Raw genomic sequence first — 221797 nt, 5'->3', positions numbered from 1 at the left:
TGGCCCGACGGCATCCTGGCCGGCATCTGGGCGATGGCAACCGCCAAGCCGGTGACGCAAGCAGAGCCGCAGGCGACATGACGCGGCTGAAGACCCGCATCGTCGACCTGATCGAGGCGACGGGCCCGATCCCCATCAACGAATACATGGCGCTGTGCCTGTTCGACCCCACGGACGGCTACTACACGACGCGCGAGCCCTTCGGCGTCGCCGGCGACTTCATCACCGCGCCGGAGATCAGCCAGATGTTCGGCGAACTCGTCGCCGTCTGGCTCTACCAGGCCTGGGCTGCGATCGGCCGGCCGATACCGGTCACCGTCGCCGAGATCGGTCCTGGCCGTGGCACGCTGATGAAGGACATGCTGCGCACCTTGTCACGGCTCGAACCTGACCTGGCCAACAGCGCAGCCTTCGCCATGATCGAGACCAGCCCGCGCCTGGCCGAGATCCAGAAACAGACGCTTGGCGCGACGCCCTTCGCGGTTGGCTGGCACGAAACAATCGACACGCTGCCGCGGCAGCCTCTGCTGATCGTCGGCAACGAATTGTTCGACGCCGTGCCCATCCGCCAGTTCGTCCGGGCCGGCGCCAGCTGGCGCGAGCGCATGGTCGGTCTCGACGACAAGGACGAACTTTGCTTCTTCGCCGGCGCCGGCTCGGTCGACCCGACGCTGCTCCCCGCCGACGCCGGCGAGGCACCACAAGGTGCGATCGCCGAAGTGGCACCGGCCCGCTCCGCCCTGATGGCAGCCATTGCCGAGCGCATATCCAGTCATGGCGGCGCCGGACTGTTCCTTGACTATGGCCATTTGCGGCCGGGTGTCGGCGACACGCTGCAGGCCCTGCGCAAGCACAATCACGAAGATGTGCTGGCCAATCCCGGCGAAGCCGACCTCACCTCCCATGTCGATTTCGCCGCCCTTGCCGCAATCGTGCGCGCACATGGCCTCGACGCCTATCTGTCGAGACAGGGCGATTTCCTGCTCGGCATGGGCATTCTCGAGCGCGCCGGCCGGCTTGGCGCCGATGCCGGCCAGGCGGCGCGCGACAAGATTGCCAGCGATGTCGAACGCCTCGCCGGCCCGAAGGCGATGGGCGATCTGTTCAAGGTGCTTGCCATCGTCCCGCGTGGCGTGGCCGTTCGCCCCTTTGCCACGGCGGATTGACTTTTCACCGTTACCCCTCCCAATCTCGCGTCCGGCAAAAGAGCGGTGGAACCGCCGGCTGCTTTTTCTTGACGAAACCGCCCACACGGACAACAACGCCCGCATGCTGAATCAGACCAAACCGGATCCCGTTCGGTCGCCGCTGCTGGACAAGGCGCAGGCACAGGGCATCCGCCATGGCTATTTCACCCGCATAGGCGGCGTCTCGACCGGCATCTACCAGGGCCTCAACATCGGCACCGGGTCGGATGACGACCAGGCGCTGGTGGCCGAGAACCGCCGCCGTGTCGCCGCCTGGATGGGTGTGCCGCCGAACCATCTGTTGACCGCCTGGCAGGTCCATTCGCCCGACGTCATTGTCGCCAGGGAACCCTTTGCCGGCGAACGGCCCAAGGCCGACGCCATCGTCACCGACCGGCCGGGTATCGCCATCGGCGCCTCGACCGCCGATTGCGGCCCAGTACTCTTCGCCGATATGGAAGCGCGCGTCATCGGCGCGGCGCATGCCGGCTGGAAAGGCGCTTTCACAGGCGTGCTCGAAAATACCATCACCGCCATGGAAGGCCTCGGCGCCCGGCGCGAAAACATCATAGCCGTGCTCGGCCCCTCGATCGGCCCCGAAAACTACGAGGTCGGACCGGAATTCGTCGCTCGCTTCGTCGAGGCCGATGCGGAAAACACCGGCTATTTCGCGCCTTCGGCACATGCCGGCCATGCCATGTTCGATCTCAACCGCTATACGGTCGACCGGCTGGCCAGGGCCGGCGTAAAGGCTGAGGGCCTCGGCCGCTGCACCTATGCCGAGGAAGATCTGTTCTACTCCTACCGGCGCACCACGCACCGCAAGGAGCCCGATTACGGCCGGCAGGTTTCGGCCATCGTTTTGGAGAAGGAATAATGGCGCTGCATTTTGAACGATCGGAATTTGACGCGCGGCGCGACCGGCTGATGATCGAGATGGCCGAAAAGAAGCTCGACGCCATGCTGCTGTTCGCGCAGGAAAGCATGTACTGGCTCACCGGCTACGACACGTTTGGCTTCTGTTTCTTCCAGTGCCTGGTGGTGAAGGCCGACGGCTCGATGGTGCTTTTGACCCGCTCGGCCGACCTGCGCCAGGCACGCCAGACCTCCATCATCGACAACATCGTGCTGTGGACCGACCGCGACGGCGCCAATCCGGCGGTCGACCTGCGCAATCTGCTCAACGATCTCGACCTGCTCGGCGCCCGCATCGGCGTCGAATACGACACCCACGGCCTGACCGCCTTCAATGGCCGGCGGCTCGACGAGCAATTGCAGACCTTCGGCCAGATCGCCGATGCATCCGGCATCGTCGGCCGGCTGCGCCTGTTCAAGAGCCCGGCCGAGGTCGCCAAGGCCGAGAAGGCCGCCAACCTCTCCGACGACGCCCTGGACGCGGCCTTGCCGCTGATCAAGCAGGGCGGCGACGAAGCCCTGATCCTGGCCGCCATGCAGGGTGCGATCTTTGCCGGCGGCGGCGATTATCCGGCCAACGAGTTTATCATCGGCTCCGGCATCGACGCGCTGCTCTGCCGCTACAAGGCCGGCCGCCGCAAGCTAACCAAGAACGACCAGCTGACGCTGGAATGGGCCGGCGTCTTTCATCATTACCATGCGCCGATGATGCGCACGGTGCTGACCGGCAAGGTCTCGAAGCGCCATCAGGAACTGTTCGACGCGGCGCGCGCGGCCCTTCTTGCCGTCGAAAAGGCAATGACGCCGGGCAACAGTTTCGGTGACGTGTTCGATGCCCACGCCCGCACCATGGAAGCGCATGGCCTGACCAAGCATCGGCTGAACGCCTGCGGCTACTCCGTCGGTGCCCGCTTCACCCCGTCCTGGATGGACATGCCGATGTTCTACCAGGGCAACCCCGAGCCGATCGCGCCGAACATGACGCTGTTCGCCCACATGATCATCATGGATTCAGAGGCGGAGACGGCAATGACGCTTGGCCGCACCTATCTGACCACCGAATCCCAGCCGAAGCCGCTGTCCCGCCATGATCTCGACTTGATCGTACAGTGAATCCATAATGGGAGGCGTTCTTCGCCAAGGAGTTAGAAGGCAAATGAGACGATCGCATGTGACGACCGTGTCATTGCTTGTGGCATTGGCTCTTGCCGCCTGCACCAACGCAAAGGACGTTCTCGAACCTTCCGCCATCACCCCGCCGGCGGCCTCGGCGCCGGGAGCGCAAGGCGCGGCCACTGTTCCCCCGCTGTCATCGACGGCCACCACCACCGCCGGCGCTTCTGCGACCACCACGGCCGGCGCAACCGCTGCCGCGCCGCTCACGTCGGCTCAAAGCGCTGCCATCCTGTCGAAGACCCGCCTGCAGATCGCGCCGATCGTCGGCGCTTCGGTGGAAGCCGCCACGCCGCTGACGGCCGAACTGCAGACGCGGGCCAAGCAGCGTGGCATCACGCTGGCCGGCAGCCAGGATCAGACCGCAACCCATGTGCTCAAGGGCTATTTCTCGGCGATCTCCGAAGGCAAGGACACCACCGTCATCTATGTCTGGGATGTCTACGACCCGACCGGCAACCGGCTGCACCGCATCAATGGCCAGATGAAAGCGCCTTCGGTCAATTCCGGCGGCAGCGCCGACGCCTGGAAAGCGGTGGCGCCGGCCACCATGCAGGCGATCGCCGACCAGACGATCGACCAGTTCACGGCGTTTCTCGGCGGCAAGGCCGGCTGAGGTGTTGCCCGCCAGTGATGAGCGTGAAGTTTTCCTAGGCTTAGCCGGCGGATTCCCCATCTCGGCGCTTGCAATACCGGCGCGGGCCGCTAAAAGCCCGGTTAAAAGGTGCAGGAGAGTCTGTCCGGGTTCTCCATCCTCCACCAGGAACGGTGCATGAAACTCTTCGCGGGCAATTCCAACAGGGTGCTGGCCGAAGCGGTCGCCCGCTATCTCAACATCCCGCTGGGCAAGGCCACGGTCAGGCGCTTCGCCGACCAGGAAATCTTCGTCGAAATCCAGGAAAACGTGCGTGGCGAGGATGTCTTCATCCTGCAGTCGACCTCGTTCCCGACCAACGATCACCTGATGGAACTGCTCATCATGATCGATGCCTTCATGCGTTCGTCGGCAAAACGCATCACGGCGGTCATCCCCTATTTCGGCTACGCCAGGCAGGACCGGCGCGCCTCCGGCCGCACGCCGATCTCGGCCAAGCTGGTCGCCAACATGATCACCCGCGCCGGCGTCGACCGCGTCTTGACCCTCGACCTGCATGCCGGCCAGATTCAGGGCTTCTTCGACATTCCGACCGACAACCTGTTTTCGGTTCCGGTGATGGCCCGCGATGTGAAGGCGAAATACAAGCAGCTCGGCAATGTCGTGGTGGTGTCGCCAGACATTGGCGGCGTGGTGCGGGCCCGCGCGCTGGCCAAGCGCTTCGACGCCCAGCTCGCCATCGTCGACAAGCGCCGTGAGCGCCCGGGCGAATCGGAAGTCATGAACATCATCGGCGCGGTCGCCGGCAAGGACTGCCTGCTGATCGACGACATCGTCGATTCCGGCGGCACGCTGTGCAATGCCGCCGACGCGCTGCTGGCCAACGGCGCCACCAGCGTCACCGCCTACATCACTCATGGCGTGCTGTCGGGCGGAGCGGTAGCCCGCATCAGCGGCTCGAAGCTGCAGGAACTGGTGATCACCGATTCCATCCAGCCGACGCAGGCCGTGCTCGACGCGCCCAACATCCGCGTCATCTCGATCGCCGACCTGATGGGCGAAGCCATCTCGCGTACCGCGACCGAGGAATCGGTGTCGAGCCTGTTCGACTAGAGACAGCTGCCGCTACGGCGCGGGGCTTTCCAGCCGAACCGGGCCGACCAGGCGACGAGCGACCTCGACGCTTTCGCGTGCGCCGCGCATATAGCCGCGCGGCGAGGTGCCGAGCATCCGCTTGAACATGGTGATGAAGGCCGGCACGCTGTCATAGCCCAGGTCGAGCGCCACCCTGGTGATCGGCTCGCCATCGGCGAGCCTCGGCAGCGCGGCGAACAGGCAGGCCTGCTGGCGCCATGTCGACAGCGACAAGCCGGTCTGGCGCTGGAAGGCGCGGGTGAAGGAGCGGCGGCTCATGCCTGCGGCATCGGCCCACTCGTCGATCGTCGCGTGCGGCGATGGCGCGGCGACGAAGCGCCGGCAGAGCGCCGCCAGCCTCGGATCGGACGGGAACGGCAGCCCAAGCGGCCGCTCCGGCAAGGTCGGGATTTCGTGCAGCAGCAGGTTCATGATCAACCCGCCGCGCCCTTCCAACTCACCGCCCTGCGGCAGTTTTTCCGATTCCACGATCAGGCTGTGCATCAGGTCGGTGACGCCGACGACGCGCAACCCTTCGGGCAGTCCGGCGATCGCGCCTGGCATGACATAGACCGAGCGCATCGAGACATCGCCAAGCATTTCGACGGAATGCTCGGTGCCGGCCGGAATCCACATCGCATGGTCGGGCGGCACCATCCAGCGCCCGTGCCGCGTCGTCACCAGCACGACGCCGACCAGCGCATGCAGCAACTGGCTGCGGCTGTGGCGGTGCTGGGGCACGCGGTAGCCGTCGGGATATTCGGTCGGCAACGCCACCGCCGGCCCGGCCACCTGCTCCAGCCACTGCCAGCGGCTTTCGTGCAATTTGCCGAGGTCGGTATTGCCGGCGCGAAAGATTTCCCTGCCATGCGACATCTTCTCTGGCCCACTCGCGAAACTATTGGACCAAACCACGAAAGAAGTCGCGCGGCAAGCAGCTTATAAGGCAACCGTCCCTAGGGTGGCCGCAGAGCGTCCGCCAGATTGCCCGCGGGCGTGCCCGCCAAAAAGACCACGGAGCCTATCTTGACCGATACGACAGCCACCAGCGTCGCTTCCCCCGCGACCGCCGCTTCAGCCCAGGCGACGGCCTTCACCGTCATCCTGGCGGTGAGCCTGTGCCACTGCATCAACGACATCATGCAGTCGCTGCTATCGGCCATCTATCCGCTTCTGAAAGAGAACTACGGCCTCGATTTCTGGCAGATCGGCCTGTTGACCTTCACCTTCCAGGTGACGGCATCCCTGCTGCAGCCGATCATCGGCATGGTCACCGACAAGCGGCCGATGCCCTATTCTCTGCCCTACGGCATGGCCTCGTCGCTGATCGGCCTGGTCGTGCTGGCCTATGCCGGGCATTACTACCTGCTCCTGATCGGCGCCTCGCTGATCGGCATCGGTTCGGCCATCTTCCACCCGGAATCCTCGCGCATCGCCCGCTTCGCTTCCGGCGGCCGGTTCGGCCTGGCGCAATCGCTGTTCCAGGTCGGCGGCAATTTCGGCCAGTCGATGGGCCCCTTGCTGGCCGCCTTCATCGTCGTGCCCTTCGGCCAGACCAGCATCTCCTGGTTCGCCGTCGGCTCGCTGATCGGCATTGTCATCCTGTGGCAGGTCGGCGGCTGGTACAGCCGCCTGCGCGCCGCGCAAGGCAATCGCAAGGCGGCAAGCTTCGTCTCGCCCTTCCCGCGCCGCAAGGTGATGAATGCATTGATCGTGCTGACGCTGCTGGTGCTGAGCAAGAACGCCTACATCGCCAGCCTCGCCAGCTACTATACCTTCTATTCCATCCATAAGTTCGGCGTTTCGGTGCAGATGTCGCAGGTCATGCTGTTCCTGTTCCTCGGCGCCTCGGCGCTCGGCATCCTGCTCGGCGGCCCGTTCGGCGACCGCTATGGGCAAAAGGCGATGATCTGGTTCTCGATCGTCGGCGTGCTGCCGTTCACGCTGGCGCTCCCTTACGCCAATCTGGAATGGACGATGGTTCTGACGGTGCTGATCGGGCTGATCCTGTCCTCGGCCTTCTCCAACATCGTCGTCTTCGCCCAGGAACTTGTGCCCGGCCGCGTCGGCATGATCGCCGGCATCTTCTTCGGCTTCGCTTTCGGCATGGGCGGCATCGCGGCTGCCGTGCTCGGCGTCGTCGCCGACATGAAGGGCATCGATTTCGTCTTCCAGATCTGTTCGTATCTGCCGTTTCTTGGATTGCTGACCGTGTTCCTGCCCAACATGAAGGAAGCCAGGAAGGCACAGGCGGCCGCCTAGATCAGACCGGAAATCCACACAAGGAAAAGCACCCACCAGACGGCGGGTGCTTTTTTCGTTCCGAACGGCCTTATGCCTTGAAGAACGCCAGCAGGTCGGCGTTGATGACGTCCGCGTGGGTTGTCGCCATGCCATGCGGAAAACCCTTGTAGACCTTGAGCTCGCCCTTCCTGAGCAACTTGATCGACAGCAGCGCCGAGTCGGCGATGGGCACGATCTGATCGTCGTCGCCATGCATGACCAGCACCGGCACGTCGATTGCCTTCAGGTCCTCGGTGAAGTCGGTTTCCGAGAAGGCCTTGATGCAATCGTAATGCGCCTTGGTGCCGCCCATCATGCCCTGGCGCCACCAATTGTCGATGACGCCCTGCGACACCTCTGCACCCGGACGGTTGAAGCCGTAGAACGGGCCGGCCGGAACATCGCGGAAGAACTGGGCGCGGTTGGCAGCCTGGGCGGCACGGAACCCGTCGAACACCTCGATCGGCAGGCCGCCGGGATTGGCTGATGTCTTGAGCATGATCGGCGGCACCGCGCCGATCAGCACCGCCTTGGCGACGCGCCCGCCGGCACCGTACTGCGCCACATAACGCGCCACTTCGCCGCCCCCGGTCGAATGACCGACATGGATGGCGTCCTTGAGGTCGAGATGCGCGACAAGTGCCGCGACGTCGGCGGCGTAAGTGTCCATCTCGTTGCCGACATCGGTCTGCGTCGAACGGCCGTGACCACGCCGGTCATGGGCGATGACGCGGTAGCCCTGCGCCAGGAAGAACAGCATCTGGGCGTCCCAATCATCGCTGCTCAACGGCCAGCCGTGATGGAAGACGATGGGCTGACCGGTTCCCCAGTCCTTGTAGTAGATCTGCGTACCGTCCTTGGTGGTGAACGTGCCGCTGCCCGAGCCAGACTTTGTCTGCGAAGCCATCTCAAATCTCCTTTGATTATATTGCGATAAACAATGTCGCGACACCAATACCGCTAACGCAACTCGAAGGCCTTGTCTATAAAAATATGTATCACGATATCATTTTTCGTGGTATGCATCTCGTGATTAATCGGCAAAGGAATGCGTCGTGCCTCTCCCGTTGGACAATCAGCTCTGCTTCACGCTCTATGCCACCTCGATGGCGATCAATCGCACCTACAAGCCGATGCTGGACGAGATGGGGATCACCTATCCGCAATATCTGGTGCTCAACGCGCTTGGAGAGGCCGACGGCATGTCGGTCGGCATCATCGCCAACCGGCTCGCTCTGGAATCGAGCACCATCACACCGTTGGTGAAGCGCATGGAACAGGCGGGGCTGGTCACCCGCCAGCGCAGCCGGGCCGACGAGCGCCAGGTCCAGGTCGACCTGACACCAGCCGGACGCTCGCTGCTCGTCCAGTGCAACTGTCTGAACGAGACCCTGGTCGAGCGCTCGGGCATGACGCTGGCTGAGCTGGACGCCCTGAACCGGCAGATCCAGGCACTGCGTGACGCGTTGATCAGCGAATAGGCCCGCAGGTTAGTCTTCTGTGTTCAGGCTCGCACGAAACGAAATTGGAACAGCCGATTCATGCGGAATGACCTATAGTCTTTCTATTCTGCTATAGGGTATTGCACGTGCAATGCTGCAGAAAAGGTGGGGTAAATGGGCGTCAACAACCCCAAGATAAGTGGCTTCGTCATAACCTACAACAGCGGGGAAATTCTCAAGACCTGCTTGCGTTCTTTGCGCTTTGTCGATGAGCTCATCGTCGTCGACAAATCGTCCACTGACGGCACCGCGGCTGTCGCGGCAGCCTTTGCCGATAAAGTTATTTCCGTACCGTGGTCGCCATTGCCCACCGAGACGCGGTTTGTCGCCTACGATGCATGTTCGCACGACTTCATCCTTTATCTGGATCACGACGAATGCCTCAGCGTCGAAGCCATTCGCTGGGTCAGGGAAAATGCCGGCTCCCACCCGGCTGGCGTGTTTCGCATCCCCAAGCGTGAATACATTATTGGACGCCACGACCATGATGCGTATTACTGGCCATCCTACAATATTCGCGCCTTTCGCCGCGGCGCGGCGGAATTCGTTTCGACGCTGCATGAGGAGGTCGGACGAATAACGGGCGAGATCTACGATGTCCCGCATGATGGAGGCGTGTGCATCCACAATTTGTCGCATCGCGATGCGCACCAATGGATCGAAAAAACCAATCGCTATACGAGCGAGCGAGACCGGGTCTCGTTCTTCGACGCCAGCACCCCTTTAGAGACTTTCGCGCAAAAGCGCATAGCTTACTGGCTAGCCCAATCCAGGTCGCGGTCGGACTACGTCGTCGCCACCGCGTTGCTGCGGGCAGTCTACGATATAGTGGACCGGGTAAAGCTATGGGAAGCGCAGGACGGCCTGGATGGCGACGCGGCATTTGCCGCCGTCTGCTCGGAATTGGAGGCAACCTACGACATTGCCGACCGAGCGAAGCTCTGGGAGACCCGCGGCGGCCCTGAGGGAGAGGCAATATTCGCCGCCGTCCGTAAGGAGATGGAAGCATTTCACAACCCGTTGAGGTCCGACCGCCGTCAAACGTCCGCCCAGGCCGCCAGACCGACAGTTCGACCGAAGCCGCCATCCCGCCTCGAGAAGACATTGAAAAAGATCCGTTCGCACTTGACGGGAAGAAGGCGTTGACGCTGGAAAACGGTGCGCCTGGATTCGTCATGCACGCTCCCCCGCTTCGTGTTTTGACCCTTCTGGTGCGTCACGGGACCCAGAAGTATCCGACCGCATGGCAGGACTTGCGAGCTATGTTCGCCCACCAGTTGCCGGACGTCGCGCATCGCATGCTCGTGATCGACAATTCGTTGCCGGTCGGTCATGGCTCCGATCTCGACCGCGAGGTCGAACTGATCGGCGCGTCGAACGTCGATTGGGAGTTCTCGGCGTGGGACTGTGGCATCAATCATATCGGTGCCAAACTTCATGACTACGATCTGGTTCACTTGGCCACTTCGGCCTTCGCGGCATCCACACCTGACCATCTCAAGTTGATTGATCGCGGTTCGTTACGGTCGCTGCTTGGCTTACAAGGGGCGCTGGGCCGCATTGATTTTCACGACGAGGCTATCTCGATTTTCGGAATCGCTTCGCAGGCATGGCTCCGCAGTTCGTTCATCTTGATGCGCCCACGACAACTCAGCAGCCTGGGATCTTTGGTAAGCGTCGGCAGGAACACCCCGATTTTCAGCGGGAACCCCCGGCAGCCCTTCCGTGAAGACGCGCCGATCTCGCAAGGATGTCAGCGGTTTTTGCAGCGTTGGCTCACCGGCGACGGGGGCAGCAAATGGACTGTCTGGCATTCCAGGTTCGATCTTACGCCTGAAACGCTGCCGTTTTTCGAGAGCAAGGCCCGGGCCATTCTCAATGAGCATATGCTCACCAACCGGTTGCTGGCCAATGGATGCGCGCCTGTCGACATGACATGGCTGGCGCTGAAGGTTCGGGCAGCAAGCACGGAACCCGGCAATTATGTTCCGGACTGGAATATTCCGGACTGGCGCGTGCAGATCACCTCCCGAGCACGACCCAAACGCACTTTGACCCAGAAGCTCCGCCGCCAGTGGCTTAAGCTCATGTCGCGGCAGTAGTGCCTACCATCGGCTGTTGCCCGCGCGCTCGGGCACGGCGCTGGTTGAGCTTGGCGCGCTAATCCGGCAGATCCAAGCGCTGCGTGAGGCGTTGATCCGCGATCAGAACCAGGCGGGCTGGCGACTGCCCCGCCATGGCTTGCACGCCTGCCCGCCTTCCGCTATAGAGCCGCCACCCGCGTAGACACCCTTGGAGGCAACGCGGCGGAAGGCTGCCTTCCCCTTGTGATCCCGAACAAAGGTCCGCGTGAGCGGCTGCCGGCATTCGGACATCCAGGACTGGCGGCTTTCGACGTTTACGGCTTGGGCACATTGCCCGCCGCAAACGCTCCATAACACGCGAAAGGAAAAGCCATGAGCCACGATACTTACGAGCTCAAGGCCGAAGCGCGCGAACAGGTCGGTAAGGGGTCCGCCCGTGCAGTTCGCCGCAACGGTAAAGTGCCTGCAGTAATCTATGGTGACAAGCAGCCTCCCCTGGCGATCGCTCTCACCTACAAGGACATCTACTACAAGATCCATGGCGGCGGGTTCCTGACCACGATCGCCACGATCGATGTCGACGGCAAGAAGATCCAGGTCCTGCCGAAGGACTTTCAGCTCGACCCGGTCAAGGATTTCCCTGTCCATGTCGACTTCCTGCGCATCGGCAAGGACACCGAGGTCAATGTCGACGTGCCTGTCCACTTCATCAATGAGGACAAGTCGCCCGGCATCAAGCGCGGCGGCGTGCTCAACATCGTGCGTCACGAAGTCGAGTTCCACTGCCCGGCCAATGCGATCCCGGAGTTCATCACCATCGATCTCACCGGCACCAACATCGGAGATTCGATCCACATCTCGGCGGTCAAGCTGCCGGCCGGCGTCAAGCCGGTGATCTCCGACCGCGACTTCACCGTCGCAACCATTGCCGGTTCGTCGGCGATGAAGCCGGAGACGGAAGAGACGGTCGAGGTTGCACCGGAAGCGGCTCCGGCCGCCGAAGAGAAGTAACTCTTTCACGCCTGGAGCTGACGATGCCAGAGAAGACAGCGCTTGTCTTTGCAGGCCTCGGCAATCCGGGCGCGAAATACGCTGACAACCGGCACAATGTCGGGTTCATGGCGGCGGACGCAATCGCCCGCCGCCATTCCTTCTCGCCTTGGGCGAAGAAATTCCAGGGCCTGATCGCCGAGGGCACACTCGGCGGCGAAAAGATCATCCTGATCAAACCGCAGACCTTCATGAACCTGTCCGGCCAGTCGGTCGGCGAATTGCTGCGCTTCTACAAGCTTGGCCCCGAGGCACTCACCGTCTTCTACGACGAGATCGACCTTGCAGCGGGCAAGGTTCGGGTCAAGGTCGGTGGCGGCTCCGGCGGCCACAATGGCATCCGCTCGCTCGACCAGCATGTCGGCAAGAACTTCCGCCGTGTTCGCATCGGCGTCGGCCATCCCGGCGTCAAGGAGATGGTGCATGGCCATGTCCTCGGCGACTTCGCCAAGGCCGACCGCGAATGGCTGGACGTTCTGCTCGACACCATAGCCGACGATGCCGGCTTGCTGGCCAAGGGCGACGACAATTCCTTCATGAACCGGGTGACGCTCGCCTTGCGCGACAAGCTCGTGCCGACCGGCGACGATGACCGCCCGCCGTCCAAGGCCCCCAAGGTGCAGGGCCCTAAGGCCCAGAGCCACATCCGCCAGGCGCGCCCGCAGCAGGCGCCGGCCAAGCTGCCGGAAAGTGGCCCGATGGCCGCCATGCTGAAAAAGCTGTTCGGCAAAAACGACGGCTGAGACGGCTGCCGCCGGGCGATCATTCCCGGAGCGAACGAACGCCGGCTGACAATTTCAGACCGCCACGGCTGATGCATCCCTGACCACGCGATCGCCTGCATAGAGCTGCCTGAATTTGTCTGGATTTGCCCCGCGGAAGCAACAAGCACGGCCTCAAGCTTGCCGACCGATGCGGCTTGGGCCGCCGATGCGCCGTCAGCATATCCAATAGTGAAATCCCTCACAGACCATGACCCTGCCGAAGGTCATGGATGCAAAGTGTGGTTGTCGCATGCCTTTCGGCTTTGCCGGGCAGTCGCACGTTTTCACCGACACGAGGGAACTGTTCATGGCCCGAACTCCTTTGACGTTCTCTGCGCTGAGCAGCGCCCTGGCAACCAACAATGCCAGATGGCGGGCGGCCGAAACCCCGATCTCGCTCATGGACCCCAAAAAACGCCTCCAGATGCTGGGCGCCATTCCCAGCGATGAAGCCATCGCCCTGCTCGCGGCGGCACGCAACCAGCCGCCGTCGCTTGCCGCGGCGCCGGGTTTTGCGCCCGCCGTCGACTGGCGCAACAAGAACGGCAATCATATTACCCCGGTCAAGAACCAGGGCGGATGTGGCTCCTGCGTCTCGTTTGGCTCGGTCGGCCTTATCGAGGCGATGTCGCATATCGAGACCGGCCGCTGGTTCGACCTGTCGGAAGCCGACTCGCATTTCTGCTCATCGCACGGCGCCAATTGCGGCGGCTGGTGGCCCGACCAGTGCCTCGACCAGATCAAGGGACGCGGCGTCTGCGACGAAGCCGGCTTCCCCTACCCGTCGGCATTTCCCAACAACGATATCTGGAGCGGCCCCCCGGCCTGCCACGCCGCGCCGAACCGTCCGGCGCGCATCAGCAAGCTGACGGCCGTGCACAAGCTGGTGGATGCGAACGCAATCAAGAACCATCTCAGCAGCGTCGGTCCGGTCGCCGGCTGCTTCACCGTCTACAATGACTTCTTCAACTATTCCGGCGGCATCTACCACCACGTCACCGGCGATGTCGCCGGCGGCCACTGCGTTCTCGTCATCGGCTATTCCGAGGCGGAGCAATGCTGGATCGTCAAGAACTCGTGGGACACGACCTGGGGCATTGGCGGCTTTGGCAAGATCAGCTATGACGACTTCAAATATGACGGCCAGTTGTACCCGATGTACGGCGCAACCGGCATCATCCTGCCATCGTCCGGCTGGCAGCCGATGGGCGGCAAGCTCACCACCGAAGCCGTCGCCGGCAACAACAAAGATGGCCGCATCGAGGTTTTCGCGCGCGGCACCGACAACGCGCTCTGGCACATCTGGCAGACCGCGCCCAACAATGGCTGGGGCGGCTGGGCATCGCTGGGCGGCATCATCACCAGCACCCCGGCCGTCATCAGCAATGCCGACGGCCGGCTTGAGGCGTTCGCCAGGGGAGCCGATGGCGCCCTGTGGCACATCTGGCAGACCGCCCCCAGCAGCGGCTGGAGCGGCTGGGCTTCGCTCGGCGGCGGCATCACCAGCGACCCCAGTGCGGTGCGCAATGTCGACGGACGGGTAGAAGTCTTCGCCAGGGGCAATGACGGCGGCCTCTGGCACATCTGGCAGGGCGGCCCGCAACGGGGCTGGAGCGGCTGGGCTTCGCTTGGCGTCCAGATATCGGGCAATCCGGTAGCTTCCAACAACAAGGACGGCCGCATCGAGGTCTTCGCTCGTGCCAACAACGGGGCAGTGGTGCATCTCTGGCAGACAGCCCCCAACAATGGCTGGAGTTCATGGGCCTCGCTGGGTGGCATTTTGACCAGCGACCTTGCCGTTGGCCAGAACAAGGATGGCCGCCTCGAAGTGTTCGGGCGCGGCACCGACAATGCGCTCTGGCACATCTGGCAGACCGCGCCCAACAATGGCTGGAGCGGCTGGGCATCGCTGGGCGGCATCATCACCAGCGCGCCGGCGCTCGGCCACAATGCCGACGGGCGCATGGAAATCTTCGCCCGTGGCACTGACGGGGCCTGCTGGCACATCTGGCAGACCGCGCCGAGCAATGGCTGGAGCGGCTGGGCATCGCTGGGTGGCGGCATCGTCGGCGACACGGCGATCGTCAACAACAAGGACGGCCGTATGGAAGTCTTCGTGCGCGGCACGGATCTCGCCCTATATCATCGTTGGCAGACGGCTCCCAGCAACGGCTGGAACTGACGACACGGTGATGGGATCCGAAGGCGGCGCGCATCGGCGCGCCGCCCGTCGCCACAAAGGAAGAAGCGATGGCGAACGAACGAGCGACCATGAATTTCCAACCCGCAATCGGCGAGCGGATTGTCGTGGAATTGCCGGCGACGCCTGGCGCGGGCGTCGTCTGGTCGGTTCCGCCGGCGCCGGAGGGCTGCACCATCACCCAGATTGAGAGCAAGCCCGATGACACGGGGATAGGCGGCACAACCTTGCAGCGTTTCACGGTTTCCTGCGGCAAGCCTGGACATATCCAGCTTCGCTTTGAACTGAAGCGGCCGTGGGAAGACACTGTTCGCGCCGTTCAGCCGGTCACCATCGACGTGAAGTAGCGTCCTAAAAACGCGGCTCGAACTGCTCAAAACCGTCGATCGCCCTGGGATGCGGCCTTTCGCGGCCCTGCCCGTGCGACCGCGGGGCTTGACGTTCCTCCCCCCTATCGCCCATAGCCCTCATCAAATTTCGAATTCCCGATAGGACCGGACAAAAATGGGTTTCAAATGCGGCATCGTTGGCTTGCCCAACGTCGGCAAGTCCACGCTCTTCAACGCGTTGACCAGAACGGCGGCGGCGCAGGCCGCCAACTATCCCTTCTGCACCATCGAACCGAACACCGGCGAGGTGGCGGTGCCCGATCCGCGGCTGGGCAAGATCGCCGCGATCGGCAAGTCGAAGGAGATCATCCCGACCCGCATCTCCTTCGTCGACATCGCTGGCCTGGTGCGCGGCGCCTCGAAGGGCGAAGGGCTGGGCAACCAGTTCCTCGCCAACATCCGCGAGGTCGATGCCATCGTGCACGTGCTGCGCTGCTTCGAGGATGACGACATCACCCATGTCGAGGGCCGCATCGACCCCGTCGCCGATGCCGAGACGGTCGAAACCGAGTTGATGCTTGCCGACCTCGACAGCCTCGAGCGCCGTATCGTGCAATTCCGCAAGCGCGCTTCGACCAAGGACAAGGAAGCGACGGCCGTGCTGCCGATGATGGAGGCAGCGCTCGAACTGCTGCAGGCCGGCAAGCCGACCCGCATCCTGCTCAAGGGCATTTCGGCCGAGGACCTGCGCATCCTGCAGGGACTGAACCTGTTGACCTCGCATCCCGTGCTCTATGTCTGCAACGTCGCCGAGGCCGATGCCGCCACCGGCAACGAACACACCAGGGCCGTGGAAAAGATGGCGACCGCCCAGGGCGCCGGCACCGTGGTGATCTCGGCCGCGATCGAGGCCGAAGTCGCCCAGCTCTCGGACGAAGAGGAGATGGAGTTCCTGTCCTCGCTCGGCCTCGACGAGCCCGGCCTGAACAAGGTCATCCGCGCCGGCTACGAGCTGTTGCACCTCATCACCTATTTCACCGTCGGGCCCAAGGAGACGCGCGCCTGGACCATCCACAAGGGCGACAAGGCCCCGCAGGCCGCCGGCGTCATCCACACCGATTTCGAACGCGGCTTCATCCGCGCCCAGACCATCGCCTACAACGACTTCGTCACGCTGGGCGGCGAAGTAGCGGCCAAGGAAGCCGGCAAGGCACGCGATGAAGGCAAGGAATATGTCGTCCAGGACGGCGACATCATGCTGTTCAAGTTCAACACGTGATGCTCGCACGCTAGGCATCCCAAGCATCGTCGCCATCCTGCGGCGATGCACTATCGGCGTATCTCCGAGCTCTGGTGCCATCCCGTCCAATGGCCACTTGTCTTGATTTTTTCATGGCACGGGTCTAAGCGGCGGGCACACGCTCGGCGTGCGACGAAGAGCCGTGCAATCCGACATCAATCCAACCGCCCTTTGATCCAGCAGGGGAGATCTGGCGATGATCAAGGCCTTCGTCGTCGACAATGATCGCCTGCGCCTCACCGACGACCTCCAGGCCAATGGCGACAAGGTGGTCTGGGCCGATCTCGTCAATCCGACCAAGGAGGAAGAGGCCACCATCGAAAGCTGGCTCGGCATCGCCATCCCGACCCGCGAGGAGATGGAGGAGATCGAGATTTCCAGCCGCCTCTACATCGAGGACGGCGCCTACTTCATGACCGCCACCTTGCCCGCCCAGACCGAGGTCGACGATCCCCTGATGTCACCGGTCACGTTCGCGCTCGCCGGCAACAGGCTGATCACGGTGCGCTACCACGAACCGAAGGCGTTCAAGACCTTTCCGCTGCGCGCCGAGAAGGCGGCGACCGGATGCACCAGCGGCGACACCATCCTGATCGGCCTGCTGGAAGCGATCGTCGATCGCCTTGCCGACATTCTCGAGCGCGCCGGCCGTGACGTGGAAGTGATCTCGCGTGACATCTTCCAGGCGACCTCGACCAAGGCGTCGAAGCGCAACCGCGACTTCCAGGAGCTGCTGAAAGCCATCGGCCGCAAGGAGGACATCGCCTCCTCCGTGCGCGACAGCCTGATCTCGCTGCAGCGCCTCGCCGGTTTCCTCGCCCATGTCGCCACCCAGACCAGGATGAGCAAGGATATCCGCGCCCGCATCAAGACCTTGTCGCGCGACGTGCTGTCGCTTGCCGACCACGCCACCTTCCTGTCGCAGAAGATCTCCTTCCTGCTCGACGCCACGCTCGGCATGATCTCGATCGAGCAGAACGCCATCATCAAGATCTTCTCGGTCGCCGCTGTCATCTTCCTGCCGCCAACGCTGGTCGCCTCCATCTACGGCATGAATTTCGACGTCATTCCCGAGCTGAAATGGCAGCTTGGCTATCCCTTCGCCATCGGCCTGATGATCCTGTCGGCGATCCTGCCCTTCTGGTATTTCCGCCGCCGTGGCTGGCTTTGATCGGGTCGCCACGGGCGGACTGCCTGTTGCTGGCGCACCAGAAATAACTTGACCAAACCGCGCCCTGCCTGCATCCGGGATGCCCGATCCCTGCGGATCGCGGATTCCTGAGCCGGATTTCAGACCATGACTGCAAAAACCTGGGCCTATGAGGACTTCGTCGAGGGCACCTCGCTCGACCTCGGCACCAAGCTGGTAAGTGCCGCCGAGATCATCGAATTCGCGCGGGAGTTCGACGCCCAGCCGATGCATCTCGACGAGGAGGCCGGCAAGGCCAGCATCCTTGGCGGGCTGGCGGCCTCGGGCTGGCACACCTGCGCCATGTTCATGCGCATGCTGTGCGATGCCTTCCTGCTGGACTCCACCTGCCAGGGCGCGCCCGGCGTGGACCAGGTCAAATGGAAGAAGCCGGTCCTGGCCGGCGACCAGCTCACCGGCAGCCTCGTGGTTGTCGCCAAGCGCCTGTCGAAATCGAAGCCGCAACTGGGCTTCGTCACCATGCGCAGCGAACTGTTCAACCAGCGCGGCGAAAACGTTTTCGAGCTTGAGAATTCGGTCATGTTCCTCACGCGTGAGGCCGCGGGGAGCCTGGCATGACCCTGGACGAATTCTTCCGCATCGGTGCCACCGTGACGCTGGGCTCGCACACATTCGAGCCCGAGGCGATCAAGGCCTTCGCCCGCAAATACGACCCGCAGATCTTCCATATCGACGAGGAAGCCGCCAGGAAGAGCGTGCTCGGCGGCCTCTGCGCGTCCGGCTGGCATACGGCCGCCACCTGGATGAAACTCAATCTCGAAGCCGGCATGGACACCGAGGGCGCTGCCTGGAGCGGCCTCGGCCTGGTCCCCGAATTCGGCCCCTCGCCCGGCTTCAAGAACCTGAAATGGCTGAAGCCAGTCTACGCCGGCGAGACCGTCACCTTCACGCGCACCGCCCTTTCCCACCGCCCGATCGCCTCGCGCCCCGGCTGGCGCCTGCTGACGCTGCGCTGCGAGGCCTTCGCCTCGGCCGGCGACAAGGTGCTGGAGTTCGAGAGCGCCGTGCTGGTGAAGATGGAGTAGTGGCGCTGGGCGCTCTTCCTTCTCCCCTTGCGGGAGAAGGTGGCCGAGCGAAGCTCGGTCGGATGAGGGGTGTTCCAGCTTGGCGCCGACGGCACTCCGTCACCCACCCCTCAACCGTCTCGGCGCTGCGCGCCGATCCACCTTCTCCCACAAGAAGGGGAGAAGGAAGAACTGTTCCCTCAATGCCCCTCGAACCCGATCAGCGTCCGTACCGGCACACCGAGCGCTTCCAGCTTGGCGCGCCCGCCGAGGTCCGGCAGGTCGATGACGAAGCAGGCGGCGAGGATGTCGGCGCCGATCTGGCGCAAGAGCTTGACCGCCGCCTCCGCCGTGCCGCCGGTGGCGATCAGGTCGTCGACGAGGATCACCTTCTCCCCAGGGGCAACGCCGTCCTTGTGCATCTCCATTTCGTCGAGCCCGTATTCCAGGCTGTAGGCGACGCGCACGGTCTCGTAAGGCAGCTTGCCCTTCTTGCGGATCGGCACGAAGCCAGCTGAGAGCTGGTGGGCGACGGCGCCGCCAAGGATGAAGCCGCGCGCCTCGATGCCGGCGATCTTGTCGATCTTCTGACCGGCATAGGGATGCACCAGCTCGTCGATGGCGCGGCGGAAAGCGCGCGCATTGCCAAGCAGCGTCGTGATGTCGCGAAACAGGATGCCGGGCTTGGGATAGTCCGGGATGGTGCGGATCGACGCCAGCAGCGTGTCTTCGAGCGAGGGTTTCATGAGACGGCTCTCCGGATGATCCAACTGACACGCGTGAAAGGCGGCAGGGTCCGATCGTAACCCGGCGCGACCGACAACGGCTAGCGCGATGTGGCGGCCGAGACAAGCCGCATCCGGAAGGGATCGATCTAGCAGACCCCAGCCATATTCCGCATCCGCATGATCCGCGATGGTCCGCCCGACCCCGACTATCTGAAACGGAGATTGGAGCGCGACAATTGCCCGATCGAACTGCAGCCCATCAGCTTCATGCCGCGTTCGACCTCGACCCGCATCTGCTCGAGCGCCCTTTCGACACCCGGTTGGCCGGCCGCCGCCAGGGGAAACATATAGTACCGGCCAATGCCGACGGCCTTGGCCCCGAGCGACAGTGCCTTCAGCACATGGGTGCCGCGCTGCACACCGCCATCCATGATGACGTCGATCTTGTCGCCGACGGCATCGACGACCTCGGCAAGCTGGTCGAATGCCGCCCGCGAGCCATCCAACTGCCGCCCACCATGGTTGGACAGTACGATGCCGCTGCAGCCAATATCGACGGCGCGTCTGGCATCCTCCACCGACATGATACCCTTGAGGCAGAACGGACCCGACCACTGCCTGACCATCTCGGCGACATCATCCCAGGTCATCGACGGATCGAGCATCTCGGTGAAGTAGCGGCTGATCGACATCGTGCCGCCGCCCATGTCGACATGTTCGTCGAGCTGCGGCAACTTGAAGCCCTCATGGGTGAAATAGTTGACTGCCCAAGCCGGCTTCAGCGCGAACTGCGCCATGCCGGCAAGGTTGAGTTTGAAGGGAATGGCAAAGCCAGTGCGCTTGTCGCGTTCGCGATTGCCCCCGGTGATGCTGTCGACGGTCAGCATCATCACTTCTACGCCAACCTGCTTTGCCCGCTGCATCATCGCCCGGTTGAGGCCGCGATCTCGGTGGAAGTAGAACTGGTAGATCTGCGGGCTGCTGCTGATCCTGCGCACCTCCTCGAGGCTGACGGTGCCGAGCGTGGAAACACCGAACATCGTGCCGTATTTGGCCGCGGCTTTGGCGACCGCCCTCTCGCCCTGATGGTGGAAAAGCCGCTGCAGGGCAGTCGGCGAGCAATAGAACGGCATAGCCAATTTCTGACCCATGACGGTCACCGACATGTCGATCTCGCTCACCCCGCGCAGGACGTTGGGGACCAGGTCACAGCTTTCGAAACTTGCGGTGTTGCGGCGATAGGTGACCTCGTCATCGGCCGCGCCATCGATGTAATTGAAGATCGGCCCCGGCAGCTTTCGCTGCGCCATCCGCCGGAAATCGGAAAAATTGTGACAGTCGCTGAGCCGCATCATCGATTTCCAAGGCCATGGCTGACGAAGCCTTTGCCGCTGTTGAAGTATCAACCAGATGCGGCCCTGCCAACGAACTAATTGCTGAACTCCCCATAGAGCACGGCCCTGAACACGAAAAGGGGCGCCTGAAGCGCCCCTCTCTGCCGAGATTGCCGGCGAAGTCTTACATGCCGAGGTCGGAACGCAGCTCGGCCCTGGCCACCTCATATTCGGCCTTGAAATCGTCCCGGTTGAGCAGGACCGCGGCAATGACGCTGCCGGAAATCTTGCCCATCTCGACATCGGACGGATAATGGATGCCGCCGACAACGCGGTTGTGGGCGTATTCGGCCGCGCGCGCCATGATCTCGGCGCGCCTCTCCGGAACCATGTCGGCCAGGATGATGCCCATCATGGTGCCGACAGTGGCGTGGCCGGACGGCCAGGAGCCGGAGCTCGACAGCTTGACCGCCGGCTTGACGAGATCGCTGAGCTGGTGCGGGCGCGGACGTTTCCAGACATCCTTGGCCGGGTCGACGACAGCACCTTCTGTGGCCACGACGCGGTCGAAGAAAGCGCTGAATTTCGGCAGCTTTTCCGCAGTGAAATTCGGCCCCATGACATCGGCGAAGCGCCAGACATTCTCTTCGGCATCGGCGACGGCGCGGGCTTCCATCTCGGGCGTGCGCGTCACCTGCAGCGTCAGCACCTCGCCGAGTTCGGCCTTGGTCTCGGCCGAATCGTTCGCCGGTGGAGGCGGCAGGATCATCGTCAGATCGACGTCCTTGTTGGTGACGAAGGGTTTTGCGTCTTCGGCCTGGGCGGCCGAGCCGATGACCAGCAGCAGCAGACCAGCCGCGAGCGATGCGTATTTCTTCATAGGACAATCCTTTGTTCGAGAATGCCGCAGGATCGCCAGATGCGGTGACGGCCATGTGACATGACCGTCACCGGACGCAAAAAGGGCGCCTCTCGGCGCCCCCTGCATTTTGCTATGTCCGCCCCGCTCAGTGGGCGATGCCTTCCCACACCTTGCGCTTGGTCAGATAGACCAGCGCGCCGAACAGCAGCAGGAACACCAGCACGCGGAAGCCCATTTTCTTGCGGTCTTCCATGTGCGGCTCGGCGGCCCATGTCAGGAAGGCGGCCACGTCGCGGGAATACTGGTCGACGGTCTGCGGCGAGCCGTCATCATAGGTCACCTGGCCGTCGGAGAGCGGCTTGGGCATCTTCAGCGACACGCCCGACATGAAGTACGGATTGTAGTGCGTGCCTTCCGGGATGACCATTCCGGCCGGCGGCGTTTGATCGTAGCCGGTCAGCAGCGAATGGATGTAGTCGGGGCCGCCCGCGTCATACTGGGTGAAGATGTCGAAGACGAACTGCGGAAAGCCGCGCTCGACGCCGCGAGCCTTGGCCAGCAGCGACATGTCGGGCGGGGCAGCGCCGCCATTGGAGGCAGCGGCGGCTTCCTCATTGGCGAACGGCGCCGGGAAATGGTCTGACGGCTTGCCGGGACGGTCGAACATGTCGCCGGCATCGTTGGGGCCGTCATGGATGGTATATTCGGCCGACAGCGTCTTGACCTGGGCGTCACTGTAGCCGAGGTCCGAAAGCGTGCGGAACGCCACCAAATTCATCGAGTGACAGGCCGAGCACACTTCCTTGTAGACCTTCAGGCCGCGCTGCAGCTGCGCTTTGTCATAGGTGCCGAACGGGCCGGTGAAGCTCCAGTTCATCTCCTTCGGCTCGTCGATCGGGAAATGCGTCGGTGCGGCTGCATTGTGCGCCTCTTCGGCGGCGAATGCCCAAGTGCCTCCAGTTCCAACGCCGGCGGCCACAAGGCCGATCAGCGCCAGCGAGGTGAGAATCTTTTTCATGCCAAATCCCCTTAGATTCTCTACCGCTCTGTCTTCCTGTTTGAGCATGATCTCTGGACAAACGGTTCCGTTTGTCCGGGAAAACCGGTTCCCACTTTTCGGGATCATGCTCTAGCCCTTGGTCTCTGGTGCGGCCGTGGCGCCCGCCGGATGCCCGCTGCCGCCCTTGTTCTTTTCGAGCACCGCCTCGGTGATCGAGTTCGGCACCCTGCGCGGCGTCTCGATCAGGCCGAGCACTGGCAGCGCGATCAGGAAGAAGGCGAAGTAGAACAGCGTCGCCATCTGCGCCATGAACACATAGCTGCCTTCCGCCGGCTGCGAGCCCAGCCAGCCGAGCAGGATGGCATCGGCCACGAACAGCCAGAAGAACAGCTTGTACCAGGGCCGGTAGACCGCCGAACGCACCTTGGAAGTGTCGAGCCACGGCACCAGGAACAGCATGACGATGGCACCGAACATGCATAGCACGCCGCCGAGCTTGGAGTTGATCGGCCCGATGTTGAAGGTGATGGCGCGCAGGATCGCGTAGAACGGCAGGAAGTACCATTCCGGCACGATATGGGCCGGGGTCTTCAGCGGGTTGGCGACCGTGTAATTGTCCGGATGGCCGAGATAGTTCGGCAGGTAGAAGACGAAATAGGCGAAGAAGAACAGGAACACGATCATGCCGAACGCGTCCTTGATGGTCGCGTAAGGGGTGAAGGCGACGGTGTCGGTCTTCGATTTGACCTCGATGCCGGTCGGGTTCGACTGGCCCACGACATGCAGCGCCCAGACGTGCAGCACGACGACGCCGGCGATCATGAACGGCAGCAGGTAATGCAGCGCGAAGAAGCGGTTGAGCGTCGGGTTGTCGACGGCGAAGCCGCCCAGCAGCAACTGCTGGATCCAGTCGCCGACCAGCGGAATGGCGCTGAAGAAGCCTGTGATGACGGTGGCGCCCCAAAAACTCATCTGTCCCCATGGCAGCACGTAGCCCATGAAGCCGGTCGCCATCATCAGGAGGTAGATGATGCAGCCGAGGATCCAGAGCAGTTCGCGCGGCGCCTTGTAGGAGCCGTAATAGAGGCCACGGAAGATGTGGATATAGACGGCGACGAAGAAGAACGAGGCGCCGTTGGCATGCATGTAGCGCAGGAGCCAGCCGGAATTGACGTCGCGCATGATCTTCTCGACCGAGCCGAAGGCTAGATTGGTGTCGGCCGTGTAGTGCATGGCCAGCACGATGCCGGTCAGGATCTGCGCCACCAGCATGATCGACAGGATGCCGCCGAAGGTCCAGGCATAGTTGAGGTTGCGCGGCACCGGATAGCCGACGAAGCTGTCATAGACCAGCCGCGGCAGCGGCATGCGGGCGTCGAACCAGCGTTCGATACCGGTCTTGGGCGTGTAGGTCGAGTGTCCCTCGCTCATCGAAATATCCCCTGCCTCAACCGATAAGGATCTTGGTATCGGAAATGAACTTGAATACCGGCACGGCCATGTTCTCGGGTGCCGGGCCTTTGCGGATGCGGCCGGCGGTATCGTATTGCGAGCCGTGGCACGGGCAGAACCAGCCGCCGAAATCGCCTTCCTGGCCGAGCGGAATGCAGCCCAGATGGGTGCAGACCTGAACCATCACCATCCAGGCTTCCTTGCCAGGCGTGGTGCGGTTGGCGTCGGTCGCCGGCGCGTCGGCCGGAAGGTTGGCATTGCGGGCGATCGGATCCTTGAGATCGGAGAGCTTGACGGCCTCGCCGTCCTTCATTTCCTGTTCGGTGCGGTTGCGCACCACGACCGGCTTGCCGCGCCACTTGACGATCAAGGACATGCCCGGCGTCAGCGAGGCGACATCGACCTCGACCGAGGCAAGCGCCAGCGTCGAGGCATCGGGGCGCATCTGGTCGATGAAGGGCCAGGCAACGGCGCCGGCGCCGACCACGGCTGCCATGCCGGTGGCGACGTAGAGAAAATCTCGACGGTTGGGATCGTGGGTATCGGTTGCGCTCACGGGTGCCTGATCCTTTCGCCTCTTCCGCGCCGGTGGCCGAGCCTGTTCCCCGCTCAATCACGCCAACCCGACAGCGCATGGCGAACAGGCTAGCGAATTCCTCCGGCATTTGGACTTCGGTTTATGCGTGAAGCCCGTTTTTGTCCAGACGGGTGAAGGCACAAGGGCAGATTGTCGCGGGGACAAAATCCGCCACTGCGCGGCAAGGCGGCGAATGGTCGCAAAAGGCGGCTAAACAACCGGGAAACAACCGCAAATCCAATGCCCCGGTTCACCTCGACACAGGACGCCGCTGTGATCTATCCTTGCTTGCATGGCACACGTCATCGATCGCGAGGAATGGGCCGTTCGCCCCGACCGCTGGAAGGGTGAACTGCAGTGCGGCGCCTATGGCTCCAACTCCTGCCTGATTTTCAATCACCTGCCCGATGTCGGCGGCGGCCCCCGGTTGCACTCCCATCCCTACGCGGAGATCTTCATCATCCGCCAGGGCACCGGCCTGTTCACGGTCGGCGACCAGGAAATCGAGGCCACCGCCGGCCAGATCCTGATCGTGCCGCCCCACACGCCGCACAAATTCACCAATCTCGGGCCGGGCCCGCTGGAAACGACGGACATCCACGAGAACGGCACGTTCATCACCGAATGGCTGGAGTGAATCCGGCATAGCCCTGTCGAGTTCCCGATTGCCGCCTAGATCTATGGCGTGGGCAGCGGGCCAGGACGTGCAGGACATGCGAACGTCAAACATCGAAATCGAAGGGCTGAGCATCGCCATCCGCGAGGCAGGCCCGGCCGATGCGCCTGCCTTCCTCCTGCTGCATGGGTGGCCGCAAAGCTCCTACGCGTTCGAACGCGTGATCGGCCGGCTGGCCACCGATTACCGGGTCGTCGCTCCCGACCTGCCCTGCATCGGCGGCTCGCAAGGCATGCCCAAGGCCGGCGACAAGAAAACCCTGGCGAGGCTGATGAGGGGCATTGCCGAGGCTTGCGGGCTGCGCCAACTCGTGGCCGCCGGCCATGATGTCGGCGGCCAGATCGTGTTCGCTCTGTTGCGTGACCATCCCGAGATTCTTTCTGGCGCGGCGATCATGGATGTCGTCGTTCCGGGTGTCGCGCCGTGGGAGGAGGTCATTCGCAATCCGATGATCTGGCATTTTGCGTTTCATGCGGTCCCGGCATTGCCGGAAACGCTGGTGAGCGGCCATCAGAGCGCCTATCTCGACTTCTTCTTCAATGCGCTTTCGAAGGATCGGGCAGCGATTCCCGCGGACGCCAGGGAAATCTACGCAAGAGCCTATTCCCGGCCGGAAAGCCTTCAGGCCGGCTTCGATTGGTACCGCGCCTTCCCCGAAGACGCCAAAACCAATGCGCTTGCGCCCACCCAGCCGATCGCGATCCCGGTTCTGTATCTGAGGGGGGCGGCCGAGTCCGGCGACATCGGCGACTATGTCGACGGGCTGCGGACAGCAGGGCTGTCAAATGTCGAAGGCGACATCATCGCCGACAGCGGACACTTCGTCGCCGACGAGAACCCCGAAGCGCTCGCCGTCCGCCTGGCGAGATTTCACAGGGAAATCAGCGCAGGCTGACCGTCCCCCACCTACATCGCGCCCAGCCTGACCAGCACCGCCTTCGGGATGTTGTATTCGCGGATGACCGCATCATGTCGTCGAAGGCCGCACAGTTCGCGCTGGATGAAGTAGGCGTGCACTGCCTTGGCAGCCTCCTTCAGGAGCATCGAGCGTATCTGTTCGTCAGCATTGTCGCGCAGCCTTGCCAGCGTTTCCTCGACCTTCTGCCCGGCGCGGCCGAGCGCGGCCGCCTTCTCGGCCAGGATCTCGTGGCCAAGCGCATCGAAGGCGGCTTCGGCAGCGGTAGCGCTCGTCGAACCAGAAGGGGGGCGTAGAGACATCAGCGGGCCTCCAAGTCATTGGCTGCCGGCAGGGAAAGTCCAGAACGGTCGGAGAGGAACTTAAGCAATTCCAACCGGAGCTTATTGAGCACCTCTGTCTCTAGCGGCAAGGCAACAGTCATCAAACCTACTCCGCCGGCCGCGTCTCTTCCAGCACGCTTTCCTCGTGATAGAGGAAGCCGCCGGACTGCCGTCTCCACAGCCGCGCATAAAGACCGTCGAGCGCTACCAGTTCGTCATGCGTGCCTTGCTCGACGATACGGCCGCCATCGAGCACCACCAGGCGATCGAGGGCGGCGATCGTCGACAGTCGGTGGGCGATGGCGATCACCGTCTTGTCCTGCATCAGCCGCGTCAAATTTTCCTGGATCGCCGCTTCGATGTCGGAATCGAGCGCCGAGGTCGCCTCGTCGAGGATCAGGATCGGCGCGTCCTTGAGGAAGACGCGGGCGATCGCCACGCGCTGGCGCTGGCCTCCCGAAAGCTTGACGCCGCGCTCACCGACAAAGGCCTCGTAGCCGGCGCGGTCCCTGTTGTCGCGCAAGGTCAGGATGAACTCGTGCGCCTCGGCCTTCTTCGCCGCCGCGATCACCTCCGCATCGGTCGCGTCGGGCATGCCGAGCTTGATGTTGTCGCGCAACGAGCGATGGAAGAGGGCCGTGTCCTGGCTGACGACGCCGATATTGGCCCGCAGTGAATTTTGCGTGACGTCCGAAACGTCCTGGCCATCGATGGTGATCGAGCCGCTCTCCAGATCGTAGAGCCGGAGGATCAGATTGGCGAGCGTCGTCTTGCCGGCACCCGACGGCCCGACCAGCCCGACTTTCTCACCCGGCTTGACGACAAGGTCGATGCCGTTCAGCACCCCGAACCCCTTGCCATAGTGGAACTCGACATTTTTCACATCGATGCGGCCGCCGGCCACGACAAGCTCCTTCGCATCGGGCGCGTCGATGAGCCCGAGCGGCTGCGAGATCAGCGCCTTGGAGTTCTCCAGCACGCCGAGGTTTCGCAAGATGCTGTTGAGCTGCATCATCAGCCGGCCGAGCAGCATGTTGAGCCGCAGCACCAGCGACAGCGTGAAGGCGACCGCGCCGACGGTGATCGAGCCCTCGACCCAGAGATAGACGGCAAAACAGCCGATCGCCGTGATCATGATGCCCGACAGCGTCGTCAGCGCCATGCGCACGCCGGTGAGCCGGCGGGTGAAGGGGCGCAGCGCGTCGAGATAGATGTCGAAGCCGTTCCTGATGTAGCGGTCGTCGCCGTCGGCCGAAAACAGCTTCAGCGTCTGCACGTTGGAATAGGAATCGACGATGCGCCCGGTGATCATCGAGCCGGCTTCGGCCGTCGCCTCGGCGTGCTTGCGGATCGCCGGCAGATAGAGCTTCGCCAGCCAGCCGAAGGCGGTGATCCAGATCACCACCAGCACAGCGAGCCTGAGATCGAGCCCGGCGACCAGCGCCAGCGTCGTCACCGTGTAGACGACCATGAACCAGACCACTTCGAGGAAGCTTTCCATCAAATCGCCGGTCGCCTGGCCCGCCTGCCAGACTTTTGTGGCGATGCGGCCGGCGAAATCGTTCTGGAAGAAGGCGTAGGACTGGCGCGAGACATGCCTGTGCGCCTGCCAGCGCACCAGATTGTAGAAACCGGGCGTGATCGTCTGTTCGTCGACCAGCGCCGACAGGCCGACGACGATGGTGCGGACGACCAGCACCACCACGATCATGAACACCAGCTCCGGGCCAGCGGCGGTCCACAGCGCGTGCCAGCTGCGCTCGCCGGGAAGCTGGTCGAGGATATCGACCAGCCGCCCGACGAAGTAGAACAGGCCAGCCTCGACCAGCGGCGCGATGCCGCCGATGACCAGCATGGCGAAGAAAGCGAATTTCGCCTGGCCGACATAATGCCAGAGAAAGCCGGTGACGCTTGAAGGTGGCCGAAGGCTCGACGGCTCCCTGAACGGATAGACCCAGTTCTCGAACCAGCGATAGACGGCTGTCATCATGCGGCGGTCATCATTCTGCGGCTTGCCCCTTGGCACCGATGTCATTGGCAATGAGGTCGTTGGCGGCGTCGACGGGGCTGTCCTCGAGCAGGAAGCCGCCCGATTGGCGTTGCCAGAGCTGCGCATAGAGCCCGCCCTTAGCGACGAGTTCGTCGTGCGAACCCTCCTCGATGACGCGGCCCTGGTCCATCACCACCAGCCTGTCCATCGCAGCGATGGTCGACAGCCGGTGCGCGATGGCAATGACGGTCTTGCCTTGCATGAGCTTGTAAAGATTCTCCTGGATGGCCGCTTCCGCCTCGGAATCCAGCGCCGATGTCGCCTCGTCAAGGATAAGTATAGGCGCATCCTTCAACATAACGCGAGCAATGGCGATGCGTTGCCGCTGGCCTCCGGACAATTTGACCCCGCGGTCGCCGACATGGGCGTCGAACCCCTTGCGGCCATTGTGGTCCGAAAGCCCGCCGATGAAATCCAGCGCCTCGGCCCGCCGCGCCGCCTCGACAAGCATCTCGTCCGACGCGTCGGGCCGGCCATAGAGGATGTTGTCGCGCACCGAACGATGCAGCAGCGAGGTGTCCTGCGTGACCATGCCGATCTGGGCACGCAGCGAATCCTGCTTCACACCGGCGATCTCCTGGCCATCGATCAGGATCCGGCCGCTCTCCAAGTCGTAGAAGCGCAGGAGCAGATTGACCAGCGTCGACTTGCCGGCGCCCGAGCGGCCGACGATGCCGACCTTCTCGCCCGGCCTCACCGCCAGCGACAGGCTCTCGATGACCCCCTTCTGCTTGCCGTAATGGAAGCGGATGTCCTCGAAACGGATCTCACCCTTGGAAACAGCGATCTCCTTCGCACCAGGCTTGTCCTCGACCAGGCGCGGCAGCGAGATCGAGGCGATGCCGTCCTGCACGGTGCCGATGTTTTCGAACAGGCCCGACATTTCCCACATGATCCACTGCGACATGCCCCACATCCTGAGCACCAGGCCGATGACCACGGCCACCGCGCCGATCGTCACCGCTTGCCCCATCCACAGCCACAGCGAGATGGCGGTGACCGAGAACAGCAGCAAAGCGTTCAGGATGTAGAGCGAACCGAAAAGCACCGTTACCAGCCGCATCGACCGGTAGACCGTGTCGAGGAAGCCCATCATGCCTTCCCTGGCGAAGGAGGCCTCGCGGCGCGAATGGCTGAACAGCTTGACCGTCTGGATGTTGGTGTAGCTGTCGACGACGCGGCCCGTCATGGTCGAGCGCGCATTGGCCTGCTCCTCGCCGACCTTGCCGAGGCGCGGGATGAAAAAGCGCAGCAACAGGATGTAGCCGACCAGCCAGACGCCAAGCGGCGCCGCCAGCCGCCAGTCGGCCGAGCCGACGATGAACAGCATGCCGAGGAAATAGACGATGACGTAGTTCAGCACGTCGATCACCTTGATGACGCACTCGCGCACGGCAAGCGCCGTCTGCATCAGCTTGGTGGCGATGCGGCCGGCGAACTCGTCCTGGTAGAAGCTCATCGATTGCCTGAGCAGGTAGCGGTGCACCTGCCAGCGTATGCGCATCGGATAATTGCCCATCAGCGTCTGCTGGTTGAGCAGCGAATGCAGCCAGACGGTGCCCGGCAGCGCGAACAGCACGATGAAGGCCATGCCGGCGAGCTTCCAGCCTTCCGTCTGCAGGAAGGTTTCGCGGTTCTGCCCCGACAGCCAGTCGACGATGCGGCCGAGGAAACCGAACATCCACACTTCCGCGATGGCGATGGCCGTCACCAGCACCGCATCGGTCAGTATATAGGGCCATGCGCCGCGCGTATAATGCAGGCAGAAGGCCACCAGCGTCTTGGGCGGCTCGACCGGTTCCGCTGCCGGGAACGGATCGAGCCTTCTTTCAAACCAGTTAAACAACAACATAGGTCATGCTCGTGAAATCTGTTTCCCGCTTACGCGGCGTGGCGACGTACGAAGTCCCCGGGCCGTGTGGCGCCGAGGGCCGACGGTCCGGAATCATCCGGACCGCCGGCCCTGCTTCGCGCTATATAGGGGCTCGCGGGCTTTTCGCCGACAGGCTCGTTTGTCGATCCTGACGGTGCGGTGTCGACGAGCCGGATTTTCGCGCCCGGCCGGATCAGCCGGATAATCCGGCGCACCAGCGAGGGCCGGCCCGGGTCGGGAACCGTACGCGAAAAATCGACATCCGGCAGCATGCCGCGATGCGGCCGGCGGCGGACTTCGGCGTGGACTGCCGACGAATAGGTTTCGCCGATCAGCAGAGCCCAGGTCGCCATCTTGCGCTCGTGCAGGCTTCTTGAACCGGGTATTCTGTAGTGATCGAACATTGGTCCGTCCTCCATGTGAAGATGTGATAAAAAAGGCGAAGCAAGTTCGACCACCGGCATTCGGCCGGAGGTGCGCATTGCCTCGGTCAGGGCATGACTGAACGAGTCGGTCTGGACACGACTGAAGGAGTCGGTCCGGACACGATGCCTGGCATCGGTCTGGACACGACAAGTGTCGGTCCGGACACGCTCAGCTTGGGCGTTCAGCCCTTTTGACTTTTTGAAAAACATCGCAGGATTCCTTCGAGTGCCGAAAAATCGTTTCGGCGGGAATCGGTGCGATCAAGTCTTAGAGAGTCAGGAGAATCGTCGTACCGAAACCGCCGTGGGGCGTACTGGCCCACAGGAGAGGCGCTGGATGTGCATGGTCATCATGAGTTACCCCTCCATCGGTTCGGGTTGACAATGCTGGCCGTATACCCGACTTCGCAGAAAATGGCCACCCGCAGGTCCAGGAATTTCCAAAACCGCGAGGTCGCTGTGGCCGATCTGCCACTTATTAGAAAGACGCGGAAATGAACAATCGTCTCCGCATCGCGCTCTACCAACCTGACATCGCCGGCAATACCGGGACAATCCTGCGCTTCGCCGCTTGCCTCGGCCTTGGCGTCGACATCATCGAACCGGCCGGCTTCCCGCTCTCCGACAAAGCGCTCAGACGCGCCGGCATGGATTATATCGAAATGGCTGCCCTGACCCGGCATGTCGACTGGGACGCCTTCGAGGACTGGCGCAAGGTGCACGCGAAACGGCTGGTGCTTCTGTCGACCAAGGCGACGGCCCCTTACACCGAATTCGCCTTCGCCCACGGCGACATCCTCCTGTTCGGCCGCGAATCCGCAGGCGTGCCGGATCCGGTCCATCAGGCCGCGGACGCGCGGCTGACCATCCCCATGCAGGGTGGCGCGCGCAGCATCAACGTCGCGCTCTCCGTCGCCATGGTGGCTGGCGAAGCCGTCCGGCAACTCGGATAGCGGTTCGCCGGCAACGCCGTTTCCAGTCGTTTTCACCCAGGCGCACATCGCCTTCTCCTGTCATTTGCTCCATCGGCACTTCTTCGCTACAAGCTCAACTTAACTTGAGGTCAAGCGGAAAATGGGAAATGGCTCCAGCAACGGAACTGACGGTCGGCCAGGTGGCCATGCGCAGCGGCGTGGCGGTATCGGCACTGCACTTCTATGAGGCGCGCGGGCTGATCCGCAGCCACCGCACATCAGGCAACCAGCGCCGCTACGGCCGCGACGTGCTGCGGCGGGTGGCGATCATCAAGGTCGCGCAGGAGGTCGGCATCTCGCTGGCCGAAATCGGCGCGGCACTTGAATCATTACCTGAAGGCCGCACGCCGACGCGCGAGGATTGGAATCTGCTTTCAACGGCTTGGCGCGATAGCCTCGACCAGAAGATCAGCCAGCTAAAGAAGCTGCGCGACGGCCTGACCGACTGTATCGGCTGCGGCTGCATGTCGATCGACAAATGTCCGCTCAGGAACAAGGGCGACAGGCTGGCAAGGGAAGGAGCGGGGGCGAGGCGATTGGTTCTTCCTTCTCCCCGTTCACGGGGAGAAGGTGCCTGAAAGGCAGATGAGGGGCAGCGCGAAAAGGTTCGCGCTGCCCCTCACCTGTCTGCCGGCATCCTCTTCCCGTAACGGGGCGAGGAAATCCTAATCCGCCGCCGGCAACCGCCTGATGGTGAATTCGATCAGATCACCCGGCCGTTCGAACCAGCTTTCTATCTCGGTCCAGTATGCCTGCTTTGGGAAACGCTCGAACCATTCCTTGGCCTTGAGGCGCGCATCGGAGCGCGGCAGCACGAAGGTCTCGCGCAGGAAACCGTCGCGCGGCATGCGCTCGCGTTCGGCCCGGCTTTGGTCGAGCCTTTTCTTCAGGCCATCCAGCGGCGGTCTTGCCGGAGTGCGCACGAAACAACTCCTTGCACCTGGCGCATGACCCCGAAATCGGGTTCGGAAAGGATCATGCGCAAAACCAAAGTGACTTGACCCTGTCCCTTAAGAGATTAGGGATCGCGCCCGGAAAAGACGAGTCTTTTGTCGACCCGACCGACCCGCAACCGGAGACAGCACTTGGAACGACCTGAAATGCCACCTGGCCTGCCCGCCGACATCGAAGAGAAGAAGATGAAGGCACGGCTGTGGTTCGAGGCGTTGCGCGAACGCATCTGCGGCGCCTTCGAACAGATCGAGCAGGATCTCCAGGGGCCGCTGGCCTCATGGTCGCCGGGCCGTTTCGAGAAGACGCCCTGGGAGCGTGACCAGGGCAAGGGCGGCGGCGGCACCATGTCGATGATGCATGGCCGCGTCTTCGAGAAGGTCGGCGTCCACACCTCGACCGTTTATGGCGAGTTCTCGCCCGAATTCAGGAAGCAGATGCCCGGCGCCGAGGAAGATCCGCGCTTCTGGGCGTCCGGCATTTCGCTGATCGCGCATCCTTGGAACCCCAACGTCCCGGCCGTGCACATGAACACGCGCATGGTCGTCACTTCCAGCCATTGGTTCGGCGGCGGTGCCGATCTGACCCCGGTGCTGGACCGCCGCCGCACACAGGACGATCCCGATAGCATCGCTTTCCACCGCGCCATGCAGTTCGCTTGCGAAAAGAACGCTGATGTCGCCGACTACCCGAAATTCAAGACCTGGTGCGACGAGTACTTCTATCTGCCGCACCGCAACGAGCCGCGCGGCACCGGCGGCATTTTCTTCGACTGGCTGCATTCGGCGCAGGACAAAGGCGGCTGGAATGCCGATTTCAACTTCGTCCAGGATGTCGGGCGATCTTTCCTGGTCGTCTACGGCCATCTCGTGCGCGCCAACTTCAACGAGAACTGGACCGACGGCGACCGCGACGAACAGCTCATCCGCCGTGGCCGCTATGTCGAATTCAACCTGCTTCACGATCGCGGCACCATCTTCGGCCTGAAAACCGGCGGCAATGTCGCGTCGATCCTGTCCAGCCTGCCGCCAGAGGTCCGCTGGCCGTAAAAATATGGTGAGCGCGATGTGAACCGCATTGATGTCCCATTCGTTCGAAATGGGCATGGAATGTGGCACCGAATGCTTCGAAAAATTTCTTTTTCGTCTAATAGGCACTTGAAAAGATTGGTCTAATTCTTGTGCCGGGTCGGGAAGCGCCGGTGGTTTGCTGAGCGTAATTCCGAGGAAGTGGGAAACGCTTTTTCCGTTCGGAATTGCGTCGAAACAAGCGAGCCGCGACTCGACGCAACCGGACGGCCCAAGACCATGCGGGATACCCGTCAAAAGGATGCCCGCTCTTTCCAGGAGTACTTCCCAATGCGCAAGATCATTGTTTCGGCCGCCGCGGCGGCCTTGCTCGCTTCCGGTTCGGCAGCATTCGCCGCCGTCAAGCACACCACCGGCACGGTCAAGACCTTCGACGCGACAGCCATGAGCCTGGTTCTTGACAATGGATCATCTTTTACGCTTCCCAGCACCTTCAAGGATCCTGGCCTGAAGGTCGGTGAAAAAGTCAGAATCTCATGGGACACGAGCGGCAAGAACAAGATTGCCGAGTCAGTCAAGATCGTGAAGTGACGACCAACCCGCCCGGGCTGGACGAGACGATGTCCGGCCCTGCCCTGGGCTAAGCGTAAGAGGGCGGAGCGGAGCCGCTCCGCCTTTTTGTGGTTGACCGCAACCAATACCACCCCATCTGTGTTATGCTTTCCGCCCGCTCAGGCTCCGAAAGTCCAGGCCCGGAATTCGAAGCGTGGGCCAAGAAAGCACCGGGGCCTCGCCCAGGCTCCACGGAGGAAAAAGGGAGAAATCCGATGAAGGAATTTCACTGCGGGTCGCTCGTTCCCGGCTGTGACTGGCACACCCGAGCCGACGAGGAAGCCGAGGTGATGCGCCGGGCCGTCGAGCATATGCGCGAGACGCACGGCGAGACGACCATCCGCGAAACTATGATCGAGGCGATCCGTTCACGCATCGAGAAGGCCCGCGACGCCGCGTAAGCTGTGCGCCGACCTTGACGCCCGCCATTCGCTTTGGCGTTGTGGGCGCTTTGATACATGGCACCGCACCTGCTCCGTATTGCGACGACGAGATGTTGCAGGAAATCGCTTCGACGCGGTGCACGTCACCTTGTGAGTAAAAAATATATTCCCTCCAGCTAAAATAAACCCCGCGGTAACCCAACCGGTGCCACTGTCGGCCGGACAATCCGGGTATTGTGGGCTGCCAGAGAAGCCCGTCGCCACCAGGCACTGATCCGGATCGGTGGGGTGGTGAGGTGGTTCGCGCATGCGCGAAAAGTCCGGCAGTCGACTGAGCTCCTGCACAATGGCGCTCGTTTCGTGCGCGCTCATTGGCGCATCGCCGGTTGTTGCCCAGGAATTGACGACATCGTTGGTCGACGTCCATCAGGGCTCGCCGCTCAGCGATCGCGCGCGAGGCTTGGGCAATGGCGGTTACGAATTGCAGAGCGGAAACCGGGTATCGTTCAACCAATGGTACCGCGCAAGCTGGGTCGATATGCACGTGGACCTCATCACCCAGATCACCCAGGACACCGGCATCCTTTGGGGATTTGGGACCGGGGAACAGGGCGAGAAATACAGGATCGAGCCCAGCCTCAAGCTTGGTTTCCTCACCCAGATGCATCCGAGCCCGAACAGCACCCTTTCCCTGTCGCTTACCACCGTGATCGGCGGCAAACTCACCGAAAAATCCTGCCAGGCCGACTATGGCGACCTCGGTACCTACAGCGTCAATTGCCGGCTTGCGGCCAGCCAGATGGCTCCTGAGGAAACGTTGAAATATCTGGTTAACGCTAAACCGGAGAGCCAGCATCTGTGGCTGAACTACCGTGTTACTTTCTGATCGCCGAAGGCCATGGATTGAAAAACCGCGGTTCGCGATCGCCCGTACCAGTTTCTTGTTTGATCGGAGTAGGAACATGCCAGCTAGACATTTGAAATTCGGTATCGCCATGGCCTTCGCCATGCTGTCGGCGCCGATCGCGTCGGCCCAGCAGGCCCCCGATGCCGACGAGATGGCCGCGCTGTGCCATGGCGGCCTGTCCATATGCGTAAGCGCAAAGATCCCGGCCGCGCGCACGCAAGCAGCAACAACACCAGGGTGGATGAGCCCCGACGTCGGTGCCGCGTGGGCCGGGGGTTACAAGGGCAAGGGCGTCACGATTACGATCGTTGACGATTTTTCCAGTACATCGCGGTTCTCCGGCAACTTTGGCATTGGGGTGCAGACCCAGCGGCACGGCGAATGGACACGCGAAGAAGCCTCCATGATTGCCCCCTTGGCAACCATAAGGTCGAAAGACTTCACAACCAGCTCGGCGGTGACGCTGGCGCCTGGCCTGAACGTGCTCAATCTGAGTTATGGCATGTACGCTACAGCGGGCTACAGCCCAAACCAGATTGGATGGAGCGCCGAGGAGGCTTCGATCATCTCTTATGCCACCAGAGGGTCAGCCGTTGTCTCCAAGGCAGCCGGCAACGACTCCGTTGCCGTGGGCGGTGTCACCAATGGCCAACAGGACTATCTCGACCTCGCCCTGGTCGGCAAAGCGTCAGCGATCTTCGTCGGCGCGCTGTCAACGAACGGCACGACGTCAAACCCGGCCCAGCTCGCCTGGTACTCCAACTACGCCGGGTCCAATCCGCTTGTGCAAAGCCATTTCCTTGTAGTCGGTGTCGACGGGAGCAAGACGGGCCTTTATGGCACGTCCTTCGCCGCGCCGATCATTTCAGGCTATGCGGCGATCATCGGCAGTAAATTCACCAAGGCGACGCCGACCCAGATCACCAACGATCTGCTCAACACGGCTCGTACCGACACGCTGGTCAACTATAGCGCCTCCACCTACGGCAAGGGCGAAGCAAGCCTTTCGCGTGCCTTGGCTCCCGTGGCCATCAGGTAGATGGGCCGCGCTTCGTGCACGATATTCGAGCCAGGCTCTAGGGTTCAAGGGCCTTCGCGGCGCGTTCGAGCAGTGCGCCGCGATCAGGCGCAAATCCCGCTTCGACCCATTCCGCCTCGAGGTTCTTGAGGATCTCGCCGAGCTTCGGCCCAGGCTTGGCGCCAAGTGCGGTCAGATCGGCGCCTTTCAGCGGAAACGACGGCTTTTCCCATTTGAGCGCAAAGGCGAGCAGGCGCGAGAAACCGCCGGCTTCGAGCAGTGCGTCATTGTCGTCGACGGCACGCACCCGCGCCGAGGCGAGCGACAGCCGCAGGCGATCGACAAAGCCTTGCCGATCGCCACGATAGAGCCGCTTGGCCAGTTCGCCCTCGGTCGTCTTCGGCTCGACGGCAGCCGTCAGCCCCCAGTGGCGCAGGCGATCAGCTTCCGCGGTCGACAGTTTCAGCCGCTCGGCCAGTATTTTCATGCGCGCCGCATCCGGCGGCACGATCGCCTCCAGCCGCAGCATCGCGTCGGCCGCCCAGACCAGATCCTTCTCGGCCTTGGTCAGCCCGTGGATGGCGTCGATGCCCCATCTCTCGCTTTCCGGCAGCGCCGCGGTCAGGACCCCGGCCTGCCGCATCCACAGCAGCGCCCGAGATGGGTCCGGCGCCGACAGAAGCTTCTTCACTTCGGACCAGACGCGCTCGGCCGACAGCTGTGCGAGCCCGTCCTTCAGCCGCGCGCAGGCCTTCAGCCCCTCTGCGTCTGGCCGGCCCTCGCCATACCAGGCGAAAAAGCGGAAAAAGCGCAGGATGCGCAGGTAATCCTCGCGGATGCGTGCTTCCGGATCGCCGATGAAGCGCAGCCGCCGTGCCTCGATGTCGGCGATGCCGCCGACCAGGTCGACAACCCTGCCGTCGGCCTCGGCATAGAGCGCGTTGATGGTGAAATCGCGCCGCTCGGCGTCGAGCTTCCAGTCGCGGCCGAACGAGACCTTCGCGCGGCGGCCATCGGTCTCGATATCGGCGCGCAAGGTGGTGATTTCATAGGGCTTGCCGCCTGCGACCACAGTAATGGTACCGTGCTCGATACCGGTTGGCACCGCCTTGAAGCCTTTCGCCTCGGCGCGGCGGATGGTTTCCTCAGGCAAACAGGTGGTGGCGATGTCCACGTCGGCGACCGTCTGACCCATCAGCGTGTTGCGCACCGCGCCACCGGCGATACGCGCCTCCTCACCGCCTTCGGTGAGCGCGGCAAGCAAGCGCTGCAGATGCTTGTCGGTGAGCCAGTCGGCCCTGCCCGCGATCGAAACACTCACGCATAGAGCCTTTCATAGAGCGTACGGATAATGCCGGCGGTGACGCCCCAGATGCGCCGGTCGCCGTAAGGCATGTCGTAGAAGAACCATTCGAGATCGTTCCACATGCGGCTGTCGCGCTTGTGGTTGGCGGGGTCCATCAGGAAGCGCAGCGGCACCTCGAAGGCCGCGTCGACTTCATCGGTGTTCAAGGCGAGCTCGAAACCGGGCCGCACGATGCCAAGCACCGGCGCGATGCGGTAGCCGCTGCCGGCGACATAATCGGGCATGCGTCCGAGGATCTCGATGCGATCCTGGCCAAGGCCGATCTCCTCGAAGGTCTCGCGCAGTGCGGCGGCTTCCGGGCTCGCATCGGTGGCATCGATGGTGCCGCCGGGAAAAGCCACCTGCCCCGAATGGTTGCGCAGCTTTTCGGCCCGTTTGGTCAGGAGAACCGTCGCCTCGCCTTCGTGATCGACAACCGGGATCAGCACCGCCGCGTTGCGCAACGCCTTGCCCTGGTTGAGGCGCGGATGGCCCGGATTGAAGCGGTGATCGCCATAGTCGTCGCTGGCATGGGCCTGCGGCTGGGCGGCGAAGCGCGCGCGAAAATCCGCCGATGAAAACGGCATCGGCGTCACCTGGTCCATCACGCGCTCAGCCGCTTCAGTTGATCCGCCGGCATGATCGCAAACACCGCTCCCCTGGAGCGCACGGCGAACATCATCCTGCCGTCGATCTCGATCTCCTCGGCATGCTCGACCAGTTCGTACATGACCGGCCGCGCCACCAGCGCCTCCAGCCTGCCGCGCACCAGCACATAGGGCTTCAATCCGCCGGTCTCGTTCTCGTCGACGAAACGCAGCGGCCGCTCCGGTCCGGCCTCGACGACATCTCCGACATTGGTGCGGAAAGTGATGACTTGCTGGTCACCGCTGCCCGAAACGTCCATTTCGACGGCGATGAAGGGTGCATCGGCGACCCGGATGCCAACCCTTTCCACTGGCGTCACCAGATAGGTCCTGCCATCGGCATCCTTGCGCAGCACCGAAGAGAAAAGCTGCACCAGTGGCATGCGACCGATCGGCGTGCCCAGATAGAACCAGGTGCCGTCGGCCTTGATCTCCATGTCGAGATCGCCGCAAAAGTCGGGATTCCAGCGCTCGACCGGCGCCGCGCCCTTGCCGGCACGTGCCGCACGCGAGATCAGCGCCTCCAGGCCGCGCGCCTCGGTGGCATCGGCAAGGCTCTGTTCGCGATGTTCGAAGTGTTCCGACATGGTCACGAAATAGTCACTGTTGTTCCGCTTGTCAGCCTAAGTCTGTGATTTAAGTTCCAACGTAGGCGCCACGCGAGGCCGAATCGCGGCAACTTATGCTATGCTGCAACCGTTATTTCCAACCATCTATCTCCAATTTTAAGGGATTGAGCTGAATGAGCGTAATGGTCAAGGAAAGCCCAATCAGCGAAAAGGACATGATCGCCGAGGCCGAGAAGGCGCTTGCCGACATCTCCAGAATTCGCGACGGGGTCGGCCGGGTCATCTTCGGCCAGGAGAATGTCGTCGAGCGCACGCTGGTGGCGCTGTTGGCCGGCGGCCATGCGCTACTGGTCGGCGTGCCCGGCCTCGCCAAGACCAAGCTGGTGGAGACACTGGGTGTCGTGCTCGGCCTCGATTCGCGCCGCATTCAGTTCACGCCCGACCTGATGCCGTCCGACATCCTCGGCTCCGAAGTGATGGAGCAGGACGAATTCGGCAAGCGCTCCTTCCGCTTCATTTCCGGACCGATTTTCGCCCAGCTTTTGATGGCCGACGAGATCAACCGCGCCTCGCCGCGCACCCAGTCGGCACTGCTGCAGGCAATGCAGGAGTACCACGTCACCATTGCCGGCGCCCGTCACGACCTGCCGGCGCCCTTCCATGTGCTGGCGACGCAGAATCCGCTGGAGCAGGAAGGCACCTATCCGCTGCCGGAAGCCCAGCTCGACCGCTTCCTGATGCAGGTCGACATCCTCTATCCCGAAATCGAGGCCGAGCGCCGCATTCTTCTGGAAACCACCGGCGTCGAGGACGCCAAGGCGCAGAACGTGCTGCAGCCGGCGCGGCTGAAGGAGATCCAGACGCTGATCCGCCGCATGCCGGTGCCCGAAAGCGTCGTCGAGGCGATCCTGACCCTGGTGCGCTCGGCGCGCCCGGGCCAGGGCAATGCCGAGACCGACAAGCTTGTCGCCTGGGGTCCAGGCCCGCGCGCCAGCCAAGCGCTGATGCTGTGCACGCGGGCGCGGGCGCTCTACGATGGGCGGTTGGCGCCCTCGGTCGACGATGTGCGGGCGCTGGCCGAGCCGGTGCTGCAGCATCGCATGGCGCTGACGTTCGCCGCCCGCGCCGAAGGCACCAGCGTGCGCGATGTCGTGGCGAAGCTTGTGAAAGGGATTTGATGGCGCGCATCGGCGAGGTCCAGGCTCCGGCGGCGACGCGCGACGCGCTCGCCCGTGGCCGGTTGCGGGCTTCGCTTGTGCCCGACCTGCTGGTCGAGGCGCGTCGCATCGTCAACACCGTGATCGCCGGCTGGCACGGCCGTCGCAAACGCGGTATCGGCGAGAATTTCTGGCAGTTCCGGCCCTATGTCGAAGGCGATTCCTCACGCATCGACTGGCGCCGCTCGGCACGCGACGACCATACCTATGTGCGCGACCGCGAATGGGAAGCCGCTCATACGGTGTGGCTGTGGGCCGACCCTTCGCCATCCATGCTTTACAAGTCGACCGGCGCCAGCGTTTCCAAGCAATCGCGCGCCTTGGTGCTCACGCTCGCCATGGCCGAACTTTTGTCGCGCAGCGGCGAACGCATCGCCTGGCCGGGGCTGACCGATCCGTTCACCGCCCGCAACGGCGCCGAACGCATCGCCGCCCAGCTGATGCATGCCGGCGAGCTGCCGGCAAAACCCGACCTCACGGATATCCGGCGCTTTTGCGACATCGTCATCGCCAGCGATTTCCTCGATCCCGTGCAGGAAACGATGGCCTGGCTCGACGTGCTTGCCCGCCACGGCGTGCGGGCGCATCTGATCGAGGTCGCCGACCCGGCCGAGGAGACCTTCCCCTATGCCGGCCGCACCGAGTTCACCGATCCCGAGACCGGCGAGAAACTGACAGCCGGGCGCGCCGAAATGCTCGCCGATGAATACCGCCTGCTCTACACTGCCCGCCGCCAGGAACTGGCCGGCTGGTGCAAGCGGCTCGGTTGGAGCTTCACCGTCAACCACACCGATCGGCTGGCCTCCGACGCTCTGGGGCGCCTGCACATGGCGATGACCGCCGAAGGCGGGCATGCCGGTAGCAGTCGTGCCGGAAAGGCGGTCGCATGAGCTGGCTGCCGCTCTCCTTCGGCGCTCCCATGGTGCTGTGGGGCCTGCTGGCGCTGCCGGTGATCTGGTGGCTGCTCAGGCTGACGCCGCCCAAGCCGCAGACCGAAGTGTTCCCGCCGCTGAAGATCCTGGCCCGTGTGCTGAAACGCGAGGAGACCCCGCAGCAGAGCCCATGGTGGCTGACGCTGCTCAGGCTCTTGATGGCGGCTCTCATCGTGGCCGCCTTGGCCGAACCGGTTTTCAACCCGCGCGAAAAACTGGCGGCCGAGGGAGCAGCACTTGCACTGGTCATCGACAATGACTGGGCCAGCGCCGCCGACTGGAACAAACGTGTCGCCACCGCCGAGCGGCTGATTAGCGATGCCGGTTCGAACGGCGTGCCGGTCATCATCGCCTTCACCGCCGAAAAGCCCAATGCCGAGATCGGCCCTTTCGATGCCGCTTCGGCGCTCAACCGGCTGCGCGCGGCCAAGCCGCGGCCGATCCCGACCGACCGGCCCGCCGTCTATGCCCGTGTCGCCGGCGTGCTGGAGACCGTGCCCGGTGCCAGCGTCGCCGTGCTTGCCGATGGCCTGGCGGCCAAGGGCGATGAAGCCGCCTTCAACACGCTGTTGTCGAAAAATGCCGCCCGCGTCGTTTGGGCAACCGCCGACCGGCTTTCGCTGACCGGCCTCGCCGCCGCCGACAACCAGGTCGACGGCTTCGCACTGACCGCCATTCGCGCGCCGGGCGACCCTGCACCCGGCCAGGTCACCGCAGGTGCTTTCGACGACAAGGGCCGCCGCATCGCCGATGCGACGCTGACCTTCGCGCCGGGCGAGGCGACTGCCACCGGCACCATGACGGTGCCGTTCGAGCTGCGCAACGACTTCGCCTCGATCGCGCTCGACGGCGAGCGCCACGCCGGCGCCGTGCGCGTGCTCGATGAAAACTCCAAGCGTCGCCGTGTCGGGCTGTTGTCGCAGGCCGAGGCCGACCAGGCGCAGCCGCTGCTGTCGCCGCTCTACTACATCAGGCGCGCGCTGCAGCCCTTCGCCGATCTGGTCGAACCCTCAAGCGCCGATCTTGCCGACGCCATCCCGCAGATACTCGACCAGAAGCCGGCGATGATCATCATGGCCGATATCGGCACTATTCCTGAGCAGGTCCGGCCAAGGCTGGTCGATTGGGTCGAAAAAGGCGGCACGCTGGTGCGTTTCGCCGGCTCGCGGCTGGCCGCCGCCGGCAATGACGACGACCTGCTGCCGGTGCGTCTGCGCACCGGCGAACGTTCGCTCGGCGGCGCCTTGTCATGGACGTCGCCGCAGCCGGTCACCGAATTCCCCAAGGCCGGACCGTTCGCCGATCTGGCGCCACCCACCGAAGTCACCGTGAGCCGGCAGGTGCTGGCGGAGCCGACGCCCGATATCGTCGAGCGCACGTGGGCCGCGCTTGCCGATGGCACGCCGCTGGTCACCGGGCTGAAGAAGGGCAAGGGCACGCTGGTACTGTTCCATATCACGCCGGAGGCGACATGGTCGAACCTGCCAATCTCCGGCAGCTTCGTCGAGATGCTGCGCCGCATCGTCCAGCTGTCGCGCAACCAGGGCGCTGCGATCGCCAACGCCGAAGCCGCCTCCACCTCGCTCGCGCCCTATCGCATGATAGCGGCCGACGGCTCGCTGGTGCCGCCGACGCCGGATGCACGGCCGCTGGTGCCGGGCGCCGGCATACTGCCGGTGACCTTCGAGAACCCGCCCGGCCTCTACGGTTCCGAGACTGGCGTCTTCGCTCACAACCTGCTCGATGCCGCAAGCACGCTGGCCCCGCTGGCGCGACCGCAAATCACCGTGCCGGTCACCACGATCCAGTATGCCTTCGACGAATCGCGCAACCTGAAGGGCGGGCTGGTTGCCGCCGCTTTGATACTGATGCTGCTCGACACGCTGGCGGTGTTGTGGATGGGCGGCCTGTTTTCGCGCCGGCCGCGCCGCGCCGGCGCGGTGGCGACCACCGCCGCGATACTGATCGCGCTCGGTGCTTTGTTCGGTCATGCCGACCTTGCCCGTGCCGACGATGCCAAGCCCGGCGACGAAGTGGCCATCGAGGCGATTTCCAAGACCCGGATCGCCTATGTGCTGACCGGCGTGCCGGGTGTCGATTCGATCAGCCGCGCCGGGCTCGAGGGCCTGACCCGCTTCCTGATCGAAAAGACCGCGCTCGAACCTGGCGAGCCGGCCGGCGTCGACATTTCGAAGGACGAGCTGTCGTTCTATCCCCTGATATACTGGCCGATCGATCCATCGGCATCAATGCCGAGCCAGGCGGCTATCGCCCGCATCGACGCCTATATGCAGCAGGGCGGCACGGTGCTGTTCGACACGCGCGACCAGTTCGCCAACGGCATCGGCGCCGATTCCACCAGCCCGGCGACCGAACGGCTGCGCGACATCCTCGGCAGCCTCAACGTGCCGCCGCTGGAGCCGGTGCCGTCGGACCATGTGCTGACCAAATCCTTCTTCATCCTGCCCGAATTCCCGGGCCGCTTCGCCGGCAGCCCGCTCTGGGTCGAGACATCGCTCGATGCCAGCAACGCCGACAACCGGCCGGTGCGCACCGGCGACGGCGTCTCGCCGATCATGATCACCGCCAATGATTTCGCCGGCGCCTGGGCGGTCGACGAGAATGGCGACCCGCTGCTGCCGACTGTGCCGGCCGACCCGATGCAGCGGATCTACGCGCTGCGTGCCGGCGTCAACATCATGATGTACATGCTGACCGGAAACTACAAATCCGACCAGGTGCATGTCCCGATACTGCTCGAACGGCTGGGGCAGTAAGATGATGCTCCTTGTTGCACGACTCGAGTGGATCGACCCTCCCCACAAAGGGGAGCGTAAGGCATGAACTGGTCGATCTCCTTCGAGCCGCTGATCTCGTCCTGGCCCTTGCTGGCCTTGGTGCTGGTGCCATTGGCGCTGCTTGCGCTCGTCGGCCTGTGGTTTCGCCAGCGCGGCGGTGTCCTGCGCTTCGTCGCCCTGCTGGCGCTCGCCGCCGCCCTCTTCAACCCGGTGTTCCTCAACGAGGAGCGCGAACCGCTGAAGAGCGTCGTCGCCCTGATCGTCGACCGCAGCCAGAGCCAGGACATCGGCGACCGCACCAGGCAGACCGACGAGGCGCTGGCCGGCCTGCAGCAGCGGCTTGGCCGCTTCAAGCAGTTCGACGTCCGCGTCGTCGAGGTCGGCAAGTCCGAAGCCGCCGAAGAGCGCACCGAGACGCGCCTGTTCGGCGCGCTGGAAGGCGCCTTCCGCGACGTGCCGCCATCGCGCATCGGCGGCGCCATCATGGTCACCGACGGCGAGGTGCATGACGCACCACCCGGCGCGCCCGATTTCAACGCCCCGCTGCATGCCCTGATCACTGGCAACGATCACGAAAAGGACCGCCGTATCCGCTTCGAGAACGCGCCGCGTTTCGGCCTCGTCGGCAAGCCGCTCGATATGACCTATCGCGTCATCTCGACGGAGAAAGAGACCGGTCCGGTCGATGTGCGCGTCTCGGTCAATGGCGAGCAGGTCGCGGTCGAGCATGCCGCCGTCGGCCAGGCGATGCCGCTGCAGGTGACCATCCCTGGCGCCGGGCGCAACATCATCGAACTCGCCATCGACCGCGAACCGGGCGAACTGACCGACACCAACAACCGCGCCATCGCGCTGGTCGACGGCATCCGCGAGAACCTTCGCGTGCTGCTGGTTTCGGGCGAGCCGCATGCGGGTGAGCGTACCTGGCGCAACCTGTTGAAATCCGACGCCTCCGTCGATCTCGTCCATTTCACCATTCTGCGGCCGCCGGAAAAGCAGGACGGCACGCCGATCAACGAATTGTCGCTGATCGCCTTCCCGACCCGTGAACTGTTCGTCGAGAAGATCAAGGATTTCGATCTCATCATCTTCGACCGCTACCAGCACCGCGACGTGCTGCCGATCCTCTATTACGACTACATTTCCGAATATGTCGAAAAGGGCGGCGCGCTGCTGATCGCCGCCGGCCCCGAATATGCCGGCGAAAGTTCGATCGCGCGCACGCCGCTGATGTCGGCCCTGCCGGCCATGCCGACCGGCGAAGTGGTCGACAAGGCCTTCTATCCGCGCCTCACCGATCTCGGCCAGCGCCATCCGGTGACCCGCGGCCTCGACGGTTCGGCCACCGAGCCGCCGCACTGGAGCCGCTGGTTCCGGACCATCGGTGTGCAGAACCCGCAGGGCGAAGTGGTGATGAAGGGCGCCGACAACCGGCCGCTGCTGCTGCTCGACCGCAAGGGCGAAGGCCGTGTCGGCATGCTTCTGTCGGACCAGGGCTGGCTGTGGGCGCGCGGCTTCGAGGGCGGCGGTCCGCATGTCCAGCTCTACCGGCGCATCGCCCACTGGCTGATGAAGGAGCCCGAGCTGGAGGAAGAGCGGCTGACCGCCGATGGACGCGGCATGGTGCTGGAGATCCGCCGCCAGACGATGGCCGACGACCCCGGCCCCGCGCAGATCATCACGCCCTCCGGCAAGACCTTGACCGTCAAGCTCGAGAAATCCGAACCCGGCGTCTTCCTCGGCAGCGTCGAGACCAACGAGATCGGTCTCTTCCAGGTCGCCAATGGCGACCTCACCGCGCTCGCCCATGTCGGACCGGTCAACGCACCGGAATTCTCGGATGTCATCTCCACCGAAAACCGGTTGAAGGCGCCGGCGGAAGCGACCGGCGGCAGCGTGCGCCGGCTGGCGTCATCCTCCGCCCTTGGCGGTGATGTGACGCTGCCCTCAATCGTGCCGGTGCGCTCGGCCGGCGAAGCCTCCGGCAGCGACTGGATCGGCCTGCGCACCACCGATGACAGCGTGCTCAAGGCCGTCTCGCGCGTGCCGCTGTTCGGCGGCTTCCTTGGCCTCGGCCTGCTGCTCCTGGCGATGGGCTCGATGTGGTATCGCGAGGGACGGTAAGCTTCCTTCTCCCCGTCACTATACGGGGAGAAGGTGCCGGTGTCCGAACCGGATAGATAGGTAACAGAATGGACCTGATGGATGGGTGACAGTTTTCTCCTTCGCTGGGAGGACCGGCGATGGTTTGGCGAGAGACTGGCATCATGGACGAGCGACTTCGGTTTGTTGTGGACTGCCTGGCAGGTGAGGAGACGATGAGCGAGATTTGTGCGGCCTACGGCATCTCTCGCAAGATCGGCTACAAGTGGCTTGGTCGCTATCGTGCGTTGGGCCCGGAAGGTTTGCGCGATCTGCCACGGGCGCCGCTCAATCACGGCCGGGCGACGGCTCTGGATCTGGTGGAACGGATCGTGGCGGCAAAGGAGACGCATCCACTGTGGGGGCCCAAGAAGATCGTGGCGCGGCTCAAGCGCACGGCCCCCGAGCTGCGCTGGCCGTCAGCTTCGACGGCGGGTGCCATCCTTGCACGACATGGGCTTGTGGGCGCGCGCAAGCGGCCACGGCTGCGGGCCTGCGGCAACGGCCCTGGCCGCCGGCCGAGGAACCGAACGCAGTGTGGACTGGCGACCACAAAGGCTGGTTCCCGACCGGCGACAAGCGGCGTTGCGAGCCCTTGACGGTGATGGATGCGTCAAGCCGCTATCTTCTGGCGCTGGAAGCAACGGGCTCGACGGCCGATGCCGAGGCCTGGCCGGTGTTCGAGCGGTTGTTCGAGGAGCATGGGCTGCCGGATCGCTTCAGAAGCGACAATGGCCCGCCGTTCGCGTCGGCCGGCGTCGCCGGGCTGACGCCACTTGCCGCGCGCTTCGTCAAACTTGGCATCGTGCTGGAGCGGATCGCACCCGGCAAGCCGCAGCAGAACGGCCGCCATGAGCGCTTTCATCTGACCATGCTGCCGCTGGCCAAGCACCCGCAAGCCGACAGAACAGCTCAGGGTCGAGCCTTCGAGGCCTTTCGGCGCAGCTACAATGAGGAGCGACCGCATGAGGCGCTGGCCATGGACACTCCAGCCCAGCATTACCGCCGCTCACAGCGCCTCATGCCAAGAACGCCACCCGAGCCCGATTATCCGGCCGAGGCCGCGGTCCGCCACGTGCGCCACAATGGCGAGATCCGATGGAATGGCGGCTTCATCTATGTCTCGCAAACACTGGCCGGTGAAGCGGTCGCGGCCACCGAAACCGAGGATGGCCAATGGGCGCTTTCCTTCTATGCCCATCCCCTGGGCATCATCGACACGAGGCGCATGAAGCTCGTCCGCCGCAGCGCCGCGCCAACCAAACCGCTTGGCGCTGCGGCGGACGAATAGAGGGGAGAAGTGTTACCTATGTATCCGGTTCAAAGTGTTACCTATCTATCGGCTGGACACCGGCAGGCGGATGAGGGGCAGCGCCAGCCTTCGCGATCTTCACTACTTGCGTAAATGACCATTGTCGGCGCCGCCCCTCATTGTCCTGCCGGACATTTCTCCCCGTATAGTGACGGGGAGAAAAACGCTGTCGTGCCCTACTCCTCCGGCTCTGTCGTGAACAGCAGCGGGTAGCCCTTGGCCTTGCCGGCGTCGGTGGCCCGCGTCGCCTTGGTTTCGGCGACATCCCTGGTGAAGACGGCGACCACGCAGACGCCGCGCTGGTGGGCGGTGATCATGATCCGGTGCGCCTGGTCTTCGCTGAGCTTGAACTCGCCCTTCAGCACCGTCACCACGAATTCGCGCGGCGTGAAATCGTCGTTGATGAGGATGACCTTGTAAAGCTTCGGCCGCTCGGTTTGCGGCTTGACCTTGGTGCGCGGCTTTGTGGTGATTTCAGGCATTGGAACCGACAGTTTCGCGATCGGGCTTCGGTCTGCATTTTGCCACGGGCGCCAGCGATCGTCCATTTGATCGGCGCGCAACCCGATAGAGCAATTCCACGAAAAGTGTGAAACGGTTTCCCGTCCGGAATTGCGTAAAACAAAGGGTTAGAGCAGTTTGCCGTTTCCATGAAACGGTGAACTGCTGCTAACCGACATGACGCGACCGTTCACAATCATGTGGGCAGTTGCCGGCCGCGGTTCAACGGTCCTGGCGGCCGAAGATGTGGCGGCCGAAGCTGGCCGCAAGCTGCCGGCATCCGCCCGGCGTTCCATCCAGGCAGCGATCGGCCACGCGACAACGCAGATCAACGTCACGCCGGTGAGCATGATCAGCAGCCAGGTCTGTGCCGGCGTGATGTAGTCCCAGTTGCTGGAGATTGCCGGTGCAAACAGCGAAGGCTCGGTCCGTCCGCTCGCCGGATCCGGCACCGGGCTGGCGGAAAACAGGATCAGCACCCTGGCGACACCGGTGGCGATCAGGCCACCGAGCACCATCGAACGCAAAATGGACGAAAGCCGCTTCTTCATGCGGAATGTCCTACACCGCCGGCGTTGCAGACAGGTTAAGTGCGATCGAGGAGGCTGGCTGTGGGCCACTGGTGTTCAGCCGCTCGATCAGGCGCTTGGCAGAAGGCCGCCCCAGCCGGTTGCGGCTGGAACGGCCTTGATAGGAAGCTGTCTTCGACCTGATCAGGCCTTCGGAGCAACCGCCGGCTTGGCCTTCTTGACGACCTTCTTGGCGGCGACCTTCTTGTGCTTGACCTTCTTCACGACCTTCTTCGGAGTAGCCATGGCATCGGCAGCCGGAGCGGTGGTTGTGGTCGTAGCGGCAGCAGCCGGAGCGGCGGTCGTGGTCGTTGCGGCGTTGCCGAGAGCCGGCATCGCGAAAGCGAGAGCGACGGCGAGACCGGTGGCGGAGAGGATGGACTTCTTCATGGCTTCATTTCCTTTCTGTGCGGGTCGATTTGAGTGTCACTGAACTGGGTCGTTCGGTGTCACTCCAAGCAGCTTCAAAGCATTGGCGAGCATCCGGATGCCCTGCGCCTGTTTCTTGGCGGCGCAGTACCGGTTGCCCTTTCTCTGAAGTGCCTTTGCCGCGGTGACCTGCGTGGCCGTGGCGTGGGTTTCGAGGGCTTCATCGAATTGGTGGCTGAGATTGGCACACCGCTCGCTCCGGGTGAGCGGCGCCTTTGCGTCCGATTGTCCAACAGAAGCGGAGGCGAGGCTGACGCCCAGCAACACACCCAGCAAACTGATCGGCAATCTTGGCATCGGTTTTTCCGTGAACCCGGAGACTTGCGTCGCGGCCAATGACCTGACCGCCACGAGACCGTTATGCCGCCCTACTTTTTCAGGAGTTTTTCCCGATTGTAGAATTTTGTTTCTGGATTGTGTCTGGCCGGCCCAGCTGGTGCATATCGCCCAAAAGTGGTTCCGGTTTTGGGCTTTGACGCGGCCATTGCATTCGGTGTGGAGAAGGCGGAATTCGTTCTTCCTTGAAATGCAAGGCACTGGCCAACATATGGCCCGAATTCTATCGTGTGGCTCACCGGCCAAGAACGACTTGGCCGGCAACCGGGACAGGCACCTGTGAAATCCGATGCGCACATACTGATCGTCGACGACGACAAGGGCATCCGTGACCTGCTTCAGGAATTCTTCCAGAAGCGGGGCCTGCACACCTCGGTCGCGGCCGACGGAATCGAGATGGAAACGATCTTGCGCCGCGCGCAGGTGGACCTCATCGTGCTTGACGTGATGCTGCCCGGCAAGAGCGGGCTTGAACTGTGCCGCGACCTGCGCGCCCAGTATTCGACGCCGATCATCATGCTGACCGCCGTCACCGAGACGACCGACCGCGTGGTCGGCCTGGAGATGGGCGCCGACGACTATGTTCCCAAACCCTTCGACCCGCGCGAGCTCCTGGCCCGCATCCGCGCCGTGCTGCGGCGCAACGGTGCCGCCGCCGAACCCAAGCGCGCCACCTCCAAGCAGATCTACCGCTTCGCCGGTTGGACGATGGACTGTTCGCGGCGCCGGCTGACCGCGCCCGACGATGTCAGGGTCGAACTGACGATGGCCGAGTTCAACCTGCTGCAGACCTTCGTCAAGAGCGCCCAGCGTGTGCTGACCCGCGACCAGCTCATCGAGCTTTCCGGCGGCGACAGCGACTATTCCTTCGACCGCAGCATCGACATCCTGGTCAGCCGGCTGCGGCGCAAGATGGAAGACGACCCCAAGACGCCGAAACTGATCCTCACGGTGCGCAGCGGCGGCTACCAGTTCCTGCCCGAGACGATCTCCGAATGAGACGTTTCCTGCCGCAGACCTTGCCTGTCTGGGTGCTGCTGATCGTCATCGCCGGCCTGCTGATCAGCCAGGTCGCGACCCTCTACATCGTGTCGCGCGACCGTGCCGCGGCCAACGACGTGGTCGACCTCTACCGCCTCAACGACCGCGCCTTCTCGCTGGTGCAGCTGATGCATGACGCCACGCCGGAGGAGCGCAAGGCGACCGCGACCGGCCTGTTCAATTCGACTTATGCGCTGACTGTCTCGGACACGCCCGCGGTCACCTCCTCGATTGCCGGCGACGACGAACTGGCCGAGCTCGAGGACATCCTCGTCGGCCGGCTGTCGAAGTTCGGCATCACCGACGCGCGCGTGCGGCGCGACCCGGCGACACGCGAGGCCGACGACGCCGGCGGCACCCAGCCGGGGCCTGATATCGGCCAGGTCGAGCGCGACCTGCTGGTGCTGGCCGCCAATTTCGCCCAGAGCGACAAGCTGACGGCATCGCTGCGCTTCGCCGACGGCCAATGGCTGAACTTCACCGAGCCGATCACACCCATCGGCCCGATCCTGAGCGTCGACAGCCTGCCGCTCTATTCGCTGATCGCCGGACTGGTGGTCATCATGTCGATCTGGTCGCTGCGCCGGCTGACGGCGCCCTACCGGATGATGGAAACCGCCGTGAACAGGATCGGCAAGGACCTGAAGAGCCCACCCATCGCCGAATCGGGCAGCCGCGAGGTCCAGGCCGCCGCCAGGGCGATCAACGCCATGCAGGCCAGGCTGCGCGAATATGTCGAGGACCGCGAACATCTGGCCGCCGCACTCGCGCATGACCTGCGCACGCCGATGACGCGGATGCGGCTGCGCCTGGAGCTGTTGCGCAAATCGGCGGTGCGCGAGGCGCTGGCGCACGATCTCGCCGACGTCGAGAGCATCGCCAGTTCAGTGATCGACTTCGCCACCTTCGAGGTGACCGAGGAGAAGAGCGAACGCATCGACTTCTGGTCGCTCGTGGAATCGATCGCCGATGCCTACCCGGACGTCTCCTTCGACAATGACGATACTCGCTCACGCGGCTTGATCTGCATGGCGCGGCCGGTTGCGCTGAAGCGCTGCGTCACCAATCTGGTGCAGAACGCCGTCACCTACGGTAAGAAGGCGCATCTGAGCCTGCACCGCTCCGACCGCACGATCACGCTTGCCATCCGTGACGAAGGACCGGGCATACCGCAGGCCCAGATTGATGCCGTGTTCGGTTCTTTCGTGCGCCTCGAACAATCCCGCAACCGCCAGACCGGCGGCCTCGGTCTCGGCCTCACCATCGCCCGCAACATCGCCCGCGCCGCCGGCGGCGAGGTCCGCCTGTCCAACCATCCTGCCGGCGGCCTGCTGACGGAGCTGCGCTTGCCGCTGGCGGCCTGACGCGGGTCGTCCAAATGCCGACCTCGCAAGAGGCGCAGGGACCAGGGATGGTCCCGCTTGCCGATTCTCAACGGATGACGGCGATTTTCCATGCCAGCAGGGCAATTATTGCCATCACGCTGGACAACGTTGCCCAACCGTGCCGCCCGAATGCATGCAGGACAAGAACCGCCAACGCGGCACTGACCGCCGCGAACGCCCCTTCGATATAAAAGAGCTGGTTTGCACTCAGCGGCGCACCGGTTGCGCCGCCGATCCTGAAGAATTCCAGGATCGATCGCATCGCGATCACAAGCAGCATGGCGAGCGCCGTTTGAGCGACCCGCGGTTTAGAAAACCAATTCCGAATCCGCTTCAAAGCGCCCTGTCCCTGCAAGATCGCGCTCAACTACCGCCGCAGCACCGCGCTCAGCACATCCCTGATGCCGATGGCGCCGACGAAGCGGGACTGGTCGTCGAACAGCGCTACGGGTGCTGTCTGCGAGCGGTGCATGGCAAGCATCACCGTTTTCAGCGATGTGCCGGGATTGGCCCAGAACACTTGCGCTGCTTCCTCCGACTGGGCTTCGACATCGGCGCAGGACATCCACACCGCCGGCTTGCCGTCGCGTTCGGCCGCCGCCACCAGCCCGTGGTCGTCGATCTTGAAGCGCGTCGTCTTGCGCCGGTCGAGCCACACCCAGCCATTGTCGCCATGCTCCAGGTCGCGGCGGTCGCGCATCACGTTCCAGGCGGTCAGCACCGACAGCGGGTTCACATTGGCGATGAAGTCGCGGACATAGTCGTTTGCGGGACGCAGCACGATGTCTTCGGGCGCGCCGGTCTGGACGATGCGGCCACCTTCCATGATGGTGATATGGCTGCCGATCTTCAGCGCCTCCTCCAGATCGTGGCTGACGAAGATGATGGTCTTCTTCAGCTCTGCCTGCAGCTGCAGCAACTCGTCCTGCAGCTTGGTGCGGATCAGCGGGTCGAGCGCCGAGAACGGCTCGTCCATCAACAGGATCGGCGCTTCGGTGGCGAAGGCGCGCGCCAGGCCGACGCGTTGCTGCATGCCGCCCGACAGCTCGTGGGCGTATTTGTTCGACCACTGGTCGAGATTGACCAGCTTGAGCTGCCTGTGCACGCGCTCCTTGCGCTCGGCGTCCGGCACGCCGGCGAGTTCGAGGCCGAGCCCGACATTTTCCTCCACCGTGCGCCACGGCAACAGGCCGAACTGCTGGAACACCATCGCCACCTGCTTCTGGCGCAGGCGCCGCAATGTGGCCTGGTCGCACGTGACGACATCGACGATCTTGTCGCCGTCCTTGACCAGAACCTGGCCGCGCGACACCACGTTGAGCCGGTTGACGGCCCTGAGCAGCGTCGACTTGCCGGAGCCCGAGAGGCCCATCAGCACCGAAATCTCGCCCTCGTGCACGGTGAGGCTGGCGTCGGCGCAGCCCAGCACATTGCCGGTCTTCTCGAGGATTTCGGCGCGTGTCGCGCCCTTGTCGATCATCGCCAGCGAGCCCGCCTGGTCGGCGCCGAAGACGATGTCGACGTTCTTGAAATCGACGGCGACGGTCATTTCTTGCCTCCAACGCCAATACGGGTCATCCGGTCGAGCACGATTGCAAGCACGACGATGGCTAGACCGGCCTCAAGCCCGAGATCAATGCGGCGCGAGCCGAGCGCGCGGTTGATTTCCGTGCCGAGGCCGCCGGCGCCGATCAGTGCGGCGAACACCACCATCGACAGCGACAGCATGATCGACTGGGTCAGCCCTGCCATGATGGTGGGCAATGCCGAGGGCAGTTCCACCTTCCACAAAAGCTGGCTCTTGGTGGCGCCGAACGCCTCGCCGGCTTCGATGATCGACTTCGGCACCGAGACGACGCCGAGATGGGTGAGCCTGACCGCGGTCGGGATGACGAAGATGATGGTGACGATGAGGCCGGGCGCATTGCCGAGACCGAACAGCGTCAGCACCGGAATAAGGTACACGAAGGTCGGCAGCGTCTGCATCAGGTCGAGCACCGGCAGCATGATGCGGTAGACCTTGGGCTTGTGCGCCGCCCAGATGCCGAGCGGCACGCCGATGGCCATCGCCATGGCAGCGGCCGCCACGACCAGCACCAGCGTCTGCACCGTCTGCTTCCACAGGTTCTGGTTGATGATGAAGATCAGGCCGAGGAACACGCCGATAGCCAGCGGCCGCGAGCGCTGCAGCAGCCAGGCGACGACAGCGATGACCAGCGCCAGCAGCACCGGCGGCACCATCAGCAGGATGCCGACCAGCCCGTCGAGCAGGAAATTCAGCCCATTCGAAAAGGCCCTGAACACGGTGTCGAAATTGTCTGTGAGGAAACCGAAGAACGCCTTTCCCCAGGCGCCGATCGGAATCTTGTGATCGACCATGAATTTCGAAATCGGATCCATATCGCCCCTCTCAGACGCGAAGCCGCCCTGCCCTCGGCCTCAGCTCTCGCAACGTCATCTTGTCACAGCATATGAAAAAGGGCAGCCTTTTCCAGTGGCTGCCCCCTTCTTCCCACAGCGCCGCGCGTCTTTTCAGACGCGCAAAGGACGCTGTGGCACTTTTCTTTGCGCATGATCCCTTTCCGAAAATCGAAGCCGATTTTCCGGGTCATGCGCCTACGCCGAAACAAAAGCCGGCTCAGCCTCCGAGCGCGGTCTTGATCGCGGCCGCGGCGTCGCCGCCGTCGAAGGTGGTCACGCCGGCGATCCATGGCTTGACGGCATCCGGATTTTTCTTCAGCCAGTCGGTCGCAACCGTGTTGGCGTCGCCGCCTTTCAGGATGGCGTCCATCATCTGGCCTTCCATATCCAAGTTGAACTTCAGATTGGCGATGAACTTGCCGGCATTCGGGCATTCGGTGGTGTAGCCCTTGCGCGCGACGGTGTAGACGGTGGCGGCGCCGAAACCGCTGTCGCCCATGCCGTCGAGATAGGTGATCTTCATGGCGCCCATCACCGGATGCGGCGTCCAGCCGAGGAAGGCGATCCACTCGTTGTTCTTCATCGACTGCTCGGCCTGCGTCAGCATGCCGGCCTCCGACGACTCGACCAGTTCGAAGCCTTCGAGATTGTCCTTCGGGTTCTTGATCATGTCGAGGATGATGCGGTTGCCGTCATTGCCGGCCTCGATGCCATAAATCTTGCCGTTGAACTTGTCCTTGAACTTGCCGATGTCGGTCAGCGACTTCACGCCGGCGTCCGCGACATAGGTCGGCACGACGATGCCGTAACCGGCGCCGGTCAGGTTGGTGCTGATCGTCTCGACCGAACCGTCGGCGGTGTAGTCCTTGATGTCGTTGGTCATCGACGGCATCCAATTGCCGAGGAAGACATCGAGATCCTTGTTCTTCAGCGAGGCCATGGTCACCGGCACCGACAGCTGGATCGTTTGCGGCTCGTAGCCGAGCGCTGTGAGCAGCACCGAGGCGACGCCGGTCGTCGCCTGGATGTCGGTCCAGCCGACATCGGAGAGACGCACGGCCTTGCAGCTTTCCGGATCGCCGGCAAAGGCAGCACTCGTGGACAGGAAGGCCGCCAGGCCGAGGCCGGCGACGAAGGAATTCATACGCGACATAGACAGTCTCCCATTGTGATTCTTTGGCGAAGCGTAATTACGGTTTCTCTGCCCGCCTTGTTTCGCCAGCCAAACACCATTCTGTTGTGGTTTCAAGCGGTAAGGCAATCACGATCAACGGCGCGGACTGGCCCATCAGCGACACGGTTGACGCTTTTGTTACGCGAGGCGGCTTTTTCAGGGGAATGCGGCGACGGCCCCTCCCCGCGCCGAGCCAAGTCGGCTTAAGGTCTGTTTAGATTCAGGTCAGGCCGCGCCGAAAATGGTGGGTTCCGAGAACCGAAGCGGAGCGTACTTTTCGTACGTGAGCATCGGAAGCGCAGGGAGCCGCCATTTGCAGGCCGGCCTCACCTGAATATCAACAGACCTTACAGGGCAATATGGCCAAGCTTTACTTCCACTACGCGACGATGAATGCCGGCAAGACGACGATGCTGCTGCAGGCGTCGTATAACTATCGCGAGCGCGGCATGACGACGATGCTGTTCGTCGCCGGCCACTACCGCAAGGGCGACAGCGGCCTGATCTCGTCGCGCATCGGGCTGGAGACCGAGGCCGAGATGTTCCGCGACGGCGACGATCTGTTCGCCCGCGTCGCCGAGCATCATCATCGCAGCGCCGTGCATTGCGTCTTCGTCGACGAGGCGCAGTTCCTGGAGGAGGAGCAGGTCTGGCAACTCGCCCGCATCGCCGACCGGTTGAACATCCCCGTCATGTGCTATGGCCTGCGCACCGATTTCCAGGGCAAGCTGTTTTCCGGCTCGCGCGCGCTGCTGGCCATCGCCGACGATCTGCGCGAAGTCCGCACCATCTGCCGTTGCGGCCGCAAGGCGACGATGGTCGTGCGTCTCGGCCCCGACGGCAAGGTCGCCCGGCAAGGCGAACAGGTGGCGATCGGCAAGGACGTCTACGTCTCGCTCTGCCGCCGCCACTGGGAGGAAGAGATGGGCCGCGCCGCGCCCGACGACTTCATCGGCTTCATCAGGAACTGACCGGGATGGCAACCTCGCCCAGGCTTTGTGCAACCGGATCGGGCATCAATCCCGCCGCGATGCAGCGTTTGTTAAGGCGTAGGCCCTATAAGGCCGTCAGCCGGAACTCCCTGAGGGTCAGCCATGCTTCGAGCCGTCTCGTCAGCCAGCATCCTTCTGCTGGCCACCTCCATTGCCGCTTATGCCGGCGGCGATCCGGTGCAGGGCAAGCACGTTTTCAACAGATGCATCGCCTGCCATGAAGCAGCCACCGACCGCGACAAGGTCGGCCCGCATCTGATGGGTGTCGTCGGCCGCACCGCGGGCAGCGCCGAAAGCTTCCTTGGCCACTATTCGGAAGCCATGAAAAACGCCGGCGCGGCCGGTCTCGTCTGGGACGAGGCAAACCTTGCCGGATACCTCAAGGCTCCCAGGCTGAAGGTGCCCGGCAACAAGATGGCTTTCGGCGGCCTCGGCAGCGACGACGACATCGCCAACGTCATCGCCTATCTGAAGGCCGATCCCAAGCCCTGAGCAGCATGATGGCGCCGGCTGACGCCCGGCATGGAGCGGCTGCAACTGGTCAGTTGTTGTCCGGCTTCAGGACCATCCTAATCGATGGAGACTGACTGCTTTGCCGGCGTGGAAGTTCAAAATCAGCTGAACTATGCTCGGCTCACCAGCTAATCACGCCATGACCACCGCTCCACTGCCTTTCAAGGGCACAGCGTGATATTTTGTTTTCGCACCGTCCCTGTCTTCACGTCTTTCAATCCCCTGATACCCCACATATATTCGCCGCTGTTCGCAACCAGCGACCTGATGCCGAAGCGGGAGGCCCCTATGGCGACATTGCAGAATTTCGATGCCGAAATTGCCAAGACCAAGCAGGTCGTCCAGGATATGCGCACCAAGATCGAGCAGTCCGGCACCGTGCTCGACACGCTTGCCACCGCCGACAAGAAGATCGGCGACGCCAATTTCGACATCGAGAACGCCCGCATCGAGGATGTGCTGAAGCAGCAGAAGGTGATGGAAGGCAACATCGCCGACCTGATCATCGGCCTGGAGGACGCCACCAACGTCTTCGGCGCCGAGTTCGAAAGCATGAAGAACTACACCGGCTGGGAAAACTTCATCGGCATCTTCTCCAGCCAGAGCAAGCAACGCATGCGCACCGACCGTGTCCGCAACATGTCGCTGGCCGGCAATCTGCAGGAGCTGCTGGCCAAGTCCGACACCATCGTCGGCATCCTGAAGGCGCAGAAGGAGGTCCTCGACCAGCGCTACAAGACCTCCGAAACCAGCCTGTCGCAGGTGATCGAGCGCCGCAAGACCACCATGTCCAACCTCGAAACCGTGCAGAAGCGCATCGAGGAGCTCAACCCGATGCTGCTCGACATCGAGAACAAGATCGCCGCCTCGACCAGCCAGAAGGACCGCACGCAGCTCGAAGGCGAGCGCTCCAAGCTCGCCACCGAATACAACGAGAAGCAGGCCAAGGAACAGGAACTGCTGGCCGAAAGCCAGACGCTGGAGCGCTACACCTCGATGTTCCAGACCTTCGTGGATTCGCTCAACAACCAGATCGCGGCGCAGTCGACGCTGATCAACAAGCTGACCATCGATACCGAGCAGCGCATCGTGCTCTACAAGGCGCTGGAAGATTCGCTGAAGACCGCCGCCCAGCAGGACGTCGCCCACAAGATCAACACGCTGGGCAGCCAGGTCGACAACACCGCCGAGGAGACCATGGCCGGCATCGGTGCCGCCTCGCAAAAGCACATCGGCGACTTGCTCGAGATGCACGAGAAGAACATGGTCGCCAGCGCCGACATCCAGCGCCGCAAGAAGCTTGCCGACGACGCCTTCGCCCGCCGCTTCGACGAGGTGCTGAAGAAGCACAATTCAGCCGACTACGTACAGTCTTAATTGCTGCACTCGCCAGTGTCGCGTTCCGACTTGAGGCCAGTAGCATGACCCCCGAAAACGACGCGGCGGCGCGGTATTTCTCGGCAATCACGGCCGCGCTCAGCGGCCTGGAAGTGTTCATGCGCGACGACCGCTCGCCGCTCTACCGGCACGGCATCGTCGCCAAGATCGTCGCCGAATACATCGCCCGGCTCGACAAATCCTTCTCCTGCTGGCGCAACCGGCTGGGCTTCGTGGACACGTTCCGGATTTCGCGCGCCGAAAGCGGCTTTCCAGTGTTCCAGAACCTGCTCGAACTGGAAAACGACCGCCGCCAGGCGGACAGCCGGCTCGCCAACATCCCGCTGGCCGGCGAATTGCGCGAGGAGATGGCCGATTTCATCCTGCGCCACAAGGAATTCCCCGAGGCGCTGCAGAAGTCGATGGCCGAGCGGCTGTATCTCGAGGACGTCAAGAGCGAGCAGACCTTCGGCCCCTTCACCCTGGCGCAGACCGCCAAGGTCTCGGTCAACCCGAAGACGGCGCGGCCCTACTATCTCGTCCATTGGGCGACATTCGACGGCAGCGCCAACCTGCCCCTGGTCTACATGGTGACGGTGGAAGATTCCTCGGAAACGATGATCAGCCAGCTCGTCGACAGGAACGGCAAGCTCAACGAGAAGGTCGACATTCCGCTGCCGGTCGATGGCCTGCTCAATCCGGAGCTTGCCCACCGTTTCGACGATTTCACCGAGAAGAATTCCGCCTACACGCTGTCGCCGGCGACGATCGCCGTCAACCTCGACAAGGATTTCGAGCCGCTGCACCCCAAGCAATTGCGCCGCGTCGTGCTCGGTCCCTTCTATTCGGCTGGTATCACCGACAACAATTCGACGGTGACCGAGGTGCTGGCCAAGGTGCGCAAGCCCGAGAATGCCTGGCTTTTGACCTGGACCATCCAGGAAGTCTATTCCAAGGCCGAGAAACCCGGCCGCAGGGGGCTGTTTTCGAGCGAGAAGACGACCCAGGAATTCTTCATCAACACCGACGATCTGGAAGCCGCGCGCCAGGGCGTGTCGAGCTACGAGAACCACGCGCTGATTCCGCACGAGGCGTACCAGGCGCTCTACGCCGCCGGCGAGGCGCAGAAGATCTTTTCCGGCTACAAGGTCCACATCCTGTCCAACGGACAGGTCATCTCGGACGTCTGACCGTCACACCACGGAGCAACCTTCATGGATACCGGCCTGACCACCATACCGGAAGCGGCTGTCGAGAAGCACCGCGCCACCGCGCAAAGCTTCATCACCCGCATCGTCGTGCTGGAAGATCCCTCGCGAGAATCCGGCACGGCACTGGCCGGCACCAACCGCCGCTTCGTCTCCACCGTATCGGTGGGTTCGGTGCGCCGCACGCGCGAGGTCGAGCTGTCGAAGACAGTCGGCGCCGTCCATCCCGACGACCAGTTGCTCACCATCCCGCAGCACACGCTTCTGTTTCGCGCCCGGCGCGGCACGGCCATTGCCCTGGCCATATCCGATGTTTTCGCCGAAGGCTCCGACCTCGAAAGCCTGCAGGCGAAGAACACCCGCGCCCCGCTGGAGGGCGACGAGGCATCGGCCTTCAAGAAGCTGCTGTCGGCCTCCGCCTATATCTCCGCCTTCAGCCTGGCATCCTATCTGTTCCAGCTGATCGACAGCGACGGCGAGGAGGCGCCCAACGACATCCCCGAGCCGGATTTCCTGTTCGACACGCCGCAGGACGCGGTGAAGTCGATCCTGGCCGGCCTCGACAAGGCGATATCAGGCGCGTCCGACGACGCCGACCTGATGACGCGCGCGCGCGCTTTCGCCCGTGTCGCCATCGATGGGCTCCTGGCGCGAAAAGGCCGCTTCGACGGCATCGGCCCGTTCGAGAACGCCCATATCCGCATCGACGCCGACGATTTCACCCTCGACGGCTTCGACGTTGCACCCGGCAAGCGTTCGAGGCCGCTGGTGATGACCTTCAAGACGCCCGAAGAGGTCGTCGGCAACCACATCGCCAAATACCAGTCGGTCAAGCTCGCCAAGATGCTGATGGCCTATGATTTCGAGCGCGAGCTGAACCCGTTCGTCGAACTCGGCGGTTTCCTGTTCACCTTCATCGGCGACGGCGCGCCCGGCACCGGCAAGACGACGCTGATCCAGATGATCGCCGGCCTCGTCAACGGCTACTGCCAGATCGCGGGCTATCCCTTCGCCTACGAGAATTTCGGCGTCGACCAGATCTCGTCCTATCAGGGCAAATCGGGCCAGAACTGCCGCCAGTTCATCAACAATGTGCTGAACCCGCGCGTCATCGGCTTCGGCACCATCGACGACATCGATCAGGTGGCCGCCAGACGCTCCGACGACCGCGCCTCTGCCGGCCAGCAGGAGATCACCGGCGTCTTGATGGATGCCTTCGCCGGTGCCGCCACCGTGGTGCGCGGCAACTGCTCGTTCGGCATGTTCTCCAACTATCCCGAAAATGTCGACGATGCGCTGCGCCAGCGCGCCGGCGCCCGCTGGCTGGTCGACGGGCCGCAGACCCGCGACGACTACATCGACATCTTCGTGCTGCTCGCCGGCAAGAACCACAAGATACCGCTCGGCGACCACAAGCTCTATGCCGCGCAGGAAATCCAGCGCGCCGTGACCGAAGCCTATGAGGAGCACGAGAAGCCGCAGGAGGACGGCCTGATGAAGGTCTATGAGCGCTACATGAAGGAAAATGGCGCGCCCAAGACCATGGCCGACATCGGCACCTACCTGCACCTGATCAAGGACGCCGAGCCGCGCTTCACCGGCCGCGCCATCAAGAACGTCACCGACGCCATCAAGATGCGCGCCATGGACATCGAGCTTCCCGACGACTGGTTCGAGAAGCCGGAAGCGTTCATGCACAAGGCCTACGACGACAAGAAAGCCATGATCGAGGAACTGCGCGGGCCGTTCTCGATGGACATGGTCATGCAGGAGATCAACCGCTACGCCGACTCGGAATTCCGCTATTCCGACAAGTCCGACGATGCCGCCGTGGAAAAGCTGCTGCGCGACGCAAGGCTGCGCGAGAGGGCAGCGCGCGAGATGGAGGAGATGAAGAAGAAGGGCAATTGGTGATCTTTTCCTTCTCCCCGTTTACGGGGAGAAGGTGCCCGAAGGGCGGATGAGGGGCAGCGCCATGCGTGGAAGAAATGAGCCAAAAGTTGTGAGAGCCCGCGAGCTGCGGAAGGTTGAAAACGATGCCGAGGAACGTCTGTGGCACGAATTGCGTGGGCGGCGACTGAATGGCCACAAATTTGTTCGTCAACTGCCAATTGGCCCATATTTCGCGGACTTCGCCTGCCGCGAGGCCAACCTGGTTGTGGAAGTCGATGGCAGTCAGCATGCCAGTCGATCCGGTGATCGATACAGGGACGAGACGATGAACGACAACGGCTGGTCGGTATTGAGGGTATGGCACGCGGATGTTTTGGCCAACCTTTCGAGCGTCCTGGATACGATCGTTGCAGCGCTAGATGGCCGGCTGGATCGCAAGATGATCGGTGTCGATGTGAAATTTCTGTCGGCTGCGGCGTTGGAGCAAGAATAATGACCGTGTGCGCCGCCCCTCATCCGCCCTTCGGGCACCATCTCCCCGTGAACGGGGAGAAGGCAAGGTGAGCAAAAAACCCGACCTTCTGCGCGACAACGAACTCATCTATGGCCGGCTGCTCACTGTCGACGAGCCGCATCTCATCCAGCGCTACAACAAGGCGTTGGCCGCATTCGGCCTCAAGCCGACCAAGCTTGCGAGCTTCCAGATCGACCGCACCGGTTTCTCGCCCGAGATCGCCGATGAATGCGGCGACCCTGACTATCTCGATCCCAACGAGGTCAACCGCCGCTTCATCATCCTGACGCCGTCGCAGATCGACTTGCCGGTGGTGCACACCGCCTTCTCCAACACCTCGCAGCTGATGTTCGAGTTCATGTCCAAGAACCAGCGCGCCATCGATGCGCTGACCATCAAGGACGTCATCTACGGCGAGATCGAGGACACCGTCCCCGAGGTCAACGACATCGAGGACCTGCTGTCGATCAGCCAGGTCGAGTTCAAGGTTCTTTCGGCCGAGGACGTGCTGGGCAAGGCGGCCGAACTCGGCAAGCTCGTCGACAAGCTGAAGCAGGAGCCGGATGCCTGGCGCGACAACGCCATGCTGAACCGCATGGTGGAGCTGGCGAAGATCTGCGGCGACATCCGTGAGAACGCTCTGGTGCCCGACCAGGTGATCTTCCGCCACAATGCCTACTGGACCAGCCATTTCGGCGGGCTCTACGTGTTCGTCGACCCCGACATGACGACGGTGATCAGCGACCCGGCCGCCCCCGGCTTCCGCCGCTCGCGGCCCTGGCAGGTCAGCTATCTCTCGATCAACGACGCCGACAAGGTGTTCAAGTTCCTGGCCAGCACCGGCCGCATCGAACTGCCGCGCGCCTCATGGATCGAGTCGTCCGGCTATCTCGAGCACCGGGCCGAGATGGTGGTGCGCGCGCTGATCCGCGACGCCGAACCCGACCGCAACCTGACCGACGTCGACAAGGTCTGGCTGCAGACCTGGATCCAGAGCCATGCCGACCTGATCGCCAAGGACGGCAATTTCCCCTTCCTCAATGCCGCCAAGCGCGAAATCACCCAGCTTGGCCAACTCAAGATCGACGACGTGTTTCCCCAGCAGCGCTTCCTGGTGACCCGTGCCAAGCCGGACCACCCCGACGCATGGCTGACCAACCGGCTGATCTCGGATTTCGTACCGTCGGACTTCGTCTCGCGCTACATCTTCAACAAGCAGGGCTTCTACAGGGACTATGACGGCTTCAGCGACGCCTGGCGATCGCATGTTGTGGACGTTCTGAAAACCACATATTTGAAGGACAAGGTGGCGTTTCGCACGCGCCTCTACGGTCTGGCCGACTAAAATGAAATGACCCGTCATTTCGTTCTAATTTGTTGTTTTGGTGCATGTTATTTAAAAAAGTCCGCAACTTTCTGACATCATGCTTTGAGGGGGTGACATAAGCCATGCTTGATCCGATCGTGAATTTCTTCACCCGCATTTTCCAGTGGATCGGCCGCGGCATCGGCCTCGTCATCGGCGTGATCCTGTGGCCTTTCCTGTGGGCCGGGCGCTGGTATACGCAGCGCGGCTGGATCCTCAAGGCGGTGGTCGGCCTGGCTTTGCTGGTGCTGGTCGGCCTCTACGCCAATTTCTTCTACGCCACCCAATGGTGGAGCAATTTTAACCCGACCTATCCCGACTCTTACACTTTCGAGAAGCGCAATGTCTCCGCCGGCGAGCAGGTCGCCGCCGGCAGCGGCACCGACACGGCCAAGACTTGCGGCAATTCCGGCATTGCCCAGGTGGCGGCGGATCTGATCGACTTCAACGTCAATCAGAACGCCTGGGTCTCGTCGATGATCCTTTACAAGTTCGGCCTGTTCGGCATCGACTGGGACGACACGCCCTGGATGGACAACAAGGCTTCGTTCCAGCGCGGCATCAACCAGGCGGTGCGGCGCACCGCGACCGAGCTTGCCGACAATCTTGGCCGCGTGCGCACCACCTCGCAGATCGATACCAATCTCCAGGATGCCCGCGGTCAGCTGCAGTACGACGAGTCCATCTGGTATATCAGCCGCAACGGCATGACCGCGACCACGCCCAGCATGTACCGCCGTGCGATGGGCAATCTGCGCTCCTTCAACGCTCGCCTCGCCACCTGCCAGGCGACCTTCGATGCCCGCGCCGACAATCTGAAGCAGTATATCGACCGCATTGCTTCGGACATCGGTTCAACCTCGGCCATCCTCAAGGAGCGTGCCGAAAACCACAACAATGGCTGGTTCGACACCCGCGCCGACGACCGCTACTGGTTCGCCTATGGCCAGCTCTATGCCTATTACGGGCTGATGAAAGGCGCTCAGGCCGATTTCGAGGATGTCCTCAAGGAAAAGCACCTGCAGAGCCTGTGGGACACGATGGATGCCCAGTTCGTCTCGGCTCTGAGGATCCAGCCCTTCATCATCGCCAATGGCCGCGAGGATGGCTGGCTGTTGCCGACACACCTGACGACGATGGGCTTCTACATCCTGCGCGTGCGCTCCAACATGGTCGAGATCAGCAATGTTCTGACCCAGTAGCGCTGAGCCGCAATGCATGTCGCCCAACAGTGGTCCCGGTTTTGGGGAGAACGACATGCATAAAGCAAAGGGCAAGCCGATGGCGGATTTGCGCCGTCGCCTCTGTCGCATTCGGTGCATTGTGCGGCTGTTTTGAGACGGCGGAAGCCTCCCTGCTCTGGCTTCTATACGGCGCGGCAAGCGGAGCCAGGAAGAACCGAGGACAGGTCGGCCGGCCGCAGAGGAATTTTCTCTAGAGGAAACATAGTTGCATGGAAGTTGACGCCACGGCAGCGAGAGGGTTAGAACATGCCCGCGCGCCCGGTTCCAACCTGTTTGCAATAGATATCAACCCCGTCCCCTCCACCGTCCAATCCAGAGGAAAGCCGTCATGGCCGAAGTGAAGTCCGACATCGAGATCGCGCGCGGCGCCAGGAAAAAGCAGATCCAGGAGATCGGCCAGAAGATTGGCATCCCGACCGAACACCTGCTGCCCTACGGCCACGACAAGGCCAAGATATCGGCCGAATTCATCAAGTCGGTGAAGGGCAACAAGGACGGCAAGCTGATCCTGGTCACAGCCATCAACCCGACCCCGGCCGGCGAAGGCAAGACCACCACCACGGTCGGCCTCGGCGACGGCCTGAACCGTATCGGCAAGAAAGCGATCGTCTGCATCCGCGAGGCCTCGCTCGGCCCGAATTTCGGCGTCAAGGGCGGTGCCGCCGGCGGCGGTTACGCACAAGTCGTGCCGATGGAGGACATGAACCTTCACTTCACCGGCGACTTCCACGCCATCACCACCGCGCACAACCTTTTGTCGGCGCTGATCGACAACCACATCTACTGGGGCAATGAGCTCGGCATCGACACCCGCCGCGTGGTGTGGCGCCGCGTCATGGATATGAACGACCGGGCGCTGCGCGAGATCATCTGCTCGCTCGGCGGCGTCGCCAACGGTTTCCCGCGCGAGGCCGGCTTCGACATCACCGTCGCCTCGGAAGTCATGGCGATCCTGTGCCTGTCGACCGACCTGAAGGATCTGGAAAAGCGCCTCGGCGACATCATCGTCGCCTATCGCCGCGACAAGTCGCCGGTCTATGCCCGCGACCTCAAGGCCGATGGCGCCATGGCCGTGCTCTTGAAGGATGCCATGCAGCCCAATCTGGTGCAGACGCTGGAGAACAATCCGGCCTTCGTGCATGGCGGCCCGTTCGCCAACATCGCGCATGGCTGCAACTCGGTCGTCGCCACCACCACGGCGCTGAAGCTCGCCGATTACGTCGTCACCGAAGCCGGCTTCGGCGCTGATCTCGGCGCCGAAAAATTCTTCGACATCAAGTGCCGCAAGGCGGGCCTCAAGCCGGCGGCCGCCGTCATCGTCGCCACTGTGCGCGCCATGAAGATGAATGGCGGCGTCAAGAAGGAAGATCTCGGCAAGGAAAACGTCGAGGCGGTGAAGAAGGGCTGCGCCAACCTTGGCCGCCACATCGAGAACATCCGCCAGTTCGGCGTGCCGGCGGTGGTTGCCATCAACCACTTCTATTCCGACACCGACGCCGAGATCCAGGCGATGAAGGACTATGTCGCCTCGATGGGCGAAGAGGCGATCCTGTGCAAGCACTGGGCCCACGGCTCGGCCGGCATCGAGGATCTCGCCAACAAGGTGGTGGCGCTAGCCGAATCCGGCGCCTCGCAGTTCGCGCCGCTCTATCCCGACGCCATGCCGCTCTTCGAGAAGATCAACACCATCGTCCAGCGCATCTATCGCGGCTCCGAGGCAATCGCCGACAAGTCGGTGCGCGACCAGCTCAAGGCCTGGGAAGACGCCGGCTATGGCAACCTGCCGGTCTGCATGGCCAAGACCCAGTACTCGTTCTCGACCGACCCGAACCTGCGCGGCGCCCCGACCGGCCACACCGTGCCGGTGCGCGAGGTCAGGCTTTCGGCCGGTGCCGGCTTCGTCGTCATCATCTGCGGCGAAGTCATGACCATGCCCGGTCTGCCCAAGGCGCCCTCTTCGGAGAAGATCTTCCTCAACGAGGCCGGCCAGATCGAAGGGCTGTTCTAGACATTATGAATACCAGACACGAAAGGGCGCCGCAGCGATGCGGCGCCCTTTCTGTTTGGGATATTGCTACGCCGCGTTACGCGCCAGAGCCCGCTGGTTGGAGGCGTAGATCGTATCGCGCTCCGGCAAGGCGCCGGTCTTCAGGCACTCCACCCACTCGGCGGTCTTGAGCACCGCCGCGAAGCGCGACTGCAGGATAACACTCACCACGCGGTGAATCTCCTCCGCCGAGGCATAGCCGGCGCCGTTGGCATAGGGTAGCGAGCCGGTGGCATCGGACAGGAATTCGACCGCAAAGCCCATATGCACGGCGTGGATGATGGTCGACAGATCGCAATTGTGCGTCATGTAGCCGACCACCGTGAGCGTATCGATGGCGTTGGCGCGTAGCCAATCCTCGAGGTCGGTGCCGGTGAAGGCGGAAGGCAGGTTCTTTTCGATATAGTGGTCGCGGCCGCGCCTGGCGATCTCCGGATGCAGTTCGGCGCCATGGCTGCCCTTGGCGAAAACTGGCGATGTCTCGGGTGCCATCTGCTTGATGACCACTACCTTGACGCCGGCAGCATTGGCCGCATCCATGGCCCGCGCCACGTTGACGACGCTGTCGCGGAACGGCGGATGCTGGATGGCGAGATTGCCGCCATCATAGTCGTTCTGGACGTCGATGACGATGAGAGCGCGGCGCGGCGCGGTTTTGACTGGGTCAGACACGGGTGTTTTCCTTTCCGGCTTGAAATGCGATGGGGCCGAAAATAGGCATATCCCCAAGCGACCAAAAGTGTCCCGATTGACATCATTCGAAAGAATTGGGACAATCCGCAATCACTTTGCTGGAAGCCCCATGACCGACCCGATTATTGCCGTCCTAGCCTTCGACGGCATCAGCCCATTCCATCTCTCCGTGCCATGCCTGGTGTTCGGCGAGGACAGGACGGCGCTTGGGCTGCCGCGCTTCGAGTTCCGCATCTGCGCGGTCAAGGCCGGCCCGGTCCACACCGAAGCCGGACTGACCGTTGCCGCACCGCATGGGCTCGAAGGGCTCGACGGCGCCGATATCGTCATCATTCCAAGCTGGCATCATCTCGGCGAGCCGCCAGCGCCAGTGTTGATGGAAGCGATGCGCAGAGCGCACGAGCATGGCGCATTGATTGTCGGACTGTGTCTCGGAACCTTCGCCATTGCCGCGGCTGGACTGCTTTCAGGTCGCCGCGCCGCGACGCACTGGGCCTACTCCGAGCGGCTGCAGGAACTCCATCCAGACATCGCGGTCGATGCCACGGTGCTCTATGTCGACAATGGCGACGTCGTAACCTCGGCCGGTGTCGCGGCCGGCCTCGACTGCTGTCTCCACATCGTGCGCGCCCGCTACGGCGCGGAAGCGGCACTGCGGCTCGCCCGCCAGATCGTCCTTTCCCCGCACCGGCAGGGCGGGCAGGCGCAATTCATCGAGCGCCCCGTGGCAAAAAGCGCTGACGCCGACCGCTTCACCCAGGCGCTTGACGCGGTTTGCGCCACGCTCGGCGAGGCACACAGCCTCGACGGCGTCGCCGAAGCCGCCGGCCTGACCCGGCGCACCTTCACCCGCCGTTTCCAGAAGTCGATCGGCACCAGTTTTGGCGATTGGCTGACCAGCCAGCGGATAGAACTCGCGCAGCGGTTGCTGGAAACGACGGAGAAATCGATGGATATGGTCGCCTTCGAAGCCGGCTTCGGCAGCGCCACCTCGTTGCGCCAGCATTTTGCCGCGAGACTGAGGACATCGCCGGCGCAATACCGGCGCGAGTTTTCCAGGCGAGGCGAGCAGGACGAGCGCGCGGCGCTGTCGCGTTGATCGCCTGCGGCAGCCCCCTCACCCCCGCTTGACCGCCCGCGCCGGATTGCCGACCACCGTGGTGTCGGCTGGCACGTCACGCGTCACCACCGCGCCGGCGCCGACAATGGCGCCCTCGCCAATGCTGACGCCGCCAAGGATGACCGCGCTGCCGCCGATCCAGGCATTTGCGCCGATCTCGACCGGCCTGGCGATCTCCAGTCCCGCCTGCCGTCCCGCCGCTCGCCTGTGGTGCTCGGCGCAGTAGATCTGGACATTGGGGCCGAGCAGCGTTCCCTTGCCGATGCGCACCGGCGCCGTGTCCAGGATCGTGCAGCCGGCGTTGAGAAAAACATTGTCGCCGAGAAAGATGTTGAAGCCGTAGGCGCAGTGGAACGGCGCCTCGATGCGGGAGCCAGTGCCAGCGGCGCCGAGCAGCGCCTTCAGGCTCGGCCCGAGATTGCCGCGCTGGCGGGGCGGCAGCGTATTATGCTCGAACACGGCGTCGCGCGCCGTGGCGCGCAGCGCCTCCAATTCGTCATCGAGGCAGGTGTACCATTGGCCGGCGGCCATCCTTGTGCGCTCGCTTTCAGCCATGAAGGGTCTCCAGTCGACGTCATTGCAAAGCACAATCGCGGCCGGCAGAAAAGCGCCGACGCAAGTAGTGGCCAAATATCGGACCTATGGTAGCCTGCCTTCTGAGGGCTGTCCTGGCCCGGGGATCGAGGGGATCTACCATGCTTTACGTTCTCGCACTGTTGATCGGCGTTATTGCCGGCCTGCGCGCCATGACCGCGCCGGCCGCCGTCGCCTGGGGCGCCTGGCTCGGCTGGCTGCCGGTTGCCGGCACCTGGGCGAGCTTCATGAGCCACTGGGCCGCCGTCGGCATCTTCACCATCCTGGCCATCGTCGAGCTGGTCACCGACCAGCTGCCGTCGACGCCCAGCCGCAAGGTGCCGCAGCAGTTTGGCGCCCGCATCGTCATGGGCGCCTTCACTGGCGCGGTGATCGGCGCAGCTGGCGGCGCCACCATTGGCGGCCTGATCGCCGGGGCCATCGGCGCGGTCATCGGCACGCTGGGCGGCGCCGAGGCGCGCGGCCGGCTGGCGGCGGCTTTCGGCAAGGATCCGCCCGCCGCCTTCATCGAGGACGCGGTGGCGATCATCGGCGGCCTGCTGATCGTGGCGGCGGTGGCATGACGGCCAAGACTTTCGACGCCATCATCATCGGCGCCGGCCAGGCGGGGCCGCCATTGGCGGGCCGGCTGACGGATGCCGGCATGAGCGTGGCGCTGATCGAGCGCAAGCTGGTCGGCGGCACCTGCGTCAACACCGGCTGCATGCCGACCAAGACCATGGTCGCCAGCGCCTATGCCGCGCATCTCGCCAGGCGCGCCGCCGATTATGGGGTGACGCACTCGGGACCCGTCGGGGTCGACTATGACAAGATCAAGGCGCGCAAGGACAAGGTCACCAACGACGCCCGCGGCAATTTGGAAACCTGGATTGCCGGCATGAAGGGCTGCACCCTCTATCGCGGCCACGCACGCTTCGAGACCGCCAACACAGTGCGCGTCGGTGACGAGTTGCTGACCGCCGAAAAGATCTTCCTCAACACCGGCGGCCGCGCTTCGGTGCCCGATCTGCCCGGCGTCCACGATATCGATTACCTGACCAATTCCACGATGATGGATTTAGACGTGCTGCCGCGCCACCTGATCGTTGTCGGCGGCAGCTACATCTCGCTCGAATTCGCGCAGATGTTCCGCCGCTTCGGCTCGGAAGTCACCGTCATCGAAAAAAGCCCGCGCCTGACCGGCCGCGAGGACGAGGACGTCTCCGCAGCCATCCTGTCGATTCTCGAAAATGAAGACATCGCGGTTCATCTCGGCGCCGACGACATCGGCTTTGCCAGGCAGGGCAACGACATTGCCGTAACCTTCTCCGCCGGCAAACCACCGGCTGTCGGCTCGCACGTGCTGCTGGCGCTCGGCCGCAACCCCAACACCGATGACCTCGGCCTCGACAAGGCCGGCGTGGAAGTCGACAAACGCGGCTTCGTCACCGTCGACGACCAGTTGCGCACCAGCGTGCCGGGCATCTGGGCGATGGGCGACTGCAACGGCAAGGGCGCCTTCACGCACACCTCCTACAACGACTATGAGATCGTCGCCGCCAATTTGCTCGACAACGATCCGCGCAAGGTCAGCGACCGCGTCGAGGCCTACGCGCTCTACATCGACCCGCCGCTCGGCCGCTGCGGCATGACGGAGGCCGCGGTCAGGAAATCCGGCCGCCGGGCGCTGGTCGGCCAGCGGCCGATGACGCGCGTCGGACGCGCCGTCGAAAAGGGCGAAACGCAAGGCTTCATGAAGATCCTTGTCGATGCCGACACCAGGGAAATCCTCGGCTGTTCGGTGCTCGGTCCTGGCGGCGACGAGGCGGTGCATTGCGTGCTCGACCTGATGTACGCCAAGGCGCCCGTCGACACGCTGGCGCGCGCCATGCACATCCATCCGACCGTCTCGGAACTGCTGCCCACCATCGCGCAGGAGCTGAAGCCGCTGGTCTGAAACTATTCGGCTTCCGGTCCGATGCCTCGGCAGCCCGCTGCGGATCTGCTCCATCCTTTCTGCATTGCTGCATTGCAGCGATGTATGTTGCGCCTGGCATGGATCCTCGCGCAGTCTAAAATTGAACCGATTCAGTCTGGACGCCCCATGCCTTTGCCGATCCTTGCGCTTGCCATTGCGTCCTTCTGCATCGGCACCACCGAATTCGTCATCATGGGGCTGCTGCCGGAGGTCGCCGCCGACCTCGGCGTGACGATCCCCGCCGCCGGCCTGCTGGTCACTGGCTATGCGCTGGGCGTCGTCTTCGGCGCGCCGATCGTCGCCATGGCCACGGCGCATCTGCCGCGCAAGCCGGTGCTGGTCGGGCTGGCCGCCCTGTTTGTGGTTGGCAATCTGTTCTGCGCCATCGCCCCCAACTACTGGCTGTTGATGGCCGCGCGCGTCTTTACCGCCTTCGGCCACGGCGCCTTCTTCGGCATCGGCTCGGTCGTCGCGGCAAGCCTGGTGCCACGCAACAAGCGCGCCAGCGCCATCGCGCTGATGTTCGCCGGGCTGACGCTGTCCAACATTCTGGGCGTTCCGGCCGGCACGGCGCTTGGTGAAGCTTTCGGCTGGCGCTCCACCTTCCTCGCCGTGGTCGGCATCGGCCTGATCTCGTTCGCGGCCATCGCCTGGCTGGTGCCGTCCGATGTCGCCGAGCCGAGCGGCGGCGGCCTGCGCGGCGAACTGCGTGTGCTGGGCAAGTTGCAGGTCTGGCTGGCGATGCTGATCGCCTCGCTGGCCTCGGCCAGCCTGTTCGCCGTCTTCACCTACATCAAGCCGTATCTCACCGACGTGTCCGGCCTGTCGACCTCGGCGGTCACCTGGGTGCTCTTGCTGTTCGGCGCCGGCATGACCATCGGCAACGTCATCGGCGGCCGGCTGGCCGACTGGAAGCTGATGCCGACAGTCATCGGCACGCTGCTTTTGATGGCGGTCCTGTTCGTCGGCTTCATGCAGTTCGGCGCGATCCCGAGCGTCGCCATCGGCGTGGTCTTCCTGTGGGGGCTGCTGGTCTTCGTCGTCGTGCCGCCGCTGCAGATCCGCGTCGTCGAGGCGGCTTCCGAGGGACCGAACCTTGCCGCCACGCTCAACCAGGGCGCCTTCAATGTCGGCAACGCCGGCGGGGCATGGATCGGCGGCGTGGCCCTTTCCGCTGGCGTTTCCTATGCCCACCTGCCCCTGGTCGGTGCGGTGCTCGCTTTGCTGGCGGTCACCGTCGCGGTGCTGTCGCAGGCCCTGGACCGGCGGATCCCCGTCGCACAACCCGCCGAGTAGCGCGACAAATTGGACCAATCGACAATGGCCTCGCAGAGGGGCATGTCTCTCCGCCTGCCGAAGGAGGAAGTCATGCAGAAATCGATCGAACGCATCGCCGGCGACAGCGATGGCGTTTCCTACGAATTCCCGGTGTTCCGCTTCGCCGGCGCCGACAAGGCGGCGCCCTCGGCCTATTTGCAGGCGGCACTCCATGCCGGCGAGTTGCCGGGCGTCGTCGCCATCGATGCCTTGATGCCGATGCTCGCCAAGGCCGAAGCCGAAGGCCGCATCAAGGGCAACATCACAATCGTGCCGTGGGCCAACCCGATCGGCCGCGCCCAGTATCATTTCGGCGAGCATCAGGGCCGCTTCCATCTGGGCACCCGCACCAACTTCAACAGAGGCTTTCCGTTGCTTGCGGCACCCGATGCCAAGCTTTTGCCCGACACCACGTTCGGCGGCGCCGACCAACGGTTGAAGTCACGCCTGGTGCAGCTGTCGCTCGGCAACGACATCGTGCTCGACCTGCATTGCGACGACGAAGGCCTAGCCTATCTCTACATCCACACCAGCCTGTGGCCAGCCATGGCCGATTGCGCCGCCGCCATGGGCATCGAGGCGGTGGTGCTGTGGAGTGAAGATACCGACGGCACTTTCGAGGGCGCCTCGATCATGCCCTACCAGAACGTTCCCGCCGAGGTGGCGAAGCTCGACCGCCGCGTCGCCACAACGGTCGAATATCGCGGCATCCTCGATGTCGATGGTGCGTTCGCCGCCGCCGATGCCGAAGGCCTTTACCGGCTGCTGGTGGCACGCGGCGTGATCGCAGACGGCGCCCTGCCGGCGCCCGGTCCGTTCAAGGGTGTCGTCGCGCCGTTGGAAAACATCGACATGATGCCGGCGCCCCGGGCTGGCGCTGTCCTCTATGACGTAAAGCCCGGCGACCGCGTCGCGCGGGGCGCGCGGCTGGCCACCATCGTCCATGCGCCGGGCGAAGCCGATGGCCGCACGGAAGTGTTCGCGCCGCAGGATGGCCTCATCCTGACCCGCCGCTCGCGCCGCATCATCCGCGCCGGCGAGGATTTGCTGAAACTGGTCGGTGACAGGAAGAGCGCCGACGCGAGGTCGGGCACGCTGGAGGATTAGCCAGAAATGGCCTGCCGAGCCTTGGCCTCCAGCCACTCAGCCATCTGCCGGTAAGGCACGGGGCCATGGCTGATGCGGGCGACACCGAGTTCAGCCAGCCGCTGCCGTGGCGGCACATGCGCCAGCGCGATGATGTTGACCGGCAGCGTCGTGGCCTTGCACAGCGCCTCGATCAGCCCTTCGTCACCAAGGCCCGGCGCAAAGAAGCCGCTAGCCCCGGCTTGTTCATAGGCATGCGCGCGCTCGATCGCCTGGTCGAGCAGGCCCCTGTCATGCGCATCGGGCTTCGCCTTGGGGAAGACGTCGGTGCGGGCGTTGAGGAAGGCCGGGATACCGGAGGCCTTGACGGCCGCCGCAGCCGCCTCGACCCTCTTTACCTGCACGGCAATGTCGTGCAGGCCGGCGCCGCCGACAATCTGGTCCTCGAAATTGAAGCCGATGGCGCCGGCTTGCAAGGCACGCGTCACTGTTTGGGCGACAACCTCCGGCTCGACGCCATAACCGCCCTCGAGGTCCATGGTCACCGGCAGGTCGACCGCCGCCACGATGCGCTTGATGTTGTCGAGCGCCAGTTCCAGCGGGATCTTCTCGCCATCGGCGTAGCCAAAGGCGGCCGCGACCGGCCAGCTTCCGGTGGCGATGGCCTTGGCGCCGGCTTTCTCGACGATCTTGGCCGAACCCGGATCCCAGGCATTGTAGAGAACGACCGGATTTCCCCTGACGTGAAGGGAATGGAACGTTCGCGCGCGCTCGATCTGGTCGGTCATGATGTCTATCCCGTCTTCTCGATGTTGGACACGCAGTTTAGGCAGGGCTACCGGCTGTGGCGATGTGCCATGGGCCTGAGAAGCGGCGGCCACCGAACAGACTTTTCAAATCAGTTGCGTATCCGGTTTTTCGCCGCTATGGATTTCGCCATGAACATGCGTTCGACCAAGACCATTTGGTGGTGGGCCTGCTGACAGCGGCCTGTTCGAACGCGCGTGCGTGAAAGAGAGGGTGGCCGCAACGGAATGTCCGGGCGGCCATTTGTTTTTCCAAAGCCAGTCCCGGGTCCGTTGCCCCAACAAGCTGATGGAGACGGCAATGACGATGAAGGTACTGGAAAACGGCGCTGAAAGCTTCGTGACTGCGGGTGGCATCACCATCACCCGCGAGCGTCACGACAGGCCCTATGCGGGAGCCATCGACAGCTATGTCGATGGCTTGAATTCGCGCCGGGGCGCGGTGTTCTCCTCGAATTACGAATATCCCGGCCGCTACACGCGCTGGGACACCGCCATCATCGATCCGCCGCTGGTGATCTCGGCGCGCGGCCGCGCCATGCGCATCGAGGCGCTGAACGGCCGCGGCGAGGCGCTGTTGCCGGTCATCGGTAAGACGCTCGGCGACCTTTCCGAGGTGACGATCGCCGAAACTTCGAAGAAACTCATCCGCCTCGACGTCGCCAAGCCCGGCCGCGTCTTCACCGAGGAAGAGCGCAGCCGCGTTCCCTCGGTCTTCACTGTCCTGCGCGCCATCACCGCTTTGTTCAAGACCGCCGAAGACGCCAATCTCGGCCTCTACGGCGCCTTCGGCTACGACCTCGCCTTCCAGTTCGATCCGGTCGACTACAAGCTCGAGCGCAAGCCCAGCCAGCGCGACCTGGTGCTGTTCCTGCCCGACGAAATCCTGGTCGTCGACCATTATTCGGCCAAGGCCTGGACCGACCGCTACGACTATTCGGGCGAAGGTTTTTCCACCGAGGGCCTGCCGCGCGACGAAATCGCCGAGCCGTTCAAGACCGCCGACCGCATCCCGCCGCGCGGCGACCACGAGCCAGGCGAATATGCCAATCTGGTGCGCCGCGCGATGGACTCGTTCAAGCGCGGCGATCTGTTCGAAGTCGTGCCCGGCCAGATGTTCTACGAGCGCTGCGAGACACAGCCATCGGAGATTTCGCGCAAGCTGAAGTCGATCAACCCCTCGCCCTATTCCTTCTTCATCAATCTGGGCGAAGGCGAATACCTGATCGGCGCCTCGCCCGAAATGTTCGTGCGCGTCAATGGCCGCCGCGTCGAAACCTGCCCGATCTCGGGCACCATCAAGCGCGGTGACGACGCCATTTCGGACAGCGAGCAGATCCTGAAACTGCTCAACTCGAAGAAGGACGAATCCGAGCTCACAATGTGCTCGGACGTCGACCGCAACGACAAGTCGCGGGTCTGCGAGCCGGGCTCGGTGCGCGTCATCGGCCGCCGCCAGATCGAGATGTATTCGCGCCTGATCCACACCGTCGATCACATCGAGGGCCGCCTGCGCGAAGGCATGGACGCCTTCGACGCGTTTCTCTCGCACGCCTGGGCGGTCACCGTCACCGGCGCGCCGAAACTGTGGGCCATGCGCTTCATCGAGCAGAACGAGAAGAGCCCGCGCGCCTGGTATGGCGGTGCGATCGGCATGGTCAATTTCAACGGCGACATGAACACCGGCCTGACGCTGCGAACCATCCGCATCAAGGACGGTATCGCCGAGGTGCGCGCCGGCGCCACGCTGCTTTTCGATAGCATTCCCGAGGAAGAAGAAGCCGAAACCGAACTGAAGGCATCCGCCATGCTCTCCGCCATCCGCGACGCAAAGGCAGGCAACTCCGCCAGCACCGAGCGCACCACCGCGCGCGTCGGCGACGGCGTCAACATCCTGCTCGTCGACCACGAGGACTCCTTCGTCCACACGCTCGCCAACTATTTCCGGCAGACCGGCGCCAATGTCTCGACCGTGCGCACGCCGGTGCCGGGGGAAGTCTTCGACCGGCTGAAGCCCGACCTTGTTGTGTTGTCGCCCGGCCCCGGCACGCCGAAGGATTTCGACTGCGCCGCCACCATCGCACGAGCTCGTGCCCGCGAGCTGCCGATCTTCGGCGTCTGCCTTGGCTTGCAGGCGCTGGCGGAGGCTTATGGCGGGGAACTCAGGCAGTTGCATATTCCCATGCACGGCAAGCCGTCGCGCATCCGCGTCTCCAAGCCGGGCATCATCTTTTCCGGCCTGCCCAAGGAAGTCACCGTCGGTCGCTACCACTCGATCTTCGCCGATCCGGTGCGGCTGCCCGATGACTTCATTGTCACGGCAGAGACCGAGGATGGCGTCATCATGGCCTTCGAGCACCGCAAGGAGCCCATCGCCGCTGTCCAGTTCCACCCGGAATCGATCATGACGCTCGGCCACAATGCCGGCATGCGCATCATCGAAAACATCGTTGCCCATTTGCCGCGCAAGGCCAAGGAAAAGGCAGCCTGAACTCAATGGCCGAAGCCGAGAACACGGTGGCGATCGCGGCCAAGGCCGCGGCGAAGCGCAAGGTCGCCAACCTTGCCCTCTGGTCGATCATCATTGCCGCGATCGTGCTCGGCCTCAAAATCGTCGCTTGGTACGTTACCGGTTCGGTAGCGCTTTATTCGGACGCGCTGGAATCGATCGTCAACGTCATCGCCTCGGCCGCCGCCTTCTGGGCGATCCAGATCAGCTACAGGCCGGCCGACCAGGATCACCCGTTCGGCCATCACAAGGCGGAATATTTCTCGGCAGTGCTCGAAGGCGTGCTGATCGTGCTCGCCGCCCTTCTGATCCTGAACGAAGTCTGGCGCTCCTGGCAGGCGCCGGCGCCACTTGAGCAGCCCTGGAAAGGTCTTGCCGTCAACGGCGTCGCCACCGTCATCAACGCCTTCTGGGCCTGGACGCTGATCCGCGCCGGCCGGGCCGAGAAGTCGCCGGCGCTGGTAGCCGACGGCAACCACATCATGACCGACGTGGTCACCTCGATCGGCGTGTTCGGCGGCCTGGTCGGGGCCATCCTGACCGGCTGGCAGATCCTCGATCCGGCTCTCGCCGTCCTCGTCGCGCTCAACATCCTGTGGCAGGGCTGGCACGTCATCGGCTCGTCGATGAACGGACTGATGGACCGCGCCGTCGACACGAAGGAAAACATGCGCATCCGCGACGTCATCTCGGCCAACTGCAAGGGCGCGCTGGAGGTGCATGACCTCAAGACCCGCATCGCCGGCCGCGCCACCTTCATCGAATTTCACCTGGTCGTCGACGCCGACATGTCGGTCGGCGCCAGCCACGTCATCTGCGACCGCATCGAGGACGCGCTAAAGGCCGAAATCCCCTCGGTGCGCGTCACCATCCACGTCGAGCCCGACGATGAAGCCAAGCTGCCGAAAGGCACGACGGCTGTGCCGTTTGCATAGCCTGCAGTTTTGCGAGGCCTGTCGAGATTCAGGTCAGGCCGAGCCGAGAATGGTGGCTTCCGAGAACCGGAGCGGAGCGTACTTAAGTACGTGAGCACCGGAAGCGCAGGAAGCTGCCGTTCGCAGGCCGGCATCACCTGAATATCGGCAGGCCTCACGGGGCGCAGGCTGATTGCGGCATTGGCTGCAGCCGGTAGACCTTGTCATCGGATTGCGTCTTGCCGTCGGCCGCCTTCGAGCAGAGATCGACGATCGCCAGGCTGCTGTTGGGATTGGCCAGCATCATCATGCCGTTGGTACCGCGCTTGAGGAAAATCTCCTTCTGCGCGATGTCGCAGGAGAAATCGCTCATTTTCGAGCTCGCGGCGCAACGCCACTGGTCCGCCTCGCCCTGGCAGGAATAGGTCTGCGTGACCTTGCCCGACTTCTGCCGCGTCGTGACCGAGACGGCAATATCGGCGCCGTCGGGCCAATTGGCGACGTCACCGCCGGAAGCGTAGGAGGCCAGTTCCACCGGGCCGCGGAAAACCCGGATCGATTGCGTCAGCTGGCCGGGATGCGAGGCCAGATGCGACGCGTCGTAGTCGCGGCCGTAGCAAAAGGCCTGTTCGGGCTTCAGCCGCTCGCGCAACGGCACCCCGAGCGCCGGATCGATCGGATCGATGCGCGCGAACTCCGCCTTGCAGGTCGCGGCCAGCATCGGGTCGAGGCGGAAATTGTCGTCCTCCTTGCCAAGCGCCTGCCTGTCGTATTCGGCCGCGCCGAGTTCTTCTTCCGAATCCGCATCGAGATAGATATCGGACGACAGATCGGACAGGAGCAACCGGCCCTTGTCGTCGAGCTTCAGCGACGCCAGCGTGCGGTCGCAATCCATGCCGCAACGGATCTGGCCCGATGCGTCGTCCTCGGACGCGTGATTGCACCAGCCGCCTGCCCATTGCGGCGACTTGGCGCCGCGCACGGTGGTGGTAAGGAACCCATTGTAGGACGTGTCCGAATTCGCCGACGGTTCCTCGTTCGGCCTGCTGACCGGATCATGGCCATAGTAGAAGAAGATCCGCGCCACCTTCTGCTTCGGATACGCCTTCATATGCGCCGCGTCATAGACCCGGCCGAAACAGGCGTCCGCCCCGTTCGGGCTGAGTTCGGTGAGTTTGAGCGCATCGTCGGCAGCGGCCGTGCCTGTCAGCAGACCGAGCAGCGCGGCGCCAAATCCGGCGCCGGCGATTGTCTTCCATTGCCCTACCCTGGACGTCATGTGACCCCTCCTCGCATCGACAGGACGTAACGTCAATTTATGCTAGTATTGCGGCTGGAGCCACGCAAATCGCGGAGAAATCCGAGGAGGGATGCCATGCGCCGGCGCGACATGTTCCGCGCGGTTCTTGCCGGAACCGGAACGCTTCTTGGCCTGCGGGCCGTGCAGGCCGCGGCTACCGAGCCCACCAGGCTGAAGGTCGCCTATCACCTGAGCGATGTGGACAAGGTCAACTTCGTGCTCGGCAACATCAAGAATCACTATGAGGGCTCTGGCGGCAATGTCGACATCGTGCTCGTCGTGCATGGCCCGGCCCTTGCCGGCTTCAAGTCGAAGGGCATATCGGCGGCGGTCTCCGGCCGCTTCGCCGCCCTGGTACAGCAGGGGCTGGAGCCGCATGCCTGCGCCAACACCATGCACGGCATGGACATTTCGCTGGCCGACCTGCTCGCCGGCTTCCATGCCGCCGACAAGGGTGGTGTCGTCAAGCTCGCCGAACTGCAAAGCCAGGGCTATGCCTATCTCAGGCCATAGTGCACAGTCTTGGCTGGACGGTCGCGAACGGCTGGTCTCATGAAAATCTCCGGAGGAAACTGTAGTGCCAGGCACGACCGCGCTTACCATCCCCGATCTCGCTGGCAAGGCGGTGCTGGTCACCGGTGCCTCGACCGGCATCGGCGCCGCACTGGCGCTGGCCTATGCCGCGCAGAAGTCCAAGGTGGCACTGCACTACAATTCAAGCCGCGACGCCGCCGAGAAGCTTGGCAAGACCATTGCCGACAATGGCGGCGAGGTGTTCCTCGTCCAGGGTGACTTCTCCGTCGCCGCCGATGTCGAACGCGTCGTCGAGGACAGCGCGCAACATTTCGGCCGCCTCGACGGGCTGGTCAACAATGCCGGTGGCATGCTCGGCCGCGTGCCCTATGCGGAGCAGACCGAAGCCCATTACGACGCGGTGATGGACCTCAACGCGCGTTCGGTGCTGACCGCTTCGCGCAAGGCGATGCCGTGGCTGAAGAAGCAGGGCGGCTTCATCGTCAACACCTCGTCGATCGCCGCGCGCAACGGGGCGGGCGGCGGCGCCGGCCTCTACGGCTCGGCCAAGGCCTTCGTCTCCAACGTGACGCGCGGCATGGCCAAGGAACTGATCGGCTTCGGCATCCGCGTCAACGCGGTGGCGCCCGGCACCATTCTCACACCGTTCCACGAACGTTATTCGACCGACGAACAGATGAAAGGCATGGTCGCCACCATTCCGCAAGGGCGCGCCGGCACCGCCGAAGACTGCGTCGGCGCCTATCTGTTCCTCTCATCGGACCTGTTGAGCGGCTACATCACCGGCCAGGTGATCGAGGTGAATGGCGGCCAGTTGATGCCGTGACCGGCTATCTGCATACTGGCGGCCCGCATACTCTTGTCGGAGACTTTGAAGGGGAGACAACGGAATGTACGGACTGATCGGCAAGATGCGGGCGGCGCGCGGCCAGCGCGATGCGGTCATGGATGTCTTGCGCGCCAGCACCGGCGCCCTGCCCGGCTGCCTGAGCTATATCATCGCCCGCGACCCCGCGGATGCCGATGCGATCTGGGTCACGGAAGTGTGGACCGACGCCGAAAGCCACAAGGCCTCGCTGCAGCTTCCCGAAGTCCAGGCGGCCATCGCCAAGGCCCGGCCCTTCATCGCCGGCTTCGAGTTCCAGGTGGAAACCCATCCGGTTGGCGGCTTCGGGTTGGCTGAGGCCAAGACTGACTGACTAGAACAGACAGTGCGATGCCAACGGGGCAACCTGCAATGCAGATCGTGAACACCCAAGATGCGAAGGCCAATCTTTCACGTCTCGTTGACCAGGCCGCCAAAGGTGAGCCATTCATCGTAGCCAAGGCGGGCAAACCATTGGTCAAGGTCGTGTCGATCAACCAGCAGCCGTCGGCTCACGCGCGACGGATCGGTTTTATGGCTGGCCAGTTTTCCGTCCCCGACGACTTCGATCGCATGGGCGGCGGACAGATCGAGCAACAGTTCGACGCCAACGCGTAGGCTCCTTTTTTGGCGCAACGGCTTCGCATCGCCCGGCTTCGCGTCTAAGACCGAAAAATGGATTCCTCGGCCGAGCCACCTCTGGACCAGCCCGCCATCGAGCGCATGGCGCGCATGGGCAGGCTTTGGCAGTGGCTGGTCCTGCTCACCATCTCGGCCCTGTTTGCCGGCGCGCTCGAACTCGCCGCTTTGCCGGCGGCGCTGCTGATCGGGCCGATGCTGGCGGCCATCGCCGCCGGCACCAATGGCTCCACGGTGCGCGTACCGCGCCTTCTGTTCGGCTCTGCCCAGGCGATCGTCGGCTGCCTCGTCGCCGCTTCGATCTCGGCCGACATCTTTCCCGTCTTCTACCGGGAATGGCCCCTGTTCCTGGGTGTCGTGGTGGCGACCGTCGCGGCCTCCAGCCTGCTCGGCTGGCTGATCAGCCGCTGGCGTATCCTGCCCGGCACCACCGCCGTCTGGGGCTCCTCGCCGGGGGCCGCCACCGCCATGGTGCTGATGGCTGGCGCCTTCGGCGCCGACCAGCGCCTCGTCGCCTTCATGCAGTATCTGCGCGTCATCTTCGTTTCGGTGACGGCGGCTTTGGTCGCCAAGATGTGGGTAGACACACCGGGCATCGAGATTCCGCCCATCGTCTGGTTTCCGCCGATCGATGCCCAAGCCTTCGCCGCCACCATCGGCATCGCGACCGTCGGCGGGCTGGCGGGCAAATTGTGCCGGCTGCCCTCGCCGTTTTTCCTCGGCACCTTCATCTTCGGCACCGTCATCCATCTCGGCCTTGGCGTGGAGATGCAATTGCCGCCCTGGCTGCTGGCCGTCAGCTACGCCATGGTCGGCTGGTCGATCGGATTGAACTTCACCCGGCCGATCCTGCGCCATGCGACGCGCGCCCTGCCGCAGATCATCGCCTCGATCGTGGCGCTGATCGCCTTTTGCGGCGGGCTCGCCTTCCTGATCAGCCATCTGCTCGGCATCGATCCGCTGACCGCCTATCTGGCGACCAGCCCCGGCGGCATGGACAGCGTCGCCATCATCGCCGCCGCTGCGCGGAACGTCGACATCTCCTTCGTCATGGCGCTGCAATCGGCACGTTTCCTCGTCGTGCTGCTGGTCGGCCCAAGCGTCGCGCGGCTGGTGGCGCGTTCGATCAGAGATTAGGCGGGACCACTCCCCAGACCCCATAATTTGGCTGGCCGGATCCAAGCCGGCGTTGCCGCTGTGCGATAGGTCAACGCCAAGAACCTGTTCGACACTCGTAAGACCATCTGCTCGGCCGGCTATTGCCACCGCGACGAAGGGCGCTCGCTGTTCGCCAGCCTGCGCTACCGTTTCTGAGATCAGCGCCCAGCGCGAGGAGCAGCCGCTACTCCTCGCCGCCCCCATTTTCGCCCGGCGCGCCGCGGCGCCAATAGGCGATGACAAGGTGTCTGTCGCGCGACAGGCCCCACTCCTTGCGCACGATCTTGCGGATTTCGCGGAAGTCGGCGAATTCGCATCCGGCCCAGACATGGAGCCCGTCGGCAAGCGCGGCGCGGCTGCGCTCCCGCAAAGCGGCTGGCAGCAGGCCGGCGGTGCCGGCCTCGCGGCCGTGCCGGTAGAGCCAAGTGATGTCGATGTTCTCGCCCTGCGGCAACGCGATCCGGTCATCCGGACCGTCGACCTCGATGAGCGCCTCGGCGCGGGTCGACGGTGGCAGATGCTCCAGGATCCTGCCAATGGCAGGCAGCGCCGTGTCGTCGCCGGCCAGAAGCAGGATCTGCGCCTCCGGCGCCTCGCCGCCGCCGGGCCCGATCATGCCGATCACGTCTCCCGTCCGTGCGTTCTGCGCGAAGTCGGCGGCGGGCGTGTCCTGGCCGGGATGCAGAACGAAATCGACATCGAGCCAGCCGCTTGCGGCGTCTATCGCCCGGATCGTGTAGACCCGCACGGTCAGCGCGTCCTCCCCGGAGGGCCAGACAAGCAGGCCGTCAGCGCCAAGGGTGGGCCAGACCGGCCGCCGGCCACGCGGCGGCAAGAGCAGGCGCATGTGCAGACCGCCATGGGTAAAACGGCCGAGATCCTTGCCGGCGAAACGCAGCCGCTGCATGTGCGGCGAAATCCGCGTCGACGACATCACGGTGATTTCGCGGAAGAAGACCGGCGTGCCGGCATCGCTGCCGTCGCCTTCCCAACGCAATCCGCTGGTGGTGCCAAGATGCTGTGCAACATGGCCGGCGACCGTCATCTTCATGTAGGAGAGGCAGGTCTCGTCCATAGCCGCGACGCGGACCAGCATGGCGTTGCCGTCGAGCGTGGCGCTCAACGACCCGTAATAGAGGCGAAGCTCCCATCGATCCGCAGCACCGGTTTCGATCTCGAATTCGCCGTGCTCGGTGCGCAGATGCTCGATCGCCGACCTCATCGCCTCATCGCTGATCCGGGTCTGCGCACTCAACTGGTCCATCGTTCAAGTCCTTCGATAGCGGTTCAAACGAAGCCGCCGAAAGATCTTGGCCTCGTCGCCATCGCCGGGCATGCCACAGCGCCGCCGTCGTTTCCATAAGAAACTTGACTTAAGTAATCATATTTCTGATGAGCCGTCGGAGATCTGATTTATGCCGGCCGGCCTATCGCGGTGCCGCAAGGCGTTCGGGAAGGAAATCGACGAAAACGCGCACCTTCGGCGACAAATGGCGATTGGAGGGCCACAGCATCCGGAACTGGCCACGGCCGTCGACATGATCGTCCAGAACGATGCGCAGCTTGTCCTCGCGCAACGCCTCGCGGACCAGGAAATCGGGCATGCAGGCGATACCCAGGCCGGTGAGCGTGGCGCCCTTCAAGGCTTCCATATTGTTGCAGGTCAGCATCGAGCGAATCTGCGGTTGGGCGCTTCCGGTAATGAACGGCCAGTCCAGCAGCCTGCCGCTGTTGAGAAAGCGGAAGTTTATGCCGAAATGCCTGATCAGATCAGCCGGCACGCTCGGGGTGCCATGGCGGTCGAGGTAGGAGGGCGCCGCGCACAAGAGCATACGAAACGGCGCAACGGGTCTCGACACCAACCGTGAATCGGGCAGCTCGCCACTTCTGATCGCGACATCGATGCCCTCCTCGATGACGTCGACGACGCGATCGTTGAAATCGATATCGAGCTCGATCTCGGGATAGCGGGCCATGAACTCCGACAGCACCGGCAGCAGCAGATGGTAGGTGACGATCGGGGTCGAGACACGAAGCCGCCCGCGTGGCGTCTCGCGTGTCCGCGACAGCATCGCCTCGGCATCGTCGATGTCGTCGAGGATGCGCCGCACCCGCTCGTCGAACAGTCTGCCCTCCTCTGTCAGGCCGACACGTCGCGTGCTGCGCTGCAGGAGCCGCACGCCGAGCTCCTGTTCGAGCCGCGCGACGCTCTTGCCGACGGCGGAAGCCGAGATGCCGAGCGCGCGGCCGGCGGCGATGAAACTGCCGAGTTCGGCGGTGCGGGCGAAGGCCAAGAGGCCATTGAGGCGATTCATTGCATTTTCCATTCGAGCGTTTCAGTCCGGTATGTCAGGAAATACAATACCATTTTTCTGGAAAGACGGCGGGCCTATCTTGTCGTTGCGACCGGCGCGCGACCCACGCGGCAAGCTGGCGGATGCTTTTTCAGATAGGAAAATCCATGACCCTGAAGACCACAACCGGCTCGGCCGAGAGATGGCTGGTGCTCTTGTCGGTATGCCTTGCCGCGATGACGATGCCCTTGACCTTCACCGGCCCGGCGGTCGCGCTCTCGCGTATAGCGGCCGATCTCGGCGGCAGCCCGATCGCGCTCAACTGGGTGACGAACGCCTTCATGCTGACTTTCGGCGCCAGCCTGATGGCGGCCGGAGCGCTGGCCGACAATCACGGCCGCAAGCGGATTTTCCTCGCTGGCCTCTGCCTCTATGTCGTGGCGTCACTTGGCGCGATGCTGGCGCCCGACATCGCCTGGTTCGACATGTTCAGGGCCGCGCAAGGGATCGGCAGTTCCCTGGCCTTCGCCGGCGGCGCCTCGGCACTTGCCCAGGAATTCGAGGGACCGCTGCGGCTGCGCGCCTTCTCCTTCCTCGGCACCAGCTTCGGCATCGGTCTCGCCTTTGGTCCAATCGCCTCCGGCCTGCTCATCTCCGCATTCGGTTGGCGATCGATCTTTGTTCTGGTCGCGGCACTCGCGATCGCCTCGGCGGTCCTCGGCCTGCGCACCATCAGGGACTCGCGCGACCCGGATGCGACCGGGCTCGACTGGGCGGGAGCTGGCACCTTCACCATCGCGCTGGCCTCGCTGACCTATGGCGTGTTGCAGGCGCCGCAGAGCGGCTGGGCCGATCCCCTCGTCATCGCGGTGCTTGCAGCGGCAATTGTCTTCTTTGCCGTCTTCGTCATGGTTGAGCAGCGCGTGCGGCGACCGATGCTCGATCTCACCCTGTTTCGCTTTCCTCGCTTTGTCGGCGTCCAGTTCCTGGCCGCGGCACCTGCCTATGGCTTTGTCGTTCTGCTCGTGCTTCTGCCGATCCGCTTCATCGGCATCGAAGGGATGAGCGAGATCAAGGCCGGGCAATTGATGATCTGCCTCTCGGGACCGCTGCTGATCCTGCCTTTGCTTGCCGGCCAGCTGGCGCGCTGGATCGCGCCGGCCACGATCTGCGGCGTCGGCCTGCTCGTCACCGCAGCCGGCCTCGTCTGGCTGAGCCTGACACCACCGGTCGACATCGCGCTGGTGGCGCCGCTTGTGCTGATCGGCGTCGGCATTGCCTTGCCGTGGGGACTGATGGACGGGCTTGCCGTCAGCGTCGTGCCGAGGGAGCGCGCCGGCATGGCGGTCGGCATCTTCAACACCACCCGCGTCGCCTGCGAGGGCGTGGCGGTGGCAATCGTCATGGCGACACTGTCCGGCTTCACCGCGGCACAGCTGGCCGCTCAGGGAGCGTCCACGGATACGGCCGCCGCGGCGCAGCTGCTGGTGACCGGCAATGTCGGCGCAAGTGCGCAATATCTGCCGACGGCCAGCGCCGCCGTCCTGGTCGGGGCTTACGAAGCGGCGTTCGACAGGCTGCTGATCGTGCTGGCGGCAATCACCATCGTCACCGCCCTTGTCGTGTTCCTCGGCCTGCGTCGCGGATCGACTGTGGAACATGAGGCCGTGCCTGTCCCGGCATGCCAGGAAGGATAGGCTGCGGATCTCAGGCGATGACCAAGCTTGCGATGCGATCGCCGTCCAGCGTGAAGGTCATGTCACCCTCGCCGTTGAAGCCGTCGCCCGTGACGGCGATGCGGACGCGATAAGTGCCTTGCGCCGCTGCGATGCGGACAATCCGGAGATTGGACTTCACGCCAATATTGTCCGACTGGTTCCAGCGCGCGATCTGTTCGCGTCCATGAAAGTCCCGCCCCCAGTCGCTCAGGAACGCATCGTCGGAAAAGGTGTCGAGAAAGGCTTCCGTATCACCTGCATTGGTGGCCTCGACGAAGCGGCGGATGGGGTCGGGCGTGGTCATCAATCGAGCCTGTGCATCAGATCCTCATCCAGCCATCGGCCGAAGAAATAGACCAGTTGCTTGTGCCACCATGGCCAGTCATGGCTGACGTCGCCGCCCCAATAATCGACCCATGCGGGAATCGATTTGTCGCGCAGGATCTGTTCCAGCTGGCGCGTCTCGACCAGCATGCGCTCTTCCCAGGCGCCTTGCCCGCAGCAGAAGATCAGCCTGAGTGACTTGAGCCGGGCCAGCAGTTTCGGATCGACGATGCCGGGCAGATAGTCGAGCGGCGAGTTGTAGAAGATATCGCCTTCCAGCGTCTTGCCGAAAAAGTCGCGGGCCGAATAAACGCCCGACAGGGAGATGACGCCGCTCGCCAGTTCCGGAAAGCGGAAGACGAAATTGGACGAGTGGTAGCCGCCCATCGAACAGCCCGAGAACAGCGGCTTCAGCTTGCGCCCGCCATTGGCTGCCGAGGCGATCTCAAGGAATTCCGGCAGCGCCTCCTCGCGCAGATAGCGGAAATAGGCCTCGTGCCGGGCGATGCGGTGCGCGGCATCGTGATGCTTGTCGAAGAAGGATTCCGAATCGATACCGTCGACCGCGAACAACTGGATGCGGCCGGTGTCGATAAACTCGGCCAGCGCGCCCACCCCGCCGGAATCCTCGAACTGGTAGAACCGCCCCTGCGAGGTCGGGAACACCACGACCGGCCGGCCGGCATGGCCGTAGCGCTTGTACTCCATGTCGCGGCCAAGATTGCGGGCGAAGGCCTTGTGATAGGAGATGTCCATCCCTCACGCCTTTTCCGCGTGGATATAGGCGACCGCTTCGCGCAGCGCCGCCTGATCCTTCGACCGCATCTGATAGGCGTAATTTCCCATGGCGCGGCTAAAAACCTCTTCGATGGCCTGATGGTGGACGATCTTGTCGCCATGCGCGGCTAGCACGTCCTCATGGCTGTGCAAATAGCGGAGGCGGCGCTTGCGGCTGGCATAGGCCGTGAAATACTTGCCCTCATAGGGGCCGCCGGCGGCGTCCTTGACCACCATGTCGGCCCATGCCGCATAGACGTCGATGTCGAACGTATAGTTGATCGCGTCGGTCATCCAGGCGCCGGGCGGCCGCATGTTGACCTCCAGCGCGATGATCCGGTCGTCCCTGGTCTCGAACAGCTCGATATGGAAGAAGCGCTCGCGCACGTCGAACGCCTTCAGGATCTTGCGGCCCGCCTCCTCGACAACGGGCCGGATCCGGGGGAAACAGATGTAGCTCATGTGGCGGTCCTTGTTGACCACCTCCATGACGCTCTGGTCGTAGCGGTGACTGGCGGCCAGCACCACCTCGCCGTCGCGGTTGACCAGCCCGTCATAGGTCACCACCAGCCCCTCGATGAACTGCTCCATGACGAAGGTCACGCCCTCGGGCTTGTCCCTGAAGAATTGGTCGAGCTCTCCCGTGTTGGAGATCTTGAAGGTGTTCGAGGCGCCGGATCCCGAATCCGGCTTCACCACGACGGGATAGCCGACCCGGCGGATGAAAGTCATGGCGCCGGCGCGGTCGGAGCATTTGCGCTGCGCGATCGTCTCGACGCCGCTCTTGCGGAAGAAGGCGCGCATACGGCTCTTGCGTTTCAGGTTCTTCACGAAATCAAGCTTGGTGCCGTAGATGTTGAAGTCGGTGCGGATGTTGGCTTCGAGTTCCAGCCAGTGCTCGTTGAGCGACTCGAAACGGTCGATGCGGCCCCATTTGTGGATGAAATGTCCCATCGCCCGGAACACCGGATCATAGTCCTCCATGTCGGCGACCCGGTAATATTCGGAGAGCGAAGCCTTCAGCTTGCCGTCCAACGCTTCATAGGGTGCGTCGCCGATGCCGAGCACCGTCGCGCCGGCCTTTTTCAGCCGGTCGCAGAAATCGGCGCCGTTGGCTGGAAAATGCGGCGAGAAGAACACGAAATTCATGGCCAGTCCCCTCCCGGCGAAAGGGCACCGCAGCCCCGCCGGCGCTCAAGTCTGGCGTATTTGCGGCGCGCGGGGAAGAGCGTCCGTATAGGGATGGCATTCAACTGGGTCCCGCCCCGCTTGCCTCTCACAAGCCGCTCCTGTAAGAGAACCGCCATGAACACGCGCGCAACCACCACTTCCCGTCAGACCGGCTTTGCCGGCGAGACCGTGCGCGCGCTTGCCTCGACCCTGCTTCTTCTCGGCCTTATCGGCGATCGCCGGGTTCGCTGAAGGAGCGCCCGGCGGTCGAACCGCCGCGCAAGCGCACGCTCCTTGGCCAGTCTCAAAATTGGCAATCACATCAAGCGAACGAAAATCTGGTAAAGGCGCCACTCGCCATCAATCCGTCCAGGACGGATCCGAGGTCGCCGGGAGAAACGACGATGAACGCACGAGAACAAATCCGCCCTGATGCCGCTGCAGCCGGCAAGGATGCGCCGGCCCGGGGCATGCCCGACGCGGCCCGCAAATATCAACCCTATCCAACCGTTGGCCTCACCGACCGGACCTGGCCTTCGAAAGTCATCGACAAGGCGCCGGTCTGGTGTTCGGTCGACCTGCGCGACGGCAACCAGGCGCTGATCGATCCGATGGGCCATGAGCGCAAGGCGCGCATGTTCGGCCTGCTGCTCGACATGGGCTTCAAGGAGATCGAGATCGGCTTCCCCTCGGCCTCGCAGACCGATTTCGACTTCGCCCGCTGGTGCATCGAGGAAGGCAATGTCCCAGCCGACGTGTCGCTGCAGGTGCTAGTGCAGTGCCGGCCCGAACTGATCACCCGCACCTTCGAAGCGCTGAAGGGCGCCACCAACCCGATCGTGCATTTCTACAATTCGACCAGTGAATTGCAGCGCCGCGTCGTCTTCGAGAAGGATGTCGGCGGCATCAAGCGCATCGCCACCGACGCGGCCAAGATGATCACCGACATGGCCTCCAAGGCCGGTGGCGGTTTCCGTTTCGAATATTCGCCGGAGAGCTTCACCGGCACCGAGCTCGACGTGGCATTGGAGATCTGCAACGCCGTCACCGAGATCGTCAGGCCGACGGCCGACAACAAGCTGATCATCAACCTGCCGTCGACGGTCGAGATGTCGACGCCCAACATCTATGCCGACCGCATCGAATGGATGTGCCGCAATCTCGACAACAGGGAGAACCTGATCATATCGCTGCATCCGCACAATGACCGCGGCACCGGCATCGCCACCACCGAGCTCGGCCTGATGGCCGGCGCCGACCGCGTCGAAGGCACGCTGTTCGGCAATGGCGAGCGCACCGGCAATGTCGACATCGTCACGCTGGCGCTCAACATGTACACGCAAGGCGTCGATCCCGGCATCGACTGCTCCGACATCAACCGGATGAAGGATGTCTACGAATATTCGAACCAGCTGAAGATTCCCGAGCGCCACCCCTATGTCGGCGAACTCGTCTACACGGCCTTCTCCGGTTCGCATCAGGATGCCATCAACAAGGGCATGAAGGCCTTGAAGAAGGCCAACACGCCGCTGTGGGAGGTGCCCTACCTGCCGATCGATCCGGCCGATGTCGGCCGCAGCTACGAGGCGATCATCCGCATCAACTCGCAGTCGGGCAAGGGCGGCATCGCCTACGTGCTGCAGGCCGATTACGGCCTCAACCTGCCGCGCAATCTGCAGATCGAGTTCAGCCAGGCGATCCAGGCGATCACCGACGCGGAAGGCAAGGAGGTGCCGGCCAAGCGCATCCATGAGCGGTTCCTCGAGGCCTATGTCGACCAGCCGGGCGCACGCTTGAAATTCCTCGATCACCACACCTACCCCGACACCGAGGTCAAGGGGCGGCGCGTGGTCGAGGCTGTCATCCTCGACAACGGCAAGGAAACAACGATATCAGGCACTGGCACCGGCCCGATCGACGGCTTCGTCGATGCGCTGTCGCGGCATGTCGGCGTCGAGATGTCGGTGCTCGACTATTCCGAGCACTCGATGCAGCGCGGCTCGAATGCCTCCGCCATCTCCTATGTCGAGATGGAGTATCCAGGCGGAAAGCTGTTCGGCGCCGGCATCAACACCAACATCGTCGCCGCCTCGCTGGAAGCCGTGACTTCCGCCGCCAACCGAATCGTGGGCCGCAAGGCGCGGTAATCCCTACCGGTCGTCGGCGCGAGAGCAGCAGCGCTCTCGCGCCGACGTTTTTCGAACCCGAACCGGGCTTGGCCCAAAATGGCCGATGATGTCGGGGGCCCGCTTCGGGGTCCGCCGCCGACGTCCTGCAGCCGGGCCATTAACCACCGGAAAATTATCCGGTTAGGTACGCGATCGCATAATGGGTGCATACTTGTGTGGAGATGCGGGCACTATATGATCGTGCCTCAACCTGTGCCGACTTCGAGAGGATCGACACTTGCAGCATGCCACGCCTGCCGCCCCCGCAGTGCGCGAGACACTGGAGCGACTACTTGCCAGCGAAACGTTTGGACGGTCCGAACGCGCGCGCAAACTGATCCGCTATCTCGTCGAACGCGAACAGGCAGGCGAAGCCGACAGGCTCAAGGGCTTTTCCATCGCCATGGACGTCTTCGGCAAGGACGGTGATTTCGATCCGTCGACCGATGCGGTGGTGCGGGTCCAGGCTGGCCGGCTGCGCGATTTGCTGCAGCAGTATTTCGCCAATGAAGGCGTCGCCGAACCCGTCCGCATCGCCATTCCGCGCGGCGGCTATGTCCCGGCCTATGAGCTCAACGCGATCCGCCTGCCGGAAACGGCCAACCTTGCCGGGCAGACGGAAGCGCCGGCATCGCCATCCGAGCAGCCGAGCGCTGCCGACATTCCGTCTGCCGCAGTCCTGGCATCGACGACCGTTCCGGAGCCCTCGGTGGCACGCCATCTCACGTTCTTCTGGATGGCGATCGCCGTGGTCATCGCCATGCTCGGTGTTCTGATCCTGCGTCAGGGCAGCGGCGCCCTGCTGGCAGGCGGCGACATACCGGCTATGTTCGAGCCCGCCGGCTTGACCGGCAGCATCGCCCGGTCCCCGGCAAGCGAGGCCCTGCCGCTCGTCTACCTCGCCGTCAAGGCCAATGGCGAAGATGCCAGCCGTGTGGCAGCATCCTTGCGCGCCGGCCTGAGCGGTTTCGATACGGTCGACTTCATCGGCCGCGAGGCCGCCGACGAGACCGATCCGGTCACCAATGCCACGAGCTTCATCTTCGATATCCTGCCTGGACCGGACGCGGGCGACATCACCATCGAGCTGCAGAGCATGGCGACCGGCCGGGTGCTTTTGTCGCGCAACCTGACCGCCGCCGACAGCGCGCCGAACGCCGTCGAGGACCGCATCACCGGCATCCTGAGTTCGGCTCTTCCCGCTTCCGGCACGATCTACAACTATATCGAGCAGAGCGGCATGCAGACCGGCCTGACGCAATGCCTGCTGCTCAACGGCAAATACTATCTCGACCAAAACGTCAGAACCCACGGCGCCGCGTACCGCTGCCTTGAAGCCCTGGCCGACGACGGCGCAAAATCGTCGCTGGTTTATTCGGAACTCGCCTCGTTGCACCTCGAGGCGGTGAACGACCACTACGCCTATCCGCCGGATGCGACGATCGAGAAGGCGCTGACGTTCGCCCACCGCGCCATACAGATGGGGCCGACCAGCCCTAACGCGCATCGCGCCTATGGCTACATCTATTCGCGCCTTGGCAATCCCGACGAGGCGCTGCGCTGGATGCGCAAGGCCTATGACCTCAACCCCTACGACGCCTCCATGGCCGCCGCCTATGGTTACGGACTGATTTTCGCCGGCCGCTACACCGAGGGAACACCGCTTCTGGCTCATGCCGTGGATGCCTCCAGCGGGCATCCGACATGGTGGGATTTCGGACTCTTCGCCGGCGAATTCATGCTCGGCGACATGAACAAGGCAACCATTGCCAGCAACGCCTTGAGAACGACTGCAACAAAATCACACTATCTCGCCGCGCGGCTGATCGGCGCCCAAATTGCCGGCCGGGACAGTCAGGCGCGCAAGCTGCTCGATGAGCTGAGCGCCAAATTTCCGAAATTCGCCGCCAATCCGCGCGCGACCTTCGTCGACCGGAAATATCCGGCCGACCTGACCGAGCGGCTGGTCGGCGCCTTGCGCGCCGCCGGGCTCGGGAACGCCAGCTAACGCCAAGCGACATCCACGGGTTCGGCCTGCCCACCCATTGTCGATTTCATACTCTACGAAGATTTTACTGGCCATTGCGCTCGACGAAGGGCATTCCAGCCACATTTGATGTCTCGTCTCGCGCTCTTCCAATCTCGCAACAAGCCTCCAGTTCATGATTTCATCGCTTTATGCCGCCCAACAAGGTGCTGGTTCGAAGACCATCGTTCTGCTGCATGGCTTCGGTGGTTGCCATGACGTCTGGGGTGAGGTGATCTCTCCCCTGTCGGCTTCGGCGCGCACGCTGGCCTATGATCTGCCGGGACATGGCTTGTCGCTTGATTTCCCGGATGCCGGTCCGGCCAAGGTGGCGGCAAGGGCCATTGTCGCCGATCTCTCCGCGCGGGCACTCAAGCGGGTCCATCTGGTCGGCCACTCGATGGGCGGCGCTGTCGCGGTGCTGATGGCGCTGGCCGACCCGGAAAAAGTCGCCTCGCTGACGCTGTTGGCGCCCGGTGGCTTCGGCCCCGAGATCAACGGGGCGCTGTTGCGCCGCTTTGCCGCCGCGAGCGAGTCGGCCGAGATTCTTGCCTGCCTTGCCGCCATGTCGGGTCCACGCGCGCCGCCTTTTGACCACGCCGCCGATACGCTTTCCGAAATGCGCAGGCGGCCCGGGCAACTGGAAAAACTTGTCGAGATCGCCGCTGCCATGACCAGGGACGACCGGCAAGGCGTCATCCCGCGCAATCTGCTGGACACGCTGGCCATGCCGGTGATGGTGGTGTGGGGAACTGACGACGCGGTGCTGCCTTTCGCCCATGCGGATGGCCTGCCGGCGCGCTTTCATGTGCATCACGTTCTGGAGGCAGGCCATATGCTGATCGAGGAAGCGCCCGATCTGATCGCCAGGATCATCCAGCGCAACATGTACCGTCGCGCGAGACCCGTTCGCCCGAAACTCGCCACCACCGCCGATTGAGTTGCCGCTGAGCGCCATATCCCCTGCGCCTCGCCCCTGATTCTCGCCCCCATCTCGCCAGTGCATTTTGCCGGCGGCTGTGTTAACTGCGTGTTAACCAAACCCGCGAGGCCACGCCGATGAAGGACGCAGGCGAAAAGATCGATCCGTCAAGCAAACTGTCCGATGCCATCCGTGATGTGAAGAACGCCTTTGCCGACCGCGACGATGTCGTCGTCGACATGCGCGAGGCGCATCGCATGCGCCTCGATCTCCTGGCCGCCGAACTCGCGCCCGTCTTTGCCGACGTTCCAGCCGACATGGACAATTTCGATTTCGTCGTTTCCTCGGGGCTGCAGCCGCGTCTGTGGATCGACGCCGTCAGCCATGTCGCGATGGGCCGAGATCGCCGCACCTACCGCTTCCTCAAGGACACCCGCATCGGCCGTATGGTGCTCGCCGAATCGACCGAGATGAAGCCGGTTGCCAACGCTGTGACGCGCTATGTCGCCGAGCGCATCGTCGAGCGCCAGAGGATGATGGAAGGCGGGGTCGAACCGGCAATCGCCGGCATGAAGCGCGCCGAGGTGAGCGAGGCGGAGCCGCCGCTGCGGTCGCCACAACGCAGCAAGGGCTGGTCTGCCTTCCTGTCCGGCCTTGGCCTGATCGCCGCCGGCGCGTTGGTCGGCCTGGCGGTGTCGATCGCCGTGTTCTGGGACCGTCTCGTGGCAATGGGGCTCAGCTTGCGGCCGTAGCGGCTATGGCCGGGGCGCCCAGCTCCAGCGTCTGCAGGTCGACAGGCGGTATCGCCGGCCCGGTCAGGCCGCGCCGGGTCAGGCGGATCCGCCAATTGTCCTTTTCGCCGTCGATGTCGAACAGATTGTACTGTGCCGCCGGGTGCTTGCCGCCCGGCGCCTGGCCGGCGGCGGCTACGCCGACAACCGGGACCTTGGCGCCGCGGACCCCGATCTGGAACAGCGACGGCAGATGCGAGTGGCCGTGCAGGACAAGCTCGGCACCATGCCGGCGAATGATCTTGTGGAAGCGGGCGATGCCGAACAGCCGCTTGTGCTGCGGGACGGCGCCACGCACCGGCGGATGATGGATCATGATGGCGCGGAACAGGCCTTGCCCGCCGGTGTCGCGCAGGATCTTGCCGAGCCGCTCCGCCTGCCCCTCCATGAAGAAGCCATTGGCCATGAAGGGCGCCGTGGCGCGCGCCGTCGAGACGCCGATCAGCGCGACATTGCCGCGCACGCGCAGAAAGGGAAAGGCATTGCGGTCGACCGGCGTGTTGATGCCGTCACCGCTCATCCACGCCGCCCATGAGCGACAGACCTTGTCGAAGGCGCCGGGCACATAGGCATCGTGGTTTCCCGGAACGACGGAAACGTCGTGCGGCGGTCCCAACGTTTCCAGCCAGTGCCTGGCCATCTCGATCTCGCCGTCGAGCGCCAGATTGACCAGGTCGCCGGTGACGGCGAGATGGTCGGGACTTTGCGCCTTGACGTCGGCGACGATGGTATCGATGACGGCGTCATGCATGTGGCGGCGGCGATTGCGCTGCCAGTTGACGTAGCCGAGCACGCGCTTGGAGGCGAGATCGCGATAGGATACATCCGGGAGCGGCCCCAGATGGACATCGGAAATATGCGCGAGCCTGAACATGCATCGTTCATAGGCGACCAGCGCCCTCCTTTCCACCCACGGTTTCGCTACCGATGACGAGCCCGCAAGATCCCTTCCGCCAGATCGGTTGGGCTGGCCTCAGGGCCCGGCTGTTCCATCTCTATTTCGTGCTGCGGCGGCCGATGACGCTCGGCGTGCGCGGCCTGATCCACGATACCGCCACGAATTCCGTTTTCCTCATCCGCCACACCTATGTGCCGGGCTGGCAGCTTCCCGGCGGTGGCGTCGAGGTCGGCGAGACCATGGACGAAGCACTGGCCCGCGAATTGGCGGAGGAAGGCAACATCGCGCTAATCGCCCCACCGGCACTGAAATCGATGCATTTCAACCGCCGCTCCAGCCGCCGCGATCATGTCGGCTTCTATCTCATCGAGCAGTTCGCCCAGACGGCGCCCAAGCTGCCTGACCACGAGATCGCCGAAGCCGGCTTCTTCCCGCTGGACCGCTTGCCGGAAGCAACGACGCCGGCGACACTGCGGCGGATCGCCGAGGTTTTCCAGGGAGAGCCGATTTCTAGTTACTGGTGATTTACGAAATACAGTTATCCTGCACCTCGACTTCAATGATTTTAATTTCACTAAAATCTTATCGAGGGGCGATGATGGCTTACGAAAAAACAGATACGGTCAGTATATGGCCTTATGTCGGCATTTACATGCTTGTAACGTTTTTAGTAAGCCTGGCCCTGATCGCCTTAGCAATAATTTTTCCGTCATTCATCGCGCTAACTGGGAAGAATACCTATTTCGGGGTGAATTTCGCCTCTACTTTGACGGCGTATTCCCTATTTATACGAAAACATGGGAGAACCTTCCATAGAGGGGAGTATTGGAAAACGGTGGTGTTTTCCACGATAGCCATCATTTTATTCTCGATGTTGTTCCTTCTGCTTTCACTCGCGGACGACGCCACGGCGGCAAAATTGAGAGGAATCCCATTTGGTGGCTGGGTTGCGATCATGGCATTGGCGACGCTGTTTGCCTTCTGCCTCAACGCCTTCGGTTACTCGAGTTGGTTCGGAAATCGGATGTTGAAAGCCAACCGCAAAAGGCAAACGCAACTCGACACCAAACTTTTCCGCTGATCAGCCTGCCGGCTATCAGGCCGCCTTCCTGAACCGTCCCCGGTCATGCGGCGCGGCATAGTCCAGCTCCGGTCCCATGGGCACGATCCGCGTCGGGTTGATCGTTTCGTGGCTGCCGTAGTAATGCGCCTTGATGTGATGCAGGTTCACCGTGCCGGCAACGCCGGGTACCTGATAGAGGTCGCGCAGATAGTTCGACAGGTTGGGATAGTCGGCGATACGGCGCAGATTGCACTTGAAATGACCGGCATAGACCGGGTCGAAGCGCACAAGCGTGGTGAACAGCCGCCAGTCGGCTTCGGTGATGCGATCGCCAACGAGATAACGCTGCTTGGAAAGCCGATCCTCGAGCGTGTCGAGCGCCGAGAACAACGCGTCGAAGGCCTCCTGATAGGCGGCTTGCGTGGTGGCGAAGCCGGCACGATAGACGCCGTTGTTGATGGCGGGATAGACCAGAGCGTTGATCGCATCGATCTCGCCGCGCAAGGGCTGTGGATAGAAATCGAGACCGGCATCGCCCCATTCGTCGAAGGCTGAATTGAGCATCCGGATGATCTCGGAGGATTCGTTGGAGACGATGGTCTGCTCCTTTTTGTCCCACAGCACCGGCACCGTGACCCGGCCGGAATAGGCCGGATCGGCCCTGGTGTAGATCTGGTGCAGGAAGTCGAGGCCGTACAGCGTGTCGCCGGTGGCGCCGTCCTCGGCGAGAAACGTCCAGCCGTTCGCGCCCATGAAATGGTGCACGACCGAGACGGAGATGATGCCTTCGAGCCTCTTCAACGCGCGAAAGATCAGCGTCCGGTGCGCCCACGGACAGGCAAGCGAGACATAGAGGTGGTAGCGGCCGGGCTCTGCCTTGAAGCCGCGATGGCGGCCCTCGGCCGGTTTGCCGTCACGCGTGATCCAGTCGCGCCACAGCGACTGCGCCCGCACGAACTTGCCGCCGCTGTCCTTGGTGTCGTACCAGCGGTCCTGCCACTTGCCGTCGACCAGCAATCCCATGGGATGTCCTTTCGCCTTTCTCCCTGATGTAGAGCGCGAAGCGGCAAGGCTGAAATCACCAGGGCTGAACAGACTGTCAATCGTTAGGGCCAGTGAACGGGTCGATTGCAGCGGCCGAAAATTGATGCTAGCGGACACTCCGCATGTTCGACTTTGCTTTGATCCGGTTTGACCGACGACGAAAGGGCGCCCGCGCTTGATGAAGCGCTGACTGGCGAATGCTGCCGTTTGCAGCAACCTTTCCTCTCTACCGGAACGCAAAGACCATGAGCCTTGCCGACGTGAAATACCTGCCGGAAACCCCGGCGCATGATGCTGAAATCGAAGCCATCAACGACGAGGCCTTCGGCCCCGGCCGTTTTGTCCTGGCTGCCTACAAGATCCGCGAGGCTGGAGGGCACGAACGCGCTCTGTCCTTTGTCGCCGTCGACGGCGACATCGTCGTCGCTTCGGTGCGCATGACCCGCATTGCCGCCGGCCCCGGACGCGCGCTGATGCTCGGGCCGCTCGCGGTAAGGCCCGCCTTCAAGAATCTCGGCATTGGCCGCCGGCTGGTGGCGATTGCGCTGGAAGCTGCCGCCAAGGCCGGTGCGCCGGCCGTCATACTGGTCGGCGACGAGCCCTATTACGGGCCGCTCGGCTTCAAGCGGATCCCGCGCGGCCAGATTTCGATGCCGCGCCCTGTCGATCTCGACCGCTTGCTGTCGCATGAGATCGTGCCGGGTTCCGTCGCCAAGCTCTTGGGCGAGGTCGGTCACGCCAGTCAGGCCAGGGTCGCCGAGCACATCGCCGCCATGGCTTGACCTTCCCGTTCGATCTGGCACTGATCCTTTCCTGCTTTCACAGGAGGGCCTGCTTTCACAGGAAGGCCTGCTTTACAGAAGGAATGACGCCATGACCCCGAACGGCCAGATCGCGATCGTGACCGGCGGCGGCTCCGGCCTTGGCGAGGCGACGGCTCGGGCGCTTGCCGCCAAAAGTGCCCGCGTCGCCATATTCGATGTCGGCATCGACCGCGCTGCCAAGGTCGCGGCCGAGATCGGCGGCATTGCCGTCCAATGCGACGTCAGCAGCGCCGACAGCGGTGCTGCCGCCCTCGCGGAGGTCGCGGCCAAGCTCGGCGAGCCGCGCATCCTAGTCAACTGCGCCGGCATCGCCATCGGCGTGAAGACGATCGGCAAGGATGGTCCCCATCCGCTCGACCAGTACCGCAAGGTGATCGAGGTCAATCTGATCGGCACCTTCAACATGATCCGCCTCGTCGCCGATCGCGCCGCGAAGCTCGAGCCGCTGCAGGGCGGCGAACGCGGCGTCATCGTCAACACGGCCTCGGTCGCCGCCTATGACGGCCAGATCGGCCAGGCGGCCTATTCGGCCTCCAAGGGTGGTGTGGTCGGCATGACGCTGCCGGTGGCGCGCGACCTTGCCCGTTCCGGGATCCGCGTCTGCACCATCGCGCCCGGCATCTTCAAGACACCGATGATGGCCGGCATGCCGCAGGAGGTGCAGGATTCGCTGGGCGCCGCCGTGCCCTTCCCTTCGCGCCTCGGCGAACCATCCGAATATGCCGCCCTTGCCCTGCACATCATCGAGAACCAGATGCTGAACGGCGAGACCATCCGCCTCGACGGCGCCATCCGCATGGCGCCGAAGTGATGCATGCCGTCCAAGATGCGAAGCGTTTTTGAGAAACGAAATGCATAAAGAGCTAGCCCTTGCCAAACCCGGCATCTTCGTCCGATAAGTGGAATAGAAAGATCAACTTAGAAGAGCCAGACCCTTGGGCGAGCGAAAGAAGGATGTGATTCGCGAGACCGATGCCGAGGCGATCCGGCTGGCGAAGACGCTTCTGCGCAGCGCCCGCTTCGGCGCATTGGCGGTGCTGGAGCCACGGACCGGGTCGCCGCTGGCGAGCCGGGTCGGCGTGGCCACGGACATCGATGGCGCGCCGCTGATCCTGGTGTCGATGCTTTCCGCGCACACGCCTGCCTTGCTTGCCGATCCGCGCTGTTCCCTGCTGCTCGGCGAGCCAGGCAAGGGCGACCCGCTGGCGCATCCGCGCTTGACGCTGATCTGCAGGGCATCGCGGCTGGAGCGTGGCTCGGGCATCCACGCCCGCGCCGAGCGCCGCTATCTCAACCGCAATCCCAAGGCCGGCCTCTATGCCGGGCTCGGCGACTTTTCGATCTTTCGCCTCGAACCGCAACGCGCCAGCCTCAATGGCGGCTTCGGCAAGGCCTATCTGCTCGATCGGTCCGATCTCACCAGCAGCGGACCCATCGTCGAAGAGCTTGCGGACAGCGAACAATCCGCCATCGAGCACATGAACGCGGAACATCTCGACGCGGTTGCCGTTTACGCACATCAGTTTGCCAGGGCATCCGGCGAGGGCTGGACCATCGCCGGACTGGATGCCGACGGCATGGACTTGGTATCGGGGGATAATGTTTGCCGGGTTTTCTTTCCGCAACCCCTGGTGGCAGCAGGTGAATTGCGGCCCGTTTTGGTTGAAATGGTCAGGAGTGGCCGCACAATGATGAAGACAAATGACAGAACTTAATTGCATTTGATCAAAAGCAATGCTTGAGATTTGGAAGAAATGTTCTACGCTCAAGGGGTGGCGCTGACTCGTCAGTGTCCTTTCGCAAGTGAATTTATGGATTCAGGCGCCATTGCCCCCATGGCACCTCGATGAGCAAACAGCATGGGGCATTTATGGTCTCGACAAAGCTAATCGCCAACGCTGAACCGGCGGCCGAATTTTTGATGCTTATGGGCAACGAAAAACGGCTGTTGATCATGAGCTATCTGATCGACGGTGAAATGTCGGTCGGCGCTATCGCCGAAAAGGTGATGCTCAGCCAATCCGCCCTCTCGCAGCATCTGGCCAAGCTGCGGGCGCTCGATTTGGTGGACACCCGCCGCGACCGTCAGATGATCTACTACTCCTGCAAATCCGATGCGGTGCGCGAACTGCTTGTCATGCTGGATGGTATTTTCGGCAGCGGCAAGGAGGACCTGTCCCAGATGGCACAGAGATTGCGCCGCGCCGGGACTTGACCGGACGCTTCTGCGGCCGTTTACCTCGCCGACGATTTCCAGAGCGTGGCTAGTGCGTCCTTTCCGACGCACGATCCGCGCTCTAGATCTTTGAGCAGGGGACATGAACCCAATTCGCATCGACGACCCGCAGGATCCGCGCGTCGCCGCCTATCTCGATATCCGCGAACGCGATCTCGCGGGCCGGCAAGGCCGCTTCGTTGCCGAAGGCAAGGTGGTGCTCGACCTGCTTTTGTCGTCGAGACGCTTCAGCGCCGAATCCGTCCTGGTCCTGGAAAACCGGCTGGGCGGCCTGAAGGACACGCTGGACAAGGCGCCCGCGGATCTGCCGGTCTATGTCGTCACCAGCGCGGTGATGGACGCGATCGCCGGCTTTCACCTGCATCGCGGCATCCTGGCCATCGGCCGCAAGGAGACGCCGCAGCCGGCCGGCCCATTGCTGGATGCCTTGCCCGCTCTGGCCCTGGTTGTGGTGCTCGTTGGCATTTCCAACCACGACAATATGGGTTCGATCTTCCGCAACGCCGCCGCCTTCGGCGCCGATGCGGTGCTGATCGACGCGACATGCTGCGATCCGCTGTACCGCAAGGCGATCCGTGTTTCGGTCGGCGCCGCGCTGAAGATCCCTTTTGCGTCCTTCACCGACACCGCCGGCTTCACGGCGATGCTGGCTGAGCGGGGCTTTGAACAGTTCGCCCTGTCGCCACGCGGACGGACCGACATACGCGATGCAAAGCCGGCCGGGCGTCTGGCGCTCTATCTCGGCACCGAGGGCGAAGGCCTGCCCGAAAGCCTGCTCGCGCGCCTGCAGACCGTACGGATAACCATGGCGGACGGCTTCGACAGCCTGAACGTGGCAGCCGCCTCAGCCATTGCCCTGCATCATTTCTCGCACCGCTAAGGCATGTCGCCCGAAAGTGACCTCGGTTTTTGGGAGAACGACAGCCGCAGCCTCAGGTAGCATCCGCATTCTGCAAGGCTCGCACTCGATCGGCGAGGCTGCGGTCGCCGCCGCTGGGCCGGCTGTCCTGCGGTACCGCCAACGCCTTGGCGATCGGCGAATCGGGCCCCTCGAGCTTGGCCGTCAGGTGGACGACTTCCGCCGCCAGCTCGTTCATCTGCTCGCGCAGCGCGGCACCGCCATTCGTGGTGCCCGATGATGCCATGGCGCCAAGATCCGCCTTGAGCCGCTTGTTCTCGCGCGCCAGCGCCGTCAGCCTGGCCTCCAGCCGTTCGCGATCGCTGTCGAGCTTGGCGATCGCCCTATCCAGCTCATCGCGCCTTTCAGCCTCATCACGCTTGGCGGCCTCATCACGCCTGTCAGTCTCAAGCTTGTCGACCTGATCAGGCTTGCCGACCAGCCGCAGAGCCGGTCCGCCCTCCTCGGTTTTCGCTTTTTCGCGCAGCCGCGCCAGATCCTTTTCGCGGCGCTCGAGCTTGTCCTCGCGATCGGCGAGCGTGGCGAGCAGCCGTTCGACCTTCTTGTCGAGTTCAGCCGTCCTTTTCTTCTCGGCCTTCAGGGCCTCGCGCGCTGCCTTGCTTTCGGCCGCGATCTCCTGTTGGCGGCGGTCCGCCTCCTTGCGCTGGCCGCGCAGCAGCGAGATGTCACTGGCAAGCTTCTGCAATTCGGACTCGCGCGCCACCAGCTCGATCTGCCGGCTGCTGGAAGAAAAACTGGCGTCGTCATACATGTGCTCCAGCTTTTCGAGCTCGAGCGCCCGCTTTTCCAGCTTTCGTTCGGTTTCCTTTAGCCGTTCCGAAAGCTGATGCAGTTCCTCTTCGCGCTGCCGCAGCGCTTCGTCCTTGGCACCGAGTTCGGCGAGCGCGTGGTTCTTTTCCGTGCGCTCGACGGCCAGCCCCTTCAACGCCTCGCGGCCGCGATTGATCTCAACGAGTTGTTCGGCTGCCTTCTCGCGCAGCGCCTTGACGTTCATCTCGAGGCGGCGCGCCGACATGGCGTACTCGGCCCGGATCCGGTCCTTGTCGGCCTGGATCTCGGCCCGGGTCAACGGGATCGAAGCTTCGATGCGCCTGCGGGTCAGGGCGACGGCTCGCCTCCAGACCGCCGGAGCGATCATCAGCGCCAGAAAGCCGGCACACAGAAAGCCAAGGGCAAAGAACAGGACCGACTGAACCAAAGGACTACCCGCTATCGGCGGCAACCGCCTGAACTGGACCGTACCATATTGGCATGGCGGAAATCCGGCGCTGCGGCAAGGGCTTGCCGCAGCGCATGGGGATCACGGCCCTACAAACCCCGTCGAAAAGCCGGCTTTGCGGTCACGAAGGGTTTCGATCAAAAGGGATTCCACGTAGCCCGCTCGGTCAGTTTCAGATAGCCGAGATTGACGCCGAGCCGAGCACCGACACCGGTTCGGATCGGTACCAAAAGCACATTGTTGTTCTTCAGCACATTGAAGCCGACACCCGCCACGACATAGGCCGACCCCGCCACGCCGCCGTAGCGGTTGTAGAGGTTGCCGACGTCGTCCAAGTTGTAGACCAGCATCATCACCCGGGATCCCTCGCCGCCGAAATCCCAACCCAGCGACGGGCCCTGCCAGAACACTTTGTGGTCGCCGGCATTTTTGGTGTAGAGCGTGCCTTCGCCATAGGTCAGGCCGCCGATGAGCGCGCCCGAGCCCTCCTCGCCAAGCAGGTAGCCATTGGGCAGGCCGTAGGAAGCGAAGATCTTCTCGATGACGGTGGCCAGCCCGCCCGATGTCGCGCCGAAGAACTTGTGACCGGAATCGACAATCTCCTGAGCGGTATATTCCTGGGCCCGCAGGGCTGAAGTCGAGAAGACGAGAGCACCCATGAGCGCGATCGCCATTGATACGACACGGACAAATGTCCGGTCTGGTATGACACGGAACAGGTTCCGGCCAGAGGTGACACGGAAAAAGGTCCGGTCATAAAATCGGGAAAACATGCTTCCAATCTCCGTCAGGGAGCACCTTCGCCGACGCCTCGCACCCCATACGGCTCTTTAGGCGGCCGTTAAGGGTAACTGTTAGGGGCAAACTATGCCGTAATCCTTTTTCAACCATTAAGCTCGCACATGAACATGGCGGTTCGAAGGCTGTTTGGGGTCGCTCATACGGGCGGCAGCCTGCGTGAACGCGCCATTTGCCATAACCACAATTTTGGATTTGTTGCTGCAAGCACGGGCGCTGTGTATTCAAAAAGCCTGGGAGCGAGCGTGATTCGTGTTGGCAGGCGACGATCGATCGCTCGGCCGTGAGTTGTGAAATTTGCAGGGATTTTCGCCGATGGCCGATCTGTTCACTCTTTCCGCACCTGATCTGGCTGCACTTTTGTGCAGCCGCGTCTGTCACGACATCATCTCGCCGGTCGGCGCGATCAACAACGGGCTCGAGCTGCTCGACGAGGGCGGCGCCGACGAAGACGCCATGCGGCTCATCCGCCAGAGCGCCAGGAACGCCTCGGCCCGGTTGCAGTTCGCCCGCATCGCCTTTGGCGCGGCCGGCTCGGCGGGCATGATGATCGATACCGGAGACGCCGAAGCCGTCGCCATCGCTTTCCTCAAAAACGAAAAGCCGGAATTGGTCTGGAACGGGATCCGAGCGCTGCTGCCCAAGAACAAGGTCAAGCTGCTGCTCAACCTGCTCCTCGTTGCCAACGCCGCCATCCCGCGCGGCGGCAAGCTGGTCGTAACGCTGGAGAATCTCGAAACCGAACCGCGCTTTTCGCTCTCGGCAAGCGGGCCGATGCTGCGCGTGCCGCCGAAATTCCTCGAACTGCATTCCGGCCACAAGCCGGAAGAGCCAATCGATGCGCATTCGGTCCAGCCTTATTACACGCTGCTTCTGGCCCGCGAAGCCGCCATGACGATATCGATCCATGCCACGGCGGAAGAAATCGTGCTTTCAGCAGCCTGAGCATCCGGTCGATTCGAGCGGAAAACAAAGTATTTTTAACAGCGTAGTATTGGCGTGATCGCTGAATTGGAAGCGTTGAGCTTCTCCCAAACGACTACATCGAAGCATCCGCAAGGAAGAGCCAGTCAAATGGCATCTTTGCAAAAATTTTACCCAATGCCTTTTCGGCTTCTTTACCAGATTGGCTTATGGTGCTCCTCGATGCCCCGACGCTACCGGATTGCCAAAAGGCAAAGAGGACTCGGAAATGAAACGCTGTATGTTCGTCGACGATTCGAGCGTCATCAGGAAGGTTGCAAAACGCATCCTGGGCGGTTCCGACATGATGATCATCGAAGCAGCGAGCGGACTTGACGCACTGGAGATGTGTGCCGCCGACATGCCTGACATCATCGTCGTCGACGGCGCCCTGCCGGACGTGCAGGCGGTTGACCTCATCCGCCGCGTACGCGCCATGGAAAGCCCGATCAGGCCGCAGATCCTGATCTCGCTGGTCGAGCTGGATATCGCGTCGATCATGCGGGCCAAGCGCGCCGGCGCCCAGGGGTATCTCCTGAAGCCCTTCAACCGCCCGCAGCTGCTCGAGCGCTTTCGCGCCTTGAAGATCGCCGCCTGATTCGGGCCTGGAACCGTTCCGGGAAAAATCCGGGACGCTTTTCCGCAAGCATTCGCTCCGCAAGCATTCGCCCCGCAAGTATCCGCCCATCACGAAGTATCCGCTCATCACGCAAAAAACCCGGCCTGAGCCGGGTTTTTATCGATGGTGAAGGCGTTTGCAGCTCAGGCGCTGACGCGGATGTCTTCCGGTTCGCGCAGCACATAGCCGCGGCCCCAGACCGTCTCGATGTAATTCTGGCCACCGGACGCGGCGTCGAGCTTCTTGCGCAGCTTGCAGATGAAGACGTCGATGATCTTCAGCTCCGGCTCGTCCATGCCGCCATAGAGGTGGTTGAGGAACATTTCCTTGGTGAGCGTGGTACCCTTGCGCAGCGAGAGCAGCTCCAGCATCTGATATTCCTTGCCGGTGAGGTGCACGCGCTGGCCGCCGACCTCAACGGTCTTGGCGTCGAGATTGACCACCAGGTCGCCAGTGGTGATGACCGACTGGGCATGGCCCTTGGAACGCCGCACGATGGCATGAATGCGCGCCACCAGCTCATCCTTGTGGAAAGGCTTGGTCATGTAGTCGTCGGCGCCGAAGCCGAGGCCGCGTACCTTGTCCTCGATGCCGGCCATGCCGGAGAGGATGAGGATGGGCGTCTTTACCTTGGAGAGGCGAAGCGTTCTCAAGACCTCGTAGCCGGACATGTCGGGCAGGTTGAGATCGAGAAGGATGATGTCGTAGTCGTAGAGTTTGCCGAGATCGACACCCTCTTCGCCGAGGTCCGTCGTATAGACGTTAAAACTTTCCGATTTCAGCATCAGTTCGATGCTTTGTGCGGTTGCACTGTCATCTTCTATCAGCAGAACACGCATTTCATTCCCCTTTTCTGCCGCCGGACCATTTCACGACCCGTCCTGCCCCGGAGCAGTGGTTGCCTTGTGCAGAGGCTGCCATTGAATGGTTAACAAAACCTAATTTCCCGTCCATGACGGTATCAGATTTTTTAACCCCTTTCTACACCCTCTTGAATCTAATGACGAATCACAGACCAAAATTCCTAATGCAACACATTAATAACCTGGACTAAGTGACTCCAGGGACTCATCGAGGCGGCTTCGCTTCGGCGGCCGGAATTTTTACCCGGCCTTAAGTCCTGACCCGTATGATTAACAATGCCCGTAAACGAATGGTTACCGTCGGCAAAAAACTTTAGGGTTTTGTTTCCCATAGTTCGGGGAATGCCGGTGGACATGGGCAGAGCTTGGGCCTTTCCAGGCGGTTTGGACGATATGTGCGGGTGTGCGTTTCCGGGAGTACCGAATCATGAAGTCACGTGAAAACCTCGTTCGGCTGAAACAGTTTCAGGTGAATGAGAAGCGGCGTCAGCTTCTGCAGCTCGACATGATGATCGCCGAGTTCGAACGCATGGCGGTCGAACTGGAGCTTCAGATCACCGCCGAGGAAAAGAAAGCCGGCATCACCGACATCAACCATTTTGCCTATCCGACCTTCGCCAAGGCGGCGCGTTTGCGCCGCGACAACCTTAGAAATTCGCAAAGCGACCTCGCCCAGCAGCGAAGCGCTGCCGAATCATTACTCGGCGAAGCTGAAGCGGAGCTTTCCAAGGCTGAAATGCTGGAATCGCGCGACACCAAGATCCGCGAGACCGAAACCGGCGGCCGCAGCGCCATGATCGGCTGACATCCGCGTCCCGAGCGCGTCCGCCCGGCGCGCGCAACCTACCGGGCGACGGCCTCGAGAGGGTGAACCGGCTCTAGGCGGCCCAATCCCCTTCATTTGCGGCAATCGCCCTTGCGCGGGCATCCTTGATGTCCGGTGCGTGCTGCTCGGCCCATGACCTGATCTGGGTGAGCAATCCCGCCAGGTTCTGGCCAAGCTCGGTCAGCTCATATTCGACGCGTGGCGGAATAACCGGATAGACCTCCCGCCGGACCAGGCCGTCGCGCTCCAGCACGCGCAATGTCTGCGTCAGCATCTTGGGCGTGATGCCTTCGAGCTTGCGGGCAAGCTCGCCATTGCGCTGCCGACCTTTGCGCAGCGCGCAAACCACCAGATAGACCCATTTGCTGGCCAGCATCTCGAGCACGGTGTGCGACGGACATGTCCGTCGGAACGCGTCATAGCCCAAGCGGCAATTGTCTTCACTATCCATGGGGTACCTATTTATCAAAAAGGTACATACTGGACAAGAGATTATTACTATCCAAATGATAGTGGCAGCAATCAAGCAGGAGACACCCCATGCGTGCCGTTGTCCAGAATACTGTCGGCGGACCCGACGTCCTCGTCATTGCCAACCAGCCTGATCCCTCGCCCGAAGCCGGCGAGGTGCTGGTTCGAGTCAAGGCCGCCGGCATCAATCCCGTCGATGGCGCCGTACGCGCCGGCTATTATCCCTTGCTTGGCGAGCCGCCCTTCATCCTCGGCTGGGACATCTCGGGGACGGTCGAGGCGCTGGGCGACGGCGTCACCGCCTTCAAGGTTGGCGACGAGGTGTTCGGCATGCCGCGCTTCCCCAAGCAGGCAGCGGCTTACGCGGAACTGGCGGCTGTCCCCGCGGATGAAATAGCACTCAAGCCTAAGAGAGCCGACCACATCCAGGCCGGCGCATTGCCATTGGCGGGCCTTACCGCCTGGCAAGGCCTTGTCCGCCATGGCGGACTGAAATCGGGCCAGCGCGTGCTGGTGCATGCGGGTGCCGGCGGTGTCGGCCATCTGGCGGTGCAGATCGCCAAGGCGCGCGGCGCTTACGTCATCGCCACCGCCAGCCCGAACAAGCTCGATTTCGTCCGCAAGCTCGGCGCCGACGAGGTCATCGACTACAGCAAGGGCGATTTCACCAGCCAGATCAGCGACATCGATCTGGTACTGGAGCCAGTGGGCGGCGACCATGCCGATCGCTCGCTGAAGGTCATCAAGCGTGGAGGCGTGCTGGTGTCATTGCTTAATGTCAACGACGCCACGCGAGCCGATGCCGCCGCGCGCTACATCCGGGTCGAGCGCATGTCCGTCGTGCCCGATCGCGAAGGCCTGGTCGAACTTGGCCGCTTGATCGATGCGAACAAGCTCACCGTCCATGTGGCGAAGAGCTTCCCGCTTGAAGAGGCCGGCGCTGCCCACGCCTTTCTCGCGACCAGGCCGATCGGCAAGGTGGCGCTGACGGTCTGACCGCCAGAAATTGCTCGAAAAACACCAGAAACCGTTTCGAAAAACAAAGGGCGCGGAATGCCGCGCCCTTTGACCATGTTCAGGCCGGCTCTAATGCCGGTATTGCTGGATGCGCGTGGTGCGCAGCCCGGCCAGACCGTATTCGTCGATCGACGCCTGCCAGGACAGGAATTCCTCTGTGGTCAGCTTGTAGCGTTGGCAGGCCTCTTCGAGGCTCAAAAGTCCGCCACGCACCGCCGCGACCACTTCCGCCTTGCGCCGGATGACCCAGCGACGCGTGTTCGTCGGCGGCAGATCGGCAATCGTAAGGGGGCTGCCGTCAGGCCCGATAACATACTTGACTCTAGGTCTAACCAGATCGGTCATCGTACTCTCTACAAAAAACTCAAAGACCCAATCCCCGCCACGTTACCGCCACAGCTTTAAAAATTGCCTAAGCAGACCCTAATGACTAGGTAAGGATCGTGAACGCCGCGTTAGTCTTTTCGCCGGCATTTGAAATATCTGGCTGGAAGCCTTGAATTGGCCGGGAAAATCCGCCTGGTCGCAGATCGGCCACAAGCCGTGAATTGGCTCGTGAATTGGCCTGCAAGCTGGCGCCGCCGGAAAGCTTGACCTATATTCTCGACATTGGCATTCAGGTGCCGCGCAGAATGAAAGCACCATGAACAGTCTCGATCTTCCCGGACGTCCCGAAAACACCCGTATCGTCGTCGCCATGTCGGGCGGCGTGGATTCGTCCGTGGTCGCCGGCCTGCTGAAGCGCGAGGGCTATGACGTCGTCGGCGTCACCTTGCAGCTCTACGATCATGGCGCGGCGACGCACCGGGCCGGTTCATGCTGCGCCGGACAGGATATCGACGATGCCCGCCGGGTCTCCGAGACGCTCGGCATTCCCCACTACGTGCTCGATTACGAGGAACGGTTCCGCAAGGCGGTCATCGACCCCTTCGCCGAGAGCTACGTCGCCGGCGAGACGCCCATCCCTTGCGTCTCCTGCAACCAGACAGTGAAGTTCGCCGATCTTCTGGCCACCGCCAAGGAGCTGGGCGCCGATGCGCTGGCCACCGGTCACTACATCCGCTCCGGCGCCAACGGCGCCCATCGCGCGCTCTACCGGCCGGTCGATGCCGACCGCGACCAGAGCTATTTCCTGTTCGCCACCACCCAGGCGCAGATCGACTATCTCAGATTTCCGCTCGGCGGCCTGTCGAAGCCGCAGGTTCGCGCCATTGCCGAGGAGATGGGGCTGACGGTTGCCGCCAAGCAGGACAGCCAGGACATCTGCTTCGTGCCGCAGGGCAAATATTCCGACATCATCGCCAAGCTGAAGCCTTCAGCCGCCAATCCGGGCGACATCGTCCACATCGACGGCCGCGTGCTCGGCCGCCATGAAGGCATTCTGCGCTACACGATCGGCCAGCGCCGCGGCATCGGGATCGCATCCGGCGAGCCGCTCTATGTCGTCCATCTCGACGCCGAACGGGCCCGCGTCGTGGTCGGCCCCCGCGAGGCGCTGGAGACGCACAAGATCTACCTGCGCAACATGAACTGGCTTGGCGACGGGCAGCTCACCGATATTGCCGCAGGCGGCATCGAGTTGTTCGCCAAGGTCCGCTCGACCAGGCCGCCGCGCCCGGCGGTGCTGCGCCACGAGGCCGGCGTGACTTCGGTTGAATTGGCCGACGGCGAGTCCGGCATCGCGCCCGGACAGGCCTGCGTGCTCTATTCCGACGACGGCAACGAGGCCCGCGTCTTCGGCGGCGGCTTCATCGAGCGCTCCGAGCGCGGCGCCGAGGCCGAGGCCATGCTGAGCCGGCTTGCCGCAAGGCCGGCCCAGATTCCGGCCGAGTAAACTCTACCCTCCGAGACCGTTTCGAAATTCGCTCTGGCGAGTCATATGGTGGTGATTTCGAGAACCGGAGCGCAGCGGACATTTGGGTCCGTGAGCACCGGAAGCGCAGAAAACGCCGTCAGATGGCCGCCAGAGTAGAGTTTCCAAACGGTCCCTCAGGACTTGGTGTGGGTGACCGTGCCTGCCGTCAGGATGCGCAGCACCCTGATCGCTTCCTCGCCGCTGGTGCGTGGCTCGGCCCGCGTCTCGATGCACTGGATGAAATGCTCCAGCTCGCGCGTCAGCGGCATGCCTTGCGCGACCGCGACATAGGACGGCTCGTTGGTGGTGAACGCCCATTGGCCGCTGTCCTGCCACACCGCATGGCGATAGACGGCAAGCTTGCGCTCCCATGGCTCCACATCGTCGAACACCGCCATCGCCTTGGTGCCGACCACGGTCAGCCGCCGCTCGCGATAGGGATTGAGCCGTGACGCGAAGAGGTGGCTGCGCAGGCCGTTGGGAAAGCGCATGTGCAGATGCGCGAAGTCGCTGAGATTGTCGAGCAGGGCCGCCCCCTCGCCGCGCACCTCGATCGGCTCGGTGCCGGTGATGGCCAGGATCATCGACAGATCGTGCGGCGCCAGGTCCCACAGCGCATCGTTCTCGGTGTGGAACTTGCCGAGGCCAAGCCGGTGCGAGTGGATATAGCGGACCTCGCCGAGTTCGCCCTTGTCGATCAGTCCCTTCAGCGTCTCGAAGGCGGGGTGAAAACGCAGGACATGTCCCACCATGAAGACGCGGCCATTGTCCTTGGCCGCCTGCACCGAGCGCTCGGCATCCGCGACCGTCAGCGCGATCGGCTTCTCCACCAGCAAATCCTTGCCACTTTCGGCGGCGCGCACGGAAAGGTCGGCATGGAACTGCGGCGGCAAGGCCATGACGATCGCGTCGATGTCGTCGCGGACGAACAGCTGGTCGGGCTCGATCGCCAGGCAATCCTGTTCGCTGGCAAAGCCTTCGGCGCGCGCGCGATTGGCGTCCGAGACCGCGTGCAGCGCGCCGAGTGCCTTGAGGGTGCGGATATGGTTGCTGCCCCAGTATCCGCAACCGAGGACTGCAATGCGCGGCTTCATCTGTTTCAAACTCTAAAAACTCGTGGCCGAGACATAGCGACGTGCCCCTTCGAACTCAACCCCGGCGGCTGCAACCAAATGTCGGCGCGGCAAAGCTTTTTTCGGCAATGAGAATATGCGGCGATATGGAATGCTTCGAAGCTTGACAGGCTCGCCCTCCCAACCTTATATCCGCGCGACCTTGGCGAACGCCTCGAAATGCCTTTCGGTTTAAGGCGCATTTCGGGCCTTTCGCCGCCCTGGCGGGGTAGCTCAGTTGGTTAGAGCACGGGAATCATAATCCTGGGGTCGGGGGTTCAAGTCCCTCTCCCGCTACCAAATTTCTTCAAAGAAAATCAGCAACTTAGGTGCCATACAGCGCGCCTCTGTTGCTGTTTCCATGTCACGCCATGTTGCAAACCACTACCGTTGATTTCCAACGGTTTCCTGCGACTATCGGCAGGTCCATGCGACATGGATGCGACATGGGGAGGGGGATATGCGGGCGTTTCTCGGCATCGCTCTGGCTGCCTTGGCCGGCTGCTCGAACAGCGAACCTCGATATCAAGTTTCACAGGGATCTATCGCGGCCTACATGAACCCTGGCCAGTCGCAGCCGACCACGGTGTTGCTTGACCGACAGACTGCTCAGACATGGTACTTGGTGCGCACAGCCACCGGTGAAGTTACTTGGCTTGCGCTCGGTGAGCCGATGGCAAAATAGAAAAGCCCGCCACCTCTCGGCAGCGGGCCAAAATTCCCTACGTCGGGAAATTTCTGCGGGTGGAAACCCTATTGGATGCAAGAGCCCGGCGGGTAGTGCTTGGGGTCGTAGCACGACGGCGAGACTAGCCGGAAATGTTCGCAGTCCCGGATAGGCATCATGCCGAAGATATTCCGGTAAGCGTAGTGGAACGGCACGACTATCATGTCGTTGCTCAGCTCTACCGCTGCTGAAAGCCGGGTCGGGGTCTGGCCCATCACGCCACCGCCTGACCGGCCGCGGCAAGCCGCCTGATGTCGGCGGCGATCGACACGAGCGCATCGTTTTCGCAGGCATTCTGCAAATCCATAGTTTCTGCCACCCGCAACTTGACCAGGATACCCTCCAAGGTGTTGGCGGGCACTGCTAGAATTCGCCCTGCGACGTCATACTGTGCCGAAATGCTGGCCTCGAAAGCGTCTTCCGCTGCGCTGCCGCCGACCTCGCGCTGTATCTCGTCAACCTTGGCACGGTGCGCTATTCGCAAGGTTTCATACGCGGTTCTCTGTTCCCCAACCGCTTTTCTCCATGCGGCATAGATGGGCGGGAGCTTGCTGTCCCATGTGTCTCCAATCGTCGCTGACGCGAACGCCTCCCTTACGTCTTCCGGCATGTGCGGCTCTTCCCATATCGCCGGCGCCGACGGGTAGAGCTTCGCGCACTTCTTATCCAACCTCCTGCAGGCCCTTAGAGCCTCTTTCATTGCGGCAGCAGCCTTGTCCATTTCCTTGTCGAGCAGGAACAGCTCGGCGTCGGGGTGCTCGGCCGGAGCGGCATGCGCCCTCGGCATGACAGCAAGCGCTCCCAGGCCAGCCGCAGTTGCCCCTGTGCCCAGCAGCAGGCGCCGCCGGTCGATCGTTGTTGCCTTCGTGTTCATGGTGGTCTCTCTGGATTTACCGGCTTCTCACGGCCGGGCTGCCAGCGGTCAGCACTGGCGCCGGGAGGGTGAGAACATGGCCAGAGACCATGCGCGACGGCTTTTCCCTTTCGGGTCTTGTATAGCCGCCGCTCTCCCGGCATAGTGGTGCCGGTCGCGCCGACGGCTGTCAGCACGGTCGATTTCGTAGACGGACTGATCCCGGCAAGGATCGCCTCGCCTACGCTCTGGTTGCTTCAGGCCCGGCAAAGGCCATCAGCGGGAGTTCTCACGCTCCGCCTGCAACGTTCCGCTTATTCGGTCATTTCGTCAAGCCGCTCCCTTCGGGAGCGCGGCTTGCGCGCGCGCACGGATTGCGCGATGTTGCCAGGGGGCAAATGGAGGGGCAAACAAAGTGAAGACTTATTTTCTCGTGGCAACCGCATTCGCTGTGGCGATTGGCTTCGTTTCAAAAGTTGAAGCATCCGACTGCAACGTCTCGAAAGATCAATACATGGCTCTTTCGACCGGGATGTCATATCCGCAGGCGGTGCAACTTCTAGGATGTAAGGGAGAAGAGCTTAGCCGAAGCGACATGGCTGGCTATGTGACCGTGATGTACATGTGGGACGGCGATAGTCTGGGCGCCAACATGAACGCCATGTTTCAGAACAATAAGCTGATGATGAAGGCTCAATTCGGGCTTAGGTGATTATTGGGGGGGCAGTCGATGCGCGCGATACTCGGAATTCTTGGAGCCCTTCAAATAGGCGCCGGCATTCTCGTCTATATGGTCGCCAAGTCAGCCATTCACGAGATTCTTGGATCAGTCTCGTTTGGGATGGGTGTCATGGCGATCGGGCTGTCCGGCGTCATCTCATTGCTTGAACAGCAACTCGCGATTTTCGAACGGCTGGGGAAGCCAAAGGCCCGGGGAGAGCAAGCGTGAAAGTCGGGTGGCGTGACGCGGGAAAGCCCGAAACGGCCGGAGAATATCCCTTTCGGGGAGGATTGCTGACCGTTCGCCAGAGGGAAATTGACATTTGGAAAGAGCATCCAGAGGCGGTTTTCACGGTCGCTGAGTTGCGCAGTACCCCGCGCTTGTACGCCTTGGGTCACTGGGAGTAGCAGCCCGCCAGCGCGCGTTTCCGCTGGCCGCTGTCTCAGGCCCGCTGATGCTTCCCGCGTCCTGGCGCTTCTCTGTTGGACAAGCGCCAAATCGTCAAGCACGCCCTTGCGGGGGCGAAGCTTTGGCATGATACCCGACAGTCTGGAAAAAGCAGTGTGGGAGTTACGATCTTGGAAGATGGCATTTATTCAATCGCGGCAACGGCCGAGAGTGGCGCATCTATTCTGGTGCTGAGAATTGGAAACGGCATTATCCAAGGCAACGACACGTCTGGCGCGCGCTACCGTGGCACAATCGTTCAGAAAGACGACTGTTTGCATGTGTCCCTTGATGTCACGTTCCCGCCTGGCAATTTTGGCATTTGGGGAACGTCGCCAGGCGAGACCTTTCAAACGCGGCCGTTCTTTGCAGTCGTCCCTGAGAGTTTCTTCCGGGATCGGGTACCCTTCACTCTGCCTGGATATGACATGACCCTGACGGCGGTCCGGGTCCCGGACGATAAGGGTTTTCTCGCCGACGACGATGGTCTCGACCAATATATCGACCTTCTCGGCGATGTTCGGAAAGCTTGGGCGGCGCGCTAAAAAATGCCGGCGTCGAGTTCAATCCCAGAGAACGGCGGTGGCGCTGGCGTGAGGCTGAAGAAATGAGGAAAAAACTGCAGAAGGCGCGGATCGTCGATAGCGTCGGCATGGGTACGGTTGCATCCACAAGGGCGAATAGGGACATGCAGCCCCGAGAGAAGATTGAAGAGACGATCGTCAATCTCGCTACCGTCTTGGGTTTCAATACGATCGAACGGCAGACCATTCGAGACGCCACCGAAATGTACAGGGTCGGCGACGTGCCCTTTCAGCGAGGCGCCAATGTTATCCTCGATCTCTCGCGCATCCTGCTTGGCAGGCAATCTCCGGTCGAGTGAAGGTTCGCAACCAAAAGTTAGGCCGCGCCCCTGTCCGCTGAAATCGTCAAGCACTCCTCGGCCTCGTCCAGCCCCGCTTGCGTGCGCTTCAGGGTTGCGCAATGCTATCGGTAGGAGGGCGTGGGCATGACAATCGACAAACTCTGTGCTGCGCTCACCCTTTGTCTCAGCCTAGTTCTGTCGGGTGTCGCCAGCGCAGACGACAAAGCGTGTTCGAGAGCCGCGAAAGTCGCTGAACATCTCATGATGGCGAGGCAACGGGGCGTGTCGCTTGAAGACGCTTTAGAGGTTCTATCCTCCTATCCGGCCAGCGCCCAAAAATTCGTGCGAGCTCTCGTGATGGATGCTTATTCCGTCCCGCGCTTCAACACCCCCGAATATCAGCAGCGAGCGACTGGCGAGTTTCGAGATAAGGCCCACCTCGCCTGCCTAAAGGTTCAATGAACAAAGGGAGACTTTGCCAACATGGCCGAGCGCAGTGGCAAGACCGCATATCCAAGGATTGGGGTCTGGTTCGACCTCGCAGCTGGCGACATCCACCTTAGCATCGAAGGCCACGGCCTTTCGACGGTGAACCCAAATGCGGCAAGCGCCAGAGGTAACCCGCATCTGTTCGACAAGCTGGCGAAGGCTCTTCGCGACAGTGGCAAGCCTCATCCGACAATCGTAGAATAGCTTCCGTGGCGCCATTGCCCTACTCGTTTCGTGCTTGGCTTTTTCTCCAGGCCCTGGATGACATTCAGGCTGCCTACACGGCCGCCGCAAAAGCCCTTGGCAGCCGCCCGGATGAAATCGAGGAGGAGGTGCGCCGGCGGCTTGGTATTGGGGCGACCGATGCCTTCCCTGATCGAAACGACGACGACGACGACGACTACGTCGGCCACCTTTACGATGAGGCCGTCGGCTTGGAGGAGCGGGCCGACAGAGGGGCACACTATGTGCGCAAGGCGTTCCTTATTGCCCTGTTTCATCACTGGGAACGGCATTGCAACGCCGAACTCAAACGGACAGACTATGGGCACCCACGGGGATGGCTAAGCCAACGAGGAAAGAGCGCCTACGCTAAGGAAATCCTCGAACTGGAGCGAGCGGCCAACTGCGCCAAGCATGGCCCAGGGCACTCTTGTCAGAACCTATTCAAGATGGCGCCGGGGTTATTCCCGACAGTCACGACGGCGGCAAAGGCAAGCGAACGGACACTAGCGATCGACAGTTCGACGCTGGAGCGGTTCTTCGACGTCGTGCGAAAAGCCGCCTCTTAGCGCCGGCTGATCCGCAGAAACCGCCGGCTAAATGGCATCCGACGCCCGCCTGTAGAACCCAAAGCCGTTAGTGGACAGGCAAACCCACGACTGCGGCCCACGCTTGAACGACGGTTGCGGCTACGCCAATGCCCGCGATTGCCAGGCCTACGAGCGCGAGCCGTCTTTCATAATCGGAAAAACGTTTCTCGGTGATGATGCGCTTGCCATCCCAGAATAGTTCGTTCGTCTTTTCGTCTATCCCGATCAGCACTAAGCCGCTGATGCTGACTGGCGTGACCTGTGGTGGCCAGTCCGCAGGTCGAGGCGGGACAACGTTATGGGCGAACCTGTGCTTCCGCGCGATACCCCAATCAATGTGAGTTATGCCGTCGACGATTTTGGTGCTTTGCTGTTCCTGTTCTGTCATTCACAGCCCCCTCTCGAACCGTCCACCAAACCATCGAAAGGCATCAGCGGCATGAAGACCTGGCGCCGGTCCCGGCCAGCGGCCTTGCACGCCGAGCAGCCCGACAAGATCCTGCCCGGCGCCCGTCAGTTGGCGGTTAAATCCCCTCACCATGGGGATTAGGTTGGAACCGACTAGCCTGTTTACCAGTTGACAAGGTGCGTAGTTTACATACTTATGCCGGGTATGCATACAGTATCAGAACTGAAAGCTTTCCGCAGGGCGGCGCAGGCAGCCGGGATGTCCGACGAGGACATTGACGACTTCGTCGACCACATAGCAGCGAACCCGGATGACGGCGAAGAGATCGTCGGAACGGGTGGCTGCCGGAAGGTAAGGTTTTCGATTCGTGGCAATAACAAAGGCAAAAGCGGAGGCGTTCGCACGATAACATTCTACACAGGCACAGATCTTCCGGTTTTCCTCATTACCGTTTTTGGGAAGAGCCAAAAGATCAATCTTTCCAAGGCCGAACGTAACGGGCTGAGGGCATTTACGGCTGCCATTGTGGATGAATATGCGCGACGCGTCCAACCGCTAGCTGTAGGTGGAGAAAGAGCATGAGCAAGAAGGTATTCGATCAGATCGCGGAGGGCCTGCAGGAAGCGCTTGCCGTCGCACGCGGCGAGTCCGAGCCCTACAAGCTTCATGTGCCGGCCGAGATTGACGTGAAGGCCATCCGTGCGAAGACTGGCCTTTCGCAGAAAGATTTCGCTTCTACATTCGCTTTCGGCTTTGATCAATTGAAGCAGTGGGAACAGGGGCGCTCGCGCCCGGTCCAGGCAATGCGGGCCTATCTGCTGCTAATCAATTCTCGACCGATTGAGATGGTCAAGGCGCTTCGCGGTTTGCATAGCGAAATTATAAACGAGCCGCCGGCTCGCAAGTTCGGCTGAGATACGATCCAACCCCGGCGAGAGGCCGGGGTTTCTCGCCCGATTACCTTCCGAAGTAACACATGCAAAGACCTCCGCGGTTTTGGCTTGTCGGGCTGCCCGTCGGCGGCCGCACCGGCCCTGTAGTGTTCCACCGGATGAACTCGACTTCCTTCCCGGTCACTTCCCGCACAGCCTTCAACAGCACCTCGTGCAGGACGCGCGTCTGCCTGTAGTGGTCGCAGTGTGGCGATATGAACGGCTTGATGATGCTTAGGTGCAGCGCTTCCGCTGCCGCTACAAAGCGCTCGATTTCAGCCTGTGATAATTGCTTGGAAGGTTTTGATCTGGCCATGGTAGCGAACTCCGTTTGAGGGTGATCGCCGCAACGGGAGGATTATATTCCTGATCGATATTGGGCTGGCAAGCGCTGGCTATTGCTTATCCCGGAAATCGAGCAGCTTGGCGTGGCGGAGCTTTTCCTCGCCCTTCAGGAACCGCACGCGACCGACGAGACCTGGCTTCAGCCATTCGGCCTTGTCGCTCTTGATCCCCACAGGCGGCGGACCGCCTACCTTTCCTTGCACGCGGTCCCATAGGCGCTGGCGCATATCGGCCTTGAAGGTAACGAAAGCGCCGCCGGCATATCTGCCCTTGTCGGCCATGAGCACCATCGCGGGCTTTCCCGCCTCGCGCTGCACCCCGATGATGTCCATTTCCTTTTCGGCATAGCACTTGATCTTGCGCCAGTTCATCGTCGGGCCGCTGCGGTAGACGCTGTCCTTACGCTTTGAGACCATGCCCTCCAGCCCTGCCCTGTCCACCCGGCTATAAACTGCGGCCCCGGTGCCGGGCATGGCTTTGCTGACCTGAATGCGGCCGACGGCTGGAATCAGTTCCTGCAGGATTTCGCGGCGGTCTTCCACCGGCATGTTGCGCAAATCATGCCCGTTCAGGTGCAGGAGATCGAACGCCACCAAATACAGGTCGCGCGACGGCTTACGGCGGGTGACGGCTGATTGCAGGGCGTAGAAGTCGGGCAAGCCGGCCTCGTTGACCGTGATTGTCTCGCCATCGACGATGAAACTTTCCGCCTCGATCGCCTCCGCCTCTCCGGCCAGTTCGATATAGCGGCCGGTCCAGTCGTAACCGTTCTTAGTGAACAGACGGATCCCGTTTTCATCCTTGATAATCTGGGTGCGATACCCGTCAAATTTGATTTCATGGAGCCATTCGTCGCCCTGCGGTGGCGTGTCGACCAGCTCGGGTTCCATGGGCTTGATGAACTTCAGTGGCATGCGCTGACTCGCATAGTGCGATTCAATTAGCGCGCGCTAAAATGGTTCCGGAACATTTTAGGCAAATTGAAAGTTCGACGGGGATGACGAAGCTATCCGATCTTGGACCACCAATCCCCGGCAAGCAGCATGGCGACGAGCCGGCCGACGAGAATGACAATTTCTATACCTGCCCGACTTGCGGGCAGCGGGTCGACATGCGCGACCTGCGCCAGGTGATCTGGCACGAACGGCCAAAGCACAAACCGCTCCTCCTATTGGTAGATTAGGCGGCGACACAGGGCGCCTCCTAGATCATCTCTCCAAGATGGGACCAAAGTCCCATACGGCGGGCGCAAAAGTCCTATCACAGAAACATAAGGTGTTCCGTTTCATTGACACCGGAACTGACGGGCAAACGTCCCTTCACCGTCAGTTCACAAGATGCCCGCCGCCTCCTGGTGAGGCAGCGGGCATTTGTTTGCGGAGAGCAGTATGCAATTTGGAGAGATCATCGCGAACGTCTTTGCTGCCGCCCTTCTCGCGTGCGTGCTGGCAGCCGTATTGTTTCTGTTTGGAGGGCCGATTTGGCCCGAGCCCAAGGCCAGGATGGTAATCCTTCTCCCGGCCGATGCCAGGACGACGGCTTCAGTCAGGAAAGGCAACGAACCGAGTTTGCCAGAGACGTTTGATATCAAACGCGCGCTGCCCCGACCCAAACTGCAATAGACGCCCCCGTCTGCTACCTTAGGCATCCCTAATGAATGATTCGTGAGGGTGGCGGTGTCGTATCAGATACGTGAGCTTCTGGCGGGGCGCGTGATAGCGGAATTTCGCGCGGAAGGGCCGACATCTTTTCGTGCAGCGGAAGTGGCAACAGGTCGACCTTTGACGCTCCACAGGACGGGAGACTACTTCATCGAGGTGACTGACGAGGCCAGCGGGAGAGTGTCCGAGTTTCAGTTCGCCGACTTGCTGTACTGAACAACCAGGCGCTGCGAGCCGCCAGTGGGTCCGCCCCCACTGGCAGGCAGAGGCGGACCCGGCCGAGGGTTGGGGCCACTCGGCTGGCAGCGGGGGACGCTGCCGCCTTTAAAACCTGCTTCGAAATATCAAGTTCCGCTAATGCACAAAAAAGCCCGCCACCGGGTGGCAGCGGGCAGGGTCTGGAGTGCTGGGATCAACCAGCATAAGGTCAACGAACCGCGGCAGGGTTGGTTGCGATAGTCGGGCGGACGCATGTCGACCGGCCAACGCTCGGTTCACCCGCCCACTGCGTCCCCCTCGCCCTTGTGTGCCCGCCTGTAGCCAGCCGCATGCATTGATGGGCCATGCTGGGTGATAGGCCCTCCTGCTTCTCGACCCAGGGGCCGAAGTGACCATGAGGCAGCGATGCCTTCTGGTGGAGCAGCCATCGGCCGATCGCCAGCTTCTGCCCATCGGATAGGTGCCCGCGGGGAATGGCTCGAGTGTCGGCCGGCTCCGGATCTGCCAGCGGCGCGACATTGCTCGGGGACATGAGAGCAAGATAGGCACGGTGCACCTCTGCCTGCTTATCGGCCGGCAGCTTGTTGAACTGGCGCACCGTCATCCCGCAACCGATGGCCAGGACGGCGGTGTGGCGCTCCTCACCACGAAGGCGCCTCAGCCGCTGGCTTTGCCATTGGTTGGGGAGCCGATAGGTGCCGATGTCTTCGATCTCGATTTCGGTGAAGGGAGTTCTCGCAAGCATGCCGCGCCTCGCTGTGAACGTGGCGGATATTGCATAAGTCGCGACTTATAGGCAAGCCGGCATGCCGCTCGCCCCAGCCGCCCGCACATCGGATGAATACCCCGGTATATCTCTTGAACGCGTCGGTTCTATACATTTCGGATCAACGTGCATCGAAATTTACCAGAACAACTGTCATCACTTGCAGAAATACTCACTTTAGGAGATGCTGATTTAAAGCCTTGGGAGGGCTGGGGGATGAACAGAAAAATGTTGATGGCACTCGTTGCCATTGCGCCGCTGTGCGGCTGTCAAACAAGCAATCAGGCCGACTACATGCAAATAGGGTACGGGCCGAGTTTCGACGTGGCCCATGCTCAGTGCGAGATGCAGAAGGGATCGGTTGACCAAGGCTATATTGCCATCGGCTCTCCGGGCTTTGTTGCGGGCGCCGGAATCGGCAATGCCCTGGGCAACTTGGCTGCAGAAGATCAGTACATGAAGAATTGCCTTATCATAAACGGCTGGAAGCGCGCGCCGCACGGACAGGGCGCCGCGGCTGCAGCAGCCGTTGCAACCGGGGCGCCACCGACGCCATATGGCATACAGCGCGCGCCCGGCAGCTGGATCAATACGGCGCTGCTTGATTGGTCGGACGCGAACAAGAAGTGTGCCGCCGGTGACAAAGCTGCATGTGGAACTCGAACGAAGCTTGGGGCGCGACTTAGGGCTGCCGGCATCAATCCGGCACCGGTCTGATGGCCCGAATTGCACCTTGGGATTGGCGTGCAAGGCATGCTGACAAGGCACCACCGATCAGCCAACCTCTCGGGATCATCAACAACCAAGTGGCGCAGAGCTATCAGTGATATCTCGCGCCGACGACTTCCACTTGCTCTGCACGCTCGCGGGCTTCGGGTCCGACTGGTACAGCCTAGCGGGCCTCTTGCTCGATATCGCAGGTTTCTTCACCCTGTGGCTGTCTGCCGAGCACAAATTGACGCTCTCCGAATCGGCTGAAACACACCGGAGGCAAGCTGCAGCGATAGCGGACAGGGCAGATCAAATCGAATGGGAGGCCGGTCGCAAGATGGCTGACCTCCAGAGCAAGGCGCCACGCATAGGCCTGGTCCGTAAGCTCAGGGACATCGAGGATTTTCAGCGGTCGTTTGAACGGGCTAGCGCCGAGTTGCACCGGGAATCAGGAAGAGCCCGGGATAGCTTGCGCCGGTCCGCCGACCTTGCTGCTAAGCGCGGCGAGGAAATTTCAATCCTGGGGCTCAATGTTGAACGGCGTGCGCTGAATTTGTCGGCAATGCTGATCCTAGCTGGTTTTGTTTTGCAGGTCGCGGGCAGCTTCCCAGGATGCCAATAAGTACGCCGCTACACGGCCGCTAGAGAGTGGGAAATAATCGATGGCTAAAGCCGGCTTGAAGTTCGGAGCGAATTATCCCCAAGCGACTATGACGATCTCGCTGATGAGAGACGACGTCGAGATTGACTCCTTTGAAATTCCGATTGGCGAGCTTGCCAGGACGTTTGGCACTGCGTTGGGTCTTGCTTCCAAGGCCTACGATTTTAACCGCCAAGCTAATCCACAAACTGTGCAGCAACCTGCGGCCGATCAATTCACGTCCGTTCGGTGCTCAGGATGGAACGTTGGGCCTGGGGCCACTGAAGACACGCTGTCACTGATATTCTATTTTGGTGAGGTCGTTCTAGGAATACAGGTTCCTCAAGGACAGGCAAGGTTACTTGGGCAACGTATTCTGACAGCGGCAGCAGGAGGGTCTGCTCAGTAGCATCGTCGTCCATCTTCAATTCTCCTTTTAATCCGCCATTTCGCGGACATCAGAACGGCCAGGCCAGCGCCAGCACGACGCCTGCGGATAGGGTGAAAGCGAGAAACGGCATCATGCGGCGTTGTCCGGTTTGCCGCCGGGCACCACAGTCAGCATTGGTGTGCGATCCTGCAGGATGCTCACGCCGATCGTACCTGCGAACAGGGGTTTGAGGCGGTCGATCACCTGTTCAAGCAGGTCGGGCATGATCTGCTGCTGACCATCGCCACGCTTACCGGCATCGGTCATTGCGCAGACCACAAAGCCGGTGAGGTGCGCCATTGCAGCATGTGCCGGGTCGCATCCAGGCGTGTTCAATTGGTCCTGCGTGATCTCGCGGAAAAAGCCGCGCGTGACGTGCGCCGACCAGTCGGCGTTCTCTTTCTCGAACGGGCCGAGGTCTGGATTCGGGAAGGTCATCTCCGACCAGGCCTCCGGCCCAAGCTCGAATAGGACTCTTGAATTAGAAACTGCTGCAGCCGGTTGAGCGCGATGTCCCCGATCGTTAGGTCGTCGATTTGCTCGCCGCCTGGCAGTTGCAGGACGAGCGGCGTGCGCTGGTTGCCTGTGCCGGATGTGGATGGAGCCAAAGCGGAAACCATGCCGCCGCCGGCATAGCGCGGGATCTGCATCGAGCGATTGAGATTGTCGACAAAGCCGCCCATGGAAAAGCCGCGCAACCCTTGCATCTGCGGAATGAAGCCGTTGTTCAACGCGTGAAGGAAGTCGACCCCAAGCCGCTGCACGGCGCGTGCCTGCATCACAAATTCGCCGTTGCTCAATCGTGCCAGGATCGAATCTGTTCTCGGCCCGCCGGCACCGCGGACGAAGCCGCCGCCAGCGAAACCGCCATGGGAGCCGCCTTGCGAGGATGCCGATGACGATGCCGCCTGCGCCCGAAGCGATGCTGCCGCGGCGGCCGCCTCGCGCAGCGCTGACAGGATGCTCTGGATCTGCGCGTTGATCTGCGCGGCAAGGCTGGTGACGGTCGCCGACAGCGTGGCAAAGCCGCCCTGGATCAGGCCTTGGATCCCGACAAGACAGCGCTGATCTTCGCCGGCAGTGTTGTAAACGGCGCGACAATGGCCTCTGCGGCTCCCTGAGCGGCCCCAGTATCGAGATTGCCGAGCGAACTGTTGAACCCGCTGGCGGCTTCCTGCGCGGCTGGTGCGATCTGAGAAATGCTGTTGGTGATCTCGTTCGATACGCCATCGACAGCACCGCTCGTTTCGTCGACGCTCGACTTAAGGCCGTCGACCGCTGTTTTACCGTCGGCCGCGGCCTTGGCAACGCCGCCGACAACATCGAAAACCTGTTTCGTAAGCTTGTCGCCGCCACCGCGAATGACGGTGATTGTCTGGCCCAGCGCTTCCACCTTGCCGTTGGCGGCGTCGGCTGCAGCACCGGCGTTCGTGAGACCGGCATTTGCGTCAGCACCAAGTGCCTGGAACCCGGCGCCGGCCTGGCGTGCCTGGAAGGCAGCATCAGTAATCTTGCCGGTGAGCAGATCGAGGAAGTCGGCCGACGGCTTGATCTTCTCCTGCAGACCGGTGGCATTATCGGTCAGGTGCACGAAGGCGTCGGCCGCTGCGTTCAGTTCAGGGTTGGCAGCGCCGATTTTCTTGATCGCGGCGAGATAAGCCTCGAGGCTGCCGCCGGCAGCGAAGTCACGAAGTGCTTGGCTGAACGGGTTTTCCTTGGCCGGCGCGGCGGCCAGGTCGCGCAAGCGCTTGATCTCGGCTTCGAATGCCGGCACCAGGTCTTGCAAGGCGGCGCGTTGCTGAATGATCAGACCGTTGCGGATCTCGTCGGTCATGTTCTTGACCGCGTTGCCAGCCCGCCCGTAGGCGTCCTTAACGCCCTCGACCAAGCCCTCGTGGCGCTGAAGTGCTGCCGTGGCCTGGTCTGTGCGCGTCGCCCAAAGCAGGATTCCGCTGCCAATGAGCGTGATTGCCGCAATCCATGGGTTTGCCCGAGCGAGGCCGAACAGCAAGACAATGCCATCCTTCGCTGCGATGACAGCACTGTAGAGCGCCTTGAAACCGCCGGTGATCTGCCCCGCAATGAGGACTAGGCCGATGGCGTCACCTGAAATATGCGTGCCAAACACGCCGTTGAGCGCCGTCGCCGTGAGATCCAGGCCGGCACGCAATTTGTCGATCGCGGCAAGGACGATGGTGGACGCCTGGACCATCGACTGCCCGAAGGCTATGGCGCCGTCCCTCCATTCTAAAACCCACTTGTTCGAAACGTCCGCGTCATTGCCGGTAAGCGCATTCACGAAATCGAGCATCAGCGGCAGTGCCTTGGTGGCGATGTCCTGGGCGAAACCCTGGATGGCGGGCCGAAGTTGCTTGATCCGTTCTGTCAGCGCCGTGGCGGCCTGAGTGATCGCAGGCGCAAACAGCAGACCAAGCTGGAGTTTCACGCCGCCGGCTGCAGCAGACACGCTGTCCAGCGCGTCGCCGAGATTGTCGCCGATCTTTGCCTGGGCGTCAGTCAGCGTGACGCCAAGCGCCTTCGCCTCGGCGCCGAGATCGATAAGCCCCTTCTTTCCTTCGTTCAGGAACGGCAGCAATTTCGCGCCGCTCTTGCCGAAAAGCTGGATGGCCAAGGCACTCTTCAGCGCACCATCGGGCAACTTGGAAAAGGCGTCGGCGAGGTCGAGCAACACAGCGTCGGGTGAGCGAAGATTGCCGGCTGAATCGCGGATGGAAACACCGAGTTTTTTGAACAACTCCAGTGCAGATTTCGAACCGTTGGCAGCCGCGCCAAGCGTCTTGTTCAACTTCGACATGCCGGCATCGAGGTCGGCCTGTTCGAGGTTGCTCATTTTTGCAGCGAACGCCAACTCGGTATAGGCCTCAGTCGTCACGCCAGCGGATTGGGCAGCCTTGCCCGCCTGGTCGGCGGCCTCGCCCGACGACTTGGCGACATCGAGCAGTGCCACACTGGCACCGCCGACGGCCGCAGTGATCGCCGTGCCCAAGATGGCGACATTTCGGACGAATGAGCCGATATCGCTGCGAGCCTTGCCCAGCGATTCGGAGAACTTGGCAAGATCGGCCTTGTTCACGGCGGATTGGATATCTTTAAAAGCTCGCTCACCCGCCTGTCCCAGCGCCTTCAGGTCAGCGACGATGCCGGCGACGCCATCAAATGACAGCCGTGTTTTGATCTCATTGGCCATTCAATTCGTCCTTGAGGTTTTCGGCGAAATACGCGCCGAGTTTCGCAGCGTGGGCAGCGGTAATTCTGCGCAGGTTGAAGCGTTTTTTGATGTTCGCATCGTCGATGCCGACAAAGAGCGGGACCGCCTGCTTTGCGCCCGTGCCGGAGGCACCCTTTCGCAGCTTGGCATTGGTGATCTTGCCGATGCTGCCGGTTGCCTTCTGCCGCGCTGAAAGCCCAATGTTGGCGGCCAGGAGCGGCGCCTTGCCGGGTCGATTGATTGTGAAGAGCGGGCCAATCTGGCGAACGTAAAGCGCCGGGGTCATCTTCTGCCGCCCGATCCTTTTCGGAGCAGAAGGCAGCGGCAGCCAAAGCATAGGCTTGCCGTGGATGGTGCCGCCAGTCTCGAAGATGTCGGCATACTTGACCGTATCGAAGATCAGCGCTGCGGCTCCAACAGATGCCCCTCGCTTGGGATAGACATTGGCGCGGAAGCTGTTTGCGAACCTCTGCGAAAAGCCCGCTCCCTTAATATCGGCTCGGCCTTCGTTCTTGATGCCTGTTGCGGCCTGGTTCATGGCGCCTTGCGCAGCTTTGGCCATGACGCCGTAGTTGCGCTTCATCGCGCGTTCGATCGCACCAGTCTGGAACGTCATGCTGAAACCGGGCTTGGTCATGGTTTCGCCGACCAGCACGCAGACATTGAGCGATCCGCCCACTCTGAGCCGCCTGGTAGTCCCTCCTCGGCGTCGCTTGTCCATTGTCCGCCGCTGCCATCGTCACCGACACGCTCGACGAAGGCCTGCACTTCGGCGGACCACTCCAGCATCGGTTTGCCGGGAAGCGGTACGCGATAATCGTGGATGCGCGCGGTGTTGATATCTTGATGCACCGCGCACGCCAGCGTTGCGGTAAGGTCTTCCAGCGCCAACACCGCGCGCGCCTGGTTCATCTCGTCGGCGCCGAGGATCTCCATTGCTTCGCGCATCAGCGTTGGCCACTCGGCCACCATGACACCGAGGGCAGCAAGCACTTGGGGATCGTAGCCGTTCCCGCTCTGCGCCCTCCAAAGCGAAGCCTTCCGGATGGCCCGATCTGGCCGGCCGCCATGACCGCCCTGAATGTTGCCGTCCCGTCGCCTCAACGAGTCAGCAGTTTGCCGGTCGACCATTTTCTTACCATCGGCCGTCGTCACCGTCGGAATGCGCCCCTTGGCAATCGCGCGGCTGACTGTCGACGGCGAGACGCCGATCGCGTGCGCATATTCAGTTGGGGACATAAGCGTCATTTTCGTCAACTCGCATTTGCACGGTTTTGCGGCTCAAAGCCTTGTAGACGCAAGGAAGCGTCGTGCTTGCGCTTGTTCATGCACAAGTTTTGCATATCTGTGGCTAGGGATACTGTGCGGCTTCGCCCCCCTCATCGCGTTGTATGGTTTTCTAAGTACCTTTGATTGCCTCGCGCGCGCGCTCATCAGCCAGGCCTTCCCAAGAGGAATGCATCGAACTTAGCATTGCGCCGCGCGATGACCTCATCCCAAGCTCCGCGAGCTTTGGCGCGACGCGCATAGATGTCCTTGGCACTAGGCATAGGCGGAGCCACCTTGCCGATCTCGGCCTTGATGGCGTCGAGCTCTGGCTTCAGTTCGGTGAGCGTCGATATGCGTTCCGGGCTGGTCCGGCCAAGGATGAACCGTGGTGCGCCTGCAGCCGCTTCACGTTCCCTTGTGGCTGCTGCCCTCGCTTCCGCGATTGCGGCGGGGAAACGTTCGCGAAGGCCGACGACCCTGTCTCTCTGCTCATCGGGAAGGTCCTGGAAGCAACCACCAATCATACTGGTCGCGCGGAAGAAGGCGGCCAGATCGGATTGGCTCGCAAACTGTGAGACATCACCACGTTCGATTGCGGTGCGCCATGCCGGTGAGAAGGTTGAGGGCATCATGGTGTGACTTCCTTCTGATCGATGCGACCGGGGAGTGCACCAACACCAACCCGGCCGCGACGCACGTCACGTTGAAAGGTCCGCAACCGCGCCATTTGTGAAATTGGATGAGCCGACCTGTCACCGCTGTTTAAGGAGAACGGGCCGGCTCTTTGCCCAAACCGGACTGACAGGAACGGTCGGGCAAATGAAAAGGAAAGTGAGATTTTCAGAATCTCAGAACCACGCGAAACGCGGGCTTCGTCCCATCGCATAGGAGCGCCGGTTTTGGTGGGGAACCTTAATAGGGGGCGGGTCAAAGGCCCCCGGTGGACGCGCGCCCGCGTATCCATCCAGGGGCCAACGCCGACCACCGTCCAAGCCGTCGGCGTATTCAATCCAAGCGCTTTGCTGACACTGTTCATCATCACGGCTCCTCGGCCATGTCGATGGTGGCAGGCTCTTCCTTGGCCTTGGCCGGAGTGTCGGCAACAGCGATCAGTTGCGTGACCGGCTGCTGATCGGCATCGGCCGGCATCGGCTTCATGACAGCGAGATCGGCCATCCTTGCCAGAACAAGCCTTGGCATGTCGTAGCTGTTGTTTCGATGCTCCCAGATGGGCGGCTCGCCGGCGACGAGACCAGGCAGCACGACACTGGCTAGCGGCGAGTAATGGATCGGGTTGGTCCGGGGCAGATAGGTGCGGCGGATGAAGCGGCGCTTGACCGCTCGGATGCCCCCGTGAAGGTGGATAACGCCATCTGGGGGCTGGTGCCCGCTGGCCTTGACCTCGACCTCCCGTTTGTCCGCCTCGCCCTGCCTGTTGTCCGGCAAGAGGTCCCAAGAACTGGCGTGACACCAAAGCTGGACCTCCTTCTCGCTGATGGTCCTCTCTTCCGATCCTGGGCGCCGGCGAACCGTCACCTCCACTGGCCACAGCGGGGCAACATCCGCGGGCAGGCGTTTGTTTGCCTCCTCGACTGCGACGTCGGCCTCGGCAACGGCCCTGATCAGTTCGACAAGGCGGCGAGCCAGGTCAGGATATTCCTTCCGCAGCATCTTTGCGGCAGCGTCTGCCTTGGCCTTGGCGGCGTTGTAGCGATCAGAGAGTTCGGATTCAGTCGCCGCGGCGATAGCTGCCTCCAGGCGCTTCTCGAGTTCAGCCTTGGCCGCATAGGCCCTCTCGATGTCCCGGTTTGCCGCGGCGATCTTGGTCTCGATCGCCTCCAGTTCCTTGTCGCTGCCGTCTAGAAGAACGCGGCGCCGTTCGGCCTCAAGCTTCTCCGCAGCCGCCTCCAGCCCCTCGATGTCGAGCTGGTCGAGTGTCTGACGAAGCTGGTCGGCCGTGTTCGTCTGGCCTCCTCGCAACGACTTGACGATAGTTTGAATGTTCATCTGTGTTCGGACTTTCGGGCTGTGGACATGCACCGAAGATGCCGAACGAAACACGACAGACGAAGGGCTCGAAACGCGACAAACGCGACAGTCTATCGGATGCCTAGCTTTGCCTGCACTTTCGAAATCGAGACATACCAGCGACCGCCTGGACGCCAGCCGAAATCCTTATTCCGTTGGCACCACGATCGAACGACTTCCTTCGATATCTCGAAACGTTGCGCCGCCGTTGACACCTCGATCCACTCCTTGCCGATAAGTTCTGTCCGTCTTTCCGGCTCCACAAAAGCAGATACCGCGGGCGCTGTTGGAACACTCTGGTCGACCTGCCCGATGTAACCGTTCAGATCGGCCAGCCTTGCGGCAAGTGCGGCCTCCGCCGCTTTGATCTCCGCCATGAGCCTGGCCAAGTGCGGATCCTGTTGGGCTAGCGTCATGCATCGCCTCCAACCGGTCGCCTTCCCGGACCGGCTGCCAGGCGACGGAACCCACCGAAGGCAGCATGCGTTGCCCTATCATGGTCGGTTACCTCAAATCGGTTGTCAGAGAGATGCTGCCGCCGTGGCTCACACGTAAGTCGGTCGATCTGGACGTGCGCCTGGTTAATCAGCCGCCCATCCATGACCTTGTAGGCGCGGCGCCACCGCGGCGATATCGCGGCCCCCTCAGGCCGGAAGCTAGCGACAACAGGCTTAATGCTGCGCTGCCGCCTGGCAGGCCGAGATAGGCTGATGCTCACTGGCAGATGGTCAACGGCACGCCCGCTCATGCGGTCAAACCCTTCGCTTTGGCGTAGGAGTTTGCTGCCTTCTCCTTCGCCTCGAGATGAGCCTGCGCCTCAGCCATCGACATCAGCAGGATATTCGGTTCCTTCGCGCGCGCAGGCTCTAACCTTTCTTCTTTTTCATCCGGAGCAATCTTGTCTGATGCTGATGCTGATGCTGATGGCCATTGGCAAAACGATGCGTCTGCCATCGTATCCGATGCGGTTGCCATAGTTGTGCCATTGGCAAGCGCATTGGTTCTGCCATTGATGCGCCACCTGGCTTCAGCGCCTCTATGCCCCGCCGCGACCTTCTTTTCACGCTTGACGGTAGCGTCAGACCGCTCCGCGTCGAGACGCTGAAGCCCTTCCGACATCAATGGCCCGATAGTCTGGGCGACGACCTCCCACCTGTCTGGATCGATCCCGCTGATGCGCATAAGGCGAGCGTCGTCTGAAGGCATCGAGCCGTGCTGCCAGTAGTGCCGGCGCAAGCGCTCATAGGCGCCAAACTCCTCGGCCGTAAGATGCGCGGTCAAAGCGGTTTCAGTGCCAATATAGACCTTCATCCAGGCGAGATCGGTCATGCCGCCCTCCATCCGGAAAGGATCGACTGCAGCGATTCCAGCTCGGCCGCATTTACAGTCTCACAGCGCGCCCAAGCTTCCGGCTCAATCAAGCCTTTGATCTCCCGCTCCACGCACTCGCGCAGGTCGCGCGGGTCCATAGCGTCGAGTTCCCAGCAATGGTGCGAATGGTTGCGGATGAACCAGCGGTATCGCATGTCGCTTTTTTTGTCGGTCGCCGGAAAATATGGGAGACCGTTTACCTGGTGAACGGTCAACGCGATCCGCCGAAACCGGACATGGGAGCCGCCGTATTCGGCGAGGCGCCGGGGCAGATCTTCCTCTGACATGTACATGCCGCTCGGATCATAGTCGCCGGCGTAGAGGACAATAAGCGGTCTCCCGTCATCATCTGTGGCGATGTCGTTGACCGTGGTCGCACTGGCGAAACCATGCATAACACGAAAGCCGACCGCGTATTGGTCGAGCACCGGCTTGAGGACGCCGCGAACAGTGCCTTTTTCGCTCCAGACTTCGACGCGATAAGGCTGCTGATTCCAGAAGTCGCGACGATAGGACCGCGCCACGGCGCGCGCGTACTGCGCGGGATCATCCCAGGTCGAAACCCGCTCCAGTTCTCGGGTCTCGTCAACGATCCAGTCCCATGGAATGTCGCCTTGCTCTCTGGCGATCCGCAGGAGGCGATAGACCTTCTGCATGTCATTGGTCGACATCGACGGGATCAGCCCGGCCGTGAACAGCTTGTAGCCGATGCCTCGGCCAGTGATAGGCTGCATCTCCTCGGCGATCTTGTGCATCGCCGCGATCAGATCGAGCGAGGCTTGCGCCATGCCCCGGACCTTTTTCAATCGGGGTTGAATTTGCTCGGTCATGATGCCGCTTTCTCGATCGCCTTGACGATCTGACAGGCCGTTGGGCGATCGAGTTGGAAGCGCTCGGCAAGCACCAGGTCGGGCGCGCGCTTGTCGGAGGCATAGGACAGGAACCGCCGGCATTTATCGATGAGGTCGGGGGTGATCTCGGCCATCAGTGTGCCCTCGCCATTGCCAGATTATGGCGCCGGACGGCTTCGCAGGCTTCTTTCGGGCTGAGGCCGATCTCACGAAGGGCGGGGATTGCCGGGCCCCTCAGATGGCGCGGCACTTCGGTCAGGAAGCGCTCGCCGCGCTCGATCGTCGACGGCTCGGAAGTGTGGTCTTCAGTCTCGGGGCGGCCGGTCATTTAAGCGGCCTCCTCACCCAGGAAGAACCTGGTGAGTTTGCCGCGCTCAGCGACCCAACGGCCACCCACTTTCTTTGCGGGAATCTGCCCCGTCTCCAGCAGGTGAAACGTCTGCCGAGGCTTGGCCCCAATCACTAGCGCGATGGCTTCCGCTCCCCACACCAGATCGATTGGCTGATTGTCTGTCGTCGTCAAAGTGGACCTCCTGTTGTTCGGTATTTGTGGAAAAGACCGTAACAAACAGAAGATTGTTGCGCCATTCGAAAAACGCTGGTAATCGTCCCACATAACGAATACTCAACAAAGTCCGTAACAAGGAACCAAGGCGCAATGATCCCTGTCCGTTTGGAATGGCAACGTCCCGCTGATGGCGTCGACTTGGTGGACGACAAAGAATTCGCGAAAAAGCACATTGGCGGCGACGGCCGGGCAATCAGAGCTCGGTCAGATCGTACTGTCCCGGTAACCTACGAAATCTCGGACCTGGAAAACCCGATCGTCGTTCACTTCCTCAACTGCCGGGACGACAAGGATCGCGCGGCGTTCGTCGCCAGATTTGGCCAGGTCCAAAAACAGGATGATTGGTGGGTTGGATTTGTTCCCTGGATCCAACATTTACAGGAGACGATGATGGTCGGCCTCAAGTGGGCATCGCCGGCCATGAGCCCGCTGCACCCGCAGGCCAACTATCTGATGAATGAGGTCACGGCGAAAGGCGTCTCTCTCAAGCCGTCCTTCGAACTGGCGCCGAACGATGCGAATTCGTTGCGCCTTATTCTTCATCCGGAATCGCTGGCCAGCTACATGGTGATGGAAATCGCCCTCGCCCATGAAGTCGGCGCCGTGGCCACCAACTGCGAACACTGCGGCAAGTATTTCCTCACCGGTCCGCTAACTGGTCGCCGCTCACACGCCAAATACTGCTCCGACCGATGCCGTGTCGCAGCAATGCGCGTCAGAAATGCCGAGAAAGGTTGATTCCGATGTCGATCCGCAAGCGCACATGGACGAACGGCAAGGGCGAGGAGAAAACCGCCTGGGTCGTCGACTATGCCGACGGCAAAGGTGTTCGCCGGCTGAAGACCTTCGCGAAGAAAAAGGACGCGGACAGCTTCGCGGCCACGGCCAAGGTCGAGGTACGGGCAGGGTCGCACGTCGCCGACAGTGCGAGCGTGACCGTGAAGGCTGCGGGCGCGTTCTGGATTGCGACCGGCGAACAGGACGGGCTCGAGCGGTCATCGATCGACCAGCGCAAGCGCCATATGCAACTGCACATCGAGCCATTCATCGGGCAAACGCTTCTATCGCACTTCACCGTGCCGGGCGCCCGCGAGTTCGCCGACAAACTGCGGGAGAACGGCCGCTCGCCGGCGATGGTTCGAAAGGTCATGGGTTCATTGGCCTCCATCTTTTCAGACGCACAGGAACGCGGCCTTGCCACCCGGAATCCGGTCAAGGATCTCCGCGGCGCGCGTCGAAGAGGCAAGGAGCGGCAAGCCGACAAGCGCCAGAAAAGCAGACTTAAGATTGGCGTCGAAATTCCGACCCGCGAAGAAATCAAGGCCATAGTCGGCGCGGCGACCGGCCGCTGGCGCCCTCTGCTGATAACCGCGATTTTCACCGGCATGCGATCGTCAGAGCTGCGCGGCCTGCGGTGGCAGGATGTCGATTTCGAGCGTGCGCAAATCAGTGTGTACCAGCGCGCCGACGACTATGGCGAGATCGGCCGGCCGAAGTCGGAAGCGGGAGAAAGGACGATCCCGGTTCCGCCGATGGTCATCAACGCCCTGAGAGAATGGAAGCTCGCCTGCCCTCGCCGACCGACCGGGGAAATCGACGCCGCTGGCAATCCGGTGAAGGAACTCCACTACGTGTTCCCGACCGGCAGCGGTAATATCGAGAGCCGGTCGAACATGACCAAGCGCGGCTTCCTGCCGACCCAGATCGCGGCGGGGGTGACAGTGCCGAGCGATGAGCGAGATGACGCTGGTGAGGCCATCATGGTGGGCAAGTATGGCGGCATGCATGCCCTTCGCCATTTCTATGCCTCGTGGTCGATCAATCGGCCGCAGGATGGTGGCTTGGGCCTTCCCCCTAAGGTCATCCAGGAACGGCTCGGACACAGTTCGATTTTGATGACAATGGACGTCTATGGACACCTGTTCCCCCGTGGCGACGATACCGATGAAATGGCCGCGGCAGAGCGGTCGCTTTTGGGTTGAGTGCGACATAGACGCGACAAAGAGGCAAATTCCTCAACAAAATCAGCAGTCGCACCAAGCATCATAATCCTGGGGTCGGGGGTTCAAGTCCCTCTCCCGCTACCAAATTTCTCAGTAAATATCAGAGGCTTACAGAGAGACGCGGCGGCTAGACCGCCCTCTCCCAGCGAATTTAGCAGAACTCTCAGCACACTACCCGTTCGAACAGCCGCCGGTATGCAGTGTGCCGAGACGGGTCCATGCCGCTTGGCACCGACAGATGGCTGGAACTTGAGGGTCTCGGCTCGCGCCGTCGACGAAATCTAGAATCGCACAGTGCTCAGATGGCGGCAGTACCAACGATGGCACCGATGCCGGCCGTCAGCGCCATGGCAAACGCACCCCAGAATGTGACACGGGCTGTTGCCCTCAGCACATTGGCGCCGCCGACCTTGGCCCCAATGGCACCCAGGACTGCCAGGAACAAGAGCGAGGCAACAGACACCGTTGCGGCAAGCCAGGCGGCCGGCGAAACAAGTGCCATCGCCAATGGCATGGCCGCGCCAACCGAAAATGCAGCCGCAGACGACAGCGCAGCTTGGATCGGTCTAGCCGTCGTCACCTCTGAAATACCGAGTTCGTCACGAGCGTGGGCGCCAAGCGCGTCCTTCGCCATCAATTGGTCGGCGACCTGAAAGGCAAGCGTTGGCTCCAACCCACGTTTGACATAGATCTCCGCAAGCTCCTGTCGCTCGGAATCTGGCTGCGTCGACAGTTCCCCTTTCTCACGCGCAAGGTCGGCTTGTTCGGTATCGGACTGCGAACTGACCGAGACATACTCGCCGGCCGCCATCGACATCGCGCCGGCGACCAGTCCGGCTACGCCGGCAACCAGAACATTGGAGGCCGCGGCATCGGCCGCCGCCACGCCAACGATGAGGCTAGCCGTCGACACAATGCCGTCATTGGCGCCGAGCACTGCGGCGCGCAACCAGCCGACGCGGGATATAAGGTGGTTTTCATTGTGCAGCCGGCTCATGACATCACCGCGCGCGCCGTCCGGCAGGTCGCAGCATCCTGACCAGCACATCCGATTTCACATAGAAATGTTGCCACAGCGCTGCTGCGGCATGGAGGCCGACGACAATGATGATCACCGGCTTGGCGAGTTCGTGAATCTCCCCCATCGCTCTAAAGCTGAAGTACCATGCCAACGCCCCGGTAATCGGCATCCCGAAAATGAAAAGATACAGCAGGAAATGGGCGGCTGCGGCAATCCGCTTCAACAGGACGCTTTCTTCGGGCGGCGCCGCCGGCACGCCATGCCGTAGACGGACCGCGAGCCGCCAGATCGCCAGCACCAGAACGGCCAGACCGACATAGACATGAATGTTCGCGTTGAAGACGTCGCCAGCCGCAGGCTCGGCGCCGCGTGAGAACGCCCGGTAAGCCGGCTTGATGTCCTCGCCGATTACAAGCTGCAGGACGATCAGCACCGCGATTGTCCAATGCAGCACTATCTGGATTCCGGTGTATCTCGCCGGCTCGTTGGCAACAGTCATAGGCAGCTACCTCGCTTGAGAACCTTCCTACCTCGCTGCTTATGTGACCATGTTGATCCAGGACAAATCAATTTGCCGTCTCAACCATGAGCTTTAACGGGCACCTCGCAGCTCGGCCTAGGCTGACAGCCAGTTGTCAGCTTGGTCGTGGGATATTGCCTCCGGAGCGGACCAGATAGCCCGCCCTGCGAGATTCAACGTGGAAACACACCCGATGAAACAGATTGCCTTGTCGCTTTTCGTGATCGCCGCCTCGGGCGCTTATGTCTGGGATCAGGCCGGCAAGGATCCTGCAAACGATATGCTCGGCGAAGGGCTGCCGGCCGACGCAGCCGAAGCGCCTTCAGCGCAGCCAAAAGAGCCAGCACCCTTTGCGACTTTGCCGTTGCTTCGGACCTTGCCGGCGCCCCTCGAGCCCCGGTTCAGAACAAGGTTCCCGATTGCCCCGGAAACGACGGCTGGCATAGCAACGCCCGCCGAACGGCCAAATGATCCGGTCAAGCAAACAGTGGTTCAGGTGGCACCACAACCATCGCGAGCGCCACTGGAGCAGGCAGTGGCTCCGGCCGCCTCCGATCCTGCGCCATCGGTACCTTCATTCGCCGTAACTCCCGCCGTCTACATACCAGTCCCACAGCCGAGGCCAGCATATCGGGATGCGCCGGCACGTGTCATCCGGCTGGGCATGAAGATCTATGCCGACGGCGTCTACACCGGCCCCACGGCCGATGCCTACTACGGCCTCATTCAGATTCAAGCCCTGGTACAGGGCGGGCAGCTTGCGGCGCTGAAAGTGCTGAAATACCCATCCGACCGCCGCACCTCCATCAACATCAACAGGCAAGCGCTGCCCATGCTGCGCGACGAAGCGATCAGCGCCCAAAGCGCCAATGTCGACATTATTTCGGGCGCGACGCTAACCAGCAGGGCTTTCATCCAGTCGCTGCGCGGCGCGTTGAAGAAAGCGTCGTCGTAGGTCCATGCGTGAAACGCGCATTTTGATGGGCATGCCCATAACGGTCGACATCGGTGGCGCGTCGACCGGTGAGCTGGTCGACACGGTCTTCGGCTATTTCGAGCATATCGATCGACGCTTCAGCACATACCGGGCCGACAGCGAGATCGCGGCCATCAACCGTGGCGACGTTCCGGTCGCCGATTGGAGCGGCGAGATGATGGAAGTGCTCGCTCTCGCCAGACAGACGAGAGACGAGACGGACGGATACTTCGATATTCGCAAGCCCGACGGGTCGCTCGATCCTTCCGGCATCGTCAAGGGCTGGGCAATTCGCAATGCGGCAGGCATCGTTCAACGGGCCGGCATCAGCGATTTCTTCATCGAAGCGGGCGGCGATATCCAGTCCTGCGGCAAGAATGCCCGGGGCCAAGACTGGAGCGTCGGCATCCGCAATCCCTTCAACGCGGACGAGATCGTAAAGGTCGTCTATCCCCGCCGTCGCGGTGTGGCGACCTCCGGAACCTATGTCCGGGGTCAACACATCTACAACCCGCACGGAAGTGGTGGCCCAATCCAGGACATCGTCAGCCTGACCGTCATCGGCGCCGACGTGCTCGACGCCGACCGGTTCGCCACCGCTGCCTTCGCCATGGGCCGCGACGGCATTCTCTTTATCGGGCAGACGGCAGGCCTGGAAGGCTATCTCATCGACGTCAACGGCCGCGCCACGCCGACAACCGGGTTCGGAGCCCTTTGCCAGCCATGATCAAAGCCATCGACCGATTTCTCGATCATCTGACCATGTATCGGCTGGTCCTCTACTATCTGATCGCACTAGTCAGCGTGGCGTTCGTGCTCGGCTTCTTCAAGCTGGTGCCACATGACCCGCTTGCACTCGCCTTCACGACGGCTTTGGCGCTGGCGGCCTGCTGGATTACCAACAAGGTTTTTGCGCGGATCTTTGCAGTCCCGGCCAACAACGAGTCCGTCTACATCACCGCGCTCATCCTTGCGCTTATCCTCAATCCGGTTGCGGTCACGGACATCAAGGGGATCGCGGCGGTGGCATTCGCGTCCACCTGGGCGATATCATCCAAGTTCATTCTCGCCATCGGCCGGAAGCACCTTTTCAATCCGGCTGCGCTGGGCGTGGCGCTGTCCGCGCTGCTGCTCGACCAACCAGCCATCTGGTGGGTTGGTGGCAATCTGCCGCTGCTGCCGCTCGTGCTCTTCGGCGGCATGCTCATTGTCCGCAAACTGCGCCGGCTTGATCTTGTATCGACCTTTGTTGTCGTGGCGCTGGCCACCATTCTGGCAACCAGCGATCCATCGCAATACTGGACCGCGCTTGCCGAGACACTGGGTTCGTCGCCTCTGCTGTTCTTTGCCTTCGTGATGCTGACCGAGCCGCTGACCGCGCCGACGATGCGTTGGCCGCGTATCGCCTTTGCCGCCATCGTCGGCTTTCTGTTTGCTCCCAACATCCATATCGGCTCGTTCTATTTCACGCCGGAATTGGCATTGATTGCCGGCAACCTGTTTGCCTATGCGGCAGGCCCCAAAGGACGCTTCGTGCTGACTCTTGAACGCATCGAGCAGTCGGCCGTCGACAGCTTTGACTTCGTCTTCCGGTCGCCGCGCAAGCTCGCCTTCGAGGCCGGCCAGTATCTCGAATGGACGCTTGGCCTCGATCGCGCCGACAATCGCGGCAACCGCCGCTATTTCACGGTCGCCTCGGCTCCGACTGAGGAAACAGTCCGCTTCGGCGTCAAGTTCTATCCGCAATCGAGCGCCTTCAAGCGCGAATTGATGACGATGAAGCCAGGCAGCACGATCCACGCCGCGCAACTGGCCGGCAATTTCACGCTGCCGGCCCGGCGTGAAACCAAGATCGCGTTCCTGGCCGGAGGGATCGGCATCACGCCGTTCCGCTCGATGCTGCAATATCTCATCGACCGTAAAGAGCAGCGACCGATCGTCATCCTCTACGGAACCCAAGGCCAGCAGGACATCGCATATCGCGATGTGCTTGACGCGGCCAAGCAGGAACTGGGAATCAAGACGATCCATGCTGTGGCGAAAGGTGCTGAGCGCGGCCAGTATCCCGGCAACATCGACGAGCGCCTGATACGTCTGGCCACACCCGACTACCTCGAGCGCACTTTCTACATTTCCGGTCCGCAGGCGATGGTCAAGGCGCTGCGCCAGAAGCTGCTGGTCATGGGCGTGCGCCGTTCGAAGATAAAGGTCGACTATTTCCCGGGTTTTGCCTGAAGCATGCTCAACTATGCCGCGGCAAGGAAATGGTCACCGCCAGGCCCGGATCGGCGTTGGCCATGGCAAGGCGTCCCCCATAGGCTTCGACGATGTCGGAAACGATGGCCAGGCCAAGACCGCTGCTGCCGCCCTTGCTGTCGAGCTGGACACCACGGAACAGAGCGGTTTCCCGATCGGCATCCGGTATACCCGGGCCATCATCGGTGACGGTGACGATCACCTCGGCGGTTGTGGCCGATGCATCGATGCGGATCGACGATTTCGCGTAGCGTGCCGCGTTCTCGATCAAATTGCCCAAAATTTCAGACAGGTCGCCTTCGTCGATTGGCGCAGTCAGATCCTCCGCGACATCCATCTTGAACGAAAGCTGCCTGCCAGTTGGCGTGCGCTTGACGACGGCAATGACGCCGGCCGCGACCTCCGATACCCGGCAGGATGCCTCGCCGGAAACGCCGGGCGCGAGGCGTGCGCGCGCGAGCTCCCGCTCGACATGGCGCCGGATAGCTCCTGCGCTCTTCTCGATCTCGTCGGCCAGATCCGTCTCGCCTTTCTTGCGCAAGGCACGGATGTCAGCCGACAGGACCTGGAGCGGCGTCTTGAGGCCGTGCGCCAGATCGGTGGCGCGCGAACGGGCCCGAGCAAGAGCCTTCTCCTGGGCATTGAGAAGACGATTGATTTCGTCAGCGAGCGGCTGCACTTCGCTCGGTGCCACCACATCGAGCCGTGTCGTTCGGTGCGCAATCACGCTTCCGACGGCGGCCCGCAAGGTCTCCAGAGGTGCGAGACCGATCGTGATCTGGATGAAAAACGCGGCCATGAGAACTGCGGCGAGCATCAAGAGAGCCGGAGCGAGGTCACGAACATATTCGCTTACAGATATCTCAACGGTGCGATGGTCTTCCGCCACGATGGCGCGAAAGGACCGACCTCCAGCGTCGATGATTGTACGCTCGACCGCAATGCTGAGTTCTCCCCCAGGACCCGTGAACTCCTCTACCGTACGCATCTCGCCACTTGCGCTGCGGGCAGGCAGGACCAGCTTGGCGTCCCACAAAGATCGCGAGCGTTCGAGACCGCCGGTGGCGACGTCTTCGACCTGCCAGTAGTAACCGGACAGCGGATTGGCGAAGCGCGGGTCGGTGAGCACCGGGGCCACCACCAGGTGACCGTCGCTTGTGAAGCTCGTTGCGCCGATCAACTCATTGAGGTCGACCGTCAGCTCGCCCACAACGCGCCGCTCGACGTGAAGTTCGAACAAATAGCGCAAGCCGGCGCCGGCTATGGCGAGCGCGACAAGAATCGAGATCGTTGCCGCCAGCCACAGCCTGAAGCGGATCGAGTTGCCCATCAGGCGGGATCATCGGGCATCAGATACCCGAAGCCGCGCCGCGTTTCGATGACGCCACTCCCAAGCTTGCGACGCAAGCGCGCGACGATCACCTCGATCGTGTTCGGATCGCGGTCGTTCCCTGAATCGTAGAGATGCTCAGCAAGTTCGGTCGGCGCCACCACTCGGCCGGCATGGTGCATCAGAAATGCCAGGAGCCGGTACTCCAGCGGCGACAGGGAAACGGGAACACCACGGAGCGAGATACGCATCTGGCGCGTATCCAGAAGCAACAGCCCCCACTTCAATATGGGTGCCGACTGCCCGGCCGAGCGCCGCAGGATTGCCCGCAATCGGGCGAGCAGTTCTTCCATCTCGAAAGGCTTGGGAAGGTAGTCGTCAGCACCGGAATTGATGCCGTCCACTCGTTCGGTCCACGTGCCTCTTGCGGTCAGGATGAGAACCGGAAACCTGCGCTCATTGGCCCGCCAGCGCTTCAAGACCGTCAGACCGTGGAGCTTCGGCAACCCGAGGTCCAGGATCGCAGCATCGTAGTTTTCTACATCGCCTGCGAACCAGGCAGCCTCTCCATCGCGAACGATATCGACCGCCATACCGGATGCCTTAAGGGCTATTGCGATATCGGCGGCGATACGGGGCTCGTCCTCGGCCAGGAGGATCTTCATCAGTCCCCCTCCCCTTCGCGCATGATGACACCGGCACCGGCGTCAACATCGACAGTCTTTCGCCGGCCATCGGCGCCGACGACTTGGAATCGGTAGACCCATTTGTTGGCCTTGCGGATGAGGTCAACCGCGACGATGTCGCCTGGAGCCTGCGCGCGAACAATATCGAGGATATTGGAAAGGCCCTTTATCTCGCCGTGTTCGTAGAGGTCCCGCGCCCTGTCATGATCGCCATCATCGTCCTCGTCAGCGCGCGCGGCGAGTGGCTGGGCCAGGACGAGCCCGGCCAGGCCCAGCATTGCGAGGCGCTTTAGGTTGACCATCATGAGCGAGGCATGTCGCACGTCGAAGCTTTCAATTTGCTGTCAACCATCCACAGCTGCCAGCAAGCAAAGGTTCCCTATCAGGGCCTCATCGGGGCCAATCATGGCCGCGCAGAAAAAAGGATGTCGAAACCATGCGTAATTCCCTGTTTTTCTTACTCGTAGCACTCGGATGCTTCTCGACCTTTGCCCTGCCGGCAGCCGCTGAATCTGAAGAAGGTTCATGCGGAGCGTCATCCTCAATTGCCCCTGCCGGCCCAATCGATCTGGAGGCCATTCCCATGCAGGATGCCACCGGTCCCAAGGCGATCAAGGGCGTTGGCGATGACCACGAATGCGGCGACAGCTATGCTTCCAGTAAAGCTGTTTTCAGCAGCACTGACGAGGACGGCCAGGGGGACGGCGACTAATATCGAAAAGCTTATGCCCTGCCATTGAGCCGAGCGCCCGCTGATCAACTGCCCTATCGCCGAAACTTGCCCACTCTATCGCCGCGCCATCTCTTTGCCACTCCGGAGATCTTCTTGTCATGATTCCAGTCCAGCATATTCATCCCATGCTCGTGCATTTTCCCATTGCCCTCATCTACACACTGGTAGTAATCGACCTTGTGGCGCTCGCCCGTGGCAACACGGTAACCAAGCGTTCTGGCGCGGGGACGATTTCGACTTTTATCGCCCTCGCAGCCGGGGCTTTCGCCATTGGAACCTGGTTCTATGGCGGACTTGCCCTCGATCATGCCGAAGCGGCCGGCTTCAGCAGTGACATAGCGGAGATCCACGAGAGCCTGGGAGGCATCACAGCGTTCGCGTTTCTGATCTGGGGCCTTGTGTGAGGCTCGGCCTTTGGGTGCGGAATCGTGAACTGCGGCTACTGACCATTGCTATTCCTCTGATCGAAATTGGCGGAGCAATTCTGGTCACGGCGACGGCCTATTATGGTGGACTGCTTGTCTACGAACTTGGCGTGAACGTCGCCAAGACCACGATTGCTGGTTGACTGGCACGCGCCCGGTTATTTGCAGCCCAGCTTGGGTCATTTGTCTCGAGGGTAAAATGATTCAGATCAAGGCCAATCGCTCATGCGGCATCTAGGAAGCTGGGGAATGGAAATATCTCCGGAGAGCGACCATGCAAGCCGAAGCCATAATGAGCAAGCCAGTCATCTGCACGGACCCGTCTGCCTCGATCGCCGAGGTGGCCGGGCTGATGCTGTCGAAAAAGATCAGCGGCCTCCCTGTCATTAGTGGCGATGGCACGCTGGTGGGGATTGTCAGCGAAGGCGATTTCCTGCAGCGAGGAGAACTGGGCACGCAACAGAAGCGCTCGCGCTGGCTGGAGCTTCTGGTCAGCCCCGGAAAAGCCGCCGACGAATATGTCGGGGCCAATGGTCGACGGATCGAAGAGGTGATGTCCGACAGCGTCGTCACTGCATCTCCTGCCGCGTCACTCGCCGAGATCGTCGATCTCATGATGCACCACCACGTTAAACGCATCCCGATCGTGAAAGGTAGGAGAGTCGTCGGCATTATTACTCGCTCTGATATTGTGCGGGCATTGCTCAGCCTCCTTCCGGATGCCGAGCCCACAGCGATCGATGACCAACGGATACGACAGAGCATCATTGCCGAGCTTGCGAAGCAGAAATGGGCCGGCAAAGCCCTGATCAACGTGATGGTGGACAAGGGCGTGGCGAAACTCAGCGGCGCCATTTTCGACGAACGCGAGCGCCAGGCAGCCATCGTCGCCGCTGAAAATGTCGCAGGCGTCAGGTTCGTCGAAGACAATCTGTTTTGCGCAGATCCGGTCTCCGTGATCCTGGTTTCGTAGTCTTCTTGCCACGGCACTGGAGCAGCGCAAAAGTCCGCTGGGCGCATCCGTTTTTTATTGCTCGTCTGGCCACCAGCTGCTGGTTGTTTCTGCTCTCCTGCCAAACGCCCCTGTCCTTGAGGCCCTCGGCCACGTCCTTGGGGTATATTGCGCTCGTCATGTTTGGCCAGCACGCTCTCCGCAACAACGACACCCGCGGCGGGGCCGAACCCCCTTCAGCACGATTTGGTTCCTGAGGGGCGCCGCGCCACGATCACATAGGTGCGGGCAATTCAGTAATGAGACCCCAGCGTTGTCGTGTTTTTGCGAAGCGTCGCCAAACTCGACTTGTACCCTCTCCGGTCACGATCAAAGAACCAGCGCTTTGTCGCCTCCGATGCCAATAGGTAGAGCGCGGTGATGGAGGCAAGTCCGGCCAGCACCGGTAGCGGCAGAGGCACGAAGCCGAACCATGCCGCGAACGGCAGATAAGGGATCGCGATCGCGACAATTCCGACGGCTAGCGTGAGCCAGGCAAGCAACGGGCTCGGGCGGCTCGCCCAGAAAGCTCCGTGCGTGCGCACGATGAGCACAATGGCGAGCTCCGTCAACAAGGATTCGACGAACCAGGCCGTCTGGAATGTCGACGCCGTTGCGTGAGCGAACAAAAGCAGGAAGGCGAAGGTTGCGAAGTCGAACAACGAGCTCACAAGGCCAAAGCTGATCATGAACCGCCGCACGAAGCTGATGTCCCAGTGGCGAGGCCGTCGCAGTTGGTCTTGATCGACATTGTCACTGGCGATGGCGAGTGAGGGAACGTCGGAAAGGAAATTGTTGAGCAGGATCTGCTTTGCCAGAAGCGGCAGGAAAGGCAGGAACAGCGAAGCGACGGCCATACTGATCATGTTGCCGAAATTGGCGCTGGTGGTGATCGAGATATATTTCATGGTGTTGGCGAACGTCTTGCGGCCGTCGTCGACGCCCCGCACCAGTACGCCGAGATCCTGCTTGAGGAGGATGATATCGGCCGCCTCGCGCGCGACATCGCATGCGCTGTCGACGGAGACACCGATGTCGGCCTCATGAAGCGCGGGCGCATCGTTGATACCGTCACCAAGATAGCCAACGACATGGCCTCTGCTCCGTAAGGCCTGGATGATGCGTTCTTTCTGGTTGGGATCGATCTCGACGAAGAGATCAGTGTCCTGCACTCCGGCAAAGAGCGCGCTCTTAGTCAGCTTCGACAGCTCCTCCCCGGTCAAGATCCGATCGCTGCGCAAGCCGACAGCTTGGGCAAGATGGGCGGCAACGTAGCGATTGTCGCCCGTAATGACCTTCACCGCGATGCCCCGGTGGGCGAGTTCGGCAAGCGTGTTCTTTACGCCTTCCTTGGGCGGGTCGAGGAAAAGCAGAAAACCGGCGAAAGCGAGATCGACCTCATCCTTCCTGCTGTAGGGACCGCAGCCTTCAAATCGACGCGTCGCTATCCCCAGGACGCGATATCCCTCCGCGCTCCAGCGCCGAAATATCTTGTCGATCGCCGCGCGGTGAGCGTCTTCGAGAGGTTCCAGGCCTTTCGCTGTGCCGACGAAGCTGCAGGTTTCGAGGACGTTCTGTACCGCGCCTTTCATGATCAGGAGGTCGCCACCGTCCTTGCTTCGCACAACAACGGAGAGGCGCTTGCGAATGAAATCATAAGGCAGTTCGTCAACCTTGGTGAAAGCACCCAATGAAGCGCTCCCACCCCCCGCAATGGCCTCATCGAGCGGATTCTTCAGTCCGGTCTGTAGGGTGGCGTTGAGACGAGCCCAAAGCAGGATCTCCTCAGACGGATTACCATCGACATCGAACCATCCATCGAGGTGGATTACACCTTTCGTCAGCGTACCTGTCTTATCGGTGCAAAGCAGGTCCATGCTGCCGAGATTCTCGATGGCATCGAGGCGGCGCACGATGACGCCGTTGGCAGCCATGGCGCGGGCGCCACGAGCAAGCGTTACGCTGATAATGGCCGGGAGCAGCTCCGGGGTGAGGCCGACCGCGAGAGCCAGCGAAAACAACAGCGATTCAATCAGCGGACGATGCAGCATCAGATTTGCAAAAAACACCATGATGACGATCGCCAGCATGATCTCGGTCATCAGATAGCCAAACAATCTGATACCCCGGGCAAAACCCGTTTCCGGGATTTGTCGCTCCAATGCCGCTGCGATGGAGGCGAATTCGGTGTGGGCGCCGGTCGCGGCCGCAAGTACGGTTGCAGTGCCGCTGCGCACGGATGTGCCGGTAAGCACCGCATTGTTGCGTTGGGCGACGGGCGCATCGGGGTCTGATCGCCCCGCCGCCTTCAAGACGGGGAAGGTTTCGCCGGTCAGCACCGCCTCGCTGACGTTGAAATCCAGCGCCTCGAGGATGATACCATCGGCGGGTATGAGGTTTCCGGCCGACAGCCGGATGAGATCGCCCGGCACAATTTCTTCAGCAGAAACGGAGGATTCGAGGCCATCGCGCAGCACGATAGCCTTGCGTGAGATACGCTGTTTAAGAGCCTCTGTCGCTCGCGACGCCCCATATTCCTGGGTGAAGCTGAGAACGCAACTTGCCAGCACGATCGCCCCGATGATTGCGGCCTCCTGACCTTCGCCGACGAAGGCCGAAACGATGGCTGCGAAGATCAGGATCAGGACGAGTGGGCTGCGGAACTGGCGAACAAACACGGTAAGCGCCGACGCGCCTGGCTTCAACGCCGGCATATTTGCGCCGTATCTGACGAGCCGAGAGGCGGCCTCGGATCCTGCCAGCCCAGACGTGGCGGACGTCGCCAAGCGTCTCACGAGCTCATCGCTGGTGATCGACCAATAGGGACTTGCGGCCGCCGTGACGGATTCCTGGTCCACGCCCGGAGACACGATATTCGATTCCATCAATATGACAGGAAACGGTTGATGCTGGTCTCTTCAATCAGCGTACGGGTGACGCCACCAAACGCCCATTCGCGCAGGCGGCTATGGCCATAGGCGCCTGAGACGATCATATCGGCATGGATCGAGCGTGCGAATGTCAACAACTGCTCGCCGTCGACTTCACCGATGATCAGTTCCGTCTGGGCCATAATGCCATGGTGCTCAAGATAGACCGCCACATCGGCGAGGCTGTCACGGACGCTGTCGTCGCCGTTGCTGGCGATCGTGGCGACGACAACCTCATTGGCCTTGGCCAAAAAGGGCAAGGCATCCGCTACCGCCCGGCGCGCCTCCCTGGTATCTTTCCAAGCAACCAGGACCGTGTTAGCGCGAAGGTGTTCGATGTTGTTTCCGATGACCAGGACTGGCCGGCCGATGCCGAGCGCCAGGCTGCCAACATCGGCGGCGCGAAACACGTCGTCTCCCGACGCACCGGTCACGACAAGGTCGGCTGCGCGGGCGAAAACGCTGAGGAACCGGGTCGGGCTGCAGACGGCTTGGCCCCATTCGCTTGTGATCGAAGCCGGGACCAGGCTTTCGAACTCGGCACGCAGTTCGGCAATACGCTTTCCGATTTCGGTTCGCTGAACCTGCATGACCTCGCCTTCGTAGACCATGCCTTCGCCCGTCGCGACCAGAGGCGGAACATCCGCCGCCGCCAGACCAATGAGATGGGCGCCAAAACGCTCTGCGAGTTCGATACCTACTTTCACAATGGCAGCAGGGGGCGCGTCGACCGCGAGATTTGCTATTATGGACTTATAGGACATTGGACGCGCCTTTCACTCAAGCGATTTGGACGCGCTATGAATTGCATTCACTGGCGCTGGCTTCCTTGATGCGCGTCAAAGAACCGGCCAATTGCTTTTGCATCTACACTTCGGCCTCGATCCATTTTGTCTCTGATCGGAGAAGTGATAGTTAGGCCTTCTTTATGTGTCTCGAGACTAGGAACCGCAGGTGATCCAAGACGAAGCATTCAGTTTGACACCTGGCGGGACGACGCTGAAATCCCTGTTGTCGCAAATGTTCGAGCAAGCTCCCGGATTCATGGCCCTGATACGTGAGCCTGACCATGTATTCGTGCTGACCAATGCCGCCTACCAGCATCTCGTTGGCGATCGGCAGATTATTGGAAAATCGGCGCGCGAGGCCTTTCCCGAACTCGAGAGGCACGAATTTCTCGAACGGCTCGACCGTGTGTACATGACCGGCCAGCCCTATAGCGGCAAAGGCGTGAAGGTCGGCTTCCGCAACAGCAGTGATGGGCCAATTGAAGAGCGCATCCTGGATTTTGTCTATCAGCCGATCAAGGCCGACGATGGGCGAATTACCGCCATCTTCATTGAAGGCACGGATGTCAGCGACCTCTCATTTGCGAATGCTGCGCTTCTGTTGCGCGAAGATCATCTGCGTTCAATCTTGGCAACCGTGCCCGATGCGATGGTCGTCATTGACGAGCAAGGCAGTATCCAGTCCTTCAGCACGGCTGCCGAAACGCTGTTCGGTTACCAGTCAGGCGAGGTCATCGGACGGAATGTCAAAATGCTGATGCCGGCGCCATATCGCGAAGAGCACGATACCTATCTGCTTCGGTACCTGACGACGGGAGAGCGTCGGATCATCGGGCTCGGCCGCACCGTGACCGGGGCGCGCAAGGATGGCACGACTTTCCCGATGGAACTTTCCGTCGGCGAAATGCACCCGGGAACCGGACGCTTCTTTACCGGCTTTTGCCGCGACCTGACCGAACGTCATCGCGCGGAAGCAAGAATTCAGGAACAGCAGCAGGAGCTTCTGCACATGGCGCGGTTTACCGCGCTTGGCGAGATGGCATCGACGCTTGCCCATGAGATCAACCAACCGCTGACAGCCATCACGAATTACCTGAAGGGCAGCCGACGGCTTCTCGAGAATAGCGAGGAAAAGAACGCGCCGATGCTGCGGGATGCCGTGGAAAAGGCCGCCGAGCAGGCCCTGCGGGCAGGCGACGTCATTCGACATCTGCGCGATTTTGTTGCCAGGGGCGAAAGCGAGCGTCAGGTGGAACGACTGCCGGCGCTGATTGAGGAGGCCTCGTCGCTCGCCTTGGTCGGCGCAAGGGAGATCAATGTCCAGGTCAGCTATAAGCTCGATCCTGCCGCGGAACTGGTGTTGACCGACCGCATTCAGATTCAGCAGGTTCTCCTCAATCTGATGCGCAACGCGGTGGAGGCCATGCAGGAAACGCCGCGCCGTGAATTGAAAATCACAACCGTTGCCCGGGATGATGGCATGGCTGAAGTGAGCGTGATCGATACCGGTCCGGGGCTCGCGCCCGAGGTTTCGGCGCAACTCTTCCAGCCATTTGTGACCACCAAGAAGCAGGGTATGGGTGTCGGCCTCTCCATCTGCCGCACCATCGTTGAATCGCACGGCGGTCACATCTGGGCCGAGGCAATGACAACGGGTGGCACCGCTTTTCGGTTCACCTTACGCATCATTGAGAAGGATGAGGTCACAAATGGCCGACAGTGATCTGGTCCACGTCGTCGACGACGATGTGGATGTTCGCAAGTCGCTTGGCTTTCTTCTGGCAACGGCTGACTTTGCCGTGCGCCTGCATGAATCGGCGACCGCTTTTCTCGCAGCAGCGAGTGGCCATCTCGACGGCTGCATCGTCACTGACGTGCGCATGCCGGGAATAGACGGCATCGAATTGCTACGGCAACTCAGAACAGGTGGACATAAGATTCCGGTCATCGTCATGACCGGCCATGCCGACGTGGCGCTCGCCGTTCAGGCCATGAAGGAAGGCGCTTCCGATTTCATCGAAAAGCCGTTCGATGACGAGATGCTGATCCTGGCGATCCGCTCTGCACTGGCCAACCGGAACGAGGCGAACGCGGCGCATCCCCAGTCTGCGGATATCCGCGAGCGTCTGTCGACCTTGTCAGACCGCGAGCACCAGGTACTGGACGGGCTTGTTTCCGGTCTGCCCAACAAGACGATCGCCTACGATCTGGGGATCAGTCCGCGCACGGTCGAAATCCACCGGGCCAATGTGATGAGCAAAATGGCGGCGAGCAGTCTGTCGCACCTGGTGCGTATGGCGCTGATCGTGGAATCCAGATCTTAAGGAGAGTCCTCGAGAGGTTTGCGAATCCTGACTTCGGTCCCTTCCCAGTCGCGCCAATGGGTCGGTCGGATATCGACCCGGGCACCACTGGCAGCATTCTTCCAGCCCTCCTTCTCCCTTCTGCAGGCAAACACAAGCGCGTGCTCGCCGTCCTCGTCGATGACGGCCAGTTTGAGATCGCGACCAAAGGGAGCGCTTAGGATTGGTTCCCACATCGCATCAAAATCTTCGCAAATAGTGTGGTACGCTTTGATCTGCATCATTTTCTGAAATCGTCTGCCGCGCAGGCGCTATTGCCGGCGTCGAACCGATGTCGATAACGGTTCCTACCGCAGACGCGATCATATGCCGGTCGCGGGCAACGCAATTGATCGCGATCGCAGCGCCCATACCGGATCCGACGTCCATGGCGATAGGCACCTTTCCCTGAACCGATTCATGACCTCGCTTTGGCGATGCGCGGCCATCTTAAGCGGGCTGCCTAACCAGAATTTGGTCCGCGTCAAACACCGTACAATCGCGGCATCTGCGTCATAGGCCGATTGATCGTGATCAAGGACTGCGCCGCGCAGGGGCATATCGTTCGACGCTACAGGGAGAATCGCGATGCACTATATCAAGGTTGATGAAGCGCTATGGGCTTCCAGCATGTTGCCGGAGGGCATCCTGGAACGCTGGTTCATTGCCAGCGGTGACACAATCCAGGCCGGAGAACGCATAGCTGAAGTTCGCGTTGAAGACGCACTGCACGAGATTGTCGCGCCGGCAGCTGGTCGCGCGACCATTGTCGCATCAGCGAGTGCGGTCATTGAACCTGGGTCTGTCCTCGCAATCCTGGAGTCGCAGCCGGCTTAACGCCGTCGGTGACATCGGAGAATGATTGCATTTACCCCTCAACGATATACGCAAGGATGTTCCGGAATGCAGACCCAACATGCCGTCGCCTGGCTGGACCATCGCGAAGCCAAAGTGTTCTTCTTCAATCGCGAGACAACCGAAAGCCTGAAGCTTGCCACCACGCTTGCGCATCATCAAATCCACAACAAGGCAGGCACCATCGACGGCAAGCGTGCGCCGGAAGACCAGTCCTTCTACCACGACATCGTCACAGCCCTGCAGCCGGCGAAGGAATGGCTAATCGTAGGGCCGGGATCGGCAAAAGACGAGCTGGCAAAACATATACGCGACCGCCACTTGAACGATCGTATCGTCGGCGTCGAACCTGCCGATCATCCTACGGAGGCCCAGATCGTGGCGCATGCTCGCTCGTTCTTCCATGCCGCCGACCGGATGTTGCCCTAGTCGCTTCGCCGGGTTTGCGCCTCGCAAATCAGCCGCGAGATCGATCGCTCCTTTGCACGATTGATGCATTAAGGCTCGATCGCCTGCCGCATTTGAAGCGTGGGTCACGGCTCCTGCAGGGTGCTGATGTAAGCGATGATTGCCTCGATCTGGTCGGGGCTTGCGATCCACTCAGGCATGTCCGGGTGGCCAGTCGAAATCCCCTCGGCGAGGGCCTCCTCGAGATCAGTGATCGGATAGCGCTTTGACAAGGTACGGAACGCCGGGGCGTCAGGATGACTGCTCGCGTCGGTTTTTCCAATGGCGTGGCAGCGGGCGCAATTGACTTCCACCAACCCCTTGCCATGCTCCGTCACGCTGTCGGCCGAGGCGGGCTGTACATACCCGAGTAACACCAGTGCGAGTACGGAAGCCTTAAGACGACCATGCCTGTAAACGGTGTTCATGTTGTCTGACGATCTCCGCATTGCCTGTCTACGCGACTGTCTTCGCCGCGGCATTCTCGATCGCGATCCTGGCGCCCTTGCGCATGTGTCTGGCTGTTTCGGGGGCGAGCCGGGAGGTCAGTGTGGCGACCTTGCCAGCTTCGGTCACGTATTGCGATGTCGCATTCTGCAGGAAAGCGGCGAAGGTGTCGAAGGCGTCATTGAACTGCGTACCCGTGATCAAGTCATCGGCCAGTTTGGCGTCCTGTTCACAACGATGCTTCAGAAACGCCAGCGCCTCGACGTTATAGCGCATCATCGCCTTGAAGGCGTGCATCTGAAGGGATGCAGCAGTGAGGAAGAATTTCTGACCATTCTCCGCCATCGGCAACAACGGCATGTCCAAAGACAACAGTTGGTCCGAGTGTGCATTATCGATTGCTCCATTACGACGACATGCAAAGGAAAGCCGCCAACTGGCAAATCTGACGCCATTCCTCGCCATGTCCTTGATCAGGATCAACCGTTTCACCCCTGCCCGAAATGCAGAGCCGGCAACGGACCTCGATGCCGCGCTTGATACGCATCAAGGTGTTCGTCGCCTTTTTGGGCTAACTCGCTTCATGCCCTCAAGCGACGGTCACCGAGGCAAATCATCGTGGCAGTCCCTGTTTCACCGCAGGAGACAGTTGCTGACCTGGCACGGGAAGCCGATCGTGTGGTCTGCCTTAGTCAGCCAGGAGATTTCCGTGCCCTGGGCTATTTGCTGTATTTGCTTTTTCCTCCGCTCTCCGACAGCGATGTCGCCGCTGCGATGGACGAGGCTATTCGGTCGCGCAAAAAGCCTGACAGCATCGAAGTGCGCAACACGCCGCTGGCCATGGCTCAAAAGCCACCACAAAATCAATGACACGGGACAACCGTGAGAAATAGGAGGTCATGTCATGCTGATCCGCACGCTTTCTGCCTTGGAATGCACGAAAATCCTGACGGCCAATCGCGTTGGCCGCCTGGCATGCGCAAGGGATAAGCAGCCCTACGTCGTGCCCATTCACTACGCCCATGCGGATGCCCATCTTTACGCGTTCTCAATGCCGGGCAAGAAGATCGATTGGATGCGCGCCAATCCGCTGGTGTGCATCCAAGTCGACGAACATGGCCAGGGCCGCGGATGGAAAAGCGTCGTTGTCGATGGCCGATACGAGGAGCTGCCTGACCGGATTGGCCATAAGCTCCAGCGGGACCATGCCTGGTCGGTGTTGAGCAAGCACGCCGACTGGTGGGAGCCGGGCTCACTCAAGCCCGTCATTCCTCCCACGGCCGACAGTGCACCGCATGTTTTCTTTCGTATCCTGATCGAGCAGGCATCCGGACGGGAAGCGAGCGAGTAGTCGGCCCATTAAGGCTTGCGAGTGACGAAAAGGGCCGGCGCAATCTGCACCGGCCCTTTTCTCCTGCCGTAGAATTGCTATCGCGCCATCAAGACAGGCAACGGCTGACCCGCAAGCATTGACTTGGTGACACCTCCAAAAATGCGTTCGCGCAACCGGGAGTGACCATAGGCGCCCATCACCATCAACTCTGCAGCAACATCGACAGCATGCTGGCTAAGCACGTCGGCAACCGAATGATTCGCGCTCGGCAGCCGATCGACCGTAACCTTCACGCCGTGCCGGGCAAGATAGGCCGCGGCGTCTGCACCTGGCTCCTCACCATGATGGAACTCATTTTCAATGGGATCGACGATGACAAGGCGCACATCTTCGGCGCCTTTCAGCATGTCGAGCGACTCGCGGACGGCGCGCGATGACTCAAGACGGGCGTCCCATGCAACGAGGATGCGTTTCGCGTTCAGCGTCGGGCGCGAGCCCTCGGGAACAAGCAGAATGGGCTTTCCCGATGAAAACAGTGTTCCCTCGATGACTTTGTCCTTCAGCGCATGGCTTGCCAGCAGATCCGGTCCCAGAATGGTCAGGTCGGCGTAGCGGGCACGCCTTCCGATGACGTCGTCTGCCCATCCCATGTCGGGATAGTCGTCACTCAGATCAGCAGACACGGCGCTCTGGGCGAGAAACCCGGCGACGTTCGCAATTCGTTTCTCGAGCCTTTTCAACTCGGCCTGCCGTTCCTCAAGCCAGGCAGGCGAGACGACAGCGGCATACTCGCCGCCCGAGGGCGGTGCTGCCAGTTCGAGCACGAGCACGGAGAGATGGGCACCGACCTGTTCGCAAAGGTTGGCGGCGAGCTTCAGATCGCCCTCGCCCTGGTTCGGTCCGGTAACCGTAAGCAGTGTCTTGAAAGTCACGGCGGCAACTCCTGATTTCGATTGAAGGGTCAGTCGTGGTTTTCAGTCACTAGCGAGGACGGCCAGCGCGTTCATTGAGTTGAATCAAACACCGTGACCGCGGCGGCATTGATCCGCATCAACGCGCTGCCAAAGCGAGGCGGTAGATTTCAGCCAATCAATCGAGGAAACACACATGAGATTCCTGATCGCGGCGGCTCTGGCAGGATTGGTGTTTGACGCGGCCACCGCCCGGGAACTCGGCGACGGCAAGGCGGAATACATGAACTCATGCGCCGTCTGCCATGGCCCGGATGGCAAGGGGGATGGACCGTTGGGCGACGAACTGATGAAGCGGCCGAGCGACCTGACGCGCCTCTCCAGGCGCAATGGCGGCGAATTCCCTTACTGGCGCGTCTTTGCCATGATCGATGGCCGCGGCATGGTGCCCGCGCATGGCGATCGCGATATGCCGGTGTGGGGCAACCAGTTCCTGCCTGGCGACGTGACGAAATATGGCCCTAACGCCGGCGAAATCGTCACCAGGGAACGGATCCATGATTTGGCCGGTTATGTCGAGACGTTACAGCAATGAATGCAGATGGCGGAAACAGTCTCCGCAAGACACAGGCATCTAGGAGGCCGGCCATGATCGTCGGCGACCAGCAAGCCGCTGCCGCGTTTCTGCTCGATCCTGCCTCGTATGGCGCAACCGGACCCGTCGAGGCGATCGAGACCCACATTTCACGCATTTTCCTGGTTGGCCAACGCGCCTACAAGATGAAGCGGGCGGTCAAGCTGCCCTATGTCGATTTCTCGACGCCGGCACTGAGGCTGGCCGCTTGCGAAAAAGAGGTGGAACTCAACTCGAAAACCGCACCCGGCCTCTATCTGGGAGTGCGGCGCGTCACACGCGAGGCGGATGGCAAATTGGCTTTTGACGGCGCTGGCCAGATGGTCGACGCGGTGATCGAGATGGTCCGCTTCGACCAATCCAAGCTTCTTGATCGCATGGCTGCCGCGGGAGAATTGACGCAGGTGCTGATGACCGCGGTTGCGCGCATGATCGTCGGATACCACCGTGCCGCGCCGACAATCCACAATGGCAGCGGGTCGTCCAACATGGCTGGCGTGCTCGACATCAACGAGGCCGCCTTTGCCACCAGCCACATTTTCACGAAACCGGAGATCAAGACCTTTGCAAAGGCCTTCCGCACCGCCCTCGTCCGCCACTCCGGACTGCTCGACCGCCGCGAAGCCGCAGGCAAGATTCGCCGGTGCCATGGCGACCTGCACCTGCGCAACATCTGCCTTTTCGACGGCGAGCCCCGCCTCTTCGATTGTATCGAATTCAACGACCAGATCGCCAGCATCGACGTTTTGTACGACCTTGCCTTCCTGCTGATGGACCTTTGGCACCGGGGGTTTCCCGAGCTCGCCAATCTTGTGATGAACCGCTATCTCGACGAAGCCGACGATGAGGACGGGTTCATCCTGCTGCCCTTTTTCATGGCGGTGCGGGCTGCCGTGCGCGCCCACGTCACAGCGACCCAGGTCGAGCAAAGCGGTGCCGATAGCGACAGATTGGCTGCCGAAGCCAGATCCTATTTCGACCTGGCCCAAGCATTGCTCCAGGAAACACCGCCCCGCCTCGTTGCGATTGGTGGCCTGAGTGGCTCCGGCAAGACGACCATTGCCGAGGCGCTCGCCGCCAAGATCGGTGCACCGCCCGGCGCCCGCATTGTCGAAAGCGACCGCATCCGCAAAGCGATGCATGGCGTGCCGGCCGAAACGCGGCTGCCGAACAAGGCCTATCGACCTGAGGTCTCCGAACGGGTCTACAACGAAATGGCATGGCGCGCCGGTCTGATCCTCTCCGAGGGCGGCTCGGTTGTAGCTGATGCGGTTTTCGACAGACCGGCCGATCGTGAGCGAATTGAAAAGGCGGCACGCGACCGGGGTATCCCATTCTCCGGTTTCTGGCTGGAGGCGGATCCACTCGTCCTTTGGCAGCGGGTCAGTGAACGCAAGGGCGGTCCCTCGGACGCCACGGGCGATATCCTGTCGCGTCAATTGCAGCGAAATGTCAGCCAGGCCACCTGGCGCAAGACCGAGTCCGATCGAAAGCTCGTCGACATCGTCGCGGAGTTGAGGAGATGTTGCGAGCGCGATGCTTCGCAGACCCTGCGTACGGCCTCCTGACTGTTGCGGATGATCGCCTCAACAGAGTTCGAGCTTGGCCTCGACAAGGCCAGGCTCGTTCGGAAGATGCATGATGGAGAAGCCGAATTCACGGCACATTGCCAGCATCTTGCTGTTTTCACTAAGCACGATGCCCTGGATGCGGCGGATCCCATCGGCCTTTGCATAGTCGACGATCTGGCTGAGCAACTCCCAACCCAGGCCCTGCCCCTGTAAGTCCGTCCGAACCAGCAATGCGTATTCCGCGCTGACGTGGTCGGGATCGCAGGACAGACGGCTGATGCCCGCCAAAGCGCCAGTGCGTGTCTCCAGCGCGACGAAGGCCATGTTGCGATCGTAGTCGAGCTGGGTGAGCCGCTTCAACATCTGGTCGGAGAAGCTTTTGCGCGGCGACAGAAAACGCAGGCGCAAATCGTCAGGCGAAATCCTGGCAAGGAATTCGGGATAGAGCGCGATGTCGGCCGGCTTGATCGGGCGGATGCTGTAGTGGGTGTCGCCCACTGAAAACGTCTTTTCCCAACCCGACGGATAAGGCCTGATGGCGAGCGCCGGGTTAGGCCCGGCCGCTTCCACCCGTTCCGGCTCGATCTCGATGCGGGCGTCAAGCGCAATCACGCCCTCGGCGTCGGCCAGCAGCGGATTGATGTCCAACGAAACCAGGCACGGAAAGTCGATGATCATCTGCGACAGGCCGGTGAGTGCTGCAATGATCGATTGCCTGTCCGCCGGCTTGCGATCGCGGAACCCGGCGAGCAGGCGGCCGATCCGCGTTTGCCTGATCAGGTCATCGGAAAGAACGTCGTCGAGCGGCGGCAACGCGATCGCGGTATCGTCCATCACCTCGACCGCAACGCCACCGGCTCCAAACAGGATGACCGGGCCGAAAATCGGATCGCGGCTCATGCCGAGGATGAGTTCCTGCGCCTGTTTCCGCACCACCATGGGCTGAACGGCATACCCTTCAATATCGACTTGCGGAGCGTGGCCGAGCACACGCGCCTCGATTGAGCGTGCGGCCTCCCCGGCGGCGGCACAGGTAGCAATGCCAAGCACCACCCCGCCAATGTCCGACTTGTGCGAGATCGCCTTGGACAACAACTTGACGACGACCTGCGCGGACGTCTTGAGGAGCCGGCCAGCAGCCGCTTCCACTTCGACAGGAGATCTGGCGACGATCGTCTCGGGCACCGGAATGCCATAGGCGGAAATCACCGCCTTGGCTTCGGGCTCGGTCAGCATTCGCCGGCCGCCTTTTGCGACCTGCCTGAATATGGCAAGCACGGCTTCTCGGCCGCTTCTAGCGTCCTCGCGGCGACTCGACGGCGTGCGCATCAATGCCCGCTGAGCCCGCGACCATTCGCTCAGGTAGGAGACGGCCGTTGCGGCATCGGAGGGCGTTTCGAAGCTGGCAATACCGGCATCCTGAAGAACACGCCGCCCTTCGCGAGCCGTGTGTTCGCCAAGCCAGCAGGTCAGGATCGGTTTGCCGCCGATCTTGCCGTCCTGCGCGAGCGCCGCCACCGCGCTTGCCGCGGCAAGCGGCGAGCCGAGCCCGGTCGGGCAGTTCATGACCAGGACGACGTCGGTTCCAGCATCGGCCGCCACGGCCTCGGTCGCGACCCGATAGCGCTCTGGCGGGGCGTCGCCGATAATGTCGATCGGATTGGCGTGGGACCAGGTGCTCGGCAGGACGGCATTCAGGCGGGCGATCGTTTCCGGCGACAGTTCGGCCAGTTCCCCGTTGCCTTCGATGAGTTGATCCACGGCAAGCACGCCGGCGCCGCCGCCATTGGTGACGATGCCGACACGGGCTCGTTCTAGCGGAACGAAACGAGCGGTCGTTTCAACCGCATCGAACAACTCGGTGAGGCCTTTGACGCGCAGTATGCCAGCGCGCTGCAAGGCCGCATCGACGACACGATCCGCCCCCGACAGCGCGCCGGTATGGGTCGCAGCCGCTTTGGCCGATTGCTCGTGCCGGCCCGACTTGATCGCGATCACCGGCTTGATGCGTGCCGCCGCACGGGCGGCCGAGATGAACTTGCGCGGGTTGGGAATGGTTTCGAGATACATTACGATGGCGCGTGTGTGGATGTCGCCCGCCAGCATGTCCAGACAATCTCCCACGTCGACATCCGCCATGTCGCCCAGAGAGACGATTTGCGAGAAACCGACATGGTTGTCAGCCGCCCAATCGTTCAGCGACGTGGCGATGGCGCCTGATTGCGACAGCAGTGCGATGTTGCCGGGTCTGGCGGCCATATGCGCAAATCCGGCATCGAGCCGTAATGGCGGGATCATCAGACCGACCGTGTTCGGCCCAATGATGCGGAAAACAGTGGGCTTGGCCGCATCGAGCATCGCCTGGCGCAGACCGTTTTCGTGCGTCAACCCGGCGGTGATGACAACCGCCGCCCGCGTGCCCTTTTCAGCAAGGTCGCGCACGATGGCGGGGACTGTCCCAGGCGGCGTCACGATGACACCAAGGTCTGGAACACCCGGAAGATCGGCCGCCTTGGCATAGCATTGCCGACCGGCCACTTGCGAATATTTCGGATTGACCGGCCAGATCTCGCCCTCGAAGCCGCCGCTGACGATATTGTCGAAGACGACGCGGCCGACAGAGCCGTCGCGCTCCGATGCCCCGAACACGGCAACAGACTTTGGGGCGAACGCATGTTCGAGATTTCGGATCGTCACCCTCATGCCCTCTTGTTCGTCGCGATGATCGCCCGTCGATCTTGCCCGTTCGTTGCGTTGGATCAAAGCGTTCTCCGGTTCTCGCTATTAGCTGTTGCGCGAGTTCGACGCGCCCCGTCAGCGCTGGCGAAGATTGGCGAGCATCGATCAAATCGAAAGGCATCGCATGAACGAGTCCACCTTGCGACGCGCATTGCTGGTCATTGCCATCCTGGGTCTCGCTATTGGGATTGGAGCGTGGCGAACCGGGCTCGGCCCGCTTGAAGCCAACACGATCTGGACGGTGGCGACCTTGCCCGTGGTGGCGGCTCTCGCCATCTCTATCCTGCGTGATTTCTGGATAGGCCGCTTCGGTGTCGATGCGATTGCGCTGGTGTCAATGTCCGCCGCGCTGCTGCTTGGACAACCCCTGGCGGCAGTGGTGGTCGCGATCATGTATGCCGGCGGCACAGTGCTTGAGGATTTCGCTCGCGGCCGCGCCGAACGGAACCTCAAGGCATTGACCGACCGATCGCCGCGTGTCGCCCATCGGACGTCAACCCGAGGGACAGAGACCATCTCTGTCGAAGACGTAGCTGTCGGTGATGAGCTGTTGGTTCGTGCCGGCGAACTGCTTCCTGTTGACGGCATTCTGCTCGATGCTTCGGCCTCTCTCGACGAGTCGGCGGTGAGCGGAGAACCCCTGCCGGAACGACGCAGCGCAGGCGATATGCTGCACAGCGGCACCGTCAATGCCGGCGAGACCTTCAACATGCGGGCTTCTGCCCTCGCGGAACAAAGCACTTATGCGGCGATCGTGCGCATGGTCGCTGCAGCGCAGACCGCTAAATCCCCGTTCATTCGCATGGCCGACCGCTTTGCCCTGTTCCTTCTGCCGGTCACATTGCTGGTTTCCGGTGTCGCCTGGTATGTTTCCGGCGACCCAATCAGAGCGCTTGCGGTGTTGGTTGTCGCAACGCCCTGCCCGCTCATCCTCGCCGCGCCCGTTGCCTTCATCGGTGGCGTCTCGCGCGCCGCGCGTGCTGGCATCCTGATGAAAGGCGGCACGGCGCTGGAGGCGCTTGCGCAAGTCCGAACCGCGATCTTCGACAAGACGGGGACCTTGACCATCGGCGGCGCCGAGCTCATCGAAATAGAAGCTGCACCCGGCCGTGACGCCAACCATCTGCTGCAACTGCTCGCATCCCTGGAGCAGGCCTCGCACCATGTGCTCGCCGACTCCGTCGTCCGGGCGGCGCGCGGCAGACAGCTGATGCTTTCGCATCCGCACGATGTCAGCGAGCATCGCGGCGCGGGCCTGAAGGGCCGGGTCGAAAACATGTCTATTGCCGCAGGATCGCGGGCTCTCGTGCTCGCCGACCAGCCGCTGCCCGGCTGGGCGAAAAGCGGCGAAGAAAAATACCGGGACAATCCGGTTCTTAGGGTTTTTGTCGCCGTCGGTGGAGAGCTTGCCGGGATTTTCACGTTCGGGGATGCCCTGCGCGTTGATGCGCGCGACACAATCGGCAAGCTACGCAAGGCGGGCATCAAGCGCATGATTATGCTCACGGGCGACAACGGCGTGGCGGCCGAGCGGATTTCACGCTTGCTCGCCCTCGATGTCGTCGTCGCCGACGCGACCCCTGCCGAAAAGGTCGCCGCGGTCGAGGCCGAGAAAGCGCAGGCGCCCACAATGATGGTCGGCGACGGCATCAACGATGCCCCTGCGCTTGCGGCGGCAACGGTCGGTGTCGCCATGGGCGCACGGGGTGCCACCGCCTCCTCCGAGGCGGCGGACGTCATCGTGCTGACCGACAGGCTGCAGCCCGTCGCCGATGCAGTCCGGATTGCACGGCGAACGCGATCGATCGCCTTGCAGAGCATCATCGCCGGGCTGGCGTTGTCCGGGCTGGCAATGATCGCAGCGGCCATGGGGCAGATCACGCCGGTTGCCGGAGCGCTGCTTCAGGAAGGGATCGACGTGGCGGTTATCCTGAATGCATTGCGCACCCTTGGCGATGGGCATCTGCGGCGCGCATAGTGATCGAGAACAAAATCGGTGAATGGCCATGGCACAGCAAAATCTGGTGGTTTGCAGCAAATGCGGCGGGATCAACCGCCTGCCACCCGCTCGCAATGCCAGTGAGGCAAAATGCGGAAGGTGCGGGACCAGGCTGTTTTCGGGGCATCCCGAAGATGTCGACGCCGCTGGTTTCGATCATCAGATCGCGCGCAGCAGCCTGCCCGTTGTCGTCGACATCTGGGCACCCTGGTGCGGCCCCTGCAAGATGATGGCACCGGCCTATGAAGCGGCAGCAAGTGAACTGGAGCCCCATGTTCGCCTGATCAAACTCAATTCCGACAATGAGCAGGCTGTCGCGGCCAGGCTCGGCATCCGTGGCATCCCGACCATGATCCTGTTCCATGGCGGGCGCGAAGTCGCGCGCACATCCGGCGCAATGACGGCAGGCCAGATTGTCAGATGGGTACGTGACCGTCTGCCAACGGTCACCGCCTGAAGTCGTCGCGCCAATGGATCCGCTCATCGCCCGGCTTGGACTGGCGCTCGCAATTGGGCTTCTTGTCGGCTTGGAGCGTGGTTGGCAGGAGCGGGATGCGCCCGATCGCAGTCGCACAGCTGGCATCCGGACATTCGGCATTTCCGGCCTGCTTGGTGGCGTGCTCGCGGCGCTGGCAAGTGCACTAGGCTCGGTATCGGTGCTGGTCGGCGGCTTCATCGCCTTTGCGGCAATCTTCGCCTGGTACAAGGCGCGCGAGGCTGCCCATGACCAAGATTTCAGCGTGACGAGCGTGATCGCGGGCCTAGGCGTCTTTGCCCTTGGGTCACTTTCCGTCGCCGGCGATTATCGGGCCGCTGCCGCCGGTGGCGCGGCATTGGCGGCAATCCTGGCCAGCCGCGAGATCCTGCACGGTCTTTTGAAGCGACTGACCTGGGTGGAACTTCGTTCCGCGCTCATATTGGCAGTGATGACGGCGATTGTCTTGCCCTTGCTGCCAAACCGGACGATGGACCCGTGGGGCGGTTTCAATCCCTGGGAGGTCTGGTTCCTGACGGTGCTGATGGCCTCGATATCATTCGCCGGCTATGTCGCCGTTCGCCTATTGGGAACCACGCGTGGTCTGCTGGTCAGTTCTCTCTCCGGTGCGATCGTTTCTTCCACCGCCGTAACCATGGCGCTTGCCCGCAACGCGATGTCGGCAAGCAACCCCCTGCCGCTTGCCGGAGCCGCTTCGCTTGCTGCCAGGTTTCGGTGCTCCGCGTTTGTGCCGTGGTCCTGATCATCGAGCCAAGCGTGTTCTCTTCGGCCGGCATTCCGGCGATTGCCGCGGCGCTCGCCTTCGCTATCTGCGGAGCATTGCTGCTCGCGCATGACAGCGGAAATGGTGAAGGCAGCGCTATCGCGCGCAACCCATTCGAGTTGGGTCCGCTGCTGCTGTTCGCCCTGCTGTTTGCGGTTGTCGCGACCGCAAGCGCTGCGTTGGCAGCTCAATTCGGCGGCCGCGGCTTGCTGGGTACCTCGGCGCTGGCAGGCACTTTCGATGTTGACGTCTCGGTGCTCAGTGCCTTGCGACTGATCAAGCATTCGGTCCCAATCGGGACGGTGAGCCAGGCCGTGCTGGTGGCGCTGGCCGCAAACGCGCTCGGCCGCCTGTCGTTCGCAGTATTTGCCGGTCCGGTCAGATTCTGGTTGCCACTCTCTGCCGCAACCCTGGTCGCCGCGACCCTGGGCATCTGCACCTTCTTGTTACTCGGTTCTGGGTAGAAGTGCTGCTCCCGCAGCCTTGTTTGACGCGGATCAAGGGCCGCGCCCTAAAACCGCTCCATGAAACTCCTTGTCTTCGTCGACCCGGTTCTCGGCCTCAACGTAAGGAAGCGGCTTGCTGGGATCGGCGAGGTACATCACGATCATTTCGTGAACGGTGTCCTTGGAGTCATTCCTCACGTTGAATGTGACCCCCCGGCCTTCACCGCACCGGGCAAGGCCTTGATGCCCATGGTCGCCTTGGCGAGATCGAGCCCCGGCGCCGCATAGGCAAGACCCATCGGCATCTCCATGCTGGCGCCCTTGTCCCACAGGGAGACTTGAACAAGCGCGGCTGCCTGGACGGCGCCGGCATTGCCGGCCATGAGCATTGCGGCAGCGAGTCCGAGCGCGGCACTCCTCAATATGGCTTTCATTGCGATCTCCTCCAGAACAGCAGCAAAAACGCTTCCCATCCCGACCGCGATCCTGCCCGCATAGCCACACGCCGTCCTTGCGCCAGATCAAACCGGCTTCCGCAAGGTCGATCGGCGGCGCCGATACAACTGTCAGCCAGTTGTCAGCTTGAATTGGTTATTTCGCACCAATGACGGTGAAATCGCCGTCTGACAGAACCGATCGAAATCCCAGCAGGCGCGGCATCTGCGCCCAAACTCCCGAATGGAGCCATCATGTATCGCACACTCATTATCGCCGCTCTCGCTGGCGTCGTCGCGGGGCCAGCCCTCGCCGCCGGCGGCAGCTGCAGCACCGCCCCGAAATCACAGTTCAAGCCCAAGGCAACGCTCGAGACGCAATTGACCGGCGAAGGTCTCACCGTCCGCCAGATCAAGGTGGAGAAGGGCTGCTATGAAGTCTACGCGGTGGACAAGGCCGGCAAGAAGGTGAACCTGGCCTACAATGCCGAGACCCTTGAAAAGCTCGACAATGCCGAAGCCGGTGAAAACTGATCAGATCATTTCGGCCGCGGACGCGCATCCATCTCCGGAGATGGTGCGCGTCTGGGACCCGGTCGTGCGCAGCTTCCACTGGGCGCTGGTGCTAAGCTTCGTAACGGCTTGGCTCACTTCTCATTCTTCGGAGGACATCCACCATTGGGCGGGCTATGTCGCGGCCGCCCTCGTATCGATGCGGCTTTTGTGGGGTGTCATCGGAACGCCCTATGCGCGCTTCACGCAATTTCTGCGCGACCCAGCGACGGTGCTGCAATACCTGTTGGCGATACTGAGTGGTCGCGAGGCCCGCTATATCGGCCACAATCCGGCAGGTGGGGCGATGGTGATCGTGCTGATCGCAGCCATGGCTTTAACCGCCCTTACCGGATGGTTGATGACCACGGACGCCTTTTTCGGCGTGTCGTGGGTCGAAGCGGCACACAGCCTCGCCGCGCACGGCTTGTTGCTGCTTGTTTTCCTTCACATCGGCGGTGTCGTGCTGGCAAGCTTTCGCCATCGCGAAAACCTGGTTAGAGCCATGGTTACAGGGCAAAAGCGCAAGGCGGAGCCGACCGATATCGCGTGAGCCTGATCTCACCCGACCCAGGTGCGAAATCGAGCCTGTCGATTGGGCGCGTCCGACCTTTTCGAGCGCCATCGCGCTCATGACACGCTCCTGAGTGGCGCGAGGGACAAGGCAAGCGGATCATGATCGGCTCCCCTTTTGAAGTTCCGATGCATCAGGCGATTGTAATGTGGTCTTCGAACATGCGCACGCCCGGCACCGCCCAGGCGGCGCGCTCGGTTGTGCGACGTTCGGCCCAGCTGTCGACCCTACCATTCAACGTGACCTTGCCGTCGGATACGTTAACTTCTATCGCTTTCGACTCGACTTCGGCGCTGCGTTTCAACGCGTCCTCGATGCGTTTTTTCACATCCGATGCCGGTGCGTGCGGCAGCACCTCGATGCTGTTGTGAACCCCGAGCACGCCTGCCAGATATCGGATGGCGGCAAACGCTGCCGATCTCTGGTACTGCCACTCCACCTTGCCGGTGAGCGTCACCCAGCCATTCTGGACCCGCACCTGTACCGCGCCATCCGGCACGACCGTATTCCAGCTGATCGAGTGCAGAGCGCGCTTGGCAATTTCGTCGTCGGCAGTCAGATTGCTGCCGGCAGGCCGGACTTCGATTTCCTGCGCGATACCCTTCACACCCTTGACGCGGCGTACCGCCTTTTCCGCGGTCGCCTTTTGCGCATTGGTCGACACATGGCCGGTCAGCGTGACCACGCCGTTGTCGACGGCGACGCCAATGTCGGCCGCGTCGATGCTTGGCTGGAACTCCAGTTCATCGATGATGTCCTGCCTCAAAATATTGTTGTTCATGGTTGCATCTCTTCTTGTGAGCGGGCCACGCTCGCCCGGTTGAACGAACCGACTATGGAGTGCCGAGTTCGTGTCGACGTTGATGACGATGAAACGATCGCTGGTTGAGTGCGATGCGTGACCTCAACGCACAGCTTTGAAAATCACCTCTTGTTTGACCCGCATCAAAGTTGGCGGTGCGGAACTCCTGTCTATTGCCTCCCATCGCCTCAATTTGGGAGAGCATCATGACTACGGCGGACATCACCATTCCTGTTCGGAAAGTCGCGACCGCGTTGCCGTCAAAACTTCGATTGGGTTCCCTGACCGCACTGGTGATCGGCTCGATGGTCGGCTCCGGAGTGTTCAGCCTGCCGCAGAACATGGCGGCAGGTGCTGGTCCCTTGGCCATCCTCATTGGCTGGGCGATCACTGCGGCCGGCATGCTGGCGCTCGTCTTCGTCTATCAATCGCTTGCCACCCGCAAACCCGAACTCGACGCTGGACCCTACGCCTACGCCAAGGCCGGCTTCGGTCCTTTCATCGGTTTCAACAGCGCCTGGGGCTATTGGATCAGCGCCTGGGTCGGCAATGTCTCCTATGCAGTGATCGTATTCAGCGCCCTGTCGTACTTCTTCCCAGCCTTCGGTGACGGAAACACTTGGCAGGCCGTGCTCGGCGCATCGATCCTGCTGTGGCTGATTCACAGCTTGATTCTTGCCGGCATCCGTCAGGCCGCAGTCATAAACCTGATCGTCACCATAGCAAAGATCGCTCCCATCGTCCTGTTCGTCGGGGTTGTCGCCGTCGCCTTCAAACTGCAGGTCTGGTCCCTCGACTTCACCGGTCTGGGCAACGCCAGTCTCGGCTCGATCACCGCGCAAGTGAAGAGCACGATGCTGGTGACGCTGTGGGTGTTCATCGGCATCGAAGGCGCCAGCGTGTTCTCCGCCCGTGCAGAGCGTCGCAAGGATATCGCTACGGCGACCGTCCTCGGCTTCTTCACCTGCCTCGCCCTCTATGCACTGGTTTCCCTATTGTCGCTCGGCATCCTCAGCCAGCCTGAGCTCGCCGCGCTGAAGAACCCTTCCATGGCTGGCGTCCTGGAGGCGGTTGTCGGGCCTTGGGGCGCCATCCTCATCAACATCGCGCTTGTCGTGTCGGTGGTCGGCGCCTTCCTGAGCTGGACGCTGCTTGCCGCCGAAATTCCGCATGCCGCCGCCAAGGACGGCACGATGCCGAAGTTCTTCGGCACAGAGAACGAACGCGGCGTGCCGTCGACTTCGCTGTTGATCACCAACCTGCTCGTCCAGGCATTCCTGGTGATCACGCTTTTCGCGCAAAGCACCTACCAGGCGCTGTTCTACATCGCATCGGCCGCAATCCTGGTTCCTTACATCTTTTCGGGAGCCTACGCGGCCAAGCTGGCGCTGACCGGAGAAAGTTACGCGGTTGGCGAGCAACGCACCGGTCCTCTTTTCGCCGGGCTGCTGGCGACTGCTTACGGGCTGTGGCTCGTCTATGCAGCCGGTCCGGCGTATCTGTTCATGTGCGCGATCCTCTATGCCCCTGGCATTCTTTTCTACGTCTGGGCCCGTCGCGAGACCAATCAACGCGTGTTCCATCCTGTCGAAGCAGGGCTCGCCGTCGCCCTTGTCGCTGCCGGTGTCGCCGCAGCCTACCTCATCTGGAACGGGAGCATTAGCCCACTATGAACGCACCTATCACCACGACCAAGCTTGGCGCTTTTTCTGAAGTCGGCCGGCTCCGCGAGGTGCTCGTCCACCGCCCCGACCTCAGCCTGCAAAGGCTGACACCGGAGAACTGTAAGGCGCTGCTCTTCGACGATGTGCTTTGGGTCAAAAAGGCACGTCAGGAGCATGATGTTTTCGTCGATGCGTTGCGTGAGCGGGGCGTGCTGGTACATTCGTTCGGGAGACTACTGGCCGAGACGGTCGGCCTGGTCGAGGCCCGTGAATGGCTTCTCGATCGTCGGGTCCATCCCGGCGTCGTCGGGCTCGACATGGTCGACGAACTGCGCGGATGGCTCGATGAAATGCCGTCAGAGTTGCTTGCGTCCTACCTTGTCGGGGGCATTGCCCGGGCGGAGCTTCCTTTCGAGCCCAAGGGCCTGACGGGAATGACGCTCGCCCCCCAGGATTTTGTGCTGCCGCCCTTGCCGAACCAGCTGTTCACCCGCGACAGTTCCTGCTGGATCTACGGCTCGGTCTCCGTCAATTCCATGTATTGGGTGGCGCGGCGCCCCGAAGCGGCCAATGTCGAGGCTGTCTACCGCTTCCATCCTCGCTTTCGCGACAGCGGTATTCCTTTCGTGTCGCCGGACCTGGGGACCGGCACCAGCCTTGAAGGCGGCGACGTTATGCCTATTGGTAGCGGGACTGTTCTCGTCGGCATGGGGGAGCGCACCACGCCGCAAGCCGTTGGCGATCTGGCCCGCAAGCTGTTTGCAGCCGGCGAGGCGACACGCGTGATTGCCGCCTTGATGCCGCGCGACCGCAGTTTCATGCATCTCGACACCGTCTTCACCTTCTGCGATCGCGATCTTGTGACCTTGTATCCGCCGGTGGTCGACCGGTTGCGCACCTTCTCGCTGCGTCCTGGCGATGGCGAGGCGGCGGTCGACATCACCGATGAGGCAAAACCATTCACGGCTGTTGTTGCCGAAGCCCTTGGGCTGAAAACGCTACGCATCATCGCCACCGGTGGCGACCGCTACGAGGCCGAGCGCGAACAATGGGACGATGGCAACAATGTCGTTGCGGTCGAGCCCGGCGTGGTCATCGGCTACGACCGCAACGTCTACACCAACACGCTTTTGCGCCACGCAGGTATCGAAGTGATCACCGTCGAGGGGGCTGAACTCAGCCGCGGCCGCGGCGGCGGCCATTGCATGACCTGTCCGATCGCTCGCGACGCGATTTGACCTGAAAGGAATTCTCCATGTCGACCAATCTTCACGGCCGCTCCGTCCTGACGCTGGACGATCTCAGCGCCGAGGAAATCCGCTTTCTTCTCAAGCTGGCCGCCGATCTCAAGGCGGCCAAGCTCGCCGGTCACGAAATACCGCGTCTGGTCAGGAAAAACATAGCCCTGATCTTCGAGAAGGATTCGACGCGCACGCGCACGGGTTTCGAAGTCGCGGCCTACGACCAGGGCGCGCACGTCACTTACTTTGGCCCCAGCGGCAGCCATATTGGCCACAAGGAATCCATGAAGGATACAGCGCGTGTGCTCGGCCGCATGTATGACGCGATCGAATATCGCGGCTTTGGCCAGCACCAGGCTGAATTGCTTGCCGCGCATGCCGGCGTGCCCGTCTACAACGGCCTCACCGACGAAGCGCATCCGACGCAGATCCTCGCCGACCTCATGACCATGCGCGAATACACGCACAAGCATCTTTCGGACATGACAGTCACCTTCGTCGGTGAAGGCCGGGACAATGTCGCGTTGTCGCTGGCATTAGGCGCAGCCAAGGTCGGTATCGACATGCGCATCGCTTCGCCGAAGGAACTTTGGCCGGACGAGGAATTCTGCGCCCACGTCCGGGACCTGGCTCAACGCAGCGGTGGCCGTTTCCGGCTCGACGAGAATGTGACGGCCTGCGTCCAGGAGGCAGATTTCATCTACACCGACGTGTGGATGTCGATGGGCGAGGACAAATCGGCCTGGGCCGAGCGCATCCGGCTTTTGGCGCCCTACCGCGTCACCAGCGAGGTGATGGCTGCCGCCGGCAATCCCCATGTCAAATTCATGCATTGCCTTCCGGCATTCCACGACACCGATACCGAGATCGGCGCATTCATCGCGAAGGAATATGGCATCGATTGCATGGAGGTCACCGACGAGGTGTTCGAATCGGCTGCGTCGATCGTCTTCGACCAAGCCGAAAACCGGATGCACACGATCAAGGCGCTGCTCGTCGCCACGATCGGCAACTGAGATGCTTATCGTCGTTGCGCTCGGCGGAAACGCACTGCTGCGCCGAGGAGAACCGATGACGGCGGAGAATCAGCGCGCCAACATCAAACGCGCCGCATCCGTGCTCGCGGAACTCATCGGCGAAGGACACTCGGTTGTGGTTACGCACGGCAACGGCCCGCAAGTGGGCCTGCTCGCGCTCCAGGCGGCTGCCAACCCGGGCGACGGGGCGTTTCCACTCGACGTGCTCGGGGCCGAGAGCGCCGGCATGATCGGATATGTGATCGAGCAGGAACTCGGCAACCTCCTCAAGCGAAGGCTGTTCGCGACCCTGCTGACACAGGTGACTGTGGACCCGCACGACCCGGCTTTCGCTCATCCGACGAAGCCGATCGGTCCGGTCTACGATGAGGCAACCGCACATAGGCTTGCCAATGAGCGAGGCTGGCAGATAGCGCCCGATGGCGACAAATGGCGCCGCGTCGTGCCTTCGCCCAAGCCGCTGGTGATCCTGGAAGCATCGGTGATCTCGTTCCTGGTCGAGCGCGGCGTGATCGTCATCTGCACCGGCGGCGGCGGGGTTCCAGTAATAGCCCGTGACGACGGCAGTCTTTGCGGTGTGGAAGCGGTTATCGACAAGGATCTGGCAAGCTCGCTTCTCGCTCGCGAGTTGAAGGCAGACATGCTGCTGATGCTGACGGATGTCGACGCCGTCTATGCCGACTATGGGACAGCCGCCGCTCGTGCGCTCCGGCGCGTGAGCCCCAAGGAGCTATCGGGGAGGACTTTTCCGGCCGGCTCCATGGGGCCAAAGGTCAGCGCTGCAATCGAATTCATTGAAGCGACAGGCAAGTCTGCTGCAATCGGCAAGCTCGATAACGCCCTTCAAATTGTCAGAGGGCAACGCGGCACCTGGTTCGAAGCCAGCGCTCTATTCCCCCAGAAAACCTGGGCTACCGGCACGACACCGAGGACGTAATTGGTGCCATAGCCTTTGGCGCATTTCGGGCACATCGTACGGGAGAAATACCGCGCGGCTTCACGTGCGCAGCACCTGGTAGATCGCGGGGATGACCAGCACCGTCAGCAGCGTCGAGGAGGCCAGGCCGAACAGCAGCGAGATGGCGAGCCCCTGGAAGATCGGATCGGCCAGGATCACGGCCGCGCCGATCATGGCGGCAAGTGCCGTCAGCAGGATCGGCTTGAACCTGATCGCGCCGGCCTCGATCAGGATCTCGCCCAAGGGCCTGCCCGGCGATGCCGCGTGCCGGATGAAGTCGACCAGCAGGATCGAATTGCGCACGATAATGCCGGCCAGCGCGATGAAGCCTATCATCGAGGTAGCGGTAAACGGCGCACCGAACAGCCAGTGTCCGCCGAGGATGCCGATGAAGGTCAGGGGGATCGGCGTCAGGATCACCACCGGTACCTTGAACGAGCCGAACTGGGCGACGACCAGGATGTAGATGCCAAGCAGCGCGACGCCGAAGGCTGCGCCCATGTCGCGGAAGGTCACCCAGGTGACTTCCCATTCGCCGTCCCACAGAAGCGTCGGCCGGCTCTCATCCTCCGGCTGGCCGTGCAGCGAGATTGCGGGTTTCTGCAGGCCGGTCCAGTCCTGAGCGTCGATGGCCTTGCTGACCGCGAGCATGCCGTACAGCGGCGCTTCGAAGCTGCCGGCAAGTTCGGCTGTCACCATTTCGACGGCGCGGCCATTGTGCCGGAACACCGGGAAAGAGGCGCGTTCCGGCGCCACGCGCACGACGTCGCCCAACTCGACGACGCCGCGGTCGCCAGGCAGTACATTCGCCGGAATGGGCGTGGTCAGGAAGCGCTCGTCGAGCGTCCTCTCGCCCTTCTTCCGCTCGATGCGGATCGGGATCGGCTGGCGGCTGCCGCCGCGATGCGAATAGCCGACGGTCTTGCCGCCGTCGAGGATGGCGATCGTATCGAACACGTCGCTCTCCTCGACATGGAAGAACTCGGCATTGTCGGTAGAAACCGTGGTGCGCAGCCGGCGCGCCGGCTGTCCCCAGGAATTGTCGACATCGACGATGAACGGCACCGAACGAAAGGCCGCCTCGACCTTGGCCGCAACCTTACGGCGCGTCTCGCCGCCTGGCCCGTAGACCTCGGCCAGCAAGGTCGCCATGACGGGTGGTCCCGGCGGCGGCTCGACGACCTTCAGGCTGGTGCCCGCGGGAACGGCGATCGAGGCGATGCGGCGGCGAATGTCCAGCGCGATGTCGTGGCTGGAACGGCTGCGTTCCGACTTCGGCGAGAGGTTGATCGCGACATCGCCCTGCTGCGGCGCGCTGCGCAGAAAGGAGTGCCTGACAAGACCGTTGAAGTTGAATGGCGCCGGGATGGCATGTTCAAGTGGGGAAGCAAACGAGCCTTCGAACCGCTCCCGGAACCAAAGGAGTTGGTGGACGCATTACTTAATGAATTGCGCTTCGCCCCAGCACAGCACGCTGCCATTGAACGGCAGGCGGCCCTATGGAGAAACCTATGACAGATGCGATACCGACAGTCGTCCTAGATATGCTCAAGGAGGTCTGGAAGGAGGCCGATGACCGTTCAGCATTCGACTATCCTTTTCAAAGGCGCGCGAACGATCCCTCCTTCTATCTCTATCGGCGCGACGATCCAGAACACGACAACAATGGAGTTCTGGCACCGGAAGTTGCCAAATTGGCGAAGCTACCCATTTTCGACGGGCTGATCGGTGAGACGAAGGAAGGCTACTCCTTCAATGAACATGCGCAGCATGCGCTCACTGATTTTTGTAGTGAGGTCTATGCCGCTTGGGCGAAGTTTGAGGGGCGACTGAAAACGGTGAAATAGACGACCTGCTTTCTTGACCGCAAAAAGCTCGCGATCCTACATCGATGGTCCACCAAAATCACGGGGACGCCAATGCTCACATCTGATCAAATCGCGAATGCAAAACTCACTACGCCCTACATTGGCCGTGACCACCGTCACGAGCACGGCAGCATAGAACCAAAATGCATGGATGAGGGGGAACCGGTGTACTGCTGCACTAGCAGCTAGTCCGGGCTGAGTGACATACAGAGACATCCCCGGACATTTCGCTCCGCTTGGATGTCTTTCTCGGACAATGCCTCGCAATACCAACCTTGAGGACATACCGAAATCCTAAGATGTTGAAGTGGCCAACAGGCTGAATTGCATAAGCTATCTGGTGAGGCAGGCATATCGAGCCACGGTTTGCGAACGCTGTCCCAATTCCGGGACGACATATCACGCTATATCCCCGCAACATGTGCAACTCGATATCGATTGGATACTGAACCTCAGCTACCGGGCCTTCATTTTGGCGAGCCGCTCCTCCAACCGTCTAGTGATCGTCTTGTCTGTCAGCGGTATGTAGAAAACTGAATTCGCAACGTTCGTGGTCATAATCGCAGCGATAAGCTCGCCGTTCTGAAAGCTCTCAACGAGATACAAAGTCATATGGTCTCCGACCACCTCGTCCACGTAATAATAGCGAAGGGAATGGTAGAGAAAATAGAATTTTCCGACCTCGAGTGACGCCCCGCCAAGTGGCAACGTCGAAAGGTCTGTTTCGAATTTCTGGCCGGTCAGCACGTTCTCATATGAAACCTGAGCCGAAACAGCCGACAGCTCTACTCTGACGTCAGCATCTAGTACGCGGGCACGGATGCGCTTGATTTCCACCTCTATCGCAGCGACCACCCCGGACCTGAAAAAGTAGTTGTCCGGTGGAGTAACCGAGCGACCGAATACCACCCGGCGGACGAGTGACGTTCCGTTGGTAAATGGCTGTGATACGAGCGGGTCCACCGCTTCCAGCAAACTGCTCCCTTCCTCCATTGAAGTCTTTCGAAGATAGTAGGTCATCTGAGACGGCTCGTCGGGCAGGTTTGCCTTCGAACCATCGCGATATTCGAGGGTAACGCGAACAACCCGGTGAGCATCTGTCTCGCCTAGGTCTCTTACCTCGGGTTGAACCACAAATGGTGGCGACCCATCTCCAGCCAAAACGGTGATGGGAGGCAGCCTAAATTCATTGGTCGGGAAAGCGATCTTAAAGAGATCAACATCATGGCGCTGGGCAACTCGAATTGCACCCTCTTGATAATCGCTGGTGCTAACGAAAACAGCCTTATGGACTTTCGCGTCCTTGGCCTTGGTTACAAAGGCATCGATCATTTCAACCGAGATTGATCGCCTCTTGTGCTTTACCTCGAACCCGATCAGCACGTGATAAAATCCGGCCTGAATGGTGGCGAGAACGTCAAACTGTCGGCGCTCGATTTTGACGTTCCACTGGACCTCGGCGGTCTCCATCGTCAGCCGATTGATCGCAGCGGTAATGAGTTCGATGAACTTGTCGTCGGAAATCATTGGCGTTTGCCCGAGAGCGAGGACACATCCCTACCCCAAGCGACTGCGTTGCGCCACTCGCGTTAACTGCTGTTTCTGCTATGCCGGGCGTCGTTGTAGCCTGTATTGGCTATACAGCGACAATTAGTTCGAAGGGGATAGGTGAGAGTGTTGAAAGCGGAGAGAACGGTCTCCCGCTACCAAAACTTCTTAACCCCTCAACGCCCGCGCAATCTGGACCACAGGGGTTCATGAGATAGCGAAGCGTTTGTGGGGCTGCTGGTCGAGAGGACACCTCCACCGGCGTGCCAATAGGCAAGTCCGGCAAGGCAAGTCTGCACGACGGTCAGATCGGGACGCCAGCGGCCAGTCCTACCGCTTTTCACTTTGATCGGCCATGTCTTTGCCGCGTGCGACAAAGCGGCGCCAGCCGCCATAGGCCGAGATGTCGGTGGCCGCCGACAGGCCTGCTGTTTCGGCGAGGAACCCCTTCGCCAACGTTCCATCATCGAGCTCGATCGTGCCGATGCCGAGCGGCGGCGGGATGGCGGCGACGAAGCGGCCGAATGCAGCCGCATCAAGTCGCCAGACCTCGACGTCGATCCGCATGCCGCCATCGGCAACGCGGATCAGCCCCGGCTTCGGCACCAACTGGCCGGCCAGAGCATAGAGCTTGTAGGCGGCGGCGGTCCTGGTCGCGCGCCCGAACTGCGCGCCAAGCTGGTTGAGCTGGCCGTTGAGCGGCATGCCCGACAGATGCGCGCCGACCACCACTAGGTCGATCAGGCCGTCGCCAGGCGGCTGGGCGGCTGGCTGCAGGCCGGGCTGCTGCCAGTCTGTGGCGCCGAGCGGGAGGCCGCTCGCCGCATGCAGGTCGCGGGCGAGCATCGCCGTCAGCGCATCGCAGCCGGCCGGCGCCAGCAAGGTGACGCTCATCGGCAGGCCGTCGCCGCGCTTGCCCGTCGGCACGGCGATGCCGCACATATCGAGCAGGTTGACGAAATTGGTATAGGTGCCGAGGCGGCTGTTGGTCTCGACGGGATCGGCGAGCACGGTAGCAGTGGTATAGTGCGTTGGGGCGGTCGGCACGCAGAACAGGTCGACCGAGGCGATGACCGGGGCGAGCTTCGCCTTGTAGCCCTGCAACGCGTAGAGGCCGCGGAAGGCGTCCGCCGCCGACAGGTTCCTGGCGCCGCCGATGATCTTGCGCGTCACCGGATGCAAGGCTGCTTCGTTGGCCTCCATGAAATCGCGGATCGCGGCATAGCGCTCGGCCACCCAGGCGCCCTCATAGAGCAGGTTGGCGGTGGCGTAGAAATCGCCGAAGGGGATTTCTACCAGCCGGCAGCCAAGCCGCGACAACATGGCAAGCGAAGCTTCGAATCCAGCCTGCATGGCCGTATCGCCGAAGAATTCGAGGTCCGCTTTTGCAGGCACGCCGACGGTCAGCACGGGCTGGAGCGTGGCGAGCGGCTGGACGGCTATGTCACGCGAATAAGGATCGGCAGCGTCGCGCGCGGCGGCAACGGAGAACACCCTATACGCATCATCGACGGTCAGCGCGAACACCGAGACGCAGTCGAGCGTGCGGCAGGCCGGCACGACTCCGGCGGCCGACAGCGCGCCGACCGTCGGCTTCAGCCCGACGATGTTGTTGAGGCCGGCCGGAATGCGTCCGGAGCCGGCGGTGTCGGTGCCAAGCGCGAAGGAGACGATGCCGCGCGCCGTCGCCACCGCCGACCCCGAGGAGGAGCCGCCTGGCACAAGCGTCTCGTCGATGGCGTTGCGCGGGATCGGCCATGGCGTGCGCACGCCGACGAGGCCGGTGGCGAACTGGTCGAGATTGGTCTTGCCGACGACCAGCGCACCGGCCGCTTTCAGCCGCGCCACGACGGTGGCGTCTTTCTCGGGCCAATAGGTGTATTCGGCGCAGGCGGCCGTCGTGGGCATGCCGGCGACGTCGATGTTGTCCTTGACGGCGAAGGGAATGCCCCAGAGCGGCTTTGCCACCGGATCGAACGGACCGAGTGCCGCGGCTTGGGCGAGGAGATCCGCCTTGGCGGCGAGATGAATCAAGATGCCGGGATCGTCGGCCGCTTCGATGCGGGTGTAGATCGTCGCGATCACATCGCCGACGGCGAGGCCTCCCCGATAGGCTGCATGCAGGCTCGCTATGTCGAAGTGGATATCGCTCATTTCGTCTCCCCCAGAATGATCACCGGCAGGTCCCACTGGATCAGCACGACGCAACCGTCCTTCGTCCACACCGAATGCTCGGTGCCGACCGGGTTCAGGATGACGCTGCCGGCGGGATAGTCACCGTTCTCGTCGCTCTGGGTGCCTTCCAGCACGACGATGGTTTCCAGCCCGACATGCCGGTGTCGCGGCACGCTGGCGCCGGACCGGTATTTCAGGATCGCGACCGACGGCTCGACCGGCCCGCCCTTCAGCAGCCAGTGCACGCTGATGCCGTCGCGGAAATGTTCGAACGCGAGATCGCGCCAGCCGCCGTCGAGCAGGCCGGCAAAGGCAAGATTAGGCATTGGCAATTCCCTCGAGCACCTGGTCGGTCGTTGCCGTCCAGCCGACGATGGCGCCCTGCGCCCGGATCATGGCTAGTGCCGCCGCCTTGAATTCGGGAAAGTAGCTTTCCGTCGCGTCCTCGGCGAGCAGGCACTCATAGCCTCGGTCATTGGCTTCGCGCATCGTCGTCTGCACGCAGACTTCGGTCGTCACCCCGGCAAAGACGAGGTGCTGGGCGCCGAGCCGCTTGAGGTCGTCACCGAAGCTGGTCGCATAGAACGCGCCCTTGCCCGGCTTTTCGATCACGATCTCGCCGGGCAGCGGCGCAAGCGCGTCGAGGATCGCCGTACCCGGCTCGCCGGCGATCAGCACGCGGCCCATCGGGCCGGCATCGCCGATGCGGATCGATGGATTGCCGCGGTTGCGCTTGGCCGGCGGCAGGTCTGAAAGATCGGGCCTGTGGCACTCCATGGTGTGGATCACCGGCAGGCCGGCGGCGCGAAAGCCCTCGATCAGCCGCTTCACCGTCGGAACGATCGCCACGACCCGGCTGACGTCGTTGCCGAGGCTGGCGCCGAAGCCACCGGGCTCGGCAAAATCGCGCTGCATGTCGATGACGACCAGCGCCATGGTGCGCAGCTTGAAGGCAAATGGGAATGGCTGCGCTGCGATTTCAGCCATCAATGATGTCCCGCCATGTGCTCGCCGATCGTCTGCACGCTCGCCTGGGCGATCGATGTCTCGTAAACCAGCGCGCCGTCGGACATGACGAGGATGCGATCGGAGAGTTCGAGCAGTTCGTCGAGATCCTCCGACATCAAAAGCACGGCGGCACCGGCATTGCGCGCCTTCATGATGCGGGCGCGGATTTCGGCCACGGCCGAGAAGTCGAGACCGAAGCACGGGTTGGAGACGATTAGCAGATCGACCTCGCCGGTGAGCTCACGAGCGAGCACGGCGCGCTGCACATTGCCGCCCGACAGCGAGGCGATCGGCGAGGACAGCGATGCGGTCTTGACCTTGAACTGCTCGACCAGGCGGGCGCTGAATGTCCTGATGGCACCGGCACTGATCCAACTCACGGGCTTGCCGTTGCCATCGATATCGAAGGTGCGGAAGGAGATGTTCTCAGCCACGGTCATCTTCGGCGCGCAGGCGTTCTTCAGCGGCTCCTCCGGGATGAGGCGGACATTGAGCGCGCGCGCCTCGGCGCGCGTCGCCGCATAGGCGGTGCCGCGCACCAGGACTTCGCCGGCATCGCGCGGGCGCTGCCCGGCCAGCACTTCGAGGAATTCCTTCTGGCCGTTGCCGGAAATGCCGGCGATGCCGACGATCTCGCCCGAGCGCACGCCGAGATCCTCGATGCGGATCGACTTCAGCCCGGTGCGGTCCGGCGCCTTCAATGCCCTGACTTTCAGCACGATCTCGGCGTTCGGCTTCGTCTCAGCACGGCTGTCGAGAGCGGCGATCGGCTGGTCGCCGATCATCATCGCCGCCATCTGCCTATGGTCGAGGTCGGCGACGCGGCCGGTGCCAGTCAGCCTGCCCTTGCGCAGCACGCTGACGTCGTCGGCGAAGGCCGTCACCTCATGGAACTTGTGCGAGATCATCAGCACGGTGAGGTCGCCCGCCTTGGTCATGGCGCGCACCAGACCCAGCACTTCCTGCGCCTCGGCGGGCGTGAGTACGGAAGTCGGCTCGTCCAGCACCAGGAAGGAGCGGCCGAGATAGAGCTGCTTGACGATCTCCAGCTTCTGCTTCTCGCCGGCGGCAAGCTCGGCCACCTTCACATCGAGCGGCAGTTTGAACGGCATCCGCTCCATGAACCGGGCAAGGCCGGCGCGCTCCTTGCGCCAGTCGATGACCCCAGGCACTTTTTCGCGCGAAATGACCAGGTTCTCGGCGCCGGTCAGCGACGGCACCAGCGTAAAATGTTGATAGACCATGCCGAGGCCGAGCGCGGAGGCATCCCTGGGGCCGGCGATCGCTGCCTCGCGGCCATCGACCAGCATGTCGCCTGATGTCGGGTGGTAGAAACCCATCATGCATTTGACCAGCGTCGACTTGCCGGCGCCGTTCTCGCCGAGCAGTGCATGGAAGGAGCCGGCGGGAACCTTGACCGAAACATTGTCGAGTGCGGTGAAGGCGCCGAAGCGCATTGTCATGCCGATGGTCTCGACGCCAACCGCTTTCCTGGTTCCGCTCATGGCAATTTCCTCACGGCAGCTGGGCGACGAGCGAGGCTGCGTTCGACACCGCGCCGAAGACGCCGCCCTGCATCTTGATCATCTTGATGGCCGCCAGATGATTGCCGTAGTCGGTGGCGCCGCAGCAATCCTCCAGCATGACGCATTCGAAGCCGCGGTCGTTGGCCTCGCGCATGGTGGTGTGGACGCAGACATCGGTGGTGATGCCGGTGAGTACGATGTTGTCGATGCCGCGCTGGTTGAGGATGAGTTCCAGGTCGGTGGCGCAGAACGAGCCCTTGCCCGGCTTGTCGATGATCGGCTCGCCCTCGGCCGGGTAGAGGTCGGGGATGATGTCCCAGCCCGGCTCGCCGCGCACCAGGATACGCCCGCAGGGACCGGGATCGCCGATGCCGGCATTGATGCGGCGCGAGCGCCAGCGCTTGTTGGCCGGCAGGTCGGCAAGGTCGGGCCGGTGGCCCTCGCGGGTGTGGATGATGGTGTAGCCCTTCTCGCGCATCGCCGACAGCACCGACTTGATCGGCTCGATCGGGGCGCGGACCAACGACAGGTCGTAACCCATGTGGTCGACATAGCCGCCCGGCCCGCAGAAATCGGTCTGCATGTCGATGATGATCAGCGCCGTGTTGTCGGGCCTGAGATCGCCATTGTAGGGCCATGGATAGGGATCGGCCTCGATGTAGCGCTGCCCGGTTCTGGCGTTCATGGCAAAACCTCCGGTCTCATTTGGTGATCGACAGTTCGCCCGGCGCGCCGGCGAGCGACCGGCTCGGCGACGAGGTGGCGATCATGATGACGAGGGTGAGGATGTACGGGGCGGCGTAGAAGAGATAGTAGCCTTGCGTGACGCCGACCGACTGCAGCGCCGGCCCGAGCGCGCCGGCGCCACCGAACAGAAGCGCTGCGGCAAAGCAGCCGAGCGGGTTCCAGCGCGCGAAGATGACCAGCGCCACCGCCATCAGCCCTTGCCCCGAGGAGATGCCTTCGGTCCAGCTGCCGGGATAGTAGAGCGACAGATAGGCGCCGCCGATCCCTGCCAGCGCGCCGCCGACGCCGGTGGCGGCGAGCCGCACCGTATTCGGATTGAGGCCCATGGCGCGGGCGGCGTCGGAACTGTCGCCGACAACGCGCAGGATCAGGCCGGCGCGGGTGTTGCGGAAGGCCCACCACAGGAACACAGCCAGTGCGGCGCCGGTCAGGAACAGCACGTTGACGTCAAGCGCCGCCTGCACCTGCGGAATGTCCGACCAGGCGCCCAATGGAATGGCCGGCAGGTCGGGCGCCGAAGGCTGGATGAAGGGCTTGCCGAAGAAGAAGGCCAGACCCGAACCGAACAGCATCAGGGCGATGCCGATGGCGATGTCGTTGACCTTCGGAAATTTGCAGATCCAGCCGTGGAACAGGCCGAAGCAGAGGCCGGCGAAGGCGGCGCCGACGAGGCCGAGCCAGGGCGAGCCGGTCTCCACCGCCACCGCATAGGCGCTCATGGCGCCGAACACCAGCGTGCCTTCGAGACCAAGGTTGATGCGGCCGGAGCGTTCGGTGATGGCTTCGCCGAGCGAGACGAAGATGAAGGGGGTAGAAACCCGGATGGCGCCGCCGAGTATGGCGAGCGGAACGCCCCAGAGGCCGATCCCGGAGGCGTCCATCAGCTGCTCCTTTGCCAGAGATCGGGGTTGAAGGCCTTGAAGCGGCCGTAGAGGGTCTCGCTGAACAGGATGACGATGAACAGCATGCCCTGGAGCACCAGAACGGTGGCGTCGGGAAGGTCCATGCGGCGCTGGATCAGTCCGCCGGACGCATCGATGCCGCCGAGCAGGAAAGCGACCGGTATGATGGCCAGCGGATTATGGCGGGCAAGGAAGGCGACGAGGATGCCGGTATAGCCATAGCCGGCGGCGAGCGAGGCGTTGGCGCTGCCCTGTACCGCCGCGACCTCCAGCATGCCGGCGAGACCTGCGAACGCGCCGGCCAGCCCGGTGAAGCCGACGATCAGCGAGCCGACGGCAAGCCCCTGCACCTGGGCCGCCCGCACATTGCCGCCGGCGATGCGTGCGGCAAAGCCCCAGCGGGTCTTTTCGATCAGCACCCAGGACACCACGCAGGCGACGACGCCGACGGCAAGGCCCCAATGCACCTCCATGCCGGGCATGTTGCCGATGCGGTAGATGTCCGCCAGCGGCTGGGTCGAGGGCTTGTTGAGCGAGGCTGGATCGCGCAACGGCCCTTCAACCAGCTGGTTCATCAGGGCAATCGCGATATAGGCCATCAGCAGGCTGGAAATGGTCTCGTTGACGGCGCGGTAATGGCGGAGCGCGCCGACGGCACCTATCCAGATGCCGCCGGCGGCCATGCCCGCCACGCCCATGACGAGGATGACAATGAGGGAGGGAGCGCCGCTGAGCGCGGTGCCGGCTGCCGCGGCGGCGACGCCGCCGAGCACGATGGCGCCCTCGCCGCCGATGACGACCAGCCCGAGCCGGGCCGGCAGCGCCACGCAGAGCGCCGCCAGCAATAGCGGTGCGGCGCGCGACAGGGAGTTCTGGACAGAGAACCACGAGCCGAAGCCGCCGCGCCACATCGTTTCATAGAGCTGGACCGGCGACTTGCCGACAGCCAGGATGAACAGGCTGAACAGCACCATGCCGACGACCAGTGCCGCGAGCGGAATGACGAAGGCTTCCGCCCGCCTGGCGATCCATTCGAGCGCCGCCGGATAACCCCTGGCCCCGAACGTCGCCGGCGCGCCTGCCACCGTGTCTGTCATGTTGCCGTCTCCGTGCGGTTCAGGCGGTCGAGCCGACGACGCCATCGACGAGATAGTCCATGCTTTCGAGCTCGATGGCGGTCTCGGCGAAGGCCTGGCCTTCGGTGGCCACGACGGCGCCCTTGTTGCTCTTCAGCGGGCCCTTGATGACGGAGAAGCCGCCCTTCATCATTTCGGCCAGCGTGGCGTCGAACTGCTTGCGCGCCGGCTCGGAGACGGCGGGACCGAGCGGGCTCATCTTGACGAACCCGTCGGCCAGGCCGCCGCGGGTGAAATTGGGCAGCGGCTTACCGGCGATGAGGTCGTCGACGAACATCTTGTAGACCTTGGCCCAGTTCCATTCGGCGCCGGTGAGGTATTTCTCGGGCGCCAGCGGGCTCTGGTTCGCGTGGTAGCCGCAGACGAAGGCGCCGCGGCCGGCGGCCGTCTCGACCACGACCTTGGGGCTGTCGACATGGCAGGTGATGACGTCAATGCCCTGGTCGACCAGTGCGTTGGTGGCCTCAGCCTCCTTGACCGCCAGCGACCACTCGCCGGTGAAGATCACCTGGCAGGTGATCGTCGGGTCGACCGAGCGCGCGCCGAGCAGGAAGGAGTTGATGTTGAGAAGCACCTGCGGGATCGGCTTGGCGGCGACGAACCCAAGCTTCTTCGACTTTGAGGTGTGGCCGGCGACGACGCCGTTGAGATACTGGCCCATGCCGATATAGCCGAAATAGGACCCGGCGTTCATCGGATGCTTGTCCTTGTTCCACATGCCGCCGCAGTGGCGGAACTGCACGTCAGGGAATTTCGCGCACATGGCCAGCATGTGGGGGTCGAAATAGCCGAAGGAGGTCGGGAAAATCAGCGAGGCGCCGTCGAGATTGATCATCGACTCCATGGTTTTCTGGACGTCGACAGTCTCGGGGACGTTCTCCTCCTCGACGACGGTGATGCCCTCGATGCCCTTCAGCGCCGCCGCACCCTCGGCATGCGCCTGGTTGTAGCCGTAGTCGTCCTTCGGCCCCACATAGATGAAGCCGACGGTGGCGGCGGCGGCGAAGGCCCTGCTGATCGGAAAGGATGCCGAAGCCAGGCCGAGCGCGGCTCCGGCGGCGGAGGTCTTGAGCAGCTCGCGGCGGTTAAGCGTGAATCTCGCGGTCATATTGAATGCTCCCCTGTAGGACCCTTCTTCCGGGCCGGTTAACATGCCATCAAGAAAGTGCATGCAATCGCTGTGCCAGTTTGTTTGGCGAAATTTATTGAACAAAATCAACTACAGCTCCAAAAGATACTGCTCATGTAGCAGGCAATTGCATGCACTTTTTGCCTTGAAAACAGCCAATTTGACAGGCAGATTAAAATAAAGGCATAGAGAGGCATATTGAGTCGAAGACGCCGCTTCGACCGACGCCACGAGAAGACGGGACGGAGGAGATTTGTCGGGGAAGCGCAGCTTGATCAGGTCGGGCACGACCGTGGATCAGATGGTGAGGGCGATCGGCGACCGGATCGTCACCGGCTTCCTGCGCCCGGGCGAAAAGCTCGATGAAACCTCGCTCGCCGCCCGCTTCGACGTGTCACGCACTCCGGTTCGGGAGGCGCTCGGGCAGCTCAGCGCCATGGGCCTGGTCGAAAGGCGCCCCAACCGCGGCGCCATCGTCGCCGTGGTGACGCAGGAGCATCTGGCCTCGATGTTCGAGAGCATGGCCGAATTGGAAGCGATCTGCGCGCGCTTCTCGGCCGAGCGCATGACCAGCAGCGAGCGCCGGGCGCTCGAGGTCGAGCACCAGGCTTCGGCGCGGATGGTACGGCTAGGCGCCGAGGAGGACTACGAGTATTTCAACACCGAGTTCCACAGCCGGCTCTATCGCGGCGCCCACAACGCTCATATCTGCGAAATGACGGTGATGACGCGGAGCCGGCTGGCGCCGTTCCGCCGTGCCCAGTTCATGCTGCCGGGGCGCCTCGCCAAGTCCTGGCAGGAGCACGACGCCATCGTCACCGCGATCATGCGCGGCGATGGCAATGCGGCAGGCCAGGCTGCCAGGGATCACGTGTCCATCGTCAGCGAAGCGAGCGCCGTGTTTGCCGTTGGCGACCAAACAAGAGCCGCGCCACAACACCAGTGATGTTTTTCCGAGAAGGGTGTCTGATTGCGGTTTCGGTGCTCTGGATTGCACTCCAGGCAACATCCCATCGAAGCTGTCGCTCTCCTACGCCTTCTTTAGAAATTCCGTTCGCAGAACCAGATTTTTGACCTTTTCGGCCCGACACTCGACCTCATCTTCGTTGCCCGTGAGGTGGATGTTCTTGATCAATGTTCCGCGTTTCAGAGTGACGGACGTGCCCTTGACTTTGAGATCCTTGATGAGCGTGACGGAATCTCCGTCACTCAAAGGGGTGCCGTTGCTGTCCTTGACTTTCATGATTTCGCTTCCTGCCGTTGTGCATTCGCCCGTTGAGGAGATCAGCGAGTTCCTCGGCATCGTGCTGGTTCATTCCAACAATGGTTCGGCTGCCCATCTCGGCGGGCCGCCCGGTAAGGGCATCGTCGACGGTCCAGGTGCCGCCCGGCTCCCGGCAAGGTTTGTAGCGTTGAATCATGATGCACGATAATCGCGCCAGTTTGCTATGCCAAGGGTGGGTCAATATTTTTCGGTTTGTATTGATGTTTTGAACATCAATGATACGATCCGGATTATCATTTCTCACACTCAGACACTGACGCCTCGATTCCGCGCGGGAGGCAAGGTTCGCTCATGATCGTGTATCTGCGCCGGTTGACCGGAAAGGAGCGGAGCGAAAGAACCGACCGGCACCTCGCTCGCTTTCTGACCTTCATCGCAGGTGCCGCCAATGCCGGTGGCTTTCTGGCGGTTCAGCAATATACGTCCCACATGTCAGGCATCGTTTCCTCGATGGCTGATCATCTGGCACTCGGCAATGTCGAACTGGTGCTTTCCGGATTGGGAGCCTTCTTGTCGTTTGTTGCCGGGGCCGCCTGTTCGGCGGTCTTGGTCAACTGGGGAAGGCGGCAAAACCTGCAGAGCGAATACGCGTTCCCGCTTGTCCTGGAAGCGATCCTGCTGATCTGTTTCGGTCTGCTCGGCAGCCATCTTGCTCGTCACGAAGCGCTGTTCGTGCCGATGACCGTGATGCTGCTTACCTTCATCATGGGGTTGCAGAACGCCATCATCACCAAGCTGTCGGAAGCCAGAATCCGGACGACGCATGTCACTGGCCTGGTGACCGACATGGGCATCGAAATCGGCAAGCTGCTTTATTGGAACATCTCGGGAAATGATTCCGACGGACTGTTCGTGAAGGCGGATCGAAGGAAGCTGAGACTGCTCGCGTCGCTTGTGGCATTGTTCTTTATCGGCGGCGTCATCGGCGCAGTGGGTTTCAAGCACGTCGGCTTTGCCGCAACGCTGTTTCTCGCAGCCATCCTCCTCGTTCTGGCCACCATGCCAGTCCTGGAGGATGTCTCCGTTCGCATGAGGCGGCTCCTGCAGTAGCTTGGCAGTCCTGCCTCAGGACCACGACAAGACTAGGTCAAGGGATGCCTCGCCGCTAAGCGTTGTGCCGCCCCTCGTGAGGGGAGCGATACCTCCACCATTGCAGCTCGCCTCGCAGATGCGTCACGCATCATTATTTGAATGCTCCCCATTTTAATATATGCTCCAACGCCCAGAGATAATACCTCAAAGCTGACAAAGGGGGTGCGACCGTGATAACTGCTCCACAGTTGCGTGCCGCAAGGGCACTCCTTGGTATCGACCAGCGCAGGCTTGCCGAATTGTCTGGCCTTTCCGTGCCGACAATTCAACGCATGGAGGCCAGTGAGTCGATTATCCGGGGCAACGTCGATTCCCTCATGAAGTTGATCGGAGCACTTGACCTCGCCGGCGTCGAATTGATCGCCGATGGCGCCTCAAGCCAGATCGGCGGGCGCGGCGTGCGGCTGAAGGCAGACTTTGATCCTGCCAAGGTTCTTGGCCGGGCAGATGCGGATGCCAAATTCCCTGTGAGGAGCGTGGCGTGATTCCGGGGGCCGCGGTCCTTCTGTGGAGCGTCGCCGCGCTCCTGGGGACCGCGGTGCTTGCGGTTTCGGAAAGCCGCAGGGCGGGACCGGCAACACGCCTGATCTATAGCTTGACGCTAGGCATATCGGCGGCCGTGCTCCTGGTTCTCGCGAGCCGCATCGCCGATGATCCCGTCACCCCGTCGACCGCCGTTTTGCCGCTTGGATTGCCATGGATCGGCGCGCATTTCCGTCTGGATGCGCTCTCGACTTTCTTCCTCGTCATCGTCAACTTCGGCGGCGCCATGGCCAGTCTTTACGGCCTCGGCTACGGCAGGCATGAGTCTGTGCCACATCGGGTGCTGCCGTTCTTCCCGGCCTTCCTCGCCGGAATGAATCTTGTCGTGCTCGCGGACGATGCCTTCACTTTCCTGCTTTCCTGGGAATTCATGTCGCTCGCTTCCTGGGCGCTCGTCATGGCGCATCATCGCGACCAGGACAATGCGCGGGCGGGCTACATCTATCTCGTGATGGCGAGCTTCGGCACGCTCGCGCTGCTGCTTGCGTTCGGCCTGTTGGCTGGCCCAGGCGGAAACTACACGTTCGAGGCGATGCGTACCGCCTCATCCACCCCGCTCGTCACTGCTTTCGTCCTGGCTCTCATGCTGTTGGGCGCCGGCTCCAAGGCTGGACTTGTTCCGCTCCACGTTTGGCTGCCGCTCGCTCACCCGGCCGCGCCAAGCCACGTCTCGGCTCTCATGAGCGGCGTCATGACCAAGGTCGCCGTCTATGGCTTCATTCGCGTTATTTTCGATCTTCTCGGTGAGCCGCCATGGTGGTCGGGCGTCGTCGTCCTTTTCTTCGGCGGCCTGACGGCGGTTCTCGGCATCCTCTACGCGCTGATGGAGAAGGACCTGAAGCGGCTTCTTGCCTACAGCACCATCGAAAACGTCGGCGTCATCTTCGTGAGCCTTGGCCTCGCGCTGGCCTTCAAAGCGAACGCCATGCCATCGGCTGCCGCGCTGGCGCTCACCGCTGCGCTGTTCCACGTCCTCAACCATTCCTTTTTCAAGAGCCTGCTGTTTTTCGGTGCGGGCGCGGTGCTGACGGCAACTGGCGAGCGGGACATGGAGAAGCTGGGCGGCCTCATCTCTCGCATGCCCCTCACTAGTTTCGCCTTTCTGGTTGGCTGCGTGGCGATCTCGGCCCTTCCACCCTTCAACGGGTTCGTCTCGGAATGGCTGGCCTTTCAGGCGATATTGCAAAGCCCCGATCTGCCGCAATGGGGCTTGAAGGTCATGGTGCCCGCCGTTGGCGGTCTGCTGGCGCTGTCAGCGGCACTGGCCTCAGCCTGCTTTGTAAAGGCGTTCGGGATCACATTCCTCGGCCGGCCACGCTCGGCCGCGGTGGAACTGGCGCACGAGGTCGACCGCTACTCGCTGGCGGCAATGTTCATTCTCGCCGCACTTTGTCTGCTTGCCGGCATTCTGCCGGGTCTTGTCATAGACGGCCTATCCTCGGTGACACTACCGCTGATTGGCAGCCGGATGCCTGTGCAGATGGCGCAACCTTGGCTGTCGATCGTGCCGATTGCAGCGAGCCGCAGTTCCTACAACGGCCTGCTGGTGTTCCTGTTCATCGCCTTTTCCGCATCCGCGGCGGCATATGTAATCCACCGTTTCGCGTCGCATGCACTGCGTCGGGGTCCAGCCTGGGGTTGTGGCTTCCCGGATGTCGTCCCCACCTCGCAGTACACGGCCGTCAGCTTCGCGCAGCCTATCCGTCGCGTGTTCGGCACGTTCGTATTCCGTGCAAGGGAAACGGTCGAAATGGTGGCGCCTGGCGAAACCGGGCCGGCGCGTTTGCATGTCGAAATGCATGATGTGATCTGGGAGACGCTCTATCAGCCGATCGCCAGGGCCGTCGATTTTGCGACCGACCGCCTCAACCATCTGCAGTTCCTGACGATCCGGCGCTACCTGACGCTCGTTTTCCTCTTTCTCATTGTCCTGCTGCTGGTGCTCGCACTATGGCCATGATCCTTGAGTTGGCCGTTCAAGGCGCGCAGATGGCGCTGGTGCTGTTGCTGGCGCCGCTCCTGACTGGCTTCGTGCGCAAGGTGAAGGCACGACTCTTGCGCCGCCAGGGCCCTTCCCTGGTCCAACCCTACCGCGATCTGCTGCGGCTGATGCGCAAGGAAGTCGTTCTGGCGGACAACGCGTCCTGGCTGTTTCGCGTGACACCCTATTTGATCTTTGCCTCCACCTGGGTCGCCGCCGCGCTTATCCCGACATTCGCTACCGGCCTCACCTTCAGTTGGACCACCGATCTGATAGCCATCGTCGCGCTGCTTGGAAGCGCTCGGTTCTTCCTGGCGCTGGCGGGGATGGACATCGGCACGAGCTTTGGCGGCATAGGTTCGAGCCGCGAGGTAATGATCGCTTCGCTGGCCGAGCCCGCCATGCTGCTGATCGTGTTCAGCCTGGCGCTCGTTGCCGGAGCGACGCAGTTGTCCACGGTCGCCGCCTTCATGGGCTCGCCGCAGGTTGGGCTGCGGGTATCGCTCGGCATGTCGCTCATTGCCCTCGTGATGGTAGCGGTCGCCGAAAACGCGCGCATTCCGGTGGACAATCCAGCGACCCACCTGGAACTCACCATGGTCCACGAAGCGATGGTCTTGGAATATTCCGGCCGCCATCTGGCGATGATCGAGTTCGCAGCCTTCCTCAAGCTCCTGCTCTATGTGTCGCTGATTTCCTGCGTCTTCCTGCCTTGGGGAGCGGCGACTACCGGTGCAGGACTGCAATCCCTTGCCGCGGGTGTCGTCACCTATATCGGCAAACTTACCGTCTGCGGGGTGCTGCTCGCCGTGTTCGAGACAGCCATCGCCAAGATGCGCGTCTTCCGTGTCCCGGATTTCCTGGGCGCGGCGTTGATGCTTGCCTTGCTCGCCACGCTCCTCCGGTTTGTCTCCCGGAGCCTGTGATGACCGGTCTCACCTTCGATATCGCTCATCTGCTCGCCGGCGGCCTCGTCCTGGTCAGCTTCATGATGCTGTACCAGGACCGTCTCTTTGCGCTGATCAATGTTTTTGCGCTTCATGCAATCGTGCTCGCCATGTCCGTGGCTTGGCAGGCCTACATCCAGGACGCCCATCATCTCTACGTCACGGCGGCAATCGCGCTTATCTTCAAGGCGATCGTCATTCCCGTCGGGCTTCATCGCATCATTCAGCGGCTCGGCATCCATCGCGATATCGAGACAGCCGTCGGGATCGGTCCGACCATGCTTGCCGGAATAGGTCTGGTGGCCCTGTCCATGGTCCTGATGTTGCGGGTAACACCCGAAGCCGACCCCCTCGCCCGTGAGGATCTGGCCTTCGCGCTGTCCATCATTTTGCTAGGGCTGCTGGTGATGGTCACCCGCCGGAATGCCGTCAGCCAGGTTGTCGGGTTCATGTCGCTCGAGAACGGCCTGGTCCTTGCCGCCACGGGGGCAAAGGGCATGCCGCTGGTCGTCGAGATCAGCGTCGCCTTCTCGATCCTTATCGCCTTCATCGTCATCGGGGTCTTCCTGTTCCGCATCCGCGAGAGGTTCGACTCGGTGGATGTCGGTGCCCTCGACGATTACCGGGGAGAGCACCGTTGACCGTGTTTTCCCTCGATGCGGTGGCCGCCATTTTGCTGATACCGGTCATCTCGGCCGCGCTTCTGGCGGTGCTGCCGAACTACCGGATATCGGCAGGCCTCAATGTCGCCGCGAGCTTGCTGACCTTGCTCGCTGCAATGTCGCTGTTGGTCACGGATCGGCTGCAGCCAGGTCAATACCTGCTCGTCGACGATCTCAATGTCGTTTTCATCGTGCTCAACACATTCGTCGGTTTCACGACCAGCGTCTTCAGCGCCTCCTACATCGCGCATGAGCTGGATACCGGGCGACTGACCGCGGCCAATCTGCGATTCTACCACGCGATGTACCAGATCATGATGTTCGGCATGAACCTGGCGTTCGTCTCGAACAACATCGGCTTGATGTGGGTAGCGGTGGAGCTTGCCACGCTGACCACCGTGCTCATGGTCGGCATCTATCGCACGCACGAAGCGCTGGAGGCCGCCTGGAAATATTTCATTCTGGGCAGCGTCGGCATCGCGCTCGCGCTGTTTGGCACCATCCTCGTCTACATGGCCGCACAGCCGGTTGTTGGCGAGGGCACGAATGCCATGGTCTGGACGGTGCTCATCGCTCACGCCGCGCGCTTCGATCCGGCTCTGCTCAATGTCGCCTTCGTCTTCCTGCTGCTCGGCTACGGGACCAAGGTCGGCCTTGCGCCCTTGCATGCCTGGCTGCCAGACGCGCATGCCGAGGGTCCCACGCCGATTTCCGCGGTGCTGTCGGGCTTGCTGTTAAACGTCGCCCTCTATGCCGTGCTACGCTTCAAGCTGTTGCTCGCGGCAAGCCCTGAAGCGATCGCGCCTGGGCCGCTGATGATCACGATGGGGCTGACGTCGCTTGTTTTCGCGGCCTTCATGCTCTATCGCCGCCGCGACATAAAACGCCTGTTCGCGTACTCCTCGATCGAGCACATGGGCATCATCGTGTTCGCCTTCGGCATGGGTGGCCCGCTCGCCAATTTTGCCGGACTGCTGCATATGGTCATGCATAGCCTGACCAAGTCGGCGATCTTTTTCACGGTCGGCCACATTGCCCAAGTCAAGGGGACACAGAACATCGCCGAGATCCGTGGGCTGACGGAGACACATCCGGCGCTCGGCTGGGCGCTCGTCATCGGCGTCGTTGCCATTGCCGGCCTCCCTCCGCTCGGCATCTTCATGAGCGAATTCCTGGTCGTGAGTTCGACATTTGCAAGACACCCCCTGCTGGCGATGCCGTTGGTGTTTGGGATTCTGCTCGCTTTCGGAGCCCTGCTGCTTCGACTAACCGGCGTCGCTTTCGGCGAACCGCGCGGCAGCACAGCGCCCGCCGAGGCGTCCTACATTCCGATGTATTCCCATTTGGCGTTGGTGTTTGCCGCCGGCATCTACCTGCCACCACCGCTGGTCACCTGGTTCCAGCATGTCGCAGCTATCCTGGGGTGAGCGGAGGAGAGAAAGAGCATGCCCGCGCTGATCGACCTCATCCTTGCTGGCCAACGTGTCGAAAATCATTTCCCATGGTCACGCGCCGTGGTGACTTCGAAAAAATGGGACTTTGCCATCGAGCAATTGGCCGAGGGCCACTGGAGCCTGCTCGGCCTATGGGGTGAGCCAGGCGCCGTCCACATGGCACTTCATGACGAAAATGCCGGAGACATCGGCGTTGTCAGCCTGGAGTGCCCGAATGGCCGCTACCCATCGGTCGGCCGGCTGCATCCGCCCGCCCTGCGGCTCGAACGCGCGGCCGCTGACCTGTTCGGGCTTCTGCCGCAAGGCGCGCCTGATACGAGACCGTGGCTTGATCATGGCTATTGGGGTGTTAGCCATCCGTTGAGTACCCGCGCCCGGCCGCCGGCTGCGACAGCCTCCCCCTATCCTTTCCTGTCGGCCGAGGGAGAGAGCCTGCACCAGATACCGGTCGGGCCTGTGCATGCCGGCATCATCGAGCCGGGGCATTTTCGATTTACGGCGAGTGGCGAAACGGTCGTCCGGCTGGAGGAGCGCCTCGGATACGCACACAAAGGCATAGAAGGCTTGATGGCGGGCTCCGATATCGACCGTGCAGCCAAACTGGCGGGCAGAACCTCTGGCGACAGTACCGTGGCATACTCCCTCGCCTTCGCGCGCGCGGTCGAAGCGGCGTTGGGTGTCGAGGTTCCCCCACGCGCGATCTGGCTGCGAGCGCTCATGGCCGAGCTGGAGCGCCTGGCCAACCATCTGGGCGACATCGGCGCTATCTGCAATGATGCCGCCTTCGCGCTCATGCATGCCCACTGTGGGGTGCTGCGTGAGCGCGTATTGCGGGCAAGCGATGCTGCCTTCGGCCATCGTCTGATGCGCGACCGCATCGTGCCGGGAGGCGTGGCAGCCAACCTGAGCGATGACGGGGCAACAGCGCTTTGGTCCCTGATCGCAGAGATCAGGCAGCGGTTTCCCGCACTGGTCGAGCTCTACGACAACACCGCGTCGCTGCAGGATCGGACAGTCGCAACCGGCCGGCTGAAGGTGGAACTTGCTCGACAATATCGGGCCGGAGGGTATGTCGGCCGGGCCTCCGGTCGGGATTTCGATGCGCGGCGAAGTCTCGCCTACCCTCCCTATGACACGCTCAACTTCGATGTGCCTCTCCTTCAGGAAGGCGACGTGAACGCCCGTGTCTGGATTCGCATCCGCGAGGTCGAACAGGGCTTGTCCCTGGTCGAGCAGATCTTGCGACAACTGCCGGATGGACCGATCCGCGTCGACGTCTCTCAGACAGGCGGGCCGCATGAAGGCATGGCGCTCGTCGAAGGTTTCCGGGGCGACATTCTGGCCTGGCTGCGCATCGGCAAAAGCGGCCTGATCGAGCGTTGTCACCTGCGCGATCCCTCTTGGTTTCAATGGCCGCTGCTTGAAGCCGCTATCGAAGGAAACATCGTTGCCGACTTTCCGCTGTGCAACAAATCGTTCAACTGCTCTTATTCGGGCCATGATCTCTGAAGGCACGCTGTCATGCGCAAGCTTCTTTTTGAAAGCCTGATACGCCGCCCTCTTACCGAGCGTCCGCCGTTGACAAGCGGCACGGCGGTCGACGAACTCGCACGCGCGCTCGATGGGGCCGCTCGCAAACGATTGGGGCGAAGCCTGTCGATCCGGGCGGTCGATGCCGGTTCCTGCAACGGCTGCGAACTCGAGATGCACGCGCTGAACAACGCCTTCTATGACATCGAGCGTTTTGGAATCCGGTTCGTCGCCTCGCCGCGCCATGCCGATGTACTGCTCGTTACCGGACCGGTCACAAAAAACATGCGAGAGGCATTGAAGCGAACCTACGACGCAACACCCAACCCAAAATGGGTGGTCGCACTTGGAGATTGCGCAAGCAATGGCGGCTGTTTTGCGGGCAGCTACGCCGTGATGCGCGGCGTATCGGAGGCCTTGCCCGTCGATCTGCACATTCCAGGTTGTCCGCCACCGCCAATCGAAATTTTGAAAGGCCTGCTCACTTTGCTTGAGGGGGTGAATTCGAAGACCGGTGCCGTCCGAAGCTGACACGGCGCCCAGCAGTGCCGTTGGCCGCCCGGCGATTTCGACTTCGATCCAGCCGATCCTCGATGGATCTCGAAACACCGCAACGGTTTCGATCAAGTGCTTTTCGAGCTTCTGTGACCACCTTCACAGACCGCCAGGAGATTTCCAGACAGAAGTGTGACCCAGCGGAACTGGCCACCTTCGATCGGCCTTCCGCCAATTTAGAATTTGTTTCTAACCTGGGGCGAACAGATGCGGATCTCGTTTGCGTGCGGCTCGTTTCTCGCCGCGGCTTTTACCTCCGCCGATGGCACCGACGGATACCTACGTCCTTGTCACGACCATCTTCGACGCTGCCGTCGACACCAAATTGGAGCTTTGCCCAATGCAAGGCACTGGCCCACGGCCGTGCCGAGATCGTCGTGCGGATCGCACGCGCCGATCTTGGCGGTTTGAACAAGGCGGTCGGCACGGATATGCCGGGCGCACTGCCGTCTGCACGTTTATAGGTGTACCTCCAGCCGTGCGTGCAGACGGCCCTCTACAAATAGTGCTGGTCGGGAGATCAATCCGTCGAGCGGCAAAACACGCGGTTGCAGGTGCCGATGTTTGGAGATCGTGACTGCCGCATCCTTCGTGTCAGTCAAAGAGTCGAGAAAGAGATCATTCGCGGGCTGGGTTTCTCGTACAGCCACTGGTTGAGCTGTTCGGCCGCGATTCAGGAAGGGCGCTGGGGCGAGAGGGGATCGGGCTTTCCGGTCCCCTTTCTGCTGTCAGAAGGGGCACGATTCAAAATGACATTTGCTTTGATCGATCACCCGGTTGTCATACAATCAATCCGGTCACGACAACACCGGGAAGCCTTCATGCCAGCCGCCAGTGCGAACGCCAGACAGGATCTGCCGCACCTGGCGCGCATCGATCCGAGCCAGTTCGACCTCCTTTTCAGCGGCTGCAAGCTCGAACGCTATGCCGCCGGCCAGCATCTGTTCCTCCAGGAAGACGCTGCCGACCGTATCTTCGGTGTGATGAGCGGCACAGTGGAGATCTCGATCTATTCGCCGGATGGCCAGAAGCTGGTCGCCAATATCGAGCTGTCGCGCAGCTTGGTCGGAGAGATCGGCGCGCTCGATGGGCGCCCGCGCACGGCCACGGCGATATGCCTCACAGCATGCGAGCTGGTTTCGCTCAGCCGGACACATCTGTTTGATCGAATTGAGAAAAACCCATCCCTGGCGCGTGCCATGATCGAACTGTTGTGTGCAAGGTTGCGCTGGGTCAGTGGCGAGCTCGGTGACCAGGCTTTTTTCGGTATCGAGGCGAGGCTGGCAAAACGACTGGTCTTTCTGGAGGGTGTCATGGCCGACGGCGCGGGCTGGATATCGATCTCGCAATCCGAACTGGGTGAATTCCTTGGCGTCACCAGAGAGTCGATCAACAAGACACTCAACGATTGGCGCAGCCGGCGGGTCATCGCCATCAGGCGCGGCGGCCTGCGCATATCCGACGCTGGCGCGCTTCGTCGTATTGCCGAGTCGCAAGACGACTACTGACGGCGCCCACAATTGATGTGCCGGGAGATCAGAGTCGCGAAATCAGAAACCGCAATGCCGACCTGCTCGGCATGAAGAAATAGCCGCCTCCCCGGGTGGTCACGAATTGCGGGATACCTTTCAGCACCGTCACCTTTTCCCAGGATGGTATGGTGAACCTGCCGTTGCCGTCGCGCGACCCGATCGTCGGATCTTTTTCGGCCACAAGCCCCTGGAACGAGGTCGATGATACCCAGGTCTGCTGGATGAATTCGTACTGCCGCTCGATATCCGCATTGAGGCACATGAAGAGCAGTCCTTTTTCGACCTTGCCCCCCTTCTTGCCCTGTTTTTCGTAGCTGCGACCGACCCGGATGATCCGATGGCGCTTGCCGATCCTGATCTGCGTTTCACGGTCCTCACCCAGCGAATCGCGAGGATTCGACCGCCGGACGTGAGCACCCAGCGGGCAGCGGTGCCCTTGGGGATCCTCGGTGCCGAAAGCAAAGTCATTATCGGCACCGCGCCCCGGCCGGCCGTCGGGATTGCGCACTAGCGAGCTGCCATCGGGCCAGCGGCCAAGCATCTTGGCGGCAACCCAACGCGGGGTAATGGCCGGGTCGTCGGTCTCGCTGGCCGCCTGTACCGCCGCCGCCTTGCAATACGCGTTGAAAGTATCGACGTGCTGCTCGAACTGGCGCATGACGAGGAAGGTGCCGTTGCGGCCGAAGTCGCGGCGCGGCGGCGGCAGGCCTGGTATCTGCCGGTTGCGGCGGACCGCCGAGAGGATACCGGTCCGGTCGAGCGACGCCTCGACAGAGGGCGATGCCGGATAGAAACCGTGCTCGTCGCGATAGCCGAACAGAAACTCGCCGGGCGCGACAAGATGCATGGGTGCCGCGCCAACGTTGGCGCGGGCGGTTCCCCTGACGATCGGCTGTGAGACGCCGTCGACGAAGCCAAAGTGCTCGACGGCGCGCTTGCCGTCGCGCTTGGTCGCGAGCGGCAGCTCCGAGACGAGGTCCATCCCCGCTGCCGCCAGCTTTGCCTTTGCGGTGCCGACCTCGACCTTCAATCGCTCCGGGCTTTCCGCATAGCAGACGACCACCGCGTCAACCGGCTTTTGCGGCGAACCCCATTGCCACTTCTGAGGCACGCTATCGCCGAGATCGTCGAGGATGCGGCTGCGCTCGGGATTGCCCATGCCGTGGCGAAAGGCGACGGGGAATGTGTCGAGCGGATTGTCATCGACGCTGCCGTCCAGCCCGAGACGACGAAGGCCATCGGGGCCGAACGCAACGGTCATCGCCCGCCCCGCCGGCACGCCGTCGCCGAAGCTGGTCTGCTCGACAACGAATTCCAGCCAGGCCCTGCGCCTGCCCCCGGAAAGGTTTTCCGGTATGGCCATCGCCAGCATATGGGCATGCCCCAACGATCCGAACGGACCGAAGAACAAGGACTGGATCTCACCGGTCTCCAATTGTTCGACGGGCAACGGGTCGGGCGCTGCTGGTCCGACGTCCGCCTTCCTGGCCTGAGGGCGCGGCAGGGAGCCGAACAGGCTCAGCCAGTCACGCGCCCCACTGCCGGTCGCGGTGGCGATGCCGTGCCTGATCCTGGAATTGGCGCGAATGCGCAACGTGTTGAGAGCAGGATAGGCCGAATACCAGAACAGCGTAGGCACCTGCTGGCGGCGCGCCCAGCGCTTGAAACGGTCGCCGTCGCGGGCGCCATCAAGGAAAAGCCAGCGTGTGCGAGGATAACCCTCGGTGTTGCTCCATACGCCCGTCAGGCCGGCGGCGGCCTTGGCGATGAAATCCTCGAGATAGCTTTCCCAGCTGCCGCCATAGTTGGAGAAGAACATCAGCCTGTTGGTGCCGGGCAACAGCACCCATCGGGCAAAATGGATGGTGTTGATGGTGGCAAGGAACCCCGGCCTGAAGACCTTCTGCGCCGAGATCGAGATCAGGTAGAACGACAGCCTGAGCGCCAGCCTCCGCAATATGCCGACCTTCATGCTCGATATCGCCGTGAGATGGTTCTGGGCTTGCCCAGGCTGGTCTTCGCGGGCCAGAATCTTGTCGAGATCGCCGAGATCGACCGGCGTGCTGTGCGGCAGATCAATGTCTTCGAGGCGGCGCAAGGCGAGAAAGCACAGACCGAGGATCACCGCTGCCAGCGCCAGGATTCCGAGCACGGCCAATAAAAGCGCAGTGCCGGCTATGGCAATGGTGCCTAGTGTGAAACCGGGCGGATCGCCGAACACCAGCACATAGGTCATCCACCAGAAGGCGAGCACCAGCACGGCGACTGCGGCCAGCACGGCCGGCGCCAGCAGCGTGGTTGTTATGGCTTGCCACCATTTTCCGGGGGGCCGTTCGAGCAAGCTTTCGGCAGGCTCGAATGCCCAGTCGAATTTTCCCAGGGACCGAACATACCGACGGGCTTCCTCAAGCGCGGCCGCCGCTCCGCCCTTGGTGGCGCACGGCTGTTCGACCAGCAGGCGAACTGCATCGGCAAGTTCGGCTTCCGCCAGGATGCGCTGCACCGAATGGCCCGGTGTACCGGAAAAAACCAGTCCGGCGTTGCTGCCGAAAGATAGTGAAATCTCGACATTGTGCTTGCGCAGGAATGCGTCCAAGGCGAGGCCGTCAGGCAGGTCGCAGACGTCCTTCAGGATTGGCCGCAGCCTGTCCCCGATGGCATGCGCAACAGCATTGATGACATCCTCAGTGCTGCCGTCGCCGGATACCTCCAGGACAAGCGCTCCTTTCCCATCGGCGGGGGCATTGCCCGCCTCGCCGGTTGGAACAACAGCCAGGCTGGCGAAATGGATGATGCCGGTGGCATTGAGCGCGGCACGAATCTCGTCGCTGGCAGGGTTGCCGAACCCGGCGACCTCTTCGCGGATGGCGTCCAGCGACGCAGGCAGGGTGATCGGGCACACCACCGTCACCATCGAATGGGTGACCGTGCGGCAAAGAGCAGTCGGCTCGAAATCGACCTTCAGGCTGTCCGGATAGGCGCCGATATGCGTCATCCTGCCGGCCTTGCCGCGCGCGCGGCGGACATTGTTCTTCTGGAACAGGGCGCGAAGGCTTTCGCCAATCTGAATCCTGGCGATTTCGGCGCCGATGCATTGATGAATGCCGTAACCGAAGACCAGGTAATCGCGATGCGGGCGCGACGTGTCAAAGTGATTGGGGCTTTGCACGGCCTCGGGATCGAACATCGCCGACAGCGTTGCCGGCATGACCACCGTTCCAGCCTTCACCAGGCGCTCGCGGCGCGTGCCCATGGCGATGGTTGCGTCGCGCGCGGTGTAACGCCAGGGACCAATCCAGATAGGCTTGAAGCGCATGGCTTCCAAAATGGCTCTGTCCAGGCTGCCTGTGTCGTTCTTGGCCAAGGCTGCATCGATGGCCCGGCGCGCATCGGCGCGGGACAGGATCACGTCGAGGCAGTTGCCGCCGGCGAGCACATTGGTCGGGACAAAGCCGGCGATCATGCCAAGCATGATCGAATGAATGTCGGGAAGCGAGAGGCGATCCTGATCCATGAGATCGACAAGCCTTGCCAGCGGCAGCCGATCCTTGGTCCCCTTCCTCTCGCGGATCGCATCAATGGAGCGGTCGATCACCCTGATCAGCCGGTCGCCAGCCACCACCGCGAGCTGACGCGTGGTGGGGCTTGCCGTCGGGTCCGAAAAAAACAGCGCACTCAACGCTATGGCCCAATCGGCAAACTCGGATTCATCGTCGATCTCGAGGCCGAAGTAATCGCGGCAGATGCGCACCGGAACGATCTTTATCAGTTCCGCTATCGCATCGAAGCCGGGGCTTGCGCGCATCATTATTTCTTGTGAATGCCTCGCGGCGATCGGCCTGACCAGGGCCTCGACTTCTCCCGGTGGGAAAGCGCCCAGCACCGACGATTTCATGCGCCGGTAATCGGCGCCGTCCTGCATGCCGAGAATGAAGTTCGATCCGCGTGCCAGTTCGGCCATTTCCGGCCCGTAAGGCGTCTCGAATTCGTCGCCGCGCTCCAGTATCTCACGGACGTCCGCATTCCTGGTTACGAGCAGGAAGTTGCCGATGGCGAGATTGGGCCAGAACCTGCGCAGCAGCGCCAGCATCCAGCGCGGATCATTGAAGAGAACGCCGATGATACGCGACATGATACCCTTGGAGCGGAGTCGCTCCAGATCGAATGGCGGCATTTCGGTTAGTGGGCGCTGGTTTTCTTGTCCGGCCCGGACGGCGTCGAAATACTTTAAACGGATCATGCGCGTTCAAGCCCCCCGGCTGTCCACGTCATTGCGATGCCGGCTAACCCATGGCTAGGTTTGCAGCCTTCTCGCGTATGTGAATACTTTCACAGTTGTCGGCATTCGGCACCTCAATTAATCATCGCTCACGGCGGATTTGAAATTCGCGATGAGAAATTCGTTTGCCGCTTTGTCCACGAACGGTATCCAGCGCACCCTCTGCTCCGAAAAATCCGGATGTCGTGTCATAAGTATAGCCAGCTCCCGCATGGCCTCTTGCTTGCGCCCGCTCCTCGCCAAGGCGCCAATCTTCAGAAACCGGGAATAGAAATAGCCGGGCGACAGATCGAGCGATCGGTCCGCGGTAGAGATCGCCGATGGCCAATCCTCTAGGAAACTGTAAGCTGTGGCCAATTCCCCCAGATTGTGGAACCGGTAGAGGTCAAACGGGCTCAACCGCTCCGTCTCGACGAAGAACGGTATTGCACCGGCGGCATCGCCCAGCAGCAGGCGCGCGCTGCCCATCGCCGAGTGCGCAAAGGCGAAGCTTGGATTGATGTGAAGCGCTTCCTCGAGATGATCGACCGCCGATGCGGGCCGCCCTCTCATGATGTCCATGACGCCGAGATGAGCGTGCGGGCGGGCATCAAGGCTGTCCATGAGCAAGGCTTTGCGTGAATATTGCTTGACCTTGTCCAGATCGTCACTGTCGCCGAACCGCAGCCAGGCTCGCCAAAAATACCACCATGCCAGTTCGTTCAGCACCGCACTCGAATTCGGATCTTCCCGGTAAGCCTTTTCGAAAAACTCCAGCGCGATTTCAGTGTCGCCGCGTGTGCGCCGATTCATATGCCAGCGTCCACGCCGCACCAATTGCCACGTTTCCAGACTTTCCCACGGCACCTGGAAAGTCCGCGCCTGTTCGGCCCGGTCGACCTCCTTGTCGAGGATCGAGACGATCTCCGCGCCGATCTCGTCGCGCAGACTGAAGATGTCGGCCAGCGCGCGATCGAAGCGTTGCGACCATACCAATCTGCCGTTTGACACGTCGGCAAGCGATGTTGTCAGACGAATCCGCTCATCGTTGCGCATCAGCGTGCCGCTGACGATGTAGCGTGCACCAAGGGCATTGCCGATAACGCGCGTTCCCAAGGTGTCGTCGCGAAACTGGAAGCTTGAGTTCTTGGCAATCACCGAGAGCCATCTTCTGTGGGAAAGCCCGTAAATGATGTCTTCGGCTATGCCGTCGGCCATATAGCCGACGTCGCGCTCGCCTCCATCGCCCTGGAACGGCAGCACGGCGATCGCGGGTGGACCTTTGGGCGACACGTTCTGCCGACCATTGACGGAAGGGATTGCCGCCATCAGCGCCGGTGGCGGTGAGAGGTTGCCGCCGCGCCTCGCAATCAAAACGCGCACCGGCAGCGCGATATTCTTCAGCATGAGTTCGCCGAGGTCGGTGAATTCAGCCGCTGTCTTGTCCTTCACGTGGTGCCAAGTGGTTTCCGACACGGCGAGACCATCGTGGGGCGCGAATTCCTGGATCCTGGCTGCGATGTTGACGTCGTCGCCATAAAGCCGGCCTTCACGGACGATGACATCACCCGTGTTGATGCCGGCGCGAAACGGCATGCGCATGGGTTCGTCCAGGGATGAATTGAGCGTGACAATTCGATCCTGAAAATCGAACGCCGCGCGCAGCGCCTCGATCGGATTGCCGAATTCGGCCATGACGCTGTCGCCAGCATCGCCGAAGGTGCGGCCGCCGAAGGTGCTGCAGCTCTCGGCGATGATGTCGCGTCGTTCCTCGAAGGCAGCGACAGCCGATTCATCGTCAAGACCCATCAACCGTGAAAATCCAACGGCATCGATGGAGACGATCGTCGCCAGCTGACGGGTGTAATTCCGTTCAGCCATGTTTGAGTCCCGATTCCTTCTGGTCCTGCTGCAGCACAGGCGACCACCCGCTCCTGAACCTTCGTCGCGTTGCTGTGAGAATCGTCCTGGCAGGTGCGCCCGCGCCGATATCGCCCCTGTCCCTGTCAGGAACTCTAACAGTGCCGCTGCAAAAGCTCTACCACGATCAACTAATAGATCGTGGGCTTAAGCATCGTTTCCACGCTTGACAGCCGGTAATGACGCTCCAGACGCCATGCCGGGAAGGCCACGCGGCGTTTGATGATTGGAGGCGAAGCAGACCTGCCCCTATCTGCTGCCTGCGCGAGCTGCCAGGATCTGCAGGATGTCATGGATCCGGACGTCTGGATCGAAGGGCGCGGGCTTATGCGGCGGGGGACTTGCGAGGCTTCTCGGCCTGCGAGACTGCAGCCAGGTTCACGGCTACATCGAATATCTGGGTAATTTTTTGACTGATCCCAAAACCACAGGAATAGTAGACGGTCTGTCGGTGACGCCTGGTGGAAACCAGTTGGTGTTTGCGCAGCCTACTCAGATGCTGAGAAAGAGCGCTTTTGCTAAGTCCGACCAGCACAGCCAATTCGCCAACCGAAATCTCGCCTTCCGTCAGATGGCCCAGAATCACAAGTCTTCTCTCATTGCCCAAAACCGCCAGAAGTTCGGCCGCTGGCGCTGCATGGTCAGACAACCTGTCCAGGTTCGGAGAGTTTGCCTCCAGGGTGTTGATAGGCTGCAGTCGCCTGACAGAAAATTCTTTGCGATTGTGTTGCATTAGCCTTGACCCGTTGTCCGGCCAAGCGGCAACGCTCGGTGTCAAGGCGCGTCGCTTGGACCCGCTGGAGCGCGACGCGCCTTCCTGAATTTGGAGCGGGTCAGTCAGGCGCGAAGCCGGATATCACATGCGCTCCAGCAACATCCGACACCGAGTTGCCGGAGCCTCTGCTAATGGCCGGAGCCGCGCCCGGAATCGCCACCCTTGCCGCCATTGTCGCCACTCTTGCCGCCGTCGTCGCCGCTTTTGCCACCGTCGTCGCCGCTCTTGCCACCGATGTCTCCGCCCTTGCCGCCGTCGTCGCCGCCCTTGCCGCCGTTGTCGCCACCCTTGCCGCCGTCATCGCCGCCCTTGCCGCCGTCGTCGCCACCCTTGCCGCCCGTATCACCGCCACTGGAACCGCCTCCGCTGCCAGGCCCGTTGCTGTCGCCAATGCGTGAAAGCGTGGTTGCGATGAGCGAGGTGGTGATGGGTGGGCATTGATCGAGTTGATCTGACGAAAGAATGCTTCCCCGATTGATCGCGATACAACACATCGCATAGTTCGCGTCGGTAAGAGGTTGGCATTGGGCTGCCGTCATCCGCGGCCGTATACTATCCTGTGCTGCCGTAGAACTCATCATACTTGCAGCAAGAACAGCAGATGAGACGAGTAAGGTCGAATGAACCTTTCCCATCAAAGTCATGGATCGCAGCATTTCTTCCTCCAACGCAAAGGTGCGCATGGTCCCAAACCAAGACGCTATCAATTAATTTCTACAATCCGGTAACATATTGTTATGTATGTTTGCCGAGAATACCTTTTTAAGGATTGATTTACCATTTTCTGCGAGGCTTGTTGGCAGCTTGACAACCAAAAGGAGATGGTACGTGATGCGTTTCGCTACGCTTGTTGCCGTAGCCATGGTGGCAACTGGTTGCAGCGCGACAGCCGGCTCCCATGCGATGATGGTCACAAAGGGGTATGCGTTCCCTCCGCCGGCCGCTCGTGTGTTCTGCGCCAACCAGCCACGACTCTGCAGGACCAGCGGGCAGGTCAAGCTGGTGACGCTGACACCGGCACGCAGAGCCGAACTCGAAGCGGTGAACACCTCCGTCAATCGCCGGATCGAGGAGCGCAGTGACCTCGTCACGGCAGGCAGTGCCGATGACTGGCGTCTACCGACCAAACAGGGTGATTGCGAGGATATTGCGATCCTGAAAAAGAGCGAGCTTTTGAAGCGTGGATGGCCGGCTTCCGCCTTGCTTCTGACGGTCGCTTCGCTTGGCGGCGAGGGTCACACGGTTCTCACGGTTCGAACCGACAAGGGCGACTTGATCCTGGATAACCGTGGCAGTGTCATCCGCGATTGGTCAAACACTTCGTACCGTTATTTTGCCAGACAGTCGCAATCGGCCAACGGGAAGTGGGTACGGATCGGTTCTTGAACTCCGGTGCAAAACCCGGTCCAACCGAGGCATGCCGGCAAGAATGCGCGGCTGTTTGGGATAGCGACCTGCGCAAAATGGCTTGAAGCGTGTCGACCGGACACCCTTTTCCAACGCAATGCGCCTCCAAAGCACGGAGCGGCCTATATGCCCGAGCCTCTGTATCGGGCGGCTTCCACCCAGAATGCGAGCGCAATTGCTGGAGAACGTCCCTTCACTTCAAAATCTTGCCCCCGATGGCTTCCCGCCGCGATCCATACAGTCTTTGAACGCTGATAGATCGTGATGCCTCGTGCTTGCGCCCGAGCACATAGGTTCGCGTCATTATGAGACATTTTTCTAGCCCCGTTGCCCATCCACCTTGCAAAACGATTGTGGTGGCCAAGTTCTTCCCGACAAAAGCCCGCACCGGCGCGACGGCCTTTTGCCGCGGTCTTCGTCCCAAGGCCCGCCTTTTGGATTAGCTGATGCGGCATGTCTGTCCTTTCGGATGAATGCACCGTTTTTCTATAAATTTGGTAGAGTTATCCGTCATCAACGGAGGCAGAAATGACCAAACCTCATTTCAAGAAACTGCTCGGCGTACTGGTCGCCGCATCTGTCCAGTTCGGCACGCTCGGTTTCGCGTTTGCCGACACCACCATTCTCAACGTGTCCTACGATCCGACACGCGAGCTCTACAAGGCCTATGACGAGGCCTTCGTCGCGCACTGGAAGGCCGAGACTGGCGAGACGGTCACCATCCAGCAGTCGCATGGCGGATCGGGCGCCCAGGCGCGCGCCGTGATCGACGGCCTCGAGGCCGATGTGGTGACGCTGGCGCTCGAGGGCGACATCAACGCCATCGTCTCGAAGTCGAAGAAGATCAATCCCGACTGGCGCACCAAATTCGAAAACAATTCGGCGCCCTACACCTCGACCATCATCTTCCTGGTCCGCAAGGGCAATCCCAAGGGCATCCACGACTGGAACGACCTCGTCAAGGACGGCACCCAGGTGATCACGCCCAACCCCAAGACCTCCGGCGGCGCCCGCTGGAACTATCTGGCGGCCTGGGCTTACGCCAACGCCAACGATGGCGGCGACGAAGCCAAGACCAAGGAATTCGTCGGCAAGCTCTATGCCAATGCTCCGGTGCTCGACACCGGCGCGCGCGGCTCGACCGTGACCTTCGCGCAAAAGGGCATCGGCGACGTGCTGATCGGCTGGGAAAACGACGCCTATCTGGCGCTCGATGAGTTCGGCGCCGACAATTTCGAGATCGTCTATCCGCCGACATCGATCCTGGCCGAGCCGCCGGTGGCGATCGTCGACGCCAATGTCGATGCCAAGGGCACGCGCAAGGTCGCCGAAGCGTATCTCGGCTGGCTCTATTCCAAGGAAGGCCAGACCATCATCGCCAAGAACCACTATCGCCCGGCCAAGCCCGAACTGGTGGCGCCGGCGGATCTGCCCAAGACCCCCGATATCAAGCTGATCTCCATCGACGATCCGCTTTTCGGCGGCTGGAAGAAGGCACAGCCTTATCATTTCGGCGACGGTGGCATATTCGACCAGATCTACAAGCCCGAGTAAGCCCGCCGGTGGGAACGGAAGAAGCTTCCAAACGGCTTCTCCACCCCCTGATGCCCGTGCCGTCGGTTGAACAACCATAATGGTGACCCGATTATAACGTTGGATTGGCCTCGAACCGGGAACGAGGGGTGGCAGCGTCTGCACACCTCCAGATTCTCGGTCTCGCGGGAGGACCTTATGGCTGTTGGAGAACTGCAACCGGACGACAAGCTTAGTCGTCTTCTTGCCTCGGGCTGGTCCGTTGTCGGGTACTCGACGACAATGATGGCCGCCGGGAGAATGACCCATTCGGTCCTGCTGCAAAAAGAACATGTACTGATCTCGGCGACTATCGTGGCTGAGGGCGATCACGAGATCGGGCGCGCTTTCACGATGCTGGCGCCGGCACCAGACACGAAGAAGCGTCGGTCCTGAAGCCGACGCTGTGATCGGCCCAATTCAGGCGGCGCGCGTGGTGGGCTTTAGCCGCTCGGGCTTTTCCAAAACCCGTTTCCTGCCGCTCGCAAACGCGAACGTGCGATTCTGGATCGCGGTCGACGCCGGAAACAGCTTCCAACGCCCCGGCCGGAAAGCCACCCGGCTCTTCTGCGCCGCCGGGTGGTCGACCGGCAGCTCGATCTCGACCCGCTGGCGTTCGCCGCCGATTTCGAGCTCGACGCGCCGTGTGCCGGCGACGCGGCGGCTGGCGGTCACCGTGCCGGCGATGCAGCCGCTGCAGCCATCCAGCAGGTCGACATCGTGCGGGCGGAAATACAACGTCGCATCGCCAGAGAGCTCACCGGGCGCCGACAGCCCGATCGGGCGGTCGGCGAGCCAGATCTCGCCGTTCTCGACCTTGACGGGGAGCGAGCTCGATTCCCCGATGAAGCCGTAGACGAAGGGCGAGTTCGGCGTGTCGTAGATGTCGTCGGCGGTGCCGACCTGCTCGATGCGGCCCTGGCTCATCACCACGACGCGGTCGGCAAGCTCCAGCGCCTCTTCCTGGTCGTGGGTGACGAAGACGGTGGTGTGGCCGGTGGCATCATGGATCTCGCGCAGCCAGCGGCGCAGTTCACGCCGCACCTGCGCATCAAGCGCGCCGAACGGCTCGTCGAGCAGCAGCACCTTGGGTTCGATCGCCATGGCGCGTGCCAGCGCCACGCGCTGGCGCTGGCCGCCGGAAAGCTGTGCCGGATAGCGCTTTTCCAGGCCCGAGAGCTGGACGAGATCGAGAAGCTCGGAGGCGCGGCGGCGGATTTCCCGCGCCGGCGGCCGCGATGGCCCGTGCCGGACCTTGAGGCCGAAGCCGATATTGTCGGCCACCGTCATGTGCCGGAACAGCGCATAGTGCTGGAAGACGAAGCCGACATTGCGCTCCTGGATCGATCTCTGCGAGGCATCCTCGTCGCCGAAGAAGATCTTTCCCCGCGTCGGCCGCTCCAGCCCGGCGATCAGCCTGAGCAGCGTCGTCTTGCCGGAGCCGGACGGCCCCAGCAACGCGATCAACTCGCCCGACTTGATGTCGAGCGACACGTCGTGGAGCGCGGGAAACCGCTCGAATTCCTTGCGCACATTGGCAACGCGAACTTCCATCAACAGCCCCTTTGTACTGGATGCATGTCTTCAGCCCAAAACCGGTTCCCACTTTTGGGCGACATATCTTCTGGTTCATGCATGCCGCTGCCCCAAAACCGGATTCCGCTTTTGGGCGACATATCTTCTGGTTCATGCATCTCGTTGCCCCAAAACCGATTCCCACTTTTGGGCGACATACCCCAAAACCGGATTCCACTTTTGGGCGACATGCATTGTCAGTGCCCGCGCGTCGCGGCGAGTTCGGCGCCGTAGCGCATCTCGAGCAGTGTTTTCAAGACCAGCGTGACCAGCGCCAGCCCGGCCAGCAACGAGGCGACGGCGAAGGCGCCGACAGCGTTGTACTCGTTGTAGAGGATTTCGACATGCAGCGGCATGGTGTTGGTCAGGCCGCGTATATGGCCCGACACCACCGACACCGCGCCGAATTCGCCCATGGCGCGCGCATTGCACAACAGCACGCCGTAGAGCAGCCCCCATTTGACGTTGGGCAAGGTGACGAACCAGAAGGTCTGCCAGCCATTGGCGCCGAGCGAAAGTGCTGCCTCCTCATCGCCATTGCCCTGTTCCTGCATCAGCGGGATCAGCTCGCGGGCGACGAACGGGAAGGTGACGAAGACGGTGGCCAGCACAATGCCCGGCACGGCGAACAGGATCTGGATGCCATGTCCCTTCAGCCACTCGCCGAGCAACCCTTGCGCGCCGAACAAAAGCACATAGACCAGGCCCGAGATCACCGGCGAGACCGAGAAGGGCAGGTCGATCAGCGTGGTCAGGAAGGCCTTGCCCTTGAATTCGAACTTGGCGATCGCCCAGGCGGCGGAGATGCCGAAGACGACATTGAGCGGCACCGAGATCGCGGCGACCAGCAATGTCAGGTGGATGGCCGAGCGCGCATCCGCTTCGCCCAGGGCCTGCGTATAGGCACCGACGCCTTTCGCCAGCGCCTCATGGAAGACGATGATCAGCGGCAAGAGCAGGAAGACGCCGAGGAAGGCAAAGGCGATCGCCATCAGCACGGCCTGCGCCGGGCGGCTTTCGGTCACCGCCGCCGAGCGGCTCTCATGGTAGGGTTCCCAGGATTTGATTTCGGGATCAGCCATAGCGCTTGCGGCTCCATGTCTGCACCAGATTGACGACCAGAAGCATGACGAACGACAGAGCCAGCATGATCGCCGCGATCGCGGTCGCCGCCGGATAGTTGTATTCCTCGAGCCGGATGACGATCAAAAGCGGCGCGATCTCGGATTTGTAAGGCAAATTGCCGGCGATGAAGATGACCGAGCCGTATTCGCCGACGCCGCGGGCAAAGGCCAGCGAAAAGCCGGTGATGATGGCCGGCGCCAGGCCCGGGAACAGCACGCGGGTGATGATCTGGAAGCGGCTGGCGCCAAGCGTGGCGGCGGCTTCCTCGACCTCCTTGTCGATCTCTTCCATGATCGGCTGCACGGTGCGCACGACGAAGGGCAGGCCGATGAAGACCAGGGCGATGACGATGCCGAGCGGCGTGTAGGCGACCTTGATGCCGAGCGGCATCAGGAGCTTGCCGATCCAGCCGTTCGGCGCATAGAGCGTGGTCAGCGCGATGCCGGCGACCGCGGTCGGCAGGGCGAAGGGCAGGTCGACCATGGCATCGACGATGCGGCGGCCGGGAAAGCGGTAGCGCACCAGCACCCAGGCGACCAGCGTGCCGAAGACGACATTGACGATCGCCGCGACAAAGGCGGTGCCGAAGCTGATCTCCAGCGCGTTGATGGTGCGGCGGTCGGTGGCGATCGCCCAGAAATCGGTCCAGCCAAGCGCGGCCGAGCGCCAGATCAGCCCGGACAGCGGGATGAGGATGATGAGGGTGAGGTAGGCAAGCGACAAGCCGAGCGTCAATCCGAAACCCGGAATGACACTCGGCTGCCTGAACCGCCACCCCGCCTGCGCGGGTGCTGTGGTCGCGAATGTTGCGGTCATCGAGTTCAGGGGAGTCCCTCCCGCTCAACCAGGATTGCTCCCGCTAAAGGCTCCAAGAGGTTGGCGTGCGCAAGTTGTTTGAACGATCCCTGCCACTACGTCTATTCGCTCAGTGGAATTTCGCCTCCGCCGCCATTCGGAATTTTTGCGGCCGTGCAGCTACCACTTAGTGAGCGGATAATCGGGCTAGGCCGGGTAGGCCCCCTCCCCGAAATGATAAGGGCGACCCCATTTTCAATCGGCTCATACTCCACCGCTGGAACACGCGCCTGCATATGCGGGTGCGATATCGAAGTGTCCTGCCGTGTACCACCATGCCGATCCGCAGCGCTCCGCTGTCGAATGTCGGCATGAAAGGCAACAGGCAGGTGAAGCCGAAAGTATAGCCATCCCCAACAGAATAGGTGGGGTGAGCCTTAATAGCATCTCTAGCAATACCCTTGGAGGAGTTCTGCGTAGGGCCAAGCCAACGTAATAATAAGGGGGCTGGCTGGATATCGATCGGGGAGGAGAAGGAAATGGAGAGCATTTCAAAAGAACTGATGAAACTGGCAGAACACATCCGCCCGGCGCGAGAAGCGTTCGCTGAAGCGGATAAAAGGAGGATCGAATCCGCCTTGGAGGCGGGACGGCTTCTCTGCCAAGCCAAGCATGACTGCCCACACCAGCAATGGCTGGCTTTCCTGACATTGGCCGATATCTATGAGCGACAGGCGCAAGAGTTGATGCACCTGGCCCGGGCGGGATTGACGGCACACGTCGTTTCCGAAATCGGCGGCATCGATGCGGCGCTGGCCTACCTGGTGAAGGCAAGATTACCCGAGCCGGGCGAATGCCTGACTGTCGGACGGATAGGCTGGCCTGAAAAGAACACGCCCTTCGCCATCATCAAGCCCAACGCCACCCATCCTGGTTACTATGACGTGGCAATCGCCGACATGTGGGCCAATCCCGCAACGGTCTTCTCCTCCACCAAGCCGCTGAAGGGGGGAAGTGTACGGCTTGCCGACGGGTCGTTCTTCGACAACCTCTGGCGTATTGTCGATAGGGAATTGGACGTACCGCACTCGCAGCGCGAATTCCAAATGATGCCGGTGGATCTGTTTTCCCAGGATGGAGCTTTCCTCTTCGCAAAACCGGCCACCATTGCAACTGCTGGTTCGAAGACAAACCGGGCTCCCAACTACGCGCATTGACTTCGTCGCATGAGCCGGGCCTGTCGGCAGGTCTCCATTGCGGCCACGGAAATGAGGGGGCGCTCCAGCCAATACCGCCAGAGTGGAGAGATCGATGAAAAGTCACCGTGCCAGAGCCGGCGCACTGTGCTTGGCGCTGATGATGATGATATCGGAATACTCCATTGCGCAGTCCCAACTAAGCCAGGCAGAAATCTATCGAGCCCAAGCGCGGCTGTTCGAGAGCAATTTCCTGACTCGTATTCCCGATGGCAGGATTGGTCGGCGGACGTTGGATGCTCTGAGAGCCTGGCAGCGACAGGCGAAGCGGCCGCAGACCGCGGAATTGACGAAGAAAGAGTTCGACCAGCTGATGCGTTTCGATCCCGGCAAACACGCTTGGGAAGCGATATCTGGATCAACGGACGGGACCTGGATCGCGGTTTGGGGACATCGCTCCGGGGTAGAAGCAGCCAAAAAGGCCTTGGCGGGGTGCCAGAAGAAATCGTCTCGGCCCGACGATTGTTCGTACGTCTCCAATTCCGTAGATCGGAGCGGCCCAGGGTGGTCTGCTGCCGTTTTTTGTGAGCAGCGAGGTCTCTTTCGAAAGAAAGGGCAGATGTTCCTGCACAATGGCTTGAACCGGAAATCAGCCATGGACCAAGCGTTCGCCGCTGCATCGACCGCGAAATTTCGCCCGTCTCAATGCACTCTCGTGAAGGCATTGAACGGAGACGGACAACAGTGAACCATTTCAACAGCGTTTTGCGAACGGGCGCCGAAGGCAACTGGACACCTGTCCTTCATTGACGTTCTGGCGGGGAGGTATCGCTCGGGTCCGGACCAGCGACAAGATCATCCACATTAAGCGTAGTCAGACGGTGCCGGCCAACGTTTTCAGATCGCGGCGGTCTCGGAAGAGGTAATGCCATACCCGATTTCGCGCTCCATTTTCTTGATCGCTGCAGGCTTAATCGAGCGGCATCATCATCAGGGGTGACGAGTTCATGCGCATTGCGGTTGTCGGCTCAGGGTATGTCGGTCTCGTGTCTGGAGCATGCTTGGCTGACTTTGGTCACAAAGTCGTCTGCATCGACAAGGCTGAGGCAAAAATCGTCGATCTTCAGGCCGGAAGAATGCCAATCTATGAGCCTGGTCTCGAAGACCTCGTCGGCAAGAATTCCGCGACCGGGCAGCTCGCCTTCAGCAGCGAACTCGCGCCAGCGGTCGCCGACGCAGATGTGGTGTTCATTGCTGTCGGGACGCCTTCGCGGCGAGGCGACGGTCACGCCGATCTTTCCTATATTTACGAGGCGGCGCGGGAAATCGCGGCCGCGGTTCGGGGCTTCACGGTGGTCTGTGTCAAATCCACAGTGCCGGTGGGGACCGGAGATGAAGTCGAACGAATTATCCGCAACTGCAATCCGACGGCGGATGTAGCAATCGTGTCGAACCCGGAATTCCTTCGCGAAGGGGCTGCCATCGACGACTTCAAACGCCCCGACAGGATCGTTATCGGCCTGCCGTCGGACGAACGCAGCCGCGAGGTGATGGCGGAAGTCTATCGGCCGCTCTATCTCAACCAGGCGCCGATCATGTTCACCGGACGTCGCACGTCAGAACTGATAAAATATGCGGCCAACGCCTTCCTGGCGCTCAAGATTACATTCATCAACGAGATGGCGGATCTTTGCGAGAACGTGGGCGCGAACGTGCAGGAGGTGGCGCGCGGTATCGGGCTCGACAATCGCATTGGCTCGAAATTCCTGCATGCAGGCCCAGGGTACGGGGGATCCTGTTTTCCCAAGGATACGCTGGCTCTCGTCAAGACGGCGCAAGATAGCGGTGCGCCGCTACGGCTGATCGAAACAACCGTCGCCGTGAACGACCAGCGAAAGCGCACCATGGCCCGCAGGATCGTCCTCGCCTGCGGCGGCAACGTGCGTGCAAAGACGATAGCCGTGCTCGGCCTCACATTCAAACCCAACACGGATGATGTCCGTGACGCACCTTCCCTCTCGATCATCCAGGCTTTGATCGATTTTGGAGCGCATGTCCGCGTGTATGACCCGGAAGGCATGGAACAGGCCAAGCTCATGCTCGGTGCGAGCGTCGATTACGCGAAGGGAGTATACGAATGTGCCAAGGGCGCTGATGCCTTGGTGATCGTCACCGAGTGGAACCAGTTCCGCGCCCTGGATTTTGAACGCCTGTCACGCTCCATGTCGAAGCAGCTTGTGGTCGATCTTCGCAACATCTACAGGCGCGAAGAGGTCTGCAAGCATGGCTTCGAGTACGTCAACATCGGCGAGGGTGTGGCAGAAGACGGATCTGTTTTTGCCGCGGCCGCCGAATGAGGTATTTCGTCACCGGAACCGCCGGGTTTGTCGGATTTCATCTGGCGCGCCGCCTGCTGGACGAAGGTCACTCGGTGACCGGGTACGATGGGATGACGCCCTATTACGACGTTGCGTTGAAGCAATCCCGACATTCCCTGCTGCAGCGATACGACGCCTTTCGCTTCCACATCGGACAGTTGGAGGACATGGGCGCCCTGCGGCGGGCGGCAGACTCGGCGAAGCCCGATGTGATTGTCCATCTGGCCGCGCAGGCCGGCGTGCGATACTCGATCGACAATCCGCGAAGCTACACCGACAGCAATCTGGTCGGTTCCTTCAACGTGCTTGAGCTTGCCCGCGATCTAAAGCCAAGGCATCTGCTGCTTGCCTCCACCAGCTCGGTCTACGGCGCGAATGATACAACCCCGTTTGTTGAGACCGACCAGACCGATTGGCCGCTGACGTTCTACGCCGCCACAAAGAAGGCGGTGGAGGCGATGTCACATTCGTATTCGCATCTTTTCCAGATTCCAACGACGTCCTTCCGCTTCTTCACCGTGTATGGGCCATGGGGCCGACCCGACATGGCGCTCTTCAAATTCGTTGACGCCATCGAGAACGGTCGCCCGATTGAAATCTATGGCGAAGGCGCGATGAGACGCGACTTCACCTATGTCGACGATCTTGTTGAAGCCATCGTTCGGCTCATCGGATGCGCGCCCGTTTGCGGCCGGCCGATGTCGGGCCCTGATGTCGTCGATACGCTGTCGCCTGTGGCGCCGTGGCGCGTGGTCAATATAGGCGGCGGCCAGCCTGTGGAGCTGTTGTCTTTCATCGAGACAATCGAGAACTGCCTCGCCAAACGCGCCATCCGCAAGAGCCTGCCGATGCAATCAGGCGACATGTCGGTGACATATGCCGACCCGCGCCTCCTGCAGGCCCTGACAGGCTTTCGCCCCGAGACCAGCGTCGAGGACGGGGTGGCTGCCTTCGTGCGCTGGTATCTGCAAGAACGACCAGCGCGCCCGACAATCGCCGCCTAGGCATTTCTTCGCTCCAAGCAGGCGGCAAACATGGCCCTCAGGCCGACACCAGCTTGGCATGCACTTTGGGCTTGCTACCGCGCCAGGATGTCACCTCAATGGTTTCTCCGTCGCCGCAAAGCACTGCAAAACCGCTGCCGGTATGAGCCTGGACCTGGCCACTCAGCCCTATGTAGCGCCCTCGCCCCGCAAACATGCGTGCCTGGTCGACGAAGATCTTGCTGCCCCCTTCGAGAGTGAAGGCGCCTGGATAGGGGTCGCCGACAGCGCGGACAAGGCGAAGAATGCTTTCAGCCGTTTGCGTCCAATCTATCGATCCGTCGTCCGCCGAGCGCTTGGCGCAGTAGCTGGCGAGCGAGTCATCCTGCACGACGCCGACGCTGTTGTCGCGAGCGATCGCCGACACGGCGAGAGGTGTCATTTCCCGCAGGGCCTGCTTGTGCTTTTCGTAAAGCGAACGCGCGGTCTCGTCCTCGGCCACCGGAAAAAGCTTCTGCATTACAATGGGACCGCTATCGACGCCTTCGTCGAGCCGAAAAAATGTGGACCCGGTCTCCTTCTCGTTGGCGATGATCGTCCACGGGATCACCGCCCTGCCCCGAAAGCGCGGCAGTGGGGCCGGATGGAAGCCTATCGACCCAAGGCGGGCGATCGCACGAAATTCGGCTCGGCAGATCTGCGACCAACCGACGACCAGCGTCAAATCGGGGCGTCCTTCCGCGAGCCAGGCGATTGTGTCGGGCGCGTTGATGTTCCTGGTCAGATGGACCGAGGCTCCCGCCGCGCGTGCCGGACCTGACAGATCGACGAAATCGGAATGGCGTGCGGAAGCTTCGTCCGCCAAGGTGACAAGCAGCGAGGGCGTCATGCCCGCTTCGACGAGGGCGTCAAACGCAACACGGGACCCCTCCACCGCACCGACGAATGCTATGCGCATGAAATCCGGACTCCAATACGTTGCCGCGGCGACCGTGAGACACTGACCCTTTCTATTGTGCGGTTCGATCCTACGCCCAAGTCCAACTTTAGAGGTAACCGATCGTCTCCGATGCATCCCAATGTGCAACTCTTCGCAGCGGCAAAAAGCTGGATAGTTGGTGGATCGGAGTTGAGATTGGAACGGTTGATGGACTGGGGCGCGGGCCTGACTCTTCTGGATCGCGATGCCGTCGGGGGTGAACCCCTGCGCATCGGCTCCAGTCGGCCGCACGTGGTGATCGTCCTGCCTGGACTGGGCGCCGGCGGCACCGAACATGTCGTCAATGTTCTCGCCAACCAGTGGGCAGCAAGGGGCTGGCAGGTGACACTGGTTACATTCGAGGCCCCCGGTCCCCCGCCTTACTATCATTTCGATCCCGCGGTCAGGATAGAGCGGTTGGGATTGCCGCAGATGAAGCGGTCCAGGCTGGGGGCAATTGGCGCAAGCGCACGCCGGACATTTCTCCTACGTCGAACGCTCAAGAAACTGGCTCCGGATGTGGTCCTGAGCTTTCTCACGCGCACGAACGTGATGTCGCTGGCGGCAAGCCGGGGGCTGGGTCTCGACGTCGTGGTTTCGGAGCGCAACAATCCCGCGCTGCAGGACGTGGGTCCGGTCTGGCGGTTCCTTCGGGCAAAGCTTTATCCATCCGCCTTCGGATTGGTCACCATGACCACTGGCGCGCTGAACTACTTCAGCCCTGCCATGCGAAGGCGAAGCTGGGTTATTCCCAATCCCGTCGATCTTCCCGCAACAGGCAAACCGCGCCGGATCGGCGCCGTGCTCGTCGCTGTCGGCCGCCTGGTCCCGCAGAAAGGCTTCGACCTGCTGCTGAAGGCATTCGCCAACATCCGCCGCGATTTTCCCGAATGGAAGCTGGTTATCTGGGGCGAAGGTCCCGACCGTGCCGAATTGGAAGCCGAGCGGGATCGCCTGGGCCTACAGGGTTACGTTGAAATGCCCGGGGTAACCAGCCGGCCCGGCATCTGGGTGGAGACCGCCGACGCCTTTGTCCTTTCGTCCCGCTATGAAGGTTGGGGGATCGTGCTGCTCGAGGCAATGGCGGCCGGCCTGCCCGTCATATCCTTCGACTGCCAGTGGGGTCCCCGCGAGATGGTCGATAATGAGAAGGATGGACTTCTCGTCGAGAACGGAAATGTCGATGCGCTCGCGCAGGGCCTGCGGCGGCTGCTTGGCGATGAAACACTCCGCAAAAAACTCGGCGCGGCCGCAGCGGCAAGTGCCGCAAGGTTCACGCCTGAATATGTGATGCAGAATTGGGACCAGGTCATTCACGCCGTCCTGGCGGCGCGCGGTAATGAAGAGCTCTCGCCATGCTAACCACCCAGCGCGCCCTGCGCAAAATGGAAACGCGCATCAAGATGACCTGGGCCGCCTCCGGGGCGGACGCGTTCCTTGTCTCCTATCCGAAATCCGGGCGAACCTGGTTCAGGCATATCCTGTCAGACTACTTCAGCCGGACGGCTCACGACGGAAATGTCGACCTCTTCCGCATGTTCGAAGTCCTTCCAAACTTCGACCTCGATCCGGAGCGTGGGATTCCGGCTTTCCGTTACACTGAACAGCGCTCCCGGGTGCCGCTTATCCTCGTTTCGCACCTCAACTACAGGCATATGCTGTTCTTGCACCGGCCGGTCATTTTCATGGTTCGCGATCCTCGCGACGTTGTTGTGTCAGCCTATTTCCACGCGACGCGCCACAAGCATCGATTCGAAGGCGATATGGATGCTTTCATCTGCGACTATCAGCAGGGCCTGCCGGCTCTTATCGTGTATTTGAACAGCTGGGCGAAGGGCCTGAAGCATCACAGGCATGCCGTCTTGAGCTATGAAGAACTGACCGGTGACCCTGTCGGCACGTCCTCGCGCATTCTGAGATTTCTACGCCACGATCCGTCCGCAGCTGACCTCGAGGAGGCCATCGAGGCTTCTCGTTTTGAAGCGATGCGTGAACATGAGGTGGCGGGGGGCCTGCCGGCGCATGTGTATGACAGAGGCGACGCCGAAAGCCGGCGCATGCGCCGCGGAAAGGTCGGAGGGTTCGCCGACTACCTCACCGACGCGCAAGCCGAACTGATTGAACGGACCTGCTCCGAGTGGTTGACCTCGGCCGCCAAGGAGTTGCTTTGCCGCGGTGGAATCCACTTCTCGCGGTACAATTGAAGGCTTGTCCTAGGTTCGTCAGTTCGAGCCTGTCTCGCCCCCGGGATCGTCCGGATCGCGGTTGCCGCAGCCTGCGGCGGAGACGGCAGCCTTCAGCGCTCTGCATTGGTTCAGCGTCTCAACTTCGCGTTCGTCATTCGCCCCACAATCGCTGGCCTGTAAGGCCAGCGGGCACGCGGCGCGGCGTGCCGGCGTATCTGCGGTGAGACACTACGCAGGTCGAATTCATGACCAGACGCGGCGCACCCGGGATTTCCTTACCGCTAATGGGCTAGGCCATCAGTCGTAGCAGCGATCAGATGCTGACTGATTGAGGTTGCCACAGAGCCAAACTTGGTTGTGGCGGGCTCTTCCTTTCCGCCGATGATGGGTGACGCCAGCAGCGATCTGGCGCGAATCCTGGATCTGCATTGCTCCGCAAGGACGGAGTGTGGGGTGAGTTTGGCAACCATTGCGATGACCACAGGCCTGATCGGACGCGTGATGGAGGCCCTCAAACGCAGGAGCGCGGGCCGCACGCGCCTGGCCAATATCGCACACCTTTTGACGGGCAATTTTCTCGGTTCATTGCTCGGCCTCGTGGCTTTTGCGCTTTCGGCGCGCGCCCTTGGCGTGGCGAACTATGGCCAGCTTGCATTGATTATCGCATTCACCCGGGTGGTCGAGCGCGTTGTCAGTTTCCAGTCGTGGCAGCCGATCATCAAATATGCGGCGGGCCTGGACGCGTCCTCGGATCGCGATGCACTGCGCATTCTCATGAAATTTGGCCTGCTTATCGATGTTGGCGCCGCCGTTTGCGCCTGGGTCATCGCCATGGGCGCCGCACTTCTCGTCGCGCCGTTCTTCGGTTGGTCCGCGGAAGTCGTGCAGCTTCTTGTCCTGTATTCCAGCGTCCTGCTGTTCCAGATCTCGGGCGTTCCGGTCGCGGTGCAGCGCATGGCCGGCAACTTCCGCCTCTTGGCCTACGGGCAGCTGCTCAATGCGGTTTTGCGGGTGTTGCTGTGCTTGCTCGGGGTGCTGCTCAAGGCTGATCTCGCCTATTTCACCGCGGTTTGGGCGGGAACACAGATCCTCGGGTCCCTGACACTCGTGACCCTGACGATGCGCGCCCTGCACAGGCAGGGCGTTCGCAAGATCCTGCGCGCGCCTTTGGCCGGAATCACAAGCCGCTTTCCCGGCATCTGGAATTTCGCCTGGTCTTCGAACATTTCGCTGACATTGCGCGTGAGTGCCCAGGAACTCGATACGCTGCTGGTCGGTTTCCTCGCCGACCCGGCTTCAGCGGGCTTGTACCAAATCGCCAAGCGCATAGGGCGCGTCGGCCAGCAGGTCGGCCCACAGGTCCAGAATGTTCTCTATCCCGACGTGGCCCGCTTTTGGGCGCAGGGAAGCATCGTAAAATTCAAACGCGCGGTCTTTCAAGCCGAAGCCATGCTGTTCGGCTTTGGCATACTCTGCATATTGGTCGTCGCGGCGTTCGTCCGGCCGCTGCTCATGTGGACCGCGGGGCCTGCTTTTCTCGGCGCGGCCAACCTCGTCATCGTGCAGATGGTGGCGGTCGCGTTCGTGCTTTCGGGCTCCGCTGCCCGCTCCGCACTGCTGGCCATGGGCAAGCAGCGCGAGGTGTTGCGGATCGTCGTCGTTGCGACGGCCGCCTTCCACATCACGGCACTTCTGCTGATCCCGCGCATCGGTGCGATGGGCGGCAACATCGCCCACATCGTGCTGGGCATATTGTGGACCGCGGGCTTGGCCCTTTCATTGAAACAAGCGTTGAAGACCACCCACTCCGACAGGCTGAGCAGGCCGGTGGACAGCCTCGATCAGGCAGATCTTTCTCCTTCAAAGGCAATCTAGATGACCCTTGCGACCCAAGCTTCAACCACCGTGCCCATAGCGTCGCGACGCCCTGGTCCGTCATCGCCGATCCTTACGCATCTGCAGCGGCTCGAGGCTGAATCGATCCACATCATTCGCGAGGTGGCGGCCGAATTGCGCAACCCCGTGATGTTATATTCCGTGGGCAAGGACTCGGCGGTGATGCTGCATCTGGCGATGAAGGCCTTCTACCCATCGCAACTGCCGTTTCCCTTGCTCCACATCGATACCACTTGGAAGTTCAAGGAAATGATCCGTTTCCGCGATGAAACCGTCGCGCGGCTTGGCCTGGACCTGCTGGTGCGTAGCAACGAAGCCGGTCTTGCCGAGGGCATCACGCCGTTTACCCACAACTCGTCGATCTACACGCAGATCATGAAGACGGAAGCGTTGAAATCGGCGCTGTCCTCGTTCGGTTTCGATGCCGCCTTTGGCGGGGCGCGGCGAGATGAAGAGAAAAGCCGCGCCAAAGAGCGGGTGTTTTCGCTTCGCAGCGAGAACCATGGTTGGGATCCGAAGAACCAGCGCCCGGAGTTGTGGAACCTCTACAACGGCCGGCTGCGGCCCGGCGAATCCGTTCGCGTCTTCCCCCTCTCGAATTGGACCGAAACCGATATCTGGCAATACATCATGAGGGAGAAGATCCCCATCGTGTCGCTCTACTTTGCCGCAAAGCGCCCGGTGGTGGAGCGCAACGGACAGTGGATCATGGTGGACGACGACCGTCTGCCGCTACGCCCGGGCGAGGTGCCCGAAATGCGTTCGGTGCGTTTCCGCACCCTTGGTTGCTATCCGCTGACCGCGGCCACCGAAAGCACGGCCGCTACTCTTTCCGAAGTGCTTCAGGAAACACTTGCCACCCGGACGTCCGAGCGGTCGGGCCGTTTGATCGATCACGACGAGGCGGCATCGATGGAAAAGAAAAAGCGTGAGGGATACTTCTGATGCTTGGTGTTGCTCAAATCGCGGATCTCGAAGCTTCCCTGGAGAGCCAGGCCGCTTCCCAGCATCTTCATGCCCATGAGCGGAAAAGCCTGTTGCGGTTTCTCACCTGCGGCAGCGTGGATGACGGCAAGTCGACACTGATCGGCAGGCTGCTCTACGATACCCAGCTGCTGATGGAGGATCAACTTTCGGCCCTTGCGGCCGATTCCCGGCGACACGGCACGACGGGCGACGATCTCGACTTCGCGCTTCTGGTTGACGGCCTCGCCAGCGAACGCGAACAAGGCATTACGATCGATGTTGCCTATCGCTTCTTCGCCACAGAGCAGCGCAAGTTCATCGTCGCCGACACACCCGGCCATGAGCAATACACCCGCAACATGGCCACCGGCGCATCCAATGCCGACCTCGCGGTCATCCTTGTCGATGCGCGGCAGGGCATCCTCACCCAGACCCGCCGGCATTCCTTCATCGTCTCCCTGCTCGGAATCCGGCACGTCGTTCTGGCAATCAACAAGATCGACCTGATCGGCTATTCGCAAGCCGTGTTCGATGAGATCGAGGCGGCCTATCGAAGTTTTGCGGAACCGCTCGGCTTCCTCTCGTTACAGGCCATCCCCCTGTCTGCCCGTTATGGCGACAATGTTCGTTCCAGAAGCGCGAAACTGCCCTGGTATCAGGGCCCGACACTCGTCGAGTATCTGGAGTCCGTCGAGGTCGACAGCGACCGCCGTGCGGCCCCGTTCCGGATGCCGGTGCAATGGGTCAATCGCCCCAACCTAGACTTCCGCGGGTTTGCCGGCACGATCGCCGCCGGGGTGGTGAGGCCGGGAGACCGCGTGGCGGTGGCGCACTCAGGCGTCACGAGCCTGGTGAAACGAATTGTCACCTTCGATGGCGACCTCTCCGAAGCCGGCGCCGGCGAGGCGATCACGCTGATGCTCGAGGACGAGATCGATGTCTCCCGCGGTGACGTTCTGGCAGCCGCGGCCGAGCGACCGGAAGTCTCCGACCAGTTTGCGGCGCATCTGCTCTGGATGCACGACGAGCCATTGATCCCCGGCCGTCCCTATCTCATCAAGCTTGCCACCAGCGTCGTGGGGGCAAGCGTCACGCACATCAAACACAGGCTGGACATCAATAATTTCGCAAAGCTCGCCACGAAAACGCTCGAGAAGAACGAAGTTGGCGTCATCAACTTGATGACACAGGCGCCGCTTGCTTTCGATCCCTTCAGCCGGGTGCATGAGACTGGTGCTTTCATCGTCATCGACCGGATGACCAATCACACGGTTGGCGCCGGGATGATCGACTTCAGCCTGCGCAGGGCAAACAACATTCATTGGCAGGCGCTGGACGTGGACATGAACGCGCGCGCGATCGCCAAGGGCCAAAAGCCGGCGGCGCTGTGGTTCACCGGCCTCTCTGGCGCCGGCAAGTCGACGATCGCAAATCTCGTTGAGAAGCGCCTTCACGCGATCGGCAAGCACACCTATCTCCTGGATGGCGACAATGTCCGCCACGGCCTGAACCGAGACCTCGGCTTTACCGACGCTGACCGCGTCGAGAACATTCGTCGTGTCGCTGAAACCGCAAGGCTGATGGTCGATGCGGGGTTGATAGCACTGGCTTCCTTCATTTCACCATTCCGGGCGGAACGCCGGATGGCGCGCGACCTTTTCGGCGAAGGGCAGTTTATCGAGATCTTTGTCGATACGCCGCTGGAAGTGGCGGAGCGACGTGACCCGAAGGGTCTGTATCAACGCGCCCGAAACGGGTTGATACAGAACTTCACCGGCATCGGCAGTCCCTATGAGCGCCCCGAGGCTGCTCATATCACGATCACCCCAGATTTGAGTGCCGAGGAGGCCGCCGAACTGATCGTCAGCTACCTTGATCGTGGCAGCTATCTTGGAAGCGCAACCGGGTAGCAGGCGATGAGTGCTGAGACCGGTCGAATTCGGGTTTGCTTTCCATTTGTCGGTGACGATGTCGGCGGAAGTCACATCTCGGCACTGAAGCTTGTCCAGAATCTCGACACCTCAAGGGTCGCACCGGTCCTGGTGCTTCAGGACACCACGGGGCCGCTGGCAGCCTTTCTGAAGATGGAGGGCCAGCCCTTCATGGGTTTGCCTCCTTTGACGACATTGCCCGCGAAAGGAACGACCTGGGGAGGCGTCGCCACCTATTTGACCAGCACGCTGCCGCATTTGAGCCGCTTCATCCGGGAGCAGAGGTTCGACATCATTCATACCAATGATGGAAGAACGCATATCAATTGGGGCATTGCCGCACGGTTTGCGGGTGCCCGGCTGGTCTGGCATCATCGCGGCGATCCCGATGCAAAAGGCGCCAATATTCTCGGGCCGTTCATTGCGGATCGCATGGTGACGGTGTCGCGATTCTCGCGGCCGAAGCATCCGATCAGATCGCTCAACGGACGCCTCAGCGTTATCCATAGCCCCTTCGACCACCCGTTGGACATCCCTGACAGGGCTGCGGCCAAGGCAAAGCTTCTGGAAGAGCTTGGCCTCGCGCCAGGAACGCACATTCTCAGTTTCATTGGCGGCCTGATCGAGCGAAAGCGTCCGCTTCTCTTCATCAACATCATTGAACGTTTCCGACGCGAGCATCCGCGCATCCCGATCGTCGGCTGCGTGTTCGGCAACTCGCCGGCAGGCTCGCATGATCTTGAATTTGCCGCTCGCGCGCTTTGCGTCGAGCGCGGCCTGGATCGGATTGTGCGTTTCATGGGCTTTCGCAGCCCTATCGAGCCATTCCTGGCGGCGACGGATATTCTGGTCGTTCCCGCGATAGGGGAGCCTTTTGGAAGGACCCTGATCGAAGCGATGTTTCTCGGCACGCCGGTGGTTGCGACCGATCACGGCGGCAACCCGGAAGCCATCGAGAATGGACGGACGGGATTTCTGGTCGCCCCTGAAGACACCAAAGCTTTCATGGAGCCGCTGCGGCGGTTGCTTTCGGACCCTTCGCTTTGGGCACGCATCAGCCAGGCGGCCCGCAAGCAAGCCTGCTTTTCCTATAGCACGCAGCAGCACGTCGAAAAGGTCATGGAAGTTTATGGGCAAGCACTCCGCGCTCCGGCGGCGGCCAGCTTGGCTTGCAGTACGACAGGTGAGAAATGATCCAAGAGGGTTCTAAAATGCAGGCAGAGGATATCGACTTCCTTATCATCGGCGCTGCGAAATGCGCCACGACCTGGCTGCAGCAGTCGCTGCAGGCCGACCCGGACGTCAGCATGCCGGATCCCGAGCTGCATTACTTCAGTCGCCATTACGATCGCGGCGACGACTGGTACTTCCGCCAATTTCATAAAACTCGTCCTGGACAGCTGGTCGGTGAAAAATCGAACTCCTACCTGGACACTCCGTCGGCACCGCAACGGGTTCACCGGCTGCTCCCCCATGTCAGGCTGATCGTGCAGCTTCGCAATCCGGTCGAACGTGCGTACTCGGACTATTGCATGCTCTTTCGCCGCGGCGAGGTCGACCGCGACATAGAATCCTACCTTGACGTGGGCAGGGGTTCGCCTGGGCGTTTTCTCGCCGGCGGGCTCTATAGCGCACAGTTGCAGGCCTATTTGGATCTTTATCCGAAGGACCGGCTGCTGGTTCTGTTTTTCGAGGAAACGGTCGCAAGGCCTGTCGAACAGTTGAGCAAGGTCAGGACGTTTTTGAACCTCCCCGCGAGCGAGGTGGCTTTGCCAGTGGCGAAAAAAGTGAAGGACCGCAGCGAAGCCATGGTTGGACCGCAGCTGCGCAACATGATGAAGCCGTTGAAACCTCTGGTTCGTCCCTTCCGGAACACCTCTCTCTTCGAGGCGGCCCGGGGTGCCCTGGCCGGAAAGATTGCCTATCCGCCTTTCCCCCCAAGGCTTCGATCCCAGCTCGTCGACTTTTACGCAGCCGATGTCGAGCAGCTTGGCGCACTGGTGCAGCGGGACCTGTCTGGCTGGCTTGTCCAGACTGGCGGAAGTACCTCTTTGGATTAACTCGGGAAAGTTCCTCTCGCGGTTCCGATAGCTACTCCCTGCACAAAAGCAGGTGTTGCGCCAAAAGCAGGCAAGGCGCTCCATAGCAACGATAAATCGTAGCCTCGAATCCGAACGATAGCAGGCCAACCTGTGCTTGATTGAACAAGGTCCTGGCAAGCGCGGATTTGTGCCTGCGGGGTTCAAACAGCCGATAATCTTGACGTGCTCCTGGAGCGCGGCGGCTAAGCTTTGTCGAGGTCCTAGGATGAGCCAGTTAGATCAGCCGTTTGAGGCAGTCGGTCCACTCGGAGGCCAATCGCTTTTGATAGCCACCGCAATCGCCGTCGGCCGTCTTGTCAGCAAACCACGTACAATCGTCCATGTTCTGTCGTACCTGCGTCGCAGGGTGGTCGGGCGCGCCAAGGCCGTCGGCAAGAATCTTCATCTCTACATCATCGACCTGGCGATGGCGCTCGCGGCGCTGTCATTTGCTTCATTCATGCGATTGGGCCTTGATGGAGAGGTCACCAGTCCGGAAAGCTACCATTCGCTGCTTTTCGCACTTCCATGCTTCCTGTTTACGTGCGCCGTGGTCTTCCCGGTGACCTGCCTCTACACCCGCAATTGGCGATATGCTTCCGTCGGCGACATGCTCGGTATCCTGCGCGCGGTAATCGTCGCATCGCTCGCCTTCGTGTTCGTGATGTTTGTGGCGACACGGCTCGATTCGATCCCGCGCTCGGTGATGGTGATCGAGGTTCTGTTGCTCGTGCCGCTGCTCATTTCGGTCCGCATCCGCTCCAAGCTCATCGAGACAGGCCGTTTTGGCCCGGCCGCGAACAGGGCGAGAAACGGACGCGACATGGTTCCCGTGCTGCTGATCGGTGCGGGTGATGCGGCTGATCATTATATCCGGGCACTGCAGCGGGATCCGGATGCACGCCATTGGCCGGTCGGCCTGCTCGACAATGCCGCGACGACGGAGGGGTATTTCCTGCGCGGCGTGCCGGTCCTTGGCAGCATCGAAGACTTCGATACGGTGATCAGCGATCTGGAAGTCCGCGGCATCAAGCCCCGGCACGTGATCTTTACCGAAAGGATGCCTGGTCTCGTCGACCCGGCGCTCGAAGCGCTGATCGACCGGGCCGAACGCCTGGGCATTGCGGTCTCGCGGCCGGCCCCCGTCCTCGAGCTGCGCAATCCCAAGCACGAGAGCCGCTTCGAGTTGCGCCCGATCGAGCTTACCGACCTGCTGGAAAGGCCTCAGACAGTGCTCGACAAAGCTGCGTTGTCCCGCATGATCGAAAACAGCCGCATCGTCGTCACGGGCGCCGGAGGCTCGATCGGCGGCGAACTCACACAGCAGATTGCCGCGCTTGGTCCGGCGGAACTGATCCTGATCGATAACAGCGAATACAATCTATACGCCATCGATCTGGAGCTGGCGGAGAAGTTCCCGAATGTGCACCGCAAGCCATACATCTGCGATGTTCGCGACCCGGTTCGCCTGGGCGAGATCTTCCAACGGCATTGTGTCGACCTGGTCTTCCATGCAGCGGCGCTCAAACATGTGCCGATGGTCGAATTGAATCCCTGTGAGGGCATTCTCACCAACGTCATCGGTACGATGAACGTGGCAGAGGCGACCCGCCTTTGCGGTGCCAAGGCGATGGTCCAGATCTCCACGGACAAGGTCGTGAACACCACCAGCGTCATGGGCGCCACCAAGCGCCTGGCTGAACTCTA

At 62.1% G+C, this 221797-nt stretch carries 225 protein-coding genes, 1 tRNA gene and 5 pseudogenes (2 of these 231 running past the window's edge); 138 read left to right on the top strand and 93 right to left on the bottom strand.

Going from position 1 to position 221797, the window contains the following annotated elements:
- The 6 genes and pseudogenes from AC0NIH_RS11400 to AC0NIH_RS11375 form a co-directional block, all read left to right on the top strand.
- Window positions 1–18 (top strand): annotated as a pseudogene (locus AC0NIH_RS11400) (prolipoprotein diacylglyceryl transferase family protein); its annotated part reaches 168 nt to the left of the window's first position; the annotation flags it as partial.
- A 59-nt stretch (window positions 19–77) separates the two neighbouring features.
- Window positions 78–1166, top strand: a complete 1089-nt coding sequence (locus AC0NIH_RS11395; protein WP_473467975.1) for a class I SAM-dependent methyltransferase — start codon at window positions 78–80, stop codon at window positions 1164–1166.
- Between the two features lie 103 nt (window positions 1167–1269).
- On the top strand, window positions 1270–2064 hold the full coding sequence (gene pgeF, locus AC0NIH_RS11390) for a peptidoglycan editing factor PgeF (protein WP_224687707.1): 795 nt from the start codon (window positions 1270–1272) through the stop codon (window positions 2062–2064).
- Complete coding sequence (locus tag AC0NIH_RS11385) at window positions 2064–3215, top strand: M24 family metallopeptidase (RefSeq protein ID WP_023768824.1); 1152 nt, start codon at window positions 2064–2066, stop codon at window positions 3213–3215. Before pgeF ends, AC0NIH_RS11385 begins: the two co-directional genes overlap by 1 nt.
- A 43-nt stretch (window positions 3216–3258) precedes the next feature.
- Window positions 3259–3891: a hypothetical protein gene (locus tag AC0NIH_RS11380; RefSeq protein ID WP_473467972.1), complete on the top strand. Its 633-nt coding sequence runs from the start codon at window positions 3259–3261 to the stop codon at window positions 3889–3891.
- Window positions 3892–4047: 156 nt separating this feature from the next.
- Window positions 4048–4983, top strand: a complete 936-nt coding sequence (locus AC0NIH_RS11375) for a ribose-phosphate pyrophosphokinase (RefSeq protein WP_023768826.1) — start codon at window positions 4048–4050, stop codon at window positions 4981–4983.
- Window positions 4984–4995: 12 nt separating this feature from the next.
- Here the strand turns inward: AC0NIH_RS11375 and AC0NIH_RS11370 are convergent, their stop codons facing one another.
- On the bottom strand, window positions 4996–5880 hold the full coding sequence (locus AC0NIH_RS11370) for an AraC family transcriptional regulator (RefSeq protein WP_473467969.1): 885 nt from the start codon (window positions 5878–5880) through the stop codon (window positions 4996–4998).
- Between the two features lie 150 nt (window positions 5881–6030).
- Between AC0NIH_RS11370 and AC0NIH_RS11365 the strand changes: the two genes are divergently transcribed.
- Window positions 6031–7266 (top strand): MFS transporter, encoded by a 1236-nt coding sequence (locus AC0NIH_RS11365; RefSeq protein WP_031250357.1) that lies wholly within the window; start codon window positions 6031–6033, stop codon window positions 7264–7266.
- 70 nt (window positions 7267–7336) lie between these two features.
- Here AC0NIH_RS11365 and AC0NIH_RS11360 read toward each other — a convergent pair whose 3' ends face one another.
- Window positions 7337–8194 (bottom strand): alpha/beta fold hydrolase, encoded by an 858-nt coding sequence (locus AC0NIH_RS11360; protein ID WP_023779601.1) that lies wholly within the window; start codon window positions 8192–8194, stop codon window positions 7337–7339.
- Window positions 8195–8342: 148 nt separating this feature from the next.
- Here AC0NIH_RS11360 and AC0NIH_RS11355 point away from each other — a divergent pair, with 148 nt between their 5' ends.
- The 11 genes from AC0NIH_RS11355 to AC0NIH_RS11305 all read left to right on the top strand — a co-directional run bounded on the left by AC0NIH_RS11355 (window position 8343) and on the right by AC0NIH_RS11305 (window position 18751).
- Window positions 8343–8768 (top strand): MarR family winged helix-turn-helix transcriptional regulator, encoded by a 426-nt coding sequence (locus AC0NIH_RS11355; RefSeq protein ID WP_473467966.1) that lies wholly within the window; start codon window positions 8343–8345, stop codon window positions 8766–8768.
- 135 nt (window positions 8769–8903) lie between these two features.
- A complete protein-coding gene (locus AC0NIH_RS11350; protein WP_473467964.1) occupies window positions 8904–9935 on the top strand; it encodes a glycosyltransferase in 1032 nt (343 codons plus the stop codon).
- Window positions 9932–10891, top strand: a complete 960-nt coding sequence (locus AC0NIH_RS11345; protein ID WP_473467962.1) for a hypothetical protein — start codon at window positions 9932–9934, stop codon at window positions 10889–10891. Before AC0NIH_RS11350 ends, AC0NIH_RS11345 begins: the two co-directional genes overlap by 4 nt.
- Before the next feature lie 354 nt (window positions 10892–11245).
- Complete coding sequence (locus AC0NIH_RS11340) at window positions 11246–11884, top strand: 50S ribosomal protein L25/general stress protein Ctc (RefSeq protein WP_023768833.1); 639 nt, start codon at window positions 11246–11248, stop codon at window positions 11882–11884.
- A 23-nt stretch (window positions 11885–11907) separates the two neighbouring features.
- Window positions 11908–12666, top strand: a complete 759-nt coding sequence (gene pth, locus AC0NIH_RS11335; RefSeq protein WP_023768834.1) for an aminoacyl-tRNA hydrolase — start codon at window positions 11908–11910, stop codon at window positions 12664–12666.
- Between the two features lie 421 nt (window positions 12667–13087).
- Window positions 13088–14869 carry a DUF8189 domain-containing protein gene (locus AC0NIH_RS11330; RefSeq protein ID WP_473467959.1) on the top strand — a complete coding sequence of 594 codons (1782 nt, stop codon included), beginning with the start codon at window positions 13088–13090 and terminating at the stop codon, window positions 14867–14869.
- A gap of 68 nt (window positions 14870–14937) precedes the next feature.
- On the top strand, window positions 14938–15234 hold the full coding sequence (locus AC0NIH_RS11325; RefSeq protein ID WP_473467958.1) for a protease inhibitor I42 family protein: 297 nt from the start codon (window positions 14938–14940) through the stop codon (window positions 15232–15234).
- 157 nt (window positions 15235–15391) lie between these two features.
- The gene (gene ychF / locus AC0NIH_RS11320; RefSeq protein WP_224687719.1) at window positions 15392–16495 is read left to right on the top strand and encodes a redox-regulated ATPase YchF; all 1104 of its coding nucleotides are present in this window, start codon (window positions 15392–15394) and stop codon (window positions 16493–16495) included.
- Window positions 16496–16712: 217 nt separating this feature from the next.
- Window positions 16713–17687, top strand: a complete 975-nt coding sequence (gene corA / locus AC0NIH_RS11315; RefSeq protein ID WP_013893477.1) for a magnesium/cobalt transporter CorA — start codon at window positions 16713–16715, stop codon at window positions 17685–17687.
- 126 nt (window positions 17688–17813) lie between these two features.
- On the top strand, window positions 17814–18284 hold the full coding sequence (locus AC0NIH_RS11310; protein ID WP_286437967.1) for a MaoC family dehydratase: 471 nt from the start codon (window positions 17814–17816) through the stop codon (window positions 18282–18284).
- Window positions 18281–18751 carry a MaoC family dehydratase gene (locus AC0NIH_RS11305; RefSeq protein ID WP_473467955.1) on the top strand — a complete coding sequence of 157 codons (471 nt, stop codon included), beginning with the start codon at window positions 18281–18283 and terminating at the stop codon, window positions 18749–18751. The genes AC0NIH_RS11310 and AC0NIH_RS11305 overlap by 4 nt, the downstream gene beginning before the upstream one ends.
- Window positions 18752–18930: 179 nt before the next feature.
- Here AC0NIH_RS11305 and AC0NIH_RS11300 read toward each other — a convergent pair whose 3' ends face one another.
- The 6 genes from AC0NIH_RS11300 to petA all read right to left on the bottom strand — a co-directional run bounded on the left by AC0NIH_RS11300 (window position 18931) and on the right by petA (window position 24662).
- Window positions 18931–19476 carry an adenine phosphoribosyltransferase gene (locus tag AC0NIH_RS11300; RefSeq protein WP_013893474.1) on the bottom strand — a complete coding sequence of 182 codons (546 nt, stop codon included), beginning with the start codon at window positions 19474–19476 and terminating at the stop codon, window positions 18931–18933.
- 188 nt (window positions 19477–19664) lie between these two features.
- The gene (locus tag AC0NIH_RS11295) at window positions 19665–20810 is read right to left on the bottom strand and encodes an alpha-hydroxy acid oxidase (RefSeq protein WP_473467953.1); all 1146 of its coding nucleotides are present in this window, start codon (window positions 20808–20810) and stop codon (window positions 19665–19667) included.
- A 166-nt stretch (window positions 20811–20976) separates the two neighbouring features.
- A complete protein-coding gene (locus tag AC0NIH_RS11290; protein WP_287269358.1) occupies window positions 20977–21672 on the bottom strand; it encodes an acid phosphatase in 696 nt (231 codons plus the stop codon).
- A 127-nt stretch (window positions 21673–21799) separates the two neighbouring features.
- Window positions 21800–22672, bottom strand: a complete 873-nt coding sequence (locus AC0NIH_RS11285; RefSeq protein WP_023779589.1) for a cytochrome c1 — start codon at window positions 22670–22672, stop codon at window positions 21800–21802.
- 111 nt (window positions 22673–22783) lie between these two features.
- A complete protein-coding gene (locus AC0NIH_RS11280) occupies window positions 22784–24085 on the bottom strand; it encodes a cytochrome b (protein WP_473467951.1) in 1302 nt (433 codons plus the stop codon).
- Between the two features lie 16 nt (window positions 24086–24101).
- Window positions 24102–24662, bottom strand: coding sequence for a ubiquinol-cytochrome c reductase iron-sulfur subunit (gene petA / locus AC0NIH_RS11275; protein ID WP_013893469.1), 561 nt, complete (start codon window positions 24660–24662; stop codon window positions 24102–24104).
- Window positions 24663–24975: 313 nt separating this feature from the next.
- On the opposite strand from petA, the gene AC0NIH_RS11270 reads away from it, so the two are divergent.
- Window positions 24976–25320: a cupin domain-containing protein gene (locus tag AC0NIH_RS11270; RefSeq protein ID WP_023768030.1), complete on the top strand. Its 345-nt coding sequence runs from the start codon at window positions 24976–24978 to the stop codon at window positions 25318–25320.
- A 76-nt stretch (window positions 25321–25396) separates the two neighbouring features.
- Window positions 25397–26254 carry an alpha/beta fold hydrolase gene (locus AC0NIH_RS11265; protein WP_473467948.1) on the top strand — a complete coding sequence of 286 codons (858 nt, stop codon included), beginning with the start codon at window positions 25397–25399 and terminating at the stop codon, window positions 26252–26254.
- Window positions 26255–26265: 11 nt separating this feature from the next.
- Here the strand turns inward: AC0NIH_RS11265 and AC0NIH_RS11260 are convergent, their stop codons facing one another.
- From AC0NIH_RS11260 to AC0NIH_RS11245, 4 genes are all read right to left on the bottom strand, one after another.
- Window positions 26266–26577, bottom strand: coding sequence for a DUF6665 family protein (locus AC0NIH_RS11260; RefSeq protein ID WP_473467947.1), 312 nt, complete (start codon window positions 26575–26577; stop codon window positions 26266–26268).
- Between the two features lie 127 nt (window positions 26578–26704).
- The gene (locus AC0NIH_RS11255) at window positions 26705–28588 is read right to left on the bottom strand and encodes an ABC transporter ATP-binding protein (protein ID WP_473467945.1); all 1884 of its coding nucleotides are present in this window, start codon (window positions 28586–28588) and stop codon (window positions 26705–26707) included.
- Between the two features lie 10 nt (window positions 28589–28598).
- Window positions 28599–30500 (bottom strand): ABC transporter ATP-binding protein, encoded by a 1902-nt coding sequence (locus tag AC0NIH_RS11250; RefSeq protein WP_473467943.1) that lies wholly within the window; start codon window positions 30498–30500, stop codon window positions 28599–28601.
- Between the two features lie 29 nt (window positions 30501–30529).
- Window positions 30530–30925, bottom strand: a complete 396-nt coding sequence (locus AC0NIH_RS11245; protein WP_473467940.1) for a hypothetical protein — start codon at window positions 30923–30925, stop codon at window positions 30530–30532.
- A gap of 515 nt (window positions 30926–31440) precedes the next feature.
- Here AC0NIH_RS11245 and AC0NIH_RS11240 point away from each other — a divergent pair.
- A complete protein-coding gene (locus tag AC0NIH_RS11240; protein WP_473467938.1) occupies window positions 31441–31899 on the top strand; it encodes a tRNA (cytidine(34)-2'-O)-methyltransferase in 459 nt (152 codons plus the stop codon).
- A 128-nt stretch (window positions 31900–32027) separates the two neighbouring features.
- Window positions 32028–32498 (top strand): redox-sensitive transcriptional activator SoxR, encoded by a 471-nt coding sequence (gene soxR, locus AC0NIH_RS11235; protein ID WP_473467936.1) that lies wholly within the window; start codon window positions 32028–32030, stop codon window positions 32496–32498.
- A gap of 87 nt (window positions 32499–32585) precedes the next feature.
- On the opposite strand, the gene AC0NIH_RS11230 is transcribed toward soxR, so the two are convergent.
- The gene (locus AC0NIH_RS11230; protein WP_013893458.1) at window positions 32586–32843 is read right to left on the bottom strand and encodes a hypothetical protein; all 258 of its coding nucleotides are present in this window, start codon (window positions 32841–32843) and stop codon (window positions 32586–32588) included.
- Window positions 32844–33005: 162 nt separating this feature from the next.
- On the opposite strand from AC0NIH_RS11230, the gene hemF reads away from it, so the two are divergent.
- The 5 genes from hemF (at window position 33006) to AC0NIH_RS11205 (ending at window position 36840) form a co-directional block, all read left to right on the top strand.
- The gene (gene hemF, locus AC0NIH_RS11225) at window positions 33006–33920 is read left to right on the top strand and encodes an oxygen-dependent coproporphyrinogen oxidase (RefSeq protein WP_224687731.1); all 915 of its coding nucleotides are present in this window, start codon (window positions 33006–33008) and stop codon (window positions 33918–33920) included.
- Window positions 33921–34229: 309 nt separating this feature from the next.
- Window positions 34230–34490, top strand: coding sequence for a DUF1344 domain-containing protein (locus AC0NIH_RS11220; protein WP_023768021.1), 261 nt, complete (start codon window positions 34230–34232; stop codon window positions 34488–34490).
- Window positions 34491–34726: 236 nt separating this feature from the next.
- Window positions 34727–34912 (top strand): DUF1059 domain-containing protein, encoded by a 186-nt coding sequence (locus AC0NIH_RS11215; protein WP_023779579.1) that lies wholly within the window; start codon window positions 34727–34729, stop codon window positions 34910–34912.
- Between the two features lie 289 nt (window positions 34913–35201).
- Window positions 35202–35780: a hypothetical protein gene (locus AC0NIH_RS11210; RefSeq protein ID WP_031250348.1), complete on the top strand. Its 579-nt coding sequence runs from the start codon at window positions 35202–35204 to the stop codon at window positions 35778–35780.
- Between the two features lie 109 nt (window positions 35781–35889).
- Window positions 35890–36840 carry a S8 family serine peptidase gene (locus AC0NIH_RS11205; protein ID WP_473467933.1) on the top strand — a complete coding sequence of 317 codons (951 nt, stop codon included), beginning with the start codon at window positions 35890–35892 and terminating at the stop codon, window positions 36838–36840.
- Between the two features lie 37 nt (window positions 36841–36877).
- Here AC0NIH_RS11205 and AC0NIH_RS11200 read toward each other — a convergent pair whose 3' ends face one another.
- Genes AC0NIH_RS11200 through AC0NIH_RS11190 form a run of 3 tightly spaced genes read right to left on the bottom strand, consistent with a single transcriptional unit; the run spans window position 36878 to window position 39398 of the window.
- Complete coding sequence (locus AC0NIH_RS11200) at window positions 36878–38140, bottom strand: CCA tRNA nucleotidyltransferase (RefSeq protein WP_473467931.1); 1263 nt, start codon at window positions 38138–38140, stop codon at window positions 36878–36880.
- Window positions 38137–38769: a CoA pyrophosphatase gene (locus AC0NIH_RS11195; RefSeq protein WP_473467929.1), complete on the bottom strand. Its 633-nt coding sequence runs from the start codon at window positions 38767–38769 to the stop codon at window positions 38137–38139. The genes AC0NIH_RS11200 and AC0NIH_RS11195 overlap by 4 nt, the downstream gene beginning before the upstream one ends.
- A complete protein-coding gene (locus AC0NIH_RS11190) occupies window positions 38769–39398 on the bottom strand; it encodes a DUF1285 domain-containing protein (protein WP_473468017.1) in 630 nt (209 codons plus the stop codon). The genes AC0NIH_RS11195 and AC0NIH_RS11190 overlap by 1 nt, the downstream gene beginning before the upstream one ends.
- Window positions 39399–39553: 155 nt before the next feature.
- Between AC0NIH_RS11190 and AC0NIH_RS11185 the strand changes: the two genes are divergently transcribed.
- From AC0NIH_RS11185 to AC0NIH_RS11165, 5 genes and pseudogenes are all read left to right on the top strand, one after another.
- Complete coding sequence (locus AC0NIH_RS11185; RefSeq protein WP_031250346.1) at window positions 39554–40558, top strand: AAA family ATPase; 1005 nt, start codon at window positions 39554–39556, stop codon at window positions 40556–40558.
- Complete coding sequence (locus AC0NIH_RS11180) at window positions 40558–41487, top strand: DUF58 domain-containing protein (RefSeq protein ID WP_473467927.1); 930 nt, start codon at window positions 40558–40560, stop codon at window positions 41485–41487. Before AC0NIH_RS11185 ends, AC0NIH_RS11180 begins: the two co-directional genes overlap by 1 nt.
- Entirely contained in the window at window positions 41484–44306 is a 2823-nt protein-coding gene (locus AC0NIH_RS11175) for a DUF4159 domain-containing protein (protein ID WP_473467925.1), read from the top strand. Before AC0NIH_RS11180 ends, AC0NIH_RS11175 begins: the two co-directional genes overlap by 4 nt.
- 63 nt (window positions 44307–44369) lie before the next feature.
- Complete coding sequence (locus AC0NIH_RS11170; protein ID WP_473467923.1) at window positions 44370–46451, top strand: hypothetical protein; 2082 nt, start codon at window positions 44370–44372, stop codon at window positions 46449–46451.
- 119 nt (window positions 46452–46570) lie between these two features.
- A pseudogene (locus tag AC0NIH_RS11165) lies at window positions 46571–47760 on the top strand (integrase core domain-containing protein).
- 197 nt (window positions 47761–47957) lie between these two features.
- Here the strand turns inward: AC0NIH_RS11165 and clpS are convergent.
- From clpS to AC0NIH_RS11145, 4 genes are all read right to left on the bottom strand, one after another.
- Complete coding sequence (clpS, locus tag AC0NIH_RS11160; RefSeq protein ID WP_013893445.1) at window positions 47958–48263, bottom strand: ATP-dependent Clp protease adapter ClpS; 306 nt, start codon at window positions 48261–48263, stop codon at window positions 47958–47960.
- A gap of 147 nt (window positions 48264–48410) precedes the next feature.
- Window positions 48411–48833 carry a hypothetical protein gene (locus AC0NIH_RS11155; RefSeq protein WP_473468228.1) on the bottom strand — a complete coding sequence of 141 codons (423 nt, stop codon included), beginning with the start codon at window positions 48831–48833 and terminating at the stop codon, window positions 48411–48413.
- 162 nt (window positions 48834–48995) lie between these two features.
- Complete coding sequence (locus AC0NIH_RS11150; protein WP_023768008.1) at window positions 48996–49241, bottom strand: hypothetical protein; 246 nt, start codon at window positions 49239–49241, stop codon at window positions 48996–48998.
- A gap of 36 nt (window positions 49242–49277) precedes the next feature.
- The gene (locus tag AC0NIH_RS11145; protein ID WP_352711190.1) at window positions 49278–49577 is read right to left on the bottom strand and encodes a hypothetical protein; all 300 of its coding nucleotides are present in this window, start codon (window positions 49575–49577) and stop codon (window positions 49278–49280) included.
- A 318-nt stretch (window positions 49578–49895) separates the two neighbouring features.
- On the opposite strand from AC0NIH_RS11145, the gene AC0NIH_RS11140 reads away from it, so the two are divergent.
- Window positions 49896–50615, top strand: coding sequence for a response regulator (locus AC0NIH_RS11140; protein WP_013893441.1), 720 nt, complete (start codon window positions 49896–49898; stop codon window positions 50613–50615).
- On the top strand, window positions 50612–52021 hold the full coding sequence (locus AC0NIH_RS11135) for an ATP-binding protein (protein ID WP_023768005.1): 1410 nt from the start codon (window positions 50612–50614) through the stop codon (window positions 52019–52021). Before AC0NIH_RS11140 ends, AC0NIH_RS11135 begins: the two co-directional genes overlap by 4 nt.
- Window positions 52022–52088: 67 nt before the next feature.
- On the opposite strand, the gene AC0NIH_RS11130 is transcribed toward AC0NIH_RS11135, so the two are convergent.
- The 4 genes from AC0NIH_RS11130 to AC0NIH_RS11115 all read right to left on the bottom strand — a co-directional run bounded on the left by AC0NIH_RS11130 (window position 52089) and on the right by AC0NIH_RS11115 (window position 55616).
- Window positions 52089–52322, bottom strand: coding sequence for a hypothetical protein (locus tag AC0NIH_RS11130; protein ID WP_473468231.1), 234 nt, complete (start codon window positions 52320–52322; stop codon window positions 52089–52091).
- Between the two features lie 87 nt (window positions 52323–52409).
- Window positions 52410–53591 (bottom strand): choline ABC transporter ATP-binding protein, encoded by a 1182-nt coding sequence (gene choV, locus AC0NIH_RS11125; protein ID WP_013893438.1) that lies wholly within the window; start codon window positions 53589–53591, stop codon window positions 52410–52412.
- Window positions 53588–54442, bottom strand: a complete 855-nt coding sequence (gene choW, locus AC0NIH_RS11120) for a choline ABC transporter permease subunit (protein WP_224687743.1) — start codon at window positions 54440–54442, stop codon at window positions 53588–53590. The genes choV and choW overlap by 4 nt, the downstream gene beginning before the upstream one ends.
- 238 nt (window positions 54443–54680) lie before the next feature.
- Window positions 54681–55616 (bottom strand): choline ABC transporter substrate-binding protein, encoded by a 936-nt coding sequence (locus tag AC0NIH_RS11115; protein ID WP_023779566.1) that lies wholly within the window; start codon window positions 55614–55616, stop codon window positions 54681–54683.
- A 380-nt stretch (window positions 55617–55996) separates the two neighbouring features.
- Here AC0NIH_RS11115 and AC0NIH_RS11110 point away from each other — a divergent pair, with 380 nt between their 5' ends.
- From AC0NIH_RS11110 to AC0NIH_RS11070, 9 genes are all read left to right on the top strand, one after another.
- Entirely contained in the window at window positions 55997–56608 is a 612-nt protein-coding gene (locus AC0NIH_RS11110; protein ID WP_473468233.1) for a thymidine kinase, read from the top strand.
- A 123-nt stretch (window positions 56609–56731) separates the two neighbouring features.
- Window positions 56732–57121, top strand: coding sequence for a c-type cytochrome (locus tag AC0NIH_RS11105; RefSeq protein ID WP_224687745.1), 390 nt, complete (start codon window positions 56732–56734; stop codon window positions 57119–57121).
- Window positions 57122–57430: 309 nt separating this feature from the next.
- Window positions 57431–58519: a hypothetical protein gene (locus AC0NIH_RS11100; protein WP_023767998.1), complete on the top strand. Its 1089-nt coding sequence runs from the start codon at window positions 57431–57433 to the stop codon at window positions 58517–58519.
- Window positions 58520–58563: 44 nt separating this feature from the next.
- On the top strand, window positions 58564–59709 hold the full coding sequence (locus tag AC0NIH_RS11095) for a hypothetical protein (protein WP_473468235.1): 1146 nt from the start codon (window positions 58564–58566) through the stop codon (window positions 59707–59709).
- A gap of 24 nt (window positions 59710–59733) precedes the next feature.
- On the top strand, window positions 59734–61641 hold the full coding sequence (locus tag AC0NIH_RS11090; RefSeq protein ID WP_473468236.1) for an AAA family ATPase: 1908 nt from the start codon (window positions 59734–59736) through the stop codon (window positions 61639–61641).
- A 61-nt stretch (window positions 61642–61702) separates the two neighbouring features.
- Window positions 61703–62113, top strand: coding sequence for an endonuclease domain-containing protein (locus AC0NIH_RS11085; RefSeq protein ID WP_473468237.1), 411 nt, complete (start codon window positions 61703–61705; stop codon window positions 62111–62113).
- A 67-nt stretch (window positions 62114–62180) separates the two neighbouring features.
- The gene (locus tag AC0NIH_RS11080; RefSeq protein ID WP_473468238.1) at window positions 62181–63479 is read left to right on the top strand and encodes a DUF6638 family protein; all 1299 of its coding nucleotides are present in this window, start codon (window positions 62181–62183) and stop codon (window positions 63477–63479) included.
- A 104-nt stretch (window positions 63480–63583) separates the two neighbouring features.
- On the top strand, window positions 63584–64702 hold the full coding sequence (locus AC0NIH_RS11075) for a DUF2333 family protein (protein WP_224687751.1): 1119 nt from the start codon (window positions 63584–63586) through the stop codon (window positions 64700–64702).
- 370 nt (window positions 64703–65072) lie between these two features.
- Complete coding sequence (locus AC0NIH_RS11070) at window positions 65073–66752, top strand: formate--tetrahydrofolate ligase (protein WP_023767992.1); 1680 nt, start codon at window positions 65073–65075, stop codon at window positions 66750–66752.
- Between the two features lie 66 nt (window positions 66753–66818).
- Here AC0NIH_RS11070 and AC0NIH_RS11065 read toward each other — a convergent pair whose 3' ends face one another.
- Window positions 66819–67463, bottom strand: a complete 645-nt coding sequence (locus AC0NIH_RS11065) for a cysteine hydrolase family protein (RefSeq protein WP_473468240.1) — start codon at window positions 67461–67463, stop codon at window positions 66819–66821.
- Window positions 67464–67593: 130 nt separating this feature from the next.
- On the opposite strand from AC0NIH_RS11065, the gene AC0NIH_RS11060 reads away from it, so the two are divergent.
- On the top strand, window positions 67594–68583 hold the full coding sequence (locus AC0NIH_RS11060) for a GlxA family transcriptional regulator (RefSeq protein ID WP_352711219.1): 990 nt from the start codon (window positions 67594–67596) through the stop codon (window positions 68581–68583).
- An 18-nt stretch (window positions 68584–68601) separates the two neighbouring features.
- Here AC0NIH_RS11060 and AC0NIH_RS11055 read toward each other — a convergent pair whose 3' ends face one another.
- Window positions 68602–69159, bottom strand: coding sequence for a sugar O-acetyltransferase (locus AC0NIH_RS11055; protein WP_473468241.1), 558 nt, complete (start codon window positions 69157–69159; stop codon window positions 68602–68604).
- Between the two features lie 140 nt (window positions 69160–69299).
- Here AC0NIH_RS11055 and AC0NIH_RS11050 point away from each other — a divergent pair, with 140 nt between their 5' ends.
- From AC0NIH_RS11050 to AC0NIH_RS11035, 4 genes are all read left to right on the top strand, one after another.
- Window positions 69300–69761 carry a DUF4126 domain-containing protein gene (locus AC0NIH_RS11050; protein ID WP_473468244.1) on the top strand — a complete coding sequence of 154 codons (462 nt, stop codon included), beginning with the start codon at window positions 69300–69302 and terminating at the stop codon, window positions 69759–69761.
- Window positions 69758–71134, top strand: a complete 1377-nt coding sequence (locus AC0NIH_RS11045) for an FAD-containing oxidoreductase (RefSeq protein WP_473468246.1) — start codon at window positions 69758–69760, stop codon at window positions 71132–71134. The genes AC0NIH_RS11050 and AC0NIH_RS11045 overlap by 4 nt, the downstream gene beginning before the upstream one ends.
- A gap of 147 nt (window positions 71135–71281) precedes the next feature.
- Complete coding sequence (locus AC0NIH_RS11040; RefSeq protein ID WP_473468248.1) at window positions 71282–72451, top strand: MFS transporter; 1170 nt, start codon at window positions 71282–71284, stop codon at window positions 72449–72451.
- Between the two features lie 72 nt (window positions 72452–72523).
- Window positions 72524–73579 (top strand): succinylglutamate desuccinylase/aspartoacylase family protein, encoded by a 1056-nt coding sequence (locus AC0NIH_RS11035; RefSeq protein ID WP_473468251.1) that lies wholly within the window; start codon window positions 72524–72526, stop codon window positions 73577–73579.
- On the opposite strand, the gene AC0NIH_RS11030 is transcribed toward AC0NIH_RS11035, so the two are convergent.
- On the bottom strand, window positions 73576–74346 hold the full coding sequence (locus AC0NIH_RS11030; RefSeq protein ID WP_473468253.1) for an isocitrate lyase/PEP mutase family protein: 771 nt from the start codon (window positions 74344–74346) through the stop codon (window positions 73576–73578). The two genes, AC0NIH_RS11035 and AC0NIH_RS11030, sit on opposite strands and share 4 nt — an antisense overlap.
- 319 nt (window positions 74347–74665) lie before the next feature.
- Here AC0NIH_RS11030 and AC0NIH_RS11025 point away from each other — a divergent pair, with 319 nt between their 5' ends.
- Together AC0NIH_RS11025 and AC0NIH_RS11020 are read left to right on the top strand one after the other, a co-directional pair.
- Complete coding sequence (locus AC0NIH_RS11025) at window positions 74666–76855, top strand: anthranilate synthase (RefSeq protein WP_473468254.1); 2190 nt, start codon at window positions 74666–74668, stop codon at window positions 76853–76855.
- Between the two features lie 5 nt (window positions 76856–76860).
- Window positions 76861–77808, top strand: coding sequence for a cation diffusion facilitator family transporter (locus AC0NIH_RS11020; protein ID WP_473468256.1), 948 nt, complete (start codon window positions 76861–76863; stop codon window positions 77806–77808).
- A 154-nt stretch (window positions 77809–77962) separates the two neighbouring features.
- Here AC0NIH_RS11020 and AC0NIH_RS11015 read toward each other — a convergent pair whose 3' ends face one another.
- On the bottom strand, window positions 77963–79066 hold the full coding sequence (locus AC0NIH_RS11015) for a hypothetical protein (protein ID WP_473468258.1): 1104 nt from the start codon (window positions 79064–79066) through the stop codon (window positions 77963–77965).
- Window positions 79067–79162: 96 nt separating this feature from the next.
- Here AC0NIH_RS11015 and AC0NIH_RS11010 point away from each other — a divergent pair, with 96 nt between their 5' ends.
- The 5 genes from AC0NIH_RS11010 (at window position 79163) to AC0NIH_RS10990 (ending at window position 82262) form a co-directional block, all read left to right on the top strand.
- On the top strand, window positions 79163–79600 hold the full coding sequence (locus AC0NIH_RS11010) for a DsrE family protein (protein ID WP_473468260.1): 438 nt from the start codon (window positions 79163–79165) through the stop codon (window positions 79598–79600).
- A gap of 64 nt (window positions 79601–79664) precedes the next feature.
- Complete coding sequence (locus AC0NIH_RS11005; protein WP_473468262.1) at window positions 79665–80447, top strand: SDR family NAD(P)-dependent oxidoreductase; 783 nt, start codon at window positions 79665–79667, stop codon at window positions 80445–80447.
- 64 nt (window positions 80448–80511) lie between these two features.
- Complete coding sequence (locus AC0NIH_RS11000; RefSeq protein WP_473468264.1) at window positions 80512–80820, top strand: putative quinol monooxygenase; 309 nt, start codon at window positions 80512–80514, stop codon at window positions 80818–80820.
- 38 nt (window positions 80821–80858) lie between these two features.
- Entirely contained in the window at window positions 80859–81104 is a 246-nt protein-coding gene (locus AC0NIH_RS10995) for a type II toxin-antitoxin system Phd/YefM family antitoxin (protein ID WP_473468266.1), read from the top strand.
- 57 nt (window positions 81105–81161) lie between these two features.
- Window positions 81162–82262, top strand: coding sequence for an AbrB family transcriptional regulator (locus tag AC0NIH_RS10990; RefSeq protein WP_473468268.1), 1101 nt, complete (start codon window positions 81162–81164; stop codon window positions 82260–82262).
- 205 nt (window positions 82263–82467) lie between these two features.
- Here AC0NIH_RS10990 and AC0NIH_RS10985 read toward each other — a convergent pair whose 3' ends face one another.
- On the bottom strand, window positions 82468–83547 hold the full coding sequence (locus AC0NIH_RS10985) for a siderophore-interacting protein (RefSeq protein WP_473468270.1): 1080 nt from the start codon (window positions 83545–83547) through the stop codon (window positions 82468–82470).
- 163 nt (window positions 83548–83710) lie between these two features.
- Window positions 83711–84598 carry a LysR family transcriptional regulator gene (locus AC0NIH_RS10980; protein WP_473468273.1) on the bottom strand — a complete coding sequence of 296 codons (888 nt, stop codon included), beginning with the start codon at window positions 84596–84598 and terminating at the stop codon, window positions 83711–83713.
- A gap of 146 nt (window positions 84599–84744) precedes the next feature.
- Between AC0NIH_RS10980 and AC0NIH_RS10975 the strand changes: the two genes are divergently transcribed.
- Window positions 84745–86274 (top strand): MFS transporter, encoded by a 1530-nt coding sequence (locus AC0NIH_RS10975; protein WP_473468275.1) that lies wholly within the window; start codon window positions 84745–84747, stop codon window positions 86272–86274.
- A 10-nt stretch (window positions 86275–86284) separates the two neighbouring features.
- Here the strand turns inward: AC0NIH_RS10975 and AC0NIH_RS10970 are convergent, their stop codons facing one another.
- The 3 genes from AC0NIH_RS10970 to AC0NIH_RS10960 are packed head-to-tail and all read right to left on the bottom strand — an operon-like array spanning window position 86285 to window position 88545.
- Window positions 86285–86599 carry a nuclear transport factor 2 family protein gene (locus tag AC0NIH_RS10970; RefSeq protein ID WP_473468278.1) on the bottom strand — a complete coding sequence of 105 codons (315 nt, stop codon included), beginning with the start codon at window positions 86597–86599 and terminating at the stop codon, window positions 86285–86287.
- On the bottom strand, window positions 86599–87375 hold the full coding sequence (locus AC0NIH_RS10965; protein ID WP_473468280.1) for an esterase family protein: 777 nt from the start codon (window positions 87373–87375) through the stop codon (window positions 86599–86601). The genes AC0NIH_RS10970 and AC0NIH_RS10965 overlap by 1 nt, the downstream gene beginning before the upstream one ends.
- Window positions 87376–87378: 3 nt before the next feature.
- On the bottom strand, window positions 87379–88545 hold the full coding sequence (locus tag AC0NIH_RS10960; RefSeq protein ID WP_013893401.1) for an ATP-grasp domain-containing protein: 1167 nt from the start codon (window positions 88543–88545) through the stop codon (window positions 87379–87381).
- A 425-nt stretch (window positions 88546–88970) separates the two neighbouring features.
- On the opposite strand from AC0NIH_RS10960, the gene leuA reads away from it, so the two are divergent.
- The 4 genes from leuA to AC0NIH_RS10940 all read left to right on the top strand — a co-directional run bounded on the left by leuA (window position 88971) and on the right by AC0NIH_RS10940 (window position 94434).
- Entirely contained in the window at window positions 88971–90713 is a 1743-nt protein-coding gene (gene leuA, locus AC0NIH_RS10955; protein WP_473468282.1) for a 2-isopropylmalate synthase, read from the top strand.
- 259 nt (window positions 90714–90972) lie between these two features.
- Window positions 90973–92742 (top strand): tetratricopeptide repeat protein, encoded by a 1770-nt coding sequence (locus AC0NIH_RS10950; protein WP_473468284.1) that lies wholly within the window; start codon window positions 90973–90975, stop codon window positions 92740–92742.
- Between the two features lie 154 nt (window positions 92743–92896).
- Window positions 92897–93700 carry an alpha/beta fold hydrolase gene (locus AC0NIH_RS10945; RefSeq protein WP_473468286.1) on the top strand — a complete coding sequence of 268 codons (804 nt, stop codon included), beginning with the start codon at window positions 92897–92899 and terminating at the stop codon, window positions 93698–93700.
- Window positions 93701–93819: 119 nt separating this feature from the next.
- Window positions 93820–94434: a hypothetical protein gene (locus tag AC0NIH_RS10940; RefSeq protein ID WP_473468288.1), complete on the top strand. Its 615-nt coding sequence runs from the start codon at window positions 93820–93822 to the stop codon at window positions 94432–94434.
- Here the strand turns inward: AC0NIH_RS10940 and AC0NIH_RS10935 are convergent.
- Window positions 94418–95347: a metallophosphoesterase family protein gene (locus AC0NIH_RS10935; protein WP_287269477.1), complete on the bottom strand. Its 930-nt coding sequence runs from the start codon at window positions 95345–95347 to the stop codon at window positions 94418–94420. The two genes, AC0NIH_RS10940 and AC0NIH_RS10935, sit on opposite strands and share 17 nt — an antisense overlap.
- A 53-nt stretch (window positions 95348–95400) precedes the next feature.
- On the opposite strand from AC0NIH_RS10935, the gene AC0NIH_RS10930 reads away from it, so the two are divergent.
- Together AC0NIH_RS10930 and AC0NIH_RS10925 are read left to right on the top strand one after the other, a co-directional pair.
- Window positions 95401–95895 carry an NUDIX domain-containing protein gene (locus AC0NIH_RS10930; protein WP_473468290.1) on the top strand — a complete coding sequence of 165 codons (495 nt, stop codon included), beginning with the start codon at window positions 95401–95403 and terminating at the stop codon, window positions 95893–95895.
- Between the two features lie 71 nt (window positions 95896–95966).
- Entirely contained in the window at window positions 95967–96452 is a 486-nt protein-coding gene (locus AC0NIH_RS10925; RefSeq protein ID WP_473468292.1) for an ABZJ_00895 family protein, read from the top strand.
- Window positions 96453–96467: 15 nt separating this feature from the next.
- Here AC0NIH_RS10925 and AC0NIH_RS10920 read toward each other — a convergent pair whose 3' ends face one another.
- A complete protein-coding gene (locus AC0NIH_RS10920; RefSeq protein WP_473468295.1) occupies window positions 96468–97457 on the bottom strand; it encodes a glutathione S-transferase family protein in 990 nt (329 codons plus the stop codon).
- Between the two features lie 266 nt (window positions 97458–97723).
- Here AC0NIH_RS10920 and AC0NIH_RS10915 point away from each other — a divergent pair, with 266 nt between their 5' ends.
- From AC0NIH_RS10915 to AC0NIH_RS10895, 5 genes are all read left to right on the top strand, one after another.
- Complete coding sequence (locus tag AC0NIH_RS10915) at window positions 97724–98260, top strand: GNAT family N-acetyltransferase (protein WP_023765291.1); 537 nt, start codon at window positions 97724–97726, stop codon at window positions 98258–98260.
- Between the two features lie 91 nt (window positions 98261–98351).
- Window positions 98352–99113, top strand: coding sequence for a 3-hydroxyacyl-CoA dehydrogenase (locus AC0NIH_RS10910; RefSeq protein WP_352711273.1), 762 nt, complete (start codon window positions 98352–98354; stop codon window positions 99111–99113).
- 124 nt (window positions 99114–99237) lie between these two features.
- On the top strand, window positions 99238–100017 hold the full coding sequence (locus AC0NIH_RS10905; RefSeq protein ID WP_473468296.1) for a HugZ family pyridoxamine 5'-phosphate oxidase: 780 nt from the start codon (window positions 99238–99240) through the stop codon (window positions 100015–100017).
- A gap of 155 nt (window positions 100018–100172) precedes the next feature.
- A complete protein-coding gene (locus AC0NIH_RS10900) occupies window positions 100173–100517 on the top strand; it encodes an ArsR/SmtB family transcription factor (RefSeq protein WP_013893387.1) in 345 nt (114 codons plus the stop codon).
- 103 nt (window positions 100518–100620) lie between these two features.
- Window positions 100621–101418: a TrmH family RNA methyltransferase gene (locus tag AC0NIH_RS10895; RefSeq protein ID WP_023765288.1), complete on the top strand. Its 798-nt coding sequence runs from the start codon at window positions 100621–100623 to the stop codon at window positions 101416–101418.
- A 52-nt stretch (window positions 101419–101470) separates the two neighbouring features.
- Here AC0NIH_RS10895 and AC0NIH_RS10890 read toward each other — a convergent pair whose 3' ends face one another.
- Window positions 101471–102655 (bottom strand): coiled-coil domain-containing protein, encoded by a 1185-nt coding sequence (locus tag AC0NIH_RS10890; protein ID WP_023765287.1) that lies wholly within the window; start codon window positions 102653–102655, stop codon window positions 101471–101473.
- 158 nt (window positions 102656–102813) lie between these two features.
- Window positions 102814–103350 carry a DUF1134 domain-containing protein gene (locus AC0NIH_RS10885; RefSeq protein ID WP_083833235.1) on the bottom strand — a complete coding sequence of 179 codons (537 nt, stop codon included), beginning with the start codon at window positions 103348–103350 and terminating at the stop codon, window positions 102814–102816.
- Window positions 103351–103789: 439 nt separating this feature from the next.
- On the opposite strand from AC0NIH_RS10885, the gene chpT reads away from it, so the two are divergent.
- Both chpT and AC0NIH_RS10875 read left to right on the top strand, forming a co-directional pair.
- Complete coding sequence (gene chpT, locus AC0NIH_RS10880) at window positions 103790–104419, top strand: histidine phosphotransferase ChpT (RefSeq protein ID WP_013893383.1); 630 nt, start codon at window positions 103790–103792, stop codon at window positions 104417–104419.
- A gap of 247 nt (window positions 104420–104666) precedes the next feature.
- Entirely contained in the window at window positions 104667–105035 is a 369-nt protein-coding gene (locus tag AC0NIH_RS10875) for a response regulator (RefSeq protein ID WP_013893382.1), read from the top strand.
- A 164-nt stretch (window positions 105036–105199) separates the two neighbouring features.
- Here the strand turns inward: AC0NIH_RS10875 and ctrA are convergent, their stop codons facing one another.
- Window positions 105200–105895 (bottom strand): response regulator transcription factor CtrA, encoded by a 696-nt coding sequence (gene ctrA / locus AC0NIH_RS10870; RefSeq protein WP_006203583.1) that lies wholly within the window; start codon window positions 105893–105895, stop codon window positions 105200–105202.
- Between the two features lie 451 nt (window positions 105896–106346).
- Between ctrA and AC0NIH_RS10865 the strand changes: the two genes are divergently transcribed.
- Window positions 106347–106724, top strand: a complete 378-nt coding sequence (locus AC0NIH_RS10865) for a flagellar export protein FliJ (RefSeq protein WP_013893381.1) — start codon at window positions 106347–106349, stop codon at window positions 106722–106724.
- A 73-nt stretch (window positions 106725–106797) separates the two neighbouring features.
- Here AC0NIH_RS10865 and AC0NIH_RS10860 read toward each other — a convergent pair whose 3' ends face one another.
- Window positions 106798–107196 carry a winged helix-turn-helix transcriptional regulator gene (locus AC0NIH_RS10860; protein ID WP_473468300.1) on the bottom strand — a complete coding sequence of 133 codons (399 nt, stop codon included), beginning with the start codon at window positions 107194–107196 and terminating at the stop codon, window positions 106798–106800.
- Window positions 107197–107285: 89 nt separating this feature from the next.
- Here AC0NIH_RS10860 and AC0NIH_RS10855 point away from each other — a divergent pair, with 89 nt between their 5' ends.
- Window positions 107286–108212, top strand: coding sequence for an NADP-dependent oxidoreductase (locus AC0NIH_RS10855; protein WP_473468302.1), 927 nt, complete (start codon window positions 107286–107288; stop codon window positions 108210–108212).
- A gap of 90 nt (window positions 108213–108302) precedes the next feature.
- On the opposite strand, the gene sciP is transcribed toward AC0NIH_RS10855, so the two are convergent.
- Window positions 108303–108578 (bottom strand): CtrA inhibitor SciP, encoded by a 276-nt coding sequence (gene sciP / locus AC0NIH_RS10850; RefSeq protein ID WP_006203587.1) that lies wholly within the window; start codon window positions 108576–108578, stop codon window positions 108303–108305.
- A 298-nt stretch (window positions 108579–108876) separates the two neighbouring features.
- Here sciP and mnmA point away from each other — a divergent pair, with 298 nt between their 5' ends.
- Window positions 108877–110067: a tRNA 2-thiouridine(34) synthase MnmA gene (mnmA, locus tag AC0NIH_RS10845; RefSeq protein ID WP_473468303.1), complete on the top strand. Its 1191-nt coding sequence runs from the start codon at window positions 108877–108879 to the stop codon at window positions 110065–110067.
- 155 nt (window positions 110068–110222) lie between these two features.
- On the opposite strand, the gene AC0NIH_RS10840 is transcribed toward mnmA, so the two are convergent.
- A complete protein-coding gene (locus AC0NIH_RS10840; RefSeq protein ID WP_023765280.1) occupies window positions 110223–111182 on the bottom strand; it encodes a Gfo/Idh/MocA family protein in 960 nt (319 codons plus the stop codon).
- Window positions 111183–111423: 241 nt separating this feature from the next.
- Here AC0NIH_RS10840 and AC0NIH_RS10835 point away from each other — a divergent pair.
- A tRNA-Met gene (locus tag AC0NIH_RS10835) sits at window positions 111424–111500 on the top strand.
- A 641-nt stretch (window positions 111501–112141) separates the two neighbouring features.
- Here the strand turns inward: AC0NIH_RS10835 and AC0NIH_RS10830 are convergent.
- Window positions 112142–112801 carry a hypothetical protein gene (locus AC0NIH_RS10830; RefSeq protein WP_473468305.1) on the bottom strand — a complete coding sequence of 220 codons (660 nt, stop codon included), beginning with the start codon at window positions 112799–112801 and terminating at the stop codon, window positions 112142–112144.
- A gap of 394 nt (window positions 112802–113195) precedes the next feature.
- Here AC0NIH_RS10830 and AC0NIH_RS10825 point away from each other — a divergent pair, with 394 nt between their 5' ends.
- The 3 genes from AC0NIH_RS10825 (at window position 113196) to AC0NIH_RS10815 (ending at window position 114493) form a co-directional block, all read left to right on the top strand.
- Window positions 113196–113492 (top strand): hypothetical protein, encoded by a 297-nt coding sequence (locus AC0NIH_RS10825; RefSeq protein ID WP_473468306.1) that lies wholly within the window; start codon window positions 113196–113198, stop codon window positions 113490–113492.
- A gap of 18 nt (window positions 113493–113510) precedes the next feature.
- Window positions 113511–113729 carry a hypothetical protein gene (locus AC0NIH_RS10820; protein WP_473468308.1) on the top strand — a complete coding sequence of 73 codons (219 nt, stop codon included), beginning with the start codon at window positions 113511–113513 and terminating at the stop codon, window positions 113727–113729.
- A gap of 254 nt (window positions 113730–113983) precedes the next feature.
- Window positions 113984–114493, top strand: a complete 510-nt coding sequence (locus AC0NIH_RS10815) for a hypothetical protein (RefSeq protein ID WP_473468309.1) — start codon at window positions 113984–113986, stop codon at window positions 114491–114493.
- Here AC0NIH_RS10815 and AC0NIH_RS10810 read toward each other — a convergent pair.
- The gene (locus AC0NIH_RS10810) at window positions 114490–114885 is read right to left on the bottom strand and encodes a hypothetical protein (protein WP_473468312.1); all 396 of its coding nucleotides are present in this window, start codon (window positions 114883–114885) and stop codon (window positions 114490–114492) included. The genes AC0NIH_RS10815 and AC0NIH_RS10810 overlap by 4 nt on opposite strands.
- Window positions 114886–114957: 72 nt before the next feature.
- Between AC0NIH_RS10810 and AC0NIH_RS10805 the strand changes: the two genes are divergently transcribed.
- The 3 genes from AC0NIH_RS10805 to AC0NIH_RS10795 are packed head-to-tail and all read left to right on the top strand — an operon-like array spanning window position 114958 to window position 116093.
- Window positions 114958–115275: a hypothetical protein gene (locus tag AC0NIH_RS10805; protein WP_473468314.1), complete on the top strand. Its 318-nt coding sequence runs from the start codon at window positions 114958–114960 to the stop codon at window positions 115273–115275.
- Between the two features lie 21 nt (window positions 115276–115296).
- Window positions 115297–115506 (top strand): hypothetical protein, encoded by a 210-nt coding sequence (locus AC0NIH_RS10800; protein WP_473468316.1) that lies wholly within the window; start codon window positions 115297–115299, stop codon window positions 115504–115506.
- Between the two features lie 5 nt (window positions 115507–115511).
- Complete coding sequence (locus AC0NIH_RS10795) at window positions 115512–116093, top strand: hypothetical protein (protein WP_473468319.1); 582 nt, start codon at window positions 115512–115514, stop codon at window positions 116091–116093.
- 67 nt (window positions 116094–116160) lie between these two features.
- On the opposite strand, the gene AC0NIH_RS10790 is transcribed toward AC0NIH_RS10795, so the two are convergent.
- On the bottom strand, window positions 116161–116502 hold the full coding sequence (locus AC0NIH_RS10790; RefSeq protein WP_473468321.1) for a hypothetical protein: 342 nt from the start codon (window positions 116500–116502) through the stop codon (window positions 116161–116163).
- 279 nt (window positions 116503–116781) lie between these two features.
- On the opposite strand from AC0NIH_RS10790, the gene AC0NIH_RS10785 reads away from it, so the two are divergent.
- Window positions 116782–117105 (top strand): type II toxin-antitoxin system RelE/ParE family toxin, encoded by a 324-nt coding sequence (locus AC0NIH_RS10785; protein ID WP_474025211.1) that lies wholly within the window; start codon window positions 116782–116784, stop codon window positions 117103–117105.
- Window positions 117102–117437 carry a helix-turn-helix domain-containing protein gene (locus tag AC0NIH_RS10780; protein WP_473468323.1) on the top strand — a complete coding sequence of 112 codons (336 nt, stop codon included), beginning with the start codon at window positions 117102–117104 and terminating at the stop codon, window positions 117435–117437. Before AC0NIH_RS10785 ends, AC0NIH_RS10780 begins: the two co-directional genes overlap by 4 nt.
- 43 nt (window positions 117438–117480) lie before the next feature.
- Here AC0NIH_RS10780 and AC0NIH_RS10775 read toward each other — a convergent pair whose 3' ends face one another.
- Window positions 117481–117771, bottom strand: a complete 291-nt coding sequence (locus tag AC0NIH_RS10775) for a hypothetical protein (protein WP_473468325.1) — start codon at window positions 117769–117771, stop codon at window positions 117481–117483.
- Window positions 117772–117850: 79 nt separating this feature from the next.
- A complete protein-coding gene (locus AC0NIH_RS10770; protein WP_473468327.1) occupies window positions 117851–118714 on the bottom strand; it encodes an ATP-dependent DNA ligase in 864 nt (287 codons plus the stop codon).
- 83 nt (window positions 118715–118797) lie between these two features.
- Between AC0NIH_RS10770 and AC0NIH_RS10765 the strand changes: the two genes are divergently transcribed.
- Complete coding sequence (locus AC0NIH_RS10765; RefSeq protein ID WP_473468328.1) at window positions 118798–118983, top strand: hypothetical protein; 186 nt, start codon at window positions 118798–118800, stop codon at window positions 118981–118983.
- Between the two features lie 905 nt (window positions 118984–119888).
- Here AC0NIH_RS10765 and AC0NIH_RS10760 read toward each other — a convergent pair.
- Window positions 119889–120425 (bottom strand): hypothetical protein, encoded by a 537-nt coding sequence (locus AC0NIH_RS10760; protein WP_473467798.1) that lies wholly within the window; start codon window positions 120423–120425, stop codon window positions 119889–119891.
- A 237-nt stretch (window positions 120426–120662) separates the two neighbouring features.
- Here AC0NIH_RS10760 and AC0NIH_RS10755 point away from each other — a divergent pair, with 237 nt between their 5' ends.
- The 3 genes from AC0NIH_RS10755 (at window position 120663) to AC0NIH_RS10745 (ending at window position 122206) form a co-directional block, all read left to right on the top strand.
- On the top strand, window positions 120663–121163 hold the full coding sequence (locus tag AC0NIH_RS10755) for a hypothetical protein (RefSeq protein ID WP_473467801.1): 501 nt from the start codon (window positions 120663–120665) through the stop codon (window positions 121161–121163).
- Between the two features lie 187 nt (window positions 121164–121350).
- Window positions 121351–121779, top strand: coding sequence for a hypothetical protein (locus AC0NIH_RS10750; RefSeq protein ID WP_473467803.1), 429 nt, complete (start codon window positions 121351–121353; stop codon window positions 121777–121779).
- Window positions 121780–121819: 40 nt separating this feature from the next.
- Window positions 121820–122206, top strand: a complete 387-nt coding sequence (locus AC0NIH_RS10745) for a hypothetical protein (protein ID WP_473467806.1) — start codon at window positions 121820–121822, stop codon at window positions 122204–122206.
- A gap of 111 nt (window positions 122207–122317) precedes the next feature.
- On the opposite strand, the gene AC0NIH_RS10740 is transcribed toward AC0NIH_RS10745, so the two are convergent.
- The 13 genes from AC0NIH_RS10740 to AC0NIH_RS10680 form a co-directional block, all read right to left on the bottom strand.
- On the bottom strand, window positions 122318–122665 hold the full coding sequence (locus AC0NIH_RS10740; RefSeq protein ID WP_473467808.1) for a hypothetical protein: 348 nt from the start codon (window positions 122663–122665) through the stop codon (window positions 122318–122320).
- A complete protein-coding gene (locus AC0NIH_RS10735; protein ID WP_473467810.1) occupies window positions 122662–123027 on the bottom strand; it encodes a hypothetical protein in 366 nt (121 codons plus the stop codon). The genes AC0NIH_RS10740 and AC0NIH_RS10735 overlap by 4 nt, the downstream gene beginning before the upstream one ends.
- A gap of 236 nt (window positions 123028–123263) precedes the next feature.
- On the bottom strand, window positions 123264–125435 hold the full coding sequence (locus AC0NIH_RS10730) for a phage tail tape measure protein (RefSeq protein WP_473467812.1): 2172 nt from the start codon (window positions 125433–125435) through the stop codon (window positions 123264–123266).
- Complete coding sequence (locus AC0NIH_RS10725) at window positions 125425–126135, bottom strand: DUF6441 family protein (RefSeq protein WP_473467815.1); 711 nt, start codon at window positions 126133–126135, stop codon at window positions 125425–125427. Before AC0NIH_RS10725 ends, AC0NIH_RS10730 begins: the two co-directional genes overlap by 11 nt.
- Window positions 126090–126713: a hypothetical protein gene (locus tag AC0NIH_RS10720; RefSeq protein ID WP_473467817.1), complete on the bottom strand. Its 624-nt coding sequence runs from the start codon at window positions 126711–126713 to the stop codon at window positions 126090–126092. The genes AC0NIH_RS10725 and AC0NIH_RS10720 overlap by 46 nt, the downstream gene beginning before the upstream one ends.
- 176 nt (window positions 126714–126889) lie before the next feature.
- Window positions 126890–127357 (bottom strand): hypothetical protein, encoded by a 468-nt coding sequence (locus tag AC0NIH_RS10715; RefSeq protein WP_473467819.1) that lies wholly within the window; start codon window positions 127355–127357, stop codon window positions 126890–126892.
- A gap of 406 nt (window positions 127358–127763) precedes the next feature.
- Window positions 127764–128732, bottom strand: a complete 969-nt coding sequence (locus tag AC0NIH_RS10710) for a hypothetical protein (RefSeq protein WP_473467821.1) — start codon at window positions 128730–128732, stop codon at window positions 127764–127766.
- A 92-nt stretch (window positions 128733–128824) separates the two neighbouring features.
- Window positions 128825–129169, bottom strand: coding sequence for a hypothetical protein (locus tag AC0NIH_RS10705; protein ID WP_473467823.1), 345 nt, complete (start codon window positions 129167–129169; stop codon window positions 128825–128827).
- Window positions 129170–129497: 328 nt separating this feature from the next.
- Window positions 129498–130082, bottom strand: a complete 585-nt coding sequence (locus tag AC0NIH_RS10700; RefSeq protein WP_473467825.1) for a DUF1376 domain-containing protein — start codon at window positions 130080–130082, stop codon at window positions 129498–129500.
- Window positions 130079–130954, bottom strand: coding sequence for a hypothetical protein (locus AC0NIH_RS10695; protein WP_473467827.1), 876 nt, complete (start codon window positions 130952–130954; stop codon window positions 130079–130081). The genes AC0NIH_RS10700 and AC0NIH_RS10695 overlap by 4 nt, the downstream gene beginning before the upstream one ends.
- Window positions 130951–131109 (bottom strand): hypothetical protein, encoded by a 159-nt coding sequence (locus AC0NIH_RS10690; protein WP_473467829.1) that lies wholly within the window; start codon window positions 131107–131109, stop codon window positions 130951–130953. Before AC0NIH_RS10690 ends, AC0NIH_RS10695 begins: the two co-directional genes overlap by 4 nt.
- On the bottom strand, window positions 131109–131303 hold the full coding sequence (locus AC0NIH_RS10685; protein WP_473467831.1) for a hypothetical protein: 195 nt from the start codon (window positions 131301–131303) through the stop codon (window positions 131109–131111). The genes AC0NIH_RS10690 and AC0NIH_RS10685 overlap by 1 nt, the downstream gene beginning before the upstream one ends.
- On the bottom strand, window positions 131304–131498 hold the full coding sequence (locus AC0NIH_RS10680; RefSeq protein ID WP_473467833.1) for a DNA-binding protein: 195 nt from the start codon (window positions 131496–131498) through the stop codon (window positions 131304–131306).
- A gap of 135 nt (window positions 131499–131633) precedes the next feature.
- On the opposite strand from AC0NIH_RS10680, the gene AC0NIH_RS10675 reads away from it, so the two are divergent.
- Window positions 131634–132281 (top strand): hypothetical protein, encoded by a 648-nt coding sequence (locus tag AC0NIH_RS10675; protein WP_473467835.1) that lies wholly within the window; start codon window positions 131634–131636, stop codon window positions 132279–132281.
- 5 nt (window positions 132282–132286) lie between these two features.
- A complete protein-coding gene (locus tag AC0NIH_RS10670; protein WP_473467836.1) occupies window positions 132287–133525 on the top strand; it encodes a tyrosine-type recombinase/integrase in 1239 nt (412 codons plus the stop codon).
- Between the two features lie 319 nt (window positions 133526–133844).
- On the opposite strand, the gene AC0NIH_RS10665 is transcribed toward AC0NIH_RS10670, so the two are convergent.
- A complete protein-coding gene (locus AC0NIH_RS10665; protein ID WP_473467837.1) occupies window positions 133845–134543 on the bottom strand; it encodes a VIT1/CCC1 transporter family protein in 699 nt (232 codons plus the stop codon).
- 4 nt (window positions 134544–134547) lie between these two features.
- The gene (locus AC0NIH_RS10660; protein ID WP_474025210.1) at window positions 134548–135000 is read right to left on the bottom strand and encodes a cytochrome b; all 453 of its coding nucleotides are present in this window, start codon (window positions 134998–135000) and stop codon (window positions 134548–134550) included.
- A 280-nt stretch (window positions 135001–135280) separates the two neighbouring features.
- On the opposite strand from AC0NIH_RS10660, the gene AC0NIH_RS10655 reads away from it, so the two are divergent.
- From AC0NIH_RS10655 to AC0NIH_RS10645, 3 genes are read left to right on the top strand one after another with little or no spacing between them, the layout of a single operon-like run.
- Window positions 135281–136042, top strand: coding sequence for an FMN-binding protein (locus AC0NIH_RS10655; protein ID WP_473467840.1), 762 nt, complete (start codon window positions 135281–135283; stop codon window positions 136040–136042).
- 25 nt (window positions 136043–136067) lie between these two features.
- The gene (locus AC0NIH_RS10650; protein WP_473467842.1) at window positions 136068–136790 is read left to right on the top strand and encodes an FAD:protein FMN transferase; all 723 of its coding nucleotides are present in this window, start codon (window positions 136068–136070) and stop codon (window positions 136788–136790) included.
- Complete coding sequence (locus AC0NIH_RS10645; protein WP_473467844.1) at window positions 136787–138298, top strand: RnfABCDGE type electron transport complex subunit D; 1512 nt, start codon at window positions 136787–136789, stop codon at window positions 138296–138298. Before AC0NIH_RS10650 ends, AC0NIH_RS10645 begins: the two co-directional genes overlap by 4 nt.
- 7 nt (window positions 138299–138305) lie before the next feature.
- On the opposite strand, the gene AC0NIH_RS10640 is transcribed toward AC0NIH_RS10645, so the two are convergent.
- The 3 genes from AC0NIH_RS10640 to AC0NIH_RS10630 form a co-directional block, all read right to left on the bottom strand.
- Complete coding sequence (locus AC0NIH_RS10640; RefSeq protein WP_473467846.1) at window positions 138306–139529, bottom strand: sensor histidine kinase; 1224 nt, start codon at window positions 139527–139529, stop codon at window positions 138306–138308.
- Between the two features lie 119 nt (window positions 139530–139648).
- On the bottom strand, window positions 139649–140314 hold the full coding sequence (locus AC0NIH_RS10635; protein WP_473467847.1) for a response regulator transcription factor: 666 nt from the start codon (window positions 140312–140314) through the stop codon (window positions 139649–139651).
- Entirely contained in the window at window positions 140314–140613 is a 300-nt protein-coding gene (locus AC0NIH_RS10630; RefSeq protein WP_245264200.1) for a PepSY domain-containing protein, read from the bottom strand. Before AC0NIH_RS10630 ends, AC0NIH_RS10635 begins: the two co-directional genes overlap by 1 nt.
- Before the next feature lie 158 nt (window positions 140614–140771).
- On the opposite strand from AC0NIH_RS10630, the gene AC0NIH_RS10625 reads away from it, so the two are divergent.
- The 4 genes from AC0NIH_RS10625 (at window position 140772) to AC0NIH_RS10610 (ending at window position 142466) form a co-directional block, all read left to right on the top strand.
- The gene (locus tag AC0NIH_RS10625; protein ID WP_287269517.1) at window positions 140772–141047 is read left to right on the top strand and encodes a hypothetical protein; all 276 of its coding nucleotides are present in this window, start codon (window positions 140772–140774) and stop codon (window positions 141045–141047) included.
- 119 nt (window positions 141048–141166) lie between these two features.
- The gene (locus AC0NIH_RS10620) at window positions 141167–141472 is read left to right on the top strand and encodes a DUF2231 domain-containing protein (protein ID WP_473467849.1); all 306 of its coding nucleotides are present in this window, start codon (window positions 141167–141169) and stop codon (window positions 141470–141472) included.
- Window positions 141469–141636 carry a hypothetical protein gene (locus AC0NIH_RS10615; protein ID WP_473467850.1) on the top strand — a complete coding sequence of 56 codons (168 nt, stop codon included), beginning with the start codon at window positions 141469–141471 and terminating at the stop codon, window positions 141634–141636. The genes AC0NIH_RS10620 and AC0NIH_RS10615 overlap by 4 nt, the downstream gene beginning before the upstream one ends.
- 131 nt (window positions 141637–141767) lie before the next feature.
- Window positions 141768–142466, top strand: coding sequence for a CBS domain-containing protein (locus tag AC0NIH_RS10610; protein WP_473467852.1), 699 nt, complete (start codon window positions 141768–141770; stop codon window positions 142464–142466).
- A gap of 272 nt (window positions 142467–142738) precedes the next feature.
- On the opposite strand, the gene mgtA is transcribed toward AC0NIH_RS10610, so the two are convergent.
- Together mgtA and AC0NIH_RS10600 are read right to left on the bottom strand one after the other, a co-directional pair.
- Entirely contained in the window at window positions 142739–145369 is a 2631-nt protein-coding gene (gene mgtA, locus AC0NIH_RS10605; protein WP_473467854.1) for a magnesium-translocating P-type ATPase, read from the bottom strand.
- On the bottom strand, window positions 145369–146178 hold the full coding sequence (locus tag AC0NIH_RS10600; protein ID WP_473467857.1) for a universal stress protein: 810 nt from the start codon (window positions 146176–146178) through the stop codon (window positions 145369–145371). The genes mgtA and AC0NIH_RS10600 overlap by 1 nt, the downstream gene beginning before the upstream one ends.
- A 190-nt stretch (window positions 146179–146368) precedes the next feature.
- Here AC0NIH_RS10600 and AC0NIH_RS10595 point away from each other — a divergent pair, with 190 nt between their 5' ends.
- The gene (locus tag AC0NIH_RS10595; RefSeq protein ID WP_473467858.1) at window positions 146369–147925 is read left to right on the top strand and encodes a PAS domain S-box protein; all 1557 of its coding nucleotides are present in this window, start codon (window positions 146369–146371) and stop codon (window positions 147923–147925) included.
- The gene (gene fixJ, locus AC0NIH_RS10590; protein ID WP_023765264.1) at window positions 147912–148526 is read left to right on the top strand and encodes a response regulator FixJ; all 615 of its coding nucleotides are present in this window, start codon (window positions 147912–147914) and stop codon (window positions 148524–148526) included. Before AC0NIH_RS10595 ends, fixJ begins: the two co-directional genes overlap by 14 nt.
- Here fixJ and AC0NIH_RS10585 read toward each other — a convergent pair.
- The gene (locus AC0NIH_RS10585) at window positions 148523–148789 is read right to left on the bottom strand and encodes a hypothetical protein (protein ID WP_473467859.1); all 267 of its coding nucleotides are present in this window, start codon (window positions 148787–148789) and stop codon (window positions 148523–148525) included. The two genes, fixJ and AC0NIH_RS10585, sit on opposite strands and share 4 nt — an antisense overlap.
- Before the next feature lie 343 nt (window positions 148790–149132).
- Between AC0NIH_RS10585 and AC0NIH_RS10580 the strand changes: the two genes are divergently transcribed.
- Complete coding sequence (locus tag AC0NIH_RS10580; RefSeq protein WP_473467861.1) at window positions 149133–149381, top strand: lipoyl domain-containing protein; 249 nt, start codon at window positions 149133–149135, stop codon at window positions 149379–149381.
- Between the two features lie 66 nt (window positions 149382–149447).
- Window positions 149448–149828 carry a hypothetical protein gene (locus AC0NIH_RS10575; protein ID WP_023779513.1) on the top strand — a complete coding sequence of 127 codons (381 nt, stop codon included), beginning with the start codon at window positions 149448–149450 and terminating at the stop codon, window positions 149826–149828.
- Between the two features lie 104 nt (window positions 149829–149932).
- On the opposite strand, the gene AC0NIH_RS10570 is transcribed toward AC0NIH_RS10575, so the two are convergent.
- Window positions 149933–150274, bottom strand: coding sequence for a c-type cytochrome (locus AC0NIH_RS10570; protein WP_023765260.1), 342 nt, complete (start codon window positions 150272–150274; stop codon window positions 149933–149935).
- A gap of 28 nt (window positions 150275–150302) precedes the next feature.
- Window positions 150303–150776, bottom strand: coding sequence for a phasin family protein (locus tag AC0NIH_RS10565; RefSeq protein ID WP_473467864.1), 474 nt, complete (start codon window positions 150774–150776; stop codon window positions 150303–150305).
- Window positions 150777–150911: 135 nt separating this feature from the next.
- Here AC0NIH_RS10565 and AC0NIH_RS10560 point away from each other — a divergent pair, with 135 nt between their 5' ends.
- The gene (locus AC0NIH_RS10560; protein WP_198028430.1) at window positions 150912–151163 is read left to right on the top strand and encodes a hypothetical protein; all 252 of its coding nucleotides are present in this window, start codon (window positions 150912–150914) and stop codon (window positions 151161–151163) included.
- 34 nt (window positions 151164–151197) lie between these two features.
- Window positions 151198–151644: a pyridoxamine 5'-phosphate oxidase family protein gene (locus AC0NIH_RS10555; RefSeq protein ID WP_023765257.1), complete on the top strand. Its 447-nt coding sequence runs from the start codon at window positions 151198–151200 to the stop codon at window positions 151642–151644.
- 77 nt (window positions 151645–151721) lie between these two features.
- Here AC0NIH_RS10555 and AC0NIH_RS10550 read toward each other — a convergent pair whose 3' ends face one another.
- On the bottom strand, window positions 151722–152558 hold the full coding sequence (locus AC0NIH_RS10550) for a universal stress protein (protein ID WP_473467867.1): 837 nt from the start codon (window positions 152556–152558) through the stop codon (window positions 151722–151724).
- 175 nt (window positions 152559–152733) lie between these two features.
- On the opposite strand from AC0NIH_RS10550, the gene AC0NIH_RS10545 reads away from it, so the two are divergent.
- Entirely contained in the window at window positions 152734–153132 is a 399-nt protein-coding gene (locus AC0NIH_RS10545) for a c-type cytochrome (RefSeq protein WP_023765255.1), read from the top strand.
- A 53-nt stretch (window positions 153133–153185) separates the two neighbouring features.
- Window positions 153186–154739, top strand: coding sequence for a bifunctional aminoglycoside phosphotransferase/ATP-binding protein (locus tag AC0NIH_RS10540; RefSeq protein ID WP_473467870.1), 1554 nt, complete (start codon window positions 153186–153188; stop codon window positions 154737–154739).
- An 18-nt stretch (window positions 154740–154757) separates the two neighbouring features.
- Here AC0NIH_RS10540 and AC0NIH_RS10535 read toward each other — a convergent pair whose 3' ends face one another.
- Window positions 154758–157439: a bifunctional acetate--CoA ligase family protein/GNAT family N-acetyltransferase gene (locus tag AC0NIH_RS10535; RefSeq protein WP_473467914.1), complete on the bottom strand. Its 2682-nt coding sequence runs from the start codon at window positions 157437–157439 to the stop codon at window positions 154758–154760.
- A 166-nt stretch (window positions 157440–157605) separates the two neighbouring features.
- Between AC0NIH_RS10535 and AC0NIH_RS10530 the strand changes: the two genes are divergently transcribed.
- The 3 genes and pseudogenes from AC0NIH_RS10530 (at window position 157606) to AC0NIH_RS10520 (ending at window position 161203) form a co-directional block, all read left to right on the top strand.
- Window positions 157606–159459, top strand: coding sequence for a heavy metal translocating P-type ATPase (locus AC0NIH_RS10530; RefSeq protein WP_473467915.1), 1854 nt, complete (start codon window positions 157606–157608; stop codon window positions 159457–159459).
- A 28-nt stretch (window positions 159460–159487) separates the two neighbouring features.
- Window positions 159488–159937 (top strand): thioredoxin TrxC, encoded by a 450-nt coding sequence (gene trxC / locus AC0NIH_RS10525; protein ID WP_473467917.1) that lies wholly within the window; start codon window positions 159488–159490, stop codon window positions 159935–159937.
- 13 nt (window positions 159938–159950) lie between these two features.
- Window positions 159951–161203: pseudogene (locus tag AC0NIH_RS10520) on the top strand (MgtC/SapB family protein).
- A gap of 176 nt (window positions 161204–161379) precedes the next feature.
- On the opposite strand, the gene AC0NIH_RS10515 reads toward AC0NIH_RS10520, so the two are convergent.
- Window positions 161380–161619 carry a hypothetical protein gene (locus AC0NIH_RS10515; RefSeq protein WP_473467872.1) on the bottom strand — a complete coding sequence of 80 codons (240 nt, stop codon included), beginning with the start codon at window positions 161617–161619 and terminating at the stop codon, window positions 161380–161382.
- Between the two features lie 255 nt (window positions 161620–161874).
- Between AC0NIH_RS10515 and AC0NIH_RS10510 the strand changes: the two genes are divergently transcribed.
- Window positions 161875–162153 (top strand): PepSY domain-containing protein, encoded by a 279-nt coding sequence (locus AC0NIH_RS10510; RefSeq protein ID WP_023765247.1) that lies wholly within the window; start codon window positions 161875–161877, stop codon window positions 162151–162153.
- Window positions 162131–162724 (top strand): cytochrome b/b6 domain-containing protein, encoded by a 594-nt coding sequence (locus AC0NIH_RS10505; RefSeq protein WP_473467875.1) that lies wholly within the window; start codon window positions 162131–162133, stop codon window positions 162722–162724. The genes AC0NIH_RS10510 and AC0NIH_RS10505 overlap by 23 nt, the downstream gene beginning before the upstream one ends.
- Before the next feature lie 154 nt (window positions 162725–162878).
- On the opposite strand, the gene AC0NIH_RS10500 is transcribed toward AC0NIH_RS10505, so the two are convergent.
- A complete protein-coding gene (locus AC0NIH_RS10500) occupies window positions 162879–163526 on the bottom strand; it encodes a BON domain-containing protein (protein ID WP_473467877.1) in 648 nt (215 codons plus the stop codon).
- 227 nt (window positions 163527–163753) lie between these two features.
- Between AC0NIH_RS10500 and arcD the strand changes: the two genes are divergently transcribed.
- The 4 genes from arcD to arcC are packed head-to-tail and all read left to right on the top strand — an operon-like array spanning window position 163754 to window position 168426.
- Window positions 163754–165220 carry an arginine-ornithine antiporter gene (gene arcD / locus AC0NIH_RS10495; RefSeq protein ID WP_473467879.1) on the top strand — a complete coding sequence of 489 codons (1467 nt, stop codon included), beginning with the start codon at window positions 163754–163756 and terminating at the stop codon, window positions 165218–165220.
- A complete protein-coding gene (locus AC0NIH_RS10490; protein WP_473467881.1) occupies window positions 165217–166449 on the top strand; it encodes an arginine deiminase in 1233 nt (410 codons plus the stop codon). The genes arcD and AC0NIH_RS10490 overlap by 4 nt, the downstream gene beginning before the upstream one ends.
- Before the next feature lie 17 nt (window positions 166450–166466).
- Window positions 166467–167468 carry an ornithine carbamoyltransferase gene (gene argF / locus AC0NIH_RS10485; protein WP_473467883.1) on the top strand — a complete coding sequence of 334 codons (1002 nt, stop codon included), beginning with the start codon at window positions 166467–166469 and terminating at the stop codon, window positions 167466–167468.
- Between the two features lies 1 nt (window position 167469).
- Window positions 167470–168426 (top strand): carbamate kinase, encoded by a 957-nt coding sequence (gene arcC / locus AC0NIH_RS10480; RefSeq protein WP_473467886.1) that lies wholly within the window; start codon window positions 167470–167472, stop codon window positions 168424–168426.
- 60 nt (window positions 168427–168486) lie between these two features.
- On the opposite strand, the pseudogene AC0NIH_RS10475 reads toward arcC, so the two are convergent.
- A pseudogene (locus AC0NIH_RS10475) lies at window positions 168487–169809 on the bottom strand (efflux RND transporter permease subunit); the annotation flags it as partial.
- A gap of 149 nt (window positions 169810–169958) precedes the next feature.
- Here AC0NIH_RS10475 and AC0NIH_RS10470 point away from each other — a divergent pair.
- Window positions 169959–170294: a hypothetical protein gene (locus AC0NIH_RS10470; RefSeq protein WP_473467888.1), complete on the top strand. Its 336-nt coding sequence runs from the start codon at window positions 169959–169961 to the stop codon at window positions 170292–170294.
- A 477-nt stretch (window positions 170295–170771) separates the two neighbouring features.
- On the opposite strand, the gene AC0NIH_RS10465 is transcribed toward AC0NIH_RS10470, so the two are convergent.
- From AC0NIH_RS10465 to AC0NIH_RS10425, 9 genes are all read right to left on the bottom strand, one after another.
- Window positions 170772–171842 (bottom strand): restriction endonuclease, encoded by a 1071-nt coding sequence (locus AC0NIH_RS10465; protein ID WP_473467890.1) that lies wholly within the window; start codon window positions 171840–171842, stop codon window positions 170772–170774.
- 351 nt (window positions 171843–172193) lie between these two features.
- Complete coding sequence (atzF, locus tag AC0NIH_RS10460; RefSeq protein WP_473467892.1) at window positions 172194–174017, bottom strand: allophanate hydrolase; 1824 nt, start codon at window positions 174015–174017, stop codon at window positions 172194–172196.
- Window positions 174014–174364 (bottom strand): cupin domain-containing protein, encoded by a 351-nt coding sequence (locus tag AC0NIH_RS10455; protein WP_013893347.1) that lies wholly within the window; start codon window positions 174362–174364, stop codon window positions 174014–174016. Before AC0NIH_RS10455 ends, atzF begins: the two co-directional genes overlap by 4 nt.
- Window positions 174357–175025 (bottom strand): cysteine hydrolase family protein, encoded by a 669-nt coding sequence (locus tag AC0NIH_RS10450; protein ID WP_473467894.1) that lies wholly within the window; start codon window positions 175023–175025, stop codon window positions 174357–174359. Before AC0NIH_RS10450 ends, AC0NIH_RS10455 begins: the two co-directional genes overlap by 8 nt.
- Window positions 175025–176551 carry an ABC transporter ATP-binding protein gene (locus AC0NIH_RS10445; RefSeq protein ID WP_473467895.1) on the bottom strand — a complete coding sequence of 509 codons (1527 nt, stop codon included), beginning with the start codon at window positions 176549–176551 and terminating at the stop codon, window positions 175025–175027. The genes AC0NIH_RS10450 and AC0NIH_RS10445 overlap by 1 nt, the downstream gene beginning before the upstream one ends.
- 10 nt (window positions 176552–176561) lie before the next feature.
- Entirely contained in the window at window positions 176562–177257 is a 696-nt protein-coding gene (gene biuH / locus AC0NIH_RS10440) for a biuret amidohydrolase (RefSeq protein ID WP_023779533.1), read from the bottom strand.
- Window positions 177258–177273: 16 nt separating this feature from the next.
- On the bottom strand, window positions 177274–178200 hold the full coding sequence (locus AC0NIH_RS10435) for an ABC transporter permease (RefSeq protein WP_473467897.1): 927 nt from the start codon (window positions 178198–178200) through the stop codon (window positions 177274–177276).
- Window positions 178200–179318, bottom strand: coding sequence for an ABC transporter permease (locus AC0NIH_RS10430; RefSeq protein ID WP_473467899.1), 1119 nt, complete (start codon window positions 179316–179318; stop codon window positions 178200–178202). Before AC0NIH_RS10430 ends, AC0NIH_RS10435 begins: the two co-directional genes overlap by 1 nt.
- A 19-nt stretch (window positions 179319–179337) precedes the next feature.
- A complete protein-coding gene (locus AC0NIH_RS10425; RefSeq protein ID WP_023765229.1) occupies window positions 179338–180465 on the bottom strand; it encodes a BMP family ABC transporter substrate-binding protein in 1128 nt (375 codons plus the stop codon).
- Window positions 180466–180757: 292 nt separating this feature from the next.
- Between AC0NIH_RS10425 and AC0NIH_RS10420 the strand changes: the two genes are divergently transcribed.
- Complete coding sequence (locus AC0NIH_RS10420; protein ID WP_032922970.1) at window positions 180758–181432, top strand: GntR family transcriptional regulator; 675 nt, start codon at window positions 180758–180760, stop codon at window positions 181430–181432.
- An 84-nt stretch (window positions 181433–181516) separates the two neighbouring features.
- Here the strand turns inward: AC0NIH_RS10420 and AC0NIH_RS10415 are convergent, their stop codons facing one another.
- Window positions 181517–181729 carry an alkylphosphonate utilization protein gene (locus AC0NIH_RS10415; protein ID WP_013893339.1) on the bottom strand — a complete coding sequence of 71 codons (213 nt, stop codon included), beginning with the start codon at window positions 181727–181729 and terminating at the stop codon, window positions 181517–181519.
- Between the two features lie 333 nt (window positions 181730–182062).
- Here AC0NIH_RS10415 and AC0NIH_RS10410 point away from each other — a divergent pair.
- From AC0NIH_RS10410 to AC0NIH_RS10365, 10 genes and pseudogenes are all read left to right on the top strand, one after another.
- A pseudogene (locus AC0NIH_RS10410) lies at window positions 182063–182809 on the top strand (YoaK family protein); the annotation flags it as partial.
- Window positions 182810–183033: 224 nt separating this feature from the next.
- Entirely contained in the window at window positions 183034–183348 is a 315-nt protein-coding gene (locus AC0NIH_RS10405) for a helix-turn-helix domain-containing protein (protein ID WP_013893336.1), read from the top strand.
- Window positions 183345–185366 carry a hydrogenase 4 subunit B gene (gene hyfB, locus AC0NIH_RS10400; RefSeq protein ID WP_473467901.1) on the top strand — a complete coding sequence of 674 codons (2022 nt, stop codon included), beginning with the start codon at window positions 183345–183347 and terminating at the stop codon, window positions 185364–185366. The genes AC0NIH_RS10405 and hyfB overlap by 4 nt, the downstream gene beginning before the upstream one ends.
- On the top strand, window positions 185357–186313 hold the full coding sequence (locus tag AC0NIH_RS10395) for a respiratory chain complex I subunit 1 family protein (RefSeq protein ID WP_473467903.1): 957 nt from the start codon (window positions 185357–185359) through the stop codon (window positions 186311–186313). Before hyfB ends, AC0NIH_RS10395 begins: the two co-directional genes overlap by 10 nt.
- Window positions 186313–186975: a hydrogenase-4 component E gene (locus tag AC0NIH_RS10390; protein WP_023765223.1), complete on the top strand. Its 663-nt coding sequence runs from the start codon at window positions 186313–186315 to the stop codon at window positions 186973–186975. Before AC0NIH_RS10395 ends, AC0NIH_RS10390 begins: the two co-directional genes overlap by 1 nt.
- Window positions 186972–188423, top strand: coding sequence for a hydrogenase 4 subunit F (locus AC0NIH_RS10385; RefSeq protein WP_023765222.1), 1452 nt, complete (start codon window positions 186972–186974; stop codon window positions 188421–188423). Before AC0NIH_RS10390 ends, AC0NIH_RS10385 begins: the two co-directional genes overlap by 4 nt.
- An 18-nt stretch (window positions 188424–188441) precedes the next feature.
- Complete coding sequence (locus AC0NIH_RS10380) at window positions 188442–189959, top strand: hydrogenase large subunit (RefSeq protein WP_473467905.1); 1518 nt, start codon at window positions 188442–188444, stop codon at window positions 189957–189959.
- Between the two features lie 12 nt (window positions 189960–189971).
- Window positions 189972–190511, top strand: coding sequence for an NADH-quinone oxidoreductase subunit B family protein (locus tag AC0NIH_RS10375; RefSeq protein WP_473467907.1), 540 nt, complete (start codon window positions 189972–189974; stop codon window positions 190509–190511).
- Window positions 190512–190573: 62 nt separating this feature from the next.
- Window positions 190574–190999, top strand: coding sequence for a hypothetical protein (locus AC0NIH_RS10370; RefSeq protein ID WP_473467908.1), 426 nt, complete (start codon window positions 190574–190576; stop codon window positions 190997–190999).
- 357 nt (window positions 191000–191356) lie between these two features.
- Window positions 191357–192043: a Crp/Fnr family transcriptional regulator gene (locus AC0NIH_RS10365; RefSeq protein WP_473467919.1), complete on the top strand. Its 687-nt coding sequence runs from the start codon at window positions 191357–191359 to the stop codon at window positions 192041–192043.
- Between the two features lie 28 nt (window positions 192044–192071).
- Here AC0NIH_RS10365 and AC0NIH_RS10360 read toward each other — a convergent pair whose 3' ends face one another.
- The 4 genes from AC0NIH_RS10360 to AC0NIH_RS10345 all read right to left on the bottom strand — a co-directional run bounded on the left by AC0NIH_RS10360 (window position 192072) and on the right by AC0NIH_RS10345 (window position 199703).
- A complete protein-coding gene (locus AC0NIH_RS10360) occupies window positions 192072–196199 on the bottom strand; it encodes a cytochrome P450 (RefSeq protein WP_473467910.1) in 4128 nt (1375 codons plus the stop codon).
- A 225-nt stretch (window positions 196200–196424) separates the two neighbouring features.
- Window positions 196425–198206 carry an adenylate/guanylate cyclase domain-containing protein gene (locus AC0NIH_RS10355; protein ID WP_473467912.1) on the bottom strand — a complete coding sequence of 594 codons (1782 nt, stop codon included), beginning with the start codon at window positions 198204–198206 and terminating at the stop codon, window positions 196425–196427.
- Window positions 198207–198570: 364 nt separating this feature from the next.
- On the bottom strand, window positions 198571–198978 hold the full coding sequence (locus tag AC0NIH_RS10350) for an ArsR/SmtB family transcription factor (protein WP_287269633.1): 408 nt from the start codon (window positions 198976–198978) through the stop codon (window positions 198571–198573).
- Between the two features lie 170 nt (window positions 198979–199148).
- Window positions 199149–199703 (bottom strand): hypothetical protein, encoded by a 555-nt coding sequence (locus AC0NIH_RS10345; RefSeq protein ID WP_287269635.1) that lies wholly within the window; start codon window positions 199701–199703, stop codon window positions 199149–199151.
- 148 nt (window positions 199704–199851) lie between these two features.
- On the opposite strand from AC0NIH_RS10345, the gene AC0NIH_RS10340 reads away from it, so the two are divergent.
- The 3 genes from AC0NIH_RS10340 (at window position 199852) to AC0NIH_RS10330 (ending at window position 202395) form a co-directional block, all read left to right on the top strand.
- Window positions 199852–200406 carry a transglutaminase-like cysteine peptidase gene (locus AC0NIH_RS10340; RefSeq protein WP_473467921.1) on the top strand — a complete coding sequence of 185 codons (555 nt, stop codon included), beginning with the start codon at window positions 199852–199854 and terminating at the stop codon, window positions 200404–200406.
- Window positions 200407–200955: 549 nt separating this feature from the next.
- Complete coding sequence (locus AC0NIH_RS10335) at window positions 200956–201981, top strand: sulfate ABC transporter substrate-binding protein (RefSeq protein ID WP_474025206.1); 1026 nt, start codon at window positions 200956–200958, stop codon at window positions 201979–201981.
- Between the two features lie 177 nt (window positions 201982–202158).
- Window positions 202159–202395, top strand: a complete 237-nt coding sequence (locus AC0NIH_RS10330; RefSeq protein WP_023765213.1) for a hypothetical protein — start codon at window positions 202159–202161, stop codon at window positions 202393–202395.
- Between the two features lie 24 nt (window positions 202396–202419).
- Here the strand turns inward: AC0NIH_RS10330 and AC0NIH_RS10325 are convergent, their stop codons facing one another.
- From AC0NIH_RS10325 to cysT, 3 genes are all read right to left on the bottom strand, one after another.
- Window positions 202420–203553, bottom strand: coding sequence for a sulfate/molybdate ABC transporter ATP-binding protein (locus tag AC0NIH_RS10325; RefSeq protein ID WP_474025205.1), 1134 nt, complete (start codon window positions 203551–203553; stop codon window positions 202420–202422).
- A gap of 218 nt (window positions 203554–203771) precedes the next feature.
- The gene (cysW, locus tag AC0NIH_RS10320) at window positions 203772–204656 is read right to left on the bottom strand and encodes a sulfate ABC transporter permease subunit CysW (protein ID WP_023765210.1); all 885 of its coding nucleotides are present in this window, start codon (window positions 204654–204656) and stop codon (window positions 203772–203774) included.
- Window positions 204649–205515 carry a sulfate ABC transporter permease subunit CysT gene (gene cysT, locus AC0NIH_RS10315; RefSeq protein ID WP_287269646.1) on the bottom strand — a complete coding sequence of 289 codons (867 nt, stop codon included), beginning with the start codon at window positions 205513–205515 and terminating at the stop codon, window positions 204649–204651. Before cysT ends, cysW begins: the two co-directional genes overlap by 8 nt.
- A 518-nt stretch (window positions 205516–206033) precedes the next feature.
- On the opposite strand from cysT, the gene AC0NIH_RS10310 reads away from it, so the two are divergent.
- The 4 genes from AC0NIH_RS10310 to AC0NIH_RS10295 all read left to right on the top strand — a co-directional run bounded on the left by AC0NIH_RS10310 (window position 206034) and on the right by AC0NIH_RS10295 (window position 210072).
- Window positions 206034–206711 (top strand): hypothetical protein, encoded by a 678-nt coding sequence (locus AC0NIH_RS10310; RefSeq protein WP_023768907.1) that lies wholly within the window; start codon window positions 206034–206036, stop codon window positions 206709–206711.
- A gap of 94 nt (window positions 206712–206805) precedes the next feature.
- A complete protein-coding gene (locus AC0NIH_RS10305) occupies window positions 206806–207438 on the top strand; it encodes a peptidoglycan-binding domain-containing protein (protein WP_473468786.1) in 633 nt (210 codons plus the stop codon).
- A 259-nt stretch (window positions 207439–207697) separates the two neighbouring features.
- Window positions 207698–209047 (top strand): UDP-glucose dehydrogenase family protein, encoded by a 1350-nt coding sequence (locus AC0NIH_RS10300; RefSeq protein ID WP_473468783.1) that lies wholly within the window; start codon window positions 207698–207700, stop codon window positions 209045–209047.
- The gene (locus tag AC0NIH_RS10295; RefSeq protein ID WP_473468781.1) at window positions 209044–210072 is read left to right on the top strand and encodes an NAD-dependent epimerase/dehydratase family protein; all 1029 of its coding nucleotides are present in this window, start codon (window positions 209044–209046) and stop codon (window positions 210070–210072) included. The genes AC0NIH_RS10300 and AC0NIH_RS10295 overlap by 4 nt, the downstream gene beginning before the upstream one ends.
- 37 nt (window positions 210073–210109) lie before the next feature.
- Here AC0NIH_RS10295 and AC0NIH_RS10290 read toward each other — a convergent pair whose 3' ends face one another.
- Window positions 210110–211009, bottom strand: coding sequence for a formyltransferase family protein (locus AC0NIH_RS10290; protein ID WP_473468779.1), 900 nt, complete (start codon window positions 211007–211009; stop codon window positions 210110–210112).
- 189 nt (window positions 211010–211198) lie between these two features.
- Between AC0NIH_RS10290 and AC0NIH_RS10285 the strand changes: the two genes are divergently transcribed.
- The 8 genes from AC0NIH_RS10285 to AC0NIH_RS10250 all read left to right on the top strand — a co-directional run.
- Window positions 211199–212392, top strand: coding sequence for a glycosyltransferase family 4 protein (locus AC0NIH_RS10285; protein ID WP_474025261.1), 1194 nt, complete (start codon window positions 211199–211201; stop codon window positions 212390–212392).
- Window positions 212386–213234: a sulfotransferase domain-containing protein gene (locus AC0NIH_RS10280; protein WP_013893312.1), complete on the top strand. Its 849-nt coding sequence runs from the start codon at window positions 212386–212388 to the stop codon at window positions 213232–213234. Before AC0NIH_RS10285 ends, AC0NIH_RS10280 begins: the two co-directional genes overlap by 7 nt.
- Window positions 213235–213717: 483 nt before the next feature.
- On the top strand, window positions 213718–215091 hold the full coding sequence (locus AC0NIH_RS10275; RefSeq protein WP_473468791.1) for a lipopolysaccharide biosynthesis protein: 1374 nt from the start codon (window positions 213718–213720) through the stop codon (window positions 215089–215091).
- Window positions 215092–216057: a sulfate adenylyltransferase subunit CysD gene (cysD, locus tag AC0NIH_RS10270; RefSeq protein ID WP_473468777.1), complete on the top strand. Its 966-nt coding sequence runs from the start codon at window positions 215092–215094 to the stop codon at window positions 216055–216057.
- Window positions 216057–217988, top strand: a complete 1932-nt coding sequence (cysN, locus tag AC0NIH_RS10265) for a sulfate adenylyltransferase subunit CysN (RefSeq protein ID WP_473468775.1) — start codon at window positions 216057–216059, stop codon at window positions 217986–217988. The genes cysD and cysN overlap by 1 nt, the downstream gene beginning before the upstream one ends.
- 6 nt (window positions 217989–217994) lie before the next feature.
- A complete protein-coding gene (locus AC0NIH_RS10260; protein WP_473468773.1) occupies window positions 217995–219203 on the top strand; it encodes a glycosyltransferase family 4 protein in 1209 nt (402 codons plus the stop codon).
- Window positions 219204–219220: 17 nt separating this feature from the next.
- Entirely contained in the window at window positions 219221–220069 is an 849-nt protein-coding gene (locus AC0NIH_RS10255; RefSeq protein ID WP_473468771.1) for a sulfotransferase family protein, read from the top strand.
- A 304-nt stretch (window positions 220070–220373) separates the two neighbouring features.
- Window positions 220374–221797: the 5' portion of a polysaccharide biosynthesis protein gene (locus AC0NIH_RS10250; protein WP_473468769.1), read on the top strand. It continues 676 nt past the right edge of the window; the window shows 1424 of its 2100 coding nt (coding positions 1–1424); the start codon lies at window positions 220374–220376; the stop codon falls past the right edge of the window.

It is taken from the genome of Mesorhizobium sp. WSM1386 (assembly GCF_055901595.1).
Note: the sequence above shows the minus strand (reverse complement) of the source record. Positions and strands in the feature narration are given on the sequence as shown.

What these genes read in the sequence shown, in the direction of transcription:
- AC0NIH_RS10625 (WP_287269517.1), top strand. Translation starts at nt 140,772, where the DNA reads ATGCGTAATTCCCTGTTTTTCTTACTCGTAGCACTCGGATGCTTCTCG.
- AC0NIH_RS10295 (WP_473468781.1), top strand. Translation starts at nt 209,044, where the DNA reads ATGAGGTATTTCGTCACCGGAACCGCCGGGTTTGTCGGATTTCATCTG.
- AC0NIH_RS10465 (WP_473467890.1), bottom strand. Translation starts at nt 171,842, where the DNA reads ATGATTTCCGACGACAAGTTCATCGAACTCATTACCGCTGCGATCAAT.
- cysN (WP_473468775.1), top strand. Translation starts at nt 216,057, where the DNA reads ATGCTTGGTGTTGCTCAAATCGCGGATCTCGAAGCTTCCCTGGAGAGC.
- AC0NIH_RS10390 (WP_023765223.1), top strand. Translation starts at nt 186,313, where the DNA reads ATGACCGGTCTCACCTTCGATATCGCTCATCTGCTCGCCGGCGGCCTC.
- AC0NIH_RS11130 (WP_473468231.1), bottom strand. Translation starts at nt 52,322, where the DNA reads ATGCTGCTTGTGATCGCGATGCGATCGATCCTGGAATTCTTCAGGATC.
- AC0NIH_RS10415 (WP_013893339.1), bottom strand. Translation starts at nt 181,729, where the DNA reads ATGAAAGTCAAGGACAGCAACGGCACCCCTTTGAGTGACGGAGATTCC.
- AC0NIH_RS10630 (WP_245264200.1), bottom strand. Translation starts at nt 140,613, where the DNA reads ATGCTGGGCCTGGCCGGGCTCGTCCTGGCCCAGCCACTCGCCGCGCGC.
- AC0NIH_RS10275 (WP_473468791.1), top strand. Translation starts at nt 213,718, where the DNA reads ATGGAGGCCCTCAAACGCAGGAGCGCGGGCCGCACGCGCCTGGCCAAT.
- AC0NIH_RS10755 (WP_473467801.1), top strand. Translation starts at nt 120,663, where the DNA reads ATGAACAGAAAAATGTTGATGGCACTCGTTGCCATTGCGCCGCTGTGC.
- choV (WP_013893438.1), bottom strand. Translation starts at nt 53,591, where the DNA reads ATGACCGTCGCCGTCGATTTCAAGAACGTCGACATCGTCTTCGGCGCC.
- AC0NIH_RS10555 (WP_023765257.1), top strand. Translation starts at nt 151,198, where the DNA reads ATGCTGATCCGCACGCTTTCTGCCTTGGAATGCACGAAAATCCTGACG.
- fixJ (WP_023765264.1), top strand. Translation starts at nt 147,912, where the DNA reads ATGGCCGACAGTGATCTGGTCCACGTCGTCGACGACGATGTGGATGTT.
- AC0NIH_RS11295 (WP_473467953.1), bottom strand. Translation starts at nt 20,810, where the DNA reads ATGCGGCTCAGCGACTGTCACAATTTTTCCGATTTCCGGCGGATGGCG.
- AC0NIH_RS10285 (WP_474025261.1), top strand. Translation starts at nt 211,199, where the DNA reads ATGGACTGGGGCGCGGGCCTGACTCTTCTGGATCGCGATGCCGTCGGG.
- AC0NIH_RS11055 (WP_473468241.1), bottom strand. Translation starts at nt 69,159, where the DNA reads ATGGCTGAAAGCGAGCGCACAAGGATGGCCGCCGGCCAATGGTACACC.
- AC0NIH_RS10995 (WP_473468266.1), top strand. Translation starts at nt 80,859, where the DNA reads ATGCAGATCGTGAACACCCAAGATGCGAAGGCCAATCTTTCACGTCTC.
- AC0NIH_RS10325 (WP_474025205.1), bottom strand. Translation starts at nt 203,553, where the DNA reads ATGGAAGTTCGCGTTGCCAATGTGCGCAAGGAATTCGAGCGGTTTCCC.
- soxR (WP_473467936.1), top strand. Translation starts at nt 32,028, where the DNA reads ATGGCTCCAGCAACGGAACTGACGGTCGGCCAGGTGGCCATGCGCAGC.
- AC0NIH_RS10685 (WP_473467831.1), bottom strand. Translation starts at nt 131,303, where the DNA reads ATGACCGGCCGCCCCGAGACTGAAGACCACACTTCCGAGCCGTCGACG.
- AC0NIH_RS10505 (WP_473467875.1), top strand. Translation starts at nt 162,131, where the DNA reads ATGCCGAAGCCGGTGAAAACTGATCAGATCATTTCGGCCGCGGACGCG.
- AC0NIH_RS10780 (WP_473468323.1), top strand. Translation starts at nt 117,102, where the DNA reads ATGAGCAAGAAGGTATTCGATCAGATCGCGGAGGGCCTGCAGGAAGCG.
- AC0NIH_RS10610 (WP_473467852.1), top strand. Translation starts at nt 141,768, where the DNA reads ATGCAAGCCGAAGCCATAATGAGCAAGCCAGTCATCTGCACGGACCCG.
- AC0NIH_RS11290 (WP_287269358.1), bottom strand. Translation starts at nt 21,672, where the DNA reads ATGAAGAAATACGCATCGCTCGCGGCTGGTCTGCTGCTGCTGGTCATC.
- AC0NIH_RS10675 (WP_473467835.1), top strand. Translation starts at nt 131,634, where the DNA reads ATGATCCCTGTCCGTTTGGAATGGCAACGTCCCGCTGATGGCGTCGAC.
- corA (WP_013893477.1), top strand. Translation starts at nt 16,713, where the DNA reads ATGATCAAGGCCTTCGTCGTCGACAATGATCGCCTGCGCCTCACCGAC.
- AC0NIH_RS10975 (WP_473468275.1), top strand. Translation starts at nt 84,745, where the DNA reads ATGACCCTGAAGACCACAACCGGCTCGGCCGAGAGATGGCTGGTGCTC.
- AC0NIH_RS11135 (WP_023768005.1), top strand. Translation starts at nt 50,612, where the DNA reads ATGAGACGTTTCCTGCCGCAGACCTTGCCTGTCTGGGTGCTGCTGATC.
- AC0NIH_RS10765 (WP_473468328.1), top strand. Translation starts at nt 118,798, where the DNA reads ATGACGAAGCTATCCGATCTTGGACCACCAATCCCCGGCAAGCAGCAT.
- AC0NIH_RS11265 (WP_473467948.1), top strand. Translation starts at nt 25,397, where the DNA reads ATGCGAACGTCAAACATCGAAATCGAAGGGCTGAGCATCGCCATCCGC.
- AC0NIH_RS11045 (WP_473468246.1), top strand. Translation starts at nt 69,758, where the DNA reads ATGACGGCCAAGACTTTCGACGCCATCATCATCGGCGCCGGCCAGGCG.
- ctrA (WP_006203583.1), bottom strand. Translation starts at nt 105,895, where the DNA reads ATGCGTGTTCTGCTGATAGAAGATGACAGTGCAACCGCACAAAGCATC.
- AC0NIH_RS10395 (WP_473467903.1), top strand. Translation starts at nt 185,357, where the DNA reads ATGGCCATGATCCTTGAGTTGGCCGTTCAAGGCGCGCAGATGGCGCTG.
- AC0NIH_RS10945 (WP_473468286.1), top strand. Translation starts at nt 92,897, where the DNA reads ATGATTTCATCGCTTTATGCCGCCCAACAAGGTGCTGGTTCGAAGACC.
- AC0NIH_RS10990 (WP_473468268.1), top strand. Translation starts at nt 81,162, where the DNA reads ATGGATTCCTCGGCCGAGCCACCTCTGGACCAGCCCGCCATCGAGCGC.
- AC0NIH_RS10920 (WP_473468295.1), bottom strand. Translation starts at nt 97,457, where the DNA reads ATGGGATTGCTGGTCGACGGCAAGTGGCAGGACCGCTGGTACGACACC.
- AC0NIH_RS11170 (WP_473467923.1), top strand. Translation starts at nt 44,370, where the DNA reads ATGAACTGGTCGATCTCCTTCGAGCCGCTGATCTCGTCCTGGCCCTTG.
- AC0NIH_RS10645 (WP_473467844.1), top strand. Translation starts at nt 136,787, where the DNA reads ATGATCAAAGCCATCGACCGATTTCTCGATCATCTGACCATGTATCGG.
- AC0NIH_RS10580 (WP_473467861.1), top strand. Translation starts at nt 149,133, where the DNA reads ATGCACTATATCAAGGTTGATGAAGCGCTATGGGCTTCCAGCATGTTG.
- AC0NIH_RS10690 (WP_473467829.1), bottom strand. Translation starts at nt 131,109, where the DNA reads ATGGCCGAGATCACCCCCGACCTCATCGATAAATGCCGGCGGTTCCTG.
- AC0NIH_RS10280 (WP_013893312.1), top strand. Translation starts at nt 212,386, where the DNA reads ATGCTAACCACCCAGCGCGCCCTGCGCAAAATGGAAACGCGCATCAAG.
- AC0NIH_RS11175 (WP_473467925.1), top strand. Translation starts at nt 41,484, where the DNA reads ATGAGCTGGCTGCCGCTCTCCTTCGGCGCTCCCATGGTGCTGTGGGGC.
- sciP (WP_006203587.1), bottom strand. Translation starts at nt 108,578, where the DNA reads ATGACCGATCTGGTTAGACCTAGAGTCAAGTATGTTATCGGGCCTGAC.
- AC0NIH_RS11020 (WP_473468256.1), top strand. Translation starts at nt 76,861, where the DNA reads ATGGCCGAAGCCGAGAACACGGTGGCGATCGCGGCCAAGGCCGCGGCG.
- AC0NIH_RS11325 (WP_473467958.1), top strand. Translation starts at nt 14,938, where the DNA reads ATGGCGAACGAACGAGCGACCATGAATTTCCAACCCGCAATCGGCGAG.
- AC0NIH_RS10310 (WP_023768907.1), top strand. Translation starts at nt 206,034, where the DNA reads ATGGAGAGCATTTCAAAAGAACTGATGAAACTGGCAGAACACATCCGC.
- AC0NIH_RS11030 (WP_473468253.1), bottom strand. Translation starts at nt 74,346, where the DNA reads ATGACCGACCAGATCGAGCGCGCGCGAACGTTCCATTCCCTTCACGTC.
- AC0NIH_RS10730 (WP_473467812.1), bottom strand. Translation starts at nt 125,435, where the DNA reads ATGGCCAATGAGATCAAAACACGGCTGTCATTTGATGGCGTCGCCGGC.
- AC0NIH_RS10530 (WP_473467915.1), top strand. Translation starts at nt 157,606, where the DNA reads ATGAACGAGTCCACCTTGCGACGCGCATTGCTGGTCATTGCCATCCTG.
- AC0NIH_RS10805 (WP_473468314.1), top strand. Translation starts at nt 114,958, where the DNA reads ATGACAATCGACAAACTCTGTGCTGCGCTCACCCTTTGTCTCAGCCTA.
- AC0NIH_RS10430 (WP_473467899.1), bottom strand. Translation starts at nt 179,318, where the DNA reads ATGACAGACACGGTGGCAGGCGCGCCGGCGACGTTCGGGGCCAGGGGT.
- AC0NIH_RS10855 (WP_473468302.1), top strand. Translation starts at nt 107,286, where the DNA reads ATGCGTGCCGTTGTCCAGAATACTGTCGGCGGACCCGACGTCCTCGTC.
- AC0NIH_RS11375 (WP_023768826.1), top strand. Translation starts at nt 4,048, where the DNA reads ATGAAACTCTTCGCGGGCAATTCCAACAGGGTGCTGGCCGAAGCGGTC.
- AC0NIH_RS10490 (WP_473467881.1), top strand. Translation starts at nt 165,217, where the DNA reads ATGAACGCACCTATCACCACGACCAAGCTTGGCGCTTTTTCTGAAGTC.
- AC0NIH_RS10445 (WP_473467895.1), bottom strand. Translation starts at nt 176,551, where the DNA reads ATGAGCGGAACCAGGAAAGCGGTTGGCGTCGAGACCATCGGCATGACA.
- AC0NIH_RS10470 (WP_473467888.1), top strand. Translation starts at nt 169,959, where the DNA reads ATGACAGATGCGATACCGACAGTCGTCCTAGATATGCTCAAGGAGGTC.
- AC0NIH_RS10985 (WP_473468270.1), bottom strand. Translation starts at nt 83,547, where the DNA reads ATGGACCAGTTGAGTGCGCAGACCCGGATCAGCGATGAGGCGATGAGG.
- AC0NIH_RS10360 (WP_473467910.1), bottom strand. Translation starts at nt 196,199, where the DNA reads ATGTCGCGTATCATCGGCGTTCTCTTCAATGATCCGCGCTGGATGCTG.
- AC0NIH_RS11100 (WP_023767998.1), top strand. Translation starts at nt 57,431, where the DNA reads ATGGCGACATTGCAGAATTTCGATGCCGAAATTGCCAAGACCAAGCAG.
- AC0NIH_RS10895 (WP_023765288.1), top strand. Translation starts at nt 100,621, where the DNA reads ATGAACCCAATTCGCATCGACGACCCGCAGGATCCGCGCGTCGCCGCC.
- AC0NIH_RS10940 (WP_473468288.1), top strand. Translation starts at nt 93,820, where the DNA reads ATGAAGGACGCAGGCGAAAAGATCGATCCGTCAAGCAAACTGTCCGAT.
- AC0NIH_RS11025 (WP_473468254.1), top strand. Translation starts at nt 74,666, where the DNA reads ATGACGATGAAGGTACTGGAAAACGGCGCTGAAAGCTTCGTGACTGCG.
- cysW (WP_023765210.1), bottom strand. Translation starts at nt 204,656, where the DNA reads ATGGCTGATCCCGAAATCAAATCCTGGGAACCCTACCATGAGAGCCGC.
- AC0NIH_RS10830 (WP_473468305.1), bottom strand. Translation starts at nt 112,801, where the DNA reads ATGAACACGAAGGCAACAACGATCGACCGGCGGCGCCTGCTGCTGGGC.
- AC0NIH_RS11380 (WP_473467972.1), top strand. Translation starts at nt 3,259, where the DNA reads ATGAGACGATCGCATGTGACGACCGTGTCATTGCTTGTGGCATTGGCT.
- AC0NIH_RS10900 (WP_013893387.1), top strand. Translation starts at nt 100,173, where the DNA reads ATGGTCTCGACAAAGCTAATCGCCAACGCTGAACCGGCGGCCGAATTT.
- AC0NIH_RS11340 (WP_023768833.1), top strand. Translation starts at nt 11,246, where the DNA reads ATGAGCCACGATACTTACGAGCTCAAGGCCGAAGCGCGCGAACAGGTC.
- clpS (WP_013893445.1), bottom strand. Translation starts at nt 48,263, where the DNA reads ATGCCTGAAATCACCACAAAGCCGCGCACCAAGGTCAAGCCGCAAACC.
- AC0NIH_RS11150 (WP_023768008.1), bottom strand. Translation starts at nt 49,241, where the DNA reads ATGAAGAAGTCCATCCTCTCCGCCACCGGTCTCGCCGTCGCTCTCGCT.
- AC0NIH_RS11035 (WP_473468251.1), top strand. Translation starts at nt 72,524, where the DNA reads ATGCAGAAATCGATCGAACGCATCGCCGGCGACAGCGATGGCGTTTCC.
- AC0NIH_RS10585 (WP_473467859.1), bottom strand. Translation starts at nt 148,789, where the DNA reads ATGATGCAGATCAAAGCGTACCACACTATTTGCGAAGATTTTGATGCG.
- AC0NIH_RS10600 (WP_473467857.1), bottom strand. Translation starts at nt 146,178, where the DNA reads ATGTCCTATAAGTCCATAATAGCAAATCTCGCGGTCGACGCGCCCCCT.
- AC0NIH_RS11085 (WP_473468237.1), top strand. Translation starts at nt 61,703, where the DNA reads ATGCGTGGAAGAAATGAGCCAAAAGTTGTGAGAGCCCGCGAGCTGCGG.
- AC0NIH_RS10570 (WP_023765260.1), bottom strand. Translation starts at nt 150,274, where the DNA reads ATGAACACCGTTTACAGGCATGGTCGTCTTAAGGCTTCCGTACTCGCA.
- choW (WP_224687743.1), bottom strand. Translation starts at nt 54,442, where the DNA reads ATGGATCCGATTTCGAAATTCATGGTCGATCACAAGATTCCGATCGGC.
- trxC (WP_473467917.1), top strand. Translation starts at nt 159,488, where the DNA reads ATGGCACAGCAAAATCTGGTGGTTTGCAGCAAATGCGGCGGGATCAAC.
- arcD (WP_473467879.1), top strand. Translation starts at nt 163,754, where the DNA reads ATGACTACGGCGGACATCACCATTCCTGTTCGGAAAGTCGCGACCGCG.
- AC0NIH_RS11155 (WP_473468228.1), bottom strand. Translation starts at nt 48,833, where the DNA reads ATGAAGAAGCGGCTTTCGTCCATTTTGCGTTCGATGGTGCTCGGTGGC.
- cysD (WP_473468777.1), top strand. Translation starts at nt 215,092, where the DNA reads ATGACCCTTGCGACCCAAGCTTCAACCACCGTGCCCATAGCGTCGCGA.
- AC0NIH_RS10935 (WP_287269477.1), bottom strand. Translation starts at nt 95,347, where the DNA reads ATGTTCAGGCTCGCGCATATTTCCGATGTCCATCTGGGGCCGCTCCCG.
- AC0NIH_RS10655 (WP_473467840.1), top strand. Translation starts at nt 135,281, where the DNA reads ATGAAACAGATTGCCTTGTCGCTTTTCGTGATCGCCGCCTCGGGCGCT.
- AC0NIH_RS10970 (WP_473468278.1), bottom strand. Translation starts at nt 86,599, where the DNA reads ATGACCACGCCCGACCCCATCCGCCGCTTCGTCGAGGCCACCAATGCA.
- AC0NIH_RS11205 (WP_473467933.1), top strand. Translation starts at nt 35,890, where the DNA reads ATGGCCTTCGCCATGCTGTCGGCGCCGATCGCGTCGGCCCAGCAGGCC.
- AC0NIH_RS10930 (WP_473468290.1), top strand. Translation starts at nt 95,401, where the DNA reads ATGACGAGCCCGCAAGATCCCTTCCGCCAGATCGGTTGGGCTGGCCTC.
- AC0NIH_RS10740 (WP_473467808.1), bottom strand. Translation starts at nt 122,665, where the DNA reads ATGACCTTCCCGAATCCAGACCTCGGCCCGTTCGAGAAAGAGAACGCC.
- AC0NIH_RS10745 (WP_473467806.1), top strand. Translation starts at nt 121,820, where the DNA reads ATGGCTAAAGCCGGCTTGAAGTTCGGAGCGAATTATCCCCAAGCGACT.
- atzF (WP_473467892.1), bottom strand. Translation starts at nt 174,017, where the DNA reads ATGAGCGATATCCACTTCGACATAGCGAGCCTGCATGCAGCCTATCGG.
- AC0NIH_RS11210 (WP_031250348.1), top strand. Translation starts at nt 35,202, where the DNA reads ATGCGCGAAAAGTCCGGCAGTCGACTGAGCTCCTGCACAATGGCGCTC.
- AC0NIH_RS11260 (WP_473467947.1), bottom strand. Translation starts at nt 26,577, where the DNA reads ATGTCTCTACGCCCCCCTTCTGGTTCGACGAGCGCTACCGCTGCCGAA.
- AC0NIH_RS11240 (WP_473467938.1), top strand. Translation starts at nt 31,441, where the DNA reads ATGAACAATCGTCTCCGCATCGCGCTCTACCAACCTGACATCGCCGGC.
- AC0NIH_RS11105 (WP_224687745.1), top strand. Translation starts at nt 56,732, where the DNA reads ATGCTTCGAGCCGTCTCGTCAGCCAGCATCCTTCTGCTGGCCACCTCC.
- AC0NIH_RS11220 (WP_023768021.1), top strand. Translation starts at nt 34,230, where the DNA reads ATGCGCAAGATCATTGTTTCGGCCGCCGCGGCGGCCTTGCTCGCTTCC.
- AC0NIH_RS10620 (WP_473467849.1), top strand. Translation starts at nt 141,167, where the DNA reads ATGATTCCAGTCCAGCATATTCATCCCATGCTCGTGCATTTTCCCATT.
- AC0NIH_RS10710 (WP_473467821.1), bottom strand. Translation starts at nt 128,732, where the DNA reads ATGAACATTCAAACTATCGTCAAGTCGTTGCGAGGAGGCCAGACGAAC.
- chpT (WP_013893383.1), top strand. Translation starts at nt 103,790, where the DNA reads ATGGCCGATCTGTTCACTCTTTCCGCACCTGATCTGGCTGCACTTTTG.
- AC0NIH_RS11110 (WP_473468233.1), top strand. Translation starts at nt 55,997, where the DNA reads ATGGCCAAGCTTTACTTCCACTACGCGACGATGAATGCCGGCAAGACG.
- AC0NIH_RS11395 (WP_473467975.1), top strand. Translation starts at nt 78, where the DNA reads ATGACGCGGCTGAAGACCCGCATCGTCGACCTGATCGAGGCGACGGGC.
- AC0NIH_RS10915 (WP_023765291.1), top strand. Translation starts at nt 97,724, where the DNA reads ATGAGCCTTGCCGACGTGAAATACCTGCCGGAAACCCCGGCGCATGAT.
- AC0NIH_RS10960 (WP_013893401.1), bottom strand. Translation starts at nt 88,545, where the DNA reads ATGAATTTCGTGTTCTTCTCGCCGCATTTTCCAGCCAACGGCGCCGAT.
- AC0NIH_RS10965 (WP_473468280.1), bottom strand. Translation starts at nt 87,375, where the DNA reads ATGGACATCTCCTATCACAAGGCCTTCGCCCGCAATCTTGGCCGCGAC.
- AC0NIH_RS10345 (WP_287269635.1), bottom strand. Translation starts at nt 199,703, where the DNA reads ATGCGCACCTTTGCGTTGGAGGAAGAAATGCTGCGATCCATGACTTTG.
- pgeF (WP_224687707.1), top strand. Translation starts at nt 1,270, where the DNA reads ATGCTGAATCAGACCAAACCGGATCCCGTTCGGTCGCCGCTGCTGGAC.
- AC0NIH_RS11250 (WP_473467943.1), bottom strand. Translation starts at nt 30,500, where the DNA reads ATGTTGTTGTTTAACTGGTTTGAAAGAAGGCTCGATCCGTTCCCGGCA.
- AC0NIH_RS11075 (WP_224687751.1), top strand. Translation starts at nt 63,584, where the DNA reads ATGCTTGATCCGATCGTGAATTTCTTCACCCGCATTTTCCAGTGGATC.
- AC0NIH_RS11385 (WP_023768824.1), top strand. Translation starts at nt 2,064, where the DNA reads ATGGCGCTGCATTTTGAACGATCGGAATTTGACGCGCGGCGCGACCGG.
- argF (WP_473467883.1), top strand. Translation starts at nt 166,467, where the DNA reads ATGTCGACCAATCTTCACGGCCGCTCCGTCCTGACGCTGGACGATCTC.
- AC0NIH_RS10260 (WP_473468773.1), top strand. Translation starts at nt 217,995, where the DNA reads ATGAGTGCTGAGACCGGTCGAATTCGGGTTTGCTTTCCATTTGTCGGT.
- AC0NIH_RS11305 (WP_473467955.1), top strand. Translation starts at nt 18,281, where the DNA reads ATGACCCTGGACGAATTCTTCCGCATCGGTGCCACCGTGACGCTGGGC.
- AC0NIH_RS10760 (WP_473467798.1), bottom strand. Translation starts at nt 120,425, where the DNA reads ATGCTTGCGAGAACTCCCTTCACCGAAATCGAGATCGAAGACATCGGC.
- biuH (WP_023779533.1), bottom strand. Translation starts at nt 177,257, where the DNA reads ATGAACGCCAGAACCGGGCAGCGCTACATCGAGGCCGATCCCTATCCA.
- AC0NIH_RS10545 (WP_023765255.1), top strand. Translation starts at nt 152,734, where the DNA reads ATGAGATTCCTGATCGCGGCGGCTCTGGCAGGATTGGTGTTTGACGCG.
- AC0NIH_RS10715 (WP_473467819.1), bottom strand. Translation starts at nt 127,357, where the DNA reads ATGATGCCCTCAACCTTCTCACCGGCATGGCGCACCGCAATCGAACGT.
- AC0NIH_RS10650 (WP_473467842.1), top strand. Translation starts at nt 136,068, where the DNA reads ATGGGCATGCCCATAACGGTCGACATCGGTGGCGCGTCGACCGGTGAG.
- AC0NIH_RS11185 (WP_031250346.1), top strand. Translation starts at nt 39,554, where the DNA reads ATGAGCGTAATGGTCAAGGAAAGCCCAATCAGCGAAAAGGACATGATC.
- AC0NIH_RS11215 (WP_023779579.1), top strand. Translation starts at nt 34,727, where the DNA reads ATGAAGGAATTTCACTGCGGGTCGCTCGTTCCCGGCTGTGACTGGCAC.
- AC0NIH_RS11145 (WP_352711190.1), bottom strand. Translation starts at nt 49,577, where the DNA reads ATGCCAAGATTGCCGATCAGTTTGCTGGGTGTGTTGCTGGGCGTCAGC.
- AC0NIH_RS11360 (WP_023779601.1), bottom strand. Translation starts at nt 8,194, where the DNA reads ATGGCTTCGCAGACAAAGTCTGGCTCGGGCAGCGGCACGTTCACCACC.
- AC0NIH_RS10670 (WP_473467836.1), top strand. Translation starts at nt 132,287, where the DNA reads ATGTCGATCCGCAAGCGCACATGGACGAACGGCAAGGGCGAGGAGAAA.
- AC0NIH_RS10980 (WP_473468273.1), bottom strand. Translation starts at nt 84,598, where the DNA reads ATGAATCGCCTCAATGGCCTCTTGGCCTTCGCCCGCACCGCCGAACTC.
- AC0NIH_RS11015 (WP_473468258.1), bottom strand. Translation starts at nt 79,066, where the DNA reads ATGACGTCCAGGGTAGGGCAATGGAAGACAATCGCCGGCGCCGGATTT.
- AC0NIH_RS11060 (WP_352711219.1), top strand. Translation starts at nt 67,594, where the DNA reads ATGACCGACCCGATTATTGCCGTCCTAGCCTTCGACGGCATCAGCCCA.
- AC0NIH_RS10790 (WP_473468321.1), bottom strand. Translation starts at nt 116,502, where the DNA reads ATGACAGAACAGGAACAGCAAAGCACCAAAATCGTCGACGGCATAACT.
- AC0NIH_RS11180 (WP_473467927.1), top strand. Translation starts at nt 40,558, where the DNA reads ATGGCGCGCATCGGCGAGGTCCAGGCTCCGGCGGCGACGCGCGACGCG.
- AC0NIH_RS11090 (WP_473468236.1), top strand. Translation starts at nt 59,734, where the DNA reads ATGGATACCGGCCTGACCACCATACCGGAAGCGGCTGTCGAGAAGCAC.
- ychF (WP_224687719.1), top strand. Translation starts at nt 15,392, where the DNA reads ATGGGTTTCAAATGCGGCATCGTTGGCTTGCCCAACGTCGGCAAGTCC.
- arcC (WP_473467886.1), top strand. Translation starts at nt 167,470, where the DNA reads ATGCTTATCGTCGTTGCGCTCGGCGGAAACGCACTGCTGCGCCGAGGA.
- AC0NIH_RS10910 (WP_352711273.1), top strand. Translation starts at nt 98,352, where the DNA reads ATGACCCCGAACGGCCAGATCGCGATCGTGACCGGCGGCGGCTCCGGC.
- AC0NIH_RS10860 (WP_473468300.1), bottom strand. Translation starts at nt 107,196, where the DNA reads ATGGATAGTGAAGACAATTGCCGCTTGGGCTATGACGCGTTCCGACGG.
- AC0NIH_RS10540 (WP_473467870.1), top strand. Translation starts at nt 153,186, where the DNA reads ATGATCGTCGGCGACCAGCAAGCCGCTGCCGCGTTTCTGCTCGATCCT.
- AC0NIH_RS11245 (WP_473467940.1), bottom strand. Translation starts at nt 30,925, where the DNA reads ATGTTCGATCACTACAGAATACCCGGTTCAAGAAGCCTGCACGAGCGC.
- AC0NIH_RS10865 (WP_013893381.1), top strand. Translation starts at nt 106,347, where the DNA reads ATGAAGTCACGTGAAAACCTCGTTCGGCTGAAACAGTTTCAGGTGAAT.
- AC0NIH_RS10290 (WP_473468779.1), bottom strand. Translation starts at nt 211,009, where the DNA reads ATGCGCATAGCATTCGTCGGTGCGGTGGAGGGGTCCCGTGTTGCGTTT.
- AC0NIH_RS10340 (WP_473467921.1), top strand. Translation starts at nt 199,852, where the DNA reads ATGCGTTTCGCTACGCTTGTTGCCGTAGCCATGGTGGCAACTGGTTGC.
- leuA (WP_473468282.1), top strand. Translation starts at nt 88,971, where the DNA reads ATGAACGCACGAGAACAAATCCGCCCTGATGCCGCTGCAGCCGGCAAG.
- AC0NIH_RS10255 (WP_473468771.1), top strand. Translation starts at nt 219,221, where the DNA reads ATGCAGGCAGAGGATATCGACTTCCTTATCATCGGCGCTGCGAAATGC.
- AC0NIH_RS10510 (WP_023765247.1), top strand. Translation starts at nt 161,875, where the DNA reads ATGTATCGCACACTCATTATCGCCGCTCTCGCTGGCGTCGTCGCGGGG.
- AC0NIH_RS10305 (WP_473468786.1), top strand. Translation starts at nt 206,806, where the DNA reads ATGAAAAGTCACCGTGCCAGAGCCGGCGCACTGTGCTTGGCGCTGATG.
- AC0NIH_RS10705 (WP_473467823.1), bottom strand. Translation starts at nt 129,169, where the DNA reads ATGACGCTAGCCCAACAGGATCCGCACTTGGCCAGGCTCATGGCGGAG.
- AC0NIH_RS11280 (WP_473467951.1), bottom strand. Translation starts at nt 24,085, where the DNA reads ATGAGCGAGGGACACTCGACCTACACGCCCAAGACCGGTATCGAACGC.
- AC0NIH_RS11050 (WP_473468244.1), top strand. Translation starts at nt 69,300, where the DNA reads ATGCTTTACGTTCTCGCACTGTTGATCGGCGTTATTGCCGGCCTGCGC.
- AC0NIH_RS11095 (WP_473468235.1), top strand. Translation starts at nt 58,564, where the DNA reads ATGACCCCCGAAAACGACGCGGCGGCGCGGTATTTCTCGGCAATCACG.
- AC0NIH_RS10770 (WP_473468327.1), bottom strand. Translation starts at nt 118,714, where the DNA reads ATGCCACTGAAGTTCATCAAGCCCATGGAACCCGAGCTGGTCGACACG.
- AC0NIH_RS11370 (WP_473467969.1), bottom strand. Translation starts at nt 5,880, where the DNA reads ATGTCGCATGGCAGGGAAATCTTTCGCGCCGGCAATACCGACCTCGGC.
- AC0NIH_RS10455 (WP_013893347.1), bottom strand. Translation starts at nt 174,364, where the DNA reads ATGCCTAATCTTGCCTTTGCCGGCCTGCTCGACGGCGGCTGGCGCGAT.
- AC0NIH_RS11040 (WP_473468248.1), top strand. Translation starts at nt 71,282, where the DNA reads ATGCCTTTGCCGATCCTTGCGCTTGCCATTGCGTCCTTCTGCATCGGC.
- cysT (WP_287269646.1), bottom strand. Translation starts at nt 205,515, where the DNA reads ATGACCGCAACATTCGCGACCACAGCACCCGCGCAGGCGGGGTGGCGG.
- AC0NIH_RS10435 (WP_473467897.1), bottom strand. Translation starts at nt 178,200, where the DNA reads ATGGACGCCTCCGGGATCGGCCTCTGGGGCGTTCCGCTCGCCATACTC.
- AC0NIH_RS10635 (WP_473467847.1), bottom strand. Translation starts at nt 140,314, where the DNA reads ATGAAGATCCTCCTGGCCGAGGACGAGCCCCGTATCGCCGCCGATATC.
- AC0NIH_RS10665 (WP_473467837.1), bottom strand. Translation starts at nt 134,543, where the DNA reads ATGAGCCGGCTGCACAATGAAAACCACCTTATATCCCGCGTCGGCTGG.
- AC0NIH_RS10330 (WP_023765213.1), top strand. Translation starts at nt 202,159, where the DNA reads ATGGCTGTTGGAGAACTGCAACCGGACGACAAGCTTAGTCGTCTTCTT.
- AC0NIH_RS10500 (WP_473467877.1), bottom strand. Translation starts at nt 163,526, where the DNA reads ATGAACAACAATATTTTGAGGCAGGACATCATCGATGAACTGGAGTTC.
- AC0NIH_RS11115 (WP_023779566.1), bottom strand. Translation starts at nt 55,616, where the DNA reads ATGTCGCGTATGAATTCCTTCGTCGCCGGCCTCGGCCTGGCGGCCTTC.
- AC0NIH_RS10425 (WP_023765229.1), bottom strand. Translation starts at nt 180,465, where the DNA reads ATGACCGCGAGATTCACGCTTAACCGCCGCGAGCTGCTCAAGACCTCC.
- AC0NIH_RS11255 (WP_473467945.1), bottom strand. Translation starts at nt 28,588, where the DNA reads ATGATGACAGCCGTCTATCGCTGGTTCGAGAACTGGGTCTATCCGTTC.
- AC0NIH_RS11270 (WP_023768030.1), top strand. Translation starts at nt 24,976, where the DNA reads ATGGCACACGTCATCGATCGCGAGGAATGGGCCGTTCGCCCCGACCGC.
- AC0NIH_RS10925 (WP_473468292.1), top strand. Translation starts at nt 95,967, where the DNA reads ATGATGGCTTACGAAAAAACAGATACGGTCAGTATATGGCCTTATGTC.
- AC0NIH_RS10515 (WP_473467872.1), bottom strand. Translation starts at nt 161,619, where the DNA reads ATGAAAGCCATATTGAGGAGTGCCGCGCTCGGACTCGCTGCCGCAATG.
- pth (WP_023768834.1), top strand. Translation starts at nt 11,908, where the DNA reads ATGCCAGAGAAGACAGCGCTTGTCTTTGCAGGCCTCGGCAATCCGGGC.
- AC0NIH_RS10365 (WP_473467919.1), top strand. Translation starts at nt 191,357, where the DNA reads ATGCCAGCCGCCAGTGCGAACGCCAGACAGGATCTGCCGCACCTGGCG.
- AC0NIH_RS11010 (WP_473468260.1), top strand. Translation starts at nt 79,163, where the DNA reads ATGCGCCGGCGCGACATGTTCCGCGCGGTTCTTGCCGGAACCGGAACG.
- AC0NIH_RS11310 (WP_286437967.1), top strand. Translation starts at nt 17,814, where the DNA reads ATGACTGCAAAAACCTGGGCCTATGAGGACTTCGTCGAGGGCACCTCG.
- AC0NIH_RS10370 (WP_473467908.1), top strand. Translation starts at nt 190,574, where the DNA reads ATGGATCTCGAAACACCGCAACGGTTTCGATCAAGTGCTTTTCGAGCT.
- AC0NIH_RS10355 (WP_473467912.1), bottom strand. Translation starts at nt 198,206, where the DNA reads ATGGCTGAACGGAATTACACCCGTCAGCTGGCGACGATCGTCTCCATC.
- AC0NIH_RS11330 (WP_473467959.1), top strand. Translation starts at nt 13,088, where the DNA reads ATGGACCCCAAAAAACGCCTCCAGATGCTGGGCGCCATTCCCAGCGAT.
- AC0NIH_RS10375 (WP_473467907.1), top strand. Translation starts at nt 189,972, where the DNA reads ATGCGCAAGCTTCTTTTTGAAAGCCTGATACGCCGCCCTCTTACCGAG.
- AC0NIH_RS10300 (WP_473468783.1), top strand. Translation starts at nt 207,698, where the DNA reads ATGCGCATTGCGGTTGTCGGCTCAGGGTATGTCGGTCTCGTGTCTGGA.
- AC0NIH_RS11300 (WP_013893474.1), bottom strand. Translation starts at nt 19,476, where the DNA reads ATGAAACCCTCGCTCGAAGACACGCTGCTGGCGTCGATCCGCACCATC.
- AC0NIH_RS10820 (WP_473468308.1), top strand. Translation starts at nt 113,511, where the DNA reads ATGCGCGCGATACTCGGAATTCTTGGAGCCCTTCAAATAGGCGCCGGC.
- AC0NIH_RS11070 (WP_023767992.1), top strand. Translation starts at nt 65,073, where the DNA reads ATGGCCGAAGTGAAGTCCGACATCGAGATCGCGCGCGGCGCCAGGAAA.
- AC0NIH_RS10695 (WP_473467827.1), bottom strand. Translation starts at nt 130,954, where the DNA reads ATGACCGAGCAAATTCAACCCCGATTGAAAAAGGTCCGGGGCATGGCG.
- AC0NIH_RS10575 (WP_023779513.1), top strand. Translation starts at nt 149,448, where the DNA reads ATGCAGACCCAACATGCCGTCGCCTGGCTGGACCATCGCGAAGCCAAA.
- AC0NIH_RS10800 (WP_473468316.1), top strand. Translation starts at nt 115,297, where the DNA reads ATGGCCGAGCGCAGTGGCAAGACCGCATATCCAAGGATTGGGGTCTGG.
- AC0NIH_RS10885 (WP_083833235.1), bottom strand. Translation starts at nt 103,350, where the DNA reads ATGGCGATCGCGCTCATGGGTGCTCTCGTCTTCTCGACTTCAGCCCTG.
- AC0NIH_RS10450 (WP_473467894.1), bottom strand. Translation starts at nt 175,025, where the DNA reads ATGGCTGAAATCGCAGCGCAGCCATTCCCATTTGCCTTCAAGCTGCGC.
- AC0NIH_RS10840 (WP_023765280.1), bottom strand. Translation starts at nt 111,182, where the DNA reads ATGAAGCCGCGCATTGCAGTCCTCGGTTGCGGATACTGGGGCAGCAAC.
- AC0NIH_RS10700 (WP_473467825.1), bottom strand. Translation starts at nt 130,082, where the DNA reads ATGACCGATCTCGCCTGGATGAAGGTCTATATTGGCACTGAAACCGCT.
- AC0NIH_RS10775 (WP_473468325.1), bottom strand. Translation starts at nt 117,771, where the DNA reads ATGGCCAGATCAAAACCTTCCAAGCAATTATCACAGGCTGAAATCGAG.
- AC0NIH_RS11000 (WP_473468264.1), top strand. Translation starts at nt 80,512, where the DNA reads ATGTACGGACTGATCGGCAAGATGCGGGCGGCGCGCGGCCAGCGCGAT.
- AC0NIH_RS11195 (WP_473467929.1), bottom strand. Translation starts at nt 38,769, where the DNA reads ATGGACCAGGTGACGCCGATGCCGTTTTCATCGGCGGATTTTCGCGCG.
- AC0NIH_RS10785 (WP_474025211.1), top strand. Translation starts at nt 116,782, where the DNA reads ATGTCCGACGAGGACATTGACGACTTCGTCGACCACATAGCAGCGAAC.
- mnmA (WP_473468303.1), top strand. Translation starts at nt 108,877, where the DNA reads ATGAACAGTCTCGATCTTCCCGGACGTCCCGAAAACACCCGTATCGTC.
- AC0NIH_RS11190 (WP_473468017.1), bottom strand. Translation starts at nt 39,398, where the DNA reads ATGTCGGAACACTTCGAACATCGCGAACAGAGCCTTGCCGATGCCACC.
- AC0NIH_RS11285 (WP_023779589.1), bottom strand. Translation starts at nt 22,672, where the DNA reads ATGAAAAAGATTCTCACCTCGCTGGCGCTGATCGGCCTTGTGGCCGCC.
- AC0NIH_RS10875 (WP_013893382.1), top strand. Translation starts at nt 104,667, where the DNA reads ATGAAACGCTGTATGTTCGTCGACGATTCGAGCGTCATCAGGAAGGTT.
- AC0NIH_RS10380 (WP_473467905.1), top strand. Translation starts at nt 188,442, where the DNA reads ATGCCCGCGCTGATCGACCTCATCCTTGCTGGCCAACGTGTCGAAAAT.
- AC0NIH_RS10350 (WP_287269633.1), bottom strand. Translation starts at nt 198,978, where the DNA reads ATGCAACACAATCGCAAAGAATTTTCTGTCAGGCGACTGCAGCCTATC.
- AC0NIH_RS10335 (WP_474025206.1), top strand. Translation starts at nt 200,956, where the DNA reads ATGACCAAACCTCATTTCAAGAAACTGCTCGGCGTACTGGTCGCCGCA.
- mgtA (WP_473467854.1), bottom strand. Translation starts at nt 145,369, where the DNA reads ATGGAATCGAATATCGTGTCTCCGGGCGTGGACCAGGAATCCGTCACG.
- AC0NIH_RS11350 (WP_473467964.1), top strand. Translation starts at nt 8,904, where the DNA reads ATGGGCGTCAACAACCCCAAGATAAGTGGCTTCGTCATAACCTACAAC.